The following is a 230,686-nucleotide window of genomic DNA, read 5'->3' as shown; positions in this document are numbered from 1 at the left end:
CAACCGAATAAATTTCATGTCGAGCAATTCTATGAAGGAAGACTTACAGAAGTTTTATTGAAAGAAAATAGTTTTCAAGTTCCTACAGAAAAAGGGACATATTTTTATTCATACGGGGTATGGTGGATGGATGAAGATGTAGAGAACCAATCTCGTGGCGATGCGTTTTATCATTTTGCCTTAAAGGTCACCTAGAGATTAAGATAATTAACGCAACACGAATGGTCTCATAAGAATAGGTTGCCGTAATATCGGCTGCCTGTTAAGCTAACGGGCAGGATGGGTTAATAACATATCGAATTTTTTAAGAGTGGAAGGGTATACAAGATGAGCGTTGCTTAACTGAAGCATGAAGTAGAGGTAATCAAAAAGGAGATACCCAGATGGAAACAAATCAAAATATTCGTTTAGCAATCAAAGAATCTATACAGTTCCTTGAATCTACTCCCCATTTGGGGATGACTCACGGCGAGTGCAGCCGTCGAAAATGGGATGGAGCTTGGTGGCATATGGCTGCTCTTTATGAAATGGGAGAGGTGAAACTAATTCCCGAGTCTGCTATTGTCGGAGCAAAATATTTACTCGAAACTCAGGTCTGGCCGACCTTCATCATATCCGCCGATGACCATCCTACAAGTGAAAGTGATAAGATGAAGATGGATTGCTGCCATTGTGAACTTGCCGTATACTATATGATTCTAATGGCGTATGGCTGTGATTTGGACAAGGAACTGCCTTGGATTCGCGAATGGCTCTTAAAGCATCAGTTACCTGATGGCGGGCTGAACTGCGACCCTGAAGCTTATACTCATTCTAAAAAGAGCTCTATTGTTTCAACACTTCCTCCGCTTGAAGCTATCTTATGGCATACAGACCGTGAATTTACTGAACAGGAAGTCGTTTTCTTAGATGAAGGCGCACGTTATTTAATTGAGCATCGTCTTGTATGTTCTAAACAAAATAGAAGCGTCATCGATATGGAATGGCTGAAGCCTTGCTTTCCGAGGTTTTTTGAATATGATATATTACGCGGCATGTCCTTCTTGGCAGAATGGTCCCGACGTAGGAACAAAACACTGCCGGTCGGGCTGCTTATTGAAGGATTGGAACGATTGAACATCTTCAAGGAAACAGGAGGATTGCGAATCGGTAGACAAGTCTTTGATCCACGAGGCCCGTGGAGTGGGCAACCCTTTCCCTTGTTAGAAGCAGTGGCTGGCATTGGTGACGTTTCGCCTTATCTAACCAAACAGTTGGATCGAGTTATCGAACGATTGGGACCGGAGTATACCTATGCATAAAGACTTCCTTTAGAAGGGAGCTCATGGTGGAAGAGGAAGTGACCAGGATGAGGAAGGCTTAGAGGGGAAAGTTGCAAATTTCACATATGTAAAAGATTGTCTAAACACTGATTGAAACCGCAAAACGGGAAGCAAAAGAAGAGGTCTTTGTTGAGGCAACTCAATAAACTAAACCATGAGGCTGCCGTGGATTGAATGGCAGCCTTGTTACGCTAACGGGCAGGATAACGAGAAGGAAGGAATTAACTAAAATATGTCGAATACGATTGATTAAGATTATGAAAGGGGGATTTACTATGTGGTTTCACAGTTACAGAAAACCAATAAGAATCCGTCACCTCCCTCAATATTAAAAAATTGAGGAGGATTACAATGAAAATAAATGATGAATATTTGAAGGAACAATTAAAGCATGTATATTGGTTAAATGGTGGTTGTTGTGCAGGGAAGTCCACAATGACAAAGAAATTTGTTAAAGAGTTAGGATTTCAAACACTGGAAGATAACGTGATGAAGTACAGACCATTCACTAATCCAGTTGAATACCCTGCCCTACAGTATCCTCATTCGGGTTTAGATTGGGATAAATGGTTCAATAAACCCAATGATGAACATGTTCATTGGCTTTTTCAAATTGTCGAAGAGATGATGGAAAGACTTAAATAAAAATGTTTTCTTTGGATTCAAAAATTTTCGGTAATAAGCTTGTTTGGAAACTTCATCAGATTAAGGTTTTTAGCCGTATTCCTTACCGAATTCCTCCATCTTCTCAAGGATCGGTAGTAATTTGATTCCCTTGCCTGTTAATGAATACTCTACTCGCGGAGGAACTTCCGGATAAACATTACGTTTAATAACTCCATCGTTCTCCAACTCTTTAAGCTGCTTTGTGAGAGAGCCTTGTGATAAACCTCCAAGAAATTTTTTTATATCCGTATAACGGCGTGTTTCTCCTTTTAAATACCATAATATAAAATATTTCCAACGTCCTGAAAGAACATTTTGGGTAAATGCTATCGCGTACATATCCCTTTTTTCATCCATAAATTCTTTATCAAATCCTTCATTACAGACCCTCATTGATATCACTCCTAATCTTAAGGTACAAAAAGTTGTACTATGTTCATTTATATTGCCCTCTTTGCAAATGAACATAATGACTTTATGATTGTGTCAACAAACCAAAACAATTAATTTTAATTAACCTAAAATGCGAAAGGATAATGTTCTTGTTTTCGTTTTATAGTTTAATAGGGTAACTAAGATTGCGTTTTTATATTTAGTAAGCTAAATAAATATAACACAGAAAGGAGTTACTGATAAGTGAATACAGGAAATAGACTACAGCTTTCGATTTTAGACTTCGTTCATGTCTATAACGGAAGTGATGCTAAGAAAAGTCTCCAAAACATTAGGACTTCTGCAGCTGATGGCTGGACCATGTGGGCCTTACTAAGGTCCAGAGAATTATTGGGGTAAATGATTTTCCAGAGCAATTAGATAACCTGCTTTCCTTTTTTGACTGTAACTTTAAAGAACCTCATGAAAGGGAGATCATTCAACAATGGAAGGAAGAAAGTTAAAAATAGGAGGGATTATTGATGGCGTTGGTTGGAATCACACGGGATGGAGACACCCCGCTATTCCAGCAGATGCCAGTGAAAATATTGATTACTACGTTCAAAAAGCCAGGCAACTTGAACAGGGAAGGTTCGACCTCATCTTTTTAGCAGACGTAAGTCATATTGGACCTGGCATGATACCACACTATCTAAGCATGTTTGAGGGCGTATCTATTTTGTCTGCATTGAGTATGGTGACTCATTCCATTGGCTTGACCGCAACAATAGCTACTTCATATGCTGATCCATTTACTGTTGCTAGACAAATAGCCTCACTCGACAAGATTAGCAAGGGCCGAGCAGGATGGAATGCGATCACCTCTAATCCGGGAGGGTTAGCCAATTACAGTCGGTCCCATTTAAGGAAAGCAGATCTTTATCCCATGAAAAAGGAGTTTTTAGAGATTGTTGAAGGCCTCTGGGATTCGTATGAAGACGATGCCTTTATACGTGACAAGAAAAGCGGAGTATTCTATGACCCTGGTAAGATGCATCCGCTGCATTATACCGGGAATTACTTTTCAGTGGAGGGACCATTAAATATCAGTCGATCCCGGCAAGGCAGACCGGTCGTCTTTCAAGCCGGAACTTCCATGGAATTCATGGATATAGCTGCACAGCATGCCGAAGTCATCATGGCTCCTGGAGATCAGTTTGAATATCTTAAGAGATTCACTACTGAACTTAAAAGAAAAGTGCAAAATCAAGGGCGTTCACCAAACGATCTACTGATGATGCCTTCACATAGCCCCATCGTTGGGGAAACGGAAAAAGAAGCCTTAGAAAAGCTAAGGGAAATCGAATCATGGATGCCTAAAGGTTATAGATTGCCAAAGCCTCAATTGATGGGAGCTGCGGAGAATGTTGCAGAAAAAATAGAACATTGGTATCAAGAAGGCGTCATGGATGTCTTGCTGATTAGACAAGATTATCCAGCAGGATTTGAGGACTTTATTAAATTGGTTGTACCCATATTGCAAGATAAAGGCATATTTCGAAAGGAATATGAGGAGGATACACTTCGGGGGAATTTAGGGCTACCTTACCCTGAAAATAGGTATAAGAAGTAATAATAAAAAAATCAATTAAACAAGAGGCGAAATCATTGATGAAAAACCGAATTACAGAACTACTGGGAATAGAGTATCCTATTATTTCAGCTGCTATGACATGGGTCACTTCTGCGGAATTTGTTGCAGCAGTTTCCAATGCAGGTGGAATGGGTGTGTTGGGGCCAAATGCTGGCCAAACGGAAAAAGCAACAAGTGCAGAGGATATGGCAGATCGACTAACGAAGGAAATTCGCAAGGTTAAAGCATTAACGAATAAACCATTTGCAGTAAACTACATTTTCCCAATGGGAGGGGCTAAAGAAGACCCATTTACTAATGCAGTTTTTGATGTATTGGTAAAAGAAGAGGTGAAAATCGTTATTGCCATTGGGCTAAATGTGGTCGATCGTGAACTGAAACGGCTTAAAGAACAAGATTTTAAGGTAGTGTACAGAGACTTAAGTCCAACTGTAGAGAAGCTTGTAGAAGCCGAGAAATCAGGAGTGGACGCACTCATCGTTACAGGTTATGAAGCTGGTGGCCATATGAGTGATTATAAAATTAGCACTCTTTCCCTTGTTCCACAAATCACTTCACTTGTAAAAATCCCTGTTATTGCTGCTGGAGGAATTATAGATGGTCGGGGAGCGAAAGCAGCACTATCTATGGGTGCAGAAGGTGTGTACATGGGGACAAGGTTCATAGTAACTAAGGAAAATCCGGCTAGCATAGAAACAAAAAAAGCCATCATTAAGGTGAAAAGTGAAGAGTTTATTGAATTTAAGTCAGACGTAGGACATTTGAGAACCATTCCTACAGAAGCGGGCAAAAAAGCGTTAGAACTCATTAATCAAGGAAAGCCTTCAGAAGCATATAAGTATTATGGAGAAGGGTTCAAAATTGGAATGTTAGATGGCGATCTGGTTAATGGGACCGTAAGTGTATCCGAATCAGCCGGTGGTATTCAGCACATTCTAACGTGTCAAGAAGTGATTGATGAAATTGTTAAAACCATCGGATGAAGATCTCAAAATTTTTTCCCTACAGTTTGCCACTGATCAAATTCGGATAAATCTAATTCAACCAGGACCTATACAAACAAACATTGTGACTAAAGCTCTAAGTGAAAAAGAAATTGAAGAACGGGTACAAGAAGTTCCCATCAAAAGATTAGGGCAGTCTCAAGAGGTATCTAACCTTGCTTTGTTTCTTGCGAGTGATGAAGCCTCTTATATTACGGGTGCTCATCATGAATTGATGGAGGATTGTCTGTAATGTAACGCAATTTTGTATTGAGTTAGTATATGAGGCCACCTATAACTAAGACCTCATTGCTATTTTTGCTAACACTTTTATTTATGATAATAACATTGAGGAGATATTCATATGAATAATACCCTTAAATTACTTCATAATCATACGTCCATTCGTTCTTATACAAATCAACCCCTGACACAAGAACAACGAGAAGAAATCTTTAAGGCAGCTAATCAAACATCATCATTCAGTCTTTTGCAGGCCGTTTCTATTATTAGAATTACAGATCCAGATCTTCGAAGAAAGGTGATGCAACTTTCGGTTAATCAACCTTATATTGAAGAAGCCGCAGAGTTCTGGATTTTTTGTTCAGATTTCCACCGGAATCATCAAATAGCCCCTGAAGTTGAACTTGAATATATAGAATTTCTTTTAATCGGTTCATTTGATGCCAGGCTTATGGCGCAAAATGCTTTAACCGCAGCAGAATCTATTGGACTTGGTGGCGTTTTTATTGGTGGTGTGAGAAGTAACATTAATGAATTATCTGAAATTTTGAATTTACCGAAGTATGTGATTCCTTTGGTGGGACTATGTATTGGTAGTCCATCTGGAAATAAACCTGAACTCAAGCCAAGGTTGCCTAAATCCATGGTTTTACATGAAAACCAGTATCAAACACTCGATAAACTGAAATTAGCAACTTATGATAAGACCATGTTGAAGTATTATGAAAATCGACCTGTAAAGGCCCCTTTCTCAGCGAAAAAAGTAAAAGGATGGAGTGACCACATCCATGATCATCTGCAAAGAAGTATTCAGCCACAAATGATGGACTATCTCCACAAACAGGGATAAGCCAAAAAATGAAGCAGGGAAGAAACTTTTTTGACCAGAAGGAAGTTCATCATAAATTAATTTGACACATCAAATTCGTCGTGATATAGTTAGCCTGCTAAATAACATTCGAGTCGAGGGATGATGAATTAATGACAGATCAAGTGGATTGTGATATTCGTCAGTCGTTAGATCGAATCTCCTCCCAAATGCGTCGAAATTATAGTGAATCTCTCAGGGAACTTAACCTTTATGTAGGGCAAGATAATTTGCTGTATCGTCTGTGGTTGGGTGATGGGATAACACAAATGCAACTATGTGAACACTTAAAATGCGAACCGCCTACGGTAACGAACATGGTTAAATCATTGGAGCAGAACGGATTTATATATCGTAAACGTGACGAACAAGATGCAAGGATAATGCGCATTTTCCTAACGGACAAAGGCAAAGAATTAGAGACACCGGTTGAGATCAAATGGAGACAACAGCAGGAAAAACTACTTCAATCCATTTCTACGGAAGATCGGCTGATATTAAGACAATTAATGCAACAAATGGAGAATAATCTATCATGAGTTCTCCATCTTTTTTAATATATTTAGCAAGCTAAACATTGCTGATTTAATAACACAACGAGAAAGGGTGCATTATTATTGGCTGCATCCCTATGTGTAATCATCCAAAGAAGGGGTAGTACCAGCGTCGCTGTCACAAGGGCAAAGTAGATGGATAAATATGTTAAATATAAGTTCTGGGAATTTCGCTATGATTGGAGAAATACCAGCGTCTCAAACGTATGGAATAAACCTACATTTATCTTGTTGGGTTGTTTACGTTAATGTGCAAAGACAGAGCTAGGCTGCCGACATTGATCGGCAGCCTAGTCTTAGTTGGAGATTGAACTATCGTTCCCCGTTAGCGCAAGTACATTACATTAATTCACCGTCTTAATCTCCAGGCCGTGACCGTGACATTTAAAGTTATAGTTAGGGTTTTTCATAACCTCTTCTTTCTGAAGTTCATACATGGCAATTTTATAGTTTATTTCTTCCATGTGTTTAAAACTTTCGTCAATTTTCTTCTGAAGTTCCAATTTATGCTGTATCAACATCTCCTCTCTTTGCAAAAAGGTGCTATTTCCCAATTCATAAAGTTCCTTGTAATCCTTGATTTTTGAAAGAGGCATTCCTGTCTCTTTGAGACAACGAATAAAAGAAATCCAATCTATTTGTTGTTGGTTATAAACTCTACGGCCTTTTTCGTCACGAGATATATTTGGTAATATCCCCTGCTCTTCATAAAACCTAAGTGTTTTTGCAGATACATTTAAATTCTCCACTACGTATGTCATTGAATACAACATCTACTTGTCCCACCTTTAGTTACAGTTACTGTAACTAAATATATATCATAAAGAGAATGAAAGCACAACAATTCTATATGTAATCATATAAAAATAAATCCTTGACCTACTGTAACGGTAACCAATTACACTGAAACAGAAAATAAAATATGATAGCGAGGTTAAAGAAATGAATCAAAAATATAGTAGGTTATTTGAATCCTTCACATTCAGAAGTGGAATAACAATGAAGAATAGAATTGTTATGGCACCTATGACAACCTGGTCAAGCAATGACGATCTTACCATTTCGGATGACGAAGTAAAGTATTACAAACAAAGAGTGAATGGAGTAGGACTCGTCATTACAGGGTGTACTCATGTTACACCGAATGGACAGGGTTTTACGAATGAATTCGCCGGGTACAATGATGAATTTACTCCAAGTTTACGAAAATTAGCTGAGGCAGCGAAAAGTGGAGGCTCTCCTGTGATCCTACAGATTTTTCATGCTGGCAATAAAGCTTTGCCCGAATTGGATGCAGTTAGTGCGAGTGCATTGCAACCCGAAATTACTAATTTAGGTTCAACTCCAGAAACAAGAGAACTATCACATGAGGAGATTTTGTCGATTGTACGTGCTTTTGGAGACACAACAAGACGAGCGATAGAAGCCGGATTTGATGGCGTCGAAATTCATGGGGCACATGGATTTTTAATTCAAAACTTCTGGTCGCCAGCAACGAATCAACGGACGGACCAATGGGGAGGATCACTTGAAAATCGCTTGCGTTTTCCATTGGCGATTATTAACGAAATCAAAAATGTCATTGAAAAGCATGCTACAAAACCATTCATTTTAGGATACCGATTTTCACCTGAAGAATCCTCCAAAGTGGACGGATTACGTATGAAAGACACGTATGAATTAATCGATATTCTTGTTGAACAGAATTTGGATTATATACATGCTTCATTAGATAATGTGTCTTCAAAGCCAGTAGATAGTCAAGATGAAAAAACACGGCTTGAATTAATTCTTGAAAGAGCAAACGGTAAGGTACCTGTGATGGCTGCTGGTTCCATAATAACACCGGATGATGCTCTTAAAGCTGTGGAATTAGGATTGCCGCTAGTTGCCATTGGGCATGCGTTAATTATGAATCCTACTTGGGTTGAAATGGTCGCAAATGGACGAGAAGCCGAGGTAGATTCTAAGTTGAACGTTTCAAAACTCGACCAGCTTAATATTCCAGAAAAACTCTGGAATGTAATTCAAGCAATGCCCGGTTGGTTTAATATTGGGAAATAAAAAGTAGTCCTAAAGGCTACTCAGATTGACGAGAAACCCACGTCTTTTATGAGACTTCGGGTTTCTTTTGCTAATTCTAAGGTGCTCCGTCCATCCGTAGTTCGGTAGGGCAATTCTTACTGTTGCGGACACACATACTGCGAATGTTTCGATCTTGAAGGGGTACCGCCAGCAAAACGCAGATTTACAACGCTAAGGAATTCTGAGTACAAAAATAGCCGGTTTTCACACGTTAAGGGTGTAACCGGCTTTTATGCTATCCTTGGTTCAGCGGACGTAATGATTCTAAGATACTAGGCGTTGCATCAGCCATTTTTGTTAAGCCTATATTGGTACCCATAGCCATGAGCGATGCCAGAACAATCGGTTTTTCTTCGGATTTAGGTTGACGATTGGTTGAAGCATGAATGAATTGCTCGTCAAACCCAGTCCAACTTGCTACTTCTAAAAGTAGGTCTGTTAGCTTTACCCGTGGCAACATGCCGTAGAGAGCAGCGCTATATTGTTTCGCCTCTTCTGGAACATCTTTTTCAAGCCGATTAATATGTAGTCTACCTTTTTCAACGTTTACTCCATCAAGCGCATCGATGTTGTCACCAATCCACTGTAATCGACGGAAGCTACCATACGTGCCAACAGAGGAAGAACTTAAGCGTTATTACGAAGTAGTCTGGAAGTCGAAAAATTTCCAGGACATGTTGATTGTCAAGACACTCATATCATTTTTCACAGAAAATATGTAAATGGATATTGCATTGATGTAAACCGGAAGAACTCGAGAGAAGAACCGGTCTCTAAAAGGAGATTTTATTTTTTTGAAGAAGAAATAATAGATGTGATTATCTATTTTACACTGCGGTGGCGGTCATTTTGATCGCCGTTTCTAATACAATAAAAGCTACAGTTCGCATCAACCTTAATCTGAAATAATTAAGTTCTAATTTTATAGAGTTGCCTACATGTTTGTGTCGCTTCGAAAAGTACATTGTGTAAGTTTGTAAAAAAATAGAATAAAAAGCGAATAGGTGTGATTGAATCAGGTGGCACGAAATTCATATGTGGGGTAGGCAATGAAAAAAGTCAGAAAAAAAGCGCTTCAAAAAATAATTGAAACGTTTCCAACTTAGTGCTATTATAATTCCCATAAGAGAGATGGGGGGGTTAAATGCCAAGTATTAGAGATGTAGCTAAGATAGCTGGTGTTGCTGTGGGCACGGTGTCCCGAGTTATTAATAACTCGGGCTCTGTAAAACCAGATACACGAAGGAAAGTGGAGAAAGCTATACAAGAACTCAATTATTTTCCTAATGAAGTCGCTCGAAATTTTAAGATGAGGAAATCCAAGATGGTAGCCTTGCTACTTCCAAGTATCTGGAATCCTTTTTTTTCTGAACTGGCTTATTACATTGAGGATGAGTTGGATCGGGAAGGCTTTAAGCTCATGCTATGTAATAGCGGTGGTAAGCCCGAAAAGGAACTGTATTATCTAGATATGCTACGGCAAAATAAAGTGGCTGGTATTGTCGGCATTACTTACAATGATATAGAAAATAGCGTAAGCAATGACATTCCGATTCTAAGTATTGATAGGCATTTCAACAAAAAAATCACTTGTGTAACCTCCGATAATTATGAGGGAGGCCGTCTAGCTTTGAGGGAACTTGTTAAAGCAGGGGCCCAGAAACTGGCTTTTATGGGAAGTGTAACTTCCGTTTTTAGTGAAACCATGAATCGAAGAAAAGGTTTCATTGATGAGGCGAAAAAATTAGGTGTAGACTATGTTGTATACGAGAAACCAGATCCTATTGTGGATGACGAAGCCTATTTTGGCGAATTTCTATCTAAGCATCAGGATGTGGACGGCATTTTCACTATTACCGATATGTTTGCCGCCAAATATATAGAAAGAGCAGGTAGGCAGGGGATTCGTATTCCAGAGGATGTAAAGGTCATCGGTTACGACGGCATTCAGGATCATCGTTATTTTCATCCGATATTGTCTACAATCAGGCAACCAGTGGAGGAGATGGCACGTTTGACAATCAGACTACTGTATCAAAAGATCGATGGTATAACTTTAGATCAGCAAGTGTATCGTCTCCCCGTTATCTTCAGACAAGGCGAAACTACATGATTTTAATTGTAAAGATATTAGCTCGTAAAGTCGGATCACAGTCTGGATATGCAAACTTGACTTTTCTTTTAGAAAATTGGAAACGTTTCATTTTACAATCAGACTACTCTGTTAAAAGATCGAAGGAATAAGTTGAATCAGCAAATGTATCATCTCCCGTTATCTTAGGCAAGTTTTTTTACATTGGAAAAACTTCAACTCATTCGGTGGATTTATGGTATGGATCACCGACTGACGTTTTTCTTATAATAAATTGGAAACGTTTCAAAAATGAAAATATCCTTTTACAAGAAAGGGAGTGTAATGGTGAATTCAAGAACTAGTGAGTTGGATCATTCCACGATCAAGCCAAATCGCAAAATATGGAACCAGGTCAAACGTGACTATGAACTGTATCTGTTTTTGCTGCCAATCATTATTATTTATCTCGTATTTAAGTACTATCCGATGTATGGAATACAAATTGCTTTTAAGGATTTTTCACCAAGTCGGGGGATCTGGGGAAGCGAGTGGGTAGGCTTTAAGCACTTTATTGATTTTTTCGATTCCTATAACTTCTGGACGATTATGACGAATACACTTACACTCAGTGTTCTATCGCTTGTGTTTAGCTTCCCTGCTCCGATTATTATAGCGATTATGTTGAATCAGATGTTGGCCAAAAGATACAAGAAAATTGTACAAACTGTAATTTACGCACCACACTTTATTTCTACCGTAGTGCTCGTCGGTATGCTTAATGTTTTTCTGTCTCCAAACAGCGGAATCGTGAATCACATCATCACCTTGTTCGGAGGAGACCCCATTATGTTTTTGGCCGACGAAGGTTGGTTCCGTCCTTTGTATATTTTATCAGGGGTTTGGCAAGAGACAGGTTTTGCTACCATCATTTACCTTGCTGCACTGGCAGGGGTCAATCCAGAATTGCATGAAGCCGCGATTATGGATGGAGCAAGCAAATGGAAGCGCGTAATGCATGTGGATATTCCAAGCATTTTGCCGACGATTGTCATCTTATTGATTCTCGCACTCGGTAACATTATGGGCATCGGTTTTGAAAAGGCTTTCCTTATGCAGAACGATTTGAATTATGCCACTTCCAATATCATTCCGACCTATGTTTATGAAATCGGGATTCAAAAGGCACAATACAGCTTTTCTACGGCAATTGGTCTGTTTAATTCTGTTGTAAATATTATCCTGATAATCACCGTCAACCGGATCGCCAAAAAGTTGACTGAAACCAGCCTGTGGTAAGGGGGAGTTCATTTTGAATCAATTATTAAAGAGAAAAAGCAAGGGAGACATGTGGTTTGACATTGTTAACTACTTCATGTTGACCATAGTTATGCTGCTTGTATTATTCCCGTTGTATTTTGTGCTGATTGCTTCACTTAGTGACCCCAATCTCATCTACTCAGGAGAAGTATGGTTTTTTCCAAAGGGTTTTACGCTGGATGGATACGGGCGGATATTCAGTGATTCATCTATATGGATTGGTTATGCCAACTCGATTTTATATGCGGGTCTAGGAACATTAATCGGAGTAGCCGTGACCGTATGTGCAGCTTACCCGTTAGCTCGTAAAGGACTGGCGGGAAAATCGGCGATTATGTGGTTTTTACTGATCTCCATGTTTTTTAGTGGAGGGCTGATCCCAACCTATTTGCTGATCAAAGATCTTCACATGCTGAATACGATCTGGGCACTTGTTATTCCTGGAGCGGGAGGTGTGTTTAATGTCATTATCGTAAGGACTTTTTTTCAGTCGACCATCCCGGATGAAATGTGGGAGGCAGCTTCCATTGACGGTTGTTCCAATACCAGATTTTTTTGGAGCATTGTATTGCCTTTGTCTAAATCCGTTATAGCCGTAATGGTACTGTATCATGTTGTCGGGTTCTGGAATGGTTTCTTTGACGCTTTGATTTACTTGAATGATGAAAGCAAGTATCCATTACAACTGGTCCTTCGCAACATTCTTGTCCAGAATCAGGCCAACTCGAGCATGATGATAGACGTGGAATCCTACGCAGCGAAGATGCGCGTTACAGAGCTTATCAAATATGGTGTCATCATGGTATCCAGCCTACCGTTGCTGATTTTGTATCCTTTCCTGCAAAAATACTTTGTTAAAGGCGTGATGATCGGCTCGATCAAAGGCTAACATTATCATGGTGCCTGAAAGGGGGAATGTGCAACAGAATCCATAGATTCAGCATTCAGACAAATATATAACAAGGACAAGGGAAGTACTCAGCTTTGTGGACTGTCATAAGGAGGTTATGTACGATGAAATTATTCAAAAGGGCTGGAATTCTAATGCTGGCTGGAGTGTTTGCTCTTAGCGGATGTTCGGGAGGTGGTGGCGAGTCAAAAAATCAGATCGTAAATCCGGATCAGGATGCGAATTTTAATAAAACCGGTCTTCCGATTGTTAAAGAAGCGGTGACATTAAAGATGGTATCCCCAAAAGCTGCTTTAGCGCCAGATTACTCAAAAATGGAAATATTTAAGCGGCTAGAAAAACAAACAAACGTAAAGATTGATTGGGAAAACATTCCAGACACTGACTTTGCAGAGAAGAAAAATTTGTTGTTGGCCAGCGGAGATTTGCCAGACGCATTTTACGGAGCCGGATTCACAGATTACGATCTAATCAATTATGGTAAAGACGGAACCATTATTCCGCTGGAGGATTTAATTGATAAATATGCGCCTAACTTGAAAGCGCTTCTCGATCGTCGACCCGACATTAAATTAGCCATCACAGCGCCGGATGGACATATCTACGGACTGCCGTCGTGGGAAGAGAATAAGCTCGATACCAACCCCTTCTTTCACGTCATCAATAAAAATTGGCTCGATAAGCTGGGCCTGAAAGTACCTCAGACGCTGGATGAATACACTCAGACTTTGATTGCCTTTAAAACGAAGGATCCGAACGGCAATGGCAAGGCTGATGAAATCCCATTAAGCTTTATGCACATGCAGTGGTGTAGTGACATTGCCGGCATATTCGGAGCTTTCGGTCTTCCGGATAATTTGGAACATCGGATTGTCCGCGAAGGTAAAGTGATCTTTACCGCTTCGCAACCTCAATATAAGGAAGCATTAAAATATATTCATGATAACTGGTATAAACAGGGGCTGATTGACCCTGAATCGTTCACCCAGGACGCCGCTCAGTATTTAGCAAAAGGCAAAACACCAGATGAAACGCTCGGCTCCTACGTTTGGTGGGAAGTCGAAGAAGTTGTCGGACCGGAGCGTAGTAAGGATTATGCTCTGCTGCCCCCGCTTAAAGGCCCAAATGGAGATCAAATGATTGGTCGCAACAACGGCGGAGGACCGGGACGAGGTAGCTTCGTGATTACAAAGGAGAACCGTTATCCGGCAATGACGATGCGTTGGATCGATCAACAGTATGACCCTTACATGGCGGCTCAAATTCACTGGGGTCCGTTGGATGTCGTATTCAAGAAGGACGAAAAAGGAAAATTGGTGAACCTGCCGCTTCCCAAAGGAGTCTCCGCAGGTGAATTCCGTCAAAAAGTGGCTCCAGGCACAGGAAATCCGGGCGTCATTACTTTCGATGACTTCGGAAAAGTTGTTGATATGGAACCCCGAGCTCAGAAGCGTGCTGATTATTTGGAAAAATATTACACTCCATATATGAAAAAGGAAAACTATCCGAGCATCTTCTTTGAACCGGATGAACTAGATAAAATTAATCGGATCGAGCCAGAACTTATTAAATATGTAAATACCCAAAGAGGCAAGTTCATCGTCGATGGCGAGGTAGATGAAAAGTGGGACAGCTATGTGAAGACACTCGAGAAGATGGGGCTGAACGAATTAATGGAGATCTATCAAAAAGGGCTGGACCGATATAATGCAAATTTAAAAAATAAATAATCAAACGATAGGTGGGGAGAAAACTGTGCTTGATGTAATAACCATTGGGGAAGTATTGATAGACTTTACGCCATCAGGTCGTACCGCGAGAGGCAACGAGCAGTTTGAATGTAATCCTGGAGGGGCTCCGGCTAACGTAGCAGCTGCTCTATCCCGCTTAGGAGCTAGAGCGACATTGATTAGCAAAGTTGGGGATGATCGATTCGGTTCCTTGCTGCACGATACCTTGATGAACGGCGGCATCGACGTGTCTGCGCTTTCGTTTACAGATGAAGCCAATACAACGCTGGCATTTGTCCATCTGGATGACAACGGAGACCGATCGTTCAGCTTCTACCGGAAGCCAGGAGCGGATACATACTTGCGCACGCAGGATGTCCCGTTTGATAGGATTGAAAACTGCCATGCACTGCACTTTGGTTCTGTGTCGATGACCCATGAGCCGGCCCGTACGGCAACAAGAGCGGCAGTTGTGAAGGCTAAAGAGGCAGGAGTCCTGCTTTCATTCGATCCGAATATCCGGTTTGCTTTATGGGAGAGTAAAGAGGAAGCGAAACAGAATATCATTTGGGGCATGAAGTATGCCGACATCCTGAAAATATCGGAAGATGAGCTCCACTTTATAACGGGTACAACTGATGTGGAAAAAGGCTCGTTAGAGCTGCAACAACAATTCGGCATCACCTGGATCGTCGTAACTTTAGCGGAAAAAGGCTGCTATTACCGATTAGCGGGTCATGACGGATATGTGCCGGGTTTTCAAGTAGAGGCCATTGATACGACAGGAGCCGGCGACGCTTTTCTGGGCTGCTTGTTATATAAGATACTGAAAGCCGGTGTTTCTTTGAATCAGCTGACCAAACAGCAAATCATCGGTATGCTAACTTTTGCTAATGCCGGCGGTGCATTAGTAACCACACGGAAAGGGGCTCTTCAATCTATGCCGACGACAGATGAAATTACCCAGATAATCGAGACAAATAAACAGCACGATGATGATAGATTTAGGCCGGGTTTTCATTTTTCACCTCACTCCCATTGGTTGAATGATCCCAACGGATTAGTCTATTACGAGGGAGTCTATCATCTGTTTTATCAGCACCATCCTTATAGTAACCAATGGGGACCAATGCACTGGGGTCATGCTGTAAGCCAAGACCTGGTTCATTGGGAGCATATGCCTATCGCTCTGTTCCCGGATGAGCATGGCGCTATTTTTTCCGGTTGCTGTGTGGTTGACTGGAATAATAGCAGCGGACTGTTCGATGGTTCCCATGGATTGATCGCGCTCTTCACTCATGCAGACATCTGTCCGGAGACCGGACAACCTCGCCAGCGGCAAAGCCTGGCTTACAGCAGTGATAAAGGCCAAACTTGGCACAAATATGAGGGGAATCCAATACTCAACGAGCATGACCTGGTTGACTTCCGGGACCCCAAGGTGTTCTGGCATTCGCCAAGTGAGCGCTGGATTATGGCTCTTGTCGCGGGAGACCATGTTCGGTTTTATCGTTCGGACAATTTACGTGAATGGTCGTTGTCAGGCCAATTCGGAAAGAGTGAAGGCTCGCATGACGGAGTTTGGGAATGCCCTGATCTCTTTGAATTGCCGATTGATGACAGCGGGCGTTCCAAATGGGTACTTATCATAAGCATCGGGGATAATCCCAACTGTCTGGAAGGCTCACGCACGCAGTACTTTATCGGAGAGTTCGACGGAAATACGTTCATCAATGACAATCCAGACGATCATATCCTGTGGCTGGATTATGGCCGGGACAATTATGCGGGGGTCACTTGGTCGGATATAGCTGAGCAAGACGGACGGCGTGTGATCATCGGATGGATGAGCAACTGGAAATATGCCAACCAAACGCCTACTGGAGCCTGGAGAGGCGCAATGACTCTACCTCGCGTCTTATCATTGACCAGCCGAGACGAGGGCGTAGTTCTGACTCAAATGCCTGTCCGGGAAATAGAGCAGCTGCGAAAAGGAACGCTCTGCTGGAATGAGGTCAAGGTTACGCCGGCGGTGCCGTTTACGCAAAAAATGAATGATGTTCTGCTTGAGATTGAAGCGGATATCGACATTCGTTCCGGGGACGAGGTTCATATCAAAATGAAGTCCTCTGGGCAAAGTGAGACTATTATCGGATATGACCCTGTGCGCCAATGGCTATTCATCGACCGTTCGAAATCAGGCCTGACTGACTTCCACCCGTCGTTTGCGTGCAAGCACGGTGCTAGAATGGTTCCGGAGAATGGAAAGATCAAGCTGCATATCTGGCTGGATCGCAACGCGGTTGAAGTGTACGCAAATGAGGGTTTGGTTGCACTGACGGATCAAATATTCCCTGATGCTCCGATGGATCGTATTGAGATAAGTGCGAAAACAGGGGAAGTTGTACTGAACTCGTTTCATATGCATGCTCTTAACTCCATCCATATTCCGAATGGCCCTACGGAGCAGGCATCAAGGAGGGTTGAAGTATGAGCCATGCAACCGATAATCGGGGATTGATCATGTATTGGGCCTTCAATGAAGGAACCGGTACAAGCGCTCTGGAGAGCGTATCCCAAGTCAAGGATAATATCCAGTACGTATTTAACCAAGCGGAGTTTACTAAACCTTGCCCTCCACGGTGGAGACAGGGAGTAGTTGGAAATGGGCTCCTGTTCGACGGTTATTCGACTTACATTGCGCATTCGTTCGATGAGGGAAATCAGAACACCGAGCCAGAGTATCGATCAGCGCTAAGCATTGGAGTATGGGTAGTCCCACGCTCCTATGAATGGGGGGATGATGGCAAATTGTCCGCCATCGTGAACCGCTACAACCTGGATCGCAAGCAAGGTTATCTGCTTGGCATGTTCCGTCACGGTTCCTGGTCCTTCCAAGTCGGGCTGGAAGGAGGGGACTGGAAGGAACTTTGGTCGCCAGACGGCCATGAACTGTCCAAGAATGAATGGTCATACGTGAATGCTGTGTTCGATGGGAACCAAGGGGAAATCAAGCTGTATTTGAACGGCAGTGAAATCGCTTCAGCAGCCGTGCCTCGTGGTTCCCGCCTGGCTGAGGCGACGGACACGGATCTTCTTATCGGCAAGAATAACCATAGCAGCCTGCTGGCGGAAGTGTTCAGCCTGCACATGTTTAGCGGTATCATTGATGAACTCAAGATTTATAATCGGGCGCTGAGCGCGGAAGAAGTGGCCGCTTCTTATCGGCATGTGCTGGATACCTTTCATGAAGGTAACCGGCCTCAATTAAACTATGACGAGATCAAGCTGGACCGAACGCCACTGCTACTTGATCGGCACAGACCGCAATATCATGTTAGCCCGCCAGCCCATTGGATGAACGAACCCCATGCACCGATCTATTTTGACGGGCAATATCATTTGTTCTATCAGCATAACCCGCAGGGGCCGTTCTTTCATCAGATCCATTGGGGACATTGGGTAAGTCAGGATTTGGTGCATTGGCGTGATCTACCCGTGGCCCTGGCGCCCGAAAAGGATCAGCTCGCACCGGACGGGATCTGGTCGGGAAGCGCAACCTATGATGCTGACGGACTTCCTGTCTTGTTCTTTACGGCAGGTAATGACAGCGCTTCTCCGAATCAGAGCGTAGCGCTTGCCCGAAGCACTTATACCCTTGACGGAAACCCGGATCTGGTTCAGTGGGTCAAACATCCAGAGCCGTTGATCGTGCAGAAGAAGGGAATGGGCGCATTTGGGGATTTCCGAGATCCATTCGTATGGAAGGACGATGACGGCTGGTATGCTCTGGTCGGGTCCGGTATCGAAGGTGGAGCAGCACTGGCATTTGCGTCACAGGATATGCTGAATTGGACGTATAAAGGGCCGTTTTTTAAAGCAGATATTCAGAAGTTTCCTTACCTTGGACCCATCTGGGAGCTCCCTGTGCTTCTTCCCCTTGGCAGTGACAAGCAGGGGGTGAACAAACATCTCCTGCTTGTCAGCCCTGTGGGGAAGGGAGCGGATGTCGAGGTGTTCTATTGGATCGGGCAACTTGACAAGCAAAATCTTTCGTTCATCCCTGATCAAGAAGAGCCTCAATTGATTGACCTCGGGGATTTCCATTTTACCGGACCGAGCGGAATGGTTGATCCGAAGACCGGCAGAAATATCGTCTTTACGATAGCCCAAGGCGACCGGACGTCCGAGATGGAATATAAGTCGGGCTGGGCTCATAACGGCGGCTTGCCGTTAAGCGTGTATTTGAGGGATGACGGACGTCTGGGAATAGAGCCGATTCAGGAGCTTCAATCGCTACGTGGCGCCAAGCGGCTATCGCTTCGGGACCAGTCATTGGCTGAAACTAATGTACAGCTCAGGGATGTTCATGGTGACATGCTTGAGATTCAATTGGAATTGGAGCCCGGCAGCGCCAAACAATTTGGAATCAAGGTCCGTTGTACGCCGGACGGGGAGGAAGAAACTCTGCTGTATTATGATTGGAATCAAGCGATGCTCATGGTCGACCGGTCGAAAACGACACTGCATCCGGGAGAAAAGTGCAGAGGGATTCAGGGCGGTAAGCTGGAGCTACTTGGGGAGAATCTGAAGCTTCATATTTATTTGGACCGCTCCATGGTCGAAGCCTATGCAAACGGATTGAAAAGCCTGACAACCCGGGTATATCCGAGCCGTATGGATGCTTTGGGACTCGAGATTTGGGGAGATGGAGAACCGTTTGTTAAATCCTTGGATATATGGGATATGCAGTCCATTTGGTAAGACGATTGCTTAGGCGCTCCATACGAATGGGGTCATGCAGCAAATGATCAAGTAACTTCGCTTTTCTCTAATTGGAAACGTTTCATATATTTTCTCCTTTCTTCTTGACTTTCATCTTTGTACTAGGAGAGCATTTCGAAATGAAGTATCGATGTTTGAAAGTGCAAGAAATTTCGAAGGAGGATCTAGAATGAAAAAGGTAAAAATAAGAAAATATTGGATATCGGGAATGCTTATATGGGCTATGGTGCTCCAGCTTGTTGTTCCAGGAATCTCCGCAGTAGCTGAATCTAGAACTGTTGCTGGGAACACGCTCATTCCTAAAAATGACGTAGGCTCGTCGGTTACGAATGCGGTTTATCAAATCAAGAATATTCCTAAGAATGACGTGGGATTGTCAGTTACGGATTCGGTCTATCAAATCCGGAATCCTGGATTTGAAACAGGAGATTTGACGGGATGGACCGTTGTCAAAGGCAATGCGTTCGGTCCGAATAGCGTGACAGACGAAACGACTTGGTGGGCGGAAAAAATACCGTATAACCAGGAAGGCGCTTATCATTTAAACGGCTGGAAGTATGACGAATCTGCGACAGGTGTACTTCGTTCCAGCACTTTCGAGCTGGGCGGAAGCGGCTGGATCAGCTTCAAGCTTGGCGGTGCGAAGAACCCAGACAAGGTATTTATAAATATTGTGGAAGTCGATACGGGACAAGTTATTGCCCGATACGGAAATAGCGCATTCGCCGACGTTGGCTTCCCGGATCCTGCGCAGGGCATGCGGCTTGCCAATATGGTGCAATACAAGGCGGATCTTTCCACACAATTGGGCAAGAAACTGTATGTGGAGGTCGTCGATAATGCAACCTCGGATTGGGGAATCATTTTTGCGGACGCATTCTCCGTGTACCATGAATCGGAGCCAGCTGAAGGAATGGTTGCGACGGATATCAAGCCAGATTTCAAACGCTATGAAATCGATAATCCAAGCTTTGAAACTGGAAATCTCGATGGCTGGACGGTTGAGGGAGATGCTTTTGAAGTGACCGATGAAGCTCATGCGAGCAAAGAAGGGAACTTCTATGCCAAATCCTCCGTGCAAGGTAAGGGCTTCATCACCTCTAATACTTTCACGCTTCAGGGAACCGGAACAATTAACTTCACTATTTTGGATATCCTCAAACCGGAAAACGCATATGTCGCACTTTACGATGCGAACAGCAACACGTTGCTTATGAAAACCGGGGATGTCAGCTCGAACGAGAAAATCTCATGGAAAGTACAGGAACACTACAACAAGAAGCTTTATGTAAAGGTCATCGATCATTCCAATGAAGCCAGCATTGCCGTTGATGGGTTCCAAGCAAGTGGTGTGGGTACCATTTTCTACTTAAACCTTGATGAAGGCGCAGGAAAGAAAGTGTTGGAGAATGTACGCAATCTTAAGCATGATGTGAACTATGTATTTAACAACGCCAGGTATATGGCATCGAAGGATCCAAGATGGACTCCGCGTGGAATAAAAGGCGGTGCCTTGTTGTTTGATGGATACTCGAATTATATTGAGGTCAATGCAAAGGATACTGTGCCTATAAGCGACGCGTTAACCATCGAAGCTTGGGTTGCACCGCGGAGCTATGAATGGGGAGACGGAAACAAGCTGTCTGCGATCGTAAACCAATCCGATCAGGATAAAGCAGAGGGCTTTTCTCTTGGAATGTATCGGCACGGTACATGGTCGATGCAGGTAGGAATTGGCGGCCAGTGGATTCAGGTATGGGTTAAGGATCACCCGTTGGAAAAATACAAGTGGAATTATGTGGCCGCTACTTTCAGTAAAGAAGATGGAAAGATTAAGTTATATCTAAACGGTGAGGAAGTGGCTTCCCAAGCAACCCCCGTCAACGTTCCGATCACACCATCTACCAAAAGCCTGATCATCGGGAAAAATAATAAACCTGTAGAGTTGGCAGGGTTGTTCTCCTTCAATATGTTCAGCGGACTCCTAGATGAAGTGAAGCTGCATAATAAAGCCCTTACGAACCAGGAGATACTTGCTGGATATGAGAGCGTGAAGGCGCTTCATGGAGGTTCAATTCCGAAAATTCCGAATGCGGACATTGATGAGAATCCCAGTGTGTTTGACGGAGATCAGCACCGTCCCCAGTACCACGCGATGCCTCCGCAAAACTGGATGAATGAAGCACATGCACCGATTTACTATAACGGCAAATACCATTTATTTTATCAACATAACCCGCAAGGTCCATTCTGGCATCAAATCCACTGGGGGCATTGGGTGAGTGACGATATGGTGAACTGGGAAAATGTAAGACCTGCTCTTGCGCCCGAAGCGGGCACCCTAGATCCGGACGGCACGTGGTCAGGCAGTGCAGCGTATGATCGAAACGGCAATCCTGTTCTGTTCTATACCGCTGGCAACGACTCCTTGTCGCCGAACCAAAGAACAGGGTTGGCATCTCCGGCGGATTTGTCCGATCCCTATTTGGAAAAATGGGTGAAATATCCTAAACCGGTAACGGAGCAGAACGGAAAAGGCATCCACAACGAGTTCCGCGATCCGTTTGTATGGTACGACAAAGAGGTGGACAAGTGGTATCAGTTAGTGACATCTGGTCTTCCAGACTTCAGCAGCGGCACAGCTTTGGTGTATGTATCCGATGATATGTACAATTGGGAATATAAGGGGCCGTTATACGTTAGTGACAGAAGCCGTTATCCGGAGTTGGGTACGGTATGGGAGCTACCAGTGTTATTGCCGTTAGGCACAGATAGTACGGGCAAGAAAAAATATATTTTCATGATTAATCCCCATGAAAAGCCGGAGCATGTTCCTCCAGCGAACGATGTGCAAAGAGATGTTGAGGTCTTTTACTGGATCGGGACCTGGGACCGGGATAACTTTAAATTTATTCCTGATTCGGAGGCACCCTCCAAAATGGATGTAGGTGACGGCTATTTAACCGCAGAGAGCGGTCTGGTCACACCCGACGGAAGAACGGTCGTATTTTCCATGGTGCAAAATGTAAGAACACCGCAAGCCGAATATCAATCTGGATGGGCTCATAATTTATCTTTGCCGGTTTCCCTAAGCCTCGATAAGCATGATAAATTGCATATCGAACCGATTAAAGAACTGCAGAGCCTTCGAGGGAAAAAATGGGTTGATTTTTCGGACAAAAATTTGGAGAGCGCCAATCAATTGATCCAAAATGTCAAAGGCGACATGCTAGAGATTGTGATGGAGATTGATCCGCGTGAGGCCCAGAAATTCGGTCTCAAGGTACGCCGCTCGGAAAAAGGCCAAGAAGAGACGCTCATTTACTACGACAAGAAGAACGGGACGTTTAATGTGGATCGAACCAAGAGCAGCATTGATCCGGATGTGCGTGTGGACGGCATTCAAGGAGGATATGTAGATCTTGAAGGAGAGAACTTGAAACTCCATATCTTTCTCGATCGCTCGGTCATTGAATCCTTTGCAAATTACAAGAAGAAGCTGACAACTCGTGTCTATGTAGGCAGATACGACTCCTTAGGCTTACAGATCTGGGCCGATGGCGATATCAATATCAAATCCATGCAAGTATGGGATATGAATGCCTTAACGGGTAAACCGGCTGCTCCGGTCTATGTACCCGATAAGTGGGATAATTCTGTGTATAAGGATATTACAGAGTTGCCTAACCATGATTTTGCTACGAGCGACTTAACAGGATGGATGACGGAAGGAGACGCCTTCCAGAATGTCCATGTGACCAATACCCAGTTCTTCTGGGACAACATTTACTTCAACCCGTCGCATAAAATTCCGGGCGGCTACCATTTGTGGGGCTTCAACGAGCAAGCCGGCGGCGACAGCTTAACCGGAGCGCTAAGATCTCAAAATTTCGTCCTTGGTGGGAACGGTAAGATCAACTTCCTTATCAGCGGCGGCCGGGATATAGATCGTCTGTATGTTGCGCTGGTTCGGGCGTCGGACGGCAAAGAGTTATTTAAAGAGACAGCGACCAATTATGAAGAATATCAACGAAAGATTTGGGATGCGTCGGATTATATCGGCGAGGAGCTTTACATTAAAGTGGTTGACCACTCCAAAGGCGGGTTTGGACATATTAACGTCGATGATTTCAACGTACCTGTTCAGGTAAAGAAGAAGACCAACAACTGACCTTGTCAATACAGAACACCCGTGAGTCCTGCAGTCACTCCAGGCAAACCGAATAGTCAGAGCAGCTTGTCATTCGAAATGGCAAAGGAGAACGGCAGGTACTTGTAAAACGAAGCTGAACCAATTTTATTTGGATGGGAGATAAAAATGTATTTAATTTAATGATTCGGTGTAGCAAAATGGATATTTCAAAACAAGTTGCTATTGTCAGCGGTTCAAATCGAGGTTTAGGCAAACATCTAGCTCTTGAACTTTAGCAAGAGGAGCTAAAGTATACGCTGGTGCGAGGAACCCAGAATCAGTCGATCTGCCTGGTGCTATTCCACTACAACTCATATTACTGCTCCGAAATCTGTGGTAGCTGCAGCAGAGATCGCAGTGGATGTTACCCTTCTAATTAACAACGCTGGTTCAGCAACGGGTGCTTCTCTGCTCACAGGTGAGCTGGATGATATTCATTTGTAATTCGACACTCATGTTTCTGGTACACTTTCAATGATTCGCACGTTCGCACCAGTGATTGAGAAGAATGGAGGGGGTTCGATTCTGAATATCCTATCCGTATTATCTTGGATCAATATAGACGAAGGAGGGGCATATTCAGCTGCAAAATCTGCTCAATGGGGAGTAACAAAAGCATTACGCTTAGAATTAGCTGCTAAGAACGTTAGGGGTGCCGGATTGCATGTAGCGTTTATGGACACGGACATGACAGCTGGCATCCATGCGCCTAAATCATCTCCAAAGGACATCTCTAGAACCGCAATCGATGGGATTGAAGCCGACCTCTACGAGATTGTTGACTGATGCTACAAGTCGGGAGGTACAGCAGGGTCTTGCCGGAGGAGTTCCTTCCCTGTACCCACATTTATTTCAATAAAAATACCCTACTCGATGCTTGTAGTGAAAGTATTGGTATTGATCGTGTGAAACTATAATAAATGAGATTTGGATTATACAGTATATTAACATATTAGGAGGAGTGAAACATGCGTTTTCTCGTTCATGTCAAAATTCAACCAGATGCACCGCAGGAAGAAATTGCGGAACAGTTGCCCGCAGAACAAGCACGGTTCGCAATTGGTGGAACAAGGGGTGATCAGTAAGAGCAAAAGCAATGGGCGGAGCAAGTGGTCTGCGTATCGGAATGCTAGAGGGTAACAAAGTGGATGGCTATATTACTGTCGGCACAGGTATTACTCCAATTAAAGAGATTAGAACTGTAAAAGCAGTGATTGATGACTTAATGCAAGATTTTAATTAATTGCCTTGTTAGACTTATCAATATGCAAAGAATAATTTTGAAATAGGATTTTTTTCGATGTTCTTGATAAGCTTTGCTTTTACCTTGGTAATAAATTGAGTTATACACTTTTTAAAAGTAAAATGATAAATGGATCATTGGACGTATTCTTTGGCCACAACGGGCGCGATATACTGGTTTCACTTGAAGTTAGCCCCTAACATTAATTGTTAGGGGTTTTAAATAGCTTCATTAGAAGAGTTGGGGACAAAGAAAGAATGCAGGACACACAAGACCATGTCTGTCGCTTTCAAAGTTTTTTTTTATTATGCTAATATAAAGTAAAGAGGGCGAACAAAAAACGCCAATAGGTACAAGTTCTTGTCTTTTAACGGTACAAGTTCTTGTCCTAAGCAAAGGACAAGAACATGGTACTATTGCCGATTTGACCAGGTTCGATATTGGGCCTAGCCCCAAAGGTTGGCTTAACTTACTGTTACCCGATATGTTATGCAATTAGAAGTAGTGGCAAGGCCATTCCTTTTGAGGTGGACTAGAATGGCTGGCTGAAGGAGCAATCCTGAACATACATTTGGTCCAGATGGCGAGATTTTATGTGCTGGCTGATTAGGGGGTAGCCTTTATCCTTCATCTAATTCAGGCTTCTCCCCATATTCTTTACCGAATTCCTCCATCTTCTTTAGGACAGGCAGCAGTTTGTTTCCTTTCTCTGTCAGCGAATATTCGACCCGTGGCGGAACTTCCGGATACACATCGCGCTGAATAATTCCGTCGTCCTCCAGCTCCTTGAGTTGCTTGGTGAGCGAGCCTTGCGACAAGCCTCTCAGGAAATTTTTTATCTCGGTAAACCGGCGTCTTTCCCCTTCCAGATACCAGATAATGAAATATTTCCATCGCCCCGAAAGTACATTTTGCGTAAAGGCTATTGCGTACATATTTCTTTTTTCATCAATAAACTCTTTTTCAAATCCTTCATTACATACCCTCATGATATCGCTCCCAGTCTAAAAGTACAAAAATATGTACTACGTTCATTTAAATTGCCTTCTTTGCAAATGAAACGTATGGACTTATGATAGTGCCAAGGCTGCTAACTAATTAGCAAGCTAATGATTATTGTAACATAACCCGGAGAGCAGACCAATTAAGCTTTACAGTATTATGCCAATAATGGTGCTAAAGAGAGGATAATAATTATGAAAAATCGTGTAACAGAAATTCTTGGTATTGAAAAGCCCATTTTACAAGGACCTATGAGTTGGATTACGAATGCTGAATTTGTTGCTGCCGTGAGTAATGCGGGTGGTTTAGGGATTCTTGGTCCGAATGCCGGTCAAACGACAATTACAACCTCTCCAGAGGAAACCGCAGAACGTATGCGCCGCGAGATTCGTAAAACAAAGGAACTGACGGATAAACCATTTGGTACAACTTTGATTACTGATGCAAATATGAAGTTCACTTGGCCAATTTTAGAAGTTGTCATTGAAGAAGGTGTTCAAGTTATTCTTCTTAATGGTGTTGAAGGAACATTGACTGAAAAGATCATTACCCCATTAAAGGAAGCGGGCATTAAGATTGTTTATCGTCCTTTGACTCCAACGATCGAAGATGCAAAGGCTGCTCAAGCTATGGGTGTTGACGTTTATGTTGTTACTGGATTTGATGAGGGTGGAACATTGCCAACAAGTATCATTGGTACGTTTACAATAACTCCTATGATCGTTGATGTGCTTGATATTCCAGTTATCGCTGCTGGTGGAATCGGTGATGCTCGCGGTGTTGCCAGCGCCTTTGAATTGGGGGCAGAAGGTGTCTTTTTAGGAAGCCGTTTTATTCCTACTGTTGAAAACCCCGCAGCACAATCAGTAAAGCAAATGATAGTGGATTCATCTGCAGCAGATTTGTTGTTGTACCGTACTTTACCAGCTTACTATCGTTCGTTGCCTACACCGTTTGCTGAAAAATTGGTGGCTATGGATAACCAGGGCGCATCTCGTGAAGAAATTGCTAAGTTTGGGGGTAGTTCAAGTGTAATCCGTATCGGTATGCTTGAAGGTAACGGCGAAGGTGGTATTATCACTGTTGGTACTGGAATTACACCAATCAAAAAGATCCAAACTGTACAAGAAGTGGTTGATGAGTTAGCAGCTGGTATTAAGTAAAAACGGAGACCCATCCTTTGAATAATATGCTTGAATTACTTCAAAATCATACCTCTGTTCGTTCTTATGCGAATAAACCCTGACGGCGGAACAACGGGAGGCCATCTTTAAGGCAGCTAATCAAACGAATTTACCTAAATATGTGATTCCGTGGGTGGGGCTATGTATCGGTATTCCGTCGGGAGATAAGCCTGCTCTTAAGCCGCGGTTACCTCTAATCCATGGTATTATTTGAAAACCAGTATCAGCTACTCGATAAAGAGCAATTAGAGCCGTCTATGATAATATCAGACTGTTAAACAAGGGCTATCGATACGAGACGTACTTGCCTATGGAGTCATTAACTATCATCCGGTAGTTGCAGGGACCCCCTTACAAGTTGCTGACTTCTTGGAAGAATGGTTTTTGGCAGAGGCATGTGACGGCTTCTCGGTTGTTCTGGATATAGCCTATGATGGAGTTGCTGATTTTGTGGAACTGGTTGTCCCAATTTTGCAGGACCGCGGTTTGTTCTACAGAGAATATGAGGGTAAAACACTGCGTGAGAATATGGGAGTTCCCTACCAATACGGAAGTCTAAAATAAAAAATAATAATAATTTCTTACTACCCGATCAGCGACGTAAAATAACTTTTAGAATAGGGAGAAATGAAAATGAGATTTGGAATTATAGGTGCAGGACCCATCGCGTCGAATATCGCAAAAAAATTAATTGAGAATGGACATGATGTCAAAATTGCAGATGCTCGCGGGATTGAACGGCTAGAGGGAAAAGAACTTGCAGGTACACCAGTGAGTGTAGATGAAGTAATAACAAACATTGCTGTTCTAGTCATATCGATCCCTTTCAACGCACTGCCAAGCATTCGCAGCATTGTAGATAAAGTTGGGGAGGAAGTAGTCGTTGTTGACACTTCAAATTATTATCCGTATAGAGACAATAAAATTGAAGAAATTGAGAATGGGTTGGTTGAAAGTGTTTGGGTATCAAATCAGTTAGGGAGACCTATCACTAAAGCTTTCAACAATTTATTAGCCTATACGTTAGAATATAAAGGAGCTCCCGAAGGTACCAGTGGACGACTTGCCATAGCGATTGCTGGTGATAACCAGTCGCATAAACAAATAACCATGAACGTAGTAAATGAGCTCGGCTTCGACCCAGTAGATAGCGGATCTTTAAGTGATTCGTGGCGACAACAGCCAGGAACCCCTGCGTACTGCACAGAACTTACCAAAGAGGAACTAACCGAAGCATTAAAAAAAGCAAATAAAGAAAAAGCTCCATTCCAACGCGATAAAGTGATAGAGAAGCTATCGGCAGCTACTGGGGGATATTCGCACCAAGACATTGTGAACCTGAATAGAGATATATATAACTCCTGAGTTGAATTTTTTTGCCTTCAATCTTTATCCGTGTGCTTTAAAAATCTTGGCAGAGGCCTGTGCAACGAAACGGATAAGGTGCAAACCAAGCAAGAGCTAATGTCCTTCGCATCTATAACAGGCAAAATAAGAATTTCAAACCGGACACGTCGGCCGGAAAGCGAAGTCATGAAGAAGGCGCATCAAGAAGGATTTTCTCCTCAATCATTGGTTTTGCGACCTTAGTTGAGTATCTAATGAATATTAAAGATCATTAGAAATACATTTATCCATGGATTATCCAAAGATTTTAAACAGATTAGGTACGTGGGTTCTTACAAAGAAGCATGAATATTAAAAACAACTCCTGGTGAGTTGTTTTTTTATGGCAGAACAGGGGCTTGGTTGATAATTAAATTTGTTTGAACGACAGGATAACATGGTGAAAAGCTTTCTCAGGAAGAGCGCGAGGAAAAGTACTGGAAGCAACTTAGGCAAACACAGTATAGAAATGTTAAGTTATAGATGCAATGGACGATATAGAAAATTATTAGGGAAAGGAACTTAAACTGAAATAAATCCATTCATTGCAGAATTATCATTTAGAAGAGTGGGATACTCAAGGGAATTTTATTAGAACAGATCAATCTGTGAAAATCAACAAATCAAAGTTTAGAAAGAACAAGGTGAGTAAATGCTTAATGAAACTGAGGTGCTAAACTGATATGTTATTCAGAAATAGGTGAATATGGTGAGGTTTTACTAGAGGATGGAAGTACTGATAAAATAAAAGTTTTAGCAATTTGTAATTATGATGATCCAAAAATTCAATCTTTTTGCCTGTGACGAAAAATTTACGTAAGCCATAAGGAGTGTAATGATTGGATATATTAACTTGGTTACAAGAATGGTATTATTTACACTGCGATGAAGATTGGGAGCATCAAGAACGAATAAAAATAACAACGCTTGATAACCCAGGATGGCATATTAAAATTAATTTAAAAGAAACAGAACTAGAAACAAAAAATTTAATGCGCTTATAATAGAGAGAAGCGATGATGACTGGATTCACTGCAATATCGAGAGCAGTTTATTTTCTGCAGGGGGCCCAGGAAATCTAGGTGAAATGCTATCTATATTCTATAGATGGGTAAAGTTAGATTAATACTCGGTATCGCGAGAATGATAAAACAGATGTTAAGCCTTAGAACTTTTTAACCCATGCTTAGGCGGGTTTTCTTAACTGTGGAACCAAGCTAGCTCAAGATAAAGCAGAAGCCAAAAGACTTTGGGTTGAACGTGTGCTGAAAAAAACAAAATTCTCCTATTCATAGGGATATTCCGAATTACCATGCCATAATGTAAGATGAATATTAAAATTACGTAAAATAATAATTTGACGAATAAATGAGAATGAGATATATTGAAAATACGGAGGTACGTACATATAATGGATAAACAAATGAAAATGCACTATATGCAACGAATTGATGATAAACTATCTGATTTACCTTGGTACGTTACAGAATTTATCGATAGCAAAAAACGCAAGTTATCTCCAACAACACTTCTTAATTACTGTCATGATTACATTATTTTTTTCGATTGGCTTATTGCAGAGAATCTAACTTCATCAAATCGGAAAGAAATAACCTTAGAAACATTGGAGTTATTAACAATACGTGAAGTGGAAAACTTCTTGTCATTCCTGGATTATCAACTTGGAAACAAGAAACTTACGATAAATCGCAAATTGTCCTCTCTAAAATCGTTGTTTGATTACCTTCAGAATAAGGCTGAAACAAGCGACTTGAAGCCTTATATTCAACGAAATGTAATGGCCAAGATGGATTTGAATGCTATCAAAGAAAGCCAAGAAACCATTGCAAACCGTATTGAAGGAAAAATTCTAAGAAATGATGATTTCGAATTATTCAGGCAATTTGTAGCTTATGATTTTGGTGAAAAACATAAAGAAAACAAGCGTATTTTTACGTTTCATCAGTTTAATCGTGAGCGTGATACAGCAATCGTTTCGCTGATATTAGGTTCAGGGCTTAGATTGTCTGAGGTTGCAGGAATTAATATGGATGACTTAGATATGAATAAAGCTTTAGTTCGAGTGGTACGTAAAGGTGATAAAGAACAATACGTTTACTTTAGCAAACAGGCTTTAATGGATTTAGAAAGTTATCTGCAGATCAGAGAAACAAGATATTTACCAGATAAACAAGAAAACTATTTATTCATTGCAGCTCCTGTAGGTCGTAAAGGAAAAAGCCGTCGTCTGACACAACGATCAATTGAAAAGCTGATTGAAAAATATGCAACTGCCTTTGGGAAACCTTCTCTAACAGTGCATTCGCTCAGGCATTCATTTGCAACGCGATATCATCTTGAAAATAACGATGTCCCAAGACTAAAGAATCAATTAGGGCATTCTTCCATTCAAACAACAATGATATATACTCACTTAACAGATGAAGAGATGCGTAATGCTGTGAATAATATGGACCGATGAAACCGTGTCGCTACGCGGTTTCTCTTGAACATCTTCACAAAATCCGTATTTTGACTAAATGTCTAGCGGCGCATTCACTCATAACGAGCATTGCGATTTTCAAGATTATTTGATAAATTATACATCTCTAATTTATTTCATGATAAATAAAACTTTATAAAAGCCCCACTTCATTGATTCAACATTTTCATCATTAATTATATAAGGTAAATCTAGATCAAATGCTTTTAGATACAATACGCTCATCTCCCTCTATAGTACTTCCTCCTTCGTCAGTGTGGCTGGCATAATTGATACTGAATCACCTGGCTTAACTGCACAGTATCGATCCCGATGCTTGGGACGTCCTGAAGCATGGCCATATAATATGCTCCGGCCGCAGGCGGTATCTCCAACCGGCGGCAATCCATACATCGGGGTTCTTTGTAGGCACCCTAGGAATTTTACCATTTTTTCTTCGGAACATGAAATTATGTATTATTTCATCTCCTTTCCCCTCATTATTTTGTTCTAGTGCTTGTGTGAATGCTCCTTTGTAATCGGATAAGAGAGCAGAAGAATCATTCATATAGCTGATAGGCTTTATTCCGCCGGTGATCCCCCAATCTTTATTCATACCAATTCCATATCTTCCGTATCCATCATGGCTATTTCTGTCACCCATGTGATAAGTCAATTTATTTAGATGAATGTCACAGAAGCAAACCATTGGAAATGCTATTTTCTTAATTACCTCTAAATCTAAATACTCCACGGATTCTTCGTAATATCTTGGAATCATTGCTTTGTATCTTAGTTTATCTTTTAAATAATCGAGTTTTGGCATGAAATTAAAGAGTACATTTGCACTTTGTCGATAGGGCACACTTTCTCTGTTGACTTGTGGTGCTTCCTTTAAGACCATTTCGTTGTTACTTGTGCTATTTCCCATAAGTGACTCCTTTTATTATATTTTAGCTCTGATACTAAGATTATCTAGTTTTTCACCTGATGCAAAGCAATGAAAATACGTCTTTTTAAGCAGTATTGATTCAGCTTAATTATATCTTTTTAATACGACTATATCCTTCATAATCATCTGGAGCAATTCTGTTTTGAAAAATAAAAAATACCGTCCCACTGGTAAGAGAAACGGTATCACTTTTAATACACATTTTATATTGTTTTTCTATTTAGAACTTAAAGGTCAAGATCCACGTATATTGCTGCATGATCTGATGCGGCTTGTACGGGGCTTGTTATCTCAGGAAGATGGGGAAATAAAGTTCCGTTTTTGCCTCCCCAAACACCGGCACGGTAAATGCCTCCGCCGCGTGCAATCTGAAATAGTGCTGGCCACATCAATATATAGTCAATTTTGTCCTTGGGCAGTACCATCACCCCAAGTTCCGGGCCGGCCGGCAAAGTTGAAGCCTTCTACCTCACTGGCGTCTTTCAGATCGGAACCTTCCCCTAAAAGTGGGGATAACGTATCTCTACCAGGACTATCGTTAAGATCTCCCATTATAGCAATTAGATCATTAGTAGCACGAAGACCTTCATAGATTTCAAGTACTCGCATTGCCTGTTTCTTTCGTAATGCATCATTCTCATCTTGATTTCCATTACCTTTACTCTTGAAGTGATTGGCCAAAATGACTAATCTTCGACCGTCAGGTATAACAATATGAAACTCAGCAGGTAGTTTCAGTATCAATATTTCGCTTTCTTAATTCCTAACCGCTCGTTTTTAGCTTTTATCGAGTCGTTTAATCCATAAGAAATGTGAAAACTGTCCTGCATTATGTTGCCTATTGAGGTTCTCACTAAATCACTTTTCGTTTAGGTACACATCTAATCGGCAATCGGACTATGTTCTTGTCCATTCCGGCAATCGGTAAAAGTTCTTGTCCTTGGCTCGGGACACGAACTTTTACCGATAAAATAAAAAAGCCGCTAAAATAGCGACTTCAATGACACAATGTTCTTGTCCCTCGACAAGAAGCAATATCCCGAGGTCACGATGGAGCGCATGGAAAAAACCAATCCTTCTCCTAAATGGCCTTGGTAAGATGGTGGGTACGAGGAAATTATGTTCGTCGTAACTTCAGTTGGCTTGCACCGAAGACTCCAGCATCGAACGTGACGACTTCCATCTCCAGATCGCTTGTAAACTCTGATTGGTGCAGTCCAAGCTTTAGGATCGGTTCAACTGCGCTTTTTGCTCCTGCTTTAACGTTGGTGCCTGGAAGCTTACGGCAGCTTTCAACTCGATAATCACCGGCCATAGTCGACACACCGATCAGTGCGGTCATACTCAAGCAACTCCCTTGTTTGTCGATATGATCTGGAATGAATGAGTCGGCAATGACGCAAAGAGCATGATTTTTTGTACCGCTATTGAACATCCAGTCTAATATTGTTAATGCATTAGATAGAGAAAGGCTACCAGACTGCCCGACGGAAATGGGCATAACCTCATTTAGCCCTAATTCTTGTCTCAGTTTAGCACAGCCATTAACACCAGCTTCAAAGTCCGTCTGATGACAGTAACAGAGCAAGTCAATTCCTTCGGTCCAATTCCTATTCTTTTCAATTAGATCGGTTATCCGTCCCCATGGCATTTCTAATCCCACAGCGGCCTCAGCATGATGAAATGTCAAATACATAGCTCGTTCACCTTCTTGGAATACCGATGAATCGCACAACCGTAATAGCCTCCAAAGCCAACGGAAATCGTCATATACAAGTCCCCTTCTTTCAAGAAACCTGAACGGATAGCGTGATCGATATTATTTAGGATATCGGTGTTATGAATATGTCCGTCCTTGGAGAGGGTTAGATTGTAGAAGCGTTCCAGGGACACCCTCAGCACTTGAGCCAGCATACTCCATACGTGTAGCCCCAAATTGGTGCAAAAGATCACGGCGATCTGAGCAATGTGAATACCGGACTCGCTTAATGCTGCTCTTACTGCCTGTCTGACCCCTAAATAAAACGTTGAGTAATATAATTGAATACGATCTGGAGCCAGATCGTATACGAGGCCGTCGACTCTCATAACCGAAGCAAGTGTCTGCTGTCCTTGACGCTGCCCCTTCATATATAAAGCAGCACTCGCGCCGTCACCGAACACCATGAACGGATCGCTCCGTTCATAAGAATTCATGGCTCTGTCGGCAGTGATGAACAAGATTCCTTCACCTTGCTGACGCGGGGCCATGAAGTAGTTCGACGCCAGGCACAACGATAAGTGCATCGTGGAACAAGAATATTCCTCCAAAGGGATAAATGGGACTGCCTCAAGGGCGAATTCATCTGCTAGGCGATCAAAAAGATTCCGTTCACCGTTTTCATTATTCGTTACACTAGCAAACATGACCGCCGCGATCTGTACATTCATCTGCAGAGCCCGGCGCAGAATTGGCCTACACACGGTAGCAATCATCTGTTCCAATTCAAGTTCCTCTTCTATGGACACCAGCTCAAAGCCTTTGTTCAAGTATTCCGAATCACTCATTCGAAATTCTACGCCGTCGGCCTTCACCTGCTGAATCGCTTTCGTGACATGGATACGGGACTTCGGGAGATAGACGGAATAATCGACGATCGTCACGTGGTTCTCATACATTGTGATGAGCCCGCTTTCGGAAATGCATGATCTTGTACTGGCGTTCCCCGCTTTTCATTTCATCGTACAAGGACGTGCCTGGCACACCCATTGTTTTCCAAATCGCAGTATCCATCTGATCTTCAGTTCCAAAAGCGGCTATGCGATTCTTTAGAACTTGATCACTTGAAAGCAAAACTTCCCCCGTGATATCGCGTGATATAAGCAGCTCGAAGCCCAGTTCAAGCAAATATCGTTCACCATCGTCAAACTTCCAGGTTGGCAAATCGTCCGCATAAACGAAAGTCCCGCCCGGTTTCAGCACCCGGAAGACCTCGTCATAAAAAGACTTAATCGATGGATATAGATCAGACGCTTCCATGTTGAGGACAAAATCACAGCATGACGAACCGATAGGAAGCCTCTCGGCATCCCCAACACAAAAATAGGCATTTGGGAAACGGTTGGTCAATTGGCAAAATGCAATATTGGCTTCGGTCAGATCTAAGCCAACAACGCTTCTCACACCGTAACTTCGACAGAGCTCTCGCACGCCTCCCCCCCTGCCACAGGCTACCTCCAAAATGTTCTTATCCTCGAGATATAAACCATCCAAGCACTCCTGCAGAAGCCGGATGGAGTTTCGATTGACACTTGCTGGGGCCTGATTGAACTCGGAGGCGAACCCCCAATTGATAAATGTCGAGAAACGGGAAAAGCCACTCTCGTCCAAGGACCGATTATAGTTAGTGAACATCTTCATGATATCCTTTTTGAGGACTGCAGTTTCCCCGCTTTCCTGCCCTTGCAGATCAGCCAGCATAAACGGAACACCACCATCACCGAAGAAGTAACTGACCGCGCACTCCCCGCACACCAACATCTGATCCGATGTGTTTAGCTTTGACTTGCAAATAGGACATACTAAGGCAATGCCGGTTGCCGGCCAACGAAGCATATGCATGTCATTCCTCCCTCCCTCAATTAAGTTGTCAGCCTTTAGCCGCTTGCACTGTTATAATTACGTATTGCCCGACTCCAAACGAATCGAACGATTACAAGGAGCACAATTGGTACGATAGCGCCCCATACCGCCAAAGCAGGTGTCAGCTGATTCATCACCATCATAGGCGCAAAATTCGTAATGACGAGAAAAGGCAATAAATACACGCCGATTCGTTGGATGAAACGTGAATAGATCGGCATTGGCATATTATTGGCGTCCCAAATGGAATAGAAAATTCCCGCCAGCCCTCCCGTATTAACAAGCCAGAAGGATAACAAGGCTGGGATGAACATGAGACAGTAAGTAATGATCAACGCTGTCCCCAAGTAAAACAAAAATGAGAATAAACTCCATGCCGTTACCGGGATATTTAATGCATTCCAACTGATCACAACCATCGTTCCACCCGCGATGAAATTCGGAATTGGCATCCCAAGATCGATGTATCGAAGCGAAACCAAAAACTGTAGTGAAATTGGCTTAACCATGAGTAGATCCAACGTCCCGCTGCGTATATACTCGGATACCCTGACGAAATTAGGGAAAAAGAGCCCGGAATAAAGACCGGTCATAATCGTGTATGTGCCGACAAACATCAAGATACCATCAGGCGTGATCGATCCGATATGCAAGTCCGTCTCATAGACTACTACGACGTAAAGCAGCTTGGCAAACAAGTATGCGATTTCCACAGCAATCCCGAGTATGAAGTTCGTCCTGTATTCCATTTGAGCAATAAAGCAGTTCTTAATGAACAAAAAGTAAATCATTAGGTAGTTGCGAAGCGTTCCCAGCCATCCTCTCACCGGTCAGCCCCCCAATCCGAGATACTTCTTCATTCCGGCGCGCCATACAATCCGTGAAAAGGCAAGCAGCGCGATCATCCAGAAGAACTGCATCCCGATTCCTTGTACTGCCTCGTCCATTGACAATCTGCCATTAATAACATTCGCAGGAAAATGGATCGTATACTTGAATGGCAAGTAGTCTAAAATCTTATTTATGGTCTTACCAAACACCTCAATCGGAAAAACACCACCACTTAAAATGATGACAAATAAGCCGGTCATTTCAAAAAAATAGGAGATTTCAGACAATTTAAATGCAACAGCCGCGAGCGTATAAGAGATAAGAAAGTTTAACAACAAAGACATGACCATTGACACCATAAAGAGTAGAATATGTGCCAAGGGAATCCGTATACCATAAGTTCCGGTCAAGTAAACGAGTGTAAACAGCAAGATACATAGCATGGCTGAAAAAAAGAAAATCTTTTGCCCCAGCATAGTAAATAGCTTCAGAGCGAAAAAACTGACCGGTTGAACCAAATATTTATTCAACCCACCATCTTTGATCTCGGTGGCCACGTTTTGACCTATATCCGTTGTCACAATTTTCGTCACGATGGCTGCCGTTATCGTGTATAAAATCATTTGGCCGTAGGTATATCCGAAAAATTCCGACGATTCCGATCTTCCATAGACCGCTGACCAAATATAATATTGGATCAGAATCGGAAAGAATGCACTGATCAAGGAAAAGAGAAAGTCAAATCGATATTCGAGTGAAGACTGAACGCCTAACTGGAACACGCGTCCGTATTTGGGAAAGGCACTCATCCGGATACCCGATCATCCCGCTGATACAAGGATACAACGACTTCCTCGATAGGAATATCTTCGATCGTAATATCTTCAATCGGGTAGTGTTCAAGCAAATCCCTGGAAGCCATGCTAATGCGCTCCTTACTTATCTCCAGCGTGGCATGAAATCCGTCCGATTGACGCACCTTCCCGTACAACTGCAGCTGTCCAGTCGCTACGTGTTGCTTAAATTTTAACTGTATGATTTTCGTGTCGTTCAAAACATCGTCGATTCGCTTCAGATCCCCGTCGAAGACGAGCCTGCCATCATTAATAATGATCGTCCGCTTGCACAGATCCTCGATGTCCTTCATGTAATGACTTGTCAAAATAATCGTTGTCCTATGCTGTTCATTGTAATACTTCAAAAACTCCCGCACCTTTTTCTGTGTAACAATATCGAGCCCGATCGTCGGCTCATCCAGGAAAAGCAGTTTCGGTTTATGAATAAGCGCCGCAAGGAGCTCCATCTTCATACGCTCACCTAGCGATAAACGCCTTACCTGAACATTCATAATGTGCTTGACGTCCAACAGTTCGATGAGTTCGTTCAGTGTTTGTTTGTAATGCCGATCGTCAACCTGATAGATATATTTGTTTAGCAAAATGGATTCCGCCGCAGGCAAGTCAACCCATAGTTGGCTCTTCTGCCCCATTACAATAGCGAACTGCTTCTTGAATTCCTTATTTCGCTCATAAGGCTTGAAGCCCAGTACAGTAAGTTCGCCACTAGTTGGATGTAAGATGCCAGAGAGCATCTTTAGCGTCGTCGTTTTGCCTGCCCCATTAGGCCCAAGGAAAGCAACCATTTCCCCCTCTTCGATCGAAAAGGAGATATTTTTCACCGCTTTCTTCGTCAAACTTTTCCGATAAAAGAGGTTTTTAATGGAATGAAGCATTCCGACCTCTTTGGTGTAATAGGTGAAGTTTTTAGCTAACTGCACCACATGGATCGCTGTCAATTGCGCTCCTCCTTAACAATTAAATCGAACTAGAAGGTGGACGATAACGTTTACCGGCCATAATGATAAAGTAACCCGCATCGGGAACAGACCGGCATCAGTCCGCAAGCTAATACCTCTCGGTGTTTGGCAAAATTTTCCCCCTTCCAAACCTCCTTCACATCCACATCACTAATGTTGCCGACCGCCATCTCAGGAAAGAACTTGCACGGAGTGACGTTTCCGCTCGGTAATACGTCCATTCGGGTGGAGATCGCCAAGCATTCCTTCCGCTTCATCCCGGTTCTCTGCACACCAGTGACAAAATCCTCTATCTCGTCTTGCTCCAATGCGGGCATAAATCGAACCCGGCTTCCCCATGTTTGCTCGGAGATGCGGAGAACCTCCTCCTTGAGTGCCCCCACCTTCTCGCCGGAGATATGATAAGTGAATGAATTCCAACTGCAGCTACCCTGACGGATTGGATCCAACCAGTCAAACTCTTTGATGAAGAAATTGTCCATCTCCTGAGCAGACTCAGGTGCGATATACCACGGATACACAAAGTAGACCGAATCCACGCCCATCTCCTCAAAAAACTTCATAAAATCAAACATTTTGGGAATCATGAGATCATTCATCGTCAAGCTGACGGATACTCTGCCCTTGAAAATGCCCTGCCGTTGCAACTCCAGCAGACGCTCTATGGCACTAACCACCTTTTTGTAGGTCCCTCTGCCCCTAATCGCGTCGTTCTCAGCCTCGAATCCCTCCAGACTGGCTAGTACAACAAGTCCCTCACCGATCTTAAGCAGTGAATCTAACTTTTCCTCCAAAAGAATCGCGTTTGTACAAATCGTCGTCGTCCGCTGATCGCGTTCCAGCAGATTTGCAATCTGATCGAACTTGCTATGGTACAACGGCTCTCCGCCCCAAAGATAAACTTTCGACTTCTTCTCATGGGTGAAGGCAAGGAGCTTATCGACCAACGCGACATCGATTTCTTTACCTTGCTCCTCCTTGGACATGTCCCAGTGAAAGCCGTCCGCGTTCCACTCGTAGCAATGCTTGCAACGCAGGTTGCACCCGTTGTTCAGCTTGATCCCGATATCTTCCGGGATCTCCATCGCATAGCGACTATCGGTCGCTCGAAGCCGACTGACCCGGGACATATTCATAATTGTACGCTTCAGATCGTTAAACACGCGCTCATCAAACTTCCGACTCGTTTTGGGTTGCATAATTTACACCTCCATAAGTTTTGCAATGCTCGCGGGCATATAGAAGGTTACAATGAGCACGTTCCAATATCTCGATGTTGAACCCCTGCATCTTCCAATCCGTAAAGGACACGCCAAATCCTTGCTTAATCCAATATTCAGCATTGGCGGTTTCGTGTCTTCCAAAGGGATCAAGAAAAACCATAGGCGTCGCAGCGGCGAACGATTCCATCAAGGAATAGCCACCCGGCTTACTGACAATGGCTGTGCAACGGCGAATTCGTTCAAATAGCAGGGGAACAGTTCCGCTGTCTAAGTAAATGGGAGTCTCTCCATGTTGGATCTGAGCAAATGGAGGAAAACCGAACTCCCCTCGTCTATTCCTCAGCCACGGACTCCACGAGGGGTCGTTCCGATAATAGCAAATGCGTGGATCAGGCTGGATATCCTCGTCAAAATAAGCCAGAACATCCAGCTCCATACCGCCTTCAAGCAGGTCTCTAACAGCCTGCGGGTAGGTCCCAATCCCCCAGCCGCCACCATGGACCACCATTCTCTCTTCTCGCTGGCGAAACGGGATCGGTGCTTCGTCCGTCATCGGAAGTTGTAATTCAAAACGCTTCTTGGTCGGTTCGTAAAACCAAATGTGGTTGTATCGCTCGCTTCGAGATCCATAGACCAAATAAGATGGCGAAAGCGTAGCATCGAGATGAAGCATGTCGACCTCGAGCCGAGTTCCAACAAACCGTTCATATTGTTCCAAAATCGGGATCCAGAACCCAGTCAACGCAATGAACGACGTCCGGCGCTCACGGGACCAATCTTCCAGCAGCAGCTGTACCTTGGTGGGATCCAGGCAATCTGAAATATCGCGAGCCAACTCCACACTCTTCCGAGCGATAGCGAAATTATCATGAAAGGCTTTACGATAAGCCGGCACTTTGTTCTTTAAGCCGTCGACATACACATTTTCGAGCACACAGACTTCGTTTGAAATGCCGGAACGCTCCAGGTAAATGCCTAGCTGTACGGCGGGCATGTACACACCTAGTGAGTTACCGGATCCAAGTATAGTGACACAAGGCTTCAAATGACTATCCATACCACTTGCCTCCCTGGACTTCAAAACGTTCCTTTAGCTTGTCGATTAAACTTTTCTGCTCCTGCACATCTCGCGCGATTACAAACAGATAAAGCCTGCCCTTGATGAAACTGCCTTCGCTTAATGTCTGTGGGTAATCTGATTCCCCATAGCCAGCAAACATGCACGCGGGGGAAAGCGGAATGATGCCCTCACCGGTATGATTAGGGTATAAAACGCCGTCATCATCCAGCTGTCGCAGCCACTCCCCGTAATCAAACCGATGGCGACTGCCTACCGTTCGGAACGTAAATGTCCCGTGCTTCCCATTTTCCAGCCGTTCGCCCAGTCGATGACTGACCAGTCCCATCGATTGACGGGCGTTGATTTCTACAATCGGCACGATTGTCCCGTCCTTTAGTATCATGGAGTCAACACAAACATGGCCGAAGTACCTGTCCTTGTATAGTGAGGAAGCAAGCTTCTCAATGACATCGAAATAACCGTTCCGAATTAGCGAATGACTGTTCTCCTCCTGCATCGCTTGTGACCCCACATAAGCAAACTGTCGATTGATGATTTGCTGCAAGCCGACGATCTGGTACGACCCGCTCTCATCAATTGAAAATTGGCAGGAAAAATCATATTTCACGTCAAGGAACGGCTCGACAAGAAACGCCGTTGAGGAACCGGCTTGCTCTTGTTTGCGCAAATAGCTTACTACACGTTCCAAGGATGATAGGTTTTTAAACAGCATATTGCCTTTTCCAGCTACGCCAAAGGGGTCTTTTAACAGGACCCCTTTCGACAACCCCATAAGCTCTCGCCCTACTGCAGCCAATTCATCCGCGCTGAACACTGGCTGGCTATAGGAGCTGCCCAGAAGTCTCTTAGCAAGATCGGCGGAATACAACTTAGAATTTACTCGTTTAACATCTTGAAGGGTGGGCAGCTTGTTCGAATAGTTGTACCTGTCGAGAAGCTCGTGAACGTAAGGTACGACTGAAAAGGGAGTCATTTCACTAAACTGCTTCAGCCGCTCGTCGGTCTCTGAAACTTCGTACAGAGCGCGAAATAGATTTGGTACATGGCTTGGGACATTCGCACTAAGCTGTTTAAAATGAAAGCCGATGTGCGCCAAATAATCCATGTGCGCCTCATCCATCTCAAAGCGGGTCAACAGTGTGTCCTCCGGGCCACATAAGGAAGCCAGCAATTCATCCATAGCCATTACGACCCGCGACCGTGAAGGATCAGGAATAAAAGGCAACCTGCTACTCCCTTCTTCACGCCAATAGGTTTCCGAATCAAAGGTGCTGGCAACCAACATACTACCCGACCTCTTGATTCATGCCTTTTAGGAATGCCATGAAGGCACCGATTGAGCGCAGACAAGCCAAGTCCAGGTCCTCGTAAACGATCTCCACCCCAAAAGCATCTTCAACTCCGAGAATAAACGTTATCATCTGTAGGGAATCTAACTCGACGTCGTTAATCAGGTCGCTCTCCATTGTGAGAGTTTCACGAAGCGAGTCATCCTCAAGCACAGTTGCAATGATATTTTTTAATGTTTCAAACATAAACGTCATCCTTTCAACTTGTAGTTTCGATTTTTTATTTAATTCCAAAAAAATAAATAAAAGGTATAATAGCAATATATTACTTATCACTGTTAAAGGGAGGGTTTGAAGCCTTGAATCACCACTGTCTGTTTGTCTCCGCCCATCTGGACGATGCTATTATTTCTTGCGGCGATTATATCGATTTGCTTGTTCGTGCTGGCTATCATGTGACCATAGCAACTGTTTTCACTGGTACTGGCACAGATCTATCCCTACTTGCTCGCATCCTGCACAAAAAGTTCGGACTAAGCTCCGACGTGATGAAGGTACGGCGAGAAGAGGACATTAGTGCATGTGATCTTCTCGATGTGGACACGATTCATCTGAACATGCAGGAATGTATCTATCGTAAAGATCGCAGCGGTGCCCCCTCATATGAAAAGCTGGACGATCTGTTCCGTAGTGACTACGAGACCGAGCTGGACGTGATTTCTGAGGCAACAAAAGTTCTTTTGACACGACTCTGTCTTACAGACTACGATCATATTTATATTCCGCTTGCAATCGGAAGACATGTGGATCACGGTATCGTGCGGGTTGCGGCCGAACAGGCTGTACGAAGTATTAGTGATCTGGAAGTCTCTGCCCGTTTGATTTACTACGAAGATCTACCGTATTTAAACTATGGTCAAGATATAAAATGGGAAATTGACCTAGCTCGGAATCTACATCCAGTCTACATTTCACTTCCCAAGTGCAGTTTGAAACAGAAGACTGCGGCCATCCTGGAATACCGCTCCCAGATCCGTCTATTATGGCACTCCCGATGGGAGATGCTTAGACAAGTGATTCAACATGCGCATTCGTGCCGTCCGCCAGAGCATCAGCCTGATCCAAACTCATATTGCTTCAGACTGCATGTTGTGAGTGTGCATGATCAAGTACCGCTTGCTATAAGCGTTCCTGGTAACTTTTAATAAGATCAGCCAAGTCGCCAAGGGTTAGATGACTGCCTGCCATGTTACCTACCAGTTCGTCCGGGAGCTCTAGACCGAATTCGGTTTCGAGCTCCACGACGAATGTAATCATCTGCATAGAATTCATTTGGATCCATATCTCTTCAAGTAACGCATTAGCGTTTATACGTTGTTTATCGTAGTCCGGAATCTTTTGATGAATAAGGTTTTGGATGCGTTCCAAACAGGGTTGTTTTCTCAACGTTAGACCTCCTCCTCTACGCCCATTGGAGTTATGTTTGACACAAGGCTCAAGTTGTAGATCATAAGTTCGATAGCCTCGCGCTCACAGGCTTGAATACGCCTAATTAACACTTCCACTTTTTTGAGGTTATCTTCGTTTTTCGTCAGTGAATATTTGATAATCAAATTTCGCGCTAATAGAGCATCGTCGGCAATCGTCTGATAGCGAACCTTGAGCTGATTACTTTCCCCTAGAACACCAATTTGATTCATGAAGTCAATTCGTTCCAACATCAAGATCTTGTGATCATAGATCATTTGAAACGAGCGATTATCTTCCTCAATTTGTCCACTGCGTATGCGGGTTATATCCAAAATCAGCTCGTCATAAACACGAATTCCCCATACACATGGATTTGTTATATAACCCAACTCTCTGTATTTGTCGGCGGGATTTTCTCCATTTAAATAGTCCTTAAGGTGCTCAATAACATAGTTTAGATTAAAGTCATAAGCTGCTCGCTCGTTGAATTGTAACAGAGAGAGACCACCCTTCCACGCATACAACCAATCTCCATCATCATCGATTCCCTCGTAGGCACGTCTCATTTGCTCAAATGTGATTTCGTTAAATGAGTACTTCCCCCCCGCGAATGTAAAATCGGCGATATGAAATATGTCCCTCTCCTCGTCATAACCAAAAATAAATGAGTCATGTGAAAAGAAAGATTCAATATCCAAAAACTGCGCTTGATCAAGAAGCAAATAAATATAATTATTCATGTCTATACAATCCATCAGAAAAGTACATATATCCTTGTTGAAATTTCGAACCAACTGACGACTTAAATGTTGGCGAAGCAGCCAAGGACAAAATTCAAAGGTAGGAGTACGGTAGAAGTCCACATAGGAACTTCCCTCATTTAAGGTGAGCTGGAGAGGAATGAAATGTGTCATTATCCACGGCTTTGCTTGCGGGTAATTGGCTAGGACGGCAAACGTATTTGCCTGCCACTGCCACGAGGTGATTGCCGGATACTGCATCGGTAATATCTTGGATCGCAATTAGACACCCCCTTGGGAGAGAATTTGATTTAGTGTCAATTAGCTAAGAACTACAGACTGACAGCACAGATAGAGTCAAACTTCCTGGACCACCGCAACGCTGTAGTCCTTATTCGTTTTAAGGAGTGATTGCTTCGTTAATTAGTTTGGGGCACCAAGTTCAGATCCGGGTGCCCAAAACCGGACTGTAACCATTTCGTCGAATCAAGCCATTGCTAAAGTCTAAACCGTCTCATTTTCCCAGATGCTTACCAGATCATTGATTTGAAGCGACACGACCTTTAGTTCTCCGCCAAGGGCATAGAGTTCTAGTCCTCTACTTTCCAAGTCCGGGAAAATCATGTCTGAAACGATTGTTTTTCCTTTATTGCCGAAGACCTCAACACTAGACCAATCAACGTAAATGCTCAAGGTTATCCGTTCATGCTCTGGCTTCATGGGGGCTTGGTGCTTTGCAGCAAAATCAGGATGGAAATCAATTGCGTTTGACTTCGTCCTATCGACAAACAGCTCCTCATTCAAGACATCATATCCGGTGGTTGTCTCCTGAGTAGAAGAGGAACGCACCTTGAACCCGAATTCCACGGCAGTACCGATTTCAAATTCCGCAATAATTTCGGCCTTTGCAGTAGAAATATCAGATAAGACGTTGCTACCTGGCTTAATCGTTAAGTCTTGCAGAGACATAATCGGTCTTCTGAGTTGACTTAACTCTCTTATAGGTACTTGGATTAAGCGAATTCCTTCCGGATATGCCTTAAGCTGAAACTCTCGGGGGATTGACATGTGGCCACGCCATTCCTTTGAAGGAAGGGTAGAGGCATAACGCCAGTTGTTCATCCAGCCGACCCAGATCTTTCGTCCGTCTTCTTTCGGAATACCATCCCATGTCACGGCCGCGTAAAAGTCAGACCCGTAATCTATCCATTTGATCGTATCGAATGATTCCAACGTTTCATCCCTTGTAAATACCTTACCGTCAAAGTTGCCTATAAAATACATCATGCCAGAACCGCCTGCTGGTGGTTCTGAATCGTTTGGATTCACACCATTTCTATCCCCGACACTTAGCATCAGAACCCACTTAGTGATATTGGGATCCTCATCCACTTGGATTTTAAATACCTCAGGACATTCAAATATCCCTCGATGGATACCCGGAATATCGGAACCGAAATCGCTTGCAAAAGACCATTCCTTCAGATCCGAAGACGTGTAAAAGTCGACGCGGTCTCTTACGGCAAGAACCATACCCACATTGACGATTCTTTATACCAAAACACCTTCGGATCACGAAAGTCTAGCGTTTTCGTTGGGAACAAAACAGGGTTACCTTCATATTTTATCCAAGTTCGACCTTTATCCCTGCTGTAAGCGATGCTCTGCACCTGTGGTTTGCCGGGCTTAGCCACGTTGCCCTCATTCGTATAAATTGCAACTAATCCTGATCCTTCTTCGCTGAAGAAACCGCTTGTGTTGTTCTTATCAACCACTGCACTTCCCGAAAAGATCGCTCCGTCTTCCCCCGGCGGGATGGCTGGTGGAAGTTCCTCCCAATGCACCAAATCCTCACTTACCGCATGCCCCCAATGCATGCTGCCGAAGTCAGGCTGTGTATCATGTGGGGTATGTTGGTAGAACAGATGGTACTCACCTTTAAGTGCATTTTGTTAATGTTGCTCACGCTCCTTTGGGTTTAAATAAGATCCATATTAGAATTGATTCAACTCGTTCGGGACATATTACGTCCACCTTTCTATAGAAGCAACCAAGAAAAACTACAAGAGCACTCAAAACAACATGCCCATATTTAACAAAATAAACCACATGTGTACAAATGTCAAACTTTTTCTTACATTCGCATTATTTTTTAAATTAAAATAAACTTTTTAGTTTACATATGCACATTTTGGTAGTGTTTCATCTGAAAACGGCCGTTTTTATTTGAGTTCTCCTTATCGCATTTAATTATTCAGTAAATAAAATGTAAACCATTGAATACCCAAATGGATGGATTCGACTCCAGTACCTTGATCTCTTTCTCCGTAAAAACCCGTCCGATTTTCTTCATAATCTACATCCCCACAAACTTTTATAATCTGATTAAAACGCAAAAGACCCGTAAGAGGGTACTTTTTTCAAAGTGTCCATCTTACGGGTCACAGTTCATGACTTAGGAGTGGACTTTTTTTATTTTTCAATAATTCTAGCTGTTTAGCTTCGCCTGCACGTACATAGCGGTCACAAACTCATGCTGCCTGGTCAAGTGCTGAAGCTCACTGTAGGACTCTTCCCACTCGCGATGCGCTTTAACATCCCCACGGTAATACATCTCGGCAATATGCCAAGCATCTGCTGCATCGGTTTTCACTTTTCGAAGTTGTGTGCCTTTGGATCGTTTCGCTTGCAAAGGATTGATGATGTAGTGAATCCATCCGCTACGTTTCAGATATCCTGCCAAACCTCGATGGTAATGTTCGGTTGCCTCGAAGACAACGACAGGCTCCACACCACTTGCCTCTTTCAGTTTGCTAGGCACTTCCCCTAGCCGCTCGAAACCTTCTTCACCATGCTGGAGGGTCTCCATCCTTCCATATGGTTCGTTACGCTTTTTGAAGGCCTGAATAACACTACATCCTTTCGCCACATCAATTCCAACAACGGGTTGCATAAAAACCTCCCTAATTCGATTTACCGGCATTCCCACCTGGTTTCCAAACCCATAGCTTAGCTTGTGATACGAGGTCATAGCCCTCAACCAGCTCAAACATGGTCGTTGGATGGATTTTGTACAGGTTCTTTGTCCCTAAGCCGCCCTCGTTCTCCGGGCTACCACCATCGTAAAACACCCATTAAAATAGGCAAACCAGAAAAATTCTTTCTGGCTGTCCTAATAATACGAAAAGCCGATATAATAGTGACTTTAAATGGTGCAATGTTCTTGTCCCTCGACACGTTGGCAGAGATTATTCATCACTATTGTAAAATAACTGGAAACATATGCATAAAAGTTGTATATTTAATTCATATTCTTGAAATTAATTCTAAATTTTAAAGGGGGGGATTGATCGTGGTAAAGTGTTCATCCTAGCGCCAGGTAAGTAAGGATAAAATATCGCGCATCAGAAAAAGCAACAAATGGGGAGTAAAGATTATGAATGCAGAAAATTATTACGAATTTTGGTCCACTTTTCTTTATGAACAGGCTGGATGAAGGGCTTATGCTATGGGGCGGTGCTCGTCCCGATCCTTCTTCTGGTAAATGTCCGTTTGATTTGGAGAAAGGCGATAAATAATTATAGCAGCGCAAGCGGCTAAAACGATGAGGAGATGTAGATATGAAAACGACTTGGCCTTTGTCCGGTATTACCCTGGTATGCACTGAATGCAAGAGTGATCTTTATGAGGCGGACAACTGTTTGATCTGCGAGACCTGTGGCCTCGAATACGCCTGGGAAGAGGGCCTCGCAAGTATGGTAATTGACCGTCCTGTAGCGGAGAAGCTTGCCGAAGGCGCGGCGCAAAAGGAAGCGATCATCGGCATGTTTGACTCTATTAACCGGTCGCTTGAGGAGAAAAGACTGTCCAGATTTTCCACCTTTATTAACTGGGGTTATGCATCCGATAACGAACTACCGGGCGGCCCTCAAGGTATTAACCACAGCAGTATCCAGCTGCTTCGCGAAATTATTGGCGGCCTGGATGTTTCAGGCAAGGATATCCTGGAAATCGGTTGTGGACGGGGAGGCAACGTGAGCGAGCTATGCAAAAACTATGGGACCGGCAGCGTGGTCGGCATTGATCTGACACCGTCCAATATTCAATTTTGCCAAAGGAATAACCGATATGAGCAGGCTTACTATTGTATTGGCGACGCGGAGCAGCTGCCTGTTAAAACGGAAAGCTGCGACATTGTGCTGAACATCGAGTCCTCGCATTTGTACCCTCATATTGAGCTGTTCTTTACGGAGACCTACCGTGTATTAAAGCCAGGTGGGACATTTTTGTATGCGGATATTATGAGCGCTTCCGACGTGCCGCGCTATGAAGAGCAGTGGCAAAGACTAGGCTTTCACACCTCGTTGATCCGGGATATTACAGGCAATGTATTACAATCGGGAGACGATGCTCTGGATACCCGCCTGCATGCGCTTGAAGGCTCCTTAGAAGGGGAAGATCGAGTATGGGAATGGCTGGAGGCACCCGGCACGCAAAATCATACCGATATGGTCGCAGGTAGAAGAGTATTCAAAATTATCCATTTGGTGAAGATGCCTCCGGCACCGAAGGAGAGCCTAGCCATGGTTGAAGGAGGAGCAGCGGTGAGTAATGCTTGACCATTAACAGACGTTAACTGGGCGTGTCCGCAGTGCAAGCAAACGCTTGTGAAGAGGGAGTTCTCATTCGACTGTACGTCATGGGCGAAAGCTACCTCATGACCGCTGGCTCGATTCCATGTCTGCTTGTGGAAAGTGACGCGTTAGAAACGATGGAGCATAAGGTGCAGAAGGAGGCGGTTAAAGAGCTGGCAAGCGACAACACAAGGAAGACTCGATTTATTTTCAAGATTACAGTTCCAGACTCGTTCGCCCTGTTTTATTTATAGACCGGATAAGAAACTGCCTTAAGAAGAGCTATCTTGCAAAATGAAATTACAATTGTCGCTAATCCCAACGGTAGCTGACATGGCAAATTCGGTAGCGTTATCCGACAGTGGAATTCCTTTATTTATGTTGATACTTAGCATTGTATTAATATCATAGCCCTCATTTTTGTATAATCCGACGGTCGATCCGCAGCCGGCTACAATTTTTAAACAGCGGTTCTCCAATATCGGAGAACCGCTGTTTTGTCTAGACAATATTTACGGGGCCTACTTCTCCGCAGATAGGGCGCATGTCTTTTATTGCACGGTGTGCTTTTGGCCAAAACCTCTTCAGCGCTTGATAGACTTCCTTTTTGGTCCTTGATAACATATGCATGAACTGATCCTACTTCAGATGATGGTGGGCGGACATCAAGTGCTGCTGTTGTACTGGTTCACCTCGCCAGCCAATCCCGAGAAACCCCAGATCTTTGTCCATGTATAGTTCTCTAATCGGCCCCATTGCTTTGGAAACAGGTAACCACTTATTTATCGCCCACAGACGATTTACTCTCATGCCAATAATAAATACGATAGACTCCCCATCGATCTCGGCCTTATATCTTCCCTTCTGAATTCCTCACTTCACTTCTCCTTTTCACCCAACATGGTTCTCTGTTCAATAAACTTGATGTTGCTGGCAATGTGATAGACTTCGTTCTTCGTCAGGCCTTCTTTGTTGAGGTGACCCGCAGGATCTAAAGCCTGTACGTTGGTCCACATGAAATCCAATGTCTGTAATTTTCAACATCTCTTCCTCTGGGATTAAACGAAATATAAAATTCTTTTTCGGAGGAGATTGATTTTTGTCTTCAGCGATGATGCAACAATCTGAATCATGAATTACTAGATTTCACATTAAAAGTAGCGAATTTCCTTGTGTTTCGCATTACAAAAATTGACATTTTATATGAAAAAAAGTAATATAATTAGAAACATTTATACTGTAAAAGGGCCTTTCTCATCCCCCTCTTTTTAAATTCCTGATCCTACCTAATTTAAGGAGTGAAAATGCTATGTGCGCACGAACGCTAAAAGCGAATACAAGGAATGTAATCGGTAACTATTGCAAATGGATCACAGTTGGTATGATTTTAACTTTCACGGGATGCCCGCTTGCATCCGCCGCTCCCTCACCCTCATCCCCTAGTAAAACTAGTGAACCCGCTTCTTCCCTAGTTACATTTCAATTGCAAGAGGCTACGATTGCTCAAATGCAGGAAGCGATGAAGTCAGGGGCACTGTCAAGTGTCGAGCTCACTGCTCTGTACCTTAACCGGGTATATGCCTATGATTCTAGTGGCATTCGACTGAATTCCATCCCTATTCTGAACCCCGACGTACTAAAAGAAGCTGCGCAAGCTGATCAACTAAGGGCACAAGGTATTAAGACTGGTCCTCTGCAGGGCATCCCCTACACGGTTAAAGACAGCTACAAGGTTAAGAGACTCACTGTCGCTTCTGGATCTCCAGCTTTCAAAAACCTGATGGCAAAGGACGATGCCTTTACAGTAGAAAAGATACGCAAATCCGGTGGGGTGCTCATTGGTAAAACCAATATGCCGCCAATGGCAGCAGGGGGGATGCAAAGAGGCGTTTATGGCCGTGCTGAAAGTCCGTACAACCCAGATTATTTGGCTGCAGCCTGGTACTCTGGCTCCTCTAACGGATCTGGCGTATCAACAGCCGCCAACCTCGCTGCCTTCGGTATGGGGGAAGAAACGGTATCCTCTGGAAGATCACCAGCATCTAACAATGGTTTAATTGCCTACACCCCATCGCGGGGCCTAATCTCCATTCGGGGGAATTGGCCGCTCTTCCCTATACGTGATGTCGTTGTCCCACATACGAGGACTGTCGAGGACATGCTCCGCTTGCTTGACGTGATCGTTGTAGAAGATAAGATCACCAAGGGCGATTTCTGGCGAGAGCAGAAAGCCGTTCGGCTCCCTTCTGTCAACAGTGTCCGTCCCAAATCCTATTTAGAGCTGCGAGACATTCAAGCTTTGAAAGGCAAACGCATTGGCGTTCCGAAAATTTATATCGGTAAGGACCATGAAACCACAACTCCGATCAAATTCAGACCTTCGATACAGGCATTATGGGAAAAAGCTGTAAAGGATTTAACTGCTCTTGGAGCTGAGGTTGTGGAAGTTGACTTCCCCTTGCAGGCGAATAGCGAGAAGGACCGGCCAACAGCGAAAACACCTGAAGAGCGTGGTTTGATGCCGGCAAAGTGGGCTGAAAAGGAATTCGGGTTGCTTAATCCTTATGCAGCTGAGGAATTCCTTAAAAGTGTGGGCGATCCAAATTTCCCGTCATGGGCAAATATCGACCCTGCAACCGTCTTCCCGAATCCGCCCGGTTCGGTAGATGCCAAACGTGGCAGAGACCTTGGCCACTATGACGTATTCATTGAAACCATAAAGAAAGGCGTCACCCCTTACGAACAAATTCCTCAGTTTCAGGAAGGTCTGAGGGGGCTTGAAAATGTACGAAAGATTGATTTTGAAGATTGGATGAAGCAAAACAACCTTGATTTTATTGCATTCCCGGCAAATTCGAATATCGGCAAAGCTGACTCCGATGTGAATGAAACGTCCTATGAGGAGGCTTGGGAGAATGGCAACTATTTCTCCAATACGAATTTCATTCTACGCGAGTACGGGATCCCAAGTGTGTCTGTGAGTATGGGCGCTATGAAGGATACCGGTATGCCCGTTAATCTAACGATGGCAGGTGCCGCATACAGCGATAATGACCTGCTTCGTTACGCTTATTCCTATGAGCAGGCGACCAAAAACCGTCCTATTGCAGCACGTACGCCAGCGCTTGAGGATGAAACCTTTTCCTATAACCCGCAAACCACTCTCCCACCCTTTAAACGCAAGGAAATAGGAACCCCTATACTTAAGTTGAATGCTTCGATCACGGATGATGTTCTCGCTTTGGAAGGTTCAGTCACAGATCAAAGTGATATCGCGCAGCTTAAAGTTTATGTCAATGGCATTCGTGTCGTTATTACAGAAGATAAAGCCAATTGGTCAGCAACGCTTCCAACTACTAAATACAAACAGGATGGTGCCTCCCAAGCTGATACGCTGCATATTCTCGTGCTGGCCAAGGATATTTACGGAAATACCTCTGCTCAAGTCAAGTCTGTCAATTTACCCCAACGATAAAGGACATCATAGAACTGACTATAATTGTGGGTTCCCTGACCGTAAGATTATCATTAGAAAAGCTATCGCTGCAGCTAGCCTGAGCGACGGGATAGAGTGTAATATCCTAATTCCTATTGCTGTTGCAATCCCGCTTCCATTTAATTGGTATTTGAAGGGAGCGGGCTGTAAGCTATCACCAAATAACTTGACGTATTGAACGATATTATTGAGCGGTTTGAGGCTGGGGCTATTGACGGATTTGTTGGTTGAAAAAGGCTTATTCAGAAGCGAATATGCAGGTTCGACTCTGAGGGCACACTTGGGTATTTAACACCTGATACTGTCGAGGACAAGGACTTGTACCTATTGCCGTAAGGACAAGAGATTTAGATTATCAGGTCAGCTATGTATAAATCATTTTGTGTCATGGGATAAAAGGACGAACAGGGTAACCGCCCTTTTATCCATGACAGGTTGCATTTAATACTGTCCATTATGACAGAGGCAATTACTTAGCGTATTCAGCCATTACAATATTTCGATATACCCTTCTGTTCCATGCACACGAATTCGTTGCCCATCTTTTATCAGTTTGGTAGCATTCTCCACTCCGACAACTGCGGGTAAGCCATATTCACGTGCGATAACGGCTCCATGAGTCATCAGTCCACCAACTTCGGTGACTAGGCCTTTTATGGATACAAACAATGGTGTCCAGCTGGGGTCAGTAAAGGCGGTGACTAATATATCTCCATCTTCCAGATCAGCATCTTCCATGTTTAAGATGACACGTGCTCGTCCCTCTATAACTCCGGTAGAAACAGGCAGACCTACAATCGCTTCAGCTGGGAGATTTTCTCGTTTGTATTCACCCGCAATGATTTCACCATCAGACGTGATTACACGCGGGGGAGTTAGTTTTTCATATAATTTATAGTCGTCTTTTCGTTTACGGATGATCTGATAATCCAGTTTATTTGTGCGTACGACTTCGTGAAGTTCTTCAAAAGTGAGATCGTATATATCTTCTTTCTCGTGAATAACACCAGCTTGTACGAGTTGTTCGGCTTCTTTTAGTAAAGCCTGCTTATAAACGAAGTAGCGATTAACCATGCCGTATTTGGGATATTCACGATAACCGATGAAATTCCGGATCAGGTCGATCATTCGTTTTGTTTCTTTGGCTTTTTGTTCACCATCCGGTAATTGCTTCAATCGATCTAATAACTCTTGTTCTTTTTTCAAAGCCTCCTGTCGCCCCTGCTCAAATTTCCAATTGCCAGCATTAGGCTCAAAGTTTTTGATATTACTGAGAATCATGGGGACAAGTATAATTGGTTTTTCACTCCAACGAGTTCTCGAAATATCGATTTCACCGGCACATCGCATTCCGTATTTGTTGAGATAAGCATAGATAGCGTCTTGAGTTTCCTGTCCACCATCCAACTTAACCAGTTCATCCAAAAAATTATCATCTTTTACATGTTGTAAATAATCAATTACCTCCGGATAAGGACGAATCGCATCTGCGACATCCAATAGCGCCAGACCCATTTCCGAAGTAATGTTGTTTGGTACAGATTGAGAAAGCGTATCTGCTGCGTTTTTTTCACCTAACCACTCGTACATTTTTTCATTGATCCATGACGAAGCATTCATAGCAGTCATAAAAACCTTTGAACTTTGTGGGTCAAATAAGATCTTCTTTAATTCATGGAGATCTTCCAGAATAAAATCAAATAAATCTGCTCCTGATTTCGTTTGGATGTTTTGTTTTAATTTTTCTATCGATGTTTGACTGTTCTTAATCAAATCAGAAACGATTGCCGGATCGTTTTCGATTTGTGCTTGAAAACCTGCAGACGACCTACCTTTACTGCTATTACCGGGACTCCGTTCTGTTCTATCATCTGGTAACGATTTTATAAAATCTCGCTCTATTAGGGTCATAAATGCGTCTTTTATGAGCGGATCAGATTGTCCCAGGGTATTTAAGAAAGTTTCTCTGCTGACAGGTGAAGCCAGCATTTGTGTAACATCAACAAACAGCCTTCCACCGGCTATACGCATGGGTGCAGGAGTTATTAACAGGTAAAAAGACAATCCCAATGGTTTTATCGGGTCAGTCATCATTTGTTGATGACCGACAGATACATAAACGTGATTTTCCTGATCATTTGCTTCAGGGATCGGGTATAAAGTCGTGATTGGACGACTCTGGACAATATAAAAAGTATCATTGGCCAAACACCATTCGATATCTTGTGGGCAACCAAAATGAGCCTCGATATGTCTTCCGATACGCGCCAGTTGCAAAATTTGTTGTTCAGTAAGGGCTTGATTCTTTTGCTGATCAGGCTCGATCTGCTTTGTCTCTGTTCCGCCTTCTTTTCGTCCATAGATAGCCAATTTTTTGGTTGCTATCCTCTTATCGACGATTGCCTCTTCCTGTACTTTATAACAATCGGCAGAGACCAAGCCAGAGACCAATGCTTCTCCAAGTCCAAAACTAGCATCGATTGATAGCAGCTTCCGGTTGGAGGTAATCGGATCAGCGGTAAATAAAATTCCTGAAGCCTGCGGGAAAACCATCCTTTGAACGATAACGGATAAATAAACTTGACTGTGGTCAAATCCATTTTGCATACGATAGATAACCGCGCGATCCGTAAATAGGGAAGCCCAACATTTGCTGATATGCTGCAAGATTGCTTCTTTGCCGATGATATTTAAATAGGTGTCTTGTTGACCAGCAAAAGAGGCATGTGGCAAATCTTCAGCAGTCGCACTGGAACGCACTGCGTAAGCATGTTCTTCTCCAAACCGGGAGAGATAGTGAGTAACTGCTTCCACAACATCGGCAGGAACTTCTACTTCCATAATGATTTGTCGAATCTGCCTGCTGATTTCACCAATTTGAGCACGATCTTCTGCTTTTAGCCTTGTTAGTCGATCCAACAATGCATAATACGTTTCTTTTTGTTCGATGGCTTTTTGATACCCCACTGTTGTAACACAAAATCCTTCTGGTACATGTATTCCTTCAATTTTTGATAATTCCCCTAAATTCAACCCTTTTCCGCCAACGAGCAAAAACTGCGTTTTTTCCATTTCCTGAAAATCGAGAACCAAAGAACTCATTCAATATCTCTCCTAACTATTAAATTGAGAAAAAAACATTTGACAAGAGTTTAGCGGCATGGTAAAGTTAAAGTATAAGATGTGATATTTATGATCACTTAAATTAAGAAATCACAATCTAATTATATCATCGTGTCTGTTTTATATGCAATAAAAAAGAACCTGATAAAACTATCCAGGTTCTTTTTTGATTTTCCACTATCATTAGTCAAATTCAAAAACCGTGGCTCGAGCTGAACTCAGTTACTGCATAGTTCCATATCGGTTCTATGCAGCCTAAAGAAATCCTGAAGTGGCGTCAGGTTCTTATTGAGCTACCTGCCCGTTAGTTCAGCGAACGAAGCACGTATAGTGAACCTCTTATATTTTTCCGTTACTTCTCAACTTCATCCCGTTACCCCTCTGTTGAGTCAAAAGAAAAGAGTATTTTTTAAATTTGTTCGAACTATTTGCCCGTTAATTGAAAAAAACGGCAGCCGATCGTTGTGTGCGGCAGCCGTAATTTTAAACCAAATCAAGCGACCAAACTGATCAAATTGCCATCAGGGTCCTTTATGATCGCATAACGCTCGCCCAAAGGTGTAGCGTTCGGTTCAAAATGCCCCTCATATCCCTGTACTGTCAATCGGCTATACGATTCATCCAGCGCTTCCTTACTGTCAAACTGGAAAGCGATCTCCATCCGATAACCGGCAGGCTTCTGCTGATCGCCTAGAATCATCTGTGCCGATTCCCAAGTATCAAAAGAAAGAATAACATCGTTGTATGCTACTTCTATATGATGTTCTTCATTTACCCTTTCCGGTATTTCTAAGCCTAATGTCCGATAAAAATCCAAGGACCTCTTCATCTCTTTTACGAAAATCGATAATCTTTTTAACTTAACTGCCATGCTTCACAACTCCTATCCAGTGGTATGATTATTCACCTCCATTGTATCGATCATATAGACTGTTAAATAGGAAAAATCGGACTCTTTTGTCTCTTACTTATCAAGCTTTTAAGAGACAATCCATAATATTGCTTAAATGTATTGGTAAAATGTGACTCATCGTAATAGCCGTATTTGAGCGAAAGATCCACTAAACTGGAATAACCGCCCTGAAAAAAATCTTGCAGCGTGCTTTGAAACCGAATTATTCCAAGCATCTCTTTCGGACTTAAGCCCAGCTCCTGATCAAATACCCTTCTAAGATGCCGTTCACTAAAGTGAACTTGATTGGCCAAATTCGTTACGGATAAATTCCCTTTTCGGCCATAAATAATCTGCAAGCTTTGATACACAAGTGGAGGAATTGCCATATCGCTAGTCGCCAGCATTCGGACCAAATGATGTTCAGCAACCGCAAGAATTTCGGAGATCGTAGTGGCTGATAAGATTTCTTCTACCCAATACATTTCTTCTAAACCCAATACATCATCCAAGTAGATATGCTTTCCCTTAAACGCCGAAAGAGGTGTCTTAAGAATAGAACGAGCTGATTCCGAATATATCCGAATACCAAATAATGAACGAGATTCAGAGAACTGCAGTAATTCTGATCGAGTTGTAGGACCCACAACGTAGGCAGCCTTTCGGCTGAATGGAGAAAGAAGATTCACGACAATATCGACACAGCCATCCGGTATAACTCGATGCCAAAGCTTGTCTGGAACAGGACGATAATCCATTGTCCAAAAAGAAGCCACATGTGATTCCAATTGAGGACTCGCTGGATACTCCCGGCAGTTATACCATGGCTGTTGTAGCTCCGGTTGCAATTTGGGAGAGTGGACGGGATGGAATGAATGAGTCATCTAGATCCCTCCTTAATCAAGTTTAACTAGTAATATCAAGCATTTTCAGGTATCTGGCCTCTTTTTAAGTTACATCATAGTTGGTTCCTAGGAGAGTCTGCAGTCCTATTTACGATAAATTTGATTAAGCTGTCACATTATTCCATGAGTGTATTCAAGGAGGATTTCACCTGACATGTATACAAGGACGAAAACTCCTGTACATGTTAATTTGAGCTAGCTGCCTTATTTCTTGATATAATCAGCGAACTTCCGAAGAAAATCGAGCGAATGGATATCCTCTCTGAGATGATGATGAACCAGATCATCCATTTTAGTTGTTTCCTTATTCAGCATGTATTCAAGCATAGCTTGGTGCTCATGCCAGATGCCTATCAGCTTCCCTGTTTCCAGCATATGCAGCTTGCGATATCTGATATAGTGAACATTCGACTGCTGAATGAGCTGCCAAAGAAACCCCCGCCCCACCAATTGGAACATGGTTTGGTGGAACTGATCATCCAAACTGAGAAATTGATCCGTAGCATGATCTTCTTCAATCACAGCTCTCTGTCTGTCCAGAATATCGCTCAGCTTCTGTACATCGCTTAATGCAATTTGCGAAGAAAGCTCCTTCATAATCTCCTTTTCCAATGCGCTTCTTAAGTAAATAATTTGTTCAACGGACTCCAGATCAATATAGGACACAATGTTCCCCTTCTTGGGATAAATATCAATGTAGGACTCAAGCGCAAGCCACTTCAATACATCGCGTAGCGGAGTTCTGGACAGCTGAAAGCGTTCTGACAAAATCGTCTCGCTGAGAAGAGTACCCGGCTTTAAGGTCAGTGACAAAATATCTTTTTTCAACAGTTGCATGATTTCTTCTTTTGTAAACATATCATTCCTACCTTCACTTTATAAATCTAGTAGACTTATTATAAAGCATTTTGAGGTGACGGACTCCTCTGAGATTATCATTGACAAGAACAAACCCTATAATTTATGATCAACTCAATCTTGTATACAAGACAGATGAAATATAATCAGGGAGGTATCGTTATGAATATGACCTGGAGATGGTATGGGGAAGGCAACGACAATATTACACTGGATCATATCCGGCAAATTCCGGGAGTTATGGGCATTGTCTGGTCTTTACATGATAAGGTAGCCGGTGAAGTATGGGAAATGGAGCGAATTCAGGAGGTAGCTGATCAGATTACGAGCAAGGGCTTTAGTACGGCGGTCGTAGAAAGTGTAAATGTCCACGATGATATCAAAATCGGCCTACCATCCCGCGATCAATATATTGACATTTATATCGACACCATTCGAAAATTAGCCAAAGTGGGAGTTAAGGTGATTTGCTATAACTTTATGCCTGTCTTTGACTGGACCAGAACAGAGCTGTACAAGGAACTGCCTGACGGGTCCAACGCCCTCTTTTATGAAAAGGCTGCCATTACCGATGATCCCCGCCAAATGGTGAATCGGGTTCTCAAGGGAGCTGGGAAGTTCACCATGCCTGGCTGGGAACCGGAACGGTTGGCGAGACTGGATGAACTTTTTGCTGCTTATGCGGATGTCACAGAAGACAAGTTGTTTGACAACCTGAAGTATTTTCTTGAGCGCATCATCCCGGTCTGCAAGGAGGTTGACATCAAGATGGCCATTCATCCTGATGATCCGGCATGGCCCATCTTCGGATTGCCGAGAATTGTCCGTAGTCGTGAGACCATCCAGCGCATCCTAGATGCAGTGAACAGCCCATATAATGGTCTGACCTTCTGCACAGGCTCACTGGGGAGCAATCCTGAGAATGATTTGCCAACCATGATTCGAGAGTTTCATGATCGTATTCATTTTGCGCATATTCGTAATGTCAAGGTGTTTGAGAATGGCGACTTTATTGAAGTGTCACACCGCGGGAAGGACGGAAGCGTCGATGTACCGGAAGTAGTTAGAGCTTATCACGAGAACGGCTATCAGGGATATGTACGCCCGGATCACGGCAGACATCTATGGGGGGAAGAAAAGAATTGTCGACCTGGCTACGGTTTGTATGACCGTGCACTGGGGGTTATGTATTTGCTTGGTGTCTGGGATAGTCTCTCTCAAGGCAAAGGAGTGAAATAAATGCTCCAACTTGACCGGAAAGGCCTTTCAGACAAAGCGGCCTGGCGAGCAGCAGGCATTGAACTGCCGAAATATGATCTGGAGCTTGTAGCCAATAACACCCGAGTTAGACCGCAATGGGTGCATTTCGGCGCAGGCAATATTTTTCGTGGGTTGATAGCCAATGCGCAGCAACAACTGCTGAATAACTTGAAAGCGGATACAGGTATTATTGCGGCCGAAGCCTTTGATTTTGAAATGATCGACAAAGCTTATAAGCCTTACGACAATCTAACCTTACTGGTGTTGATGAGTGCAGACGGAAGATTTCACAAGAGCGTGGTCGCAAGCATTGTTGAGGGACTCGCAGCAGAGCAAAATCGTCCAGACGACTACCTCCGTCTGATTGAAATATTTGAGAATCCGTCCCTGCAGATGGCCAGCTTTACTGTCACGGAAAAAGGATACGCCCTGACCGGGCCCGACGGCAAGTATCTGGCTGTTGTGCAGAGGGATTTGACGAATGGTCCTGAACAGCCGATGCATGTGATGAGCCTGGCTACTTCGCTTGCCTATCGGCGTTATCTGAGAGGGTTGCATCCAATGACCTTTGTGAGCATGGATAATTGCTCCCATAACGGCGATCTGTTAAAGGATAGTATGATTGCCATCGCCAAGGAGTGGGCTCGCAGAGGCCTGGTAGAGGAAGGATTTTCAGACTATCTGCAAAACGAGGAGAAAATAACCTTCCCCCTAACCATGATTGACAAAATCACCCCCCGCCCTTCCTTGCAAGTACAGTCTGCTCTTCGGAAGCTGGGGTTAGCTGACATGGAGATGATCGTTACCTCCAGGCATACGTATACGGCTCCCTTTGTCAATGCTGAGGTTAGCGAGTATTTGGTCATTGAAGACAAGTTTACGAACGGGAGACCTGCACTGGAGGAAGCTGGCATCATCTTCACGAATCGGGATACGGTGGACAAAGTGGAGAAGATGAAAGTCACTACTTGTCTCAATCCGCTGCATACAGCGCTGGCCCTCGCTGGGTGTCTGCTTGGGTACGAGCTCATCGCAGATGAAATGAAGGATCAGACATTACGTCGTCTGGTGGAAACCATCGGCTACAAGGAAGGCTTACCTGTTGTAATTGATCCCGGAATTATCCAACCGAAACCATTTATTGACGAGGTATTGCAGGAACGCTTCGCAAATCCCTATATTCCGGATACGCCACAGCGGATTGCAACAGATACGTCTCAAAAGATGAGCATCCGTTTTGGGGAAACCATAAAGTCTTATGCTAGCACAACAGGGCTTGATCCTACGAACTTGACTGCTATCCCCTTGACCATTGCGATCTGGTGTCGCTATTTGCTGGGAGTGGATGATCAAGGAGAACCCTTCACACTCAGTCCGGACCCGTTACTGGATACGTTGCAGGGATATTTGCAGAATACGAAGCTGGGCGATCAGACCTCCGAGGTTCGCTGCCTCCTCGAGGATGACAAACTGTTCGGTGTCCGATTATATGAAATTGGTCTGGGCGACAAGATTGAAGCCATGTTTCATGAAATGCTGGCAGGTCCCGGAGCAGTCCGAAGCACGATAGAGAAGTATGTGAACTAGAACTTACATTAATGCAATCCCCCCTGCCAGAAACTTTAGTCAGGGGGATTGCATTAATGAGAACCAATTCTCTAAATAATCAAATCCCGGGTTGCTTCACCCGCGAATACCGTTTTTTAACTCGCTAGAATGCACGTTTTATAAACAAATAGTAGAATGAACATTCTACTATCATGAAAAAATGTAATATTACTTAGAAGGTCACAATCACTTTGCCTTGGGAGTGGCCCGTTGACACTTTAATCAACGCTTTGTTAATGTCATCAAACGTATAAGTTGAATCTATAGAGGGCTTGATATTTTCTTTTTCAACAAGTTTAGTGATTTCTTGTAATTGACTTCCATTGGCTTGCACAAATAAAAAGCGATATTCATTTTGATTCTTACGTGCTAAAGAATCTAAGCGAGCACCCACTAGACCAAACAATGCTTTTTTCCACATTGGAAAATGATTGTCAACCGCAAAGCGATAATTAGGTCCGGCTTTCAATGATACCAATTTCCCTTGTGGTTTTAAAATACCCAGTTCAGCTTTGAACTCTTTGGTACCCAAGGTGTCGATCACATAATCGATATCGGACAGTATGTTAGCATAATTCTCTGCCTTATAATTTATGAATTGATCAGCCCCGATCGACAGTATACGTGATCTGCCTCTTTCACTTCCACTTGTAATAACAAATAATCCCAGTGATTTGGCAATGGGGATTGCCATAGCGCCAAATCCTCCGGTTCCTCCAGGAATGAATAGCTTTTTATTCGGCTGGACATGGAGTACATCGTGCAATGCTTGATAAGCAGTCAAGGCAGTAAGGGGTACAGCAGCAGCTTCAATAAAAGATAGATTTTCAGGCATGATGGATAAAGCATCTTCATTTACGGCCGCATACTCAGCAAAAGCACCGATTTTATTAAGCGGCAACCTCGTATAAACAGGGTCACCAACCTTAAAATTCAAAACATCATCACCAACAGCTTCAATAACCCCAGATAGTTCATTCCCTAAAGTTAATGGCAACTTATAGTCGGCAATCATCCGAACACTGCCATTCAGATTAAGAATGTCCAGTGGATTTACACCTGCAGCTTTTACTTTGACAAGTACCTCATGGCTATTGATCTGTGGTATGTTTACATCATTTAATTCCACATGGATTATTTTTGAATATTTCTGTACTTGTGCTGCTCTCATATTCATCCTCTTCCTTTGCTAATTTGGAGATAGCATAACCATGAACGCAATCAAGCTTTTAGGTTGACCCGCTCGCTATACCATTATTTACTAAATGTGTTTTTTTGAAAACATCGAACATCTTAGACTAAAAACATGGCGTACAATTTTCAGTAGTACGCCGTGTTTCAGCCTTTATGTTATTGTAGACCCTCTTGCGATTCTAATTCTTCCATCGTAGGATAATCCGTGTAACCTTTACTTCCCAAACCAAAGAATGTTGACTGATCTGCTTCATTTAGTTGTGCACCTTTTTGAAGTCGTTCCACTAAATCTGGATTGGCTAATGACCATACACCAACAGGCACCAAATCAGCAAGGCCACTTTCTATATCCAAGCTAAGATCTTCTAGAGCTCGTCCAGCACGATTGACTAACAATGGATTCGTCCAGATTGAGCGAATGTCTTGGAGCAGCTTTTCATTTCCAAGATGCATAACATGAAGGTAAGCTAAATCCAATTGAGCTAATTCCGTTACAAGGTAGCGATAAAGTTCAGAGCCTTGTTCACCATCCTGAATCCCACCAAGAGGTGTCCCTGGCGAAATACGGAAGCCTGTTCTATCAGCTCCAATTTCTTCGACGATGGCTTTCGTTACTTCAATCGCGAAGCGAGCACGATTTTCTATAGATCCCCCATATTCGTCTGTCCGTATATTCGAGTTTTCTCCGATAAATTGATTAATCAGATAACCATTGGCTCCATGAATTTCAACGCCATCCGCGCCTGCTTTGATAGCCGCTGCTGCTGCTTTGCGGAAATCCGCAATGGTAGTTTGTATGTCCTTTTTACTTAACTCACGAGGGACGGGGATGTCCTGCATACCTTTAGCAGTAAACATTTCTACACCGGGCGCGATTGCAGATGGCGCAACAGGTTGGCGATGATGTGGTGTATTATCAGGGTGCGACATGCGACCAGCATGCATTAACTGGATATACATATATCCACCTGCTTCGTGCACTGCATCGGTCACCTTTTTCCATCCTTCAATATGTTTATCCGTATAAATCCCAGGTGTCCATAAGTACCCTTGACCATCATCAGAAGGTTGTGTACCCTCCGTAATAATGAGTCCCATTGATGCACGCTGAGCATAATAAAGGGAAGTTAGCTCTCCCGGTGTACCATCTTCTTGCGATCTACTACGTGTCATTGGTGCCATGGCTAAACGATGAGGTAATTCCATTGTTCCAATGTTTGTTTTACTCCACAACTTTTTCACTCGGATACTCTCCTCTTTTAATGTATTCAAAGATATATGAATTGAATTTAAAATTCTGAAATGATTGGATAGATTTGGCCTCTCAGGTTGAAATCATAGTTCTGGTCTACAATACCTACCACTTCGTTGTTATCATAAAGATCCACCATGAAGCCCGCCATTTGTTTGGCAGTGTGGTACTTAGGCATGTTTGCTTTGTAATCAAATTCTTCAGTATCTAATGATTTCTTCACGAATTCCGTTTCCGTTATAGATGGTGCTAAAACCTTTGCTTTTAGTTTTGCACCTTTCATTTCTAGTTCTTTTGCAAGGCCTTCTGTGAAGGCACTAACGTAATATTTAGATGCAGAATAAGCAACACTCCCAACAGCAATGGCATATCCGAGTGCGGATGAGACGTTAATTAACTGAGTTCCTTCTACATCAGCATAATCTCGTACATATAGTGTAGAAAGGATCGTCAAGGTTTCAATGTTAACACGTAGCATAGTTTCAACTTTATCTAAATTCTGTTCTGCTACAAAAGAAGCTTCACCGAGCCCCGCATTGTTAATCCAGGTCTCAATTTGGTATTCCTTTAAATTGTTATATAGTGTGTAGGCCTGATCTGTAACAGACAGGTCACTTGTACGAACAATAACATTTATAGTAGGATCCATATCCAGAATTGCTGATTTGAGTTCTTCTAATTTATCCAATCTTCTAGCTACCAAGATTAAGTTTTTGCCACGTGCAGCAAACGCCAATGCCGTTTCATATCCAATCCCTGAACTTGCTCCTGTAATAACTGTATACTTCATAATATTCTCTCCTTCATAACATGCAGATTAGTGTAAATGAGTTTTAAAGATGATTTTAGAACGATCATTCTTATTAGGGTAAAAAAAGTTAGATCTAACTTGCTATTAGCATATCAATTTTAGAACGAACAGTAAATAATTTTTTTATGACTAAAATTTTAATTTTGGAGCGGTATTCCTTGACTTGTATGAGGCATAAGATACAAGTTCTTTCTTTCATTAGAGGGACAAGAAAAAACTTGTATCACGGAAACAAACAGTCCTGCATTTAGGTGACTCCTTTTGCCTGTCATGCTGTAATTCCACTTTTAATCTAAAGCGGTCAGTGTCATATCAATAATATTCTTTAATTTTTGCTGATCCGTTGTTGTCTTAACCAACGTACGTAGCCCTAACCACGCATTCATTAAATAATGAGAAATAACTACAGGATCCAACTCAGCCTTGAACTCACCCGATTGTTGACCCTTCAGAACAAGGTTAGTCAAGAGTTCCTCAGTTCGCGAATAACTCTCATCAACTAAGGATGCAACTTCAGGATCCAACACGCCGAGTTCCACGCCTGAATTCACGAGAAAACACCCTAGAGGTTCTCCTTCATTTCTTACTGTCGCCTCAAACAACTCCCGAATTAATTCTTTGATCGGTTTTTGTTTTTCAATCAGAAACCTCATTTTGCTGGTCTGCTTCGTTTCATATCGTTCGAGAGCTTTCATAAATAAGGCATGCTTATCCCCAAAGGTATCATAGATACTTCTTCGGTGAATGCCCATAAACTCAACCAAATCTTGCATTGAAGTTTTCTCATATCCTTGTGCCCAAAACAGGTGTATTGCTTTATCTAATACTTCATTAACTTCAAATTCTTTTGATCTTGCCATCGTCATCACCTCGAATAATCATTATACAATGTAGTGAAGGATCGGCAAACTAGATTTAAAAAAAGTGAATACATTACAGGTATGAGGTCTATCTATATATTTAACCCAGGATTCTTCGTTTGTCTGCTTGTAACCAATCAGGCGTCCATCCTTTTTCCAGGGCATCCAGGGTTACTCCTGGCGGAACGATAGCATCTATCGCATCCAGGATATCAGTGCTTAATCGGATGTCGCTGCCTTTTAACGTTTCACGAAGTTGCTCAATTGTTCTTGCCCCCACTATAGCAGAAGTAACTGACGAATGAGCTTGTGTAAATGCCATGGCAAGATGTGGCAAAGTTAATCCTGCTTCATTTGCAAGGGTTTGGAGCTTAGCAACGGCTTCGAACTTGATGCGATTTTCTTCTCGATTCGGATCTACAACAGTTGAAAGTTTCCCTAGAGAACTTGCTGCTCTTGAATCTGGGGCAACAGCTTCTCCCGAGCGGTATTTTCCCGTTAGTAGACCACCCGAAAGTGGGCTCCAAACCATTACGCCCATTCCGTATTTTGCGGTTGCAGCAAGCAAATCGAATTCGATGCTTCGATTCAATATGGAATACGGGGCTTGCTCGGATATAAAGCGTGCGATATTTTTGCGTTCGCTAGTCCATTGTGCTTCGGTCACTTGCCATGCCTGAAAATTGGATGTACCAATATAGCGAATCTTCCCTTCACGAACCAGGTCCGTAAGTGCGTCAAGACTCTCTTCAATGTCAGTATGGAGATCTGGCTGATGTAGTTGATACAAATCGATATAGTCCGTTTGCAACCTTCTCAAGCTTCCCTCTACTGCACGCTTAATCCAATATTTTGAGTTACCGGATTGATTAAGCCCACTGCCCATGGGCATTCCGCCTTTCGTGGCCAGAATAACATCCTGTCTGCGTCCTTTTAGGATGTGACCCAGAATTTCTTCGGATTGACCACTTGAATAGACATCCGCTGTATCGATCAGATTAATGCCTCCAGCCAAAGCCTCATCTAACATGACTGCAGCTTCTTTCTCCGTATTGTTGCCCCAAAAACCAAAAGTACCTGTACCTAATACAAAACTGCTTATTTTAAGGCCTGTATTTCCTAATACACGATATTCCATGTTCAATCCATCCCTTCTCCATCTGCTATAATTAGAACGATCGTTCTAATATTCGTAGAAGAGTTCACGGCAAGATCTCACACCACTCCTCATAACTCTTGGCTTCTTATCCGTGTATTCCTCCTACGCCAACAATATAACATATTTAGAATGATCGGTAAAGAATGATTTTATGCCCGAAATTAAGATCCTTCCTGAAAATGAACTAAGAAGACTCCAATGCCGCAGTCAAAACGGAGCTGAAGTCTTCTTTTCAATAGAAATGAACATTCAAAGCGGGATGTAAAATTTACATTAGTTTACGCATCTAACGTATACAAGGGCAGGTTTTCCGGTAAAACCGCCGGGCGCAGACATTTGCTCTGCATTGGATAGACGGTCTGCTGATCGGAGGAATCGTGGAACGCCCACATCGCCTCCAGCACATGATAAGCCAATTCACCACTGGCGCGGTGAGGCCGTCCGCTGCGGATAGCGTAGGCCATATCGGCAACACCGATGCCCCGCGTATTCTCCTGGTAGCCCGGCAGCAGCGGTACCTCTGTCCATTCTTGCTCGCCCAGCAGTCTGTAGCGAACTGGCCCACCGAACGTGTTCGGGTCAGGCACTTGTAGCGTGCCCTGAGTGCCGTATACCTCGATCGGTGGCAGAGTGCTTCCACCAAAGATGTCAAAGCTGGTAATGAGCGTGCCAACAGCCCCCTGCTTGAAACGCAGTAATCCGGCCACATGGGTCGGTATATCGACCGGGATGGTCTGACCTCTCTTTTTCTCGCTCGTAATCGTTCGCTGATCCATCGCCTTGCCTGTCATGCCCGAAATGGCAGCAATCGGACCCAGCAATTGCACCAGAGCCGTCAAATAATAAGGGCCCATATCAAACATTGGACCGCCGCCGACTGCATAATAAAATTCAGGATCAGGATGCCAATGTTCATGTCCACGGCTCATCATGAAAGCCGTAGCGGCTACCGGACTCCCAATGACTCCGTCTTCAATCAGCTTCAATGATGTCTGTATACCGGAACCGAAGAAGGTCTCTGGTGCGCAGCCGACAAGCAGTCCCTTTTGATGAGCAAGATCCAAGACAGCCTGCCCCTGCTCACGGGTGACGGCAAGTGGCTTCTCCACATAGACATGCTTGCCTGCCTCAAGAGCTCTGAGACATACGTCGGCGTGAACGCCCGGAATGGTCAAATTAATGATGAGTTCGATCTCCGGATCAGCCAAAATCTCATCTACCGAATATACATGCGGAACGTTGAACGCTACCGCCTGCTCCTCTGCCCGACCTTGGTCCAGATCCGCTACAGCGTACAGCTCCAGAATGTCGAAACGATGGCAATTTTCCATGTAAATTCCGCTAATTTTACCACACCCGATAATGCCTACTTTCATTTTGTTCATGCCTAGACTCCCTTCTTCTTCAGAAAAAATGGATAATGGCATTCTTTTATTACCGCTGTTGGTTGTCTGTCATGCCTGTATAAGCCTCTGCCAGAGAGTTGCCCCGGGTGGCCACCGCCTGTTTGCCTGCTGCTGCCCACAGAAACCCGCTGCGCATCATCTCGGTCACTTGAGGCATATCTATGATATCTGCGTGATGGCCCAGCGAATTGTAGAAGACGCGGCCGTTCCCCCAGCGCTTCGTCCATACAACGGGCATATCCACTGGCCCATTGGCTGAATGGGGGCCTGGTACGATCGGAAAGCGTGTGGTTGCCAACACTTCAACTGCCGGGTCTACGTGGAGGTAATACTGCTCGCTTTTGACCTGAAAATCCTCAATATGGTCTAGAAGTGGGCTGGAGCCGCGCTTCATGTTCACCATGTACTCTACGCCGTCATTGCCGGGATGCGCAACCCATTGCCCGCCTGTCATAAACTGCCAGTCCACGTTGTTCCGGAAGGCATCACACATGCCGCCATGGCAGCCTGTGAGACCTACGCCGCTTTGAACCGCAGCTGAAACATTATTGACCAGTTCCTGCTCAATCTGTCCCATGGTCCACATTGGAACGATCAGGTCCAGGTCAATCAGTTTCTCAGCATCCTGGTAGGCTTCCAGGGTATTAGACACTTCCACCTCGAACTGCTCTTCCTTCAAAATGCGTTCAAAAATGGCCGCCACCTGCTCCGGCTCATGTCCGTTCCATCCACCCCATACAATCAGTGCCTTGCGCATCTGTAATCCACTCACCTTTCGGAATGTATTGTTATACTACATTTCTTCAATGGATACCCAGCGGCGTTGCTCTATGGATCGTTCTACCGCTTCAAGCACAGCCTGACAAGCAACACCGTCGTGGAAATTCGGCGACGGTTGCCGTCCTTCAGAGATGGCACTCAACATCTCAAGCATCTCATGGGTGAAGGTATGTTCGAATCCAATCGTATGTCCTGCAGGCCACCAGGCTTCGGAGTACTTGTGTGCCGGATCGGTGGCGAGTACGCGGCGAAAGCCCTGAACGTCCTCCTCATCCTGTGTGAAATACACTTCCAGTTCGTTCATTCGTTCAAAGTCAAACCGTACACTGCCTAGGCTACCGTTGATCTCGAATGAATTTGTGCTCCGATGTCCGGCAGCAAAACGTGTGGCTTCGAAGCTGCCCAACGCTCCTCCGGCGAAGCGTGCCAGGAACAACGTGGCATCATCGACTGTCACTTCTCCCATCGGAGCATTTGCTTCAGCGCTCCTTTTGGAGCTCAACCCGCTCATCTCCAAAGCCAACGGGCGCTGTTTGATGAATGTCTCGCTCATGCCGATCACTTCATGGAACTCGCCGACCAAGAAGCGAGCGAGATCAATCAGATGGGCGCCAAGATCACCATGAGAGCCAGAACCGGCCACTTCTTTTTGCAGCCGCCATACCAGGGGGAAGGACGGGTCCATGATCCAGTCTTGAAGGAAGAAGGCACGGAAATGATAAATTTTGCCTAGGCGTCCGCTCTCGACTAGCTGCTTAGCCAGCTGGACAGCCGGAGAAAAACGGTAGTTGAAGCCTACCATATGTCTGATCCCTGCTTCCTCTGCTACCTGCAGCATGTCACGTGAATCCGCCAGCGAGAGCGCAAGTGGCTTCTCACAGAATAGATGCTTGCCATGGAGGGCTGCCTCAACGACAATTTCCTTATGGGCATTACTCGGGGCGTTAATGTCAATGAGGTCAATATCGTTACGTTTCACTAGATCACGCCAATCCGTAACACTTTCGGTCCAGCCGTACTGGCGGGCAGCTGCCTGAACCCCCTGCTCGTTGCGTCCACAGATAACGGACATCTCTGGCTGCAGCGGGGCATCTGGGAAGAACATAGGTAGACTACGGTAAGCGTTGCTGTGAGCCTTGCCCATAAATTTGTAGCCAACCATTCCGATACGAAGACGATTAGACATGTCGTGATCCTCCTTATGGGTCTGAGTTTCAACGAATTTTTGACGAATGGTGTTATGGACGAATGGATGACGCCCTGATAATCAGCTCTGTGGACAGGAGTTTTCTTATCGAGTCGCGCCCGGTTAGTTCCAGGGCTGGAATAAGATTCAGAGAATCGGGTATAAGCTTCGAGGCTGCAAGCTCCCCCATCTCATAAAAAGGTACGCGGACACTGCTTAGCGGCGGAACAGCCATCTCAGCCGCATCCGAATCGTCATAGCCTACAAACGCCGGAAACCGGTCTGCTGCCAGTCCGCGCTCACGGAGACCCTGCATTACCCCTAGGGCCATCCGGTCGTTCGCCGCAAATACAGCATCAATATCATTCAATTTGTCTGCGATTGTAGCTGAGGCTTCGAGCCCGCTTCGACGGCTGTAATTGCCTTCCAGAAGTAGATCGTGGTCATATTCAATACCGGCCTCCTGAAGCGCGTTACGGTAACCCTTCAATCGCTCAGTACTGTTGGAATAGATGTCCGGGCCGTTGAGAAAGGCAATCCGTTTGTATCCCTGCTCGATGAGGTGACTTACAGCCGCCCGGCTGCCTTCTACATGGTCTGCATCCACTTCACAGAACGATTGCCCTTCAAAATGGTGATTCATGACGCAGAACGGACGTCCTTCTTCCTGAAGTCTCTTTAGAGCTTCCTCCTCATCGTGGTCATCCCTGGCTCCAAGGATGATACAGGTATCGATTCTTTGCTGGCGGAAAAGACTACTGTAATCAATCCGTTCCCCCGGCTTTCGGAACAATAGAAGCAGATCGAGCCCGCTGTCTCTGGCCTTGTTTCCGATACCGCTCAGCATCTCAGAGAAAAAATAGGCTGAGAACAGGTGCGCCTTCGGGACATAAGGCATAACTACACCAAGATGGCCACTCTTACTTCGGGCAAAGTTACGAGCCAGCGCACTGGGTACATATCCAAGCTGATTAGCTGCGTCCAGAACCCTTCTCCGCGTATCCTCTTTGATAGGACCTACTGCATTCAAGACCCGAGATACCGTCGCTTCAGACACGCCGGAAAGTTCTGCTACTTCCTTGCGCGAAACGATATTACCCACCTCCAAATCATTTTATGTACGCGCGTACATTTTCTCATGCAGCCATACCTCTGTCAATCCCCAAAAAGCGTACCCCATAGATGGATAAGCTCTTTTCGTTACTCAAAGGAAAGGGTCTAGATTCCTTAAGGCTTGAGCAAGCTAATCATTCCTACTCCAATCATAAGTACTGTAATTCCCGCAAGTATGCCTATCCATTCCTTTGGACTCTTCTTTTCCTTAAATATTAAAATGCTGCCAACACAAGCAATCGCAATGCTCGCTTGAGAGATTGGAAAACTAGCCGCCATGCCGATCAGCCCGTTGGAAATAAATAATGCTAGATTCGCGATGCTCCAAACCAATCCTGTAGGTAAATTGCGAACCACCAGAGAGAATCGTAGCCGCTTTTTGCCCTTCAGGTTCATGACCATGGCTGAGCATAGCATACCGAGCGATTGCGGCAGAATGACGGATAGTCCCGATATATGAAAGAACTGATTAATAACGACATAACTACTTAACGCTAACCCCGAGCAAACCAACATTATGATAATGGGTACCGGCAAAGGCTTGGACAACCCAGCAGACTTGCCCTGATAGCTGGTTAACAGAACCCCTGCCAATATACACAGAAGAGAACCAACGCCTATCCCATATTGGTACCCTGTTATCCATTCACCCAAAATAAGTGCGGCAAATAGCGTCGTCCCTATCAACTGCAGACCACAAATCACAGGAATGGCGATCGATACGCTTACTTTTTGAAAAGCTTGAAACTGAAGCAATTGTCCAGCAGCCCAGAAAGTACCAGATATAAAACTTACCACAAAATGAATCGGTGCTAATGAGGTAGGGTGAATGATATACAAGCACAGGGCAAACAGCACAGCACCAATCACGGTACCTGTCAGCTGTTCTCGGGGACTGGCTTTTGTTATATGTGCCAATATCGGCATAACTCCCCAGCCAACGGCTGGAATAAAAGCAATAATGAAATCCACGTGCGGAATTCTCCTCCCGTAAAAAGTACTCTTCCTACAATTGTTAAATATGCCATGCAGGAAAAAATCTACAGTTTTACGATAGCAAAAAAAACCGCTTCTAAATACAAATATTTTTATAGATTAATATAGCAAAATCAAAGAAATTGTTTTCTATACGCACTGGGAGATATACTCATTACATTTCTAAAAGCCCGTGAAAAGGTCAATTGATCGGTATAGCCGACCGAATTGGATATGACCTGAATCGAATAGTCTGTATGTTGCAGCAGTTCGCACGCTTTTTTAATCCTGAGGTCTATCAGATATTGTTTAGGCGTTTCACCAGTCTCAAGTTTGAAAACGGAGGTCAGATAATTCTGATGTAGACCGAGGTACTCCGCTACTTCACTAATCTGGATGCCGCTGATGTAGTTTTTCTCAATAAAGTTTATCGCTTGAACCGAATAAGGAAGCTGCTTCTTTACCGACATCGTTTCTCCCAAGTCGTGCACAAGTTTGGCGAGAATATGGAATAAATACCCCTGTATAGCCAACGATGAAGAAAGTGTGTTATCTCCGATCCGCAACATCTCAAGAATCGTGGAATGAAAGAACGTAATATCTTCAATATCGATTACATAAGGGTTCTGGCTCGGAAGTGATATGTTTTGCAGGTAGATGTCGGATTTAATGCCCATAAAGCCGACCCAACAGTACTCCCAAGGCTCGGCTTCATCCGCCTGGTAATAAGCTACCCTATTGGCCGGAATTAAAAAAGCCTGTCCTTCTCCTATATCGTAATTTTTGTTGTCAATCACCAACCTACCTCGTCCTTTTAGCACAAAATGAACCAGATTAAAAGCGCGGGCGATGGGTCCAAAATCCTGATTGGATAAGCAGAGCTCTGTGCCACAGTTATATAAAATCAAATCTGATATATTTTTATGCTCTGAACTGGTATACGTATCAACATATTGAATCATATTCTCGCCCATTGGCATCCTCCCCACTTTCCCAAATAAAGAACCTATGCTTGTTAATTTATCAGTATAGCATAAGTTAAGGATGACAAATATCCAGAAAAAGTTTAGCTCTAAACTATAGTTTTTTGTAAGGTTCTTTGTTTTTCCTATATTCGACTTAAAAAAAGTCATGTATTTTCTATCACTCCCTTTGTTATGCTGATTCAATAATAGCGTTAACAAGTGGTTGACATATTTTGAAAGGGGCTATGTACATGGCTGGTCTACAAGTTAATCAAAAGGAACGGACATTTCACTTAACGAACAAATACTGCAGTTATCTTTTCCGTGTCATGGAGAACGGGCAATTGGAACATTTATATTACGGCAAAAAAATAGAGTACCTGGGTCAATATGACCGTTTTATCGAGCGAAGCTACCGTCCCGTGTCTGTCGGTGAGTTTGATAGTGACTTGGTGACATCGTTGGAAAGTATTAAGCAGGAATTTCCTTCTGCGGGAAGTGGAGACTTCCGAGAGCCAGCAATTGAGATCATACAGGAGGACGGATCTCATATAATGGAATTCACTTATGACCATTACGAGGTAATCACTGGGAAGCCTAAAATCCCCCATCTTCCAGCTACGTTTTGTAAGGAAGCACATGAAGCAGAGACACTCCTCATAACGCTGACCGATTCTCTTACTGGAGCGGTGGCCGTGCTTGCTTACACTATCTTCAGCGAACTGCCCGTGATCACGAGATCCGTATCCATAACGAATTCCGGGAATAATCCCGTGAGAGTCAGCCGTCTAATGAGCCTGAGTCTTGATCTCCCTGACTCCGAATATGAAATTATTCATTTATCAGGGGCTTGGGGCAGGGAACGTCATGTGGAGCGTACACCATTGAGACCTGGGCTACAGTCGATTGGGAGCACACGAGGAATTAGTAGTCATGTTCACAACCCATTTCTGGCGCTTGCCAAACCCGGATCACAGGAACACCAAGGAGAAGTATATGCGGTTAATCTCGTTTACAGCGGGAACTTTCTTGCCCAGGCGGAAGTGGACAGCTATTCAACTACCCGATTGATGATCGGCATTCATCCTGACAAATTCTGCTGGACCCTGAAGCCAGGAGAATGTTTTTATTCGCCTGAAGCAGTTCTGGTCTATTCTGAGAACGGTTTAAATGGCATGAGCCAAGCATACCATAGCCTGTACAATAAACACTTAATTCGCAGCAGTTGGACCGAGCGGGAACGACCTGTATTGATCAATAACTGGGAGGGGACCTATTTTGATTTTACTGAGCAGAAAATAGTTGATATGGCAAAAAAAGCAGGTGAACTGGGGATTGAACTCTTTGTCTTGGATGACGGATGGTTCGGTCGAAGAAACAATGATACCTCTTCCCTAGGTGACTGGTTTGAAAATCCTGAAAAGCTACCGAACGGTATCTCGAATTTGGCAAAGAAGATCAATGCGCTCGGGATGAAATTTGGTCTTTGGTTCGAGCCGGAAATGGTTAACTCCGACTCTCATATTATGAGGGAGCATCCAGACTGGGTTGTGGGAACACCCGGCCGTCAACGCAAGCATGGACGCCATCAATATGTTCTTGATTATTCCCAACCGCCTGTTGTGGATTACCTGTTTAAGTTAATGGATGACGTGCTCTCTTCTGCTCGGATCGAATACGTAAAATGGGATATGAATCGCTGTATTTCAGAAGCCTATTCGTTATCTCTGGGCAAGGAAAGACAGGGCGAATTTTTTCACCGCTATGTCTTGGGTGTATATGCTTTATATGAGAAACTGACTACCGAACACCCTGAGATTTTGTTTGAGTCCTGTGCTTCCGGTGGAGGACGGTTTGATCCAGGGATGCTTTATTATGCTCCGCAAACATGGACAAGCGACGATAGTGAGGCTATAGAACGTCTGAAGATTCAGTATGGTACATCCATGGCCTATCCGCTTAGCAGCATGGGTGCTCATGTGTCAACCATCCCGAACCACCAGGTAGGCAGAACTGCACCGCTGCAAACCAGATCCAATGTCGCCTACTTTGGTATATTCGGTTATGAACTTGACCCATTGGCTTTGTCCGAAGAAGAGTGCAATGTAATTAAAAAACAAATACAAGTGTATAAACGTCACCGACGATTAATTACACAGGGAACCTTTTACCGTTTGCTAAGTCCCTTTGAAAAAAATGAGACTGCCTGGATGGTCATTGATGCAGAATGTGAGCATGCTCTCGTCGGTTGGTACCAGGTGCTCTCGCGTCCGAATCAAGCTTATTTACGACTAAAGCTAGTCGGGCTGAACGAAATGGCAGTATATTTTGTGGAAGAGCTGGGCCAACGTTTTACCGGCAGCGAGTTAATGAACATTGGACTTATACTCACCCCGCCTCATAAGGCGGGACAGGATTTTAATATTGCGGAGAAATACGATTTCTCATCTCAATTATTTACTTTAACAAAAGAGATTTCCTCATGATTGGATTATGACTTGAAGAATTAGATCAAAGACTCGTTCTTTTCTCCAGTGCAGGGACCTTATGGAGTCGAATTGGCTCAGATTGCAGTCGAAGGAAGCAGCACCTATCGAATCCGAGATGCTATTGACTATATTGTCGGAATTGGGACCAGTCTTTTCGGAACGAAGATCTTGCAGACACCGCCAGCATGAGTGTTTCTTCGTTCCATCGGCATTTTAAAGAGGTAACCGCCATGAGCCCAATTCAGTTTCTTCATCAATAGACATATTAGTTAAAACATTCAATTATCATTTAGAAATTTAGGGGTTGAACACAGTGAAAGTGGATCAGGGCCAAATACAAGATTGGCGGACTGCTTGGCATCCTCGATGACCTTCATGACCTTTTCACTATGTTCAAGCATATCCGAAACTTTTTCCAAATCGTTTTCTCGGATGATACGGTCAAATTCAACAAATTCGTCATACATTCGATGCGAATGATCTTTTAGGTCCACCCGAATTGGCGTTTCCTTATTCGCAGTATAATCAAAGCAGTCGCATATATTAGCTGAACTTGCCATGTGTATATAGCCCTTATTACCTTGAATGTTCACGGCATTGGGGGCCGTACTATCTTTTGAACCGATGCAGACACACTTGAAATCACCATAATCAAGCAACAGCATACCTGAAGTATCAATTCCACGCTCCATGTTCGCCCAATACTCCACTTTCTTAGGGCTCCCGAAGAATCCAACAACAAAATGAATATTATATAAATTAATATCCATCAAGGCTCCACCAGACATTTCTGGATTAAACGCAGGCTGGATTATTCCCGCTTTGAAAGCTTCATACCGAGATGAGTATTGAGAATAGTTGCATTCAACGATTTTGATCTCACCAAGTTTAGGTAGATACTCCTTCATGAACAAATAATTTTTCAAATATTGATTTGTTATGGCTTCCACCAATATCAGTTTTCTTTGCTGAGCAATTTCTTTTAGCTCTAGGAATTCTTGCAAATTGGAAGTAAACGGCTTCTCACAAATGACATGTTTGCCACTCAATAATGCTTCTTTGGCATATGAATAATGAAGATGATTAGGTAGCCCGATATAAACTGTATCCACTTCACGATTCATCAGCATCTCGCTGTAATCCGAATAAATCTGAGAGATTCCATATCTATGTTGCCAATCCAGTAATTTTTCCTCATGACTAGGTCTAGAACAAATTGCCTTTAATAAAATAGTCGGGATATCCTGAATAAAGCTCAATAGATCCCCTACGATCATCCCTGCTCCGACAATTCCCAACTTCATTTTAGTTGCACTCCTCTATACCTTTTTCAAGTATTTCCATACAAATTATTGTTTCTTCGTCTTTAATCACTTTTTCTTTACCAAGTACGATCGACTGATAGATATCGTCATATACTCGAGCATAGTCTCCCTTTTCAGAAACGACTTTTTCTTCATGATACTCGCCTTTATCATCCAGATATGTTAAGATGCCGTAATGCTCGGGCTGGTCGATGCCGAAATCGGAGTGTCCCTTAGGCAGATAGTATAATTTCAGATGCTCCTCCTGACGATCCTTCGTTTGCTTTATAAAAACGCCTTTTTTGCCGTATACAACAAAACCCGGCCGCTCTTTTAAGCGAAAAAAGCTGGATTTGATGGATACCTTGAGCGATGGATAATAAAAATCCAGATCAAAGTAATCATTCATTCTCCCAGTACCCAGCAATTGACGAACATCATAATGGATTGTGTCCGGCTTCCCAAAATAGGAAAGAACCTGGTCAATGGTATGAACGCCATGTCCATATAGGTAACTGTTATATCTGGAAAAATGAGAAGTGGAGTTCGGGATCTCAGGGCGATAATAATCGTAATGCATCTCCACCTCCAGCAAATCTCCAAGCTTTCCTGATTCAATAACCTTCTGGGTAGTGAGGAAATCCGAATCGTAACGTCTATTCTGATAGCATTGTATAACCAGATTTTTCTCTTTAGCATATTGGAAGATCGACACGGCTTCTTCTTTGGTTAACATAAAAGGTTTCTCAACAAGTACATTTTTCCCGTGGTCTAGCGCCATTTTCGCATAAGAGTAGTGGGATTCTACAGGTGTACAGATAACAATCAACTGAATCTCCTTATCGTTCATTAAAGATTCTATATTATCTGTATACAGCACGTCAGGGATTTTTTTCCACTCCCTTTTATCTGGATTACGGGCATATATCGTCTTCACTTTCAATTCAGCTCTGTTCAATGAAAAAGGAAGATGATAACGGTTCGTGCTTTTCCCATTTCCAATATAACCGATGGTAAGCATATTATTTCCCCTTTAGGCTCTTTTTCATTTATTATAAAAGAAGAACGTTGATCGTAAAGGATTCGCCACCAAAATGGTACATTCAACCGATTATTTTTAAAAATGGTTGTTTATTTTTAAACAAAATGTTTATTTCATATTATTTCTCGAACGTTTTATTCAATTGAGCCGGGGTGAACCTGTTGAAAATACTGATACAATTATCAGAAATGCAAAACTTTACACCAAACGAAAAAAGCATTGCATCCTATATTTTGCTTCATAAGGAAAGTATCCTGCACTTAAATATTCAGGAGCTTGCAAAGGCAACGTATACTTCGCATTCCGCAATTAATCGATTAACACATAAACTTGGGCTATCGGGCTTCAAGGAGTTTATAATCAAACTTGCTCGGGAGTTTCAGCAGAACACCCAGAACATTTCCAATGTAGACCCCAACTATCCCTTCGGTTATGATGAATCCCCACTTCAAGTGGCGAAAGAAATTGCAGAATTAATGAAAGAAACGATTGAAAAAAACTTTACATTCATGGATGATAATTCATTGTCGCAAACAGCCCTATTGCTGGATCAAGCGAAAAGGATCTTTATATATGCGTTGGGCGATTCACAAATCCGTGCGAAAAGTTTCCAAAATAAATTGGTAAAAATAAACAAGTATGTGGTTATAGCTACGGAGCTGTCTGAATGGGCTTACCATACGGCTAATCTTACGACACAGGACTGCGCTGTGTTTTTAACTTACCACGGAAAGTCGCCGATTTTTTTAAAAGCAGCACGGCATTTCGCACATGAAAATATCCCTTTTATCACAATTACAGCAACCAATCAAAGTGAATTGGCCAAACTCAGTAATATCTGTATCCGGGTGCCTAATGACGAAGTAAAACATGCCAAGATTGGTACATTTTCGTCGCAAATTGCTTTTGACTATGTATTAAATGTGATCTATTCCTGTATCTATAAAATCGACTACTTGAAAAACATGCAAACCCTAACACAATCGTTGGAGAATTCGCATCTCAATGACATGATGAATGACGTATAAAATAAATATGCACTAAAACAAAAAGTCGCCAATATGGCGACTTTTTCAGTAAGTATATATATTGTTCTCCTCAGTCAAGGCTCAACTTTCATCTATTGCTTTTCGAATATCATAATCATTGATATCGATATCTAAATTCATTCCAAGTGCCAACTTTGCTAGCTGATTTCCAATAAAGGGACCCATAGTCAACCCGGATGCTCCAAGCCCATTTGCCGCTATAAGACCATCCCAGCCTGGAACAGCTCCGATCACCGGTAGAAAACCGGGTGTAAAAGGACGGAAACCAACTCTTACCTCCTGAAAAGTGCTGTTTGCTAAATCAGGGGCCAATTCTAAACCTTTATTCAGAATTTCCTGCATCCCCCCTGCTGTTACTCTCGTATCGTAACCTTCGATTTCATTTTCGTGAGTCGCCCCTATTACGATCTTCTGTTTATCAAAAGCCAGCAGATATTGATCAGAAGGCGGTATGACTACAGGCCAGGTGCCTGTGTCTTGCCTATTAGGAACCTGCAAATGCATAATTTGTGCTTTTTGATAACTAACCTTAAAATGAATGCCCAAAGGCAACAGTAGTTGATTTGCCCATGCACCTGCACAAACAATGACCTTGTCAGACGAGAAGCTTTGTGCACCGACCACTACTCCCGTTACATGGTCGAACTCATATTGAAGCGTAGCATTTCCATGTATAAGGACCGCCCCGTTTTTTTGTGCTGATCGGACCAACGCATCCCGCAGCGCACGACCATCTATTCGGGCGGCACCGCTTATATGAACAGAATGATAACCTTCTACTAACAAAGGAAACCGTTTATAGGTTTCTTTTTCATTTAGCCGGGTAATTTCACCGATTTCCGGTGCATCCGCTTGTCGTAAGTGTGCCCGCGTCTCCATTTTTTTGATTTTCTCCAAATCATCATGAATACTGAGAGCCCCCACTTGAGCATAGCCAGTTTCTGTTTCTCCCTCGCTTTTGAGTTCTTCAATCACCCCAGGGTAAAAACGTGCTCCCGCTTTGGCTAGCTGGTACCAAGCCTGATTGCGTCGCTGTGATAGCCAGGGACAGATAATGCCAGCAGCGGCATCAGTAGCCTGTCCTTTATCTTTACGATCTACAATAATGACATTAGCACCCATTTTTGCTAGATGGTATGCTGTCGATGCCCCCAGAATTCCTGATCCGATTACGATGACCTTCTTCATGATTACATCCCTTTCCTACATCACTGTATCCATTATAGCGAATAGTGCATGAATGCATAAAGTTTGAAATTAATATTTTAAATCCTTATAAAGTTCTTAGAATTGATCTTTAAAGTAGTTGTCAGAACAAATGAAAAGGATGAACTGATATGGATAACATTATTTTACAGACTAAAAATCTCTGCAAAACCTTCGGACGACAACAGGCGGTGAACAACGTCACACTGTCTATTCAGGAGAATTCCGTCTATGGATTACTTGGCCCAAATGGGGCTGGAAAATCAACCACCTTGAAAATGTTAACCGGTATGCTACGCCCGACATCCGGTGAGATTTTATTTCAAGGAAAACCCTGGTCCCGAAAAGATCTTGCTCAGATCGGCGCACTGATCGAATCCCCTCCACTCTATGAAAATTTGACAGCTAGAGAGAACCTCAAAGTTCGTACAACGTTGCTCGGATTGCCTGATTCGCAGATTGATGAAGTGCTGAACATGGTTGATTTGACCCATACCGGGAAAAAGCGCTCGGGCCAGTTCTCGATGGGTATGAAACAGCGGCTGGGCATTGCCATTGCTCTCCTCAATCATCCCAAGCTATTGATCTTAGATGAGCCAACCAACGGACTAGACCCCATTGGTATTCAGGAGCAACGCGAGTTGATTCGCTCCTTCCCGAAGCAAGGAATTACCGTAATTCTTTCCAGCCATATTTTATCTGAAGTCGAACAAATCGTTGACCATGTCGGTATCATTGCCGGCGGCGTATTAGCTTATCAAGAGGCGGTCACTCCAGGGCAAAACCTGGAATCGTTGTTCATGCAGATTGCACAGGAATACCGAAAAGGGGATGAGTAGGATGCAGCAATATATAGCCGCCGAACATCTAAAATTAAAGCGCACCTTCACAAAAAAGTTGGTCTGGCTTGCCCCCATCGCTACTCTTCTTCTGTGTACCGTACTCATGGGGGGACGTATGCTCCAAAGCGCCAGCTACAATTGGTGGTATTTCATGCTGCTGCCAGGTACCCTCACCTTAATGTGCTCAGGAGTGATCCAAAAGGATGGCAAGAAGCTGAAATACCGTGCTGTCCTCGGCATGGCTGTAGATTTGGCTCAGGTATGGTACGGTAAAATCGGGGTTTGCGTAAGACTCTTAATAGTTTCCTTTATTGTCCTATTTATAGGGATAACTCTTGGCGGATTCGTATTCTCAACTTCTGTAACACTAGCAGGAAGCGTTGCTGCAACTCTAATCCTCTTCATCACCTTTTTGTGGCAAGTTCCACTTTGCCTGTTCCTGACGGACCGAATAGGCATGTTTGCCACTCTAATTATTAACATGCTGGGCAACGTATCTTGCACCATTTTGTTCGCTACGTCCTCTGTGTGGTGGGCGGTCCCTTATGCTATTCCAGCCCGATTAATGTGCGCCGTCATTAAAGTGCTACCTAATGGGCTTGCCGTTCCTTCAGGAGATCCGCTTTTGGATAAAGGCGTGATTGTGCCCGGCCTAGTGATCACAATCTGCCTGTTTATAATTCTGTCGATACTGACGGCGATGTCCTTCCGCAAGCGGGAGGCTAAATAAGATGATTTCTTTTTTCCGCTATCTGAAATCCGATATGCTTAAACTTAGAAGGCAGCCCTTACTGCTTGTGCAGCTGTTTGTGCCGCTTTTAGGCATAGCAATCTTTCTAGCCTACTATTCCTTTACTCCGTATTCACCGATTTCAAAGGTGGACGGCTATTTACAGGTTCTAGCCGTGGTTCTTCCTACCATGATTGGTATTGTCTGCTCCATTGCTGTTGAGCAGGAGGCAGTCGCTGGAAATTTCCAGCAGCTATTGATCTCGCCAGTGAAGCTGCTACCTTTCCTGAGCAAGCTCAGCCTGCTCCTGATCTTGGGATTTGGCAGTGTGCTGCTTGCCTCCGGAGGCTTTGGGGCTGGCTATATATATCTTATGAGAGAGTCACCGTATGGCTTGAAGTTTTATGTGTTGGCTGCCTGCATTCTGTTTATGTCCAGTGTATTCCTCTATTTTCTGCATTTTTTCATTAGTTTGCGGTTCGGCAAGGGAGCTTCCATCGGTCTAGGCATTATGGAGAGTCTATTGTCCGCTTTGCTTCTTACAGGGCTGGGTGATCATAATTGGATATTCATCCCCTCTACTTGGGCTGCCCGGTTCATCACGATCTGGGTGCAATACGATATAAACGCAGCAGTATCTATTCCTGAAGCTATACGGCTTGATTCGGGAGTCAGATATTGCGTAGTAGGGACCGTAGCCATCATGGTATTATTAGGATTATGGATTTGTCGTTGGGAAGGACACAATTCGTCGGAATAAAGACTAGAGTAAAGAAAGCAAGGGAAGTGAATTAAGCATGGCAAACTTGTTGGCCGTTGATGATGAACCCGCCGTTTTGGCACTCCTTCAAAATATTTTGCAGAAAGATGGCCATGTTGTCACGGTGGTCTCCGACTCCCCACAGGTTCTCACCATGCAGCTTGGAGCCTTTGACCTCATCCTGCTTGACGTGATGATGCCTACCATGGACGGGTTCACACTCTGTCGGGAAATTCGCAGCAAAATAGACTGCCCGATCCTGTTCCTCACCGCAAAATCCATGGAGAACGATGTGATGTTAGGGCTTGGGGAAGGGGCGGACGATTATATTGTCAAGCCGTTTGGTGCTGGAGAGTTGCGCGCAAGAATCAACGCCCATCTCAGACGGGAGAATCGTGAACGGCGTAATGTATTCTGCATCGGGGAAGTTCATTTCAATCTGTCCGGCAAGGAAATCACCGTTCAGAATGTTGTAGTCCCGTTTACCAAAAGCGAATATGAGATATGTAAGTTTCTAGCCCTGAACTGGGGACAGGTGTTCCCTAAAGAGCAGATTTACGAAGCTGTCTTCGGCTTGGATGGGGACAGCGATTCCGCCACCATCGTGGAGCATATTAAAAATATACGAGCCAAGCTTGGCAAAGTAGAGGTTTCGCCAGTGGAGACGGTTTGGGGGATCGGGTACCGATGGAAGTAACCAAAGTACAGCAAGCACGCAAGACAACCAAACTACGAACCATTTTTCTGGGTTATTTAGTTATGTTCTGTATCGGGACGATTGCGCTCGCTCTGTTCCTGGTTCTCATCTTCTATGTCCTGATGTCTTGTGGGACCATTCTCCCCGCGAACTATGCTGAGAATCAGGTGCGGGAGGACAAGACAATCATTGAAGCTGGCAAGACCCTACAGCCGGATTCTCGGCAGAAACTGTATAAATACGCATCATTCACTTCGGAAGGCCGCCTCAATGAGGGAAACCTTTCTGAAAAGCAGGCTCAAACTGCTTGGAGTGTTACACAGCAGAACGATACTGCTTATCAATTTCCCTATAACTATGTAAAAGTCTCACATCATGATAAAGTTACTGTGATGCGCTATTCTGTCTCGGCTCAGTTTGAACTTCCTATCCTGCGTCAATACCTGCCGAACGCGGAATTGTCCTTTTTTGCCGTGTTCTGTATCGCCTTTCTGGGGGGAGGTGCCTTGCTGGCTTCCTCCTTCGGACGAAAGCTGGCACGTAAGATGAGTGGGTTGCAGCAGGCCACCAAACAAATTCAAGCACAGGATCTGGACTTCTCAATCGAATTCAGTGGCGTGATGGAGATCGATCAGGTGCTGCATTCCATGGATAAAATGAAAGAAACGTTAAAGACTTCGCTTCAGAAACAGTGGAATCTGGAAAGATCCCGCCGCGAGCAAATATCCGCCCTAGCACACGATGTCAAAACACCACTCACTATCGTTCGTGGAAACGTAGAGCTACTATCCGAGACCGATCAGTCCGAAGAGCAAAAGAACTATACGGATTATATATCGGAAAGCACCAGGCAGATGGAGCAGTATATTAAGACTCTTATTGAAATTTCAAAAGCGGAAACGCTTGTCACCCTGCGGGCGGAAACGATGGATGCTGACTTCTATTTAACGAAAGTGAAAGATCAGATAATGGCCTTGGCTGCTGTCAAAAAAATATCTGTAGCATTCGCTGCATATAACCTCCCTAAGACGCTGTATGCAGACCCAGTTCTACTTGAGCGAGCCATTATGAATGTTGCTTCTAATGCGGTAGATCAGGCGCCTGAATATAGCGAGATCCAGCTGACCGTAGAGTCTGTGGAAGACTGCATTCGGTTCAGCATCTTAGACGAAGGCCCAGGCTTCTCTCCAGAAGGCCTCAAACAGGCCGCCGAGCAGTTCTATATGGGTGACTCGTCCAGAAGAATAAATGGACATTACGGTATGGGTCTGTATATAACAAAATCCATTGTCAATCTACATGGCGGAAAGCTGATCATCACCAACTCCACCCAGACAGGCGGCGGACAGGTAAGCATTGAGATTCCGTCAGTTCATTAGCGACATAATGAGAAAATTACCGAAATAAATAATTTGCTCTTAAGCTTGGTTCGATTCATAAGGCACACACCTCTTCCTCGTTTGTTATTGAAACAATTTAAAACGCTACTGACATATGAAGGTCAGTAGCGTTTTATCATTTTGCCATCGGAATGAAAACACTCCTGGCACAGACTCGCGATTATTATAAGGAACATGGGTTATTGGATTACTATATGTGCTGCTGAACGGATGATGCTATAATTTTGCTTTGTACTCCTTGATCAAGTACGGAACCAAGAATAGACGTTCCGATAGCCCCCGCCATAAAGCTTCCCATCATATAGATACCCATACCAACTCTGGTTTGGTTGCCGCTTAATATTCGAGAAATGGTGTTTGCCATTGTAATCTGAGCAAAGGTTAATCCAGTATTCGCTAGAATTAAGATAATCGCAATCACGGCAGGAACCGCGTCCATAAAAATACCCAATATGAAGTATGCCGTCACTTGGAACAGGAATGCCAACGAGAATACAAAGCGATTGTCTAGCAGAATGACCTATACAAAAATGCTACAGGATATTCGTATTCACGAGAGTTGTAGCTTACTACTAGATACTAGTTGGAGCGTTCAAACGATCGCACTTGAAGTCGTGACGAGAGATGACAACAAATTTTAAAATGAAAGAACTTATGGATCAATTCCAAATCAGTGAGGATACCTTACGGTATTATGAGAAAATAGGTCTTCTTCCTCCCGTGGCCCGCAAAAATAATGGGCACAGGATATATAACAATTCACACAAAGAGGCACTTTTAATGATCAAGTGTTTAAAAAAAGCCGGAATGTCGCTGAAGGAGTTAAAACCTATTATCCAGCTTCAATTAGATGAGAGCAACATATCAAATAATGAATGGTATGATAGGCTTTACAATTACCAAAAAAAGATAGATCAGCAGCTGCAAGAACTTCAGGAAATTAAGGATATGATTGAATTGAAATTGCAAACCGGGCAAAAATTTGGCCATAACTTTTTGCCGCTTGAGACCCAAACTTAATCTTTTTTTAAAACTGAATTGCTCTGCTTGACCTAGTGTTTACACCAGGTTGTAAGATGTGCATTAGATTCCCTCCAAGGATTCCACATCATACAAAAGGAAGCTTATAAACATGAACAATACAATAGCAATAGGAAAAACAGGATTAAAAGCATTTAAACTTGGTTTTGGAGCAGGTGTGGTAGGTAATTCAATGATGTATCCAAAAGTCGATGATACTCTAGGCCGACAATTAATTAGAACTACCCTTGCAAAAGGCGCTAGCTTGGCTATTAACGCGTTCAGCCGTTGATCTAATTATTCCAGGTGCAACCAAGCCTGATCAAATCGAGTCCAATCTTCAAACTCTGGGTGTTCGACTAACAAGTGGCGAGCTTAAGCAACTCGATATTCTTTTCAATCAAAATAACTTGTTTACAGAGTAACAGATTGTCATTGTTCTACATACACTTCCTAATACACAGAAAGGGTTCTAAAGTGGAAACTTTAGAACCCTTTCTTGCAGAAGTATTTATTTTGTAATCGTAATTTGTTTGGATGCAGTATTATAGTTCACCTGATACCCCGAAAGCTCGCTAATCACTCGTAATGGAACCAGCGTGTAGCCGTTAACAATAACCGGAGCTGTGATGTTCGTCGAATAACTCCGGGAGTTGTTCAACTCATACACGGCAAGGGTAGAATTCTTGACCTGAAGCACTACTTGTTTGCCGTCTGTAGGTCGAGTCAGAATGATCTTTTTGGTCGCTTTTTCATAATTCACCTCGTAACCTATCCGTTCACTGATAAAGCGCAGCGGGACCATCGTCGCCCCATTTATGATTCGCGGAGCCTGAGCCATCGTCGTAGCACGACCATCGACATAAGCTGATTTAGCTCCTGGTGTCAGGGTGAACGAAGTTGAATATGAGGAAACCGCATTGTTAGGGTATGAGGACGTTGTACCAGAAGTTGTTGTTGTAGTAGAACTCGTCCCGGATGATGAACTACTGGTCCCAATTGCTCTATTGCGAATAGCTTCTAACCGATCCAGCAAATCGCTTTTACGGGTTCCGCTCGGCAGATCACTGATTGCATCTCTGGCAGAACGCCAATCGGAGGCATTCAGACTGTTTTCTGCAATTCGCATCAAATCTCTCGCTTTCTCATAGTTCGATGAACTAGATGACGAAGAAGAGTAGTAACCATCCGAATCCGTGCGTTCTGATATCTTAACACCACTAGATTCTCTTCCATTACTATTGACAGTTACGACCTTAATCTCATACCAGCGTCCTTCTCGCAAATCCGTTATTTTATAGGACTCAGAGCTTGTAGTTCCCTCATAATCACCATCAACATATATCTTTACCTTGTCGGCTTTACTCGGCATATCGTAGGTGATTTTGATCCAGGTGTCGCTCTTACTATCTACTTCAAGATTGGACACTTCTGACGAATTGGAGGACGTACTGTCCGTTGTGGCAGTCAGTCTCACACCAGAGGACAATGCACCTGTGCTTCGCTTGGACCTAATCGTGAACGTGTAGGTCTGGCTTGCCGAAAGATTGTTGAATGTATAGGATGATCCTGTTGAATCAGTTACCAGTTGCCCATCCTTATACAGACTGACCGTATTAATTCCGCTAGGTCTTGTCCAGGAAACAGTGACGCTATAGTTATTAACTGATGTCACTGAAGCTCCTGTCACTTCGGGCACTGTATCAACGGTGAGTGCTGAGGTCGTAACCGGAATACTGATTCCTCCAGATATGTTGCCGGATTTGTCAATAGTCTTGACCAGTACTGTATAGTTTGTGGAAGCAATCAATCCACTGAATGAATAGGACGTCCCTGTAGTTCGCTGCACTTCCTTACCATTTAAATAGATGATCGCTTGGCTCAGGTCAGCATCCTTAGGCAATATGTAATTTACGGTAAAAGCGTTATATCCTACATTCGTAGCTGTCAGTCCGCTTACCTCTCCTGGAGGTGTCTTATCTACAGGACCATCAATGGAAGCCGTTTTAGCCTGTATTGTCGTACCTAGAGATTCATCTCCACTCTTATTCACCGTTTTCACGCGAAAGGTATATGTCGTGTTCGGCTGTAAACCGCTCATCATATAAGAGTTACTTCGAATGTTATCTACATATACAGCGTTAGTGACATTTACCACTTTTATGTGGTCAAAATTAATGTCCGACGGATTGTTCCAGGACAAATTTACTTTTGTTGTTTCTGTAGGAACCGCTGTCAGATTGCTTACCTCTGCCGGTGCGATATTCGCAGTAACCATTTGACTCGACATTACTTTTAGCATTTGGTTAAGATAGGTATTCTGACTATAACCTTTTGTTAACGTAGTCACTTTCGTGCCCGAAGTAACAGGCACATGACGGCCTTGAGTGGTTGCTAATTTGGTATGTAACTGTGCTGTATTCAGGCCTGTCAGATTTGAGTTATGCCTTTCAGTCGACAACGCGCTAGCCACTGCATCGGGTGCCAAAATGCCATATCCCGTATTCAAAATCAGTGTAGCCGTTGCGAACGGAGCCATCCATTGACGCAAACGTTTTTTATTCATAATCTATGCTCTCCTTGATACCAGTATGGAAATTTTATTTGTCAAAACTAATAAGTCAAGCTTACAAACCCTTCTGCTGCAATCCAGCTTTTAAAATTCACACTAAAATGTACAGACATTCATTTAACTGTTATCGGAATTTCCATACAAAATGTTTAGGTTTCACACTAGCATTTTTACAGATAGGGGTCGCGCAAACAATATATGCTAAGCCTTCAAACTACACCAGCTTAGTGTTTTCTCTTACTCCAAGCCATCTTTCTAAGCCCCATTGTTTGTTTCAACAATTTAAACAAAATTACGATTATCGTTTCCGGGGACGCTAAGCTGTGGGACGTTGGAAGCAGATAAATGAAGCATTGGTGGGAGATACTTCTATCATGTGAAAGCTCTGACATAACCTTTGGATTCAGCTATAAATATTCGATATATCGTAACTTTCTACCGTTTAATAACATTGCATTATAGGATATATTAAATTTTAAGCAATAGGAGAAGGAGGTGTATTATGTTCAAAAATGCCTTTAAGATGTTTGGTGTTATTGGTAATATTGAAGCGATTTCATATCTGCTGCTTGTGTGTATCGCTATGCCACTTAAATACGCAGCTGGAATGCCACAAATGGTAAGCTGGGTGGGTATGATCCATGGGGTACTGTTCGTGGCCTATGTTGTAGCGACTGTCGTCATGCTGATTCTGCGAAAAATAACGCTACTGCAAAGTCTTGCAGCCTTGATTGCATCGCTGTTGCCGTTTGGTCCCTTCATTTTTGATCGTAAGGTGCTTAAGAAAGCCGAAGCACGGGCCAGTCATACCAGCCCGATAAAAGCTACATAAGCATGTACAAGGGAAAGTGCCAACACAATAACGTTGCTTTCTCTTCCCACTCATGCAGCAGTATACAAAAACAACCGATGGCTCTAAACCACTCGGTTGTTTTTGTATACGCGAATTGTAAATTGTTACTTTCCCACGCAGTAAGGGAGACTCTAACTTTGTCATTCTTTTCTTCCCTATCTGCTATATTTATGTAATCACAACAACTAATCTCTCGGGTAATTTACACTCATAATATCCATAAAAGGAACTTTATCCGTTTCTCCATTACTCTCTACATGAACCTTTCCTGTTCTCGGGTCCATTTTAACAATTTGTCCACGGGTTGTTTCTTCGCGTCCCCATACGGTCAATACAACTTCGGATTGCTCTCGTTGTGCTTCTACAAGCTGATTCCCGATTTCCTCCAGTACAAATTCATCCCGAGTAGGGCGTTTGGGTACTTTCGCTTTTGCCACTTGCTATCACCCTTCCTTCGTGCAAAATCAAAATCAAATTCATTCTATTTTACCATACTTTTCATCATTTGGTGCTGGTAATGTGAGTAAAATTACGTCTCAGAACCACAAAAAAGCCGAGTTCTCAAAACCGAAAACATCGGCTTTTTAAAGTTGCTTGTTGGAGCTCATTAGGAGCGATTGAAAATCGAAGAGACAGGATTATTTGACCAACTGTGGAATGTAATCCACGATATTATATATAGGAGCACTGCTCTGTTGCGTAACGGCCAAAATCAATGCACCTTCGAGCATCGAAATAATAAGTACCGCCAGACTATGTGCCTTTTCCTCTTCCCAGCCCGAATCCTGAAGGCGCTCCATATAGATGTGCTGCCAATCTGTAAACGTATTCACACAAGCATGACGTAGCGATTCACTAATACAGGAAGTTTCCGCAGCAGCCCAGAAGCCAATCGGCATGAAGTCGTTAAAGCCGGTACGGTCTGCCTCCTCAGCTGTATTACGGATAAAATCCTGAATGGCTAGTACTGGATTATCATTCCCGTTCAGTGTCTGTTTTAATTTTTGCTTTATAAACTCATTCCCTCTTCTTATGCACTCCAAAGCCAATTCTTCTTTACCACGCGGAAAATAATAATAAAGTGACCCTTTCGGTGATCCACTCTCCGCAAGAATCTGATTCAGTCCGGTCGCGTGATACCCCTGATGAAAGAAGAGCTTCGATGCGGTTTGTACGATATTCTCGTATGATTCGGGTTTACCAGCCATATACAGCATCCTTCATTATATAGTAGTTATAACTTATACTTTGACAAAAAAATAACAACATGTTTATTATATATAGACCGATCGTTATAATTCAACACCATTAATTTATTGGAGGAACAAAAACAACATGAATACAATGAGTCAATCGAGTTCACCCTCTGAACCCAAAACGTTCAAGGTGCTACCTATTATGATTGCCCTGCTCCTTAGCGGCTTTATTGGGATGTTCAGTGAAACGGCACTTAACATTGCACTGAATGATTTGATGCAGATTTTGCATATTACAACTGCAACAGCCCAATGGTTGACTACCGCTTATCTGCTTACACTCGGTATTTTAGTACCTGTATCGGGATTGCTGATTCAAACCTTTACGACAAGACAGCTGTTTGTGACATCGTTGCTGTTTTCAATAGCTGGTTGTCTCGTTGCTGCACTTGCACCTACTTTTTCAGTGCTATTGATCGCACGTATTCTTCAGGCCATTGGTACAGCGTTGTTATTGCCGTTGATGTTTAACACCATCTTGATCATTTTCCCGGCTGAAAAGAGAGGCGCGGCTATGGGGATCATCGGATTGGTAATTATGTTTGCACCTGCCGTGGGACCTACCATTGCAGGACTGGTACTGCAAAATCTGTCTTGGCACTGGATCTTCTGGATTTCCCTTCCGTTCTTGGTTCTCTCGCTGATTTGCGGTATTTTATTTATGCAAAACGTTTCAGAAACGACCAAGCCTAAAATTGATCTTTTATCTATCCTCCTGTCTTCCATTGGCTTCGGCGGTGTTGTGTTTGGTTTCAGTAAATCCGGAGAAGGTGGCGAAGGTTGGGCTAGCCTGATGGTTCTGCTTCCTGTGATTGTCGGTCTGGTATCGTTGATACTGTTCTCTGTACGTCAGTTGAAGATGAAGCAGCCTATGTTGAACTTGCGTGTGTTTAAATATCCTATGTTCGTGATCGGCGTTATTATGGTGTTCTTATGTATGATGACGATCCTTTCTACGATGCTGATTCTTCCACTCTTTTTGCAAAAAGGGCTGGCTTTGTCTGCTCTAACAGCAGGTTTGGTACTTCTGCCTGGTGGGATTATCAACGGTCTCTTGTCTCCCATTATGGGCTCCCTATTCGATAAATTCGGTCCCAAATGGCTTGTCATTCCAGGGCTTGTGATCGTGGCCGCTGTTTTATTTTTCCTGTCTGGCATTACAACAACATCAACTCTCGTACTCATTATTGTGCTTCATAGTTGCTTGATGATCGGCATTTCCATGATTATGATGCCAGCTCAGACAAACGGACTTAACCAGCTCCCTATGGATTTATACCCAGACGGAACGGCCATTATGAGCACGCTCCAACAAGTTGCTGGTGCTATCGGTACAGCCGTAGCGGTAAGCATTCTCTCGAAGGGCATGGACAGCTATTTGAGCCAATCCAGTATGCCTGAATCCGTAAATGAAATGGCCAATGCCATGGCAATCGGATCACAAAATTCATTTTTCTTTGCGATGATCATCAGTGTGATCGGGTTGATCCTTGCGTTTTTCATCCGTAGAGTTCATGTTGAACATGGCACTGCCAAAGCACCCATGCATTAATTCATAAATTTTTAGCCATTCCAAATTAAACATTTCTAAATATACTTAAAGGCTGCTAACCATCTCACTATTGGTTATGCAGCCTTTTTTCATATGAATTTACATACACATTCATCAATTACATATTTACAAAGCTCCTTCATTTGGTTACGATATGGTTTATGAATTAAAGCGTAAAAATTACGATTACTATTAAGGAGGACTCCCTGTTGTTTAAGCGTTCGTATTTTAATCTATTTATACCTGCGGTAATGGCGGTGATGATGGCAGCCTGCGCTTCATCTCCGTCAGCTTCACCCTCTCCATCTGCTGCACCACAAGATAAAAGTGTCACCTTATTGTTTAACGTGCAAAGCCCTTCTATAGACCCTCATTCAGATGTAAATTACACAGCTGTTCGTGCTGGAGTAAGTGAAACACTGATCAAAGTGAACAAGGATCTTAAGCTGGAAGCTTGGCTTGCAGAGAAATGGGACAGCAAGGACGGACAGCACTGGACCTTCAACATCCGACCAGATGTGAACTTCCACAGCGGTAAAGCCGTCAATGCCGCTGCTGTCAAAGCCTCTTTGGAAAGAGCGATAAAGCTCAATCCATCGGTTAAAAATGCGCTGCATATCCGTGATATTCATGCGGATAGACAAATTTTGAACATTACGACAGACAAGCCTTTCCCAGAATTTGTGTCTGAGCTGGTTCATCCGAATACGGCTATTATAGACACCACAGCTACAGGTGACCTCCCATCAGGGACGGGACCGTTCAAGGTTGCCAGCTTCCGTGCTGGAAGTGAACTGAATTTAGATCGCAATGAACAATATTGGAACGGTGAAGTAAAGTTGAAACATGCCAAATTCATGTTTAACGAAGACGCCAATGCGCGTCAGCTTGCTTTTCAAGCCAAAACAGCTGATATTGTGTATCGCCCGCCAATTGAAAGCTTGGAGCTATTGAAAGCTGATTCTACTGTTAAGGTAGACTCGCTTCCTAGTTTGCGAACGCATCAACTGATTTACAATATGAACAATAACGATCTGAAAAAGACGGCTGTGCGTAAAGCATTCGATAACCTGATCAACCGGGATGAGATTGCCAGTGGTATCATGTCTGGTCAGGGAACCCCTGCTCAAGGCCCGTTCTTGTCCGACTTTCCTTTTTCACCGAAATATATTACGAAACAGTTTGATTTGAATGCTGCACGAGAAGGCTTCAAGCAAGCTGGATATACAGTGCAGAACGGAAAAGTTGCGAACCCCGACGGCAAGCCGCTTCATCTTACATTGCTAACTTACCAGTCGAGAGCGGAGCTTCCACTCATTTCCCAGCTGATTCAGGCTAACGCTAAAGAACTTGGCATTACGATTGATATCCGTCAGGTTGATAATATTGACGAATATCTCGCCGCACATCAGGATTGGGATTTAGCGACTTATAGTAGCATTACAGCCCCGCGCGGCGATGCAAGCTATTTTCTGAATGCGGCTTACATGCCTGAAGGAGCACTGAATTATGGGCGTGTGCATGTACCAGAACTCACGGGTATGATTTCACAGCTGAACACAACCGTGAATGAGGAACAACGCAACAAGCTGGCGCTGGAGGCTGTCACGCTGATTGACCAACAAAATCTGCAATCCTTTCTGGTCCATCCTAACAACGTAGTGGCCTATCGCGATTACGTACATAACTGGGTAACTAGCCAAAGTGAATACTACTTGTTGACCCAGGACCTGGATGTGAATTAGCATGTTCAAATCCATCGCCAAAAAGTTTCTTGAACTGGTTTTGTTCTTTCTTATTCTTTCCTTTGTGAGCTTCTGTCTGCTTAAGCTTGTTCCAGGCGATCCCGTTCGGAGCATTCTCCGAGTCGATGATGTAGCTGTGTCCAATCAGCAAATTATGGATATGCGCAGCCAACTGGGGCTGGATCAACCATTACCTGTGCAATATGGTAAGTGGTTGCTTCAGTTGCTTCAGTTTGATTTTGGACAATCTTATTTAACCCATCGTCCGGTATTCACAGAGTTTATGGAAAAACTGCCTTATACACTTCTGCTGACCGGAGGCTCCCTGTTCATTATGCTGCTGATAGCTCTCCCGCTCGGAACGATGGCAGCGCTCTACCGTAACCGCTGGATTGACAGAGCCAGTCGTGTGTTTGCCTTAATCGGCTCCTCAATTCCCAGCTTTTGGCTGGGGCTTTTGTTTATCGAATGGTTTGCAGTTAAATTGCGCATTTTGCCGTCTATGGGTGAAGGAACCGCTTTTCATTTGGTACTCCCTTCTCTTACCTTGGGATTGGCAATGGCAGCCGTTTATGTACGAATGATCCGCGCAAGTCTGATTGAAAGCTCGGGGCAAGACTTTATCAAAGCGGCGCAAGCCCGTGGAATCAGCCCCATCCGCATTTTTTTCAGACACATGCTCCGTCACAGTCTAGTCCCGCTCATTACGGTATTCAGTGAGAGTATAGGCAGCCTACTGGGAGGCACAGTCGTAATTGAAGTGCTATTTGCCTATCCGGGGCTGGGCAAATGGATTGTGGATGCCATTGCTGCAAGGGATTACCCCATTATTCAGGGCTATACCGTATTTATGGCTGCATTCATTGTATGTATCAATATTTTGGTAGAGCTGTCCTACCGTTGGGTCAATCCTGAAATCGCTTTGAAGGAGAAACGTTTATCATGATAAAATCCGTACATGCGGGAAACGGGCAGCTCACTAGAACACGATTGTCCAAAGCATGGATCGTGTCGCTCTCCATCCTGCTCATTCTTGCAGCAATTACAGTCGTTCCGTTGCTTGCTCCGCAAGATCCGTATCGTATCCAGATGGGGAATCGACTACAATCAATCAGCGCTACACACTGGCTGGGAACGGATCATTTGGGCAGAGATGTACTATCGAGAGTGATAGCTGGACTTCGGACGACTGTCGGAACCAGTTTGTTGATTTTGGCCGTTTCGCTGGTTGTTGGGGTCCCTCTTGGTCTGCTTTCAGGATTTATTGGAGGCTGGATGGATCGTGTATTCAAGCGGGTGGTCGATGCCTTCATGACATTACCTGATTATATTTTTGCCATTGTACTGAGCGGTTTGCTCGGACCAGGCTTAGTAAATCTTATTTTCGCGGTGACTGCGGTAAAATGGGTTGGTTATGCACGTCTAGTGCGTAGTACCGTTCTGGCAGAAAAGCAAAAGGATTACATTTCGTTATCCATACTGGCGGGTACCTCCTCCCTGCGGATTGTCATGCGGCATATTCTCCCCCATGCAATTGGGAATGTTCTTGTGCTGGCTACGCTGGATATCGGCAAAATCATTTTAATGATTGCCTCCCTATCTTTTTTGGGCTTAGGTCCACAGCCGCCAATTCCCGAATGGGGTACTATGTTGAATGAAGGACGAGCGTATTTTCAAATGGCTCCCCACCTGATGCTGGTTCCAGGGATAGCTGTCGTGCTAACAGTGCTACTGGCGAACGTATTGGGAGACAAACTGCGCGACCGTTATGATGTTAAAACCTGGACAGAGGAGTGAACTGTACATGCTGACTATTGAAGGCTTAACGATTCGGACAAATGTAAAAACGATTGTAGAGCAACTGGAGCTTGCCATTCGTCCGGGGGAATGGTGTGCTCTAGCCGGCGAAAGCGGTAGCGGCAAAAGCATGACGGCGTTCGCTATCGGCGGCCTTCTCCCCTCTTCTGTTACAGCGGAAGGAATCATTGCGTGGAAGGACAATAATTTGCTAGCCCTATCCGCTAAACAACGACGTTCTTTGCTGGGTAGTGAAATATCTTACATTTTTCAAGACTACCACGGGGCTTTCACCCCCTTTCTGCGTCTAGGCAGCCAACTGGACGAGCTGATGCGCGCCCATGGCAAACAAGATCGCAAGGCGCGCAAACAGCGCTGTATCGAGGTGCTGGAGCGCGTACAGCTTCCCGCCAAGCGTGTGTACCGCAGCTATCCGTTCCAGCTCAGCGGCGGTCAATTGCAACGGGCAGCTATTGCGGCTGCACTACTGCTGGAGCCGAAGTTGCTTATTGCCGACGAGCCTACAACAGCGCTGGATACGCTCACAGCTCATCGAGTGCTCCAACTCATTGACCAAATCCGGACGGAGACGGGTATTTCCGTCTTGTGGATCACTCACGACCTGCGTCATGTACGCAAGTATGCAGATCGAATCGCAGTGATGCGCGAAGGTTCACTGGTTGAAATAGGTGACACGCAAGCGGTGCTGAACCATCCGAACCACCCGTATACTCGTCGTCTACTGGCGGCTATTCCGCCGCTGTCTCCGGGCGCTCCAGCACGTTTACCTTACAACAGCACTGAAGAACAGAACGCAATGGAAAGGAGCGCTTTACATGGATAACCAAGCCACCTGCGCTCAGCGGCAAGACACGTCTAATCCTGTCGTGACCGTCTCCGGTTTGACGAAGGCTTACGCTGGAGGCAAAACGGTGCTGCAAGATGTTGCTCTGACGATCTCCCCCCGAGAATGTCTGGGTATCGTCGGGGAAAGCGGCAGTGGGAAAAGTACACTCGCTCGCTGTATTTTGACTTTGGACCCATTTGATCAAGGTGAGCTTAGACTGGATGGACAGTCTATCCGAGGGCTAAAGCGGAGCGAATTAAAACGGATTCGCAGCAGGCTGGGTGCAGTATTTCAACATCCATCTGCGGCTTTGAACCCCAGACTAACCATCCTGCACTCCCTGCTGGAGCCACTGGACCAGCTTAAGTACTATGTTCCTTCCTTTATGGCGGGTATGTCCTTAGAACGTCGGGATATAGCAGAACATTTGCTTGATATGGTAAAGCTTCCAGCCAGCTATCTGGACAAGTTTCCACATCAGCTCAGCGGTGGGGAAAAGCAGCGTGTAACCATCGCACGTGCCATCAGCACAGAGCCGGATTTTATCGTATTGGACGAGCCAACGGCTAGTTTGGATGTGACTACACAAGCTACCGTTTTAAATCTGCTCAAGGATTTGCAGGATGAGCTAGGACTGGCTTATCTGTTTATCTCACATGATCTGGCGGCTGTGCACTTTATGAGTGATCGAATCATGGTCATGAAAGAAGGCAGTGTGCTTGAGCATTTTCCCAAGGAAGCATTATTTCATTCGGATCGCCATCCTTATACACAATCATTACTGGAGGTTTTTTCAACATGTTGCCTTCCCACCGAGCCTATCTTGCTTTAGCTATCCCTTTAATTATTTCGACGATTACAACCCCGCTGCTCGGTGCGGTGGATACAGCTGTAATCGGTCATTTGAGCCATTCCGCGTATTTAGGCGGTGTAGCGGTGGGCACTCTTATTTTCAATACTTTATATTGGCTGTTTGGCTTCCTGCGAGTCAGTACATCAGCTTTCACGGCACAAGCCGCGGGGGCACAAAATAACGACCAGAGCATAGCTGCTCTCATGCGCCCACTGGCCATTGCTCTACTCATTGGTGCGGTATTCATTGTGTTACAAAAGCCAATTCTGCTAGCTTCTCTTCAGCTAATCCATCCGGCTCAGGATGTGGCGGCACAGGCAGCAATTTATTTTAACATTCGTATTTGGGGAGCCCCTCTTACATTGGTGAACTATGTGCTGCTTGGCTGGCTGATGGGATTATCCCGTGTGAAGGCTACATTATTTTTGCAAATTTCAATGAACGTAATCAATATGGTATTAGCTATTGTATTTACACAGATGATGCATTGGAATGTCACTGGTGTAGCAAGCGCTACTCTGATTGCGGAGGCTCTTGCATGTATATTGGGTCTAGTTCTGGTGTTCCGCTCATCGATTTGGAGAGAATGGAAGCAAAGCGGACAGATGAATTGGCGAGGTTGGTTTGGAGCCTCAGAGTTGAAAAGTGTCATGGCAACAAACCTTGATCTTATGATCCGTACAGCCTGTCTGCTGACGATGTTTAATCTGTTTACGGCGCGCAGTGCGAGCTTTGGAACCGATCAGTTGGCGGCGAACGCTATTTTGTTGCAGATCCATTATATTATGGCTTACTTTTTTGATGGGTTCGCCAACGCCAGTAGCATTATGACGGGTCAGGCTAGGGGTGCCGGGGATCGTAAAATGCTGCAAAGGGTTATTCACTTGTCCTGGTTCTGGACACTGGTGACCAGCGTAGTGACGGGAGGATTGTATTTCGCACTGAAAGAGCCGCTTATCTCGCTATTTACGGATAATGCTACAGTGATTAGCCTTACAGGCCCTTATAATGGATGGCTTGTGGTCTTTCCGCTGGCAGCCGGGCTGGGACTGGTGTTCTATGGTGTGTTTACAGGAATGACAGTAACGTATCCGATTCGTAATTCGATGCTGATCTCATTGCTCTGCTTTTTGATCGCTCTCTTCTGGTGCGTTCCCCATTATGGGAATCACGGACTTTGGCTGTCCTTTATCGTGTTTGCACTAGGACGGTCACTGTTTCTTGTAATCTATTTACCTCGCTTGCAGAGGATATAATAGCACCTGATTTATATCGCTCTCAAAAACAAAGGATGTCCCATCCACCATGTACGTGGTGTTGGGACATCCTTTTATTATTTATTCATACGGGTTTATCAGATTAGAAGTTTGCAAAATCCTATTACTCGCCTTGTGGAACGGTCAAGCCCAGACCATCCGCTACACGACGTCCATATTCAGGATCAGCTTTATAAAAATGACCGATCTGACGCAGTTTGATTTCATCACTTTCTACGGGCTTCATCGCATTTACGATGTTTCGAACCAGACGTGAACGCTCTTCTTCACTGAGCAAGCGGTACAGATCCCCTGGCTGTGTGTAGTGATCGTGATGATCGTAGGCTACACTTTGAGCCTCGCCAGACACTTCAAAAGGAGCAATTTTGTGCGCAGGTGATTCTTTGGGTCCACCGAGACTATTAGGCTCGTAATAAACAGATCCTCCGCCATTGCTGTCACTACGTAATGCACCATCGCGTTGGTAGTTGTGTACTTCTGCATGCGGACGGTTGATCGGCAACGAATTATGATTTGCACCTACACGGTAGCGATGTGCGTCGCCGTAGGCAAACAGGCGTCCTTGCAGCATTTTATCCGGGGATGCTTCAATTCCAGGAACAAATGAACCCGGAGAGAATGTCGCCTGCTCTACCTCAGCAAAGTAGTTCTCAGGATTACGATTCAGCACCATGCGCCCAACCTCAATCAGCGGATAATCCTTTTGAGACCATACTTTTGTCACATCAAATGGATCAAAGCGGTACGTATCTGCATCTTCTACCGGCATAATCTGCACATGAAGTTTCCATGCAGGAAAATCACCTTTTTTGATGGCATTAAACAAGTCTTCTGTATGATAATCAGGATTTTCACCGGCAATTTTCGCAGCCAAATCCACATCAAGATTTTGCACACCTTGCTCCGTTTTAAAATGATATTTCACCCATACTGCCTGTCCTTCGGCATTTACCCACTTGAACGTGTGACTACCGAAACCATGCATATGTCTAAGTGTAGCTGGAATACCGCGGTCAGACATAAGGATACTTACCTGATGCAGCGATTCAGGAGATAAGGACCAGAAATCCCAGACCGCATTCGGGTTTTTCAGATGGGTTTGGGGATGACGTTTTTGCGTATGAATAAAGTCAGGAAATTTAATGGCATCCCGAATAAAAAACACAGGTGTATTATTGCCCACGAGATCATAGTTGCCTTCTTCTGTATAAAACTTCACCGCAAAACCACGTGGGTCGCGTACAGTATCGGACGAGCCCAGCTCACCCGCCACAGTAGAAAAACGGATAAACATCGGTGTACGCTTGCCCACTTCAGACAAGAAGCTTGCTTTTGTATATGCAGACAAATCATTAGTGACTTCAAAATATCCGTGCGCCCCTGCACCTTTTGCATGAACGACACGTTCCGGCACACGCTCCCGGTTAAAATGCGCCAGCTTCTCCAGCAGATGCACATCCTGAATTAGTGTGGGACCCCGTGAGCCTGCTGTGATCGAATTTTGATTATCTCCAACAGGAGCGCCCCAGCTTGTAGTCAGGTTCGTTGGTTGGTTACTCATGATTGAAATCACCTCTTGAATGAATTGGTTAACTATGTGCCTTTCACTATAAATTGTGCACAAACAAAAATCAATACTTTTTTATAATTATTATAATCTAGGATTTAGAATTAGTTTAAAATCATAAATAAAAAAGCAAGCCCCATAAGGCTTGCCGTAAATGCAGTACTGTATTTATTCACCAATATATATGTTTCATTTTTACTTTCTATAATGATTACTTTGATCACTTCTCGAAGTTTTGCCATTGAGGCTTTCAGACAATATTCATGTAGAATTCATCATTAAATCATAATAGCAGCTGCTTCCTATCAAGAAAATCCAAGATATCCTGAACCGACTGGGTCATCTCCCGACCTTCAGTGGATACGATTAGATCAGGTTCCAGCGGTGCTTCATAGGGAGCATCAACCCCCGTAAAATGATGAATTTCTCCGGCACGCGCTTTCTTGTACATTCCTTTTGGATCGCGTCGCTCACATTCCTCCAGGCTGCACTGTATATAAATCTCATAGCAACCTTCCTGCTGTAAAATCTCCTTTACCATTTCACGATCTTCACGATAAGGGGAAATGGTGGCGCAAATCGTTAGAACACCCGCATGTGCCATTAGCTTTGCAACTTCAGCAATACGGCGGATATTTTCTTTACGGTCAGCGGGCAGGAAACCTAGATTCTGATTTAAACCGTGCCGAACATTATCTCCATCCAAAATAAACGTGTGTATGCCTCGTGCGTATAACGCTTTTTCAAGTGTGGAGGATACCGTTGATTTTCCCGAACCAGACAGCCCTGTAAACCAAAGTACCGGACTTTTATGGCCATTCAAAAGCTGACGCGCTTGCTTATCAATATCGGACACATGCCAGGTTATATTCGAAGATGGATTCATTCAGCACCTTCCTTTTTCATGGAATATTATAGTAAAACAGTTTTTATGCACTGCCTTCACTTCAAGAAAGAACATTTTTAAAGCTGTTTAAAGTATGTTGGTCTGCTTTGTGATCCAACACTGCAAAAACAATCCGGTCAAACAGCAAACCATATCCTTCATCTACAAGCACTTGCTTGAACCAGAGGGCAACCTCTTCTGGCTTATTGCGAAATACTCCGCAACCATAGGCTCCCAGCACAAGATGTTCTACGCCGTTTTGCTTAGCCATTCCAAAAACGTAACGGATCCGCTCCAGCATCACTTCCCCAATCCGATTCACCTGCTCTGGCTCCCGTTCTCGCACAACTCCAGCATTTACAGCAGGTGCAGTCAGGAAGTCGACTTGATATGGCTTCTCCAACAATGTTCCCTGATCATCCCGAAATACCGGAACTTCAGGCGAATAAATCATATAATCTGAATAAAAACAGCTCCGCAGCTTCCGATTATGTCCATACATCTCTTCCATTTGTGAAATGCAAGGATATAACGCTGACGAACGAGCCAAGCTTTCTTCTTGAGCCTGGCTGCCTCCGAGAAATCCACCTCCCGGGTTTTTAGCTGATGCAAAATTCAAACACGCCACGTGGGTCAGCTTCTCCTCTACCTGGAGTCTGTATGCCGCCTGTAACGTGCTTTCTCCCGTAATTTCCAATTTTGCAATAATCGTCTGTTCTTCTATGCGGGAAGAAGGCCCCCATATACTTTTTATTCTTTGCTCTGTTTCTTGCTTTACAGCTACCAGTTGAGAAGGTGTATATAACTTCGAGCCTGTGACCGCATTTCCTATCTCTTTTGTCATATTTACTTGAACCTGTTTGATATTCGTGTAATATCCATTCTCCAAAATGGATAGTGTCTCCTGCGCCATATGTGATCGTGCATCCCGGTTACTCCGGGAATTCATTGTATTTCTCATGGTGACTATACCTCCTTTTGCAATACATCCTCACGTAAATTCGTCAATATTTCTCCTAGCCAGTTCGTGCCACGCCATAGCTTGCGGTTCCGTATACGAGCATCGCTCTCAGCTAAGCCTACACCCCAAATGGTGTCGGTCGGACTAGCCTCAACCAGAGTGGTTCCTTTCGTTTTAAGCAGGTGCTTGAGCAAATTCGGATTTTGTGTAAACTTGGCGTAATTACCGTCATATACAAATTGCCGGCAATTGGCCTCCCACAAGGATTGGTCAAATCCGCGCACACTGCGGCCACGGGCTTTTTGCTCCCTTGGGGTAGGTGCTTGCATAATTTTCAGGGCCGCCTCTTCATCCCCAAAAAGCTGTGCTTTTTTCAACATCATATATTGCTCGGCACAGTTAAACTCCAATCCATCCACGACAAAATCAGAAGGATACCATTGCGAAAATGGCGAATGACTGCGATAAAAAAATGTAAACTTTTCCATGAAGATTCCTCATTTCATATTCCTTATGCTACATAAAACGCGCCCGAGGCTTAAATCGGTATAACTTGGACGGACGATGTCCAGCCGCCTTTCTATACTCATTGGTTTCTTCCACGAGATCAGCTATTTTGCGACGAAAGGCTGCGGCCAACAGCTCCTTACCTAGAATAATTTCATACACCTGCTGAAGCTCACTCAGTGTAAATAGAGCTGGCATCAGGTGAAATGCGATATCTGTGTATTCTATTTTGCTGCGCAGACGCTCTATACCGTACGCAATAATTTTGGCATGATCAAAAGCAATTCCTTGTGACTCAAGCACCTCTCGCTTGATTTCAATAGTTCTTCCCTTAAGAATTTCAGTTATTTTTACTTTGGCTGACAGATGGATGTCCCCATGCTTCAATGTGATTTCAATGTCTTGCTCCCATGTGTAACCTTCCGGCTGCTTCGTCCGCGTTTCCTGAGCTACGCTGTAATCCAGCTCAAACCACTGGGCATCATCGGCATCATCCCCCGCCTGTACCTCCAAGGAATCGTGATCCACCAATGCCATGTAAGCGCAGCTGATTACCCGCATACGAGGATCACGTGCCACATCTCCCCAAGTATATAGCTGCTCCATATAAATCTGATCCACATTCGTTTCCGTTTTAAGCTCGCGTCGCGCAGCCTCTTCCAGACTTTCATCTATACCTACAAACCCCCCCGGCAACGCCCATTGCCCTATATAAGGGTGCTCCCCTCTTTGGATCAAAAGAAGCTGGAGGGTCTTCTCAGGCAGCTTCCGATAATTTTGTTGGAGCTGATCCATTACCGTAAATAGCAGCATATCTACCGTTACGGATGGGCGCTCATATTCATTCGCATCATACAGGGCTAAGAACTCCTCTTCCGTCAAGCCACTGTGATTATGTTTCGATCCATCTGTCACTTGCCTCACCTACCTGTTCATATATGGGTCATTTGTCGCTTTTAATTCAAAAGTGACGAATGCTCTATGTAACTTTTAATTTGAATCAATTGATAAAAACAAAATGTTAATATCAATACAGTAATATATAAAAACTGCTTCGTCAATAGGGTGTATAGTCCTATTTTTAATCATTTGATAGTACTATTAGACTGTTTACTGAATTTCACTTGTTGCTTATTGTCATATCATGTATGATGTTTTGGTCAATATAGGAAACACAACATACTAATCACGTAGGGAGAAGATCTAATTGTCTAACCAGTTTAATCCGCAATTCAATCAGCAAGGAGCACCATCCAGACCAGCCCCTGTTTACCCGCCTCCTGTATCATTCAAGGAGTGGATGATCAGTTTACTTCTGATGGCTATACCGGTAGTTGGACTTATTATGCTGTTTGTGTGGGCATTTAGCGGCTCGACTAATCCGAGCAAAGCTAACTATGCTAAAGCAGGCCTTCTTTGGGCAGCTATTGTAATTGTGATCTATATCATTATGGCTGTTGCTCTGTTGCCTGCTATCATAAGTTCATTGAATTCAAACAGCTACTATTGATTCTGATTACATAGCAAAATAACCTTCCGATGAATAACCTGATCATCAGAAGATCCTTAAACTAAACTGCCGATCTCGTCGGCAGTTTTATTTGATTTCTTTTCGCTTTACTCCTCCCAATTGGCGTAGCTCCCCCTTATAGCTTGAAAAAAAGCAAAAGAGAAACCCTGATCTTGTGTGAACCGGGTTTCTCAGGCAGCTAATCTAACTTCCTTTACTTATACCAAAGATCATCTGTTTCAAGTTCCTGTAGACTGCTCAAAAACGATTTTGAGTTATCAACATAAAGTTCGGTATCGATATAGTACAGCTTTTTATCATGTAAGCATTGATCAATATACTCTGCATTTAATATACTTTTATCTTCTACATTGGCAGCAAAAGCTTGCAGTTTGGGAAGCGCGGTTTTCTGATATTCAAGCCATGAATGGTGGAATCCAGCTGGCTCCTCCAGACAATAAATGTCATGATATAACGCTTCAGCAATTCCCTTCTTCCTGAGATAGTCGGGTGAGAAAGGCATACTTTTGAAGTACCGGCCGGTCATGGCGAACACGCGGTAGCTCCAATGAGGAGCACCGTGATTAGATTGGCAAAAAAGATTCAGGAAGAATACAGAATAGTGCATTTTAATTGTAATAACTTGATGTTTCTTCACTTCCGAAACAATACGATCCGCCATCCGACTGTCAATGATCTCATCAAAATCAGCCAAAATGATCACATCATCGTCTTTAACTTTATCCTGTAAGATAGAGGTACTTCTGTTTCTTTGGCAAGCCTCATTATGAAACGCACTGTTATAGCTGAGCAGACGCCAGTACCAGCGGTCAAAGTTATCTGCGCCGCAGCTATCCACATCGAAGTACAATGAGTGCTTCTCAGGTTCACGAAACAGTTGATCCGCGTGAAATGGATGATGAATCACCTTGGGACCAACATAATCTGGATTAAAGTTGCAGGGCTTATCCAAATAACTGAACGTCTTGTTGGCTTCGATCACGTGCAGCTCGTCAATCCAGCCGGCATTTTCTTTTATTTTAATATCTGCAATGCGATTTTCATTGAAAAATGGGCAAAATTCATATACTTTCATAACCTGAAGCTCCCCTCCCCTATCATGGTATATGGGCGAACACCGATGCTTTCGCACAGATGTTCGCTTATGAAGCGTATTAGTTCAGCGATCGTCTGATCCTTATAATGTAGTGAACTATAATAGCAGGTTAAACTTAATCTATCGCGTCTAAGACCTGCTGTTATATTTAGCTTGTAAGCAGAGGGATTGTCTGCGGCGTTCGTATTTCCGTAAGAAATGGATAAAGGCTCGTACAACTCATCGGCTATCCCATTCATTTCCTCTGATTGGTAATGGAAAAGCATGTGTGTTTCGTCCTTTAGTGGTTCCGTATTTGGATAAATATTCTGTATCAAATGGCGTAAAATAAAGTAATCCATGCCTTCAGATGGAATATGCCGCAACGTGTGTACGACATGTCCCAGTGCCATTTCCCAATTGTCGGACAGTTCTCCTTCCGAGATCTGAATTCGAAGGGGATATGCTCCGGCGAAAAAACCAATTGTACGATCAATCACAATACCCGGCAAAAAGGACTCACGTTGATAAGACATCACATGCAGCAGCAAATCTGATTGCTTTTTCAATTGGAAACAAGCCTGTGACAATGCCGTCAGTAAGATGCTCAGTGGCGTAGTATGGTGCTTTACAGCCAATGCTTTTAGAAGAAGAATATGCTCCTCTCCTTCAAGTAAATCATACGTTATAGTTCTCATGTGGCGATGAAGTGGCTGTATCTCCGATTCCGTGTCAACCTGTAAAGATTGGCCGTCTTCCACAACCTTACTCCAGAAAGTGGATGCTTTAGGAAAAAAGTCTTTCACCGCATATTGGGTCAACGCCATGCACCAATCCCGATAACTGCTTCCCTCCTCCTCCGCATGTAACGCCAGATCATTCCCTTTTCCCGGCAGGAGAAGATGTCTCAACTCTTCTAAAAAAATGTTTATGGAAATCCCGTCAAAAATTAAATGATGGAACAGAAGTAATATCACCTGTTGTCTCTCTTCGCAATAATGGTCAAACAACACAACTTTCCATAAGGGTCCTTCTTTGATATCGAATTCACGCTGCACTTTCGAGCAGTATTCCGAAATGTAGGCGTCATGTGATCCCGAGACCATGTGCAAATCCACGTAAGAGACTACCTGTTCTACACTTATTTTCTGCTCAAACTGATACCATTCATCATCTTCCAGTTGAGCAAAGGATAGTCGCAAAGCCGCATGTTTGTTCAATAGTGACTCAAGCGACGTGTTCAGCAATTCTGTAGGGATGCAATTTTTGAGCCGGGCCAGGTAAGGTACATTAAACATGTTACGATTCACGAGATCTCTTTGAAAAAAACGTTTTTGTACAGCAGACAGCGGAAATCCGTCATCTGGATATGCTTTTCTTATGGACTGAATATATGGGATATCCATATTCGGACAAAGGCCAAGTGCTGTATCCGTCATTGCATTACTCAATGAGAGAGCCAAACGTTCGATCGTCTGTTCGCGAAATATTTGGTTGACCGTAACCGGATATCCGCTTTTTTGCAGCAGGCTGGCTATGCGTAGCGCATGGAGCGAATGTCCTCCCAACGTATGAAAGTCTTCATTTTTGCCAATGTAATCTAGCTTCAGAACCATGCCCCAAACTTCTTCTATTGTTTGTTCCAATTCAGTCTTCGATCCAGCATTTACTTCTCTATCACTACTATGGATTTCAGGTAAAGGAAGCTTTTTGCGATCGATTTTTCCGTTAGCCGTTAATGGGAACGATTTCAGCCAAACGTAACGAAACGGTATCATATAAGATGGAAGACCTTCAGCCATAAAAGTATGAAGCTGCTCCACTCGTTGCTCCTCTTCCGCTGTATAGTAAGCGATCATTCGCAAATCGCCATGAACCTCCCGGACAAAGGCCAGACATTCTTTCACTACAGGATAGCTGCTAAGACGGAACTCGACTTCTCCAAGTTCGATTCGATAGCCACGTAGTTTTACCTGATCGTCAGCCCGTCCAATATACTCGATATTCCCGTCTGGTAGCCATCTCGCCCGATCTCCCGTACGGTATAGAATTAAATTTGTACCTCTTTCACCATCTTTGGCAGAGCGATATGGATTCGGTGCAAACGCATGCTGTGTCAATTGGTTTTGCCGCCAATACCCCCTTGCAACCCCGTCTCCCCCCACGCATAATTCCCCGATTGCTCCGACAGGCTGAACACGACCCCACTTGTCCAGAATATAACAAGTTGAGTTACTAATGGGCTTGCCAATAGGAATATTCTGCTCAAAAGGCTTTTCGATCCGGTAGCTCGTTGAAAAGGTGGTGTTCTCCGTAGGACCGTATACATTGAGAATCGAAAGTTCCGGATAGGCAAGCCGGATACGATTTATATGCTTAACTGACAAAATTTCTCCACCTATGAGCAACCATTGGAGTCCAGCAAATATCTTTTCATTTTCTTCAATCCAGTGATTACACAGTGCGGAACTTAGCCATAGTGTATTAATTCTCCACTCCTTCATCCGCTGCTCCAGCACATGGATATTTAGAAGATCATCTTTTGAAACTACAAACAGCTGTCCTCCATTCAGCAACGTCCCCCAAATTTCAAACGTAGAAGCGTCAAAAACAGGCGAACCCGTATAGAGCAATCTGATATCAGAGGAAAACGGGAAATAAGAGGTGTTTTTGACCAAGCGAATAACACTGCGATGTTCCACCATAACGCCTTTCGGTTTTCCTGTCGATCCTGATGTATACATTAGATAAGCAAGGTCATTGGGAGCAATCATGTTCTCCTTCTCTTCTTGTTTCACCACTCCATTTTGGTCAAAATGCTCTGTATCAATTAATATTAAATGGATTCCCCTACTGGCTTCCGAGATACGTTCCGCTCCTTCCTGTGAAGTGAGGATGGTGTCCAGTCCAGCGTCCTTGATTAATTCATGGGTTCTTGCTGCCGGAGAATCGGGGTCAATGGGAACATAGGCATATCCCGCTTTCATGATCGCCAGGATGGAGACAATGAATTCAAGAGAGCGCGGCAAGTAAACTCCGATAAACTTTCCATGATTGTTGTCATTAGCATCATCCGTTAACATCTTGGCAATGTGCTGGGACATGAGGTTAAGGCTGTGGTAGGACATAACCTGATTGTGTGCAATTACTGCCGGCTGCATAGGCCGTAGTTTCGCTTGCTCCTGGACTAAATCAACAATTGAACGTTCTCTGGGATATGCTGTATACGTATTGTTCCAGTCATAGACGATTCGATCATATTCATCCTTGTTCATAAAGCAAACGTCTCCGACGGTGTGATTCGGATATTCCAACACATATTGCACCGTATTTAGCAGATGCTCTGCCAGTCGGCAAACCGTTTCTTGTTTCAGTCGATCTGCATCATACATAAACTTGATGGTGATCTGTTCCCCGTCATTGGCAACGGTGATCGTCATTGGATAATTTGTTTTCTCTCGTTCCTCCATAGCTGACATCTTCAATTCATTTTCAGGCTGCCGATAGTCGTTCAAATAATTTTCGAATGCCACGATGCTGTAAAACATGACATGTCCTTGAATACCAGACCAGCTCTTCAGTTCGTTCAGGCTCACATAGCTGTAGTCGTTTAGTTTCTGAATGGTTTGGTGCAGCTTTTGTACATATTCAGTGATGGTTTGCTCCACATTCCAGTGCATGACCAAAGGTAACGTATTAATCAGCATACCCGTGATCCGATCCGATTGTGCAAGATCCGATCCCCTCCCGGACACGACCATGCCAAATACGGTTGTATCCGCATCTTGATAGACTTGTAGCACTTTGCCCCATGCGAACTGCACCAACGTATTTAGCGAAACTTGTGCTTTCTGTACAAAATCAGTGATCCGCTTGGTTCGTCTCGAATCGATACAAAAAGTCTCGATCTGCTGGTTCTCAATCGGTTGATGTACATCGGGAAGTATGCCCTTCTCAATCGGCAGATGGGTCGGCTCCGTTACGTCAGCCAAATATGCCTTCCAGAATGACTCGGCCTCTGTGCGATCCTTATTGTTTAACCAACGAATATAAGTTTCAAAAGAACGGGTCAAGCTGCGCTGTGGCATCCGGTTTTGCAGGCTACAAGCATAGAGCTCATGAACCCGATTCAGTAGTAGCGGCAGGCTCCAACCGTCCAGCAAAATATGATGGTAACTCCAGATCATCGTCCATTCATTCGAAGCGGTCTGAATCAGTGTTATGCGGAAAGCAGGCTGACTCAGATCAAAACGGCGATTACGATCCATTGTCATCCAGCGTTCGATACACTCCTGTTGCTGCTCTGGTTGCTCTGCTTCAAAATCCAAAAATGTCCAATCCCATTCTACATTTCGGACAATACATTGTATGGGCTTGTCCAACGCCTCCCAAATGTAGCAAGTCCGCAAGCTATCATTTTCAGAAATGATGCTGTTCCAGGCTTCCCGGTAACGATCTACCTCTAGCCTGCCATGATATTTCCAACTAACCTGCACAAAGTATTGATCGGAACTAGGATGATCTAAATAATGGAACAGCAGTCCTTCTTGTAAGGGACTTAGGTACATCATTTTATCCAAACCAAATTGCCAATGATATGTCTTTACGATCTGGTCGAGCGAATGCTGTTCCAGTGACACTGATGGAAAATCACTAGGTGTGAACTCTTGGTGTTCAGTCCGGCTGCAATGTTCGATAATAGCAAGCAAACGTGTTATAAAAGTATCTAACAACTGAGTAATGGTGGCTTCTTCATAGTGACGTTTGCTATATTTCATAAACAAATGCAGCTTGCCATGAACAATGGAACAGTTGAGTTCCAATAGGCTTGTTCCATGATTAAGCGGCGAGCTATAATCCTGTGCTGCGTCACTTGTAAACCCTAACCACTGGTTTAATTCGCTCGCATTCCCCTGATCAAACTGGCCCAAGTAATTGAAAAGAACCTGAGGTTCAGAAGCTGATAACTCGGAACGGACTTCTGTATTCGGATGGCAGTATCTCAAAGCGCCATATGACATGCCGCGGTGAGGAATACAACGCAACTGCTCTTTGACAGATTTAATCGTCGCTCCCAAGGGGGAATTGTCCGTAATCTGAATGCATACCGGAAACATGGAGGTAAACCAACCGATGGTTCTTGTCAGATCTATATCGGATACAAAGTGCTCACGTCCATGACCTTCTAAGCGAAACGCAATCGTCTTCTGCCCAGACCAAGCGGAGAGCGCCAGGGACCAGGCTGTAAGTAGCAGGTCGTTAATCTCGGTATGGTAAGCTTGGGAGCAATGGTACAAAAGCAGTTCCGTATCGTCTGGAGTAAGCATCGTAACCCATTCCGAAGATTCACTGCTCTTTTTACGAGCCGGGGAATGGTCCACTGGCAGCACAAATGCTGCGGTTTGATGCTGCACCTTTTTCCAATATTCAATATGGCGTAAAGTATCTTTATGTTTAGAATAACTCATCAATACAGAATTCCATTTTTTGTATGGATTTAAAACAGTAGGCAGCGCTATACCCTGATACAATTGATACAAATCCTGGACCAATATTCTCCAAGACACTCCATCAATGACTAGATGATGTATAGTCATAAACAGACGGGTTTTACCGTCAGGGTGACCTTGAATTACTCCTGCATACATCATGGCGCCCGTCTCATAATTCAATTGTCTGTTCCACGTATCACATATGCTTGAAATTTCGGATTCGGGATAATCGACTTGTTGAAGGGTGTAGCTAGCCAGTTGAATGGAAGCATCCTTTCGGTAGCGCTGCGAATACACATGTTCCTTGACTACGATCTCCATTGAAAGCTCTGGATGTAATCGAATCAATTGATTAATGGCAGTTTCCAGCTTCACAGCATCACAATCACTGAGTACAAACAGCTGAGATTGGTTGAAATAATGCGGCTCTACAAACTGTTGCTCGAAAAACCAGTGCTGGATCGGTGTCAAACCAAATTCGCCTGTCAAGTCAACACTGAGATCTTCCTTTTGATCATTGTCTGTCCAAGTAACCACAGCAGCTAATTTCTGAATGGTTGGATACTCCGCAACTTGTCTTGGAGTAAGCATGATACCATGATCCCTGGCCATAGATACGACCTGAATGGCAAGAATTGAGTCTCCCCCAACCGCGTAAAAATGGTCGTTAACCCCGATATCTCCTCTTTTTAAAATCTGCCGCCAAATCCAAAGCAAGCGCTTTTCGAAACCGTCCTCGTCTGCTTCCACTACTTCATCAGCTTGAATAAATAAGTTGCCCCTCGGATCGGGGAGAGCTCCACGTTCGACTTTTCCGTTTGTATTTACTGGAAATGACTCCAGATAACAAAAATATGAAGGAACCATATAAGCTGGTAATACAGAGTTTAAGTGCTGTGTCAGATCGGCCTCTTTCAGTTCTTCTACGGCAGTATAATAGGCCACCAGTTTATGGTAGGACCCGTCTTTCCAGGCTTGAACGATACATTGACCGATGTCGGGATGTTGGCAGAGCTGATGTTCTATTTCACCCAGTTCGATACGATACCCTCTGATTTTAATTTGTTCATCACTACGGCCGATAAATACCAATTCACCACCCGGCGTCCATTTCACAATGTCCCCGGTTTTATATAACCGCTCACTGTGTGGTGGATTTTCACTGCTGATTACAACCTCTTTGTGAACGAACCGTTCCTGAGTCAGTTCTTCACGATTCAAATATCCTCTGGCAAGCCCTATACCGCCCACCCATAGTTCGCCGGGAACGCCGACAGGCACAGGACTGCCGAATGGATTCAAAACGAATAAACGTTTGTTATAGACGGATTTGCCGATCGTAATTTCTTTCCCTGGTCTGCAGACAGAAGTAGAACAAATAATCGTCACTTCGGTCGGCCCGTAAGCGTTCACGAATCGTCTTCCTCTTCCCCAATAGTCTACAATATCAGACGTACAGGGTTCTCCAGCAGATACAATTGTCCGTAACCTTGGCAGTTCCCTATGTTTCATCGTTCGCAGCACAGATGGCGTCAGCATGGCAATGTGGATATTTTTCTCTTCAAGAATATCTGAAATGTCTGCATAAGGAGGCAGTTCCTCGTCTGACAGAACAACCACTGTTCCGCCTACTGATAGCGTGCCGATCCATTCGTAGACCGAAGCGTCGAAACTAATGGAGGCGAATTGCATGACTCTTGAATCTGAGGTGATACCAAACTTTTCAACAAGATAAGGGATCAACGTAACCAGACCAGCGTGTTCAATAAGCGTTCCCTTTGGTCTTCCAGTAGAACCGGATGTGTAGATGACATAAGCCAGATCATTATGTTTAACCTTGATCTTCAAGTTTTCGTAGGGATAGTAGCCCTGCCGTACCAAGCATTTATCCACACAAATCAGCGAATGTGCTCCCATATCCATTTGAGAAATATATGGATTCAGCCTACTTACTAATTGGCTGTGCGTTATAATCATTTGTGCCTGTGCATCTTCTAAAATAAATCGCAGCCGTTCCCCAGGATATTGGGGATCGATCGGAAGATAAGCAGCGCCCGCTTTCATAACTCCAAGCATCGACGGGATTACATCTGCGCTTCTATCCAAGACGATGGCAATCAGCGTGCCGGTCGGCAGAACGCCATGTCCCTGTATCGAATACGACTCTAAAATCATGCGGCTGATTTGATTTGCCTGGTGATTTAACTCATAGTAGGTCAGCTTCTGCTCTCCAAACTCTAAAGCGATTGCATCGGGTGTTCGGCCAGCCTGCTCCTCGATCAAATGAACCACAGTTTTATCCAAAGGATAGGACTGTTCCGTATCATTCCATTGTTGCATCTGTCTGCGTTCTCTTGTGGTCAGCATGGGGTGAAATAGTACCGTCTTCTCCGGAAGAAGGAGTGCATTTGCCAGCAGTGTTTTGAAATGGCCTGCGAATCTAGCGATTTGCCTTTTTCCCAAACGGCTGCCATCATACTGTATTGCGCACTCCAATACATCCGGGCCATAACGGTAGCAGAGCGCGATTTCTGGCTGATCTATACCATAAAGGGGAGGGGACTTTTCCGCATTTAAACTTGGAGAAGGAAAGTCATCATAAATTTCTGAGATACCCACATTGAAGAAATCCTTCTTCCCCCCTAATAGAGGATCGACTTTAGTTTGCTGCGAAAAATCCTCTCTCCACTCGTCGCTACTAAGTTGTTTGTTCCATTCCATTTGTATCCTTTGTATCAAAGAGAGAAGATGATCTTCCTTCTGTATATGAATGAGTAGTGGATAATCCAGACGACATCCTTTCCCTTCTTTGTCTGATACCACGGAATATAAAACAGGCAGAGCATATTGATTGGCGTAATGGGATAACAGTACGGACCATATGGCTGTTATAAAAGAAGGCATACCCAGCTGATGATGCTGTACAAAACCCATAATCGTTTTGACCTGTCTCGTCCCCAAACGAATCTTGTAAAGCGCTTGATCATGGCCTTCGGGCTGACCGGCATTTCCACTATGGTGAGAAAATAAAGGCAAGTAACGTCGCGGTCTATCAGAACAACTCTGATTAGATGTATTGGCGGATTCCATCACTTATTAAACCTCCCCTATCCGGGATGCCATACCTGCAGCTTGATAAAAAGCAGCCCTGACTTCCTTAACCTCTATCTCGTAACTGCATCGTATAGAAAAAATAAGGCCGTCCGTGTAGGAAGAAGCAATGCAATTGAACAGTGAATAGATCGGCAGCGGATTTGGTTGCTTTATGACAGTATCATCATAATAATTGCTGTATTTTGAGCCTGCTTTGGCACTGTTTCCTAAATAGTTAAACATGAATAAGTCTAGTTGCTCGTACTGCTTCCCAAACTGTGCAAGTGTTCTGGCACGTTTCCACTTGTCTTTGTAATCAGGACTCGTAAAAAGATGCATAAAATTAATCGTGTGGTGCTTTAATAAGTCTAGTCTGCTTCTGACAGACTGCATCATTTCATCTGGATTCTGCTTCAGTTCCATCAGCATAGGCACAAAATCGATAAATTCACCGGCCGTGTTATAATAAGCCGCCTCGTCGTACCTTCTTCCATCATATAAAAATAACAATGGTAGCTTATCCATACCTAAATAAGTTTGCAAGCCCTTTGTATAGACAGAAAGCGCAAACTCCAAAGAAGGATCTTCAGCAGGGATACTTACGTTAAACAGGTAGGCTTCTGTGCTCGTTCGAAGCTTCGGAGCTTGGAAGACGTTTTGCTTGCTTTTTTGGAACGCTTCCAAATTAAAGGCTGATATCAATTCTTGTTCCGTGATCCCTTTCGGTCCACTTTGGATTTGTTTAACATACTCCACATAGGGCTTCACTTCATCCTTAGGAAGGGGTCGATTTTGAAGCAGACTCCTGTAGTAAGCAATCAACTGTCGTTCGGCTACTTCCGAGGTCACCCGATCGCATATCGCATGATGATAAATAGTAATGACATAATGTTCACGCAGGTTTCGTTTCAGCACAAACATGTGGAACAAAGTATGTTCTCCGGCGAATCGGGTGTTCGTTACATAATCATTTATCATGTCCGTAATAGGACCACATGGATTGTAATCCGACACGTCAATGATGTTGAGCTTTGGCAAACCATCGCTAGAAAGTACGTATTCCCTCCAATAAGTCCATCCATCTCTTTGGACCGGGACGCTTCTCAGTAATCCTTGACTTTGTATAAAAAGAGCGTAAGCCTGATCCAAAAAATCGTAATTCACACACTCATCTAGCCTAAATATACCTAAGCTTGGAGGTGTATGAAACGAGATTTGCATTTGTTGAATTCCACTTAGCGGATATTCTTGTGCCACTTGCCCTGTTTTAATCCACTGATCTTTTCTCAAATAATCGTCTTCCAGCCGCTTGCGTAAACTTGCCGCCTGATCCAGATCCATGCTTTTTAAGCCCAGACGCTGGAAAAACTCCTCTTCATCCATGGTCCAGTATGGATCAGCCATTTTAGCTTTTTGATGCAGTGGTACAATGTAGTGAGGCAGTAGCTCTTGAGCTATTTTCCCATCCATGATCCGCATGATATGGTTTACGTCGGCCGCCGTGTCGTAGTAAAGCACCTGAATATCTCTAACTTCGTGAATAAAATCCCTTACTTGGTATTTCACCAGCTCGTAAACACCATCTGTTTCTTGGTGAAGCCAAGACATCAACTCTTGTGTTGTTTCTATGATGTCCTGCTGCTTTTGGGACCCTATAACACTATTCTGAGTTGAACGAAGGTAATCAGCGAGTGCCCGAATCGTTTTATAGTGGTAAATGTCTGTTAAAGTGGCGTGATATCCTGCACGCTCCATTCTCGACATTAATGTAAGCGCATGAATAGAATGCCCACCGAGGTCGAAGAAGCTATCTAAAACACTGAACTGCTGCACCCCCAATACATCCTGCCAGATGTCCATCAGCTTCGTTTCCAGTCCCGGCTTCGGAGACACATATTCTGCACCACCATGTATATTCTCTTCAAGGGCCAACAGTGCCTTGCGGTCCATCTTACCATTCAGTGTCAATGGCATTTGCTCTAGTTGTATATAAAAAGATGGAATCATGTAATTTGGCAGCTTTATAGAGAGAGCGGTTTTAATTTCATCTGCTGTCAGTTTTTTGGTCGCCGTAAAGTATGCTTCCAGCTGCTTTTGACCGTCCTCCTTTTCACGGGCGATAACTGCCGCTTCTTGTATATCATCTACTTTTAATAAATGCGACTCTATTTCCCCAGGCTCAATTCGAAAACCCCTTATTTTCACTTGATCGTCGATCCGGCTGATATATTCGATGTTTCCGTCCGCTTGCTCTTGCACCCAATCTCCAGTTCGATACAACCTGCCTCCAGGTACCCATGATGACTGAATAAACCTCTCTTCTGTCAGCTCTGGACGATTCAAATAACCTTTAACTAATCCATCGCCAGCGATGTACAGTTCACCTGCAACTCCCTGCGGCAGAGGATGCTGCTCTTGATCCAAGATGTAAACCTTCGTGCTGCTGATTGGTTTGCCGATCGGTACGGTATTTGCATTTTCGTCCAAATGATCAATCGGGTAATAAGTAGCAAATACCGTACTCTCTGTCGGTCCATAGACATGAATTAAACGGCCCGGACCTAGACGGGCAAACGCTTTACGCACATGGCTGACTGAAACCTTCTCACCACCGAATAGCAAGGTTTCAATAGTTGCAAAGCAATCGGGATCCACATCCACCAATGCATTAAAAAGTGCTGTCGTGACGAAGCATTTCGTGATCTGTTGTGTCCGTAGGACGCTTGATAGCTCACGTGCATTCATGGTTTGATCTTGTGAGTTCAATACGAGAGTGCCTCCGTTAAGCAAAGCCCCATAAATACCAAATGTAGAACCATCGAACGAAAAACTGGCCACTTGTAATATCCTATCTTTTGACGAGAATTGGATGTAATTTGTCTTTTTAACAACACGTATAATATTGTAGTGCATCGTCAGGGCGCCCTTAGGTTCGCCGGTAGAGCCAGACGTATACATAATGCAAGCAAGAGTATCGGAACCTTGATTAGATGTGAGGTTCCCTGTTTCTTTCCCATAGTTCCGCTTGTCCAACAAATCCAGTACAACACTGGCGAGCTCTGTTTGTTGGTGGATTGGAAGCTGGGTCAGCAGGAGATTTGCACCAGAATCCGTCAGCATATAGCGTATACGTTCCTTCGGGTATTCAGGATCAATCGGCACATAGGCTCCCCCAGCTTTTAAAATCCCGAAAATTCCGATGATCATTTCCAATGAACATTCGACCATAATTCCGACAGCCTCGTCATTATCTAAACCTTTAGCCCGCAAAACATGTGCTAGTTGATTAGCCTGTTTGTTCAGATCAGCATACGTCAAGTGCTTGTCCCCAAATACAACCGCTATGTGATCCGGTGTGCGCTCAACCTGCTCTTCAAACAATTGATGAATCGTTTTCTCCCGCGGGTAATCCGCTAACATACCGTGTAACATGTTCCACTTCATCTCCTTCTCCTATTAACTTTTTTTAAAAATGGGAATCTTTCTTATGAGCCAACGCTAAAAAAGAGTATGTGTGGCACTTAGAAGTGATTTCGGATAGGCAGTTGGATGAAGTGAATGAAGACTACAGAGGATAAACCATAATACCGATATTACATTAGGTTGGGTATTTAACTGGAGAAAAAGAAATGACATCAGAGCTTGTTTTTCAACTGAAAATTTCTTTAAAATAAGTATATAGCTACTTTTTGCTCTACAATAAAATACCACAGATTGGTTACTCGACTGGAGGAAAAGAAATGACATCGGAGTGGCAGAGATTACAGACCAAACTGCCGGAATGGGTAGAACAAAGCCGTCATGAGTATATTCATGGCAAGGTAGCAGCATATATTCCTGAGCTGTCCAAAGCCCCGGCCGACGCGCTGGGTGTTGTTGTAATGAACGGTGCGGGTGAAACTGTGGTAGCCGGAGATACGGAAATCCAATTTACGATGCAAAGTATCTCAAAGGTATTTACGCTCATTCTGGCCTTGATGGATAATGGAGAGGACGTTGTCTTCTCTAAAGTGGGTATGGAGCCTACCGGAGACCGTTTTAATTCCATGCTAAAGCTAGAACTAGTTGAACCGGGCATTCCGTTTAACCCACTGATTAACGCCGGAGCAATCGCAGTCTCCTCTCTGATTCGCGGGAACAGTCCAGAAGAGAGATTTGCCCGTGTTCTCCAATTTTTCCGCCTGCTTACCCACAATGACACATTGGAATATGATCAGGATGTCTACGATTCAGAATCAGCTACAGGCCATTTGAACCGTTCCCTTGCTTATTTTCTAATGGAAAAAGGAATTTTAAGAGGTCATGTGGAGGATGTGCTTGAAGTTTATTTCAGACATTGTGCTGTCAAATTGAACTGTACTGATTTAGCTCGTATGGGACTTGTATTAGCTTACAATGGTCGAGATCCAGTGACAGGTATACCGCTGATTCCCCGCCGCTATGTACAGATCGCCAAAACATTTATGACGACATGTGGCATGTATGACGCCTCAGGGGAATTCGCCATTCAAGTCGGACTACCTGCCAAAAGCGGCGTATCAGGCAGTATTATGACGATGGTACCCGGACGATATGGCATTGGACTGGTTGGACCTTCTCTGAACCGTATGGGCAACAGTACAGCTGGTGTACACTTGCTGGAGAAGATGTCTCGGGATTTGGACTGGAGCTTGTTCTAAGTATACGAAAAAAGGGTATTCCCAGCCTTTACGGCTTAATAGGAATACCCTTTTTTGTTACGTGCCTTCTTTGTTACGAGATTTGACCGTTAATCAGTTTAATTTGAATGCGGAACGGATCAGCTACATACTTGGCGCCCTCGCGTTCTTGCACTCCATAGCCTGCTGCCTCTAAACGAGCGACAATGGCATCCAATTCCTTCTGATCTGGTACGATCAATTCAAAATAATCCAATCCGGCAGCGTGCTCAGGAGCTGGTGGGGCTCCTTCACCTGCCCATATATTCAAGCCCATATGGTGGTGGTAACCACCTGCGGAAACGAACAAGGCTGAAGAGCCATACCGACACGTAATGTCAAAGCCAAGCACATCGCAATAAAATTGCTGTGCTTTGAGCAAATTAGACACATGGAAGTGGACGTGCCCGATTACCGTTCCCTGAGGTAGTCCCTGCCAAGGTAAATTTTCGGAAATCGCAACCAAGTCTTCTGCATCCACGGGATCTGTTCCCATCATGTAAAATCCATTAGCATCCTTTTTCCATTGATCACGGGGACGATCTGCATAGATTTCAATTCCGTTATTATCGGGATCATGGATATAGAGGGCTTCACTTACATCATGATCTCCCTGTCCGATTTCAATCTCATGAGCCAGCAGATTACGTAAGGACAGGCCCAGAGCTACACGGTTTGGTAAAAGAATAGCAAAATGATATAACCCGGCAGCAGATTGACGCGGCAGAATAACTGCATTTTCAATATAGTTAAGGATCAGTAGCGCATGCTTCCCATCGACAGTCAATTCGGCGGTATTCGCCGTTTGACGCATTAGCTGAAAACCAACCACCTCTGTATAAAATTGAATAGAACGCTCCAAGTTACTAACTTTTAATGAAACCTGCCCAATTTTGGTGTTGTCATGTATATGTGCTGTCATGAGATTTCCCTCTTTCTACATGGATTGGAGGACTAAAGCAACCAAAAATTACTTTTCTGTTGACTCACGACGCCCGAACAAAGAGTCCAGAGACAAGCGAGTCGTTGGTGCAAATACCAGATGAAGAGCTACCAGAATAAAAGCAATATCCAGCTCATAGCCAGCGCCTTGACCATTCCCCATCAACCCGCCGGACAGTTTTGCTGTAAAAATGGCGCCGATCAAAACAATAACCAAAAGCCCAGATACATAACGAGTAAGCAATCCAAGAATCAATGCAATCCCGCCGACCAACTCAATCACCGCAACGACATAGCCTAGAAATCCTGGAACGCCAATGCTGGCAAACCAGCCTGCTACATTACCCAACCCCATTTGGAATTTAGCAATTCCGTGTGCCAAAAACAAAATTCCCAGTGCCACCCGCATAATTGTAGAAATGTTTCTGCTTGCTGAACTCATGTTTATCTCTCCATTCTGTTTGTTTATTACACTCATACAAGTGCATATGAATAATTAATTTATATTACTAATAATTTGGTTAAAAAAATAATCCTGTCTGAATCTATGCCGCAACACATTAGTGTGAATCAAACTCGAATTATTAGTAATAGAAATAATTATTTTGTAATGTGAATTTATCATAAGAAACTGTAGTCTGTCAACAAATTATTTGGTATGATAAATATTAAATTAGTATACATTATATTTCCTTAAAGGAGGAACGTTCTATGAGTATAGGATGCAACATACGCGCTGCTCGTAAACGTAAAAATTTATCCATCCAGCAAATATGCGAACGAACCGGACTATCGCAAGGGTTTATGAGTCAAGTAGAAAATAATAAAACCTCCCCTTCCATCGCTACATTGGACAGTATCGCTAATGCGCTTAAGGTCCCTCTCGCTTTTCTGCTTCTTAAAGATGAGGAACGGATGCAAGTGATTCGCAAGGACGAGCGCCGTAAAACCTTATATGGTAAAAACAACCTCCAGGTTGATCATTTGGGGGGGCAAGGAAACGTTAAAATGATGCTGGTGGACATGCCGCCAGGCTCGTCTACAGAAGAGGAGCATGCTCATGGGGGGGATGAGATTCATTTTATCTTGGAAGGCACGGTATACGTGGAGCAAGGCGAGGATTCAGCTACCCTGGAAGCAGGAGATTCCTTTAGCTGGAGAGCAGCTATCCCCCACTATGCCAAAAATGTGGGAGATAGCAACGCCCGAATTCTGATCTCCGTGTTTCTCGAAGCAGATAATGACGCTTAATCGATATTTACGCAAGCACGAAGTAACAAAAGTACAAATTCCATTAAAAAAAGCGCGTACCGGAAGTATCTTTACTTCAACGATCCGCGCTTCTTATATTTTCATTTGCTATTGCTGCTCTTAACTTATTTCGTCGCCTGCTGGGCATCGGTACGCGATTCCCACGGCAGCTTGAAGGTTTTCATAATTTGTTTGGTATTAGCCGGGAGTCCAGTTATCGGATCACCAGTAGTACCCAGCAGTTCTTCTTTTTTATCCGTAGTAATACGCCCATAGAAAGTGGTACTGCTGTCTCCCCATCCTGTAGTGAACTCGTAGATCAGCGGCTTATTAAGTTTCGGATAAATTCCCCACTGATTTTTGGCTTTATTCTCCAAAAAACGCCCCAGCGGGTCGTATTCCATTGTAAATTCTTTATCAAAGGGGGCTCCCACATACCCTTGATAGGTGACAACTGGAAAACCGTCCTTCACTTCAACCAGACTTAGCACATCCCCGTTCACTGTAAAATACCGTAATGCTTCACCTTGGGGGAACATGTAGACACTGGACAGGAGCTCAGTGTTAGGACGGTGTGCTTCTATATAAGGATGGACAGAACGTCTGCCTAAACGAGTTAATGCATCACGCGCTGTGGCCAGATCCCCCTCGTATATTTTTTCTTTTATTTTACCATGAATCTCTGGCTGAACCTGAATCTGTGAATTTGTCTTCTCAAGCGTATAACCTAATTCAAGCGACACATCTCTCAGAGGTACATATACTTCTTTACTTACAAGCTCAAAGGTAAGTTGCTGCTGGTTCTTACGTGACCGCTCTTTAAGAACCAAGGACTCCGCCCACTTTTGTAGCGTAACCTGCTTCTTTTTGACATCCCAGTGGTAGGTTGCACCCACAGCTTCGGCGAAAGGTTTAAGCGGAACCATGAGCTTTCCGTGGATCAGTAGAAGCTTAGCCTTGCTGTCTATAGGTTGACCGTTTATAACAATATCTATGAACTGCGTTGATTGAGACGCTATAGCACCCTGTTCAGCAGCTTCGGCAACCGCTTGATGCATTGTGGTCAAGAGTAAGGATAGCATTGACAAGGCGACAAACAATCGCTGAAATCCTGCTCGTTTTAGCTTCATCATCAGTCTCCGTTCACTCAATAGACTTTTTATTCCAGATCTATCTCTTTTTGGCTGCATCAATGTCTCCAGGATTCAGACCTTCCCATATGTTCGGGATACTAACGGTCTCTGGATGCTCAAATACGAGAAACGCAGTCGGCAAATACCGCTCTCCGTATTCAGAAGAAGGCTTATTCACAATGGCATTATCCTTGACGAGCACCGTTGAAGAGCCTCCATCCAGATTAGCACCGATAACCGCTCCATGTTTAAGCAAAATATTTTGCATATCATACAAGTTGGCACCAATGCTGTACCCAGGCTGACGACCGTCGATGGTCACGAATATAATGGCCCCGTCTGCTCTTTGCCCCATTGCGGTACGGGGAGCAATTCCCCACCCCTCGCTTGCATTGCGAATCAAACCTTTCCCATTCACGATTAGGCGTGGTTGAAAAGTAACCGCTTCTTGTACATTCATTTTGGACAACTCTGACAACGAATAGTGACCGGCTATCATTTTTCCCTGTTTATCAATACCTACGATTTGAACAGAGGCATTTTTGCCCATGTCATTGTAGTATATCTCGCCCTGGGAAATGACAACGCCAATCGGTTTAAAACCATTCCCATTCCAGTTGGGATCGGCAAAGCCACCGCCATTTACTCCAGCAACAGCCCCTAAACGCTCGACCATACTAGATACCCTTTCTCCCCGGCCGACCTTGGCAGGAACCCCGAGCCGAATTTTAGTGGGGTCATGAACCGTCATAACATAGCCATGATAGTTACGGCCCGATACCTCTTCCACTTCAACCAGCGGCGTTTGTTGTACTTTGGTCGGTATCAGCTCAGGCAGATTGATTGTATGTCTGTCCTTCTCCTCACCCATCGCTTCAAAACGGGCCGAATATTCAGCCACACGTTTTTTCGCCTCTGCTTCACCGATAAAGTACTTCGCCCAGTGACGATGTTGGGTCGTGATCAGCGTATCCGCAGCCAAATAGCGCATGTCCTTGCCAGATGACGTTAAGAACAACCACGCACCACCCCCTATTCCTGCTACCAGGAATACAATAAACAGTCGCAGTATAAAACGACCGAATTTTCCTTTTCGTTTCTTTTTTCTATTTTTCTGCCTGCGAGCTACTGCACGCTTTGGCAAGACTTCCGGTTTCATTCATCATCTCTCCTGTTATTGGTGACTTCTATCTTATTCATCACTATGGCCCATCAAATGATCCGTAACGATAGGCAGCGACATCTAACGACAATATCATAAACTAATTTTGTAGAATGATAGTGTCAATTTTTTAACAGATTCATCCACTCTGAAAAAAATACAGGAAAAAGTCCTCCACATGAATGTGAAGGACTGTAATTAAGGGTACTCTACGCTTTTTACGGAGCAGCCTCTGGTTCGAGCAGCATGAACAGTTCTTTCATCTGCTGTCGCTTGAGTTTGGGACTAAGCACATACAATGTATCGCCCGGTTCAATCACCGTCGTGCCTCTCGGGGCAATAATTTGCTCGTTCCGAATTATGGCTGTGAATAAAATGTCTTCAGGCAACTGTATATCCTGAATCGCTTTGCCCGCAATCGACATCCCTTTTTGTACCTGAATGTGGTTGATTTCCGAAGTGGTTTTTCCCAGAGAAACTAATTCCAGCAGTGAAGGAGATGACGTCTCGTTAGGGTCCATCAAGCCAAGCTTCACCGCTAGCCACGAAATAGTGGTACCTTGAATAATCGCAGAAGTGAGCACGACGAAAAATACAACATTAAAAAACAAGGGTCCTACATCCATCTCATCCAGTAAAGGATAGGTTGCTAGTACAATTGGTACCGCCCCCCGCAGTCCTGCCCAGGATAACAGTGTCTTCTCGCGCACAGAGTACCTGGAAAAAAGTAAGCTTAGGAATACGCCTATTGGACGAGCCACGAGCATGAGGATGAAGGAGAGCGCCAAGCTTTGCCACGCAATGCCCAGCAATTGATCGGGAAAGACCAATAGCCCGAGCAGGACAAACATCATAATCTGCACCATCCAGGCGAAACCATTGTTAAAATGGATAATGGATCGCTTGTAGGTCAAGTCGGAATTTCCCAAGACAATGGCCATGACATAAACCGCCAGCAATCCGCTTGCCTCCAGTAACGATGCGGCCGCATACGTCAAGACCGCAAATGCCAGCGCCATCACAGGATACAAACCGGATGAATCAAAATTCATTTTATTAATTGCATATACACCTATGCGTCCGAGTACAAAACCAACGACTAAACCGAAACCCATTTCCCATAAAAATAACAAGATATGTATCCAAATGGATTGCTCAGGGTGATGTATCAGCTCAATCAATGTTACCGTGAGAAATACAGCCATCGGGTCATTACTGCCGGATTCCGCTTCGAGCGTTGAGGTAATTCGTTTTTTGATGTTTTTACCTCCTAGAACGGAAAACACGGCCGCCGCATCGGTCGATCCGACAATAGCGCCAAACAGCATGGATTCCATCCAGCTTACGCCTAAAATAAACTTGGCGCATACGCCAATGACTACGGTCGTAATGATGACCCCTAACGTTGATAATGACATTGCAGGTCGAATAACCGGCTTAACATCTGCAAACTTTGTCTGCATCCCGCCTTCAAACAAGATTACAATGAGCGCGAGTATGCCCACCAGCTGTGTGATAAAGGCATTATCAAAATAAATAAACTGACTGAGCACCATACCTACGGCAATAAACAAAACGAGCGCAGGCATACCGAAACGGCTGGAAAATTTGGTAGTCAGCACGCCGACCAGCAGCAAGCCGGACAGCAAAAGTACAATCAAATTAATAACGGTTGTCTGTTCCATACGGCTTCTCCTATCTTGAAAATAGATGTTCAATTTTTCGCCTTCTATCTATATACCCTCAAATCACACAGAATACTAATCCTAAATAAAAAATTATATAATAAAATCAAAAAATCCAGCTCATGGTTTGTGCTAAATCGCACTCCATGAGCTGGTTTGTATATTTTTTATAGGGCTTAAGCAGAGACTATCGTCGTGCTTTAGGCTTTAGGATGAATCATATGCGCAGGTACAACATATTGATCGAACTGTTCTTCAGTCAACAGTCCGCTGCGGAGTGCCGCTTCTTTTAGGGACAGCCCTTCTGCATGTGCAAGTTTGGCGATTTTAGCGGCATTTTCATATCCGATATGTGGATTCAATGCCGTCACCAGCATCAGCGAATTATTCAAATTGTGCTCAATTTTAGCGAGATCAGGCTCGATGCCAATCGCACAGTTGTCATTAAAAGCAATCATGGAATCGGCCAGCAAATGAACAGATTGCAAAAAATTATAGATGATTACTGGCTTAAACACGTTCAGTTCAAAATTACCCTGACTCGCAGCAAAGCCGATAGCTGCATCATTACCCATTACTTGCGTAACGACCATCGTCAGTGCTTCACTTTGAGTCGGATTCACCTTACCTGGCATGATGGAGCTACCTGGCTCGTTAGCAGGAATCGTGATTTCGCCCAAGCCGCTACGCGGGCCACTTGCCAGCCAGCGAACATCATTGGCGATTTTCATCAAATCAGCCGCGAGCGCTTTGACTGCTCCATGTACGGCCACCACTTCATCGTGGCTGGTCAGTGCATGAAATTTATTGGGTGCGGAAGTGAACGTTTTGCCAGTGAAACTAGAAATTTCCGCAGAGGTTCGGGAGCCGAACTCTGGATGAGCGTTAATTCCTGTCCCCACCGCGGTTCCGCCAATCGCCAGCTCCTTCATGTATTGCACCGTGTCGATGATAATTCGCTTGCTCTTGTCCAGCATAGCATACCAGCCGCTTATTTCCTGACCCAGCGTAAGCGGTGTCGCATCTTGTAAATGGGTTCGCCCAATTTTTATAATATCCTTGAATTGCTCTGACTTCTGTTGAAAAGTCTCTTTCAGCATATCAATGGCAGGCAACAAACGGTCCTCCACTGCAATGACACCCGCTACATGAAGCGCCGTAGGAAACGTATCATTTGAGCTTTGCGACATGTTTACATCGTCATTGGGATGCAGCTTCGTACCTTTTCCCTGCTCTTGTAACCATTGGCTTCCCAGATGAGCAATCACTTCATTTACATTCATATTGGACTGCGTACCGCTTCCTGTCTGCCATACAACCAACGGGAAATGGTCATCAACCCGCCCTGCGAGAATTTCGTCCGCTGCATAAATAATGGCGTCCTGCTTCTCCTGTGATAACTTACCCAGCTTATAGTTACTGATCGCCGCGCTTTTTTTAAGCACCGCGAACGCCTGTATGACCTCTAATGGCATTTTCTCCGAGCCAATCGGAAAATTTTCCTTGCTGCGCTGTGTTTGCGCTCCCCACAGACGGTCTGCCGGTACCTTGATTTCGCCCAACGTATCCTTTTCGATGCGGTAGTTCAACTCATTTCCTCCTCTTGGCCTATGTAATTCAGACAAAATATGGTGCTCTCTCTTGCCTATTATACATTAAATTTCAAATGTTATCATTTATTTTGCAAGCGCTTTTTTACGATGCGGCCAGAGGAGGCGAAAGGAAATTTCATTTACAAGCATGGCTACTAGGTTCAACTAATGGTGATATTGCTTTTGCCATGGACTTCTTTTCTGCCCAGTAGCTTGTTCAGCGCATCGATGTAAGCTTTGGCGCTAGCTTCCAAAATATCAGTACTTGTGCCTCTTCCCAGAGCTGTGTACTCACCTTGCCTCAAAATAGCGTGTACTTCCCCCAACGCATCTTTGCCATATGTTACAGATTGGATCGAATAATCCTCCAACTCCACCTCTTCACCACTGGCCTTGTCTATAGCATGGAAAATCGCATCTACAGAACCGTTACCCATTGCTACTTCATCAATTGCTGTCCCATCTTGTTTACTCAACCGAATGGATGCGACTGGAACCGACTGATTGCCATAAGACACCTGAATGGAATCCAGTGTGTACATTTGAGGTGAGGCATTGCGGCTTTCGTCCATCAGGACGAGCAAGTCTTCATCCAACACCTGTTTTTTCTTATCCGTCAAGGCCTTGAATTTGCGGAACGCCTCTTGCAGCTGTTCCTCCGTCAAAGCATCAAACCCCATGTCCGCCAGTTTTTCTTTAAATGCATGTCGACCCGAGTGCTTGCCCAACACAAGTTTACTCGTCTTCAGACCAATACGTTCAGGGGACACGATTTCATACGTTGTACGCTCTTTAAGCATTCCGTCCTGGTGTATACCGGACTCGTGAGCAAACGCATTGGCTCCAACAATGGCCTTGTTTCCCGGTACCGACATCCCCGTACGTTTGCTCACTAGGCGACTGGTGGCATACAGCTCCTCCAAAACCAGACTCGTTTGTGCACCATAAAGCTCGGTTCTGGTATCAAGGGCCAGTGCAACTTCCTCGATAGGTGTATTTCCGGCTCGCTCACCGATTCCATTGATGGTACCTTCAAATTGATCTACACCATTACGGATGGCCGCCAGCGTGTTAGCTGTTGCCATGCCAAGATCATCATGACAATGTGTACTAAGTTGTATTTTTTCGATACCGGGCACTTGTTGCTTTACAATTCTAAACATTTCACCGAACTGATCCGGCGAGGCATATCCCACCGTATCCGGTAAATTGACGACCGTCGCTCCAGCACGAATCGCCATATCCACGACTTCACAAATAAAGTCCAGCTCGGTACGACTGGCGTCCTCTGCTGAAAATTCTACCTTGCTGAAATACTTGCGTCCATAACGAATGGCAGCAGCAGCGGTCTCTAATACTTTCGCTTTATCCATTCGCAGCTTATGTTGGCGGTGAATGGGTGAGGTAGCCAGGAACAAATGAAGACAGGTATCCTCAGCTCCTCGTAGCGCCTCTCTGACTGCATCAATATCCTGTTCTTTCGAGCGTGCAAAGCCAACCAGTGTTGCTTGGGTAACCTGTTTGGCAATCTCCTGCATGCTGATAATCTCACCAGGCGAGGTTGCTGGAAAGCCAGTCTCAATCCGATCTACGCCTAATTTTTGCAGTTGAAGAGCAATTTCCACCTTTTCTGTGCTGGTTAAGCTAACTCCTGGTGATTGCTCTCCATCTCTTAACGTTGTGTCCAACACCCATATTTTGCGCATACAGATACCACCTTTGGTTTGATTTTAGGAGATGCTCAAATAAAAGGCTCAAAGGTCATTATATTCATCTGATCATCTGATGTTTAAGGATAAAAAAATTATGAACTTCCCATATGCTTTTCCAGCTCCAGCTTGGTGCCGTCCAAATGTTGAATGCTATAAAGTTCGGCAGCCTTGCCATCCTGATCACGGATTGCTTCATATATTTTTTCATGCTGCAGAGTAAAATGATTTTGCATCGCTGGATCGGTAATGAGATTGTTCAACGCCTTGCGGATGGCCTCTACAAAGCTGCCATATACGTCTGTAAGCACCTTATTGCGTGTAGCTCCGGCAACAGCCAAGTGAAAAGTGATATCCGCATCTAGGTACCCAGTCAAATCTCCAGCGGCCAAAGTTGCAGCACGACGGTCCAACGCCGCACGCATTAAGCGTAAATCCTCGTCATTACGACGTAATGCAGCCAATCTGGCAATCTCTAGTTCCAACACACTCCGCACTTCATAAACCTCAATAATTTCAGCACGGCTTAGACGGTAATCCAATGGCTCTTGAGAAGTCGTCGGTTGGCAGACAAAAGTTCCGTGTCCTTGCTTTTTCTCTAATAGACCGGCATGCACCAGAACGCTAACCGCTTCACGTACTGTAGATCGCCCGACTCCGAATAGCTTCATGAGCTCAGGCTCGGTTGGAATCTTAGTGCCCACATTCCATTCACCAGCAGCAATTTTTCGTTGCAGCTGTTCAGCCACTTCATCGGCGATTTGCTTGCGTTTGACGGCTTGAAAAGGAAAATTCATCTGATCATCTCCTGTTTCGTATCATACTACGACTGCTTGTCATTCTGCAACCTTTTTCGTCCTCCTTCCCCATTGGTCCTTACCTGTGCTTACATACCCAAATAAAGCCTGCACCGTTGGACACGATACAGGCCTATAAGGATAAATTTAAATGTTAGGATTTCGATTTATTAGGTGTAATACAATACAAACGGCTGGTTGCTTCAAAAATATGGCCTGGAGCCAGTGCAATCAATCCGATCTCCTCTGCTGGCAGGTCCGGACGATTCGGTGCATTGATCATGTTCATTTGCGGCTCAGGACAGATGAATTCCTTGTTCGCTTTGTTATTCCAGATCATCCAATGCTTATAAGCTGTGCCTACATCGTATACGAGGGTAGCACCTGTCTTACTGTGTGTCAGTTCCATGTAGTTGCGTCCATTTTGCGGAGCTGCCGTGTAATGATTATCCATAGAGGCAAAATAAGGACTAACTCCCGTCGTCTTCAGCAGTTCCTCTTCCGGAGATAAAGGCTGGAACTGACCTGTGGCCAACAACCGTTCCGTCAGCTCACGACGCTCACCGATTGTGACCTTAATCTTGTAATCCTCAGGCGAGCTATCGGGTACGAACGGAACGCGAATCGCTGTGTGAAAGGCAAATAAGTTGGGGATCGGTTGATCGCCCTCGTTATGGATCACATAACGCTGATGCAGGCCAAATTCGTCCAGGCTGTACGTTAACTTCATGGTAAAGGTGAAGGGTAAATAGCGGAACATGGGATGTCCTTCCCTTACATGCTGATTCATTACCACATAGCTACCTTGCTCCCCAGAACCGTAGTCCTCAACCTCCCACCGAACAGTGTGTAAAAAGCCGTGCAGATGGTTGTGGGTCGCCTCTTCATTTATCGGCAGCTCATATGTAACACCATTCCACAGGAATTTTCCATCCTCATACCGATTCGGAGGAAACAGGAAAGGAATTCCGTAAACGGACGGACTTTGCTTAAAAGCCTCTATGCTCTCAGCATCTGGCTCACGCAGAAAAGAATATCCCGTTTCATTGTCACGAAAAGAAATCAGATTTGCGCCGTTTCCCGGCAGGGCAACTGCTTCATATCGTCCAAATTTAAGACGAATCGCCGGTATTCCATAATAAAGATCACCAATTGCAGCATGTTGTTGTGTCATCAAAAAATCCTCCTTGATGAAATGACGATGTTTAATGAAAGCGTTTAGCTTTTGGCTTGACTATACCATGCTGAGCAAAAAAATTCCACGTCCACACAAAAAACGATGCCCCGCAAGGCATCGTCCTTCACACATCACTACACATAACGGCCCTGTTTGGGTACAGCCATGTGCTCAAAATCTCCCGCCAGTCGCTCCAGCTGATCTGTCAGCTCAGCACCATGCATGTAATGACCATGTCCTGTGACTGCAATCTCAGGCTTTAACTTGGCCAGCATTTCCACCGAACGCTGCGCAGCTTGCCAATCTGTCGTAAAATACGCAGGAGGCCCATGTATTTCTTTTTCCTGTAAAATAACGGCCAGTGCCGATTCCTGTTTCACCGTAATAAAAGCGTCACCGGCCACCATTAACCTTCTTCGCTCATGAAAAAGCGATACATGACCAGGTGTATGTCCTGGCGTATGCAGCCACTTCCAACCAGGGGCACCGGGGACACTGCCATCTGGGGGCAGTGATGTGATGCGATCATCGAGATCTATAGCATCATTAGGGTATAAGAAGGAAATGCCCGACATTAAACCTCCCCCTACACTAGGGTCAGGTTTTTGATAATCCTTCATTCCCGTCAAATAAGGTAATTCCAAAGGATGTGCATAAACAGGTGTACCCCAATGCTGTACCAACTCAATAACCGAACCTACATGATCAAAATGACCATGTGTAAGCACAATAGCGATCGGAGGGCCAGTGAACCGTTCCTCTGCCAGGCGTATAATCGAGTCTGTAAATCCTGTCATCCCCGTATCCACCAGCACCCAGGAACGGCTTCCCGGCTCCCCAATAAAACACATATTTACAAACAGCGTCCGTAAGCTCAGGAGATCGGGAGCAGCCTCTTCATTTGCCGTCATTCCTTCGGTGAACAGATGATTTGCCAAAGCTTCACCCTCCTATTCACATGGAATTTCCTGTTAACATCGACCTTTAGGCTTCCCCCATGTCAGCAGATTATGCGGACACTGCTAAATATAATCCGCTTGTCACGAAAATAGACCATGTTTACATTACTCGGGTAATTTGCTCCATGCCGTATCTAGCAAATAGTCGAACAAATCATCGTTCTCTTCAATCCAGCTATCCATTTGCAGCATCTCTTCCTCCACCCGTGGCTCTCCCGCAAAATGGAGACTGTAATCCCATTCCTTTCCCCTTTTGCTGTGGAATGTGATTTCATATACAGAACTCTGTCCCTCTACTTTAAATACCACTTGGCCCAGATAAGCACCATTCTCATCTTTTGTCATTTGTGCCTGTTGAATATGTACTTCTTTCACTTCCTGAGGTGAATTTTGCTCTGTCATTCATCTATCCGCCCTTTCATTTTCACTAAATAGTACCAAAACTGATTTGTGAACCTTTTCGTTACATTGTACAATATATAAGCTAAGTGTGGAATTTGCAAAAAAACTGTGCAAGTTACCCAAGCCTTGTTTAAGGCTTTTCGTGAAATGGAGGAAAGTTACATGTCAGATTTTCAACAAAAATTGCAAAAATATGCCGAGTTAGCCGTTCGGGTCGGCGCCAATGTCCATCCTGGGCAGACACTCATCGTTCATGCACCAATTTTGTCCGCCGAACTCGTGAGGCTTATCGTCAAATCAGCGTATACTGCTGGGGCCAAGCTGGTTACAGTAAAATGGAGTGATGAGACTATTACTCGATTACAGTATGAACTAGCTCCTGATGAAACTTTTAATATTGCTCCCAAATGGTACGCAGCCGAAATGACTGAAGAGGTCGAAAATGGCGCAGCTGTACTGCATGTCATTGCAGAAAATCCGGATTTGCTTCAGGGAATTCCGTCCAGCCGAATTACTGCTGCCCAGCGTGTGCGGTCACATGAATTACGTCAATATCGTGAGTATCAAATGGCCGACAAATTCAGTTGGTCTCTGATTGCTTATCCTTCAGCAGAGTGGGCTGCCAAAGTATTCCCTGATCTGCCAGCTTCAGAGCAAATGGATAAACTGTGGGATGCCATTTTCAGCACCGTGCGTGTGGATCTGGATAACCCTGTGGAGGCGTGGAAAGAGCATTTGAAAACCCTTTCCAGCAAAGCTGATATTTTAAATGCCAAACGCTATAAAAAGCTGCATTATCTGGCTCCAGGCACAGACCTCACCATCGAATTGGCAAAAGATCATCTGTGGGTAGCAGCCGAAAGCGTCAACCAACAGGGACATACTTTTGTAGCCAATATGCCTACCGAGGAAGTGTTTACAGCTCCGCTCAAAACGGGAGTGAACGGTAAGGTCAGCAGCACCAAGCCACTTAGCTACAGCGGAAATATCATCGACAACTTTTCACTGACTTTTGAAAATGGACGTATTGTCGATATACAGGCAGAAACCGGTTTGGAAACTCTTCAGCATCTCGTAGAAATGGATGAAGGTTCACACTATCTGGGGGAGGTTGCTCTTGTACCTCACAAGTCACCTATCTCTGATAAAAATATTTTATTTTATAATACGTTGTTTGATGAAAATGCCTCTAACCACTTGGCCATCGGTAATGCTTATGCATTTAACCTTAAAGGCGGCAAGGATATGACTCAAGAGCAGTTGGCTGCCAACGGCCTGAATTCCAGCCTGACTCACGTCGACTTTATGATCGGTTCAGCTGAAATGGACATTAACGGCGTTACCGAGGACGGTACTGAGGAACCTATCTTCCGTAAAGGAAATTGGGCGATCTAACACGGCAAAAAAGGCTCCCACCGCTTTATGCGTGAGAGCCTTCTTGCTTCTTCCTATAGGCTATGTTAGATCTATTTTACAACGTGTTAACCAAGAATTCGCTGCAACTCCAAAAACAATTTGTATCACGCTGATGATGAAAAAGACAATAAGGCAATTTACAACTCTTCGATTGGTGGTTTGATGCATGGATAAAGATGATTTCACGTAAAACATGCTGCCCAATATTCCTATACACACACCGAAAATCCCCGAAAATAGCAATCCTATAACCAAGCTGACCACGACAAAAGCCCAACTCCAGCCCGGAACTTTACTCACAGGAACATAAGGTTGATTGGACCCAAGATATACACCTTATAACATAAGTTGCAAGATAAAAAATGGAAAAAAGGTCGCTGATCAGCGACCTTTGAATCTACTTTATTTCGTATGAGGTTAGCTTTTATGTCCAATTTTAGCCTTGTAGACAAGTGAATATTGGTCAGCTGCTAAAATCGCATCAAGCACATCATCCGCTGTGACAGCAAATGGTAGATTGTGAGCAGTTTCGCCTTCTTTGGTAGCAGCCTGGGCTACCCTGTACAAATCCTCTCGGGAAGCTTCCTGTAGCTTAATGTCTTCCAGCGTGACAGGCAGATCGAGTTTTAGATAAAAGTCAATATACCGCTCCACCTCGGACAAAGGTCTTTTTTCCAAGGCAAGCTGGACTAAGGTGCCAAAAGCTACCTTCTGACCATGTGTCAGGTGATGAATATCCCCTTCCAGAACGGTAAAACCATTGTGAATCGCATGTGCGCCTGCCAAACCGCCGCTTTCAAAGCCCAAACCGCTTAGCAACGTATTGGCTTCGACTACCGCTTCAAGCGCAGGCGTGACGACTTTGCGTTTCACGGATTCATAAGCCTGCAGACCGTAATCGAAAAGAACTTCCTCACACTTGGACGCAATGGCTTCTGCCGCCAAGGTTGGCAAACCACCAGCCATTGTCGTTGCGCGAGCTTCAATGACCGCACGGACCTCAATCCACGTTGCCATGGCATCTGCAATGCCTGAGGAGAGGAACAAGGGCGGCGCTTGAGAAATGACTTTCGTGTCCACCAGGATCAGGCTCGGATTTTTACTGAAAAAGGTATACGTATCAAATGCACCCTCATCGGTGTACAAAACAGATAGTGCACTCGTAGGAGCATCTGTAGAAGCAGTCGTTGGAATAATCACAACTGAGGAACCGAGTAGTTCATTAACGGCTTTGGCCGTATCCAGCGTTTTACCACCACCTACACCAATGACAATATCGACCTGGGCGCTTCGTCCCTGATCCGCAATACGGTTGACTTCATTTTTCGATGCTTCCCCTTGAAACTCAATTTTAACCGCCGTAATATCAGCCTGTTCCAGACTTTTTACTACGCGGTCGGCTGCAATCTCCCAAACCAGCTTGTCCGCAATAACCAAGGCAGTATGACCTAATGGCTTAACATACTCACCTGTTTTATCAATCACATTTTTCCCTTGCACATATTTACCTGGACTAATAAATACTTTTTCGCTCATCGTTTAACTCTCCCTTCCAAGTTTGTACAATTTCTATTATACGGTTGAAAGGGCACACATCTCAATTTCGAAACCAAGATCTTCAATCATTTGATGATCAAATGTGACCTCTTGGCCTTCTGTCGTTAAATAATCTCCTACAAAAATTGAATTCGCTGCATACAGGCATAGCGGTTGTAACGAGCGTAAATTCAACTCTCTTCCACCTGCAACGCGTATTTCTTTGGATGGACAGATGAAGCGGAACAGTGCCAGCACCTTCAAAGCTTGGATAGGTGATATTCGCTTTGCTCCTTCCAACGGGGTTCCAGGGACTGGATTCAAAAAGTTAACCGGAATAGAGTCAGCATCTAACTCCCGTAAGGCATAAGCCATTTGTACGATTTCCTCATTCGTTTCCCCCATCCCGATAATAACGCCAGAGCATGGAGACATTCCGTGAGATTGAGCCATTTTCACAGTTTCGACGCGTTGATCGTATGTATGTGTGGTTGTAATCGAAGGATAGTTGGCCTTGCTTGTATTTAAATTATGATTGTATCGATGTACCCCAGCCTCTGCCAACCGCCGTGCCTGATCTCCCTTGAGAATCCCTAAGCAGGCGCAAATTTTGAGCGGCATCGTGCGATTAATTTCTTGTACTGCCTCAATCACCTGATCCAGCTCTCGATCTGTTGGACCTTTGCCGGAAGCTACGATGCAATACGTCCCTGCTCTCCGCGCTACTGCTTCCCTAGCTCCAGCCAACAGTGATTCCTTGTCCAGCATACTGTACTTGCTCACAGGCGCCGTGGATACGATAGATTGTGAGCAATAACCGCAATCCTCCGGGCACAGGCCACTTTTGGCATTGATGATCATGTTGAGCTTTACTTTTTTTTCATAAAAGTGATGTCGCACCTGAAATGCAGCTTGCATAATCGGTAATAATTCCTCATCGTCGGCTTCCAGTACCTCCATACCTTCTTCCAGCGATATACGGCTGCCTTGGATCGCTTTTTCAGCCAACAAGCCCCAATCTATAACCTCGTTTAGTAAATTCATACTTCTTGCCTCCCAAAATTTAATAATCATGTAAGTAGAGGAAATTCCTTTGTTATTGTCAACCCAGTCGATCATAATTAGGTTGACAATAACACGAACATCATATCAATTCATGTCCTTTCTGTAAAGGAGGCAAATTAAAAAGCGACCCCACATCGTTCAAGGTCGCTCTCAAGATTTATTCCGTATTCCGTTATGAGACTCCTGCTTCTTCCAAGATAATAGGCTGTTTTATCAGCCGAATACGTGAAATCCGCTTGTTTTCAACTTCTTCTACCGTGAACATACATCCCTCAAACACTACAGTCTGGCCAGGCTGTGGAGGAATAACCTCGACATGTGAGTATAGCCAGCCCCCTACCGTATCATAATCCTCATGATCCAGATCCAGTCCAAAGCGATCGTTCACTTCATCAATTAATAACATGCCGTCAATGGAAAATTCCTCGTCATTAATCTGCTCACAACTCGGACGTTCCTGATCGAACTCATCCTGAATTTCACCAACGATTTCTTCCATAATATCTTCCAGTGTTACCATACCCGATGTACCGCCATATTCATCAATCAAAATTGCGATTTGCGTCTTGCTACGCTGCATGCGTTTGAGCAGATCACTAATTTGCGTAGATTCAGGGACAGCAAGAATCGGTCGAATCATCGTACGGGTATCCAGTGTGTTCGCCCGTAGAAGGTCCTTAATATGGATAAAGCCGATAATATGGTCCTTATCTTCGGCGCAGATTGGATAACGGGTTCTCATGCTTTCCGTCGCAATCGCGAGATTTTCTTCTGTGGACTCATTACTGTATAAGCAGATCATCTCAGTTCGCGGAATCATGATTTCCCTGGCGGTCGTGTCGGTAAAATCAAATATATTATCAACAAGCGCCAATTCCGTATTATCAATTAGTCCGCTCTTATTGCTTTCTTTCATCAGAATGCGTATTTCATCTCCGGTATGCGCGGAATCGTCATTTTCAGATACCGGCTCCAGACGGAATAAACGCAGCAGGCTGTTCGCCATTCCATTTAACGCCCATATGAATGGATACATCAACTTGTAAAACCAAGTCATCAGCATGGCTGAATACAGCGTAATGGTCTCAGATTTACGAATAGCTATCGTTTTGGGCGCCAATTCACCCAACACAATATGCAGAATCGTAATAACAATAAATGCAATAACCACGGCAGTACCGTGCACATATACCGCTCCTAATCCAGCGGCTGTAAATACAGGTTCGATCAAATGTGCGATGGCCGGCTCTCCGATCCATCCTAGTCCCAACGATGCTAGTGTAATACCCAACTGGCAGGCAGACAAATAAGCGTCCAAGTTGTGTAACATATTGGCGGCGTACACGGCCTTTTTATTGCCCGCTTCCACCAATGTTTCAATACGGCTGCCTCTGACCTTCACCATGGCAAATTCCGCAGATACAAAAAAACCATTCAATAGTACTAATGCAAAAACAATAAATAAGTTAAACATACTCGGTAAAGGGTCACTCAATATGCTCCCCATCAGCCGTCATTACGGCAGACAGGCGCACCTCCTTCGGATAGTTTCATCATAAACAGAACGATAACACATCATAAGCAGCGTCAACTTCCCAACACATTCACTCCCTCCGGCTTCTAAAGCCATATTCCGCATAAATGATTAGATCATTCATCAGCTTATATTTAATTATATAACTATACTCTATACAGTCAAACCACAAGCAATGTCAGAAAAAACAGCTCCCCTATCATTTAGGTCGTAAAGCTCTCGTTTTCTCCGCTTACCACCAAGAAAGCTACTATATTTGAGAAAGATTATAAACAAAATACATCCCCTGCCGTCTGGCAGAGGATGTAGACTCATATATATGAAGGCATCAGCGAACCGGGGATGCACCCGGATTCCCGATGACGCCGGGATATTGGTACAACAATGGCTCATCAAACGTTGCATAGTCCAGGTTTAGCATCAGCAGAATGGTCCGTTTGCCTGTCGCCGGATCACTAATAATAATGTGATCCCGACCTGCTGCTTCCAGAATGCCTTTGAATATTTTCGCATTCCATTCCCGGTTATTTTCATAGGTCATATAAAAGGTTCCCGTTTTGCCTAAGTTCAAGCGTAAAATATTTTCGATGTATGATTGCTCGTATTGCGGAGTCTGAACCTGCACTACGGTACCCGTTGGTGTCATAGGGCTGCCACTACTTACTTGAGGTGGAAAGCCAGTCATAGGCTGCATGGTTCCCATTGGAGCCATCCCTCTTGGCCATTCGGGATATCCGTTGCCGGAAGCATAAGATACGGGACGGTAAGCTTGCTGTGAAATCATGTAAATTCCTCCTAAAATGGTTTTAATTTAATTCTTCAAGCCATTCTGTAAAGTGTCTAATATACATTAGGACAATCCTGTACAGACGGGCTAAAAAAGCAGTGGGCTTTAAAACGCCCGGTATTGGTCTGGTCATACCAAGTGCCCGGACAGTTTCCTGCTGGTCTGAAAAACCATAATGCATTGGATGCCGGATGTAGCTTTTCTCCATTGATTACACGCTGGGCAAGTCGAATGTCCCGATCACGGGCTTTCTGATAAAAATACCCCTTCTGAGTGGCTTCAAAACCTCCGGGGCTTTGAAACACCATGTCATTCATAAGGCGTATCCCCCGGAAATCTAGGCAATTGGATAAAATTCGGTTCACACCGACATTGCCAACCATGAGCATACCCATCTCGCCTTCACCTTCAGCCTCAGCCCGCATCAGCCGGGCGAGGGTCCTTACATCTTCTGAGTTGGTCTTGATTACAGCCACCGCGTCCCCTCCTCGCTTCTCCATCACATACCCTATCGTATGGTACAAATGCCCAATGGGTGACAGTCCAGAAAAATAAAAAAATAGCCCCAAGACTGGGACTACTCATTCAGGCTTTTATTATGGCTCATAAATCATTTTACGCGTCATGCCACCATCTACTACCAGATTCGTGCCTGTTACAAAATCATTGCCGGGTTGTGTCAAATACAGACAGGCCCGTGCGATGTCCTTAGGGGTTCCTACTCGCCCAGACGGATGCTGTTGATGGTCTTCTGCACGCAGTTGATCATAATCCCCGGTTTCAATCCACCCTGGACTGATGCAATTGACCTGAATCCCGTCCTTTCCTAGCGATATGGCCATCGCGTGTGTAAGGGCCGCAATCGCTCCTTTGGATGCCGCGTAGGCTTCTGTATCCGGCTCTGACATGAAAGCTCGTGTAGAGGTCATATTGACCACAGAGCCACCTTCTGCGTTTCGTTTCATCACCTTAGCTGCTTCCCTAGTGGCAATAAAACAGCTGCGTACGTTTGTATTTAGAATGTCATCCCATTCTGCTATCGTTAACTCATAAGGAGATTTCCATTTGGACACGCCAGCGTTGTTAATTAGCGTATGAATCGTACCGTATTCTTCTTCCGTGGCACGGATTAGCGCTACAATATCTTCTTCCTTCCGCACATCACAAGGAATAAAAATGGCCTGATAGCCCTCGTTCCGGGCCGCTGCAGCGGCTGCTGCACCCTCCTCCTCATTGTGGTCGGCAAATACAACATGGGCACCCTGAGCAGCGTAGGCAAAAGCGACTTCTTTCCCGATGCCATGCGCCGCTCCTGTTACAATAACAACTTGTCCCTCAAATGACACAAATCATTCCTCCTCTGAACTACTCTGTTCTAGTATATATGTACCAAATTGGACTGTACAAGAAACATCTACAGCCCCCTACCCTGGCTTCTCGCAGAAGGCTGTAAATGAATCCAAAAAATAATTAGACTGAATTCTACATTTTAACCTGTTCCAAGCTATAGCGATTAAGTCGCTGAAACCCGATATACCTTGTACCCTGAAAAGTAAGCCGTCCCTCATCCCCTTCAGCGCATTGACCATATTCTTCCCCAGATACCTTAAACTCCATCCGGTCGCCACTTTCCACCTCGAAGGTTACGTAATAGAAAGTATAGGTACGAGTCCCTTGTTCCTCCTGCCGCCTCTGTTGGAGATGTGTCCTTCTGGCTGTAATTCGGGAACCGACCGTCAATACAGGCTGCCTTTTATTCCGACTCCATTCCATGACTTCCCTGCCTGCAGACAACACGACAATACCCAACACGACAACGAAAAATACGGGCAGTACCGTGCCCAGCCAATCGAACATCCATAATGACTCAAAACCCATGCACCGCACTCCTCTCCGCCAGGCATTTCACAGGGAAACTACCGGGCATCCTGACCTGACCTAAGCTTTCTATAACAGTATATGTATGTTCCTGCCCAAATTTGATAGCAACCCTTAAGAACGCCAAGAGCCCCCACGGAATTATCCGGGAGGGCTCAAGATATGGCGATATCAGAATGATACATCGATTTACACATGTACAAGCTGGAGATAACGTTGTGTTTCATCCAGAACTTCATGATTTTCGTCTTCAGCGTAACGCTCTGCACACTGCTTGCAGTCCTCTTCAGTCGTGCAACCATAGGCATCCTGGCAAGTATAACAAAATTGAAGGTAGTATTGGGTTAACATATGATCCTGATTCGCTCTCATGATTATCACTCCTATCATTGTTTACAGGTTTAGTATAACAGCGGCTTATTCGTTAGTTTGTGATTTTTTTCACATAAAGTCGTATAAAATTTAAATTTTTTAAAAATAAAATGCCCTGGGAAAAACACCCCAGGGCAATCACCTTTATAGCGATTATAAAATTCTCCAGTTCGCACCGCCGTCCGTCGTTTTCAGCAGCAGTGACTTCTTGTCATCAAGGCGTTCCAAAAGAAGCCAACCCACCGAAGAAGAAGCGAAACGGAGCTTAACCGATCGTGGGTAGTCTTTTAGCTTCAAAGGTAGCACTTTGTTGCCTGTGAGACTTGTCCACGTCTTCCCCCCATCCATTGTACGGCTCATTCCGGTCTCGGTTATGATCCACCCTTCCTTTTCATTTAAAAACGTACGGCCAGGGATAATAGAATTAATGTTGCTACTCAGACCCAAAGGCACACCGTTCCATTGTGTCCCTGTATCGTTTGTAAACAGTCCGTTATATTTTATGGCCTTATCCCCATAGCAAAGAACTGGAATCCAGTACGAGGCACTGCTCCCTTTCAGAGACTGCTGGGCTTCTGCTTTGGCCTGAGGGCAGCCCTGTATTCTGTTAGCTACCGGAGTCCAGGTTTTCCCTTGGTTCAAAGTCTTGTACAACTTAACACTGTTATCCAGATTGATCGCTACAAACCCCTGATTGTTGGAAGAAAAGCTCATCCCCGCCAGGCTGCCCCGATCGGGTAAACCTGAGCCTGATTTGTTGGATGTCATACCCGAACTTTGCGCAACTTTATTCCATGTGGCTCCCCCGTCAGCGGTGTGATACAACAGTTTTTGTTGATCCTGCTCATTCAGATTTACATATGCCATGATCCAGCCAGTAGTTGGATTTACATATTGAATCGAGCTCACATGGTCCCCGCTTGGAAGCGCTGAAACATCCCAGCTCTGTCCTCCATCTGCTGTTCTCAGAATGACGGTTGCTGTTTTGTCCAAATTTTGACGGACAACCCAACCGTGACGAGAATCAGTGAAACTGATGTCCTTTCCATATTCAAGCTTGTCTTGAAATTGGACGTTTTCGGAGGGGGAAATATTATTCCATGTCTTTCCGCCATCATGAGTATCATAAAGCCGGAGCTCATTATGGGTAACCCCCCAAACTAACCCTTTATTGTTATCAATTAAATGAAAATCTGCTATTCGCGTCTGTACTACATATTTGGCGTTGGGATCGCCCACCTTTGGAGTCACTGGTGGATTAATTGTAATTGTCTGACCCTGGTCATCAGGTTCCTCAATCGGAGGTTTAGTTAACGTATCTGGGGCTTCAGCAGAACAGGCAGTCAGTAGAATGCCCGTCAGCAGCAGTACTCCCCCCAAGAGCGCACGCCAGCGCAGTTTCATATAAAATCCTCCCTCGATGGCATGCTGTAATCACGTGCCAAAAGCTTATCTGAAACAGAATTATACCATAAACGACTCTATGTGACACTTTTCGCGTAATGTCAAAAAAAACCGGACCCTCCACAAAAGTGCAGGATGCCGGCTCTTTTTATACTAGAATTTATTAAGATTTACGGTTCAACAAACTTTTGTGGTATCCATAGAAGAAATAGATCAACAATCCAAGCAGGAGCCACACAATGAATCCAATCCAGGTGCTAATATGAAGCTGAAGCATCAGACCGATGCAAACCAAAGCACTTAAAAGTGGGAGCAACGGAACCCACGGCACGGTAAAGCCTCTTTTCAAATCAGGGCGTTTCTTGCGCAGAACGATAACTCCTACCGATACCACAGCAAAAGCGAATAGGGTTCCAATACTCGTCAGATTGGTCAGTGCATGTAACGGGAACAATCCACTAGCCAATGCGATAATGCTGCCCACCAGCCAAGTGCTTCGAATTGGCGTTTGAGTTTTGGCATTTATTTTAGATAAAAAAACGGGTAAAAGGCCATCACGTGACATGGAGAAAATTAACCGCGTTTGACCATACAAGAGCACCAATAAAACGGTCGTCATCCCCGCAATCGCACCGACTGAAATCAATCCGGCTACGAAATCCTGATGAATAAAGCGGAGAGCAAACGCAACAGGATCACTTACCCCCAACTGCGTATAAGGTACCATTCCCGTTAGCACAACTGAAACCGCAATATACAGTACTGTGCAGATCGCTAGAGAAGAGATAATACCGATGGGCATATTCCGTTGCGGATTGCGAACCTCTTCGGCTGCAGTTGATATGGCGTCGAAACCCAGATAAGCAAAAAATACGATTGCCGCAGCACTCAAAACACCAGAAAATCCATAAGGCAAAAATGGTGTCCAGTTGTCAGGCTTAACATAAAAGATACCGATCCCAATAAATAGCAATACAACTCCGACTTTAACACAAACCATTATTAAATTAAATCGGACCGTCTCCTTGGCTCCGAGACTCAGTAACAATGTGATGAGCATAATGATGCACACGGCTGGTAGATCAATAATGGTTCCCTTGGTCGAATCGAAGGCTGCGGTTAAAGCCAGCGGTAAATGTACATCAAATCCAGCCAGCAAGCCTTGAAAGTAAGCAGACCATCCACTACTCACAGAGGCGGCCGCCACTCCATATTCCAGAATTAGGTCCCACCCCAGTACCCAGGCCAAAATTTCTCCAAATACAATATAACTATACGCATAAGCGCTCCCAGCTGCGGGAACTGTAGATGAAAGCTCCGCATAGCACAAGGCTGCTAGTACGCAGGCAATACCTGCAATAACAAAGGAGAGCATCAATCCAGGACCTGCATTTTCTGCTGCTGCCTTGCCAGTAATAACAAAAATCCCGGTACCGATAATACATCCTACACCTAGCATGGTGAGATCAAAGGCACCCATTGTTCTCTTTAAGCGACCTGTAGATCCGCTTTCCTCATGCGGGAGCAGTCCTGTTTTTTTTCGAAATAAGTCCATATGCCGAATCCTCTTTCCATAATTTCATGCGTCAATATCGGTGCTGCAACGCTTTAGTGCGTGTTCTTATCATTCGATTAATTATTAGCGAGCTCGCCTTTGAAGTCAAGGAAAAATGTCATATTTCTTTGCGGTGGGTTAGTATATAGGGTACACTGAGTTGGAAAGATAAATTTTTAAGTAATATCCCAAAATGAAAAGGTATACAACCCGAGAAGGAGATGAGGATTTTATGAGCTTAAAACCTTACAAACGAAGTAGAGTGGCCATTGTCGGCATGGGAGCGGTTGGCACAACAACCGGCTATACCCTACTTCTGCGCCAACGCATGTCAGAACTTGTCTTTATTGATGTCAACGTCAAAAAGGCGAAGGGGGAAATGCTCGATATGAATCATGGGCTTCCCTTTCTCGGTGGTGTCAAAGTGTGGGCAGGTGATTATGAAGACTGCCGTGATGCAGATATCATTATTGTTACAGCGGGCGCTTCACAAAAGCCGGGAGAAACGCGCATTGATTTACTGAAGCGTAATGCCGAAATTTTTGAAAGTATTATTGATAATATCGTCAAGGTCAATACACATGGCATTTTGCTGATCGCAACCAATCCAGTGGACATTCTCTCCTACATCTCTTGGAAACGCAGTGGTTGGCCTTCAAGCAGAGTCATTGGATCAGGAACGTTGCTGGACAGCGCACGCTTCCGCTATCTGATCGGGAAGCAAAAAGGCATCGATCCACGAAGCATCCACGCCCATATTATTGGAGAACATGGTGACTCTGAGTTACCTGTATGGAGCACAGCCAACGTAGCTGGAACTCCGCTGGAACTGGGTGAAGAAACGAAAAATGAAATTTTTGAAAATACCAAGAATGCTGCCTATGAAATTATAGATGCTAAAGGCGCAACTTCTTATGCTATAGGGCTGGCTCTCGACCGAATCGTAGCCGCCATTCTCGGTGACGAGGGGTCGGTACTTAATGTGTCCACCTTGCTGGAAGATTATAACGGAGTATCTGACGTATATTTAGGTGTTCCAAGTATCGTAGATCACAATGGGGTACGTGAAATTTTGGATCTTCCGCTCAATGACGAGGAACGTGCCAGGTTGCTTCAATCTGCGGACAAGCTGAAAGATCAAATTAGCAAAGTTCATATGTAGATTGGGAACATAAAAGCTAAACAAAACTGGCCTCCACAGCGGTAATATCCGTTGAGAGGCCAGTTATTTTAGTCATTATAATGTAAAAGTTCAATTTGTCGTCTTGCTTTGCATTCGAATTACCAAGGTGGCGTATCGCCATCCTCATTTTCATGCTGGCGTTTCTCTTTTAGCCGCTCAGCCACCGTTTCAAACGATTCAGGTTGGAGCAGCTCAATCGGTGAAAATCCCTTTTCAAACGTAAATGCATCGCCTTCAATAATAAGTGCATATCTATCATGAAGTTTCGTGATGTGCAGCTTGGCGCCAAAGTCGGACAGTAGCCCACGCACGGCCGTATCATCTAGTTTGAAACGAACTTCAATTTCTGGTTTCAGCTCGACAATATGCTGTGCAGCCTCTACGACCTGAAGGGGTTCCCATTTCCCTTGCAAATCCCGTTTTTCGCTAGCCGCCCACAATTCCAGATCACGCTCTTCCTGTTGTCTTTCCTCATTAGATGCATCCGGCCATTTGGTTTCTACATAGTTCTGAACGAAGCCCATGACATGCTCATTGACAATTTCGGGCATGGATTGCTCATAGGTCACGAATTTCAAAAAATCTTCAAAATACCGGGCATGCGAAGACTGGTGAATTTTAAGCTCCCACTCATCGTTCATCCCCTCCTCAAGCATGTAAGGATACATGATGGATTTCATATTACGGGCAGAAATAGCCATTTCGACCTCACTCACCAGACTGCTTTCAGTAATTCTGGCAATTTTAGGTTCAAAATCACATTTAAGCACAAAAATAAACGGATCATCCGAGTGTGTATTCAAGGTAGCCTGTACAATGATCAGCGCTCCGCCGCGTACTGCGCTCGTATCCAGATACATCCGCACCAGATCGTCACAAGCATTTTTAAAATCTTCCTTATCCTCTGCTGCCCGCAGTCGGGCGAACATATTGAAATTCGGATTACTGCTCAATTCATGCTCCGGTTCGACGATAAAGCGGCCGATTTTGGTCGGTGCCTGCTCTGTGCTGGGATTTTTTTCAACCTTCCGCTTGCTAATACGAGTAAATTCCCCGTCCAGAAATTTTTTAACATCGCTTTCGTCATAATCGTAGTCGTCCATTGTAGCGTAATGCTTATAGGACTTACCACCCTGTCCTTCTTTTCCATCTACCTGAATTACAAAAAAAGATAAAAAATCCACTTGAAAGTTCATTTATGTTCCATTCGCTCCTTTTCAGGCATGTACGCGTAATTATATCACTATGATTTTAAAAGGTACATCGGATTCAGAGCCCTATTATTAGATAAGTATTTAGTTAACATAATATATATTATGTTAATATTTTTTTGATTAGATATTATTACCAACTCACAAGTTTAAAGTGAGTACTTTTATCACTATTCTAATTCACGTCCTTAAGGATCATTGGCCTCTTTTTTTCCATGCTCTACTTTCTTCTTGGTTGCAAAAAAACATTTGACTAAATGGTAGTTAATTTATTATATTATCTATTGTTATATAGACAAAAATGAATTTTGTTTATATAAAATGATATTCCAAGGGGCTCGCGCTTTGAAAACAGGAAAGGAGAGTTTGTTGTTGTTTAAAAATCCATATATAAGGACCATTATCGCCTCCAATGCGCTGCTAAATTTGGGCATTTGGGTGCGCAACTTTGCCATACTGTTGTATGTAACAGATTTGACTCATAATGATCCCGTCTACGTATCGCTCATTTCGGTTGCTGAATTCATGCCTATTTTTCTGTTCGCTATCATTGGAGGAACATTTGCGGACCGTTGGCGGCCCAAACGGACTATGATTAGTTGCGATTTGCTATCCGCGGCCTCTATTTTTATTGTCTTGTTGGCATTATGGTACGGGTCATGGCAGATGCTTTTGCTGTCTACTTTCTTTTCGACCATTCTATCTCAATTTTCTCAGCCGTCTGCAATGAAGATATTTAAGCAGCATGTAGCACCAGACCAGCTTCAGGGAGTGATGGCCCTTTTTCAATCTCTCATGGCATTATTTATGGTTATCGGTCCTGTTATCGGTACATTTATTTATCAACACTTTGGAATTTTCATTTCAATGTCTATAACCGGAATATTGTTTCTCATTTCGGCACTTGTCTTGACTCGTATTCCCCAAGATGAACAAGCACTTGAGATAGATGATCAACCCACTCATTTCATTCAAGAGCTTAAAGAAGGAATACGTTATGTATGGAATAACCGCACACTTCGCACGCTTGGGGGAACATTTACCGTAATTGGGCTCGCGGTTGGACTTATTCAACCATTAATGATTTTTGTCGCCATCGAGAACCTTGGACAAAACAAGGAATTCCTGCAATGGCCATTAATGGCGAACGGAGCGGCTATGCTGGTGGGAGGCGGCCTGATTATGGGGGTTGCCAAAAAAGTACAGCCGCAATTGCTGCTGGTGGCCGGACTCTTGGTCAGCACACTGACAACCTGTGGTGTCGGATGGTCGCACAATATTGGGTTGACTATGGCACTACAAGTTTTCAGCGGCCTATTTTATCCTTGCATTCATATCGGTATCAACACGATGATGATGAAAAATGCCGAAGCTGCTTTTATCGGCCGCGTCGGTGGTGCCCTCTCTCCCCTGTTCTCCGGGATGATGGTCGTCGGTATGAGTATCGGCGGAACACTCAAACACGAATCCTCCCTGAACACTGTATATACCGTGAGCGCCGGTTTGTTTTTGGTCGGAGCGATGCTGTTGTTACCATTGCTTCGTGACAGACAGCCTGTACAAGCTGTCATAGCCGATGATTCTGAATAACAGCACAAGAAACCGCCCCTGGAGAGATGATATGGCATCCTCCGGGGCGGTTTCTTAATGTTTGTATCATGATTTCATACGGATTATGACTCTCTTTCTTCATGCTCTTGATTACAATTATAAGGATCATCATTCTCATTTAAAAAACATTGATACTGGGTATACATAATATACATTATGTTAATCTTATGATCCTCATTGTATCGAATTAAAGAAGTCGGCCTTGACTTCAACGCCTGTCCAATCGTATAGTATGGTTATATCTTCAATTAAGGGAGAGATTTTGATGTCGGTGAACGTTCTTAACTAAGCAATTGCATATTCAGGGAGTAACACCAGGCGCTTGCACCCTTCGGGGACAGGTTTGTTTCTTGCTGTGTTGTTATCCTGATATTAGTTAAGAACATGCGGATATCATAAATCGCCTTCGGGATTATCTTCATCCAGGCCTTATTCCGTGCTGTGTTCAGCACGGTTTTTTGTTTTCAGATTTTGTAACTTCCCTTTTAACGTTTCCATTCGATCCAAATAGCTTAGCAAAGAGCTGTTGCGTGAATGAATTGGAAACACGGAACTCGGAACTACAAAAGCTGTATTACAGGCTTATTTGTTGATAAATTCCCTCTTTCCTTAAGGGCGGAGAATGAACGTTTTGTTCATTCTCCGCCCTTTTTTATTTTAATAGCAAGTTTTCCAAAATCCTGACTACACAACTAAAGGAGAGATTTATTCATGAACGAAACTACAATGCTGCGATTGGAATATGATCAAATTAAAACAAGAGTTTCCGAATGTGCTTTTTCTTACCTAGGTAAGCATCACGCTGCTTCTATGTGCCCAATTACTGATATCCGTACCATTAAGATTCGTCTTGACGAAACCAACGAAGCGTTACAGATCATTCGCCACGGAGCAAGCGTCCCTGTTCCTTCGTTGGAAGGAATGGAGCACATTCTTCAACTGCTCGGAACCGGGTATATGTTCAGCGAGCGTGATTTTTCTCATATGGCTCAATTCCTTCGAAGCTGCATTCAACTCATAAAATATATGCATTCCAAGGCGGACGCTGCTCCAACCGTCAGCGCTTATGCATCTTCCATGTATAGCATGGAGCCACTTCTATCCGAAATCGAAAGATGTATTCATTCGGGACGTGTGACGGATATCGCCAGTAAAGAACTAGCTAAAATTCGCAAAAAAATTGCGGTTACTGAAGAACGCATCAAGAGAAAACTTGACTCTCTCACAAGCCGTCACCGATCCATTATGCAGGAAAATATGATTAGTCAGCGCAATGGCCGTTACGTGCTTCCTATCAAAAAAGAATTCCGTAAACAAGTGAAAGGCAATGTACTGGATGAATCGGGAAGTGGTCAGACGGTTTACGTTGAACCTGCCGAAATCACGAATCTGCAATTCGATCAGAGCGCAAACATGGCAGAAGAATCTAAAGAAGAAATGAAAGTGCTGGGAGACCTGACGGCAATGGCCGAGTCATACAACCGGGAACTAAGCATCAATACAGAGACTGTAGGTGTACTGGATTTTTTATTGGCAAAAGCCAAATACGCCATGACTCTGGATGCTGTCCCTGTCGAACTTAACCTTGACGGGATTATAGACATCCAAGGTGCACGTCACCCATTGATGTCCAATACCATGGTGCCGCTTGATTTCTCAATTGGTGAAGGATATTCCTCACTCATCATCACTGGACCGAACACAGGCGGAAAAACGATGGCCCTTAAAAGCGTCGGTCTATTAACACTAATGGTGCAATCTGGGCTACTGGTACCTGTTTTGCATGGTAGCCGAATGGCTGTATTCGAGGAAATTGTGGTAGATATCGGGGATGGACAAAGCATTGAACATGCTTTGAGCACCTTTTCTGCACACATCCGCAACATGATTAGCATTTTAGAAACAACAGGCAACTCTACTCTGATTCTGATTGATGAAATGGCATCCGGCACCGATCCAGGAGAAGGAGTAGGCCTCTCTATCGCGTTGCTAGAAGAATTCCATCGCCGCCGAGCGACAGTAGTGGCTACAACGCACTTTAGCGAAATCAAGCATTTTGCTGAAAACACACCGGGATTTCAGAATGCTCGTATGGAGTTTGATACCGAAACGCTACAACCTTTGTACCGACTTCGCATTGGAGAGGCCGGAGAAAGCTATGCATATGCAATTGCCTTGAAGCTGGGCATGTGGACACGTATTATCGAGCGTTCTGAGGCCATTTCTGCAGGCAGAGCGTCTCGGAATACACAGGAATCGTTTGTTATTCCCCCTTCTGTAGATGATGAAAAGTCTGATGATGCAAATAAGCCTTTCCCTAAAAAAGAGGCTTTAGACCAGACAATCACAAAACGGGGTAAACAAGAAATCCCTCTCAAAACCAAGCCTTTTGCCCTTGGCGATAGTGTTTATGTAGGCTATCTGGATCGAACTGGAATTGTATACAAAACCGAGGATGAACGGGGTAATGTCGGGATTTTGATCCAAGGACAGAAGCTAACCATGAACAAAAAGAGGCTCGTCCTTCACATCGCTGCTACTGAATTGTATCCTGACGACTATGATCTGGATATTGTTTTAGAAACCAAGGAAAACCGCAAAAAACGAAAACTGCTGGGACGTAAGCATGTCGAAGGACTGATGATTGAATCTCCCCCGGAAAATGAAATATAGACGCATGCGTATATTCTCAACTGAAAAATAAGCTATTTTATATTGTCAGTGAAACTTGAATCTGCAAGTGGACACTTGATAAGAGTGATTCACTTGCAGATTTCACCACACTAAAAACATAATATATATTATGTAAACTATATGCTTCCTTATAGACAGGACAAGATAAATCAGACATCGAAATATAACTTTTGTTATCAATCAAGATGATAGGTTTGTTTGTAGTTATATATAGCACCTAGCAAATTCGCTTCATTGCCTAATTTACTTTGCTCAATATCTGCACGCACAAAATTTAAGATCGAATCTAGATAAAGTTTCTCTAGTTCTTCTTTAATAGTAATAACCAGTAAAGGATTTGCAGATATGCCTCCCCCAATTACAAACTTTTCAGGGTCAAGAATCGTTTGCAAATTAATAATTTGTGTTGCGATGTTCCTACAGTATTCTTGAAAAATCGCTTGGACCGTGTGATCACCTTCTTCAATGAGCTTGAATACTTTTTCACCTGTCATAGAATCTGCAGGAAGCCCTTTAGCTTTGGCAACAGTTTTAGATAATACAGAACTACTCCCTTGCATACCAAGCAAATAATCAACATTGTCTGCATACTCATTGTTAGTTCTGATGAAGGAGAATTCCCCAGCCGATAAATGATGGCCTTTCAGCAATTTACCTTGAGAGATGATTCCACCGCCCATTCCGGTTCCAACGACCAGAACAACACCATCAGCGATTCCCTGTAATGAACCACACCATGCTTCTCCCAGAGCAGCGCATTTTCCATCATTTTCAATTGCTACGGGTAAATGAAACGCTTTCTTAAAAACTTCGATCATATTTATATCATTTATATATCTTAATGAACCGCCATGCACCATGTGACCGCTTTCTGAATCCACAATACCTGGCATGCTGACAGCTATACCTTCACATTCATCTATAAACTGATTATGAATTTGCTTCAAAGCTACAAGTAGATTCTCAAGTGAGTCCAATGGAGTTTTAACTTTCCCCTTACACATAAACTCACCTTGAAAATACAAACTAAATTTAATAAAAGAGCCACCAATATCAAAAACCAGTATTTTATTTTTCATGCTACGTATAGTCCTTTCATGATGCAATTTGGGGTCTTATCAATAACGATAATTAACATTATTGCTTTTGTAAATCCATCATTTTTTTATCGTTAATAAGTCACCGTTTTCTTCGTTGGATTTAGTGATAAAACTGGCTGCATTTTTAATGTTCTCACATGCGTTTTTCATAGCAAAACTATATTTTGCTATACTCATAAGTTCCACATCATTTTTACCATCTCCAAAAGACATGGTCGACATCGAAAGTGCCACTATTATTCAGAAAAGTACCATCCTGATCACTTACCACCAGTTTAAACATATATAAATCCTCCCTTAATATATAAGCTCTTTATTAGCCAAGTTTAATTTACGGCTTTTCATTTTCTTTCCATGGATCAACATCAAAATCTCTATTAAAATCTTCAAACATTCGTGCTGCAAGCTTTTGAACATGAGGAGAATGAGCCAAACTACTGATCATGAAGTACATAATGATTAAAATTATGATACATGAGATACCTTCTATCGCCCACACAGTCACACCTCCTTATTCCGTAAATCCAACTTAGTGCCAGAATTTGATCCACTTAATAGGTGCATTGCATATTCTGCATTCTGCACACTTATTAAATTAATTAATTAAACATGTTAATAAAGCGAGTAAAAAAAGCTTCTTTATTAAGTGGACATAGAAAGTTATTCAAAAAAATCATCGATGGAGCGGTAAGGTTTTACTTCCCTAGGCTGCCCGGATAATACTAAGCACCAATAAGTACCAACCCATATAACTGAGCAAAGTAAAATCAGTGAGATCATAGAGTGCCCTCGCTTTCTCTTTTAGGTTACACGTTTACTTTAGCTGATGAAACGCGTTTCAGGTCAAGTGATAATTTCTATTAACCCTTCATAATTCTCTTTTTCAATGTACGATTCACTTGCTAGGAATTGAACAGCATAAAAAGAAGGAAACAATGACGGCAATCGGGGAAAATCTATGCTTGCCTGAGAAGTTAAAACCCCAAAAACGGGAGGGAGTAATGTTGTTCCTGTATAAGCAACTGACATTTGGTATCCCATGAGTTTGGAAGAATTCTCTTTACCAAACCGAGTTGGCGTTTCATGAAGAAGTCCAGGGTAAATCGGTGCAAGTCCTAACCCAATAAGAATAAACCCATTTCTCTCCTCCTCTCCTCTCTTCACTACACATATATACATTATTTAAAGACAATGATCGGACGTTCCAATTCTTTTAGAGTTAACCCTCTCAACCCTGTTTTAAAATCTTCATAAAATAAATCTGAGAGTATAACGTCAGGATACAAAGGCATCTTATGCTTAGATTTGTAGGATTCTAAAAAATGAAAGAAAGACACTTCTTCTGTATTCTCTCTATAGATCACAATTCGGTCAGGATCAAATACAGATTGTAATATTCGGATAATTTCACATATACTATTAAAGAAAACTTCCGTTCCTTTGCTTTCATCCCAAACTATCGACGGAATGAATTTGATTTCACCAGCCAATCCATGTTTGCCTTTTAACACCCCATTTCGCAAATAAATTCCCATCCCTGGTGGAGAATTCTCAGGAAAATAAATAGCCAGCACACATTGATCTTCATCTATTTGTTTTCTATAGACGTATCCACATACAGCAGCATTTACGTCATTCTCCACAATAACCGGCAAACCAAATTTGCTTTGCACATCCTCTGCCAACCGAATTCCATTTAACCTTTCATGACTGCTGACTGTAATTTCTCCATTTACAGATTGTCCCGGGATTCCTATACCAATAACTTTGATGGAGGGATAGTGAGAAATGATGTCTTGAATCGTGGAATAAAATTGTGTAGCATTAAAAATTTGAAAGGGATGCTCTTCTTTCATTAGAACGTCCTCATTTAAATTAACTATCGTGGTATTGACAACATCCGTCCCTTGTTTTTCATTAATATGTATGATCAGTGCTAGACTATACTCATAATTAAAACGATAGGTTAACGCATGCCTGCCTCCGTTTGAAGGGACAATTTCATCTTCAAATATTTCTCCATTATTAAGCAATTCCTGCATAAGCGTATTGATAGTTACCACACTTAAATCAGTTAATGCGGCTAGTTGGGGTTTTGTTGTCTTATTGATCTGTTTCAATACTTTTCGAACCAGGTTCAGATTTATTTCTTTAATTAAATTTGTATTAGCTTTTTCCATACATAGCACCTTCTTTCTATAAAATCATGAAAGCACTTCATAAACCATGTTTATAAAGCACTTTTACTAATTTTGCAGCAAAATATTACCTTAGTCAAGGCAATATCGTACTAGCCTTTATTTCACCATTGCTTTCCAGCTTATTCTGAATTATTCTAATGCTAATCATAAGACGATCGCTAAAATAAGGAGGCTAATCAATTGAAGAATGCTGTTGAAGAACTGGCAAGGATCATCGAGGATTATGAAAAAGAATTTTTTTCGATCACAGAACATGAATTTAATGCCAAACCGTTCTCGGAGAAATGGTCCAAAAAAAGAAATACTGGGACATCTGTGCGACTCCGCTTCTAAAAATCAGCGAAGATTTATCATGATTAAGCATTCAACATCCCCTATCAAAATTGAATCGTATGCGCAAAATGAATGGGTGGCAGCTAATCAGTATCAGGAAGTGTTCTCTTACGTGGATGTCATACATCTATGGAAACTATTGAATAAGCAAATCATAAATGTATTAAACTCATGTACATCATTCGATTCTAAGAAAAGATTTCAAAAAGATGACCACTCCACCGAAACATTACAGTGGCTAGTCGACGATTATATTCAGCATTTGCGGCATCATTTGGAGCAAATCATTCAAAAACAAGACTAACGCTATGAAAAAGAATACTACGTTCATGATCGTAATGACCTAAAGCCGTTGATGTGATTTTCAAGTCAGGATGTAATTCTGCCCAATGAGTTTACATAATAATTATTATGTAAACTCATTTTTATTTAATCTCAACTTTCATGTTATACTCACAATCCTGATATTGGTATCTGAATATCCAGCTTATCCATTGCTTTTTCTTTTTCCCGATCAGTGACATGTGTATATACTGTGGTTGTCTGAATGGATGAATGCCCCAGTAGCTCCTGCACGGTACGCAGATCTGCTCCCTTACGTAATAGCATTGTCGCAAATGTATGTCTCAGCTTATGGCTGGAATATGCCTCCCGGCGTTCCATACTCTTATCTTGCTGGAATCGTTCGAACGTTTCTGTAGCGATCTGTTGAATGGTGCGCACTGCCAGACGGCGGCCTTTTTGGGATACGAACATCGCATCCTCTTTACCTCTCCACGGCGTCAATCTTTCCTCCAACGCATGCTCTACAAAATCACACACGGCTTCTGGTACCGGGAGAGTACGCCACTTACGTCCTTTACCGAACACATCTAAGGTACGTCTTTCTCGGCTGTAATCCGAGACATTCAATGAATGAACCTCCCCCACCCGCAATCCCATGTAGACCATCAGCAGAAAAATAGCCATATTACGATTTGCATATTTCCCCTCCACCGCGAGCAAAAACGGATGAATATCCTTTTCATCCAGATAGACGGGCATACGATTCTTTTCAGTCTTTGCTTTTTTAATTCCCGCTGCCGGATTTGTGCTGCATAACTCAAATTCCTGTAGCGCTTTAAAAAAACTATTCACCGCTGCATGCTTCCGGTTCCGCGTACTATCTCCGGCGCCTCCCTCCCGCGCTTTAGACAAATACGACATAACATGAATCTTCTTCACCTGATCGAGTGGTTTTTCACGCAACGTCCGTAAAAACTGCTTCACATCCCCCATATAATTTTTTTGCGTATGTATCGTATATCCTGCATCCTTCATACAGATCAAAAAAGCTTCCAGCTCCTCAGTATATATTTCATCAATTTCTTCAGTTGTATCGAGCTCCACATGTCGCATCTCTTTTTTCATCTCGCTCGCCTCCAATTCAGTTCATATTCCGAAATATACTGTAAAACGATCATTTTCGTCTGATTTTTATCGACAATCCAATCGACATCTTATGCAGGAGGGATTCTAAAAGTCGTTTTAAACCAAAACAGCGTATAATTTATATTATACGCTGTTTTTTTAGTGCTTTTCAAGGGCAAATAGAGCGTTTTTCCTCTTGTCCAGCCTAGTATCGCCTTCAAGCAGACATTTCAAATCACTTAACGGCGTGACATAGGGTCAGAGGGGGGCGATCCCACAATGTAGACAAATTAAAACACGCTCAAGAAAAGTTCACCTAATGTAATTCATTCATATCCAAAACAAAACTAAATAGCCAATAGTCTTGCATGCGGCACCACTTCTCTACTTCATCAGCAAGCTGGGGGGCGCTGCTCTCGATCGGTAGCAGTCAAAATCGCCATAGATCCAGCTTCTGGGCAAATTTCGAGCAGTGTGTAGAAACAGTCTTGTTCACAGGAAAAGTATGGACTGGCCTGCCTGACGGTAAATTTCTACTGGACGCCTACATAACTTTTCATTTAAACTATTAAAAATTAATTTTCGAAAGAGTGAGATTACAACGACAGCACGAGGCTCCAGCACCCGGATCTTACACACGAAAATACAAACATCATTTTCCGTCAGCCGAAACCCTGATTAATAACTACATAATAATTATTATGTAAACTACGATTGGAGGATGATTGTATGATTAACAAATTGTACTGGTTACCGATCGGTCAGCTTGATATTGATCGTTCCTCACTCAACCATCATGCACAGCCCGGTGAACTGGTGCGCCTGCAAATCTGGTCGTATCTGCTGGAGACAGATCACGGTCCGATTCTCATTGATACCGGTATGCCGGATTCGTTTATCGACAATCCAAATTATTTTAAAAGTACACCGTTTGAAGGGCGCTTCATTCCCCATATGTCAGCCGATGATAGTATCGTGGCTGTACTGGATCGGATCGGCTATCACCCGGACGATATCCATGCCATCGTAATCTCTCATATGCATATGGATCATGCAGGAGGCAATCCGCATTTTCCGAATACACCGATTTATGTGCAGCAGACCGAAGCAGACGCTGCGATCGGTAATCTGGAGTATGCGCCACCGGAATGCGTGCAGGCGGACTTGAATTACCGACTGCTTCAAGGGGATCATGAGCTGGTTCCAGGTTTGCAACTGTTCTATACTCCGGGGCATTCGCCGGGTCATCAGTCCGCGCTGGTCACAACAAAGGAATCGGGTCCGGTCATGCTGACGATTGATGTTGCCTACACGCAGGAGAATTACGCAAACGACGTGCCGTTTGACAGCTTTAACCGTGAACAGGCACGCCAGTCAATCGCCCGCATTCAGCAGATTGTGCAGGAGGTTAAGCCGAATCTGTTGTTCTTCGGTCATGATCCTGAGCAGGTAGTCGTTCAGCCGGTATATCCACAATACAAATAATGTTGATAAAGCAGCTATTTCTCCACCATTCCGGATCTTTTCAGTACGGGGTATGATGAAATTGGTATTATGAATGCACACAAAATAGACGTATCCGGAGCCGTGCTTCATTCGGATCATGGCTACCAGTATACGTCTATGACCGTACAACACAGGACTTGAAAAGTTCAGCCTCAAAGGCAAGCGGTGCGGACTGGCAGAATAGTCGTAATTCGGCTAGCTCCCCTCATGATCTCAATTTCTTCATCCGATTTTTAAATAATCATTATTGTATCTCCTCACTTCCAAAATGTTATAGCCTCTTATTCTTTTCTTTTCATTAGGTAGTTGTAATGACTCCGACATTTAGAACTGCAAAATTTGGTTAACTGAGCTCGCTAATATGGAATAAACCAATGATTGCATTGAATACAACTTTGCAGTTCTAGTTGCTCCCCTCCATAGCTTTTAGCAAACTGATAAGTGATTCCATATACATTCGCTTTAACTGGTCGGGTTCATCTATAAATTCTGTATGTAAAATGCTGATCTTCAGAAACCTAGCTAACTTTTAAGCGCACAAGTTGATTTTCTGCAAATACACAATTGATCCTTTGTATTAACTCGCTATTAAGCCCCTGCTTGTTCAGAACAGCCTGAGCAATATCCAATACGCCCCTTACTTACAAATATTTCAAATGGATTAATACACTTAATCCGTTTATATCAAAAAAACAATTATATACATGAAGTTAATTACGCCTAATCCCCTGTTATCGCTAGCATCAGGAAGTATATCTAAGAACTCATGGGGTGAGTCGCTGTCGATACGGCATGGATGATGAGAAAAAGCAATTTGCTGTCTCGCTCCGTTTTCCCTTGATCATCCAGCACGATATACTTAAAGAAGTCGAAAGGCAAACTTAAAATCAGCCTATGCTCATTTCAAAAATGTAGGTTTATTCATGACAAAGGGAGTGTTCATTTATTTATGAGTACCGAAATGCTGGAACGTCGAAGTGAAATTCTAAAACGAAACATCCATCAGTTGCTGGTTCAGGAAAATCAACACGGCGTGACACGTCAGGAAAATTACACGTTGCATAAAATGATCAGAGAGCTGCATCAAACCTCTCATGCCTTGAATACTTCCCGTTGAGATGAAAGGCTGCTAAATTAAATGAAACAAATAACCTTCAGCCCCACTTCCTTAGTGGTGTTGAAGGTTATTTGTTTGCGTAGCCTTAATTGACAGGTGGTACTCTTTCGTGACGTTACCCTTTGGAGCGACTCAACAGGTATAAGAAGTATGGCGCACCAATGATGGCTACAATTAAACCTGTCGGGATTTCTTTCTGTAAAGGTAAGGATCGTGTGATCGTATCCGCTACAAGTACCAGGAGTGCTCCGACTAAAGCACAGGTTACCAGCAGCATTTTATGCTTCGGCCCCACCAGCTTTCTCGCCAAATGTGGAGCCACCAAACCGACAAAGCCGATACCGCCACTAACCGAAACACTAGAACTGGCCAATCCAACCGCAGCAGCGAGAAGGAGAATACGTTCCTTTTCGATAGCTGTACCCAACCCCGATGCCGTCTGATCTCCCAGATTAAGCACATTCATCACATTTGCTTTGTAGTATGCGAAAGGAAGCAATACAATCAGCCAAGGCAACAGAGCCATCACGAATTTCCAGTTTGAGCCCCAGATGCTTCCTGCTAACCAATTAGCTACAAACGTGTAACTTTCGGGTGTCAGCTTAAGAGTCATAATGATCATCGCAGCACTGATACCCGCCGCTACGCCAATTCCGCTCAGCAGTAGCCTTGTCGGAGAAATTCCTTCACCTTTCTTGTAAGAAAGCGCGTAGATGAGAATAGCAGCTGCTCCTGATCCAATCAGTGCAAGAGCGGGAAGTAAAAACAATGAATTCGTAGTTTGCATAGATGGAAAAAGCAATACAAACAGCATGACCATCAACCCGGCGCCTGCATTAATGCCTAGAATACCAGGGTCCGCTAGGCCGTTACGCGAAACTCCCTGCATGATGCAGCCAGAAACAGCGAGACCTGCACCGATAAGAAGGGAAATAACCATTCGTGGCAATCGGAATTCAAATAGGATTAATTCCTGCTGTGGAGTCCCTTGTCCAAACAAGGTTCTAAATAGCTCCATTGGCGAAAGCCGGATGGTTCCCGTATTCGCACTTATGGTGAACGCAGCAATGAGCAATACGAGCAGAATGACTACAACCATCCAATCATGTATTTTTTTACGATGACTAGCTTTGGCAATAGCCCCATTCGTAACGTTATTCATCTTACAGTGCCCTCCTTTCTTTACGTGCCAGATAAAGGAAGAACGGAACCCCAATTAAGGCAATAAGTACGCCCACCGGTGTTTCCTCAGGTGCGTTAATCATACGGGCTGCCAGATCGGCAAACACAATGAGTAAAGCTCCCATAATGGCCGAGCATGGAATAATCCAGCGATAATCGACGCCAACCAGCTTGCGGGTTATATGGGGAATAATCAATCCCACGAAACCTATAGAACCCACCAACGACACCGCTGCACCCGCCAAAATCAGAACAAGAATCATTCCGACTACCTTTACTACCCCAGTTCGCTGACCAAGGCTCAACGCAATTTCGTCTCCCAAACTGAGCAGCGTAATGGAGCGCGACAACATGAGAGCACCGATAAAAGCTGCCACAACCCAAGGCAAAACTATACCGAGCTGAACCCACTTGATTCCACTAAGCCCTCCGGCATACCAAAAGGCCAAATCCTGTCCAACATCAAAGTACAAACTGATCGCATCTCCTAAGGCAGACAGCAATGCCGTGACAGCTGCACCCGCCAATACAAGACGAACTGGCGTAAGACCTGATTTGGATATGGAGCTTGTACCATATACCATCACAACAGCCAGAGCTGCACCAACAAAGGAATACAACATTAACTGTAAAAAGGAAGAGCCAGGAAAAAGGGCAAAGCAAATCGCCATCGCCAAGCTGGCTCCCGAGTTCAGTCCAAGCAAGCCCGAGTCAGCAAGCGGATTTCGGGTCATTCCTTGCATAATTGCACCTGCAACAGCAAAGCAAATTCCGATTAAAACCCCACCCAGAATCCGAGGTAGACGGATTTCCCAAATAATCTGATGGTTTTGCAACTCGGGTTTAAAATGAAAAACGGCGTTCCATACCTCTTCCAGCCTAATTGAGGCTGCACCAAAAGATAGAGATAGCGCGATACCGAACGCTAAAAGTCCAAGCCCAACTGTCAGGATAAGCGAAGCCGCCCATGGTCGCGAGTGGAATTGAGTCGGCGACTGGTTATGATTACTTTGAGCGGGGCTATCCGATGATTCTGATAATTTCATAACTATTGTTCACCCTTACTGTTGAATAGTATGTAGCTATCACGAACTGTGTTGAAGATGATGTTGATAATGAGAATTATTATCATGCAATCTTTACTATTGTAAATTAATGTGGCAACGGCATCAATAGCAAATTTCGAGGAATGCCTAATACTCTGCCCTATTGTGAACAAATAAAGCCCTTTGGCATAAATACCAAAGGGCTGCCAACAACACCGAAGCGACTACTTCTGTGTGGCGTTCTCTTTATTCCGCTGGACGATCAAATCTGCGATTTCTTCAGCTTGCCCTACAATGGCAATGGGATCGAAGTACCAATATCGATCCTCCTGGAGCTCAAAAACCTTACCTTGCCGGACTGCATTCAGTGATTTCCATATGCTGTCTCCTTCGTAACCGCTCAAATCCTTGTTAACCGTCAGAAAGATATAAGAGCCCGCATATTGATTAATGACTTCTTTTGACACCGATTTCCATTGAGTCTCACCAAATAATTCTTTTTGGACAAGCGGCGGAGGTGTCAAATTCAGTCCTTTGTATACCGCCTGTCCTCCTCTGCCAAAATTATCGCCATATACATAGTATTCTTTTTCCGAAGCTTCCATTACGGTGAAAGTATCTCCAGGCTGAACAATTCCCTTTAGCTTGTCACGTGCAGCCTGCATCCGCTGATCGTATTGGGCAAGCCATGTTTTGGCTTCCTGTTCTTTTCCAAGCAGCTCACCAAAAGCTGTCAGTTCCTCATGAACATTCTTGTACGTTCCATAAGGAATGACGATGGTCGGAGCAATTTTACTATATTTTTCATATTCATGAGCATCTTTGGAACCAATCAGAATCAAGTCAGGCTCCAGAGCCAATACTTTTTCAATGGATACGCTGCCGCGATCTCCAATGCTTGCAATGCCCTGCACAAGCTCCTTCGAAAACGGATTATCCAGATAATATTTAACACTTCCCACAGGTTTAATTCCTAGTGCTAATAAATCATTCTGGTACATATCTACTACAATCCGCTGAGGGTGAACCGGTATTTTAATATCTCCATGAATCGTTTTGACTGTTTTCATTTCCTCTGACTTTTGTTCGCTAGATATTTGATTCTGCTTTTCATCCGCTTGCTTTACATTTCCACCACAGGCGGTAAGAGCTAAAATGACTGACAGAAGCATCATTACAATCCACATTTTCTTTGTCAAACCTGTTCATTCCTCTCTCTATTTACGGTGTCATATTGGCCTATTTACGTTCCATATTGAGCTTGGTGCAGGCGGCTATATGCCCCTTTTACTGCCAATAACTCTTCATGTCTGCCTTGCTCGGCAATCCCTTGATCTGCAACTACGATAATGCGGTCAGCATTTTTGATCGTTGCCAGACGATGCGCGATAACGAGTGTCGTACGGCCTTGGGATAGCTCTGTCAGCGCTTGCTGAATCGCGGCTTCTGTCTCTGTATCCAATGCTGATGTTGCTTCATCTAAAATGAGAATTGGCGGATTTTTAAGGAACATCCGTGCAATAGACAAACGTTGCTTTTGACCACCAGAGAGCTTCACACCTCGCTCACCGATCATTGTATCCAGACCATCAGGATATGAGCGAACAAGGTCTTCAATCTGAGCTCGACGAGCAGCATCCCAGATTTCTTCTTCCGAAGCATCCAGCTTACCGTAAGCAATATTTTCACGAATCGTTCCATCAAAGAGGAATACATCCTGCTGAACAATTCCAATCATGGATCGCAGCGATTCCAGCTTCATTTCACGGATATCCATTCCATCAATAGTAATGCTACCTTCCTCGACATCGTAGAAGCGAGGCAACAAACTGCAAAGTGTCGTTTTACCTGCTCCTGAAGGACCCACAAGTGCTACGGTTTCACCCGCATGGATAGATAGGTCCACTTTGCGTAATACCTTATCTTTGTTTTCGTAACCAAACGTTACACCTGCAAATTGAATATCTCCATTAAGATGGCTAACCGCCTTGGCCCCAGGCAGATCTTCTACATCCGATTCACTTTCCAGCAAATCCAGGTACCGTCGGAAGCCAGCAATCCCTTTCGGATACGTTTCGATGACAGAATTAATTTGTTTAATCGGCCCCAGGAATACATTAGACAGCATCACAAATGCGATAAATTCCCCGTAGGTCATCTGTCCTTCGATAACAAACCATGTTCCACATACTAGCACAAACAATGAAACCAGCTTCATTAGTATAAAACTAATCGAGGAATTCCAGGCCATAATCCGGTACGCGATCAGCTTCGTTTTACGGAAACGCCCATTATTTTCAGCAAAACGTTCCATTTCATGTGCTTCGTTGGAGAACGCTTGAACAACGCGAATCCCGCTTACATTATTTTCAATACGAGCGTTATAATCCGCAATATCAGAAAACATACGATGGAATGCAGCAGACATTTTACGGCTGAAATAAAGAGACAAGTAAATCATGAGGGGTACAATGATGAAAGTCAGTACAGCCAGCTTCCAGTTAATACCGAGCATGATACCAAAGGCTCCCCCCAGTGTCATCAACGCGATGAACAAATCTTCGGGTCCGTGGTGGGCAATTTCCCCAATATCCATTAGATCGTTGGTCATACGTGAAACGAGATGCCCTGTTTTGTTATTGTCAAAAAAACGAAACGATTGCTTTTGTACCCGATCAAACAGCTTTTTACGCATGTCCGATTCGATGTTAATGCCCAGCTTGTGTCCCCAATAGGTGACCACGTAATTCAGTGCAGCACTTATGACATAAATACCGAGTAGAGCCAGACAGGCATATAAAATCCATTTCCAGTTCCCGCTGGGCAGCAAATCATCGACCACCCGGTTGACTGCAAGCGGAAAAGCCAACTCCAGCAGTGCAGCCAGCAAGGCACAAGAGAAATCAATGATGAACAAAGTCCGGTAAGGACGATAGTATTCAAAAAATCGTCTAAGCATGATTATGACTTCTCCTCTCTTATTTCAATTGAACTGATCACTTCGGATCAACGGAAAACATTTTAACAGCCTCATCGAGTGATTGGTCAACGGCTAGCGGTGAGTAGGTAAACCACGGATCGGCTTTGATGAAATACACTTTGTGGTTTTTGACAGCCGGGAGATTTCTCCACAATGCACTTTGCTCAATTTGCTTAAGCATTCCGTCCTTGCTCGCTTCATCATAAACCAGCATAATAATTCGGTCTCCGGATAGTTCAGGTAACTTTTCCATTGAAATAACATCATAGACATAATTAAATCTCGGGTCCTTCGCCAGCTTCTGACGTATGTACTCAGGAGGATTCAATTCTAGTGAACGGTAAATAACATGTCCTACATTCCGCGCTCCGTATACCCTTAACACATTCTTATCGTAGGCCATATAAATCGTAACCGTTTCATCTTTTTTGAATTTTCCAACCAGCTTCTTTCGGCCTTCCTCAGCCTTTTTGTTGAAACTAGCGATCCACTGCTCGGCTTCCTTGTCCTTACCCAGCACGGCTGCGACATTCCGCAGTTGCTCAAATACATCGCCTTCTCCAAACGAAACGACTACGGTTGGAGCAATTTTCTCTAGCTGCTCCTTCACTTCGGGCGTGGTATATTCTGTTGTGATGATCAGGTCCGGTTGTAACTCCAGCACCTTTTCTACATTTGTCGGGTTCCCAATATCCGCAACTCCGTCAATCTTGCCTTTTAAATAGTCGCCTTCCAACAAATGGGAAGCAGCGCCTGCAGGCTTAACTCCCAAGGCCAGCATAGCATCCAAATATTGTGTCGTGACAACTCGCTGTGGATTTGCAGGGATACTGATCTTATTGCCAGTGGCATCAGTATATTCGCGCATGACAACCGTCTTGGATTGCCCGGAAGGATCATTAGTGCTGGTCTTGTCGTTTGTCTGGTTGTTGCTAGCTGCGTTTCCACATGCACTCAATACAACCATCAAAAGAACCACAAGACAAAGCGTGGATTCCCATTTTAATCTGTACCTTTGTTGCACAATATACGTCCTCCTTAGATATATACAATTCATAATATGATAGTGATTCTCATTATCATACAATTGTTATTCTATCTTTTACTGTCTCTTCTTACAATACAAAAATAAAAAACTTCCATTTATGTGTATGTATCGTCATCGTAGAATAGCCAAAAAAAAAGGACTGATGCGCATTACAGCATCAGTCCGAATAGCTTAATATGTTGGGCCAAGCGCCCTTTTTATTTCGATTGATCCACTAACTCCAGCTTAGCGGGAATTGATGTTTTCACGTTTTTACCTTGAAGTACATCCTTGGCTGCCTGCACCGCCAATTGACCAATAAGCTCGGGTTGCTGAGCTACGGTGGCTGTCAGTTTCCCTTCCTTAATTGATTTAAGCGCATCCTCGTTACCGTCAAAACCGATGACTGGAATGTTCTTACCTGAGCTTTGGATTGCTTCGATCGCACCCAACGCCATTTCATCATTGTGGGCAAATACTGCCTGAACGTCCGGGTTGCCTTGCAGCAGATTTTCCATCACGTTCAAACCTTTGGTCCGATCAAAATCGGCCGATTGTTTGGCTATGACTTTCAGATCCTTATCTGCTACTTCATGAAATCCTTTTCCGCGTTCACGGGTAGCGGATGCTCCTGGAACACCTTCCAGCTCAATCACCTTGGCACCTTTTCCAACTTGATCAATCACATATCTGGCAGCCATTCGTCCTCCCTCTACGTTGTCTGAAGCGACGAGTGCTTTTACATCGCCTTTGTCAGCAGAACGATCCAGTGTAATAACCGGGATGTTCAATGCATTCGCTGATTGTACCACAGTGGAGATGGCCGACGAATCTGTCGGATTAATGAGCAACGCGTTCACTCCCTGTTGAATCAGATCATCTACGTCATTACTTTGTTTCGCCGAATCATTTTGTGCATCCACAACAATGACCTGCATTCCTTGTTTTTTGGCCTCTGCCACAACTCCGTCTTTGAGAGATACGAAGAATGGATTATTCAGTGTTGAGATCGACAAGCCGATTTTGATGTCCTTCAGGTTCGCGGCCGCTTTAGGCTTCGCCCATTCGGGCGGTTCCAAGGAACACCCTGTCATGAGCAGGAGCAGCAATGCAGTCATTATTAATGTAAGCTTTTTCATATTTTTGTGTCTCCTTCTACGCAGATTAGGTGTATTATGCGGATTTTTTACGGTCAATCAATACTGCAATAGCGATGACTATCCCTTTTACTACCATTTGATAAAATGAGTTAACCCCCAGCAAGTTCAAGCCATTGTTTAGTGTACCGATGATAAGCACACCAATTAACGTACCTACGATTCGTCCGCGTCCTCCTGAGAGACTTGTTCCACCTAATACGACAGCCGCAATGGCGTCCAATTCATAAGAAGTACCTGCTGTCGGTTGCGCCGAGTTCAAACGTGAAGTCAAGATAGCTCCCGCCAATGCGGAGAGCATTCCAGCCAGAGAGTAAATCCAAATTTTTACACGCGGTACTTTAATACCAGATACAATCGAAGCCTTCTCGTTACCACCAATGGCATACGTTTTACGTCCGAATGGTGTTTTATGCAAAATGATCCATAAGACAGCAAAGGTAATAAGCATCGTAATCGCTGGAACCGGAATACCGAACTGATAGCCACGACCGAACAATTGAAATACCAGACTGTCCCCGAGTCCTGTAATAGGGTTACCATTGGTATAAACGAGTGTCAATCCTCTGAAAATGGTCATGGTTGCTAGTGTAGCGATGAACGGAGCCATTTTACCCTTCGTAATCATCAAGCCGTTGACCATCCCCATCACGCCACCCAATGCACAGCCGATGATAATCGCCAAAATAGGATCGAACCCGGCCAGCATCATATTTGCGACAAACGCACTGGATAGTGCTAATATGGAGCCGACTGACAAATCTATTCCGCCTGTGAGAATAACGAAGGTCATACCGAACGCAATCAACGCATTAATGGATACCTGGCGCAATAAATTCAAAATATTAAGCGGTTCCAAAAAGCTGGGATTTAAGACCGATACGATAATCACCAAAATAATGAGTCCCAACAACGGACCAAGCTTCTGTGTGATTTGTGACATTTGAAAGCCTTTGCTGCTTTTTGATTCATTCATAGTTGTCATATTACTGTCCTCCTGTAGCTAGCGTCATAATATTTTCTTGTGTGGCTTCTTCCCTGCTCAGCTCTCCGCTGATCTTTCCCTCGTGCACCACGACAATACGATCGCTCATGCCGAGTACCTCAGGGAGTTCCGAGGATACCATGATAATCGCGACTCCACGTTCGGTCAGCTCGTTCATCAACTGGTAGATTTCCCGCTTGGCTCCCACATCCACACCTCTCGTCGGTTCGTCAAGAATGAGTACATTTGGACCAATACCTACCCATTTGGCAATAACCACCTTTTGCTGATTACCACCTGACAAACTGCGAACCGTTGTTTCACCCGATTGGGTTTTAATTTGTAAGCGCTTAATTAAAGTGTTAACAAAATCCAACTCTTTTTTACCTGAAATAAATCCTTTTGAGGTAAAGCTAAAGAGATTTGGCAGCACCATATTTTCCCGAATGGAAAAATCCAGAACCAAGCCCTCATCTTTTCGGTCTTCTGTAATGAAGCCAATCCCTAGTTTCACCGCGTCATCCGGCTTGCGAATAGTCACCTTTTTTCCACGTACATGGATCTCACCACGATCCAAAGCATCCAGTCCAAATAACGCCCTCATGATCTCGGTTCGTCCCGAGCCCATCAAGCCTGAAAAACCTACAATTTCACCAGACCGCACAGTAAAATTCACATTTTCAAACAAGCCTTTATGCGTGGCATTTTTGACCTCCAGCACCACTTCTCCCAAAGCGGGCGTTCTTACCGGATAGCGTTCAGTCAGCTCTCTACCTACCATTTTCCGTACAACTTCATCAAAATTCGTATCGGGAATCGCCTGAGTATCCACCGTTTTCCCGTCACGCATGATGGTAATCCGATCACAGATCGCGAATATCTCCTCCATCCGATGTGAAATATACACGATCGAAACACCATCTTTTTTCAAAGAAGTAATAACCTCGAACAGCTTCTGAATTTCACGTTCGGTTAAGGCGGCTGTCGGCTCATCCATCACGATAACTTTAGCATCCGTCATGAGTGCTTTGGCTATTTCAATCATCTGCTGTTGACCCACTGAACACTCGCCTGCTTCACCGTTTAATGGAAGGTTTACCGAAAGCTTGCTGAATTGCTCATTTGCTAACGCTTTCATTTTAGAGCTGTCTAGTAAGCCCCACTTGGATGTCATTTCCTTGCCGATAAACAGATTTTCCAGCACGGTCATCTCCGGCCACACATTCAGTTCCTGGTGAATAAAAGCAATTCCTTTTTGCTCCGCTTCTTTGGGGTCGGCAAAATAGGTTTCCTGGCCGTCAATGATGATCGTTCCCTCATCTCGCCGATGCAGTCCGATTAAAATATTCATCAGCGTTGATTTTCCTGCACCATTTTCACCCATGAGGGCATGTACTTCTCCTTCACGAAGATCAAAGTCAACACCACTCAGTACCTGATTGGTTCCAAAGGCTTTGTGAATTCCTTTCATTTGAATCTGCATGCTGTACCCTCCTTTTTATTCAACATTGATTTATCCAAAATGAACTCCTGCCTGCAAAATACAATTGGCAAATGGCTTAGCCTCTCCTGTACGAATGACCGCCTTCGCATAACGGGTCAGCTCCTTGAATTGTTCATGAGAGCAAAACTCAATGACGGCAGTCTGCTTATTAATCTGTGGATGTTCTAATTGCTCCCCTGCAAAGTTGCGCATAATATACTGCAATGCTTGTTCATTTTCTTGTTTGATTTCTTCGGCCAGCGTTACTTTTTCGATCACCATATCTGCTGCAATGACATCAACAACGTCCTGAAAGGATGGAACACCCAGTTTAAGGGCCAAATCAATTTTGGTAACGCCTTCAGGAACAGGTAAGCCGGCATCAGCCACGACAATATAGTCTGTGTGGCCGAGATCCGCCAGTATTTTGGATATATGACTGTTTAGGATTCCATGTTTCTTCATATTATAATTGCTCCTCCACTTCACGACGGGTTGGCATTCCACCTTGGGCTCCAAATTTGGTTACGGACAATGACGCAGCACGATTAGCAAATTTCACACTGTCGGCCAGCGATTTTCCTTCGGCCAGTGCCACTGCAAAAGCAGCGTTAAACGTATCTCCTGCACCTGTTGTATCAACGGCTTCTACTTTATAAGTAGGAACCACGACTTCCTGTTCCCCGTCGAAAAATCGTACACCATTGCTGCCCTCAGTCACAAACAGCTTGTTGGGATATTTACGCAACGCTTCTTGCAGGCTCATATCCTTAAACATAATGGCAGCTTCATGCTCGTTTGGCGTAATGTAGGTCGCATTCGCAATTACGCTTTCTTCCACTTCACGAGCCGGGGCTGGATTCAGCAACAAGGGTACCTGGTACTTCGCACAAATTCCGCTTACATAAACAACCGTTTCCGACGGTATTTCCTGTTGAATTAGCACAATATCCGAACTTCGGATGACGTCAAGCGCTTCTTCCACATAGGCGGGTGTCACTTCATTATTTGCTGCTTTTACCACGACAATACTGTTATCACCTTCAGCGAGTACAATATGCGCTGTACCGCTTTCCATATGTGTAACCGGTTTCACATAACCAGTATGAACATGATTTTCTTCAAAATTTCGTAAAATCTGTTCTCCAAAATGGTCATCTCCTACACGTCCAATCATCGTAACGTCTGCTCCGAGTCGTGCTGCGGCTACTGCCTGATTGGCTCCTTTACCTCCAGGTACGGTTGTAAAGCTTTCACCCAATACCGTTTCACCAGCACCGGGACGTTTGGACGAAGTAACTACGAGATCCATAGAACTGCTTCCGATAATCGAAATTTTAGCCATCATAATCCACCTTTCTCGTCGTTTCCCGTTCTATAAATTTGACGGGCAATTGTATGCTTGAATAGGTAAGTACTTTCGAATGAAGATTAGGTACGCTTGACTTCGTTACTTGCGACTGCTCAATCAACTGAATGAGTAGTCCTGCTGCTTCCCAGCCCATTTCATAAGCAGGTTGTCGGATCGTTGACAAAGGCGGGAATAACAAACTGCTTAATGGTATATCATCAAACCCGATAATTTGAACATCATCTGGGATTTTCTTTCCTAATCTATGTGCCTCATGCATCACCGCTGTAGCCACGATATCGTTACTTGCGATAACTCCGTCCGTATCCGGGTACTTGCTAAACAGCTCTTTGGCCCACGACTCGGCCTCCTTGAATGAAAAGGAAGTTGTCTCGACCACATGGTAAGCAATTCCGGATTGCTGAAGCTCTTCAACCGCCCCGCGAAAACGGTCTTGTGCTGGACGAATATGTGCAGGGCCCTGCATGACTGTAATTTGTTTGCTGCCGCGGGCAACCATTTCTTGAGCAGCCAAGCAACCGCCATGGGCTCCATCCGCATATACGGAGAGACTGTCACTGGAAGTTCGATCGAGAAAAACGACCGGGATCTTCAGTTTGGCGTAACAGTCGGCATCGGGATCATTGGTAGAAGAAATAACACCAACGACATTATTTTGAACAAAAGTATCCATGTAATCCAATTCTTTTTGGCGATCTTCATCACTATTACCGAAAATAATCCGAAAATCATTTTCCTGCATTCGATCCTCCACCCCACGAGCTAACAAGGGGAAGTAAGGGTTCGTAATATCCGGCAGCAGCAGGCCGATTAATCTGGATTTCTTTTTATACAGAGAACGTGCAACTTCATTGGGCTTGTAATTTAACTTCTTCACAGCAGCCTCAACCTTTCGCCGTGTATCCTCATGTACATATCCAGTTTCATTAATAACTCTGGATACGGTCGCTACGGAAACACCTGCAAAGCTGGCGACTTCTTTAATTGTTGTCATAGTGTAGGTTCAACTCCAATGTGTAACCGGTTACACATATAAAATATCATAGCATTAATTTTTTGACAAGCATTAATTATTTGCACGTTGAATGCTTTAGCTTTATAATTCTTATTGTAACTAATGAAGTTCCACCTTTATGCACATTCTAAAGTGGGGAGCACCTCTCCCGGTTACTCAATAAAATACGTATACATGGAGGCTTTTTCCTGATGAATATTGAAGTATGGTCTGATTATATGTGCCCATTCTGTTATATTGGCAAACGCCGTTTGGAGCAAGTATTACAGCAATTTCCACATCGCAATGAGGTGCAATTGACATTCAAGAGTTTCGAATTGAACCCGGATGCTGTGAGAGATAGCGGTAAAACGATCAATGAAGAACTATCCGCTAAATATGGGGTCAGTCTGCAAGAGGCTCAGGCTATGAATGATCGAATGAACGAAAACGCACGCTCTGCGGGTCTTGATTATAATATTCATGCCATGGTGCCGACGAACTCTCTTGATGCTCACCGCTTAACACTTTGGGCTCAAACACAAGGCAAAATGCTGGAGCTGAGCGAGCGTTTATTCCAGGCTGTATTCATCGAAGGCAAGCATACAGGGGATCATGAAGTGCTGGTAGCGCTGGCTACTGAGGTTGGTTTGGATCAAAAGGAAGCGGCTGCTATATTAGCCAGTGATCGTTTTACCGACGAAGTTAGAGCTGATGAATCCGAAGGCGCTGTGTTAGGTGTTCAGGGTGTGCCATTCTTTGTATTTGATCGAAAATTTGCTGTTTCTGGTGCCCAGCCGGAGGAAGTATTTCATGATGCGCTTCAAAAAGCATGGGATGAACGCTCACCTTTCACCATGATAAGCGGCAGCTCGTCCAAACAAGATGCAGGTGGTATATGTAGCGATGAGGGTTGTGAGCTTCCAGGTCGTGAATGAAGATTATCTATTCCCTAAATAAATTTTAAAAAAGCGTGCCAGCACCCAATTAAACCTGAGGCTGGCACGCATCTTTATTTTATAACGATTTAATCATTCCGCCATCCACGAGGATGGTGCTCCCTGTCAAATAGGATGAAGCTGAGGACGCCAGAAAAGCAACAACTTTACCGAACTCTTCAGGCTCTCCATACCGCCCCAATGGAATGCCCTCTTCTGCTTGTTTACGAACCTGATCCGTCGTTTGCTGGGTTTTCTCAGCTCGATGCTCGTCCAAGCTACGCACGCGATCGGTTGCAATTCTCCCCGGTGCTACAGTATGTACCAGTATATTATGAGGAGCTAATTCCAGAGACAATGTTTTCGCTAATCCAGCGACTCCCGTACGTAGCGTATTTGAAATGATTAACCCCGGAATTGGCTGTTTAACTGAGGAAGAAGCAATATTTAAAATCCTACCGTTTTGTTGTTTTTTCATATAAGGTAACACCTCACGGATCAACCGGATATGACTAAGTAAATTTTGTTCAAAGGCCTGCATCCACACTTCATCTGTAAAATCATCAAAGGTACCGGCAGGAGGCCCACCCGCATTGTTAACCAAAATATCAACGGTGCCAAACAAGTCAGCTGTACGGCGGATGGCCTGGGAGATATGTTCTGGTTTTGTTACATCGCAAACTACATATTCAACGCGGCCACTCGCTGTTTCCAGTAATTCCGCCTGCGTCCGCTGAAGCTCTGCTTCGTTCCGTCCTGAAATGACGACATTCGCACCCTCGCGTGCCAGCTCCCGTGCGCTTGCCTTGCCGAGTCCTTTACTGGAACCTGCAATAAAGGCTATTTTTCCCGTTAATCCTAAATCCATCTATGACACTCCCTTTTCTCAGTGTTCTCTATTTAATTGTACACATGACCAACACATAATGCGAATAGCTTGGTAGTATCATGAAGGCTATCTATCTTCTCACCATTAAAAAGAATACGAAATCATTAATTGCAAGGTAAAACAAAAAGGCCTGACATTTAGTCAGGGGCCCTTTTTGTTCACAAAATTTTGTTTGTTTACAACACGTTATGATGTTGATGTAGTAGTTGTTGTTGTTGGCTACTCGTATACAACAACGGACTGGCTCTCAGGCTCCCATTTAACATTTGTCCCCAAGGCCTCTCCGATTACCCTTACAGGTACCATTGTCGTCCCATCCACTATGGATGCTGGCTGCTCGATAGAATACGGCTGACCGTTAATATATGCTTTCGGACTGTTAACAAATAATTTGACGGACACGCCGTTACGGGTGACTGTAACAGCCTTTTCTTTCGGATCCCAGGAAACCTTTGCATCCAAAGCTTCGGAAGCTGTTCTAAACGGAACAAGTGTGGTCCCATTGCGGTTAATCGGTTTGGCATCGTATTCTTCACCATTCACGAACAGCTTCATACCCGACGGCCGTCCGGCCTTCTTCGAGAATTCACCGAGCTTTTTGTAGCTGTCCAGGTCGGACACATTAGCCAGTACCGCCTCCTCCTGCATGTATACGGCATCTGTCACATTTCCATTTTCAGCCAGTAGCTCAGCTGCCTCAGTCAGTGCTTTACCAGAATTCCGAATCAATTCAAGTTCAGCAACCTGCTCTGGAGTCAAACGGTCCGGGTATTTCGTAAGCAGCAGATTCGCAATAACCGCTCCTGCCGGCTTATCCTTCGTATTTTCTACCGCGTGAAGCAGACCCTTGTAACCGTTGCGTCCCTTGTGACCATTATGGCCTTTGGACTCCTCGTACGTATCATCCGTTACTGCAACAGGTTCGGTTTTTCTGATTTCTGCGTGTTTTTCTTTTTTACTGTTTTCATCCTTTTTATCGGATGCTTTGTCCTTTTGTTTTTTGGACTGATCATTGTCTGAGTCATGGGGATTGATTAGCTCTTCCCCGCTCTTTTCATTCCCGTCTTTAACAGACGTCTTTGCTTCCTGTTTGCTCTCCTGATCATTTCCGCGTCCCTGCTTGGCCTCAGCGGTTCCCGCTGCCAATCCCAAGACCAGTATACACGCTAGTAAAGCTGTCCAAGTGTTTCTCATGATGCGATTCCTCCTTATAGTAAAAGACCGGGCTCAAATGTCCCTAGATGTATTAACGGCTTCTCTAAGCTGATTTTTTATCTTTTTTTACATAATGTGTGAAACACCACTATAACTGCAGTCCAGATTGCCAACATACTATAAAATTTTGTTATACGCCTAACCTATTTACACAGTATAATGAGAATTACACATGCATTTTTAAGTATCAGCCTTTACATTCGCATAATAGAAAGAAGATGAAACAGATATGTTCGGCACCATTCTTTTGGACGTTGTTTTACCTATTTTTGTACTTATCGGTTTTGGTTGTATCATGCAATATTATTTTCGACTGGATTTGTATACCTTAGCTAAAATCAATTTTTACTATATCACCCCCGCAGTTGTGTTTACGGGTCTTTATAACTCGGAAATTTCTTTAATGCTCATGGGTGAGGTTTCACTTTTTTATGCCTTGTACATAGCTATTCTGTACGTAATCAGCACTACCGTCGCCAGATCTCTGAAATACAGTCCCGGAATGCGTGGAGCTTTTACAAATAGTGTAATGCTAGATAATTCAGGAAATTATGGTCTGCCAATCAATCAGTTGGTGTTCAAAGGTGACCCTTTGGCCATTTCCGTTCAAGCTCTGATTATGACCTTTCAAAGCTTTGTCACATTTACATACGGCACTTTTGTTGTGCAAAACGGCAAGGCCAATACTCGAAAAATATTAATTAATTTTTTAAAAATGCCTGTTCCCTATGCGCTTGCGCTAGGTTTGCTCCTAAATCTGCTGCATAGTCCATTGCCTAATTTACTGGCTGAACCTTTGAATTATATTAGTCAGTCGATGGTTGCCGTGGCTCTGCTTACTTTGGGAGCACAAATTGTGCAATATCCCTTTCGTTTACGCCGGACAGCCGTGTACATCAGTATGGTACTACGCCTGATTGCTGGTCCAATGGTCGGTTTTATGCTCGTCTTGCTGCTTGGTCTTAAGGGGATTCCCGCTCAAGCCTTGCTCATTGCATCGGGTATGCCTACCGGTGTTAATACCAGTATTTTGGCGGAAGAATATAAAAATGAACCCGATTTTGCCGCACAAACAGTATTACTTTCCACGATTGTGAATGTCATTACGATGACCCTGTTAATTTCAGTATCCCGGCATCTTGTTTGAGGTGTATGATCAATATAAAAAATGGATTAGAGACGCTTTTGGTCTAAGGACAGGAGCGTTTCCTTTTCAAGATAAAAGAACATATATTCCCATTTAGTATTTCCTTTTTCTACTTACAGTGGTGTGTTTGTTTTGTGGATATCGTATGCGAGAAAGAGTTTTTTTCTATTATGAATTTTTCATATAGTGAAATAATTATACTATTTAATTTGAATCTCTATTATCTGCCTGTTTTCAATTTGCCGTTGCTTTTTCCCAAAAAAGAATGCGGGACAACAAGGTCATCAAAAATAAAGCCAGCTCACTCATTAGAGTGGCTGACTTAGGATTATCCTTATTAAGGTTTAGGGCTCAATTCCCCATTGCTTGCTTCCAGACAGGTAAGCGGTTATTTTAGCAGAATCTTGTAAACTGTTTGCTGTGGGATTAAATGAATAATCATCGGTTTGTGTGTAACTGCTCCAGTCCTCTTTGGATATCCGGGTTTGCAACTCCACACTTTGACCGGGCTCTAAAGAACCCGCAGCCGAGTTAAACCCGATTTCTGCATAAGAATCTGCTCCTGGCTTCGCATTGGATAATGTTTTGAAGCTAGCAATCACATTCCCTGTACCGACGCTCGACCAATCCGTGAAGAAATTTTGTGCTTTCTCCCCGTTAATGGTGTAATAATAACGCAATGTCACGTCTGCTAGGGAAATTGATGAGGTTCCCGTATTAGTTATTTTAAACTTGGAACTGATTGTATTGCTTGTGTCGGATACATTCCCATTGAAGGCTTGCACCTTCAGAACGCCCTCGCCTGTTCCCGGCTCACTTGGCGTATCCCCTTTCACCATAATCGTAAACAACGCATCAGTGCCTGTACTAAAATGGAAGTTGAGCGTTATCTCTCCTTTAGGAAGTTTCGATAAATACTTGTTAGTAAGAACGACCGTTTCTTCACTAACCGTATAATCTTCACCCTTGTTCAGCACCACGCTCCCCTGCTTGATCGCTTCTAGCGTATTACCGTTAAGTGTAAGCTTGACAGTAATATCGGTATTGCTGTTATCTACTCCATAGGTTGCAGTCGTTGGTGTAATACTTGCTTGCCCGGTAGATGGCTGATCACCACCACCCACACGATCTGCCACCAGAATGCCGCGGCCATTCGTTCCCAGATAAGCACGTCCGTAAACCCGAGGGTCCCCAATAATTTTGGTCACTCGAGCATATTGATGCTTGTCATCATTAATGCGCGCCCAGTTTGCGCCAGCATCGTCCGAACGGTAAAATCCACGTGTACCATCAATTTTACCAACGATAAATACCGCTGCATTCGTACGGTTCGGCGCTGCCTTACCAAAGCCTACAAAATCCGCTTCCTGCACATTAGAGAGCTTGGTGAACGTAGCGCCAGAATCTTTGGAATGCCATAAGCCATATGGTCCTCCATCCTCGGAGCCTCCAGCGAACCATACATCTCCTTCTGCTCCTCGTACAGCATCAATATCAGCATTGCCTGCTGTCGGTAAGCCAGTTACCGCTGATGGCGTAAAGGATACGCCTCCATTGGTGCTCACATATATTTTCCCGGAGGCAAATGCGTAATATTTATTAGGGTTTACTCGATCAGAGACGATCTTTGCATTCGCTGGAATCCCTGTGCTTGCTGTCCATGCGTTGCCGCCAGTTTTGGAGTAGAACACACCTTTGTCCGATGTACTCCACAGCAAGCCATTCCCATCTGCCGCTACGGCGATGCTGCCTCCTCCTGCTGTACCGGAAGGCTCGCTATTTGCCTTATACCAGTTGGCTCCGCCATCATTGGAAAAACCGATGGATTTGGCATTTGGATCTTTTTTATAATCCGCTTTACCTACCCGGGCCATAAAAGAAGGATTCAGCTCGGCATAATCGATGCTTTCGCTGCTTGTAAAGGTCGGATTATCCAGCATTTTAGCTGGAGCCTTGAACAGATCGTCATGCCTGAATCCAGAGACATCACCTACTGCGCTCACCAAAGGCGCGCCAACTGGAGGGCTCACCAAATCCAAAATCGCTGTTTCCTCTACCCCTTTAGCGGCTACCGAAATATCCAGTTTTCCACCTTTATCCCAATTGGTCAGATTTTTAGAGCCATAAATCGTAGCTCCCGTGCCGTACAGTATATGGTCTGAATTAAACGGATCTATCTCCAGATCTCCGATCATCCACCCTAGCTTGGGCGATACTTCCGGTGGAGCAGGATTGGCATTGAAAGTCAGCCAAGGCGCACCGCTTATATCCAGATTGTATTTCAGCTTGCGAGACGGATAACCATCGAACTCCCAAATAGGACTCCAGGTTGCCCCACTATCCGTGCTGCGGTAAATCGTTTCATCCGGCCACCAGGCATTCAAGGTAGCAACCATAAGTGTACCTGGCTTCTGGGCATCCACCGTCAGTCCACCATATCCAAAATGATTGTCCGCGCTGCTGCTACCAATAGGGCTAATGTTAGTCCACTGCCCGCTTGCTGTATTCAATTTCCACAGTTCACCCTTTGTTCCGTCATATGGACCAGCTCCATCGCTATAAGAAATATACAAGTTGCCGTCCGCTGATAAAACGCCGTGATGTGGCAAATAGCCCGTAGGCTGTCCCGCTATAGCAGACCAGGTTGTCCCGCCATCTGTACTGCGATAGACACTTTGCTTTTTATCTGCAACACCTACATAGATCGTCTGCGTTGCTTTACTGGAAGAGCCTGTTTTTTTATCAAAGGTAATCCAGGCCAAACCGACAATGTCGCTGGTATATTCATTGGAAGGGTCCTGTACATACGTCCCTGGATTCGGGAAACTGCTAACCTTGCTCCAAGTTGCTCCGAAGTCAGAGCTTTTCCATAGTCCATTACCACTTCGAGCTCCAAAGAACAAAATATTATTCTTATTTGGATCAATCGTCAGACGTTCACCCATTGAACGCCCCGGCATATTGCCCCCCACCTTAAAAGGAAGCTTGGTTGTCTGCCACGTATTGCCCCTGTCGGTGGAACGCATAATCTGCCCGTTTTGTTTATCCCATGAATTAGTATACGTACCTGTAGCTATATATACACGATTCGGATCAATAGGATCGGTCGCCAGTGCATCGACACCATTTTTGTTCCAATCCTCCCAGCCCACAGAATCCGTCAGCGGAATCCAGCTCTCATTGGCAGCATTCCAGCGGTAAGCTCCTCCAATATCTGTACGGGCATAGATTAGGTCTTTTTCCGTTTCATTAAAAATAATGCCAGGTACAAAACCACCACCTCCACCCGTAACGACACTTTTCCAACTGTAATCGTCACTTGGAGCAGCATGAGCCGGTGCTATCATTCCTGTCCAGGAAGCACCCGCTACCACAAGCGCCAAACAAGCAATTCTCAACCTGTTTTTTGCCTTAGTCAATGAATTCAACCTCCTTCTTCAATATCATTTGAATATGCGAGTCATTTTGAAATCAAAGTAATCAGCCGATTCTGAATACGTTCCTATCGTTATCGTTGCCTCTCACAAATCTGACAAATGTTTTCTCAGGCTCACCCCCATTCAACCAATATATACGGTGCGATACTCGTTTTGTTAGCGCTTACATTGGTGTCTTGCTCAATAGATTCGTCATCTTTTTCTCATTTCCTTGTGCGAAAAATCAAGATAATGCAATATTATCTCCTGCTCCTCAGCTTATAATATGAGGTTTGGACTTCCTTCAGAGTTAACATCCTTTATTTAATTCTATTATGAATTTTTCATATAATGAATTAATTACTTCATTTTCATTCTTTATGGATGTCAAAATACTTTGATTTACAACAAAAAACCGCGCTATGCGCGGTCAGAGTGTCGAGAAAGTCCAGAGGACTTTTCGACACTTCTATTTTTATATGGGGAGACGCATCTTTTAAAACAAAAATCGATTTAAAACGATCTGAGGACCCTAGTTTTTAGACCACTAAGACAGTTTTAAACCCCCTGCAAAAAAACAGGGGGTTTCTCGACAGCCTGACCGCGCTATGCGCGGTTCCAGCTTACATTGCTTCCGTTAATACTGTCGTCAGTCATAAACATATGCATATTATTGCAAGTATTCAAGCGCCAGAGCTAAAAAAATATGTCCTGAGACGAGCAATGCCCGCTCATCAAAATCAAAGTGAGGATGGTGATGAGCAAAATGCGTTCGTTCATCCTCATTACGGGCACCCACATGAATGAAAGCTCCCGGTCGCTGCTCCAAATAATAAGCAAAATCCTCTGCTCCCATGACCGGCTTCAAATCCAAAAAGGCGTCTGCTCCATACAGTCTGCCGATGAGCTCGCGTACACGTTCCGTTTCGGCTTCTGCATTCACCAAAGAAGGATAGCCATTCAGATAGTCAATTTCGTATCCGGCATGATAAGCCTCAGTCAACCCCTTGACGATACTGCGAATTTCATTCTCGACTTCCTTACGCACTTCCTTATTAAACGTACGTACAGTCCCTTCAATTTTGGCCTTATCTGCAATCACATTAAAGGCAGTTCCAGCTTGAAATACCCCAATCGTTAACACTGCTGATTCAATAGGGTCCACCCTGCGACTAACCACCTGCTGCAACCCGTTCACAATTTGACTGCCGATAACAATAGAGTCCACCGTCTGATGCGGTCGTGCGCCATGCCCGCCTTTACCGTTGATCTGGATCGTAAACGCGTCGACAGCCGCCATCGCAGGCCCACTCTTTAATCCAATTTTACCAAGCGGAATTTCAGATGCGAGGTGAATACCGTATACCGCCTCTACCCCATCCAGACAGCCATCCTCAATCATAAACTTGGCTCCACCAGGCGGTTTTTCTTCCGCATGTTGAAAAATAAACACAAGCTTTCCCTTCAACGCCTCACGGTTATGGCTCAATACGCGTGCCACTCCAAGTAACGCAGCCGTGTGACCATCATGTCCGCAGGCATGCATAACACCCGGAACGGTCGATTTATAAGGCACATCCTTTTCATCCTGAATGGGAAGCGCATCAAAATCAGCACGAAATGCAATCGTTCTACCTGGCTGACCGCCTTCTAAAAACCCGAGCACACCGTTTCCACCCACATTCGTTCTTACCTCAATGCCAAAAGAGCGCAATTGATCGGCGATAAATGCAGACGTATTCGTTTCTTCAAAAGAAAGCTCGGGATGTTGATGTAGATGTCTTCTCCATGCAATCAGCTCTTGTTCACCATCTTTTAATTCCTGAACCCATTTTTCTAGCATAATACCCTCTTTTCCTATTGAATTTATATACTTCTATCCTTATCTTACCATGAACGGCCTATAGAATGTAGTTCTCTTATCATGCCGATAGTAGATCAAAGGGGTGTCTTGAACCTAGGACGGGTAATGACAAGCGGCATAATGTCCTGTGCTAATCGCTGTCAGTTCAGGTACTTCCTCACGGCAACGCGAGGTCGCTAGTGGACAGCGGGTATGAAAACGACAGCCGGATGGAGACTTCGCAGGCGAAGGAATCTCACCTTGTATCGTAATTAGCTCCCGGCGGTTTTTCGGATTTGGATTAGGTATCGAGGCAACAAGCCCTCGGGTATACGGATGGGCAGGATGCCTGAAACAACTCGTCACTTGGAGCAATTCTACAAGTTCCCCCAAGTACATAACCCCTATACAGAGCAATGGCACGGGCTATCCCGATTCGTTGGCGCGTCCTCCCGAAAACTCATGCGGAAACCGCGAACCATAGCAGATCAGGACCACATCACCGGATCAAACGCCGACATCGGCTCCTGAAATACCATCGCCATCTTTTTGCCGCGAAGTGAGCTTAATTCCTGCTGCGACAAAACGGTCAAATCTATGTACTGCAACCGTATTTCTCCTTGGGCAATTCGTCCGTTTTCATAATCGGTTAGCCGCATAATCGACTTGGGGGTAATCGTTTTTCCGCTGCCGGATTCACCGTTGGGGCAGACCATTTCTCCCGTCCTGATCGTTAGTGATACGTTGTCGAGTGCTTGCAGTAAACCTTTTTTAGTGTGAAATTCGACCGTATAAATGTTCAATCTACAGCAATGATGACAAACGGACTCCCTCCTTCTATAGCATTTAAGAATAGGCTTTTTGATGCTAATTTGCATTTCTTTTCGGGTCCAACTGGTCTCTTAGAAGACTTGAATTGACAACAAAAAAGAGCCGACAGGATACTCTCCCCGACTCTTTTTCATTACTGACTTTCTATTTCGAATTTTTCAGGTATTGAAAAACTGACTTATATTCCCTCTTACCGGATGTGTCTGTTCCCTGTACTCGCCTTTCGTATAACTTCCAATCACCTTACGCCAAAAGGATTGTGCCGGCCTATTGGTGCTCATTTGGGTCACCTTCCAACGTCCGTTAAAACGTCCAAACAGCTCATGAGCCGCCCAAGTCCCAACCCCATTATGCCGATAAGGACGAAGTACAAAGAACTCAGCCATGTAGTAGTCAGCTTCTCGATTGCTGGACATTCGGTCAACGAGTGCAAAGCCCACAGGAATATCCTGTCTCCAAATCAGAAAAGGCAGCTTCTGTTCACCACTCGTCCAATATTGATACAAGTCTGGATAAGCCGGGAATGTACCCTTCTCAGTGACATCAATTCGAAGATAGGCTGTAAAATCGTATAAATAAAATTGCATGAGCTGTACAATAATGTCCTTTTGCGACTCCGGTACACTCTTAATAGACAGCTTCAGTTCCGATTTGATATTATACCCCATACTTTCACCTCTCTTGGCGGTTCCATCTGTTCTTTAACTTCGAATTACATCCCATCCAGTGCTGTGCAAAATATGCTAAAATACATATATATTATGACCGGACGAGGTGGAACCCAATGAATATACAAAAGATCATCGACCGGCGCAAACTAGATGAAAAAATGCCGGGATTACCATGGTACGTGCAACAATTTATGGATTACAAGCTGCCCGACCTGTCCCCTTCCACATTACTAGAATATGTGCGGGATTACGAAGCTTTCTTTTCATGGCTTCGCTCGGAAGGCTTGTCTACTGGAGAAACAAATGCCCAAGTTACACTGGAAGAATTGGAGACACTTCATATGGACAGTATTACAGGCTTTCGATTATTCCTGTCTACTAAGCGCGAAGGCTCCAACTCCCGTATTACCATTTCACGTAAGCTATCGTCCCTGCGTTCGCTTTTTCATTATTTGAGTCAGATCGCTGAGGATGAAAATTTTTATCCATTGCTCAAACGCAACATTATGGCCAAGGTCGAAATCAAGCGCATACATAAACCCAAGGATACGGCGGCCAAGCTTAAAGGTAAAATACTGGAAGAGGAAGAACTGCTTGAATTCATCGGTTATATTTATGAAGGCTATGGTCAGGATTTGGCCGATAACAAGCAGGCGTTATACTCCTATGAACTAAATAAGGAACGGGATGCCTGCATCGCCAGCCTCATTTTGAACTCAGGCCTGCGCGTATCTGAAATCGTCAATCTGAATCTAGATGATTTAGACATAAACAATAAATTATTATATGTGTACCGCAAAGGCAATAACGACGAAACCTTTAAAACGCCGGTGTATTTCCGCGAGCAATCCAAAGATGATCTCATACTTTATTTGTCCCTGAGACATACCCGTTACCGCGCCCCCAAAAAAGAAAAAGCTCTCTTTGTCGCACGTCCTAACGGCAGTACAGAAGGCAAACGGATGACCAAAAGAGCGATTCAGGCAATGATCATCAAGTACGCCAAGCGTTTCGGCAAGCCTTACCTTACCGTGCATAAGCTTCGTCATTCCTTTGCTACTGATTATTATTTACAAAATGATATTTACAAAACAAAGGAACAACTGGGGCACGCTTCGACAGAAACAACAGAAGTGTATGCCCACCTGACTGACAAAACCATGTCCCAGGCGATCGAACGGCGGGTAGAGACTCTAACCGACTCAGCCGATTGATGTCTCACCCCTGCTTATTCCTCATTCCTTCTATCTGCTTTTGAATCTGTTCGAGTAGCCAGCGGCCTGCGGGTCCGTTGGCCTCGGCAGGAAATATCTGTATCATTTCATCTGAGTAGTGACCTTGAGCCCAATCCATTTGATGCTCCCAAACCGCTATCCCCTGCACATTTGTCAGCTTATCGGTAAGCTGAGCATCCGATTGTTCCCGCACCATGACCAGCTTTGGATAATCCTCCTGCTTGAAGCCTTCCAGCAACACACAATCATAGGCCTGAAAATGCCAGATCAGACTGGTGACAGGCTGACTATGCTCCTCTAAAATGGCTGTTCTTCCAGCCGAAACAATAGCTACGCCTTCAGCACCCGCCTGTCGGTGCTTGTACGTATCTGTACCCTCATGATCCATTTCAAATTCATGTCCATCATGCTTGATCACTGCTACGCGTAGACCTGACTTCTGCACATAACGAATCAACCCTCCGAGAAAGGTCGTTTTCCCCGTATTTTTGAATCCGACGATTTGACATACAAATGGATGTTTCGTATTCACGTTACCTGTCCACCTTGTAATACCAGTACTCGCACCTCTTCACCTTCGCGTAATCCTTCTGTTGTAGGAGGAATTACGATCAGACAGTCGCTGTCCTTAATGGTCACCATGACACTGGATTCATCTACTCGCGCAGGAATCGCGTATACTTGCCCACCACGTATCTCCAGAGAGCTGCGTACAAAGCGTGTATAGTTGTTTACCTTCGTATAATCTGCGCCTAACTTCGCCGTCCAGGTTTGTAAATATGGATGTGCCGAAGATAACATCATTTGGATCGTCGGCCGTACAAACAGCTCACAGCCTACAAAGCACGCACCGGGGTTGCCTGAAAGCGCAAATAACAGCTTGCCGTCAATCACTGCGGCTGTGGTCACACTTCCTGGACGCATCGTAACCTTGTTGAACAGCATATTCACATCTTCCTGTCGTACCAGGTCACCCATAATATCAAAATCCCCCACCGATACTCCTCCACTCGTGACCACGATATCATAGGCAGCTATGGCTTCACGTACAGAGGTACGGGCAAGGCTCAAATCATCATGAATGGCTTGTAAAATGAACGGCTCGCCTCCTGCCTCTCTAATTTGAGAAGCCAGCATATATGTATTACTGTTTCGAATTTTCCCTGGTTGTAACGGCTCATCCACTGCAAGTAATTCCGATCCTGTAGAAAAAACGGCCACCCTTGGCTTCCTGTAAACAGGTACCTGATGTACTCCAAACGTAGCCAGTACCGAGATGTGCCCTGCTCCCAGGCAGGTTCCCTTACTAAGCAAAAGCTGACCTTCCTGAATCTCATGACCAATCTGTGTCACATTTTTGCCAATCTCCATACGCTTCTTTAAGCCGACATATGTCTGTCCATTTTCCTCACGCAGCTGTGTTGCTTCCAGCATGACAACCGTGTCCGCTCCATCAGGTAATTGCGCTCCTGTCATGATGCGGGCAGCCATTCCAGTCTCCACCCGCTTGTCCGATACGGTGCCACATGGAATTTCATCAATCACATGTAACCAGATTTCCTGACCGGACGAGCACACTTCAGTGTCCGATCCAAGGATCGCATAACCGTCCATACCTGAGCGACGAAAACGGGGATACGGGTGTGGTGCGGTCAAATCCACCGCCAAATAGCGTCCATGCGCCTGCTCCAGCTCTACGTCTTCCCTTTCACCCTGTTTAACATGGCTAGCTATCCTGCTTTGCGCCTCTTCCACCTGAACTGCTTTACGCTGGAATTTTTCTGCGTTTAATGATATATGATTCATAATCTCACTCCGTTCTTCTAAAATGCCCTCTTTCTGTTATAACGCTAAAACCGTTATCTGGCAAATCGGGGGGGTGTCTAAGTATGTATGGCAATAAAAATAACCCGTGAATTCTACGGGTCATTTCTATAACTTTTTAAGTGCTTTAAGCTTATTATGAGACATAGAGCAAGTGAAGTCAGATTCTTCGAATCGTACCTCCAAATGCGTTAGACTCGATCTCACAAAACCAAGTCGTGATAGCTGAAAAGCTGCCTTGCAAGTCTGTGCGGTTAGCCCGATCGTATAAAAGCAATGCCCCAAATTGAAAACGCGGTACTTCATCAGTTCTTTTCTTTTTTCTTAAGCTCAGCCGGTATCGGTTTAGCACCAAATACTGTTTTTTCATTTTTGGTAGATTCATTAGCGTATTTTCCCAGTCTTATATTTAAAGCTCTCGCCAATTTCTTATCCATTTTCGTTCACCTCCTTTCCATAAAGGAAGAATGCTGAATGCTTGAATAGCTAAAGCTAAACATATTATGTGGGACTGTATAAAAAAATTCACTGCGCATACCAAAACACATACCGTTTTATAATATTTGTGGTTATTGGTCTTATGAATATAAATAAAATGATTGGGTGCATAAACTAAAAACACTAATATTGAACAAGCATTAATAATCAAAATTGTTGATAAATTTAAAGAGACGAAGGGTATAGTTACACATATTGCCGTTGTAAAACAGACACAAAATGTAAGATTACTGAAGTGTGCCCCTCCTGAAAATCTTCTTATAAACATGATAGTAACCAGAGCGAATAACGATCCCAAAAAATGCCCGGTCATCCAAGCGATAACCGCAACCATTAGTATCGACGACACTTCGGTAATTTTTATACCAAGCGCATACTCCATCACTTCTACACTTGTTGGGCCATCAGGATCAGCTTTTTTTATTTCCGTTGCGATGTACCTTGATAGCGCTTCTAGCACCCTCGTAATCTCCTCTCTCTGAAAAGAAATACGACAAACCGAAAGTAAGCAATGAAATGGATAGTAATCCTATGGTATTTGAGCTATAGAGCATATACAAAGTAATAAAAATGGTGGCAGCTGATATTAGAGCACCTAGAATCAACAGCTTATTTAGAGACGATAAGTAATTTTCAGCTCTTAAAAAATCATGTGGAGGCTGAATTATAAACGAGAATCCAAAGTTATATTTTCCCATCACAAAAGAAATAAAGTACGCAATAATAATAGAAGATAACTGAATAACGTAAATAGAAGAGCCAGAAGTATCATTAATAACACCTGGTTCTGCTACTCCGAAAAAATTTGCAAACAGAAATACAAAAAGTTGTAGGTTAATGTAGGCTGTTAGACCAGAACCAGCAGAAAAAGCTGCTAGATGGGTTTTGACCCCTAAACCGAATCTAAAAAAGATAACCATTAACAAATACTGAAGCGGCAAATCTAATTTAGGCAAGCCTATAACTTCCCTCATTAGAAAGGAAAACAAAGCTATGCCAATTGCATAGAATAATATTTTTGTGCGATATTCCCTCACGGGAAGCATATAAAGCTTTAAGACCAAAATAACAGCGGCCAAAGCATCGAATACACCAAGTAATATATATAAAAAAGCAGATAACACAGATACACCATCCTCTTATTTCGCCTGTTGTAATTGTATATTTTACTAATAGATGTGGCAATGAAATAATCTAGTAAACTGGTAATATTTGTATTTATGTAAGGTAAATATTTATTTTTGTCGTCAAAAAATATGAAAAGAACGATTTTAAAATCGTCCTCTTGTTGCAGTTTTAGCCTGTAACCTTCTGAATTATCTATCTGGCATCATCCTTTTGTCGAGCTGCTCAATTACAAGCGGCCAAGCCTGCTCATGTTGGTTCCTTGAATTCTCATCTGGAAAACCTGCATGCGTTAAGTAAAGATGCGTGCCATTACCGCGAGGTTTAAGCTCAACGGTGACCACTGTTTCAGCTCCCTTGGTGCCGCCTTCGCCAGTAACCCAAGTCAGCTCGATAAGTCTGTTTTGCTCAAGTCTTAGAAATCTTCCGTAATGTGGATGACGCTTCCCCTCAAAATGCGTTTCGAAAAAGAAGGTCGTGTTCACTTCAGCCTCCATTAATACTGATCCTGGGGCTGCAAACCAACTGTCAAACTGCTTCGTCCAAGCCTGATACAGGACATTCGGAGAACACTCCATTTTTCGTTCCACCATTAGATTAAATGGTCTTTGTGAAAGATCTGGCCAAGAAATAGATAGTACCATTTAATTTTCAATCCCTTCAATCAAACAGAGTTTTGATTATCTCTACATTATTATATCCATAAAGATGTAGGTTGCGGCTGCTTTCCCTTATCTGTCCACTTCTACTTGATGGCTGTGCCGCTAGATGATCACCAACGTCATCTCTAAAAATAAAAAAAGGAACTGTGCATCAGTACCACAGTTCCGCGTCTTTGTTTTCAAATAAATTGACGATACCCATCATCGTCGACTTCGTCGGCTAATTTTACCTGAACCGCTACGTGTTTTGGGCTTACTATAAGATCTACGCGGCGAATCAAATATGCTGGAACCGCCGCTGTCGCTACGGTCACGTGAAATCGAGCCTCTGCTCGGTGAACTGCTGGGCCCTCTGTCGAACAGACTTCCGCTTGATCCAACACTGGAATCCGAGTTCTTTCCTCTACGGGTAACCGAACCTTTCCGCTCCACCGTAATCGGCGGAATCGCCTTTTTCTCCTGCACCGTAGGGGCACGATATTGGCCCTGAGAAGGTCGGTATACATCCCTGCTGGAGTAGCCCCGATAGGAGCCTGAACCACGCAACGAATCAAACAGAGCATCCAGCACAGTTGCGGTTAAGTATCCTTTTAGAAAACTTGAACTGTAATTTTGTTCGACATACTTTTTACTGTCAATTTCAATGAGTGTATCTTCCTTCTTAGCTGGATCTTGCTGCAAATGGTACCACTCATCGCTATATACCAGAAACATCCGCTCATTGCTCTGCGGTGACATTTGTTCCGGTGTACGCTGTTCTTTCAATTCCTCCGCTACTTCCGGAACTGTCTTGCCAGCTGCCCGGTATACATACGAGGTCGAGTTTCCGCTGCCACTAACCGATTCCAGCGGATACGTATCTTTTACACTTGGCGCGCCGCAGCCGCTTAACACGGATACGAACAAGCTCAGCGCCACCATGATCTTTAATGCATACTGCCAGGTGCGTTTGCTCATGTGTAACCCTCTCCTAGCTTGCCCGAATAACCTTGACGTCTCCGGTAATCACTTCTTCTCCTTCATAAAGCATAAAGCGACCGTCCTGCCACTCTACCCGCAACAGATGATAATCATCAGACTGGTACTGCCAAACATGCTGCTCTCCACCCTGTCGGAAAGGAGCACGGCCCATGACGGTAACATGCCCAGAATACTGCTCCTCCAAATGATACGTTGTATCATCCAGCTCTAAAATGGTCGGCACTTCCTCGGGGTTGTCAAGTCTGCCGTCGATGGCCTGATATAGTCCGAATTGCAGTGTTTCCCGTTCCTCAATATGAAGATAACTGACTTGATTACCATCCTGAAGCGTCAAAACAACGGCATTCCGGGCACGATTATGTACACGACCTACCACTTCATAGGTAACAAGCGACACTTCACAGATATCACCTGGATTTAAGTGAAGCATGCTTTTCTCTGTTTTTGGCGGCTCCGGCTTAGCAAATAGATTTGAAATTCGTTTCCACACACCCATGGTTATATTCCTGCCTTTCTTATCCTAGAAGCATGCTGTAATGATCAAGGCGCCAACCAGATGCAGCGCTCCTGAAAACAGACCGAAACCAATTTTACCTTCCTGTGTACCTTTATCCAGATCAAACTGAGCCCAGTACCGCAACAGCAGACGTACAATAACTTCCAAAACAAGCAGGATGACAAAGGCGATCACAGAATACACAAGCGCTTCGAGCAAATTATTAGCTGTAGCGATAGACCCTGACAAAATATAGCCTTGTGCAACCAGCTTCATAATCATTCGTACCGTTACGGCCATATTTCCAGCTTTCACTTCGGCAAAATCCTTATACTTCGTAAATAAAGAGTCGACATACATTAATACGAAGATCAAAATAGCCCCCGCACCAGTCCATACAAGCATTGCTTTCATCGTTTCTAAAAAATGCATTTCATACCATCCTCCACATCTTCTTGACCTTCATATAATGTTTTACGCTTCCAGGCAGGGAAAAGCGAAGGAGAAAACGTTTCTCCTTCGCTTCCTGAGCAATCACACTTGGTGGCATTGCTAAAATGTTCTTATTTATTTTCGTATTGCTTTAACAAAGCGGCAAGCTCATCGTCCACGGCGCTTTTCTTATCCAGCTCTTTGAACTCCTCATCCAACGATTTTTCCTTAGAGGACATTTCGTTGCTCGCTTCGGCACGTGCTTCTGCTTGCAGCATTTTTTCTTCCATACGCTTCAATCCGGCAGTTGCCGTATCAGAGCTAAAACCGTTCATAGCTTTGTTAATTTCGGTTTGCGCTTTAGCTGCATTATAACGGGCAACCAGTGTTTCGCGCTTGTTTTTCATTTCTGTCAGCTGTCTACGCATTTCATCCAGCTTGCCACGTAGATTATCGGCTGCAGCTTTGTTCTGTTCGTAACCAGCTTTGAACTCGTTCATTTTTTGTTCAGCAGATTTCTTTTCTTCCAGCGCACGACGGGCCAGATCTACATTTTGTGCTTTTGCAGCGGTATGTGCCTGTTCTTCACGTTTCTTTACCAAAGCAGCCTGTTCTTCGTATTGCTGTTTGAACCTCTTTTCAATAGCAATTTGAGCGGCTACCGCTTTCTCTGCATCTTCCAGGTCCTCTTGCATATCACGAATGTATTGATCCGTCATTTTAATTGGATCTTCTGCCTTGTCGATAATGGCGTTAATGTTGGACATCGTAAGATCTCTTAATCGTTTGAAAATAGACATGTGAAGTTCCTCCTAGAGTTGAATGCTTAAATTTTAAGCTCTGTACACATGTTTACGCAAGCTTTGCAAAGAGGGTTTCAAAAATATCTAAAAACCGCGCAAGTAAGGCTCTGGGATGTCGGCCTGTACTTTTAGCTCCCGCGATGCATGTAGCGCCCAATAGGGATCACGCAGCATGGCACGCCCTATTGCTACCAGATCAGCTTCTTTCTGCTGAACAACCCGGCGGGCGTCCTCATAATCATCCAGTAAGCCAACAGCAATCACAGGTACATTCAGCTTTTCACGGATGGTATGAGCCAAATCCACCTGATAGCCGGCACGCGCAGACGGGCCTCCGCCAGAACCAATCGGACCCTCACCACCAGAAGAAATATGGAAAATATCCACACCTGCATCACGATATCGTTCCCCTACGCCTGTTATGTATTCCACATTATATCCATCCTCGACGTATTCTTTGGCAGATATCCGCATAAGCACAGGCATATCAGCAGGAAGAACCTCTTTAACAGCATGTATGACCTCAACACCGAACAGTGACAAATCCTGCCCATATTCATCTTCTCTGGTATTTGTTAAAGGCGAATGAAATTGATGAATCAGATAGCCGTGAGCGCCATGTATCTCAACCGTATCAAAACCGGCTTCAACCGCGCGGCGCGCGCCTTCTTTGTATGCCTGAACCAGTTCCCTGACTTCAGCTGTCTTTAAGGCGTGCGGATTTTTAAAGCGTTCGCTAAAAGGAATCGTGGACGGACCCACAGGTTGCTCAGCATCTTCAGCCTTGCGTCCAGCGTGGCCTAGTTGAATACCAATCTTGGCACCATACTTGTGGACTTCCTCTATAATCTTACGATATGCAGAAATATGTTCGTCACTCCAAATACCCAAATCACGATCCGTAATACGTCCATCTGGATGGACCGCTGTCATTTCCACAATAATAAGTCCAGTGCCTCCTACTGCCCGGCTCACATAATGGACATGATGCCAATCCGTTGGATTTCCGTCCTTGGCCTCCACGCTGTATTGGCACATCGGGGGCATGACAATCCGATTTTTTAAAGAAAGCCCCTTTAATTGATAAGGAGTAAACAAGTCGGTCACTTTTATCCATCCTTCCTTCAATTCCATGTCTGTATAATTATGAATTGCATCCCCATTATACACCAGCTGTCACAGTATACCGAATTCGTTGTAAGGCTAAAACTTGCGAAAATGCTCCTGTTTTCGGTCATGTTTAAGAGAATATGTACGTTTAGCTCCATCATCTTCATTGATAATCGTTTCATCGTGGGCTTCTTTCCAGTCGTTTATGAGCCGAACTTGGTTACCAGCATATTTTTAATAAGACAGGTACATAATAGTCGAGAGCACCACTAGGTACCACTGCACGGAAAGGGGGGGATACATATGCCGTACAGGGGAGTGTTGCCATGCTTGGCACTGTTACTAGCATTCTCAAGTTTACCCGTTCACGCGGATGCGCCTCCCAACACCGGAACGCCCCATCCCAAGGAAGCAGCTGTTGCTTCTTCTGTACATCAGAGCACAGATCGAGCAACTCCTACATTAGCAATGCTGCGTAAAAAACATGCGGACATTTTTAAAATGTGCGGCCCACACACCCGCCAAATTGCCCTAACCTTTGATGATGTGCCCGATTCTAGGTATACGCCGCAGGTTTTGGACGTATTACACGCTAATGGCATCAAAGCCACCTTTTTCATCGTCGGTCACCGTGCGGAAAAGCATCCGGGGATCATACGCCGTATTATCCGTGAAGGCCATGCTATAGGAAACCATTCCTATACTCATCCGGATTTTAGGAAGGCCACACCAGAACGCTTTCGCAACCAGATTACAAAAACAGAACGTATTTTACAAGCCAGCGCAGGTTTTCGCCCCAAGTTGATTCGTCCACCCTACGGTGAAATCACGGAGCCTCAAATCCAATGGGCACGTCGTCATGGCTATATGATTGTTAATTGGAATGTAGACTCTCTCGATTGGAAGGGATTAAGTAAAACACAAATTCAACGCAATGTGATCCCAGCTACCGGGCCTGGCTCTATTATTTTAATGCACGCAGGTGGAGGTCAAAGTTCCAACTTGCAAGGCACTGTCCAAGCTCTGCCGGGTCTAATTCACTCTCTAAAAGCTAAGGGCTACAAATTTGTGACAGTCCCCCGGCTACTCCACACATCGGAACGGAAATAACCATATGTTATGATTGAGCAACAGCTAAAGCAACGTAAAAAAGCTGTCTTACCAGCAGAAGTTTTCTGCTCGTCAAGACAGCTTTTTTTTATGGATAAGACCTGATAAGAGTCCGACCTAGTTATATGCGGTAGGATACAGGTATTAAGTTTACATAATATATATTATGTTTAATTAAACCGTATATACGTACAATGCTATTTATCAATAACGTACAGCTTCACATTTTGAAATCCAAAGTCGTTCACAAATGATTTGTTGCCAGGAATAAAGATATCAATCCGCTTTCCTGTAATGGCGCTACCCTGATCGCGAGCGACAGCTACAAAAGAATGATCCGGCAAACCTGGGTGGGAATAGCCTGTAACCAGCACTTTCGTGCCCATCGGAATGACGTTCGGGTCTACCGCAATTGTACCTAGTTTAAGCGGATTGCCGTAGTAGTCCACTGCTCCCCATTTACCATTCTCGTCGGCTGCGGCAGAATACGCTGAAGCCTTAACGTCAACTATTTTGCTATAGTTGAATGTTTTGCCCCACGCTTCAATCGTTGGCCCCTCATTCGCTGGTGCTTTCTCCGTAAGAAGCTGCGGCTTCGAATCCGAAGCTGCCTTCACACTTTTTTCGCCAGGTATCTTAATTTGCAGACCTGCATATATATTGTTGGAAGCAATGTTTGGGTTCGCCTTCGTTAGCTCGTCTACCGATACTCCATAACGTTGAGCAAGCAAAAAGAAGGTATCGCCCTCTTTGGCAGTGTGAAGCGAAGCAGCATCCGCTACTCCAGCTGTCTGTGCCAACCCTGCAATAGCTGCGGCAAGCACCGCAAATTTCATCGTTTTACCAATATGTTTTAGATGTTTCAAAGATATGTACCTCCTCTGTTATGCCTGCGAAGTTAGCTGTCGGATTCGGACTCAGGAGAAGCCCTATGCTTGTGCAATTCACCCCTAGGCATATTCCACATCGTCTTTATGACGTATCGGAATGACTGCCGTTGTTACGTCCTCCGCACTTCCCATAGTTTGGGCCCAGCTTCAGCGGTTGTCATAACCACATGCTGTCCCGGTAAGTTTTGGCTTACTGCATAATATCACAATTTTGTAACCTTATCCGCATGAAAATGTTGGGAACCTTGAACATCATACTACACTCATTACAATTTTGTCATCAAGAAATCGATATTTGTTACGAAAGTATGGGGAAATGGTGACAAAAAGAAAAAAAGCCCTCCGTCAAACGGAGGGCTCAGGCTGTCGAGAAACCCCCTGTTTTTTTGCAGGGGGTTTAAAACTGTCTTAGTGGTCTAAAAACTAGGGTCCTCAGATCGTTTTAAATCGATTTTTGTTTTAAAAGATGCGTCTCCCCATATAAAAATAGAAGTGTCGAAAAGTCCTCTGGACTTTCTCGACACTCTGAGCCCTCCGTCAAACGGAGGGCTTTTTTTATAGATTATATCAGCACTTCCTTACAATACTTTGGCAAGAAAATCACGGGTGCGATCATGGCTTGGAGTGCCAAATACCTGCTCTGGTGTACCTTGCTCTACAATTTGACCGTTATCCATAAAGATAATTCGATCGCCCACCTCGCGGGCAAAACCCATTTCATGCGTCACGATTACCATTGTCATGCCGCCTTCGGCGAGCTTCTTCATTACATCCAGAACCTCTCCAACCATTTCAGGGTCCAATGCAGAAGTTGGCTCATCGAACAGCATTACGTGCGGCTGCATGGCCAAAGCACGCGCAATCGCAATACGTTGCTTCTGACCGCCGGATAGCTGGTTCGGATAGGTATTCTTCTTATCCTCAAGCCCTACGGTACGCAAGAGTTCTAGCGAAATTTTTTCCGCTTCCTTCCCTGACTGTCTTCTAACCTGTGTTGGGGCAAGTGTCAGGTTCTGCAACACTGTTTTATGCGGGAACAGATTAAAATGCTGGAACACCATCCCCATCTTCTCCCGGGTTACATTAATATTATGGCCACGAGCTGTAATTGGCTCGCCCTCAAACAAAATCTCTCCGTCTGTAGGCTGTTCCAACAGATTCATACAACGCAAAAACGTACTCTTCCCCGAACCACTGGGGCCGATGATGACGACGACTTCACCTTTGGCGATATCTATATCAATGCCTTTTAAAATTTCATTCTTACCGAACGATTTACGCAGTTGTTTAACGGTGATCACTGGCTCTCAACTTCCTTTCCCATAAACCCAGCAGCTTAGACAAGCTGAATGTCATTACAAAATAAATAGCGGCTGCGATTACGAACGGACTTAATCCTTCGTAGGTGATGTTCTTAATGACCTGGGCCTGATACATAATATCCACCATCCCAATGGTCGAAATAATGGATGATTCTTTAATGATCGTAATAAACTCATTACCGATAGCAGGCAAAATAGATTTAAACGCTTGCGGCAAAATGACATGACGCATAGCTTTACCGCGTCCCATACCCAACGAACGGGCAGCCTCCATCTGTCCACGGTCTACTGCCTGGATACCTGCCCGGAAAATTTCAGCCAGATATGCTGAACTATTCAGAGACAATGTGATTATACCAGACTGGAGTGGGGTAAAATTGACACCCAGCGTCAAAGCAACTCCGTAGTGAATGATCATAAGTTGTACCAGCATAGGTGTGCCACGCAGGATCTCCACATAAGTGGTACCTAACCACTCAATGATGCGTATACCACTCATCCGCAGCAAGGATACGATCAGACCAATGATAAATCCAAACAGTACTCCGAGTGCAGACAGCAACAGAGTGTAGCCGATACCCGTAGCGTAAAAACTGCGGTATTTCCAAAAAATATCTACGATGTTATTAGAAGAAACCTGTCGATCTGCAGAGAGCGCGCTCGCTTCTGTGGAAAACTTCTCAATCGACCCGTCCGCTTTCAGGCGAGCCAACGTTTTATTTACAGAGGCAAGCAATTCTGCGTTCCCCTTGCGTATACCTACAGCTGTTTCTGCTCCGGCATCCTCAGGCACGGCCTTGGCAAGTGTTACGGTACCATCTAACGTGTATCCTTTAGCAACCGTATCTTCGATCACAACAGCGTTGATACGCTGGGTCCGCAGCTGGAGTACCAGATCAGATATTTTGTCCAGTGAGGTTACAGTGGCATTGGGTACTTTTTGAGCAATTTCTTCCTGAATACTCCCTTTTTGTGCCCCAATCTTCTCGCCTTTCAAAGTATCCATCGTAGGATATTTGTCTTTATCCTCTGGGCGTACCATAATGACTTGCTTGGAGCGATAATATACATCTGAAAAATCAATGCTCTTTCTCCGCTCATCCGTCGGTGTCATACCGGACAGTACCAAGTCTACGCGGCCACTTTGCAGAGCAGGCAGCAAGGAGTCAAAACTCATGTCCTCAGGGACCATCTCCGCATCCAAATCTTTGGCGATTTCCTTGGCGATATCCACATCGAACCCAACAATGGTATCCTTACCGTTAATGACTTTATGAAACTCATACGGCGGAAAGTCGGCACTCATGCCCACTACAAGTTTTTTCTGTGGCTTTGCTTCCGTTCCGTATGCAGTGAGCATGGGAAGACCAGTCAACAGCAAGATAACCGCCGACAAAACCAGGGCGGTAAAACGATATGCCTTTTTCAATCTTTTTTTCTCTCCTTAAATTCTTTATAATAAATAAGATTGTGTCATTATAAATGAATATGCATGATTATGCAATGAATGTTATAGTACAATTTCAGCATACCTAACGCAGTACCTACATTACAGTTTATATAAAGGAGTTTTCAGCATGGATTTTAAGCAGACCATTCAAAAGACAATTGAGCAGCATGCCCCACGGTTTAAGGACATTTCGTTATATATTGGCGCAAATCCTGAACTTGGAAACGAGGAATTTCTGGCCGCTGCCCGTTTAAAAGAAGAACTGGTTTTTCACGGTTTTGAGGTCCAGGCACCCGTATTGGGCATAGAAACAGCCTTTATTGCAACTTACAAATCTGCAAAACCCGGACCGGTTGTCGCTTTTCTGGCAGAATATGACGCTCTGAAAGGTCTAGGACACGCCTGTGGGCACCATTTGATATGTATGATGAGTACCGGTGCTGCCGTCGGCCTCAAGTCGATCATCGACGAAACCGGTGGAGAAGTACGGGTATATGGCACACCTGCCGAAGAAACACGCGGTGCAAAGGTCCCGATGGCCGCTGCCGGGTTGTTTGATGATTGCGACATAGCACTTATGACGCATCCTTATGACCGTTACGAAAAATCAGGTAAATCCCTGGCGATTGATGCTGTACAATTCGAATTTTTTGGTCAATCCGCCCACGCGGCTGCCAGTCCGCACGAGGGCATTAACGCGCTGGACGCTGTGATTCAAACGTTCAATGGTATCAACGCATTCCGTCAACAAGTAAAAAGTACAGTGCGTATCCATGGGATCATTAATCAGGGTGGGCAAGCAGCCAATATTATTCCTGATTACGCCTCAGCCCAATTTTATGTGAGGGCCGCTACACGCCAAGAACTGAACCCGCTGACTCGCCGTGTTATTCAAATTGCTGAAGGAGCTGCTTTACAGGCCGGGTGTCGTTTAGAGACCTCCAATTATGAGACATCTTATGATGAAATGGTCACAAACCGCGTACTTTCCGATGCCTTTACCGCAAATTTGGTGCAGGCTGGCATTTCGCAAGAAGATATAACGGAAGGTGAAGATCACGGCTCCATGGATATCGGAAATGTATCGCTTCATTGCCCTGCTATCCATCCGTACATTCAAGTTATTGACGAGAAGCATGCCTTGCATACACCAGAATTCCGCGATTTGGCGATGCAGGACCGGGCCATGGAAGGAATGCTGCTGGCTGCGAGAACCTTGGCATGGACTGCTTGCGATGTAATCACTAATCCTGAACTGCTAGCCCAAATAAAAAAAGAATTCTCTCTGCTGAATAACGAAAGCTAAATCTTAATTCCGTGTTCTTTCAGAAAGGAGCAGCCAGCCATCATGGATAGTATGAGCAGCTTTTGGACGTTGTTTATTGTGGTAGACCTCATCATTGTTTGGTTTATATTCCGTGCAATACGCAGGAACCGGGGAAACAGAAAAACACGGCGCCGGAATGCTTTTTTCCTCAGTTCCCCTTCTCCTTCGTCCCTTACACAGGAGCGTCATCCAGAGATTACAGAGCTGATGCAGCTACTGGAGCAATCCATTCCCGCCTCCTATGCTCATTGCGTAAGGAGTCGTGTAATGGAAGCCCACCCAGAGCTGACGGACCAAGAATATGATTGGCGCTGGCATGAGCTAAAACGATATTTTATGCTATGCGCGATTATGAATAGAGTGCCTATGTTCAGTAGCGATGTGGATGAATTATGGCACGAAATGTTGATGTTTACCCGCGAATATCAGCAATTCTCGGAAGCTTTTTTTGGTCGTATGCTTCACCATGCGCCCCATTCCGGCGGCTCTAAGCCGATGCCTGAGGAGCGGGCGTGGTTTGACTGGTTGTATGTGGAATGCTTTGGCTGGAACCGCTATAGCGCCAGTTTGTGGGGTACTTTTTTTAATCATCCATTACCAAACGACGAGCTTTCGCGCTATTATAAACTCGCAACTTCGGCGCAGCCAGCAGGTGACCGCTGGAATACACAGGAGAATACAGCCATTTCACAGCAGGCCCAACAAGCGGTTCATAAGATTGTACAACGTCTGCGCGAGCGGGTGAATAAAGCGGTGGATGATCCTGAGGGGAAGCAATTGCCTAAGGTCAACTATTTACAGGTCGACTATTTATTATTAGCTGTTGTGTGGTATTCATGGTATCAACCTGAACAATTTGCCATACACATGCACCCGGATGCTACAGGTAATGCCGTATTAGCTAGCTCATCCGGCTGTAGCTCGGCAAGCGGTTGCTCGAACTGGGATACACATCACTCGCACCATCATTCCTCCCATGACAGTTCTCATCATGGAGGCTCTTCTCACCATGATTCAGGCGATTCTGGTAATCATTCTTCGTGTAGCAGCGGCTCTTCATGTGGAAGCAGCTGTGGTGGCGGGGGCGACTGATCATAGCAAAAAGGGAATTCCTCAGCCAAACACTGGCTAAAGGGATTCCCTTTTTCATTAACATGACTATAGTGTTCCTACTCTGTTCAGTCCGTCTTTGTTAGCAAATGGTAAATATCCATATACGCTTTAGCTGAAACATCCCAACTATATTCTCCTGCAAAAGCCGTCTGTGTAAGTTTCGACCAATGCTCAGATTGGCGATAAAAATGAACAGCACGACGAATAGTGTTCAGCATATCATGTGCATTGTAGTTTGTGAAACTAAATCCGTTTCCTTCCCCTGTGGACTCATTGTAAGCCTGCACAGTATCGTTAAGACCCCCTGTTTCTCGCACAATAGGGATACTTCCATAACGAAGCGCCAGCAGTTGGCTGATCCCGCAAGGCTCAAACCTTGATGGCATAAGATACATATCACTTGCCGCATATATTTTTCGTGACAGAGGTTCGCTAAAAGCGAGCTGCGCCGACATTTTCAGTGGATAGCGTCCCGCTGCCTCACGAAACCAATGCTCAAAAGCCGGATCCCCTGTTCCCAGCACGACAAACTGGATATCATCATAATACAGGATTTCATCAAGCACTCTCGTTACCAGATCTAGCCCCTTCATATCTACAAGCCGGGTTACCATGGCAATCATAGGTACGTCTGGCCGCACCGGCAGACCCAACTCCTTTTGCAGGCCAATTTTGTTTTCCTTTTTCTTTGTCAGACTCGTGCGGTACTTCGTATAAATACGATTGTCCGTGGCAGGATTGTAGCTTTTGGTGTCAATTCCGTTCACAATCCCTGTTAAGCGACCCTCATCTCCCAATTTACGAAGCAGACCCTCCAGCCCGTATCCGTAAAATTCTGTTTGAATCTCCTCTGCATAGGTTGGACTCACGGTCGTGATATGATCCGAGTACGTAAGCCCACCTTTCATAAAATTCAGTCTGCCATGATACTCCACACCCTCAGGGGTGAAATAGCTTCCATCTAGGTTGAGCAGCTCAGTTAAGACCTCATACGGAAAATCCCCTTGATACAGCAGATTATGTATCGTAAACACCGTGCGAATATCGCTGTAGAAGGGCAAATGTCGATAATCGGCATTCAGAAGCAGCGGAACCATTGCCGTATGCCAATCATGACAATGCAAAATATCCGGCCGAAAGTTCAGTTCAGGCAGCATTTCTAAAATCGCCCGGTTAAAAAAGGAAAAACGTTCGCCGTCATCCATATAACCGTAAATACCGTCACGACCGAAGTAATACTCATTGTCAATAAAATAAACCTTGATTCCGTCTAATGTCAGTTCCTCTATTCCGCAATATTGATTACGCCAGCCTACGGCTACTTGCTTCACCGCTACCGGACGCAGAGACTTTTTATAAGTATCGGGAATCCCCGCATATTTAGGTAAAATGATTCGGACGTCGCACCCCGCCTGACGAAGTGCCTTCGGCAGTGCGCCAATGACATCAGCCAACCCGCCTGTTTTAATAAATGGATGTGCTTCTGCTGCCGCAAACAAAATGTTCATATGTGCTTCCTCCTTATGTGTTTAATCTGCTTTTTTAGGCCTCCGAGGCGCTTTCTTGAGTACAACGATGCTTAAGGGTGGTATGGTCACCTCCAAGCTGTGAAGCTGTCCGTGACAAGGAATGGAGGCGGTCCGTATCACTCCGGTATTTAGCTGGCCATTTCCCCCAAAGTCCTTATGATCACTGTTCAGCAGTTCGATATAACTCCCGGCCTTTTCCAGCCCAATTCGATAGTTCTCTCTGGGCACGGGCTGAAAGTTAATTAGCACGACCAGTGTATCTCCCGGCTTTTTACCTTTACGTAAATACGTAATTACGCTCTGCCCACGGTCCTCCGCTTCAATCCACTGATATCCATCCCACGAATGATCCAGTTCCCATAACGCCTTTTCCTGAATATACAAATGATTCAGCGCTTTCGTATAAGCGTGCAGCGAACGGTGACTGTCATAATCCAGCAGAAACCAGTCAAGTTGCTCTTCATCCTTCCATTCGATGAATTGGCCGAATTCCCCTCCCATAAATAAGAGCTTTTTGCCCGGTGAGGTAATTTGGTAACCGAGAAGCGCTCGAAGCCCGGCAAATTTTTGCTCATAGCTACCTGGCATTTTATCAAGCAGCGACTTCTTACCATGAACAACCTCATCGTGCGACAACGGCAGTGTAAAATTCTCGCTGTACGCATAAGCTATGGGGAATGTCAGCAAATTATGGCGCTCTGGCCTTTGATCGAAATCCGTTTCGATATAATCAAGCGTATCGTTCATCCAGCCCATATTCCATTTGTAATTAAAACCGAGTCCTCCATCGCTTACCGGGGAAGTCACCATCGGCCAGGCACTGGACTCCTCTGCCATCATCAGAGCATACGGATAATAGCGGAATACTATTTCATTCAGTTGTTGAAGGAAGGCAATAGCCTCCTCATTTTCAATGCCTCCTTTAGAGTTAAAACGATATTGACCGTCCTGCTTTTCAAAATCCAGCCGTAGCATACTTGTCACAGCATCTACGCGCAGGCCGTCAATATGGTACACATCCATCCAGAATAGCGCATTAGATATCAGGAAAGAACGCACCTCCGGCTTGCTGTAATCAAACGTCAGCGTTCCCCAGCCGGGCTTTTCCGCAATCAGCGGATCCGCGTATTCGAACAGGGGCGATCCGTCAAACAGCCTTAATCCATGAGCATCTTTTGCAAAATGGGCTGGAACCCAATCCATCAGCACTCCGATTCCGGCCTGATGGCAACGATCCACCAAATACATAAAATCATGTGGTTCTCCATAACGGCTTGTGAGTGCAAAATATCCGGTAAGCTGGTAGCCCCAGGAAAGATCATACGGATGCTCACTCAGCGGCATCAGCTCAATATGTGTATACCCCATATCGGTCACATAAGGCACAAGAAGCTCAGCTATTTCCCTGTATGTATAAAACGTACCATCTTCTTTTTGCTTCCAAGTGCCCAGATGAAGCTCGTATATGTGCAGAGGCTTTCCATAAGGTGCTCTACGTTTTCGGCGCCAAATCGCATCGTTCCAAGCATAACCATCTATAGAAGCTACCACAGAAGCCGTTGCTGGCCTCACTTCAGCACGTACCGCGTAAGGGTCTGCTTTCAGAAATCGTTCACCGTTTGCACCCGTAATGTCGTATTTGTAAAAAGTTCCTTGGGATATCCCCGGAAAAAAACGACTCCAAAAACCGGATTTGGGAACCCTATATAAGGAATCCTGTTCCCCATTCCAGTTGTTGCGATCTGTAGCAAGCCCGACATGGAGAGCATGAGGAGCCCAGACCGTAAAGCGGACGCCCTGTTCTCCGTTCTCCACAGTAAGGTGGGAACCCAAAGATCGGTAGCTGTGATAAAGCGTTCCTTCATGAAACAAATAAATATCTTCCGATGATATTGCCTGTTGCGGAAGAGTTTGGTCTGTCATCACGTCACCACCCTTATATGTTTTGTAAGTAAAAATGTATGAATCGGTAATGCATTCGCTTTTGGGTCAAAGCTGACCTGAGTTATTACCCCATTCTAGCCACATTGAACAGAAAAATGACTAGGAAAAAAATAAACCTTAGTTTTGGGGGAATCTTATATACCTTATGGTTTCAAGAGTACCCCATACCGTTTATGTATGTACTACACTGACAACTAAACCGGGAGGGAAACGAAATGTTTAATAAAGAATGCATTGCCATGCTGCTGGCAGGCGGAGAGGGACGCCGTCTTGCTCCCCTTACTTCAACGATTGCAAAACCCGCCGTACCTTTTGGCGGTCATTACCGGATCATCGATTTTCCTCTCAGTAACTGCGTAAATTCAGACATTGATACTGTAGGTGTCTTGACGCAATATGAGGCAGAATCCTTGCACGAACATATCGGAGATGGAACACCGTGGGGTCTTACGAAAACAGATGATAAGGGAATTACCTTACTTCCATCTTATAACACAGGTAACGCTGAATACTTAGGAACGGCAGATGCTATTCATAAGAATATCGAATATATTGACAGCCAAAATCCGGAGCATGTGCTTATTTTATCCGGTGATCATATCTACTATATGAATTATCGTGAAATGCTGAACTACCATAAGGAAAAAGGAGCTGCAGCTACCATTTCTGTCATGGAGGTACCTTGGGATGAAGCACACCGTTTTGGTGTTATGAGTGCCGATGAAGATCTGCGTGTCACAGAATTTGCAGAGAAGCCGGAAAAACCGGAAAGTAATTTGGCCTCCATGGGGATTTACCTTTTCAAATGGGATTACTTGAGAAATTACTTGTTAGAAGACGCACAGGATGCTCAATCCAGTCATGATTTTGGTAAAGATATCATCCCTAAAATGTTAGCGGACCAAGAATCCTTGTACGTTTATGAATTCCAGGGCTATTGGAAGGACGTAGGTACCGTTAAAAGCCTATGGGATTCACACATGGATTTGTTAGAGGATGATTGTGCGATCGACCTTCAACGCAAGGACTGGCCGATGTATACACGTGAACGCCGCACAAGGTTGAGCGCACAAAAGGTACCTAACCGTCAAACACAACCATTCGGCAGCTTGTTGCATGATTCCTGCCAAGTAGAGGGCCGAATAGAACGCTCCGTTGTATTTAGTGGTGTCGAGGTAGGTAAAGGTTCAGCCATCAAAGAAAGTATCGTTATGCCTGACACACGCATTGGACGTAACGTCCATATTGAACATGCGATTATCGGTGAAGGTGCTGTGATTCGCGATGGTGCTGTCATTAAAGGTAACCCGGGCGAAATTATGGTCATCGGACCCAATGAAACGGTATTTGGTAAAACGGCAGTACGACCGCAAACTACACGTATGCTGAAAGAAGCTTACGAGCGCAATACACGCTTGCGTGCCGAAGGTTTTACTTCATAACGTTACCCCCAAATTAAAAACAGCCAGCCCTCCCGATTTGAGAGGACTGGCTGTTTTTCTAGTTAAATCTATACAATGGGCCTTTTAAATCAGCCTTCAGTAAGTTGTGATGGTTCCACGGATTGCTCTGCTTGCAGAGCAGGTAATGAAACCGTAATGGTAGTTCCAGCCCCCAGCTCACTTCTGATGAGCATCTGACCATGATGGCGCTCGATAAACTGTTGCGAGATTGCCAATCCCAGTCCAGTACCACCGTTTTGGTGGTCTACCTGGAAAAAGCGGTCTCTTACTCTGGCAAGATTTTCAGCACTAATTCCAATCCCTGTATCTTGTACGGAAATCTCGATATTGCTATCAATCCGTTGAAGAGACAGAAAAATAATCGAACTTTCATGCGAAAACTTGATAGCATTATCCACAATGTTCAAAAACACCTGTTTTAGACGGTTACCGTCTCCATGGACGAGATATGCCGTTTCCTCCGAATCCAGCTGAAGTTTTATCTGCTTCATTTCTGCCTTGGCCCATACGTTCAGCATAATTTCCTGTAAAAGCTCCCGTAGATCCACCGTTCCCATCACAAGCTTCATGGCATTTTGCTCCAACTTGGAAAAATCGAGAATTTCCTCCACCAAGCCAATCAGCCGATCGGTCTCCTTAGAAATAATCTTCATCCCGATTTTCGTCTCTTCCGGGTCAAAGCCGCCAGAATTTAACGTTTCACTCCAACCCTTTATGGAAGTAAGCGGAGTACGCAATTCATGAGATATGGATGAAATAAAATCATCCTTGATTTGATTTGTTCTGACAATTTCCTGTGCCATATAGTTCAGAGTCGAAGCCAGTTCACCCAACTCATAGCGATAATCGCCTTCAATGCGTGCATCAAACCTCCCCTGAGCCATCTGAGCAGATACATCGCGGATATTATTAATCGGTCTAACAATGGAATTCGCGAGCCCTGTACTGACTACAAATACAATAACCAGTACAGCTGCCATGATGCCAAGAGAAAACAGCGTAATCGTAAACAGCTTATCATTTACCAATTCCAGCGAAGTCGTATACCGAATAACATACACCTGGTCTCCGACGATATTGTCCAGTTTTTGAGATACCGCCATCACCTGCTGCCCCGTACTCGGTTGCTTTCCGATCCATTTGCCTGTATCTCCAGCTAATGCTTGTGTGACATCACTTGTTTGCACACTTAGATCTGCTGCAAAATTCGTCGAGTTATCAATTACATTTCCCTGTTCATCGAGCAATTGCAGTTCAGTGAAGGGCAGAGAAAATGTATTTAACAAATACGATTGCAAAGACTGTTCCGGCTCTTTGAATTTGGGTGCAAATTCACTTACCGATTCGATACGGCTTTCGATATGTTTGTAAATGGAGTCGTAATAGTACGACCGGAGTGCAAACATAAAAATGACTTCTACTAACAGAAGCGCCAAGAACACTACGAAAAAATAGTGAAGCACAATCTGTCGGCGAATCCCCTTTTTGATCATTGAGACTGACCTTTCCATTTATATCCATGTCCCCAGACTGTCTGTAAAAAAGCTGGCTCGGAAGGATTGTTTTCAATTTTCTGCCGCAGACGTCGGATGTTCACATCCACAATTTTCGGATCACCCATATATTCCTTGCCCCATACGTGGTCAAGTAGAACATCTCGGCTGAGCGGCGTGTTTTCTTTTTCGAGAAAAAATTGAATCAAGGAAAACTCAGTCGGTGTCAACTCGATCAGCTGCCCGCTCTTCTTAAATTGCTTAGCAATCAAATCTAGCGTGAACGGTCCGGATTGGAAGGATACTTTGGCTGCTGTTTCACGATGTACATTCACCCGACGCAATAACGATTGAATACGTGCAATCAGCTCCGTCGGGCTAAAAGGCTTGCTCACATGATCATCGGCCCCTACAGACAAGGCATACACCTTATCCTGCTCCTGTACCTTCGCTGTGAGAAAAATAATGCCGATACGCTCATTCGTTTCCCGGATTCTCCGACAGACCTCAAAACCATCCATACCGGGTACCATTACGTCGAGCAGTGCAATATCAATATCCCGCACCGTGTTCAAAATATTCAGAGCCTCATGCCCTTCCGACGCCTCCAACACCTCAAAACCGTTACGCTTCAAGTTAATGACGATAAAACTGCGAATGGATTCCTCGTCTTCCATGATTAAAACTTTACTCACTCTACTCTACCTGCCTTTCCCCCATCTTGTTTTTAATGGTTTTACGCGGTTCCAACTCACTGGATCGCTTAATGCCAATGACCTGCGCATTCGTTCTCCACAGTTGGCTATAACCTTCGTTGTTTCGTTCCCATTGTGACAACGAGAAAAATTTAATTTCCGCTATCGTTTTGTCTGTATCATCCAAAATGAAGCGCAAATAGCTGTCCTTCTTCGAAACTTTCGGATCAATAGTCACCTTGCCATGCAGCTCTTTCGGTAATCTGAAGTAGACCTGTTCATTAGAATCACGATACTGCTGCTGCTTAAAAATCGTTCCTTTCGCCCCGTCCCACTGATAGAACGACACAAAATATGGAACCTCATCCAGCGGCTTGTTACTCCAACCTTTAGGCTTCTCCAAATTACCAAATTCCAGAATGCCGTCACCATCCACATCACCACTGGCGATGGTCGCATCCTTGAAGGTGACATCCATAAGATTAAGCTTCCTGAGCTTGCCGTGATCCATCACAATGACATTGGAAACGGTAGTGGTCTGGGCAATTTTGGTGTCTATAATAATCCCCTGCCTACCCTCGGCTACCTTGCCAGCAACGACATTATAGACACCTAAGACCTGACTGTCCAAATCCAACGATCCGATTTCCTTAAAGGTTCCCCCACTGAATTGAAACGTTTTAACAGTAAAGAATTCATTACGTCGCAGCGTGATAATCGTCAAATCATTCAAATTATCCCCGTTCAAGTCCATCTTGTTATGGTTAAAATCATCTACGACGAAGTCCGTATAACCTGTAGCATATATTTTCTCCAGAGTTCCTCCGGTATAGGAATACACGATGAGTCCCTTCTGATCCCCGCCATCGCCACTATCTCCGCTGGAAAAACCCGCTACAATATCGAGTGTTCCATCATTCGTTAAATCCACGAGCTTAAATGACTCCAGCACAGTGCCTTCCCCATCAAACGTCAGCTTCTTTACCCACGTTCCGCCCTGATCTTCAAACAAGGCACCATGTATTTTTACGCTCTCATCTGGTGTTTCATAAAAGAGCACTGCTTCGTCTGTGCCATCATTGTTCAGATCACCCGTCCGAATTGGCGTCGGGTCATCTGGGTCATTCGGCCTTAAAGGCTGTACCGCCCCTAGCTGCGTATTCACTGCACCATTCAACTGCTGTTTCTCGTCAGACATCGTCGGTGTCTCCATCAGCGAAATGGGATCGCTAATAACATTACAGCCGCTTAAAAATCCAGCAAGGAGCAGCAAGGAACAGCAGCCAGCCACCATTCTCAACAGCATTATATTCACTTCTCTTGCCGTCCCCTTCACAATTTGTTCTTTTCTGCTTGTGTCAATCGTCTTCCCTGAATATCAAACACCAATTCACCATCATTCAACCCCCATATACGGGAAGCAAAGCGTTCAGCCATTTCCAGCGGCAATACAGTCATGATCGTCACCCGCTCGTCAGAACACAGCTTGCGAAAGGTCTCCAATACATGCGCTGCCGAAGTTGGATCAAGTCCATTTACAGGCTCATCAGCTAAAATAACTTTAGCTCCGTGCACGAGAGCACGCGCAGTCGCTACCCGCTGCCGCTCGCCACCGCTGAGCTTGTCACATTTATCATGCGCCTTATCCAGCAGACCCAGATCCTCCAGTACGTCCATCGCTCCCATATAATCGTCGGAACGCACCATCCCCGTCACCATTCTCCACATTGGAGTTTGACCGGATCTGCCAATGAGCACATTTTTAAGAGCGGTTCGATTCATATTTAGATGCGGGTTTTGCTCCAGGTATGCCCATTCCCGCTTTATTTTCTTCTTGCCCGTCCACCCGGATTTCAGCACATCATTGCCACCTACAATTAAACTGCCTTCATCCCATGGCTCTTGTAAAGCAAGACAGCGAAGCAGCGTTGTTTTGCCGCTTCCACTTGGCCCCACTATGGCAATAAATTCGCCCTGATGAATTTCAGCATCAATTCCTCGAAGTAGCTGGGTCCGTTCAGGCCCCACTTGCTTGGTCAGCTTCCGAATTTTAATCATCTAAGTGATTCCCCTTTGCGCGCCATCAATACTGTTTATATTTTATAGTAAATGTGAAACAAATACCATGCAAACCGCAGTTTTAAACCGCCGTTACTCTTTTTCTGGAAAACAAACCTAACAATCCGAAAACAACGTAACTACCTCCAAGGACAAGAAACATGCTGCCTTGAGTTCCAAAGTCCAGCAACCCTCCGCTAATATTAGGTCCGATCACACTTCCCAGATTAAAATGAAAGGATGCCAGTACATTCGCGGCTGCTAAAAATGATTTGGGCAACAGATCAGCGGCGTAGGCCAAACCGAGGGAGAAAAAGGAGCCTACTAAACCACCTGCTAGGGTCAGCAATATCAAAGTGAACATAAATTGATTGCCGCTCCAAGGTAGCAACATAAAGGTCATTCCCCCTGCTATACCTACGCTCATTAGCACCTTTTTACGTCCCCAACGGTCACTCAATATCCCTAGCGGTAGCTGCAGCACTAACCCTCCCAAACTGACGAACGGCAGCAAGGCGGCGATTTCATCGGTATGAAAGCCAATACGCAGGCCATAGACTGGAAAGTTACTGTTCAGGCTCGCTTCCATATAGCCGTATAGAAATGCAGGTAAAAGAGCGTACCATGCCCAGCTGTAGCTGCGACGAAATCTTTGAGTGGGACGCGCCTCGGACTCCAGCTTCTCCGGTCTGGAGTCCGGCAGCTTTATTAACACCAACAGCAAAACAAGCAAACATAATAAGGCCAACGCAGCGAATGGAACCAGCATTCCATAATCGAGTAGCCATAATCCCAATGGTCCTAATGCAAAACCCAGACCGTATGACATACCATAAAAGGAAATGTTGCGGCCTCGCTTCTCTGCTGGAGTCACCAGCAATATCCATAGCTGCGCAGAGTAGTGCAATGCACTGTCACCAATACCTACTAGCAGACGCAGTATGAACCATACCCGAATATCAGGGATTAGTGGGAATAGCAGCAGCGTAACGAGCACTAGCACAAGCCCTCCGGCCATCAGCTTTTTGAACCCTAACCACCCCAATGTCCGTTCTGCCACCAACGTCATTGCGAATGAACCAATATACAGGGCAGCCGCATTCATTCCGTTTAGTGAAGATGAAACTCCCATTTGTTCCAACGAGATAGACAGAATAGGTAATAATAAACCTTGGCATAATCCGGCAACAATAATAACAGCAATTAAAATAAAATAATGAACCCGTAACGACGACGACATCCTAGCTCCTCCTGATCGAACAAATAAAATAATTAAAATCAATGTTAAGAAATGATTTGCATTTGATTCCATAATCAATAATAATTCTTATCACTATGTATTTCATGCCGTCCTGCAAAACCGGCAAATCACATATACAAATTCAGGTGTAATTAGTGTATTAAAGAATAGAAGAAAAAAATCGCCATCTGAGATGACGATTTTACGGAAAGAGCTTGTCTGGTATGTATCCGACTCCTTCGGTTAAGGAGCCTCGTATGTTCAATCCGAACCCATTCACGTCACAACGCACTATTTCATATTATAGTGGACAATCTCTGGCAGAACAAGCCATAATAAATAAGTGAGCAATTATTAAAATGCTCATGTTTTGCTTATGGACGGGCTTAATTACGTTCACCGCTCTGGGCTAGAAGACAGAATAGGAGGCATTGGTTCCATGAGTTATCAAATTAAAATAGACACTTCTCCAATTTATGAATTGCTCGGCAGCTTCATGGCCTATGTGACTAAAAAGTGGGTCCAAGATATGGACTTGGGCCATGAATGGATCGACAAGGTAGATGCACGACTACAACATGAAGTTCGTACTGAGCTTGCTACAGCTCAAGATTGCCCTTTTAGCGATTATGACGCACTCTATGCCTGGGCGTTACTTCGGCCGGAATCGGATGAAATATCTGATTATATCTCTTATTTGGACCACGGTCCGGATAAAGATATGTTTGAGCTGCTCGTTCCGCATATCCCTTTTTTAACCTTTGAAGAATCTTTACGCATTCGTAAGGTATACGCACCACTCCTCAGATTGTGGGATCGTGATTATTTTCGGGCCTTGGAAGGCGAACTACGTGTGTTGGCAGAAGAAGACGCTGCGGAAAAGCGCATGCTGCTGAGTAAGATGGAACCGGAAGCACTGGTTGAATATGCGACAGCTGGACTAGTCGTGCCACACGTGGAAGACCTGGATACAGTAGTCCTATTTCCGGTAGTCCATAATCGCCCGATTAATTCATACTGTTTTTATACCCGCACACTTCTGATCCAGTATCCGGTAGATATCCCCGAGGAGAGCGAGGAAGAACCGCCTACGCTTCTACTACGGCTCACTCGTGCGGTCAATGATCCGCAGCGGCTGCGAATTCTACGTTATGTAGCTCAAGGTCCTAAGTCTCTCGAAGACATGCGCCACGATTTGAGCCGTTTGGAAGATACACTCATGTCTGATATGATGATTTTACGAGTGGCTGGTCTGCTCCGTATTCACATCGGACGTTATCATAAGGAAAAATTCAGCATCCGTCCCGATGGCGCGGCTGATTTACAGGTATTTTTGGAATCCTATATTGGATTGTAATTTGAATTGTACTTTTAGTTATAACCGAAGCAGCGTTAAAGCTTTGGCTTGGAAGGAGTATGCATCATGTCGTATCCGAAGCAGCACATTTTATTTGATCTTGATGACACCTTAGTCCACTGCAACAAGTATTTTGACCTTATCCTCAACCACTTTTTCGATTTGCTTCAGGAATGGTTTGCAACTCATAACCTAACGAAAAATACGATTCGTGAAAAACAAATCGAAATTGATGTGGCTGGAGTTCATCAGGTGGGCTTTGCCAGCGAGCATTTCCCACAATCTCTGATAGATACGTACCAATTTTTCTCGGAACAATTCGGACGCCGTCTCGATTCACGGGAAGAGCAGGAGCTTCGCTCTCTTGGCCGAAGTGTATACGAACAGGAAATCGAACCGTATCCAGGCATGGTCGAAACGCTGAACTCCCTCCAAAAAGCAGGGCATTCCCTTCATCTTTATACTGGTGGTGAGCAGATCATTCAAGAAAGAAAGATTGAACAAATGAAACTGGCTACCTACTTTGATGATCGCATCTACATTCGTCAGCATAAAAATGTCGAAGCACTGGAAGAAATCATCCAGATGAATCGCTTGGACCGAAGCATCACCTGGATGATCGGGAATTCTCTACGCACTGATGTATCTCCAGCCCTTGCTGCAGGTATTCATGCTGTCTATCTCAAGCAGCCTAAGGAATGGATTTACAATATGGTTGAATTGCAAAAAAACGTGAACTCCGTGATGTATACGATACAGAAGCTGACGGAAGTACCACGGGTTATCCACGAAAGCATACAATTACATCAACAAAAAAGGACCCTCGGATAGGGTCCCTTTTTTGTATTTAAATTGTTATTCAACCTTTGATTCAGCCAAAATAGTGGTCTAAACCCTGTCTCAGGATTCCTCTCGAACGCTAAGTTGTCCTGTACCTGGTTCATTCAGAATAATTCGCGCTTTGACGGTCGATCCATCTTTACGCTTAAAAGACAACAATTGCGTCTGTCCCTTTGTCAACAGAGACTTGAGCATCGTTTCGGTAATCTGCTTGCCAGCATATTCCTTCCAGACGACAAAACCACAGCCCTGCTTGTAGTGGCTGCACCCATACCCTTTACGCCCTTCAATAATGCTTCCGCCACAATTAGAGCATGGGCAGCTACCCAAAGCTTGCCTTTGGCTCACTGAAATGCCTGAGGGTCCGTCGGAAGAGCTACGTGCAACGGAACCTGCTGTTCCCGCAGCACGACTTGGTGGTGGTGCTGCTTGCTCCAGCGTTGCGCTTCCAGCGTTACCACCGCGTCCTGATGTAGCACGCCCCACCCCCTTGGCGGCGGTGCGTCCACTCGCACGTGCGCTACGTGCGCCTTCTTTTCCAGCCGCACGCTTCCCCCTTGCTTCCTCGCCAAAGGCATCTGCCGGAGCCGGTGGCTGCTGCCTCACCTTGTCAATGATGGACAACGTAAATCTTTTAACGTTATCCATAAATTTCTCCTGAGCCGCCTCACCCTTGGAAATTTGATGTAGACGACGTTCCCATTGACCTGTCATCTCCGGCGAGGCTAATAGATCAACCCCGGCATGACGGATCAGATCAATAGCCATCTTTCCCTTTTCCGTAATAAGAATCTTTTTGCCCTTCATTTCAATATAGCCAACCTTTTTCAATCGTTCAATTGTGGCAGCCCGTGTGGCAGGTGTGCCTAAGCCGGCATCCTTCATGACCTCACGTAATTCCTCATTCTCCATCTGTTTGCCTGCGCTTTCCATCGCCTTAAGCAATGTACCCTCCGTGTAGCTTTTGGGGGGCTGAGTTGCCTTTTCTTTCATCTCAGCACGAACACACTCCACCGGACGTCCCGCATCAATCTCAAACTTCTTGTCCGTCCACTCGTCCGTTTCCTCTTCATCCTCTTTTTTCGATGATTTGCTCTTTTTACCTTTATCCTGGTCAACCTTACTTAAAACCACTTTCCATCCCAAGGAAAGAAGCTCTTTGATATTTGTTTTAAACAGATGCTTGTCCACTTGCGTCATTACGGTATGCATTTTATATTCAGCAGGCGGAAAAAAATGCGACAAAAACCTACGAATAACCAGGTCATATACATTTTGCTCCTCCTTGCTTAGCGTACCTGGTCTTTTTAACGTTGGCAGAATAGCATGGTGATCCTCAACACGAGATGGATTGCAGACCGATTTATTCTGTTTATGGACCAAGTTGGGGTTGGCTTGTTGTACCAGATCAGCATAAGGACCTGTCCCCAGCATCCGTAGCGCCTTGTGCATGCCGTCTATATTTTGCTCTGTCACATAGTTAGAATTGGTACGCGGATAAGAAATGACCTTGTGACGCTCATAAAGCGCTTGTGCCACATCTAGTGTTTTTTTGGCCGAATAACCGTACTTGGCATTCGCCTCGCGTTGAAGCAGCGTTAAATCGTACAATTTAAAAGGATACTCTTTTGTCTGCTTCGTGTCATATTTGGTGATTTTACCCGTTTTTCCGCGAACGGTTGCAGCGATCTCCTCAGCTTCCTCTGGCTTCGTCAGCCTATCCCCCTGCCACGCACCTTTGTACTTGATCTGATCTTGCTTAAATTCAGCCCACACATCATAGAAGGTTTGAGACTGAAATGCCTCAATTTCCTTTTCCCGGTCATGAATCAGTGCCAGCACGGGAGTCTGCACCCGTCCTACTGACAGCAGTGTATTATGACGTGTTGTGAACGCTCTGGAAGCATTCATTCCGATCAGCCAATCCGCTTCACTTCGTGCCCTTGCAGCTTGAGTCAGAAATTCAAACTCTGAAGCATCTCGCAATCGTTCAAAGCCTGTCGCAATACTCTCCGCTGTCAAATCTGAAATCCACAGTCGCTTAACTGGCTGATGCAACTTCAATTGCTGTTGAATCAACGCAAAAATATATTGCCCTTCCCGTCCAGCATCACAAGCATTTACGATGGCATTGCAGCGTTTAGCCAGTTCACCAATTATTTTCAGCTGATCCTTTGTTTTCGGATTCGGTACAATTTTGAACTGCTCAGGGATAATAGGAAGATCCTTTATATTCCATCGTTTGTACTTAGCATCGTATGCATCCGGCTCAGCCAAACCCAGCAAATGTCCGATCGCCCAGGTTACAATGTATTTCTCCCCTTCCAAATAGGTACGGTTATTTTTCGCCCGCGGCTCCATAACGGCGGCAATCGTCCGTCCCATATCTGGTTTCTCAGCAATAATCAACGTCTTCATTCATACTCCATTCCTTCCTGACGGCCTTCTGTTTCTCCTCCATGAATCATACATATACATGGAATGTTAATGAAAACACAGGTATCCCGGCCTCATGCAAAAGGAGCCTTCTCCCGACGAAAGCTCCTTTGTAAATTCATTTAGTCAAACGCTTCAACAATATACGTGTATTATACCATAGATACCATGGTTCTCTCAGGTCATGATTTTATACAGTCAACAAAAGTTATGTATATGTTAATTTATATTACACAAAAATCGGCTTTTATCTAATTTTCTTGTGAAATAATCCTTTTTTCTATAAAAAAATCTACACTAAACACCCCTTTTTATGTTATGATCAATTTAGATAAGAAATATATGGTGATACGATTAAATTTAAGTTATATTATATAACATATATTTCACAATGTTTCACAGCTCAATAATCAATTATTCATTTTTCGCTTCTGGCAGACTCAGCTTGAAATACAATAAAGCCCCATCCGAAGATGGAGCTTTGACTGATCCGTAACATGAAATTTATAATTACACCAAAACGGTAGCGCCCATGAGGTATTTATCAACTTCTCGTGCAGCTTCTCGACCTTCATTAATAGCCCACACGACAAGACTTTGTCCGCGACGCATATCACCTGCAGCAAAAACCTTATCCACATTAGTAACATATTTTCCATAACGTGCTTTAACGTTGGAACGACGATCCGTCTCCAAACCGATTTGCTCTACAATCGTTTGCTCAGGACCATCAAATCCAATGGCAATAAGAGCGATTTGTGCAGGGAATACGCGCTCCGTACCTGGAATCGGTTGATAGATTTTGCGCCCTGTTTCATCAACAATCCGTTGAATTTGAATGGTGTGCAGCTCTTTCAGATTACCGTTCTCATCACCTACAAATTTGGTCGTCATGATGGAGAACTCACGTGGATCTTCTCCGAACAACGCCTTAGCTTCTTCCTGTGCATAATCGAGAGAATACACATTTGGAAATTGTGGCCAAGGATTGGCAATCGGGTCACGCTCCATAGGCGCTTTGGTGTGTGTGCCAAATTGAGTGACACTCCGACAACCATGACGCAAAGAAGTAGCTACACAGTCCGAACCCGTATCACCGCCACCGATTACAATAACGTCCTTACCTTGGGAAGACAAATAGTTGCCATCTTCCAGATTGGAGTCCAAGTAACTTTTGATGGTACCATTCAGATAATCCATCGCATAATGAACACCCTTCAAATCGCTACCTTCAATATTGAATTCTCTTGGCTTCGTAGAACCACCGCATAGGACAACAGCATCATATTCAGCAATTAACTGATCGGTAGGGATATCTTTACCGATTTCCGTATTTGTGATGAATTGAATACCTTCAGCCTCCAGCAAGTCCACACGCCGCTGAACAACCTTTTTATCCAATTTCATGGACGGTATGCCATACATCAATAATCCACCCACACGATCTGCACGCTCATACACAGTCACGCTGTGCCCTGCTTTGTTAAGCTGTGCAGCTGCAGCCAAACCTGCCGGACCCGAACCGACAACAGCCACTCGTTTGCCTGTACGCTTTTCTGGCGGATTAGGGACAACCCAGCCTTCCTCAAAACCCTTTTCGATAATAGCTTCCTCAATGGTTTTAATTGTAACAGACTGTCCGATCAGACCGACTGTACACGAACCTTCACATGGCGCAGGACAGACACGACCTGTAAATTCCGGGAAGTTATTCGTTTTGTGCAGCCGCTCTAGCGCTTCCTTCCACAAACCACGATATACGAGATTGTTCCATTCCGGAATGAGATTATGAACCGGGCAGCCTAAAGTTGCTCCCATGATATCCATCCCCGTATGACAATAAGGAGTTCCGCAGTCCATACAACGCGCCCCTTGGGTACGCAGCTCTTCTTCAGACATATGCTTATGGAATTCTTCCCAATCCTTTATACGCTCTGCCGGGTCCCGGTCTGTAGGAAGCTGTCGTGTGTATTCCATAAATCCAGTTGGTGTAGACATGTTACGTTCCCCCATCTCTTCGCTTATGAACCCCGATCATCCATTCAGAATTTAAGTCAAATTCGAATTTGTCTGTTGTATTATGAAAGGGTCTGTTCTCGTTGAATTTGATTTATTGTATCACAATACAGCGTAAAAGTAATGAAAACTTATGCAACTTTTTGCATCAACACCAAAAGGATTTTTTATATGGTTTATTAATTTTTCAAATGAGTGGGGTCGGCTACAGTCTATTCTTATTCCGTTTTCTCGTAAACAACAAAACGGTACTCATATGGATTTCTGTCATCCTTGATACCCGGAGTCTCACTAACTATATTCCAACCGTTCCAATCCAGCTCGGGGAACGTTGTGTCGCCTTCAAAAGTCTCCTCAATCCGAGTCACAATCAGCCGATCGGCATGTGGCCAAAACAGTGCATAAATTTCTGCTCCTCCAATGACCATTAGCTCCTCCTGCTTTGCTAATTGGAGCCCTTCTTCCAGTGAATGAATCACTTCCGCACCTTCCACCTGATAGCGCTGATCTCGAGTCAAGACGACGTTACGTCGGTTTGGCAGGCTTTTTCCTCCAAAGGATTCCCACGTCTTGCGCCCCATGAGTACCGTTTTATTAATCGTCTGCTCTTTGAAAAAGGCCATGTCTCTGGGAAGGCGCCAGGGAAGTTTGTTATCCCGGCCAATCACACCATTTTGTGCCATAGCCCATATCATTGAAATGCCCATTTTTCCACCTCCCCTAATCAGATGGCGACAGGCGCCTTAATCCCTGGATGATACTCGTAATTTTCAAAAGCAAAATCGTCATAGGTATAATCAAAGATCGAATCCGGTTTGCGCAGAATTTTTAACTGAGGCAACGGATAAGGATCACGTTCCAGCTGTGTATGCACTTGTTGCATATGATTTGAATAAATATGCACATCGCCACCTGACCAAATAAATTCGCCGGGCTCCAAACCACACTGCTGTGCAACCATATGCGTAAGCAATGCATAACTCGCGATATTGAACGGCAGCCCTAGAAAGGTATCCACAGAACGCATTGTTAGCATACAGGAAAGCTTTCCTCCAGCTACATAGAACTGAAATACAAAGTGACATGGCGGCAACTTCATGGATTCGATTTCTGCCACATTCCAAGCACTGACGATGTGTCGACGTGAGTCCGGATTGTTTTTAATAGCCTCTATGACATTCGCAATTTGATCAATATGTTGCCCGTCTGTTGTTTCCCACGAGCGCCATTGCGATCCATATACAGGCCCCAGATTCCCCTGCTCGTCCGCCCACTCATCCCAAATGGTAACTCCGTTCTCCTTGAGATAAGAAATGTTGGTATCTCCCCGCAAAAACCATAACAGCTCATGAATAACGGATTTCAAATGAACTCTTTTGGTGGTCACCAAGGGAAAGCCCTTGGCCAGATCAAAACGGAGTTGTCTTCCGAAAACAGATAGCGTCCCCGTTCCTGTACGATCCTCTTTTTTTACTCCATTCTCTAAAATATCCTCCAGCAGTTCCAAATAGTTGCGCACGTTATTCCTCTCCTTTGAGCATGAATAAAAACCTGGCATCGCCAGATTCTAATCTTTAAAATTCTTTTTCTGCACCAATATCTATATTTAGTTTATCATGTACGGTACTTCGTTGACCATGTACTGTGTGAATTTTCATAGTAGTCCTGAAAATCCTAAAGTTTGAAAAAAAAGAGACAAAGAGCGCAGATATAGCGCTCCTTGCCTCTCTTTGTCATGTATGAAAACCAAAAACGAGATAATGAAAAATGGTATTAGCGACGTGGTGCCAATGCATGGATCGGATGACCCAGCACGACTTCCGCTGCTTCCATAACGATTTCGCCCAATGTAGGGTGAGCATGAATAGTCAAGGAGATATCTTCGAGTGTAGCACCCATTTCAATCGCCAGACCCAGCTCAGCAATAAGGTTGGAAGCTTCCAGACCTACGATTTGCGTACCCAGTACCAGACCTGTGTCAGCGTCAGCTACGATTTTCACAAAACCTTCAGCAGCGTTCAGGGAAACCGCACGACCGTTTGCTCCATAAGAGAACTTGCCAACTTTGACATTGTAGCCTTTTTCTTTGGCTTCTGTCTCTGTGTAGCCTACGCTGGAGCATTCTGGATCTGTGAAAACGACAGCTGGCATACATTTGTAATCTACTACAGACGGCTCGCCTGCGATTGCTTCAGCAGCCACTTTACCTTCGTAAGAAGCTTTGTGTGCCAGAGCAAGACCAGCTACGATATCGCCGATTGCAAAGATGTGAGGAATGCTAGTACGTCCTTGGTGATCAACTTTCACCATTCCGCGCTCATCCAGTTCTACGCCGATCAGATCCAGACCCAGTTCACCGTCTGTGTTTGGACGACGTCCAACAGTTACAAGCAGATAATCAGCAGTTACTTCTTTGCTTTCGCCGTTAACGGAGAATTTCACCGTTACGTCTTTATCTGTTTGCTCTGCACTTTCCGCTTTAGCGCCAGTGAAGATTTCGATGCCAGTTTTCTTCATGCTTTTCGCAACGATCGAAGTCATATCTTTGTCGAAACCAGGAAGCACTGTATCCATACCTTCAATGATCGTTACTTTGGAACCGAATTTGGAGTACATTTGTCCAAGCTCTGCACCAATGTATCCACCACCGATTACGATCAGGCTTTTTGGAATTTCAGGCAGGTTCAATGCTTCTGTAGAAGACAGAATGCGTCCGCCAAATGGGAATGGTTTCAGTTCGATTGGACGGGAACCTGTTGCGATAATTGCATTTTTAAAACGGTAACGTGGTGATTCATGTTCGTTGAATACACGCGCTTCGTTTTCGTTGATGAACATGCACTCGCCATTGAAAACTTCAACTTTGTTGCCTTTGAGCAAGCCGCTTACGCCGCCTGTCATTTTTTTAACAACACCGTTTTTGAATTCTTGTGTTTTAGCGAAGTCCACTTTTACATTTTCAGCCGTAATACCGAAGGACTCGCCATGTTTAGCTGCTTCGTATTGGTGAGCTGCAGAGATCAAAGCTTTGGATGGAATACATCCACGGTTCAGACAGACACCGCCCAGCTCAGATTTGTCAACGATCAATACGCTTTGTCCCAATTGTGCGGCACGGATGGCAGCTACATAGCCGCCAGGACCCGCACCGATAACCAATGTGTCAATATCCAGAGAAGCGTCTCCTACTACCATTGATTACACCTCCATAACAAGCAGCTCAGGGTTAGCGAGCAGCTGTTTGATATAGTTCATGAAGTTTTGAGCAGTTGCACCGTCAATAATACGGTGGTCAAAGCTCAAGGAAAGAGCCATTACTGGAGCGGCTACAATTTCACCGTTTTTCACGACTGCTTTTTCACTGATGCGGCCAGTACCCAAAATCGCAACTTCAGGGAAGTTAATGATTGGAGTAAAGAACATACCGCCTGCAGAACCGATGTTAGTGATGGAAATTGTACTTCCTCTCATTTCGTTCGCAGCCAATTTTCCATCACGACCGCGCACAGCCAGATCACGAATGGAATCAGCAATCATCCAGATACTCTTACGATCAGCATCTTTGATAACAGGAACGATCAAGCCGTTGTCTGTATCTGTAGCGATACCGATGTTGTAGTATTTTTTGTAGACAATTTCGTTTGCTTCTTCGTCGATTGTGGCATTCAGAGCCGGGAATTGACGGGAAGCAGCAACCAAAGCTTTTACGATGAATGGCAGGTATGTTACTTTTGTGCCTTTCTTCTCAGCAATTGGTTTGATACGAGTACGGAAAGCAACCAGTTCAGTTACATCTACTTCATCCATAATCGTAACGTGCGGAGCCGTATAAGCCGATTTAACCATAGCATTGGAAATAGCCTTGCGGATACCTTTAAATGGTACGCGCTCTTCCTCAGCACGTGGATCTGCTGCTGGTGCGGATGCTGCCGCAGCTTTCGCTTCTTTCTTAGCAGGCTCTTGTGCTTTTGCAGCTTCTTTCGCTACTGGTGCAGCCGCTTGGCCTCCACCATTTTTGAAAGCTTCTACATCTTCTTTGGTGATTTTACCATTTTTGCCGGAGCCACTCACTTGAGCGATGTTTACACCTTGCTCACGAGCAAATTTGCGGACGCTAGGTGTAGCTAGTACATCTTTGTTAGAAGCAGCAGGAGTTGCAGCTGGTTTAGTGTTAGCTCCGCCTTGTGCAGCATCCTGTTCTTGTTTAGCAGCAGCTGGTGCTTCTTCTTGTTCAGGAAGTTCACCCTCTGCAGCGATTACAGCTACGACTTGACCTACGTTAAAGATGTCGCCGTCTTTGGCAAATACCTCTTGTACTGTGCCATTGACCGGACAAGGAACTTCAACTACAGCCTTATCGTTTTGTACTTCCATGATGATATCTTCATCTGTTACTTTGTCGCCAGGCTTGATGTGCATCTTGATGATTTCGCCTTCGTGAAGACCTTCACCCAGCTCTGGGAATTTATATTCAAATCTAGCTGTACCTGCAGCTCCGCTTTGTGCAGCAGCACTTGGCTCAGGGCTAGCAGCTGGTGCTTCTGGTGCTTCTTCTTGTTCAGGAAGTTCACCTTCTGCATCAATTACAGCTACGACTTGACCTACGTTAAAGATGTCACCGTCTTTGGCAAATACTTCTTGTACTGTACCATTAACCGGACAAGGAACTTCAACTACAGCCTTATCGTTTTGTACTTCCATGATGATATCTTCATCTGTTACTTTGTCGCCGGGCTTGATGTGCATCTTGATGATTTCGCCTTCGTGAAGACCTTCACCTAGCTCCGGGAATTTATATTCAAATTTAGCCACGTTTAAAACCTCCCAAATTTACGGTGTGCTTTAATTAAAATTCCAATACTTTATTAACCGCATCAATGATACGTGTTGGGGTTGGCAACCAAGTATCTTCAATTTGAGCAAAAGGATAAACGGTATCCGGGCCTGCTACACGCAGAACAGGTGCTTCCAGATGCAGGATTGCTTTTTCGTTAATTTGTGCAATAACTTCAGCAGCTACACCGGAGCTCTTTTGCGCTTCTTGAACCACGATAGCACGGTTGGTTTTTTGAATAGAAGCAACAACGGTATCAATGTCAATCGGACTAATGGTACGCAAATCAATGATTTCCACTTTGATACCTTTTGTTTTTTCCAGCTCATCAGCAGCTTTAACCGAAGTGTGCACCATCATACCGTAAGTAATGATCGTCACATCGGAACCTTCACGAACTACGTTAGCTTTGCCCAGTTCAACTGTGTAATCATTCTCAGGAACTTCAGCGCGGAATGCATGATACAAGTTCAAATGCTCCATGAAAAATACTGGATCATTGTCGCGAATAGACGCGATCATAAGACCTTTTGCATCGTAAGGGTTGGAAGGAACAACAACCTTGATACCAGGTGTTTGAGCCAGAAGACCTTCCAAGGAATCTGTATGCAGCTCGGCTGCCTTAACACCGCCACCAAAAGGTGTACGGAATACGATTGGAGAATTGTAACGTCCACCGGAACGGTAGCGCATACGGGATGCTTGAATTGCCATTTGATCGAGTGCTTCAAAGATAAAGCCTACGAACTGGATTTCAGCTACAGGGCGGAAGCCTTGGATACCCAGACCCACAGCAAGACCCCCGATTGCGGATTCCGCCAGCGGAGTATCGAATACACGTTCTTCGCCAAATTCTTTTTGCAGACCTTCTGTAGCGCGGAATACGCCACCTACATGACCTACGTCTTCACCGAAAAGCAGGACGTTAGGGTCGCGTTTCAACTCTACGCGCAGTGCGTCACGAATCGCTTCTTTCATGTTCATTTGTGCCATTTGCTTCATTTCCTCCTTAAACATTGACAGATCAATTTCAGTTCAGGTCAATCGAAAAGCAGACCGGATCGGGTTACCGCCCGGTCTCTTTCAAGTTCAATTATTTAAAATCAGCTTTTTGTTCTTCCAAGTGCTTAGGCGTTGTTTCGAACATGCTATCGATCAGCCCAGGAATTGTCATTTTCTCTGTTTTCTCGGCTTTTTTGATCTCTTCGTTCACTTTTGCCTTAGCTTCTTCTTTTACGCGAGCTGTATCTTCTTCAGTCCAAAGACCTTTTTTCTCAAGGTATTTCGCAAAGCGGGCAATTGGATCTTTCGCATTCCATTCGCCCTCTTCTTCTTTAGAACGATATTTTGTTGCATCATCAGAAAGGGAATGCGGACGGAAACGGTACGTTACGGCTTCAATCAAAGTAGCACCTTCACCATTACGTCCACGCTCTGCAGCTTCTTGAACGGCTTTAATAACTGCAAGCACGTCCATGCCATCAATTTTCACGCCTTTAATACCAGCAGCTACTGCTTTATGAGCAATCGAAAGAGCAGCCGTTTGTTTTGAAAATGGAGTCGTGATCGCGTAACCATTGTTTTGCACAAAGAAAATAACTGGCAACTTGTATACACCAGCATAGTTCAGGCCTTCGTAGAAATCACCTTCGGAAGAACCGCCGTCACCTGTATATGTAATGGCGACTTGTTTTTGCTTTTTCAGTTTGTAACCCATAGCAATACCCATAGCATGCAAAATTTGCGCGCCAATGATGATTTGCGGCATCAGTACATTAACACCGTCCGGCACTTGGCCGCCGTGTTGATGACCACGGGAATACAAGAAAGCTTGGTATAATGGCAGGCCATGCCAAACGATTTGCGGAATATCGCGGTAGCCTGGAGCAATAAAGTCTTCTTTTTGGAGCGCATATTCGCTACCAATCATGGTTGCTTCTTGTCCGGATACCGGAGCGTAGAAACCGAGACGTCCTTGACGACCTAAGTTAACGGCACGGTCATCCCAAGTACGTGTAAATACCATTCGATACATAATTTCTTTCAATTGATCATCTGTAAGTTTAGGCAACATATCTTTATTGATAATTTCACCATCCGGAGAAAGTACGGACAGCGCCTCAACTTCCTCTGTGTAAACTTCATAAGGAACCTTGCTCATTTTCTTCACCTCAACAAAAAAATTTGAATATCAAGTTCCGCTGTTATAGGATTATTATACACCTGTTATATCGCTCGCGTCAAAGATTTAGTTATTTTTTTTGAGTTTACCACATTTTTGTGTGTGTAACAGGGTATGTTTTTTACTATAACAGCTTAGTACATGATTGAAATTTTAAACATCTATTGCAATCAGGGTAATCTTAACTTATTGTGATCCCGAATGCAAAATAATACCCAAGAAAGGTGACGAAAAATGACGGATTCTCGGTATTTAAAACGAACCATCCTTAAAGACGAAGTAAACAGCCGCTTTCTTAGCGAGACCAGAACTCTCCGGATATATTTGCCGCCCGGCTATAATGAAATATTGAGCTACCCGGTCGTATACTGTCAGGACGGAGAAGAATTTTTCAATTTTGGCCGCATTGCAACTCACGCCAACCGCCTCATTCTAGATGAGGGCGTCGAACCCTTCATTATTGTAGGTGTGGAAGTGAATACCAAAATCAGAACTCAGGAGTACGCTCCCTTTGGCAATCGTTTTGAGGCGTATATCGCCTGTTTTGCAGAAGAGATTATTCCCTATGTGGAGCAAAAGTATCCTATAAGAAAAGATGCAGCGTCCCGCATTTTGGCGGGGGATTCACTGGGAGGCAGTGTGTCTCTGCATTTGGCTTTGATGTATCCTCAGCTGTTCAACCGCATTATCAGCCTCTCAGGTGCTTACTATGAAGCTTCGCAGGAAATCATCGCCCGTGAGAAAGATCTGTCTCATTTGCGGGTGTGGATGACGGTTGGCCTTCAGGAAGATGCATTTGAGAGTGATACTGGCATTTACAACTTTGTAGAGCTTAACCGTCAATGTGCAGATTTGCTGCGCGAACGGAACGCTGAAGTTTCTTACCGTGAAAAGGATGGCAAACATCTGTGGGGCTTTTGGCAAAACGAGTTGCCTGACGCGCTAATGTATTTTTTGGATCGCGCCTGAGTAAAAATTCTTCTATAGGGAATGGAGCATTGACCTACTAGGTCATTAAGCTCCTTCCTCATTTTTTAATGCAATTTGGTTGCGCTTTCAAAAAAGTATAACGGAAAACGGCAATTATTGCCGTCATCTGTCGTTCACATTATAGCTTTTCTTCTACGATCTTGTCCAGCAAGGCGTCGCACCCTGCGTCCATTAATCGATAGGTCTCTTCAAAATTCCCTGTAAAATATGGGTCGGGTACTTCTCTTAATTTTTCTTGAGGAAGCAAATCCATAAATTTTAGAATATCAGCCTCCGCTCCACCTGCAATCTTTCGCATGTTTCGTTCATTAGAGTCATCCATGCACACAATATAATCAAACGCGTCAAAATCACGGCCCGTTATTTGCCGCGCCTGTATGCCTTGTTCGCTGATTCCATGCAGTTTAAGTTGCTTTAGTGTTCCCTCATGCGGGGGATTTCCGATGTGCCAGTCGCCTGTCCCGGCCGAGTCCACCCCGATTTCTGCGCCCAATCCCCGTTCCTGCGCTTTATGTCTCAGTATTGCCTCCCCCATCGGAGAGCGGCAAATATTGCCCAAACACACAAACAAAACGTTAATCATTTCGTTCTCCTTCCTATTACACGTTACACTTCCTTTTTTTCTGTTTCATTGTAGCCATGTCCTCCAAAATTGTGCAAGCCATATTTAACGCGGTATACTTAAAAACGATGGTATATAAAGGATCGTATCAGAAAGAAGGGATGTTGATTATGACAAAAAAACGAGCGATTGTATTTTCAGGTGGTCGTCTTAATGAAGAAGATTTACATCAAATACAACCCGATGATTTTATTATAGGTGCAGATAAAGGTGCTCTTTTCCTGATCGAGCACGGTATTACACCACATATCTCTGTAGGAGATTTTGATTCGATCACACTAGAGGAAAAAGAAAAGGTAGAATCAGCAAGCCAACGTATGATTGCGTGCGATCCAGTACTTAAAGACTTAACAGATACTGAGCTTGCTTTGGAAATCGCTATGGACGAACAGGCAGATCATGTACTGCTGCTTGGTGTGACTGGCACCCGGATGGACCACACATTGGCTAATGTTCAAATATTGGTACGCGCAATGCAGCATCATATTAGCTGCGCTATTATGGACGCACATAATTATATTGAGCTCACCGGATCAACGCTTGAGATCCAGCCTATGGGTTATACATATACATCGCTGCTTCCTATGACTGCCGAAGTAACAGGCATACAACTGGAAGGATTTATGTATCCGCTACATAATGCCACCCTCAAAATGGGACAATCACGTGCTGTCAGTAATAAGCTAACGGCTCCAAAAGGTACGATTTCCATCAAAAGCGGTCTACTACTCGTTATTCAAAGCAAGGATTAATTATGACATTGTTGTAACCATTCTTTAAATTGTTTTTTCACTCAAAACCCTTGATTCATAAGGGTTTTTCCGTTTGTAGAGATCTATGAATCGATATATTTTTAACAAATTGTAATTTTTAATCGTTTTTTAATAATCACTGTGTAAGTCTTGTCCCTCAAGCATTTGAGAGTTCTTTTCCAACTATTAGGCGGCTTCAAAACTGTTATACTCAACGCTGTCAGTTAGTTAGCAACTCAGCAAAATATTGCACAAATCAATTTCTGGAGGTACTTACAACATGAATATGCAGAAAATCATAAAAAAGGTAATTATCGCAGGGGTCGCAGCCACTATCGGCTTTGGTACTTTTGCAATTGAGGGAACAAATACGGCACAGGCTGCCACTACTACTTCTGTTGGCCAAAAAGTAATTAACTACGGCGAAAAATATATGGGCACTCCCTATAAGTTTGGAGCTTCCACAAGCACGACGCGCAATTTTGACTGTTCTTCTTTCATGAAGCACATATTCAAGAAATACGGAGTGAATTTGCCGCGTACTTCTGTTCAACAGTCCAAAGTTGGACATGCCGTATCCAAGTCCAATTTGAAAAAAGGTGACTTAGTGTTCTTTTCAAGCGGTAGTCGTGCTACAGGACGGAACATTACCCACGTAGCAGTCTATATGGGCGGGGGTAAAATTCTACACACTTACGGCGGACCTGGCGTGACTATCTCCGATTTGAACTCTGGCAACTGGAAAAGAACATACATTAAAGCACGCCGCGTGCTGTAGTTTGAAACTCATTATGAAATATGCGAGCCGGGACGAAAAGTTCCGGCTTTTTTTATATGCCTTATGCTATTCTGATACGGTTGGTGTTCTGAGTGAATAGCCAATCCCACGTTCCGTACGGATCATTTTAAACTTATATCCTTTATCTACTTTAACCCTCAAATGTCTGATATAGACGTCTACTACGTTCGTATCAACGATATAATCATGTTTCCAAACATCCTTCAGAATTTGCTGTCTGCTACAAACTTGGTTAAGATGTATCGCCAGATGAAGCAAAAGATCAAATTCTTTCGGAGTTAATTCCAGCTTTTGCCCCCCTCTGCTCACCATTCTGCTTGCATTATCTATATGTAAATCACCCGCCTCGATTGCCCTTTTCACATCGCGTTCAATACCAAAAATCCGCAATAAATTAGCCACTCTAGCCTGAAAAACTCTAGGATAAAAGGGCAGAACGATCACGTCATGTGCTCCTTGTTCAAAGCAGGAAACAATATGGTCCTCCTCATCTGATGAAGTCATAACAAATAGCGGGACATGAGGATGGTATTGCTGCAATGTGCGAAGCAAGCCATGTGAATCCGTCGGTTCATCTTCTATATTGAGTAGTAACAAATCCACAGGATTATGGGCTACATAAGAGCTTGCATCTGTCGTATTGCTAACATGAACCACCTGATAACCTGCCTGCTCCAATGGATGAACAAATACGGGAGACGCTTCATTTACATCCACAAGTAAAATTAACGGGCTCATCTTTTCACCCACCTGGTTTGGACATAGCATTACATATTGGATACGAACAAGTTTGTTATAAGCCATTAAAGCATATTAATATTATTGTAACAAAAAAGCAGAAAATCATTCTCCAAAGAATGGCTTTCTGCTTTTATAGTTTAACCCAAATAGCGATGATACAGACTTCTTGCTTTTGCCACGTCCTTTGTCCCATGAATCAACGCTCTGCCATCTGCAAAAACAACCAAGCGATGCTCGCTTGTACTAAAGGAAACCAAAAACGGATTCCGCTCTACTTTTCCTTCTCCCAAAGAAGCAAATCTATCTGCTGTTTCTGCAAGATTCAGATGTGTTGGGTTTGCTGGTCTAATTTGAACGGTATCCCTACCGCACAAAACATCTGTCTTCTGCCGATGAGAGGCCGACAAATAGGGATACGTCGGTTGGCTGCCGCAAGAAGGACAGTTCTCCTTTTTAACGCTATCTACCACTATTGCTACATACTCATTTTTCCACAAATCAAACGAAAGCAGCTTTCCTCTCAAATCTTCTGGATATCCACCAAGAAGTTTGAAAGCTTCCGTAGTTTGGTTAGCCGTGACCATCTGTACGGCCTGCGGAATAATCCCGGCGGTATCACAGGTTTCTCCACCAAACGGTACAGTTCCCAGCAGACAGTGAAGACAAGGCGTTTGACCCGGTAAGATGGTATAGGTTACACCATAGCTGCCCACACATCCCCCATAAATCCAAGGTATCCGATGCTTGAGTGCCATGTCGTTCATAAGAAGTCGGGTATCGAAATTATCGGTTGCATCCATCATGAGATCTACCCCCTGGATCAACTCTTCCAGCTCTTCCACCCCAACATCCAGTACATGTCCATGTATAACCGTTTCCGAATTAATATCCTTTAATCTTCGCTGAGCAGCTACTGCTTTGGGATATCTTTGCGCAGCATCACTTTCCTGAAAAAGCTGCTGGCGCTGCAAATTGCTCCATTCCACATAATCCCGGTCTACGAGGCTCACTGTACCTACGCCCCCGCGAACGAGCGTTTCCGCAATACCTGTACCTAACGCTCCGGCACCTATGATTAGTACGTGGGAAGAAGCAAGCCGGCGTTGTCCTGTCGGTCCAAAGGGCGCGAATCTTTCCTGTCTGGAATAACGGTCACTTGGATGTGTTTCTCCTGCACCGGATTTGTCAGTTACCTTCATACCTGAACCATACCTTCTGTCGGACTGCTTGCTGAAGCGTAACGTTTTACAGGAATCATCCCCGCCTCAAAACCATACCTTCCAGCACGAACAGCCAGTTTCATGGCCTCGGCCATTTTTACTGGGTCCTTCGCTCCTGATACGGCTGTGTTCAACAAAACAGCATCTGCCCCTAACTGCATCGCCATTGCCGCGTCACCGGGTGAGCGAATACCCGCATCGACAATAACCGGAACCTCCGCCTGTTCAATAATTAGCCCTAAAGAAAACGGATTGAGCAAACCATGTCCTGTACCAATCGGTGAAGCTCCAGGCATAACGGCGTGTACTCCAAGCTCTTGTAGCCTCTTTGCTAGAATCACATCGTCCGATATGTAGGGCAGCACGATAAAGCCTTCTTCCAACAGCTTATCACTAGCTTTCAACGTTTCAAAAGGGTCAGGGAGCAGTGTCTTGCTATCCCCAATGACTTCCACCTTAATCATATCGCACAGGCCGGAGGCTTTTGCCAATTTGGCAATACGAATCGCCTCCTCTGCAGTTGTAGCCCCTGCTGTGTTGGGAAGAAGTGTATACCGGCTCAAATCCAGCATATCGAGAAAATGCTGCTTATCCCGTTCCTCCAAGTTCAATCTCCGTACAGCAAACGTCAATATTTCCGTCTCAGCAGCCTCTACGGCTTGGGATTGGATATCCAGATCAGAGAATTTTCCTGTTCCCAACAGCAACCTCGAGGTAAAAGATGCTTTTCCAATGGTTAACATAATCAACCGCCTCCCACAAAATGTACAATCTCTAGGCAATCTCCATCCTTCAGTACCGCTTCATCATGATCTTCACGGCTCAATATATGCCGGTTCAGCTCCACCACTACGGTTTTCACCTTTACATCAAGCTCATGTAGCAATTGATTCACATGAGTGATTCGATTAGAAAAGGTCATGCTCTGGCCGTTAATCGTCAGCTTCATAAGCTTTTCTCCTTGAGGAGCTCAGAAGAAAAACTACTTATCCCAAGTTCTGCTGCACCAGCTCCATTAAGCATAGCTGCCATCGCACGCCCGGTAGCATCACTCAGCAGGACACCGTTGCGATAATGCCCGACTGCAGCATATACGCCCTCGACCCCAGGAACAGTACCTATAAAAGGATGGCCTGATGCAGCCTGCGGACGTAAGCCCGCCCAAGCGCGTATAAAAGAAGCTTCACGGACGCGCGGCAGCCAAGCAGAGGCATGTGCCAGCAACCCCTCCAAGCCTCCTACGGTCACTTCTTCGTCATATTGATGCGGAAGGCTCGTTGCCCCAATCCAAAGCTCGTTATTCTGTTTAGGCACGAGGTAAATATCATCAGCATAAATGGTGTATTCTAATGGGTGATCCTTCAAGGAGACCGCTACCGCTTCGCCCTTGACCGGATAAAGTGGATATTCAAACCCAACCTGCGCCAGTAATTTCATGCTATCCAAGCCTCCAGCAATAATGACCTGATCGCAGGAAAAAAAGCCGCTATCTGTTCGGACACCGCAAACTCGACCATCTTGTATGACCAGTTGCTCTGCCCGTGTACCAGACCATACCGTTGCTCCCAGCACCGCAGCAGCACCTGCATAAGCACGACAAAGCTGGACAGGAGCCACTTGTGTCTCCTTTGAACGATATATTGCTCCGATCGCTTGTTCATCCAAACCTGGAATTCGTCGGGCCAATTCCCTCGCATCCCACCAGATAGGACAATCATTCTCTCGCGTTTTAGCAGCTTTCCAGCGTTTTTGGCCTTCGGTTTCCGTACGGAAAGGGGTCACAAATCCTTCTGTACGGAATTCCACCGAAATACCCGACAAACGCTCCAGATCACAGACAAGCTCAGGGAATGCATCTCGACTTCTGCGAGCAAATCGTGCCAGCTCAGAGTCGGTGAACTCTTCACTTTCCGCTGCCAGCATTCCAACTGCTGCTCCTGAGGCTCCCTCACCTGGGATCAATCGTTCCAGCATGATCGTACTTCTTCCCTCCTTGGCCACATGATAAGCAATGGAACTGCCGATGACACCTCCACCTATGACCAAGCATTCAGCATGTCCTATCGCTCTTGCCTCTGTGTGTATCTTTAGCATTTGTTCCGTGTCTCCTCTCCATAAACCATTCTGCTTTCAGCTTGCCTCTACTCTCGTTTTCTCGCTACAGGCTGTGAACTACAAGATCTGCCATTCGCCTATATTCCATCGCAGCTGCAACGGGCGACTCAGCCTCCCATATACCAGACATCACCGCAATTCCGCTTGCTCCGGCCATATAAAGCTCCGGGATATGGTGCGGTTGTATGCCGCCCAGCGCGATCACCGGAATGTTCAACAGCCTGCAAATATGTTCAAGCTGAGCTAAACCCCGCGGTACAATACCAGGCTTACAATGGGTCTCATATACGTGACCATAAAGTACATAGTCTGCTCCTGCCTGCTCGGCAGTCTGCGCCTCCTCCAAGGAATGCACAGACACTCCACAGCGTATACTCTTTGAAAGTAGGCTTTTCACATCCACAACAGGTAATCCATTAGCTGGTAGCTGGACGGCTCCAACCAAAGTAAGTAAAGCTACATCCACACGATCATTTACTACAATTTGTTGCAAAGGAACTTCCTGCTCCACCATGCTGCGAGTCAAAGAAAGCAAGGCAGAGGCACCATTCTGTTTTAAACGTGCGTGTACATAATGAACATACGGACAAATCATAGCAGCCACTCGGGCGGCTTGTGCAAAAGTGCCCTTTTCCATCGAAATTGCGTGTAATTCGATTTTGTCTTCACCTCACATTGGATTAAAGGATCTAAGCTTAGCAGCCACGTCTACCAGCAGTAATGAAAGGGGATTGTATGTGAATCCGTCTACGGAAGCTCGAACAACTTAAAATGAACGAAACGCAAAAAAAACCACTTCCCCAAGGAAGTGGTTTAACGAACGTCCAATAATCGAACGGACCATGATATCCGTATACGTGTATCGTCCCACGCACAAACAAAATAAAGATGGTGTTGCCTTGTTTGTACGGCGCTCACTTCCCTACGCTGGCATAACCCAGATCAGGTGCAAAGGGTCCGAAATCCATTTATTCCGTCTCAGCCGCATGGGCGGCTCCCCTAGTGTGACTATTTTATTGTATAAGCTAAAGATAGCTTAGCATATTTTCCTAATTCTGCAAACCCCACTTCGTGTGAAATATGCAGAACTGGATTTAACTGATTTTAGTTAACTTTACTTGACCACTCTTCCACATTCCACGTTTTGGTTACCCAATCCTCGTAAAAGTCCGGTTCGTGAGATACAAGCAATACGGTCCCTTTGTATTCCTTCAAGGCACGTTTCAGCTCATCCTTTGCTTTAACATCCAAGTGGTTGGTAGGCTCATCGAACAATACCCAGTTGCTTTCACGCATTAACAGTTTGCAGAGACGGACTTTAGCCTGTTCTCCACCACTAAGCGCAGATAGCGGACGTGTGATATGCTCATTTTTCAAACCGCAGCGCGCCAAATGCGCTCGTACTTCATGCTGGTTCAAATGCGGAAATTCATTCCACACATCGTCAATCGGTGTAATTTTCTCTGCCTTTACTTCCTGCTCAAAATAAGCGGGCTGCAAAAAATCACCTTGATAGGTTTTTCCACTGATTGGCGGAATTTTTCCCAATATGGTTTTGAGCAATGTCGATTTACCGACACCGTTGTAGCCGACAATTGCAATTTTTTCGCCACGTTCAATCGTCATGGACATCTTAGGCAAAAGGGCATGTGTATAACCAATCTCAAAATCAATACCCTCAAATACCGTCTTTCCGCTTGCACGTGCCTCTTTGAATTGAAAGGTTGGTTTTGCGGCTTCTTCAGGCTTATCAATACGTTCGATCCGATCAAGCTGCTTTTCACGGCTCTTTGCTCGGCCTGAGGTAGAAGCACGCGCTTTATTACGCTGAATAAAATCTTCCTGTTTCTTAATAAAGTCCTGTTGCTTCTCATAAGCATCAATATGCTGAGCTTTGTTCAGATCCGCCATTTCAAGAAACTTTTCATAGTTAGCTGAATAACGGGTCATCTTGGCAAACTCAAGATGGTAAATAACATTAACGACCTGATTCATAAATTCAGTATCATGTGAAATAAGAATAAAAGCATAGGGATAATCCTTCAAATAGCGCGTAAGCCATTCAATATGCTCTACATCCAAATAGTTGGTAGGCTCATCCAACAGCAGGACATTCGGCTTTTCCAACAGCAACTTGGCAAGAAGCACTTTTGTTCGTTGCCCGCCGCTAAGTGCAGATACATCCCGATCCAGTCCTATGGCCGACAGACCTAGTCCATTCGCCATTTCTTCAACCTTCACATCAATGAGGTAAAAATCCCCCATATCCAGTTGCTCCTGAATTTCACCCATCTGTTCCAGCAACACTTCCAACTCTTCAGGAGAAGCATCCCCCATTTTGTCAGTAATCTGCATCATTTCCTTTTCCAATTCCAACAAAGGAAGAAAAGCGTCTTTTAATACATCACGTACCGTTTTGCCCGGTGTCAGCTTGGTGTGCTGATCCAGATAACCGTAACGTACACGTGGAGTCCATTCCACTTTACCCTCATCCTTAAGCAATTTTCCAGTGAGAATGTTCATGAGTGTCGATTTACCAACACCGTTAGCTCCTACCAAACCTACACGTTCCCCCGCAAGCAATCGAAAGGAAACATTTTTAAATAATGCGCGGTCCCCAAAGTTGTGGGATACATTTTCTACAGTCAATAAACTCATAAGCTGTTTTTGGCTCCTTATTGTCATCGGCGCTGCCGACTGTTCTTATTTCATATGCATTTCGTTTCTTTCAAAGCTTTATTGTAGCACATTCTACAACCATATCGGAATATTGAAAACAGTGAATTTTAAGGTTTTTTGGTATGGATCTGCCTAAAAAAACAAAAACCACCCATGAGGGTGAAGTGCACCCCTTAGAATGGACATTGGAATAAACCCCTGGTTTATCCGATGAAATCTAGGGGGTGCATTTTTTATGCCAGCGAAAAAAGGAACAAAGTTTAACGAATATACGTTTGAAACCAAGGTAGAGGCCATACGGCTCCATATCAAAGAAGGTTGGACATATCGTAGGCTCATGGAGAAGTTTGGGATCGCAGATCGACATCGATTAAAAGAATGGATGCGCAAATACAAGCAGCTCGGTGAATTCGGACTGATGGACCAGCGAGGACGACGGAAGGAATATATGGACCAGGACAGGTACGTCCAAAAGTTAAAACGGGAAAATGATATGCTAAAAAAGTGTTTGGAAATCTGGATGCAGGAGATGAGGAGCACAAGTATGTAACGATTGAGAAGGCCGCTAAAGAGTATCCAGTTAGCGAACTCTGTAAGCTGTTTAAGGTCTCTAGAAGTGGATATTACTCCTTCTTAAAACGGAGAGGAACTGATCGGGATCAGGACGCGAAAGCTCTTGTGAAGAAAGTGTATGAGCAGTATAACGGAGTCTACGGCTATCGCCAAATTCAACTATTTTTGCAGCACGATCA

At 44.2% G+C, this 230,686-nt stretch carries 210 protein-coding genes, 6 pseudogenes and 2 riboswitches (1 of these 218 cut by a window edge); of the genes and pseudogenes, 77 read left to right on the top strand and 139 right to left on the bottom strand.

All coding sequences use genetic code 11. The features are described from left to right. The 3 genes from ACL9RM_RS15930 to ACL9RM_RS15920 all read left to right on the top strand — a co-directional run. Positions 1–195, top strand: the final stretch of a protein-coding gene (locus ACL9RM_RS15930) for a hypothetical protein (protein ID WP_061828408.1). 276 nt of this gene lie to the left of the window's left edge; only the last 195 of its 471 coding nucleotides appear in the window; the start codon falls outside the window, past its left edge; its stop codon occupies positions 193–195. A 188-nt stretch (positions 196–383) separates the two neighbouring features. Next, complete coding sequence (locus ACL9RM_RS15925) at positions 384–1,301, top strand: hypothetical protein (protein ID WP_250268378.1); 918 nt, start codon at positions 384–386, stop codon at positions 1,299–1,301. 372 nt (positions 1,302–1,673) lie between these two features. Next, complete coding sequence (locus ACL9RM_RS15920) at positions 1,674–1,967, top strand: hypothetical protein (RefSeq protein WP_165176773.1); 294 nt, start codon at positions 1,674–1,676, stop codon at positions 1,965–1,967. 69 nt (positions 1,968–2,036) lie between these two features. On the opposite strand, the gene ACL9RM_RS15915 is transcribed toward ACL9RM_RS15920, so the two are convergent. Beyond that, positions 2,037–2,381: a winged helix-turn-helix transcriptional regulator gene (locus ACL9RM_RS15915; protein ID WP_323873159.1), complete on the bottom strand. Its 345-nt coding sequence runs from the start codon at positions 2,379–2,381 to the stop codon at positions 2,037–2,039. Positions 2,382–2,865: 484 nt separating this feature from the next. Here ACL9RM_RS15915 and ACL9RM_RS15910 point away from each other — a divergent pair, with 484 nt between their 5' ends. The 5 genes from ACL9RM_RS15910 to ACL9RM_RS15890 all read left to right on the top strand — a co-directional run bounded on the left by ACL9RM_RS15910 (position 2,866) and on the right by ACL9RM_RS15890 (position 6,647). Beyond that, on the top strand, positions 2,866–3,993 hold the full coding sequence (locus tag ACL9RM_RS15910) for an NtaA/DmoA family FMN-dependent monooxygenase (protein WP_250268380.1): 1,128 nt from the start codon (positions 2,866–2,868) through the stop codon (positions 3,991–3,993). Positions 3,994–4,031: 38 nt separating this feature from the next. Then, on the top strand, positions 4,032–4,997 hold the full coding sequence (locus tag ACL9RM_RS15905; RefSeq protein WP_250268921.1) for an NAD(P)H-dependent flavin oxidoreductase: 966 nt from the start codon (positions 4,032–4,034) through the stop codon (positions 4,995–4,997). Then, a complete protein-coding gene (locus ACL9RM_RS15900; protein ID WP_250268382.1) occupies positions 4,972–5,250 on the top strand; it encodes an SDR family oxidoreductase in 279 nt (92 codons plus the stop codon). Before ACL9RM_RS15905 ends, ACL9RM_RS15900 begins: the two co-directional genes overlap by 26 nt. Positions 5,251–5,361: 111 nt before the next feature. Beyond that, on the top strand, positions 5,362–6,090 hold the full coding sequence (nfsA, locus tag ACL9RM_RS15895; protein ID WP_250268384.1) for an oxygen-insensitive NADPH nitroreductase: 729 nt from the start codon (positions 5,362–5,364) through the stop codon (positions 6,088–6,090). Between the two features lie 131 nt (positions 6,091–6,221). Next, on the top strand, positions 6,222–6,647 hold the full coding sequence (locus ACL9RM_RS15890) for a MarR family winged helix-turn-helix transcriptional regulator (RefSeq protein ID WP_250268386.1): 426 nt from the start codon (positions 6,222–6,224) through the stop codon (positions 6,645–6,647). Positions 6,648–7,006: 359 nt separating this feature from the next. On the opposite strand, the gene ACL9RM_RS15885 is transcribed toward ACL9RM_RS15890, so the two are convergent. Then, positions 7,007–7,423: a MerR family transcriptional regulator gene (locus ACL9RM_RS15885; protein WP_235309805.1), complete on the bottom strand. Its 417-nt coding sequence runs from the start codon at positions 7,421–7,423 to the stop codon at positions 7,007–7,009. A 181-nt stretch (positions 7,424–7,604) separates the two neighbouring features. On the opposite strand from ACL9RM_RS15885, the gene ACL9RM_RS15880 reads away from it, so the two are divergent. Continuing rightward, positions 7,605–8,726, top strand: a complete 1,122-nt coding sequence (locus tag ACL9RM_RS15880) for an NADH-dependent flavin oxidoreductase (RefSeq protein ID WP_250268388.1) — start codon at positions 7,605–7,607, stop codon at positions 8,724–8,726. Between the two features lie 289 nt (positions 8,727–9,015). On the opposite strand, the pseudogene ACL9RM_RS15875 reads toward ACL9RM_RS15880, so the two are convergent. Next, a pseudogene (locus tag ACL9RM_RS15875) lies at positions 9,016–9,342 on the bottom strand (Tn3 family transposase); the annotation flags it as partial. Between the two features lie 549 nt (positions 9,343–9,891). On the opposite strand from ACL9RM_RS15875, the gene ACL9RM_RS15870 reads away from it, so the two are divergent. The 10 genes from ACL9RM_RS15870 to ACL9RM_RS15825 all read left to right on the top strand — a co-directional run bounded on the left by ACL9RM_RS15870 (position 9,892) and on the right by ACL9RM_RS15825 (position 24,998). Then, on the top strand, positions 9,892–10,860 hold the full coding sequence (locus tag ACL9RM_RS15870; protein ID WP_250268390.1) for a LacI family DNA-binding transcriptional regulator: 969 nt from the start codon (positions 9,892–9,894) through the stop codon (positions 10,858–10,860). 303 nt (positions 10,861–11,163) lie between these two features. Then, positions 11,164–12,117: an ABC transporter permease gene (locus ACL9RM_RS15865; RefSeq protein ID WP_235309800.1), complete on the top strand. Its 954-nt coding sequence runs from the start codon at positions 11,164–11,166 to the stop codon at positions 12,115–12,117. Between the two features lie 13 nt (positions 12,118–12,130). Continuing rightward, complete coding sequence (locus ACL9RM_RS15860) at positions 12,131–13,027, top strand: carbohydrate ABC transporter permease (protein ID WP_250268392.1); 897 nt, start codon at positions 12,131–12,133, stop codon at positions 13,025–13,027. Between the two features lie 125 nt (positions 13,028–13,152). After that, on the top strand, positions 13,153–14,778 hold the full coding sequence (locus ACL9RM_RS15855) for an ABC transporter substrate-binding protein (RefSeq protein WP_250268394.1): 1,626 nt from the start codon (positions 13,153–13,155) through the stop codon (positions 14,776–14,778). A 25-nt stretch (positions 14,779–14,803) separates the two neighbouring features. Continuing rightward, on the top strand, positions 14,804–17,272 hold the full coding sequence (locus tag ACL9RM_RS15850; RefSeq protein WP_250268396.1) for a PfkB family carbohydrate kinase: 2,469 nt from the start codon (positions 14,804–14,806) through the stop codon (positions 17,270–17,272). Further along, positions 17,269–19,542 carry a GH32 C-terminal domain-containing protein gene (locus ACL9RM_RS15845; RefSeq protein ID WP_250268397.1) on the top strand — a complete coding sequence of 758 codons (2,274 nt, stop codon included), beginning with the start codon at positions 17,269–17,271 and terminating at the stop codon, positions 19,540–19,542. The genes ACL9RM_RS15850 and ACL9RM_RS15845 overlap by 4 nt, the downstream gene beginning before the upstream one ends. Positions 19,543–19,732: 190 nt before the next feature. Then, on the top strand, positions 19,733–23,734 hold the full coding sequence (locus ACL9RM_RS15840; protein ID WP_250268399.1) for a GH32 C-terminal domain-containing protein: 4,002 nt from the start codon (positions 19,733–19,735) through the stop codon (positions 23,732–23,734). Between the two features lie 134 nt (positions 23,735–23,868). Beyond that, positions 23,869–23,991 carry a hypothetical protein gene (locus ACL9RM_RS15835; RefSeq protein ID WP_268820040.1) on the top strand — a complete coding sequence of 41 codons (123 nt, stop codon included), beginning with the start codon at positions 23,869–23,871 and terminating at the stop codon, positions 23,989–23,991. A gap of 238 nt (positions 23,992–24,229) precedes the next feature. Next, positions 24,230–24,541: an SDR family NAD(P)-dependent oxidoreductase gene (locus ACL9RM_RS15830; protein ID WP_235309795.1), complete on the top strand. Its 312-nt coding sequence runs from the start codon at positions 24,230–24,232 to the stop codon at positions 24,539–24,541. A 310-nt stretch (positions 24,542–24,851) separates the two neighbouring features. After that, positions 24,852–24,998, top strand: a complete 147-nt coding sequence (locus tag ACL9RM_RS15825) for a hypothetical protein (protein WP_231109365.1) — start codon at positions 24,852–24,854, stop codon at positions 24,996–24,998. Between the two features lie 620 nt (positions 24,999–25,618). Here the strand turns inward: ACL9RM_RS15825 and ACL9RM_RS15820 are convergent. Further along, a complete protein-coding gene (locus ACL9RM_RS15820; RefSeq protein ID WP_081112397.1) occupies positions 25,619–25,987 on the bottom strand; it encodes a winged helix-turn-helix transcriptional regulator in 369 nt (122 codons plus the stop codon). Positions 25,988–26,194: 207 nt separating this feature from the next. Here ACL9RM_RS15820 and ACL9RM_RS15815 point away from each other — a divergent pair, with 207 nt between their 5' ends. The 5 genes and pseudogenes from ACL9RM_RS15815 to xerS (ACL9RM_RS15795) all read left to right on the top strand — a co-directional run bounded on the left by ACL9RM_RS15815 (position 26,195) and on the right by xerS (ACL9RM_RS15795) (position 31,052). After that, positions 26,195–27,163, top strand: a complete 969-nt coding sequence (locus ACL9RM_RS15815) for an NAD(P)H-dependent flavin oxidoreductase (protein WP_250261302.1) — start codon at positions 26,195–26,197, stop codon at positions 27,161–27,163. A gap of 390 nt (positions 27,164–27,553) precedes the next feature. After that, positions 27,554–27,748: a hypothetical protein gene (locus ACL9RM_RS15810; protein ID WP_155765213.1), complete on the top strand. Its 195-nt coding sequence runs from the start codon at positions 27,554–27,556 to the stop codon at positions 27,746–27,748. Positions 27,749–27,817: 69 nt separating this feature from the next. After that, complete coding sequence (locus ACL9RM_RS15805; RefSeq protein ID WP_069291974.1) at positions 27,818–28,549, top strand: NADPH-dependent F420 reductase; 732 nt, start codon at positions 27,818–27,820, stop codon at positions 28,547–28,549. 860 nt (positions 28,550–29,409) lie between these two features. Continuing rightward, positions 29,410–29,696: pseudogene (locus tag ACL9RM_RS15800) on the top strand (immunity 53 family protein). Positions 29,697–29,981: 285 nt separating this feature from the next. After that, positions 29,982–31,052, top strand: a complete 1,071-nt coding sequence (gene xerS, locus ACL9RM_RS15795; RefSeq protein ID WP_069291975.1) for a tyrosine recombinase XerS — start codon at positions 29,982–29,984, stop codon at positions 31,050–31,052. 310 nt (positions 31,053–31,362) lie between these two features. Here xerS (ACL9RM_RS15795) and ACL9RM_RS15790 read toward each other — a convergent pair whose 3' ends face one another. The 13 genes from ACL9RM_RS15790 to ACL9RM_RS15730 form a co-directional block, all read right to left on the bottom strand. Beyond that, entirely contained in the window at positions 31,363–31,983 is a 621-nt protein-coding gene (locus tag ACL9RM_RS15790) for an abortive infection system antitoxin AbiGi family protein (RefSeq protein WP_250261300.1), read from the bottom strand. 248 nt (positions 31,984–32,231) lie between these two features. After that, positions 32,232–32,396 carry a hypothetical protein gene (locus tag ACL9RM_RS15785; RefSeq protein ID WP_250268400.1) on the bottom strand — a complete coding sequence of 55 codons (165 nt, stop codon included), beginning with the start codon at positions 32,394–32,396 and terminating at the stop codon, positions 32,232–32,234. 7 nt (positions 32,397–32,403) lie between these two features. Continuing rightward, complete coding sequence (locus ACL9RM_RS15780; RefSeq protein ID WP_422759380.1) at positions 32,404–32,613, bottom strand: hypothetical protein; 210 nt, start codon at positions 32,611–32,613, stop codon at positions 32,404–32,406. A 508-nt stretch (positions 32,614–33,121) separates the two neighbouring features. Continuing rightward, a complete protein-coding gene (locus ACL9RM_RS15775) occupies positions 33,122–33,739 on the bottom strand; it encodes a hypothetical protein (RefSeq protein ID WP_235309790.1) in 618 nt (205 codons plus the stop codon). Next, a complete protein-coding gene (locus ACL9RM_RS15770) occupies positions 33,691–34,662 on the bottom strand; it encodes a 3-oxoacyl-[acyl-carrier-protein] synthase III C-terminal domain-containing protein (protein ID WP_414126399.1) in 972 nt (323 codons plus the stop codon). Before ACL9RM_RS15770 ends, ACL9RM_RS15775 begins: the two co-directional genes overlap by 49 nt. Then, positions 34,655–35,605, bottom strand: a complete 951-nt coding sequence (locus ACL9RM_RS15765) for a methyltransferase domain-containing protein (RefSeq protein WP_250261296.1) — start codon at positions 35,603–35,605, stop codon at positions 34,655–34,657. The genes ACL9RM_RS15770 and ACL9RM_RS15765 overlap by 8 nt, the downstream gene beginning before the upstream one ends. Before the next feature lie 35 nt (positions 35,606–35,640). Continuing rightward, the gene (locus ACL9RM_RS15760) at positions 35,641–36,453 is read right to left on the bottom strand and encodes an ABC transporter permease (RefSeq protein WP_231109362.1); all 813 of its coding nucleotides are present in this window, start codon (positions 36,451–36,453) and stop codon (positions 35,641–35,643) included. A gap of 3 nt (positions 36,454–36,456) precedes the next feature. Continuing rightward, positions 36,457–37,266, bottom strand: coding sequence for an ABC transporter permease (locus ACL9RM_RS15755; RefSeq protein ID WP_414126398.1), 810 nt, complete (start codon positions 37,264–37,266; stop codon positions 36,457–36,459). After that, the gene (locus ACL9RM_RS15750) at positions 37,263–38,252 is read right to left on the bottom strand and encodes an ABC transporter ATP-binding protein (protein WP_235309786.1); all 990 of its coding nucleotides are present in this window, start codon (positions 38,250–38,252) and stop codon (positions 37,263–37,265) included. Before ACL9RM_RS15750 ends, ACL9RM_RS15755 begins: the two co-directional genes overlap by 4 nt. Positions 38,253–38,302: 50 nt before the next feature. Continuing rightward, complete coding sequence (locus ACL9RM_RS15745) at positions 38,303–39,472, bottom strand: radical SAM protein (protein WP_322161021.1); 1,170 nt, start codon at positions 39,470–39,472, stop codon at positions 38,303–38,305. Then, on the bottom strand, positions 39,444–40,553 hold the full coding sequence (locus ACL9RM_RS15740; protein ID WP_414126397.1) for a hypothetical protein: 1,110 nt from the start codon (positions 40,551–40,553) through the stop codon (positions 39,444–39,446). Before ACL9RM_RS15740 ends, ACL9RM_RS15745 begins: the two co-directional genes overlap by 29 nt. After that, positions 40,546–41,862, bottom strand: a complete 1,317-nt coding sequence (locus ACL9RM_RS15735; protein ID WP_414126396.1) for a hypothetical protein — start codon at positions 41,860–41,862, stop codon at positions 40,546–40,548. The genes ACL9RM_RS15740 and ACL9RM_RS15735 overlap by 8 nt, the downstream gene beginning before the upstream one ends. A 1-nt stretch (position 41,863) precedes the next feature. Continuing rightward, positions 41,864–42,112: an acyl carrier protein gene (locus ACL9RM_RS15730; protein ID WP_061828348.1), complete on the bottom strand. Its 249-nt coding sequence runs from the start codon at positions 42,110–42,112 to the stop codon at positions 41,864–41,866. A gap of 113 nt (positions 42,113–42,225) precedes the next feature. Here ACL9RM_RS15730 and ACL9RM_RS15725 point away from each other — a divergent pair, with 113 nt between their 5' ends. After that, positions 42,226–43,071 carry a PIG-L deacetylase family protein gene (locus ACL9RM_RS15725; RefSeq protein WP_235309782.1) on the top strand — a complete coding sequence of 282 codons (846 nt, stop codon included), beginning with the start codon at positions 42,226–42,228 and terminating at the stop codon, positions 43,069–43,071. Here the strand turns inward: ACL9RM_RS15725 and ACL9RM_RS15720 are convergent. The 6 genes and pseudogenes from ACL9RM_RS15720 to ACL9RM_RS15695 form a co-directional block, all read right to left on the bottom strand. Further along, a complete protein-coding gene (locus ACL9RM_RS15720) occupies positions 43,046–43,312 on the bottom strand; it encodes an acyl carrier protein (RefSeq protein WP_238807812.1) in 267 nt (88 codons plus the stop codon). The two genes, ACL9RM_RS15725 and ACL9RM_RS15720, sit on opposite strands and share 26 nt — an antisense overlap. 2 nt (positions 43,313–43,314) lie before the next feature. After that, positions 43,315–44,358 (bottom strand): hypothetical protein, encoded by a 1,044-nt coding sequence (locus ACL9RM_RS15715; protein WP_250268408.1) that lies wholly within the window; start codon positions 44,356–44,358, stop codon positions 43,315–43,317. A 222-nt stretch (positions 44,359–44,580) separates the two neighbouring features. Next, positions 44,581–45,045: a GH32 C-terminal domain-containing protein gene (locus ACL9RM_RS15710; protein ID WP_414126403.1), complete on the bottom strand. Its 465-nt coding sequence runs from the start codon at positions 45,043–45,045 to the stop codon at positions 44,581–44,583. Positions 45,046–45,138: 93 nt separating this feature from the next. After that, positions 45,139–46,001, bottom strand: a pseudogene (locus ACL9RM_RS15705) (glycoside hydrolase family 32 protein); the annotation flags it as partial. 563 nt (positions 46,002–46,564) lie between these two features. After that, entirely contained in the window at positions 46,565–47,029 is a 465-nt protein-coding gene (locus tag ACL9RM_RS15700) for an IS110 family transposase (RefSeq protein ID WP_250261289.1), read from the bottom strand. A gap of 10 nt (positions 47,030–47,039) precedes the next feature. Continuing rightward, positions 47,040–47,207 carry a hypothetical protein gene (locus ACL9RM_RS15695; RefSeq protein ID WP_172828241.1) on the bottom strand — a complete coding sequence of 56 codons (168 nt, stop codon included), beginning with the start codon at positions 47,205–47,207 and terminating at the stop codon, positions 47,040–47,042. Between the two features lie 309 nt (positions 47,208–47,516). Between ACL9RM_RS15695 and ACL9RM_RS15690 the strand changes: the two genes are divergently transcribed. From ACL9RM_RS15690 to ACL9RM_RS15680, 3 genes are read left to right on the top strand one after another with little or no spacing between them, the layout of a single operon-like run. Next, positions 47,517–47,654 carry a hypothetical protein gene (locus ACL9RM_RS15690; protein WP_250261288.1) on the top strand — a complete coding sequence of 46 codons (138 nt, stop codon included), beginning with the start codon at positions 47,517–47,519 and terminating at the stop codon, positions 47,652–47,654. A 42-nt stretch (positions 47,655–47,696) separates the two neighbouring features. After that, entirely contained in the window at positions 47,697–48,695 is a 999-nt protein-coding gene (locus tag ACL9RM_RS15685; protein ID WP_250268410.1) for a class I SAM-dependent methyltransferase, read from the top strand. A 23-nt stretch (positions 48,696–48,718) separates the two neighbouring features. Further along, positions 48,719–48,964 (top strand): hypothetical protein, encoded by a 246-nt coding sequence (locus ACL9RM_RS15680; RefSeq protein WP_422759379.1) that lies wholly within the window; start codon positions 48,719–48,721, stop codon positions 48,962–48,964. 18 nt (positions 48,965–48,982) lie between these two features. Here the strand turns inward: ACL9RM_RS15680 and ACL9RM_RS15675 are convergent, their stop codons facing one another. From ACL9RM_RS15675 to ACL9RM_RS15665, 3 genes are all read right to left on the bottom strand, one after another. Next, positions 48,983–49,219 (bottom strand): hypothetical protein, encoded by a 237-nt coding sequence (locus ACL9RM_RS15675; protein ID WP_422759378.1) that lies wholly within the window; start codon positions 49,217–49,219, stop codon positions 48,983–48,985. 130 nt (positions 49,220–49,349) lie between these two features. Then, positions 49,350–49,526 carry a monooxygenase family protein gene (locus ACL9RM_RS15670; protein ID WP_414126402.1) on the bottom strand — a complete coding sequence of 59 codons (177 nt, stop codon included), beginning with the start codon at positions 49,524–49,526 and terminating at the stop codon, positions 49,350–49,352. A 62-nt stretch (positions 49,527–49,588) separates the two neighbouring features. Further along, positions 49,589–49,726: a hypothetical protein gene (locus ACL9RM_RS15665; protein ID WP_250268415.1), complete on the bottom strand. Its 138-nt coding sequence runs from the start codon at positions 49,724–49,726 to the stop codon at positions 49,589–49,591. A 293-nt stretch (positions 49,727–50,019) separates the two neighbouring features. Between ACL9RM_RS15665 and ACL9RM_RS15660 the strand changes: the two genes are divergently transcribed. Together ACL9RM_RS15660 and ACL9RM_RS15655 are read left to right on the top strand one after the other, a co-directional pair. Then, entirely contained in the window at positions 50,020–52,185 is a 2,166-nt protein-coding gene (locus tag ACL9RM_RS15660) for an amidase (protein WP_250268417.1), read from the top strand. 189 nt (positions 52,186–52,374) lie between these two features. After that, positions 52,375–52,498, top strand: a pseudogene (locus ACL9RM_RS15655) (LLM class flavin-dependent oxidoreductase); the annotation flags it as partial. Between the two features lie 197 nt (positions 52,499–52,695). Here ACL9RM_RS15655 and ppsA read toward each other — a convergent pair. From ppsA to ACL9RM_RS15635, 4 genes are all read right to left on the bottom strand, one after another. After that, on the bottom strand, positions 52,696–55,308 hold the full coding sequence (gene ppsA / locus ACL9RM_RS15650; RefSeq protein ID WP_250268419.1) for a phosphoenolpyruvate synthase: 2,613 nt from the start codon (positions 55,306–55,308) through the stop codon (positions 52,696–52,698). A gap of 514 nt (positions 55,309–55,822) precedes the next feature. Beyond that, on the bottom strand, positions 55,823–56,200 hold the full coding sequence (locus ACL9RM_RS15645) for a VOC family protein (protein ID WP_250268420.1): 378 nt from the start codon (positions 56,198–56,200) through the stop codon (positions 55,823–55,825). A gap of 62 nt (positions 56,201–56,262) precedes the next feature. Further along, positions 56,263–57,105 carry a helix-turn-helix transcriptional regulator gene (locus tag ACL9RM_RS15640; protein WP_250268422.1) on the bottom strand — a complete coding sequence of 281 codons (843 nt, stop codon included), beginning with the start codon at positions 57,103–57,105 and terminating at the stop codon, positions 56,263–56,265. Between the two features lie 225 nt (positions 57,106–57,330). Further along, a complete protein-coding gene (locus tag ACL9RM_RS15635; protein ID WP_250268424.1) occupies positions 57,331–57,984 on the bottom strand; it encodes a GntR family transcriptional regulator in 654 nt (217 codons plus the stop codon). 162 nt (positions 57,985–58,146) lie between these two features. Between ACL9RM_RS15635 and uxuA the strand changes: the two genes are divergently transcribed. Both uxuA and ACL9RM_RS15625 read left to right on the top strand, forming a co-directional pair. After that, positions 58,147–59,223 carry a mannonate dehydratase gene (uxuA, locus tag ACL9RM_RS15630; protein ID WP_061828338.1) on the top strand — a complete coding sequence of 359 codons (1,077 nt, stop codon included), beginning with the start codon at positions 58,147–58,149 and terminating at the stop codon, positions 59,221–59,223. Next, the gene (locus ACL9RM_RS15625) at positions 59,224–60,831 is read left to right on the top strand and encodes a mannitol dehydrogenase family protein (RefSeq protein WP_250268426.1); all 1,608 of its coding nucleotides are present in this window, start codon (positions 59,224–59,226) and stop codon (positions 60,829–60,831) included. It begins immediately after the preceding gene. A gap of 193 nt (positions 60,832–61,024) precedes the next feature. On the opposite strand, the gene ACL9RM_RS15620 is transcribed toward ACL9RM_RS15625, so the two are convergent. The 11 genes from ACL9RM_RS15620 to ACL9RM_RS15570 form a co-directional block, all read right to left on the bottom strand. Continuing rightward, positions 61,025–62,023 carry an NADP-dependent oxidoreductase gene (locus ACL9RM_RS15620; protein WP_250268427.1) on the bottom strand — a complete coding sequence of 333 codons (999 nt, stop codon included), beginning with the start codon at positions 62,021–62,023 and terminating at the stop codon, positions 61,025–61,027. Positions 62,024–62,202: 179 nt separating this feature from the next. Beyond that, entirely contained in the window at positions 62,203–63,288 is a 1,086-nt protein-coding gene (locus ACL9RM_RS15615; RefSeq protein WP_250268429.1) for an alkene reductase, read from the bottom strand. 47 nt (positions 63,289–63,335) lie between these two features. Continuing rightward, complete coding sequence (locus tag ACL9RM_RS15610; protein WP_250261280.1) at positions 63,336–64,088, bottom strand: SDR family NAD(P)-dependent oxidoreductase; 753 nt, start codon at positions 64,086–64,088, stop codon at positions 63,336–63,338. A gap of 308 nt (positions 64,089–64,396) precedes the next feature. Next, complete coding sequence (locus ACL9RM_RS15605) at positions 64,397–64,969, bottom strand: TetR/AcrR family transcriptional regulator (RefSeq protein ID WP_235309766.1); 573 nt, start codon at positions 64,967–64,969, stop codon at positions 64,397–64,399. Positions 64,970–65,069: 100 nt separating this feature from the next. Continuing rightward, the gene (locus ACL9RM_RS15600; protein WP_250268431.1) at positions 65,070–66,107 is read right to left on the bottom strand and encodes an aldo/keto reductase; all 1,038 of its coding nucleotides are present in this window, start codon (positions 66,105–66,107) and stop codon (positions 65,070–65,072) included. A gap of 299 nt (positions 66,108–66,406) precedes the next feature. After that, positions 66,407–67,513: a Gfo/Idh/MocA family protein gene (locus ACL9RM_RS15595; protein ID WP_250268433.1), complete on the bottom strand. Its 1,107-nt coding sequence runs from the start codon at positions 67,511–67,513 to the stop codon at positions 66,407–66,409. 49 nt (positions 67,514–67,562) lie between these two features. Further along, on the bottom strand, positions 67,563–68,291 hold the full coding sequence (locus ACL9RM_RS15590) for a ThuA domain-containing protein (protein WP_250268924.1): 729 nt from the start codon (positions 68,289–68,291) through the stop codon (positions 67,563–67,565). A 36-nt stretch (positions 68,292–68,327) separates the two neighbouring features. After that, positions 68,328–69,500, bottom strand: a complete 1,173-nt coding sequence (locus tag ACL9RM_RS15585; protein ID WP_250268435.1) for a Gfo/Idh/MocA family protein — start codon at positions 69,498–69,500, stop codon at positions 68,328–68,330. 52 nt (positions 69,501–69,552) lie between these two features. Further along, on the bottom strand, positions 69,553–70,608 hold the full coding sequence (locus ACL9RM_RS15580) for a LacI family DNA-binding transcriptional regulator (RefSeq protein ID WP_414126394.1): 1,056 nt from the start codon (positions 70,606–70,608) through the stop codon (positions 69,553–69,555). A gap of 119 nt (positions 70,609–70,727) precedes the next feature. After that, positions 70,728–71,585 (bottom strand): GRP family sugar transporter, encoded by an 858-nt coding sequence (locus ACL9RM_RS15575; protein ID WP_250268438.1) that lies wholly within the window; start codon positions 71,583–71,585, stop codon positions 70,728–70,730. Between the two features lie 137 nt (positions 71,586–71,722). Beyond that, positions 71,723–72,562, bottom strand: coding sequence for an AraC family transcriptional regulator (locus ACL9RM_RS15570; protein ID WP_250268440.1), 840 nt, complete (start codon positions 72,560–72,562; stop codon positions 71,723–71,725). 242 nt (positions 72,563–72,804) lie between these two features. On the opposite strand from ACL9RM_RS15570, the gene ACL9RM_RS15565 reads away from it, so the two are divergent. The 3 genes from ACL9RM_RS15565 to ACL9RM_RS15555 are packed head-to-tail and all read left to right on the top strand — an operon-like array spanning position 72,805 to position 75,302. After that, positions 72,805–75,039: an alpha-galactosidase gene (locus tag ACL9RM_RS15565; RefSeq protein WP_250268442.1), complete on the top strand. Its 2,235-nt coding sequence runs from the start codon at positions 72,805–72,807 to the stop codon at positions 75,037–75,039. Positions 75,040–75,087: 48 nt separating this feature from the next. After that, complete coding sequence (locus tag ACL9RM_RS15560; protein ID WP_416381820.1) at positions 75,088–75,231, top strand: hypothetical protein; 144 nt, start codon at positions 75,088–75,090, stop codon at positions 75,229–75,231. Beyond that, positions 75,228–75,302: a hypothetical protein gene (locus tag ACL9RM_RS15555; protein WP_416381824.1), complete on the top strand. Its 75-nt coding sequence runs from the start codon at positions 75,228–75,230 to the stop codon at positions 75,300–75,302. Before ACL9RM_RS15560 ends, ACL9RM_RS15555 begins: the two co-directional genes overlap by 4 nt. An 18-nt stretch (positions 75,303–75,320) precedes the next feature. Here ACL9RM_RS15555 and ACL9RM_RS15550 read toward each other — a convergent pair whose 3' ends face one another. Both ACL9RM_RS15550 and ACL9RM_RS15545 read right to left on the bottom strand, forming a co-directional pair. Then, positions 75,321–76,346 (bottom strand): Gfo/Idh/MocA family protein, encoded by a 1,026-nt coding sequence (locus tag ACL9RM_RS15550; RefSeq protein ID WP_250268443.1) that lies wholly within the window; start codon positions 76,344–76,346, stop codon positions 75,321–75,323. Between the two features lies 1 nt (position 76,347). Further along, positions 76,348–77,367: a Gfo/Idh/MocA family oxidoreductase gene (locus ACL9RM_RS15545; protein ID WP_250268444.1), complete on the bottom strand. Its 1,020-nt coding sequence runs from the start codon at positions 77,365–77,367 to the stop codon at positions 76,348–76,350. Between the two features lie 182 nt (positions 77,368–77,549). Between ACL9RM_RS15545 and ACL9RM_RS15540 the strand changes: the two genes are divergently transcribed. Continuing rightward, positions 77,550–78,416: a MurR/RpiR family transcriptional regulator gene (locus ACL9RM_RS15540; RefSeq protein WP_250261270.1), complete on the top strand. Its 867-nt coding sequence runs from the start codon at positions 77,550–77,552 to the stop codon at positions 78,414–78,416. Between the two features lie 81 nt (positions 78,417–78,497). Here the strand turns inward: ACL9RM_RS15540 and ACL9RM_RS15535 are convergent, their stop codons facing one another. After that, positions 78,498–79,625 carry an NAD(P)/FAD-dependent oxidoreductase gene (locus ACL9RM_RS15535; RefSeq protein WP_250268445.1) on the bottom strand — a complete coding sequence of 376 codons (1,128 nt, stop codon included), beginning with the start codon at positions 79,623–79,625 and terminating at the stop codon, positions 78,498–78,500. A 149-nt stretch (positions 79,626–79,774) separates the two neighbouring features. Between ACL9RM_RS15535 and ACL9RM_RS15530 the strand changes: the two genes are divergently transcribed. From ACL9RM_RS15530 to ACL9RM_RS15510, 5 genes are read left to right on the top strand one after another with little or no spacing between them, the layout of a single operon-like run. Continuing rightward, entirely contained in the window at positions 79,775–80,482 is a 708-nt protein-coding gene (locus ACL9RM_RS15530; protein WP_069289620.1) for a lantibiotic protection ABC transporter ATP-binding protein, read from the top strand. Between the two features lies 1 nt (position 80,483). Beyond that, the gene (locus ACL9RM_RS15525; protein WP_250268446.1) at positions 80,484–81,215 is read left to right on the top strand and encodes a lantibiotic immunity ABC transporter MutE/EpiE family permease subunit; all 732 of its coding nucleotides are present in this window, start codon (positions 80,484–80,486) and stop codon (positions 81,213–81,215) included. 1 nt (position 81,216) lies between these two features. Continuing rightward, entirely contained in the window at positions 81,217–81,975 is a 759-nt protein-coding gene (locus tag ACL9RM_RS15520) for a lantibiotic immunity ABC transporter MutG family permease subunit (protein WP_250268447.1), read from the top strand. A gap of 37 nt (positions 81,976–82,012) precedes the next feature. Continuing rightward, entirely contained in the window at positions 82,013–82,672 is a 660-nt protein-coding gene (locus tag ACL9RM_RS15515) for a response regulator transcription factor (RefSeq protein WP_068938789.1), read from the top strand. Beyond that, a complete protein-coding gene (locus ACL9RM_RS15510) occupies positions 82,663–84,051 on the top strand; it encodes a HAMP domain-containing sensor histidine kinase (RefSeq protein ID WP_250268448.1) in 1,389 nt (462 codons plus the stop codon). The genes ACL9RM_RS15515 and ACL9RM_RS15510 overlap by 10 nt, the downstream gene beginning before the upstream one ends. A 211-nt stretch (positions 84,052–84,262) precedes the next feature. On the opposite strand, the gene ACL9RM_RS15505 is transcribed toward ACL9RM_RS15510, so the two are convergent. After that, the gene (locus ACL9RM_RS15505) at positions 84,263–84,559 is read right to left on the bottom strand and encodes a hypothetical protein (RefSeq protein WP_422759377.1); all 297 of its coding nucleotides are present in this window, start codon (positions 84,557–84,559) and stop codon (positions 84,263–84,265) included. A 155-nt stretch (positions 84,560–84,714) separates the two neighbouring features. Between ACL9RM_RS15505 and ACL9RM_RS15500 the strand changes: the two genes are divergently transcribed. The 3 genes from ACL9RM_RS15500 (at position 84,715) to ACL9RM_RS15490 (ending at position 85,517) form a co-directional block, all read left to right on the top strand. After that, complete coding sequence (locus ACL9RM_RS15500) at positions 84,715–85,092, top strand: MerR family transcriptional regulator (protein ID WP_323873160.1); 378 nt, start codon at positions 84,715–84,717, stop codon at positions 85,090–85,092. 112 nt (positions 85,093–85,204) lie between these two features. Then, on the top strand, positions 85,205–85,384 hold the full coding sequence (locus ACL9RM_RS15495; RefSeq protein ID WP_250269016.1) for a hypothetical protein: 180 nt from the start codon (positions 85,205–85,207) through the stop codon (positions 85,382–85,384). Beyond that, complete coding sequence (locus ACL9RM_RS15490) at positions 85,341–85,517, top strand: aldo/keto reductase (RefSeq protein WP_250261262.1); 177 nt, start codon at positions 85,341–85,343, stop codon at positions 85,515–85,517. The genes ACL9RM_RS15495 and ACL9RM_RS15490 overlap by 44 nt, the downstream gene beginning before the upstream one ends. Positions 85,518–85,603: 86 nt before the next feature. Here the strand turns inward: ACL9RM_RS15490 and ACL9RM_RS15485 are convergent, their stop codons facing one another. After that, complete coding sequence (locus ACL9RM_RS15485; RefSeq protein ID WP_250268451.1) at positions 85,604–87,658, bottom strand: stalk domain-containing protein; 2,055 nt, start codon at positions 87,656–87,658, stop codon at positions 85,604–85,606. Positions 87,659–88,166: 508 nt separating this feature from the next. On the opposite strand from ACL9RM_RS15485, the gene ACL9RM_RS15480 reads away from it, so the two are divergent. Next, entirely contained in the window at positions 88,167–88,496 is a 330-nt protein-coding gene (locus ACL9RM_RS15480; RefSeq protein ID WP_061828314.1) for a DUF3817 domain-containing protein, read from the top strand. Between the two features lie 206 nt (positions 88,497–88,702). On the opposite strand, the gene ACL9RM_RS15475 is transcribed toward ACL9RM_RS15480, so the two are convergent. Together ACL9RM_RS15475 and ACL9RM_RS15470 are read right to left on the bottom strand one after the other, a co-directional pair. Beyond that, a complete protein-coding gene (locus ACL9RM_RS15475) occupies positions 88,703–88,954 on the bottom strand; it encodes a YolD-like family protein (protein ID WP_061828313.1) in 252 nt (83 codons plus the stop codon). A gap of 201 nt (positions 88,955–89,155) precedes the next feature. Next, positions 89,156–89,725 carry a TetR/AcrR family transcriptional regulator gene (locus tag ACL9RM_RS15470; RefSeq protein WP_069289627.1) on the bottom strand — a complete coding sequence of 190 codons (570 nt, stop codon included), beginning with the start codon at positions 89,723–89,725 and terminating at the stop codon, positions 89,156–89,158. A 136-nt stretch (positions 89,726–89,861) separates the two neighbouring features. Here ACL9RM_RS15470 and ACL9RM_RS15465 point away from each other — a divergent pair, with 136 nt between their 5' ends. The 7 genes from ACL9RM_RS15465 to ACL9RM_RS15435 all read left to right on the top strand — a co-directional run bounded on the left by ACL9RM_RS15465 (position 89,862) and on the right by ACL9RM_RS15435 (position 97,823). Beyond that, complete coding sequence (locus ACL9RM_RS15465) at positions 89,862–91,325, top strand: DHA2 family efflux MFS transporter permease subunit (RefSeq protein ID WP_069291982.1); 1,464 nt, start codon at positions 89,862–89,864, stop codon at positions 91,323–91,325. A 209-nt stretch (positions 91,326–91,534) separates the two neighbouring features. Continuing rightward, positions 91,535–93,070: a nickel ABC transporter substrate-binding protein gene (gene nikA, locus ACL9RM_RS15460; RefSeq protein ID WP_250268452.1), complete on the top strand. Its 1,536-nt coding sequence runs from the start codon at positions 91,535–91,537 to the stop codon at positions 93,068–93,070. Between the two features lies 1 nt (position 93,071). Beyond that, positions 93,072–94,016 carry a nickel ABC transporter permease gene (nikB, locus tag ACL9RM_RS15455; protein WP_250268453.1) on the top strand — a complete coding sequence of 315 codons (945 nt, stop codon included), beginning with the start codon at positions 93,072–93,074 and terminating at the stop codon, positions 94,014–94,016. Further along, on the top strand, positions 94,013–94,867 hold the full coding sequence (nikC, locus tag ACL9RM_RS15450) for a nickel transporter permease (protein WP_250268454.1): 855 nt from the start codon (positions 94,013–94,015) through the stop codon (positions 94,865–94,867). The genes nikB and nikC overlap by 4 nt, the downstream gene beginning before the upstream one ends. Before the next feature lie 7 nt (positions 94,868–94,874). Then, positions 94,875–95,711: an ABC transporter ATP-binding protein gene (locus tag ACL9RM_RS15445; protein WP_250268455.1), complete on the top strand. Its 837-nt coding sequence runs from the start codon at positions 94,875–94,877 to the stop codon at positions 95,709–95,711. Beyond that, positions 95,704–96,546 carry an ABC transporter ATP-binding protein gene (locus ACL9RM_RS15440; RefSeq protein ID WP_250268456.1) on the top strand — a complete coding sequence of 281 codons (843 nt, stop codon included), beginning with the start codon at positions 95,704–95,706 and terminating at the stop codon, positions 96,544–96,546. Before ACL9RM_RS15445 ends, ACL9RM_RS15440 begins: the two co-directional genes overlap by 8 nt. Beyond that, a complete protein-coding gene (locus ACL9RM_RS15435; RefSeq protein WP_250268457.1) occupies positions 96,513–97,823 on the top strand; it encodes an MATE family efflux transporter in 1,311 nt (436 codons plus the stop codon). The genes ACL9RM_RS15440 and ACL9RM_RS15435 overlap by 34 nt, the downstream gene beginning before the upstream one ends. Before the next feature lie 124 nt (positions 97,824–97,947). Here the strand turns inward: ACL9RM_RS15435 and katA are convergent, their stop codons facing one another. The 5 genes from katA to ACL9RM_RS15410 form a co-directional block, all read right to left on the bottom strand. Further along, a complete protein-coding gene (gene katA, locus ACL9RM_RS15430; RefSeq protein ID WP_250268458.1) occupies positions 97,948–99,405 on the bottom strand; it encodes a catalase KatA in 1,458 nt (485 codons plus the stop codon). Between the two features lie 289 nt (positions 99,406–99,694). After that, the gene (cysC, locus tag ACL9RM_RS15425) at positions 99,695–100,297 is read right to left on the bottom strand and encodes an adenylyl-sulfate kinase (RefSeq protein WP_250268459.1); all 603 of its coding nucleotides are present in this window, start codon (positions 100,295–100,297) and stop codon (positions 99,695–99,697) included. Positions 100,298–100,358: 61 nt separating this feature from the next. Further along, positions 100,359–101,258: a TIGR02452 family protein gene (locus tag ACL9RM_RS15420; RefSeq protein WP_250268460.1), complete on the bottom strand. Its 900-nt coding sequence runs from the start codon at positions 101,256–101,258 to the stop codon at positions 100,359–100,361. A gap of 5 nt (positions 101,259–101,263) precedes the next feature. Then, complete coding sequence (locus tag ACL9RM_RS15415) at positions 101,264–101,746, bottom strand: NADAR family protein (RefSeq protein WP_250238945.1); 483 nt, start codon at positions 101,744–101,746, stop codon at positions 101,264–101,266. Positions 101,747–101,774: 28 nt separating this feature from the next. Next, positions 101,775–102,680 carry an NUDIX hydrolase gene (locus ACL9RM_RS15410; protein WP_250261253.1) on the bottom strand — a complete coding sequence of 302 codons (906 nt, stop codon included), beginning with the start codon at positions 102,678–102,680 and terminating at the stop codon, positions 101,775–101,777. 292 nt (positions 102,681–102,972) lie between these two features. Between ACL9RM_RS15410 and ACL9RM_RS15405 the strand changes: the two genes are divergently transcribed. Continuing rightward, on the top strand, positions 102,973–103,275 hold the full coding sequence (locus ACL9RM_RS15405; protein ID WP_069289635.1) for a hypothetical protein: 303 nt from the start codon (positions 102,973–102,975) through the stop codon (positions 103,273–103,275). A 214-nt stretch (positions 103,276–103,489) separates the two neighbouring features. Here the strand turns inward: ACL9RM_RS15405 and ACL9RM_RS15400 are convergent, their stop codons facing one another. The 3 genes from ACL9RM_RS15400 to ACL9RM_RS15390 are packed head-to-tail and all read right to left on the bottom strand — an operon-like array spanning position 103,490 to position 116,376. Next, complete coding sequence (locus tag ACL9RM_RS15400) at positions 103,490–104,371, bottom strand: hypothetical protein (protein ID WP_069289636.1); 882 nt, start codon at positions 104,369–104,371, stop codon at positions 103,490–103,492. Beyond that, entirely contained in the window at positions 104,368–112,953 is an 8,586-nt protein-coding gene (locus ACL9RM_RS15395) for an amino acid adenylation domain-containing protein (RefSeq protein ID WP_414126401.1), read from the bottom strand. Before ACL9RM_RS15395 ends, ACL9RM_RS15400 begins: the two co-directional genes overlap by 4 nt. A gap of 6 nt (positions 112,954–112,959) precedes the next feature. Continuing rightward, complete coding sequence (locus ACL9RM_RS15390) at positions 112,960–116,376, bottom strand: amino acid adenylation domain-containing protein (RefSeq protein WP_422759376.1); 3,417 nt, start codon at positions 116,374–116,376, stop codon at positions 112,960–112,962. Positions 116,377–116,696: 320 nt separating this feature from the next. On the opposite strand from ACL9RM_RS15390, the gene glsA reads away from it, so the two are divergent. Then, a complete protein-coding gene (gene glsA / locus ACL9RM_RS15385; protein ID WP_061828299.1) occupies positions 116,697–117,635 on the top strand; it encodes a glutaminase A in 939 nt (312 codons plus the stop codon). Between the two features lie 73 nt (positions 117,636–117,708). Here glsA and ACL9RM_RS15380 read toward each other — a convergent pair whose 3' ends face one another. Beyond that, complete coding sequence (locus tag ACL9RM_RS15380; RefSeq protein ID WP_250268462.1) at positions 117,709–118,575, bottom strand: VOC family protein; 867 nt, start codon at positions 118,573–118,575, stop codon at positions 117,709–117,711. 48 nt (positions 118,576–118,623) lie between these two features. After that, positions 118,624–119,037 (bottom strand): DoxX family protein, encoded by a 414-nt coding sequence (locus ACL9RM_RS15375; protein ID WP_061828297.1) that lies wholly within the window; start codon positions 119,035–119,037, stop codon positions 118,624–118,626. A 269-nt stretch (positions 119,038–119,306) separates the two neighbouring features. On the opposite strand from ACL9RM_RS15375, the gene ACL9RM_RS15370 reads away from it, so the two are divergent. Next, the gene (locus tag ACL9RM_RS15370; protein ID WP_250268463.1) at positions 119,307–119,846 is read left to right on the top strand and encodes a helix-turn-helix domain-containing protein; all 540 of its coding nucleotides are present in this window, start codon (positions 119,307–119,309) and stop codon (positions 119,844–119,846) included. Positions 119,847–119,971: 125 nt separating this feature from the next. Here ACL9RM_RS15370 and ACL9RM_RS15365 read toward each other — a convergent pair whose 3' ends face one another. The 9 genes from ACL9RM_RS15365 to ACL9RM_RS15325 all read right to left on the bottom strand — a co-directional run bounded on the left by ACL9RM_RS15365 (position 119,972) and on the right by ACL9RM_RS15325 (position 130,462). After that, positions 119,972–120,976, bottom strand: coding sequence for a copper amine oxidase N-terminal domain-containing protein (locus tag ACL9RM_RS15365; protein ID WP_322160931.1), 1,005 nt, complete (start codon positions 120,974–120,976; stop codon positions 119,972–119,974). A gap of 40 nt (positions 120,977–121,016) precedes the next feature. Further along, a complete protein-coding gene (locus tag ACL9RM_RS15360; RefSeq protein WP_250268465.1) occupies positions 121,017–122,138 on the bottom strand; it encodes a phosphodiester glycosidase family protein in 1,122 nt (373 codons plus the stop codon). Between the two features lie 221 nt (positions 122,139–122,359). Continuing rightward, the gene (locus ACL9RM_RS15355) at positions 122,360–123,826 is read right to left on the bottom strand and encodes a potassium/proton antiporter (RefSeq protein WP_061828294.1); all 1,467 of its coding nucleotides are present in this window, start codon (positions 123,824–123,826) and stop codon (positions 122,360–122,362) included. A gap of 200 nt (positions 123,827–124,026) precedes the next feature. Further along, positions 124,027–125,415 (bottom strand): class II fumarate hydratase, encoded by a 1,389-nt coding sequence (gene fumC, locus ACL9RM_RS15350; protein WP_250268466.1) that lies wholly within the window; start codon positions 125,413–125,415, stop codon positions 124,027–124,029. A gap of 164 nt (positions 125,416–125,579) precedes the next feature. Then, entirely contained in the window at positions 125,580–127,124 is a 1,545-nt protein-coding gene (locus ACL9RM_RS15345) for a 2-isopropylmalate synthase (RefSeq protein WP_250268467.1), read from the bottom strand. A 98-nt stretch (positions 127,125–127,222) separates the two neighbouring features. Then, positions 127,223–127,924, bottom strand: coding sequence for a FadR/GntR family transcriptional regulator (locus tag ACL9RM_RS15340; protein WP_414126393.1), 702 nt, complete (start codon positions 127,922–127,924; stop codon positions 127,223–127,225). Positions 127,925–128,078: 154 nt separating this feature from the next. Further along, positions 128,079–129,098: an aldose 1-epimerase gene (locus ACL9RM_RS15335; protein WP_013310435.1), complete on the bottom strand. Its 1,020-nt coding sequence runs from the start codon at positions 129,096–129,098 to the stop codon at positions 128,079–128,081. A gap of 137 nt (positions 129,099–129,235) precedes the next feature. Next, positions 129,236–130,039: an MBL fold metallo-hydrolase gene (locus ACL9RM_RS15330; protein ID WP_061828289.1), complete on the bottom strand. Its 804-nt coding sequence runs from the start codon at positions 130,037–130,039 to the stop codon at positions 129,236–129,238. A 126-nt stretch (positions 130,040–130,165) separates the two neighbouring features. After that, positions 130,166–130,462, bottom strand: coding sequence for a hypothetical protein (locus ACL9RM_RS15325; protein WP_061828288.1), 297 nt, complete (start codon positions 130,460–130,462; stop codon positions 130,166–130,168). Positions 130,463–130,624: 162 nt separating this feature from the next. On the opposite strand from ACL9RM_RS15325, the gene ACL9RM_RS15320 reads away from it, so the two are divergent. Next, positions 130,625–131,857, top strand: coding sequence for an aminopeptidase (locus ACL9RM_RS15320; RefSeq protein WP_250268468.1), 1,233 nt, complete (start codon positions 130,625–130,627; stop codon positions 131,855–131,857). A gap of 438 nt (positions 131,858–132,295) precedes the next feature. On the opposite strand, the gene ACL9RM_RS15315 is transcribed toward ACL9RM_RS15320, so the two are convergent. From ACL9RM_RS15315 to ACL9RM_RS15270, 10 genes are all read right to left on the bottom strand, one after another. Next, positions 132,296–133,414, bottom strand: coding sequence for a glycerol dehydrogenase (locus tag ACL9RM_RS15315; RefSeq protein WP_165176913.1), 1,119 nt, complete (start codon positions 133,412–133,414; stop codon positions 132,296–132,298). Positions 133,415–133,450: 36 nt separating this feature from the next. Then, positions 133,451–134,458, bottom strand: a complete 1,008-nt coding sequence (bioB, locus tag ACL9RM_RS15310) for a biotin synthase BioB (protein ID WP_061828285.1) — start codon at positions 134,456–134,458, stop codon at positions 133,451–133,453. Between the two features lie 193 nt (positions 134,459–134,651). Further along, positions 134,652–135,953, bottom strand: a complete 1,302-nt coding sequence (locus ACL9RM_RS15305) for a hemolysin family protein (protein WP_254325702.1) — start codon at positions 135,951–135,953, stop codon at positions 134,652–134,654. Between the two features lie 388 nt (positions 135,954–136,341). After that, positions 136,342–136,797: a spore coat protein GerQ gene (gerQ, locus tag ACL9RM_RS15300; RefSeq protein WP_061828284.1), complete on the bottom strand. Its 456-nt coding sequence runs from the start codon at positions 136,795–136,797 to the stop codon at positions 136,342–136,344. A gap of 56 nt (positions 136,798–136,853) precedes the next feature. After that, positions 136,854–137,276 carry a cell wall hydrolase gene (locus ACL9RM_RS15295; protein ID WP_061828283.1) on the bottom strand — a complete coding sequence of 141 codons (423 nt, stop codon included), beginning with the start codon at positions 137,274–137,276 and terminating at the stop codon, positions 136,854–136,856. Between the two features lie 120 nt (positions 137,277–137,396). Then, a complete protein-coding gene (locus ACL9RM_RS15290; RefSeq protein ID WP_250261242.1) occupies positions 137,397–138,146 on the bottom strand; it encodes an SDR family NAD(P)-dependent oxidoreductase in 750 nt (249 codons plus the stop codon). Positions 138,147–138,282: 136 nt separating this feature from the next. Beyond that, positions 138,283–138,678, bottom strand: coding sequence for a DUF2500 domain-containing protein (locus ACL9RM_RS15285; RefSeq protein WP_013371386.1), 396 nt, complete (start codon positions 138,676–138,678; stop codon positions 138,283–138,285). Positions 138,679–138,867: 189 nt separating this feature from the next. Next, positions 138,868–139,050 carry a hypothetical protein gene (locus ACL9RM_RS15280; protein ID WP_061828281.1) on the bottom strand — a complete coding sequence of 61 codons (183 nt, stop codon included), beginning with the start codon at positions 139,048–139,050 and terminating at the stop codon, positions 138,868–138,870. Between the two features lie 153 nt (positions 139,051–139,203). After that, complete coding sequence (locus tag ACL9RM_RS15275; RefSeq protein WP_061828280.1) at positions 139,204–140,454, bottom strand: WD40/YVTN/BNR-like repeat-containing protein; 1,251 nt, start codon at positions 140,452–140,454, stop codon at positions 139,204–139,206. A gap of 163 nt (positions 140,455–140,617) precedes the next feature. Further along, positions 140,618–142,009, bottom strand: coding sequence for an amino acid permease (locus ACL9RM_RS15270; protein WP_076295092.1), 1,392 nt, complete (start codon positions 142,007–142,009; stop codon positions 140,618–140,620). Positions 142,010–142,241: 232 nt separating this feature from the next. Here ACL9RM_RS15270 and ACL9RM_RS15265 point away from each other — a divergent pair, with 232 nt between their 5' ends. Beyond that, positions 142,242–143,171 (top strand): L-lactate dehydrogenase, encoded by a 930-nt coding sequence (locus ACL9RM_RS15265; protein WP_013310450.1) that lies wholly within the window; start codon positions 142,242–142,244, stop codon positions 143,169–143,171. A gap of 119 nt (positions 143,172–143,290) precedes the next feature. On the opposite strand, the gene ACL9RM_RS15260 is transcribed toward ACL9RM_RS15265, so the two are convergent. Further along, complete coding sequence (locus tag ACL9RM_RS15260; RefSeq protein ID WP_069289650.1) at positions 143,291–144,388, bottom strand: DUF3900 domain-containing protein; 1,098 nt, start codon at positions 144,386–144,388, stop codon at positions 143,291–143,293. Positions 144,389–144,775: 387 nt separating this feature from the next. Here ACL9RM_RS15260 and ACL9RM_RS15255 point away from each other — a divergent pair, with 387 nt between their 5' ends. Together ACL9RM_RS15255 and ACL9RM_RS15250 are read left to right on the top strand one after the other, a co-directional pair. Then, positions 144,776–145,993 carry an MFS transporter gene (locus ACL9RM_RS15255; RefSeq protein WP_250268470.1) on the top strand — a complete coding sequence of 406 codons (1,218 nt, stop codon included), beginning with the start codon at positions 144,776–144,778 and terminating at the stop codon, positions 145,991–145,993. 732 nt (positions 145,994–146,725) lie between these two features. Continuing rightward, positions 146,726–148,687, top strand: a complete 1,962-nt coding sequence (locus ACL9RM_RS15250) for an endonuclease MutS2 (RefSeq protein WP_250268471.1) — start codon at positions 146,726–146,728, stop codon at positions 148,685–148,687. A 197-nt stretch (positions 148,688–148,884) separates the two neighbouring features. Here the strand turns inward: ACL9RM_RS15250 and ACL9RM_RS15245 are convergent, their stop codons facing one another. The 5 genes and pseudogenes from ACL9RM_RS15245 to ACL9RM_RS15225 all read right to left on the bottom strand — a co-directional run bounded on the left by ACL9RM_RS15245 (position 148,885) and on the right by ACL9RM_RS15225 (position 151,988). Continuing rightward, positions 148,885–149,787: an ROK family protein gene (locus ACL9RM_RS15245; RefSeq protein WP_061828276.1), complete on the bottom strand. Its 903-nt coding sequence runs from the start codon at positions 149,785–149,787 to the stop codon at positions 148,885–148,887. Between the two features lie 78 nt (positions 149,788–149,865). Beyond that, positions 149,866–150,030 carry an HAD hydrolase family protein gene (locus ACL9RM_RS15240; RefSeq protein ID WP_237166251.1) on the bottom strand — a complete coding sequence of 55 codons (165 nt, stop codon included), beginning with the start codon at positions 150,028–150,030 and terminating at the stop codon, positions 149,866–149,868. Between the two features lie 109 nt (positions 150,031–150,139). Next, complete coding sequence (locus ACL9RM_RS15235) at positions 150,140–150,307, bottom strand: hypothetical protein (protein ID WP_172828244.1); 168 nt, start codon at positions 150,305–150,307, stop codon at positions 150,140–150,142. Positions 150,308–150,710: 403 nt separating this feature from the next. Beyond that, positions 150,711–150,945: pseudogene (locus tag ACL9RM_RS15230) on the bottom strand (MFS transporter); the annotation flags it as partial. Positions 150,946–150,986: 41 nt separating this feature from the next. After that, on the bottom strand, positions 150,987–151,988 hold the full coding sequence (locus tag ACL9RM_RS15225) for an ROK family protein (protein ID WP_250268473.1): 1,002 nt from the start codon (positions 151,986–151,988) through the stop codon (positions 150,987–150,989). A gap of 201 nt (positions 151,989–152,189) precedes the next feature. On the opposite strand from ACL9RM_RS15225, the gene ACL9RM_RS15220 reads away from it, so the two are divergent. After that, complete coding sequence (locus ACL9RM_RS15220) at positions 152,190–152,342, top strand: hypothetical protein (RefSeq protein ID WP_250268474.1); 153 nt, start codon at positions 152,190–152,192, stop codon at positions 152,340–152,342. A 19-nt stretch (positions 152,343–152,361) separates the two neighbouring features. Continuing rightward, positions 152,362–152,646, top strand: coding sequence for a hypothetical protein (locus ACL9RM_RS15215; RefSeq protein WP_250268475.1), 285 nt, complete (start codon positions 152,362–152,364; stop codon positions 152,644–152,646). Between the two features lie 149 nt (positions 152,647–152,795). On the opposite strand, the gene ACL9RM_RS15210 is transcribed toward ACL9RM_RS15215, so the two are convergent. Then, positions 152,796–153,752, bottom strand: coding sequence for a tyrosine-type recombinase/integrase (locus ACL9RM_RS15210; RefSeq protein WP_250268476.1), 957 nt, complete (start codon positions 153,750–153,752; stop codon positions 152,796–152,798). 729 nt (positions 153,753–154,481) lie between these two features. Between ACL9RM_RS15210 and aiiA the strand changes: the two genes are divergently transcribed. Both aiiA and ACL9RM_RS15200 read left to right on the top strand, forming a co-directional pair. Continuing rightward, complete coding sequence (gene aiiA, locus ACL9RM_RS15205) at positions 154,482–155,237, top strand: quorum-quenching N-acyl homoserine lactonase AiiA (protein WP_250261238.1); 756 nt, start codon at positions 154,482–154,484, stop codon at positions 155,235–155,237. Between the two features lie 970 nt (positions 155,238–156,207). Further along, positions 156,208–156,375 carry a hypothetical protein gene (locus ACL9RM_RS15200; RefSeq protein ID WP_007432475.1) on the top strand — a complete coding sequence of 56 codons (168 nt, stop codon included), beginning with the start codon at positions 156,208–156,210 and terminating at the stop codon, positions 156,373–156,375. A 115-nt stretch (positions 156,376–156,490) separates the two neighbouring features. On the opposite strand, the gene ACL9RM_RS15195 is transcribed toward ACL9RM_RS15200, so the two are convergent. The 11 genes from ACL9RM_RS15195 to ACL9RM_RS15145 form a co-directional block, all read right to left on the bottom strand. After that, a complete protein-coding gene (locus tag ACL9RM_RS15195; protein WP_061828269.1) occupies positions 156,491–157,537 on the bottom strand; it encodes a FecCD family ABC transporter permease in 1,047 nt (348 codons plus the stop codon). A gap of 1 nt (position 157,538) precedes the next feature. Further along, a complete protein-coding gene (locus ACL9RM_RS15190; protein WP_061828268.1) occupies positions 157,539–158,603 on the bottom strand; it encodes a FecCD family ABC transporter permease in 1,065 nt (354 codons plus the stop codon). A gap of 224 nt (positions 158,604–158,827) precedes the next feature. Continuing rightward, positions 158,828–159,790 carry an ABC transporter substrate-binding protein gene (locus tag ACL9RM_RS15185; RefSeq protein WP_061828433.1) on the bottom strand — a complete coding sequence of 321 codons (963 nt, stop codon included), beginning with the start codon at positions 159,788–159,790 and terminating at the stop codon, positions 158,828–158,830. A gap of 56 nt (positions 159,791–159,846) precedes the next feature. After that, a complete protein-coding gene (locus ACL9RM_RS15180) occupies positions 159,847–161,562 on the bottom strand; it encodes an ABC transporter ATP-binding protein (RefSeq protein WP_025720642.1) in 1,716 nt (571 codons plus the stop codon). 37 nt (positions 161,563–161,599) lie between these two features. After that, positions 161,600–162,607, bottom strand: coding sequence for an ABC transporter substrate-binding protein (locus ACL9RM_RS15175; protein WP_069289655.1), 1,008 nt, complete (start codon positions 162,605–162,607; stop codon positions 161,600–161,602). A 221-nt stretch (positions 162,608–162,828) separates the two neighbouring features. Then, positions 162,829–163,749, bottom strand: coding sequence for a ribose ABC transporter substrate-binding protein RbsB (rbsB, locus tag ACL9RM_RS15170; RefSeq protein ID WP_250268477.1), 921 nt, complete (start codon positions 163,747–163,749; stop codon positions 162,829–162,831). 34 nt (positions 163,750–163,783) lie between these two features. Further along, the gene (locus ACL9RM_RS15165) at positions 163,784–164,752 is read right to left on the bottom strand and encodes an ABC transporter permease subunit (RefSeq protein WP_013310465.1); all 969 of its coding nucleotides are present in this window, start codon (positions 164,750–164,752) and stop codon (positions 163,784–163,786) included. Between the two features lies 1 nt (position 164,753). After that, positions 164,754–166,235, bottom strand: a complete 1,482-nt coding sequence (locus tag ACL9RM_RS15160) for a sugar ABC transporter ATP-binding protein (protein WP_029517485.1) — start codon at positions 166,233–166,235, stop codon at positions 164,754–164,756. Positions 166,236–166,265: 30 nt separating this feature from the next. Continuing rightward, positions 166,266–166,700, bottom strand: a complete 435-nt coding sequence (gene rbsD, locus ACL9RM_RS15155) for a D-ribose pyranase (RefSeq protein WP_069289656.1) — start codon at positions 166,698–166,700, stop codon at positions 166,266–166,268. 1 nt (position 166,701) lies between these two features. Then, positions 166,702–167,580, bottom strand: a complete 879-nt coding sequence (rbsK, locus tag ACL9RM_RS15150) for a ribokinase (RefSeq protein WP_250268926.1) — start codon at positions 167,578–167,580, stop codon at positions 166,702–166,704. Further along, positions 167,573–168,601, bottom strand: a complete 1,029-nt coding sequence (locus ACL9RM_RS15145) for a LacI family DNA-binding transcriptional regulator (RefSeq protein ID WP_039273211.1) — start codon at positions 168,599–168,601, stop codon at positions 167,573–167,575. The genes rbsK and ACL9RM_RS15145 overlap by 8 nt, the downstream gene beginning before the upstream one ends. 212 nt (positions 168,602–168,813) lie before the next feature. Here ACL9RM_RS15145 and ACL9RM_RS15140 point away from each other — a divergent pair, with 212 nt between their 5' ends. After that, positions 168,814–169,539 carry a DsbA family oxidoreductase gene (locus tag ACL9RM_RS15140; protein WP_061828263.1) on the top strand — a complete coding sequence of 242 codons (726 nt, stop codon included), beginning with the start codon at positions 168,814–168,816 and terminating at the stop codon, positions 169,537–169,539. Positions 169,540–169,618: 79 nt separating this feature from the next. Here the strand turns inward: ACL9RM_RS15140 and ACL9RM_RS15135 are convergent, their stop codons facing one another. Together ACL9RM_RS15135 and ACL9RM_RS15130 are read right to left on the bottom strand one after the other, a co-directional pair. Continuing rightward, complete coding sequence (locus tag ACL9RM_RS15135; protein WP_250268478.1) at positions 169,619–170,407, bottom strand: SDR family oxidoreductase; 789 nt, start codon at positions 170,405–170,407, stop codon at positions 169,619–169,621. Positions 170,408–170,647: 240 nt separating this feature from the next. Continuing rightward, positions 170,648–171,622: a copper amine oxidase N-terminal domain-containing protein gene (locus ACL9RM_RS15130; protein ID WP_250268479.1), complete on the bottom strand. Its 975-nt coding sequence runs from the start codon at positions 171,620–171,622 to the stop codon at positions 170,648–170,650. 250 nt (positions 171,623–171,872) lie between these two features. Between ACL9RM_RS15130 and ACL9RM_RS15125 the strand changes: the two genes are divergently transcribed. Then, positions 171,873–172,790: an AEC family transporter gene (locus ACL9RM_RS15125; RefSeq protein WP_053325580.1), complete on the top strand. Its 918-nt coding sequence runs from the start codon at positions 171,873–171,875 to the stop codon at positions 172,788–172,790. A gap of 344 nt (positions 172,791–173,134) precedes the next feature. On the opposite strand, the gene ACL9RM_RS15120 is transcribed toward ACL9RM_RS15125, so the two are convergent. From ACL9RM_RS15120 to ACL9RM_RS15100, 5 genes are all read right to left on the bottom strand, one after another. Beyond that, a complete protein-coding gene (locus ACL9RM_RS15120) occupies positions 173,135–176,209 on the bottom strand; it encodes a X2-like carbohydrate binding domain-containing protein (RefSeq protein WP_250268480.1) in 3,075 nt (1,024 codons plus the stop codon). Between the two features lie 667 nt (positions 176,210–176,876). Continuing rightward, a complete protein-coding gene (locus ACL9RM_RS15115; RefSeq protein ID WP_250268481.1) occupies positions 176,877–178,049 on the bottom strand; it encodes a M20 metallopeptidase family protein in 1,173 nt (390 codons plus the stop codon). A gap of 114 nt (positions 178,050–178,163) precedes the next feature. After that, entirely contained in the window at positions 178,164–178,442 is a 279-nt protein-coding gene (locus ACL9RM_RS15110; protein WP_250268482.1) for an oligopeptide/dipeptide ABC transporter ATP-binding protein, read from the bottom strand. Positions 178,443–178,537: 95 nt separating this feature from the next. Beyond that, positions 178,538–178,852 (bottom strand): ATP-binding cassette domain-containing protein, encoded by a 315-nt coding sequence (locus ACL9RM_RS15105; protein ID WP_061828258.1) that lies wholly within the window; start codon positions 178,850–178,852, stop codon positions 178,538–178,540. A 186-nt stretch (positions 178,853–179,038) separates the two neighbouring features. Next, positions 179,039–179,548: a GNAT family N-acetyltransferase gene (locus ACL9RM_RS15100; RefSeq protein WP_023988942.1), complete on the bottom strand. Its 510-nt coding sequence runs from the start codon at positions 179,546–179,548 to the stop codon at positions 179,039–179,041. A gap of 116 nt (positions 179,549–179,664) precedes the next feature. On the opposite strand from ACL9RM_RS15100, the gene xerS (ACL9RM_RS15095) reads away from it, so the two are divergent. Further along, on the top strand, positions 179,665–180,765 hold the full coding sequence (xerS, locus tag ACL9RM_RS15095; RefSeq protein ID WP_069289662.1) for a tyrosine recombinase XerS: 1,101 nt from the start codon (positions 179,665–179,667) through the stop codon (positions 180,763–180,765). Between the two features lie 4 nt (positions 180,766–180,769). Here xerS (ACL9RM_RS15095) and mobB read toward each other — a convergent pair whose 3' ends face one another. The 11 genes from mobB to ACL9RM_RS15040 form a co-directional block, all read right to left on the bottom strand. After that, a complete protein-coding gene (mobB, locus tag ACL9RM_RS15090) occupies positions 180,770–181,318 on the bottom strand; it encodes a molybdopterin-guanine dinucleotide biosynthesis protein B (protein WP_069289663.1) in 549 nt (182 codons plus the stop codon). Next, the gene (gene glp / locus ACL9RM_RS15085; protein ID WP_250268483.1) at positions 181,315–182,592 is read right to left on the bottom strand and encodes a gephyrin-like molybdotransferase Glp; all 1,278 of its coding nucleotides are present in this window, start codon (positions 182,590–182,592) and stop codon (positions 181,315–181,317) included. Before glp ends, mobB begins: the two co-directional genes overlap by 4 nt. A 323-nt stretch (positions 182,593–182,915) precedes the next feature. Then, a complete protein-coding gene (locus ACL9RM_RS15080; protein ID WP_322160877.1) occupies positions 182,916–183,047 on the bottom strand; it encodes a hypothetical protein in 132 nt (43 codons plus the stop codon). Further along, positions 183,020–183,568, bottom strand: coding sequence for an accessory gene regulator ArgB-like protein (locus tag ACL9RM_RS15075; RefSeq protein WP_250268484.1), 549 nt, complete (start codon positions 183,566–183,568; stop codon positions 183,020–183,022). Before ACL9RM_RS15075 ends, ACL9RM_RS15080 begins: the two co-directional genes overlap by 28 nt. Next, the gene (locus tag ACL9RM_RS15070; protein WP_250268485.1) at positions 183,519–184,232 is read right to left on the bottom strand and encodes a hypothetical protein; all 714 of its coding nucleotides are present in this window, start codon (positions 184,230–184,232) and stop codon (positions 183,519–183,521) included. The genes ACL9RM_RS15075 and ACL9RM_RS15070 overlap by 50 nt, the downstream gene beginning before the upstream one ends. A 192-nt stretch (positions 184,233–184,424) precedes the next feature. Further along, positions 184,425–184,877, bottom strand: coding sequence for an SRPBCC family protein (locus ACL9RM_RS15065; RefSeq protein ID WP_250268486.1), 453 nt, complete (start codon positions 184,875–184,877; stop codon positions 184,425–184,427). A gap of 219 nt (positions 184,878–185,096) precedes the next feature. Continuing rightward, positions 185,097–185,852, bottom strand: a complete 756-nt coding sequence (locus ACL9RM_RS15060; protein WP_250268487.1) for a DUF4247 domain-containing protein — start codon at positions 185,850–185,852, stop codon at positions 185,097–185,099. 13 nt (positions 185,853–185,865) lie between these two features. Then, positions 185,866–186,372, bottom strand: a complete 507-nt coding sequence (locus tag ACL9RM_RS15055; RefSeq protein WP_250268488.1) for a DUF4178 domain-containing protein — start codon at positions 186,370–186,372, stop codon at positions 185,866–185,868. Positions 186,373–186,396: 24 nt separating this feature from the next. Further along, positions 186,397–186,804 (bottom strand): DUF350 domain-containing protein, encoded by a 408-nt coding sequence (locus ACL9RM_RS15050; RefSeq protein WP_235309699.1) that lies wholly within the window; start codon positions 186,802–186,804, stop codon positions 186,397–186,399. Positions 186,805–186,935: 131 nt separating this feature from the next. Continuing rightward, on the bottom strand, positions 186,936–187,604 hold the full coding sequence (locus tag ACL9RM_RS15045; protein ID WP_013310486.1) for a PspA/IM30 family protein: 669 nt from the start codon (positions 187,602–187,604) through the stop codon (positions 186,936–186,938). Positions 187,605–187,691: 87 nt separating this feature from the next. Next, positions 187,692–188,714: an NADH:flavin oxidoreductase/NADH oxidase gene (locus ACL9RM_RS15040; RefSeq protein ID WP_250268927.1), complete on the bottom strand. Its 1,023-nt coding sequence runs from the start codon at positions 188,712–188,714 to the stop codon at positions 187,692–187,694. 306 nt (positions 188,715–189,020) lie between these two features. On the opposite strand from ACL9RM_RS15040, the gene ACL9RM_RS15035 reads away from it, so the two are divergent. Next, positions 189,021–189,827: a polysaccharide deacetylase family protein gene (locus ACL9RM_RS15035; RefSeq protein ID WP_069289669.1), complete on the top strand. Its 807-nt coding sequence runs from the start codon at positions 189,021–189,023 to the stop codon at positions 189,825–189,827. A 197-nt stretch (positions 189,828–190,024) separates the two neighbouring features. On the opposite strand, the gene ACL9RM_RS15030 is transcribed toward ACL9RM_RS15035, so the two are convergent. From ACL9RM_RS15030 to ACL9RM_RS15020, 3 genes are all read right to left on the bottom strand, one after another. Then, on the bottom strand, positions 190,025–190,693 hold the full coding sequence (locus tag ACL9RM_RS15030) for a 3D domain-containing protein (RefSeq protein WP_250268489.1): 669 nt from the start codon (positions 190,691–190,693) through the stop codon (positions 190,025–190,027). 6 nt (positions 190,694–190,699) lie between these two features. Beyond that, positions 190,700–190,869: riboswitch (cyclic di-AMP (ydaO/yuaA leader) on the bottom strand. Between the two features lie 426 nt (positions 190,870–191,295). Beyond that, the gene (locus tag ACL9RM_RS15025) at positions 191,296–192,018 is read right to left on the bottom strand and encodes an amino acid ABC transporter ATP-binding protein (RefSeq protein WP_061828246.1); all 723 of its coding nucleotides are present in this window, start codon (positions 192,016–192,018) and stop codon (positions 191,296–191,298) included. After that, positions 192,005–193,468 (bottom strand): ABC transporter substrate-binding protein/permease, encoded by a 1,464-nt coding sequence (locus ACL9RM_RS15020; protein WP_165176986.1) that lies wholly within the window; start codon positions 193,466–193,468, stop codon positions 192,005–192,007. Before ACL9RM_RS15020 ends, ACL9RM_RS15025 begins: the two co-directional genes overlap by 14 nt. Positions 193,469–193,616: 148 nt before the next feature. Here ACL9RM_RS15020 and ACL9RM_RS15015 point away from each other — a divergent pair, with 148 nt between their 5' ends. Together ACL9RM_RS15015 and ACL9RM_RS15010 are read left to right on the top strand one after the other, a co-directional pair. Then, positions 193,617–194,795 (top strand): M20 family metallopeptidase, encoded by a 1,179-nt coding sequence (locus ACL9RM_RS15015; RefSeq protein WP_061828244.1) that lies wholly within the window; start codon positions 193,617–193,619, stop codon positions 194,793–194,795. A 42-nt stretch (positions 194,796–194,837) separates the two neighbouring features. Beyond that, positions 194,838–195,908: a hypothetical protein gene (locus ACL9RM_RS15010; protein ID WP_414126392.1), complete on the top strand. Its 1,071-nt coding sequence runs from the start codon at positions 194,838–194,840 to the stop codon at positions 195,906–195,908. Positions 195,909–195,994: 86 nt separating this feature from the next. Here the strand turns inward: ACL9RM_RS15010 and glgA are convergent, their stop codons facing one another. Together glgA and glgB are read right to left on the bottom strand one after the other, a co-directional pair. After that, the gene (gene glgA / locus ACL9RM_RS15005) at positions 195,995–197,437 is read right to left on the bottom strand and encodes a glycogen synthase GlgA (protein WP_250268491.1); all 1,443 of its coding nucleotides are present in this window, start codon (positions 197,435–197,437) and stop codon (positions 195,995–195,997) included. A gap of 21 nt (positions 197,438–197,458) precedes the next feature. Then, positions 197,459–199,381, bottom strand: a complete 1,923-nt coding sequence (gene glgB, locus ACL9RM_RS15000; RefSeq protein ID WP_250268492.1) for a 1,4-alpha-glucan branching protein GlgB — start codon at positions 199,379–199,381, stop codon at positions 197,459–197,461. Positions 199,382–199,617: 236 nt separating this feature from the next. Here glgB and ACL9RM_RS14995 point away from each other — a divergent pair, with 236 nt between their 5' ends. Beyond that, positions 199,618–200,844 (top strand): glucose-1-phosphate adenylyltransferase, encoded by a 1,227-nt coding sequence (locus ACL9RM_RS14995; RefSeq protein WP_250268493.1) that lies wholly within the window; start codon positions 199,618–199,620, stop codon positions 200,842–200,844. A gap of 89 nt (positions 200,845–200,933) precedes the next feature. Here ACL9RM_RS14995 and ACL9RM_RS14990 read toward each other — a convergent pair whose 3' ends face one another. The 5 genes from ACL9RM_RS14990 to ACL9RM_RS14970 form a co-directional block, all read right to left on the bottom strand. Next, positions 200,934–202,358, bottom strand: coding sequence for a sensor histidine kinase (locus tag ACL9RM_RS14990; protein ID WP_250268494.1), 1,425 nt, complete (start codon positions 202,356–202,358; stop codon positions 200,934–200,936). After that, positions 202,355–203,053, bottom strand: coding sequence for a response regulator transcription factor (locus ACL9RM_RS14985; protein ID WP_023988960.1), 699 nt, complete (start codon positions 203,051–203,053; stop codon positions 202,355–202,357). Before ACL9RM_RS14985 ends, ACL9RM_RS14990 begins: the two co-directional genes overlap by 4 nt. Position 203,054: 1 nt before the next feature. Next, a complete protein-coding gene (locus ACL9RM_RS14980) occupies positions 203,055–204,389 on the bottom strand; it encodes a hypothetical protein (RefSeq protein WP_322160862.1) in 1,335 nt (444 codons plus the stop codon). Further along, complete coding sequence (locus ACL9RM_RS14975) at positions 204,386–205,111, bottom strand: phosphonate ABC transporter ATP-binding protein (RefSeq protein WP_250268495.1); 726 nt, start codon at positions 205,109–205,111, stop codon at positions 204,386–204,388. Before ACL9RM_RS14975 ends, ACL9RM_RS14980 begins: the two co-directional genes overlap by 4 nt. An 82-nt stretch (positions 205,112–205,193) precedes the next feature. Then, entirely contained in the window at positions 205,194–206,351 is a 1,158-nt protein-coding gene (locus tag ACL9RM_RS14970) for an MFS transporter (protein ID WP_250268496.1), read from the bottom strand. 439 nt (positions 206,352–206,790) lie between these two features. On the opposite strand from ACL9RM_RS14970, the gene ACL9RM_RS14965 reads away from it, so the two are divergent. Together ACL9RM_RS14965 and ACL9RM_RS14960 are read left to right on the top strand one after the other, a co-directional pair. After that, the gene (locus tag ACL9RM_RS14965) at positions 206,791–207,708 is read left to right on the top strand and encodes a hypothetical protein (protein WP_061828235.1); all 918 of its coding nucleotides are present in this window, start codon (positions 206,791–206,793) and stop codon (positions 207,706–207,708) included. A 66-nt stretch (positions 207,709–207,774) separates the two neighbouring features. Next, positions 207,775–208,539 (top strand): HAD family hydrolase, encoded by a 765-nt coding sequence (locus ACL9RM_RS14960; RefSeq protein ID WP_029517450.1) that lies wholly within the window; start codon positions 207,775–207,777, stop codon positions 208,537–208,539. Between the two features lie 69 nt (positions 208,540–208,608). Here the strand turns inward: ACL9RM_RS14960 and ACL9RM_RS14955 are convergent, their stop codons facing one another. The 8 genes from ACL9RM_RS14955 to pdhA all read right to left on the bottom strand — a co-directional run bounded on the left by ACL9RM_RS14955 (position 208,609) and on the right by pdhA (position 219,995). Beyond that, the gene (locus tag ACL9RM_RS14955; RefSeq protein ID WP_250268497.1) at positions 208,609–210,966 is read right to left on the bottom strand and encodes a type IA DNA topoisomerase; all 2,358 of its coding nucleotides are present in this window, start codon (positions 210,964–210,966) and stop codon (positions 208,609–208,611) included. A gap of 528 nt (positions 210,967–211,494) precedes the next feature. Continuing rightward, positions 211,495–212,982, bottom strand: coding sequence for a glutamate synthase subunit beta (locus ACL9RM_RS14950; RefSeq protein WP_061831490.1), 1,488 nt, complete (start codon positions 212,980–212,982; stop codon positions 211,495–211,497). A gap of 236 nt (positions 212,983–213,218) precedes the next feature. Continuing rightward, positions 213,219–213,707, bottom strand: a complete 489-nt coding sequence (locus ACL9RM_RS14945; RefSeq protein ID WP_250268498.1) for a dihydrofolate reductase — start codon at positions 213,705–213,707, stop codon at positions 213,219–213,221. A gap of 17 nt (positions 213,708–213,724) precedes the next feature. Further along, positions 213,725–214,519, bottom strand: a complete 795-nt coding sequence (thyA, locus tag ACL9RM_RS14940) for a thymidylate synthase (protein ID WP_013310507.1) — start codon at positions 214,517–214,519, stop codon at positions 213,725–213,727. Positions 214,520–214,773: 254 nt separating this feature from the next. Beyond that, positions 214,774–216,195, bottom strand: a complete 1,422-nt coding sequence (gene lpdA, locus ACL9RM_RS14935) for a dihydrolipoyl dehydrogenase (RefSeq protein ID WP_061831492.1) — start codon at positions 216,193–216,195, stop codon at positions 214,774–214,776. Between the two features lie 3 nt (positions 216,196–216,198). Next, positions 216,199–217,812, bottom strand: a complete 1,614-nt coding sequence (locus tag ACL9RM_RS14930; protein WP_165177008.1) for a 2-oxo acid dehydrogenase subunit E2 — start codon at positions 217,810–217,812, stop codon at positions 216,199–216,201. Between the two features lie 34 nt (positions 217,813–217,846). After that, positions 217,847–218,827 carry an alpha-ketoacid dehydrogenase subunit beta gene (locus tag ACL9RM_RS14925; RefSeq protein WP_039271308.1) on the bottom strand — a complete coding sequence of 327 codons (981 nt, stop codon included), beginning with the start codon at positions 218,825–218,827 and terminating at the stop codon, positions 217,847–217,849. Between the two features lie 100 nt (positions 218,828–218,927). Next, positions 218,928–219,995: a pyruvate dehydrogenase (acetyl-transferring) E1 component subunit alpha gene (gene pdhA, locus ACL9RM_RS14920; protein ID WP_013310511.1), complete on the bottom strand. Its 1,068-nt coding sequence runs from the start codon at positions 219,993–219,995 to the stop codon at positions 218,928–218,930. 255 nt (positions 219,996–220,250) lie between these two features. Here pdhA and ACL9RM_RS14915 point away from each other — a divergent pair, with 255 nt between their 5' ends. Continuing rightward, entirely contained in the window at positions 220,251–220,985 is a 735-nt protein-coding gene (locus tag ACL9RM_RS14915; RefSeq protein ID WP_250268499.1) for an alpha/beta hydrolase, read from the top strand. 139 nt (positions 220,986–221,124) lie between these two features. On the opposite strand, the gene ACL9RM_RS14910 is transcribed toward ACL9RM_RS14915, so the two are convergent. After that, positions 221,125–221,589, bottom strand: coding sequence for a low molecular weight protein-tyrosine-phosphatase (locus ACL9RM_RS14910; protein WP_029517442.1), 465 nt, complete (start codon positions 221,587–221,589; stop codon positions 221,125–221,127). Between the two features lie 149 nt (positions 221,590–221,738). On the opposite strand from ACL9RM_RS14910, the gene ACL9RM_RS14905 reads away from it, so the two are divergent. Further along, a complete protein-coding gene (locus tag ACL9RM_RS14905; protein ID WP_165177014.1) occupies positions 221,739–222,380 on the top strand; it encodes a thiamine diphosphokinase in 642 nt (213 codons plus the stop codon). A 280-nt stretch (positions 222,381–222,660) separates the two neighbouring features. After that, entirely contained in the window at positions 222,661–223,158 is a 498-nt protein-coding gene (locus ACL9RM_RS14900) for a C40 family peptidase (protein ID WP_069011717.1), read from the top strand. 66 nt (positions 223,159–223,224) lie between these two features. On the opposite strand, the gene ACL9RM_RS14895 is transcribed toward ACL9RM_RS14900, so the two are convergent. From ACL9RM_RS14895 to ACL9RM_RS14865, 7 genes are all read right to left on the bottom strand, one after another. Beyond that, positions 223,225–223,917 carry a response regulator transcription factor gene (locus tag ACL9RM_RS14895; protein ID WP_250268500.1) on the bottom strand — a complete coding sequence of 231 codons (693 nt, stop codon included), beginning with the start codon at positions 223,915–223,917 and terminating at the stop codon, positions 223,225–223,227. A gap of 140 nt (positions 223,918–224,057) precedes the next feature. After that, on the bottom strand, positions 224,058–225,119 hold the full coding sequence (locus tag ACL9RM_RS14890; protein ID WP_250268501.1) for a ThiF family adenylyltransferase: 1,062 nt from the start codon (positions 225,117–225,119) through the stop codon (positions 224,058–224,060). Continuing rightward, positions 225,116–225,883, bottom strand: coding sequence for a thiazole synthase (locus ACL9RM_RS14885; protein ID WP_250261205.1), 768 nt, complete (start codon positions 225,881–225,883; stop codon positions 225,116–225,118). Before ACL9RM_RS14885 ends, ACL9RM_RS14890 begins: the two co-directional genes overlap by 4 nt. Before the next feature lie 2 nt (positions 225,884–225,885). Continuing rightward, entirely contained in the window at positions 225,886–226,089 is a 204-nt protein-coding gene (thiS, locus tag ACL9RM_RS14880) for a sulfur carrier protein ThiS (RefSeq protein WP_061831499.1), read from the bottom strand. After that, positions 226,086–227,234 carry a glycine oxidase ThiO gene (gene thiO, locus ACL9RM_RS14875; protein WP_250268502.1) on the bottom strand — a complete coding sequence of 383 codons (1,149 nt, stop codon included), beginning with the start codon at positions 227,232–227,234 and terminating at the stop codon, positions 226,086–226,088. Before thiO ends, thiS begins: the two co-directional genes overlap by 4 nt. 64 nt (positions 227,235–227,298) lie before the next feature. Next, positions 227,299–227,892, bottom strand: a complete 594-nt coding sequence (locus ACL9RM_RS14870) for a thiamine phosphate synthase (RefSeq protein WP_250268503.1) — start codon at positions 227,890–227,892, stop codon at positions 227,299–227,301. Between the two features lie 265 nt (positions 227,893–228,157). Then, positions 228,158–228,266, bottom strand: a riboswitch (TPP riboswitch). Positions 228,267–228,359: 93 nt separating this feature from the next. Next, on the bottom strand, positions 228,360–229,913 hold the full coding sequence (locus ACL9RM_RS14865) for an ABC-F family ATP-binding cassette domain-containing protein (protein ID WP_023988981.1): 1,554 nt from the start codon (positions 229,911–229,913) through the stop codon (positions 228,360–228,362). Positions 229,914–230,169: 256 nt separating this feature from the next. Between ACL9RM_RS14865 and ACL9RM_RS14860 the strand changes: the two genes are divergently transcribed. After that, the gene (locus ACL9RM_RS14860) at positions 230,170–230,484 is read left to right on the top strand and encodes a helix-turn-helix domain-containing protein (RefSeq protein WP_250266834.1); all 315 of its coding nucleotides are present in this window, start codon (positions 230,170–230,172) and stop codon (positions 230,482–230,484) included. After that, positions 230,439–230,686 (top strand): annotated as a pseudogene (locus ACL9RM_RS14855) (IS3 family transposase); the annotation flags it as partial. The gene ACL9RM_RS14860 and the pseudogene ACL9RM_RS14855, both read left to right, overlap by 46 nt.

Source organism: Paenibacillus sp. S29 (genome assembly GCF_049319765.1).
Taxonomy (GTDB): Bacteria; Bacillota; Bacilli; order Paenibacillales; family Paenibacillaceae; genus Paenibacillus; species Paenibacillus polymyxa_B.
This window is presented reverse-complemented; position numbering and strand designations above follow the sequence as displayed.

Bases quoted from the DNA above. Each gene is read 5' to 3' on its own strand.
- ACL9RM_RS15925 (WP_250268378.1), top strand. From the start codon at position 384: ATGGAAACAAATCAAAATATTCGTTTAGCAATCAAAGAATCTATACAG.
- ACL9RM_RS15920 (WP_165176773.1), top strand. From the start codon at position 1,674: ATGAAAATAAATGATGAATATTTGAAGGAACAATTAAAGCATGTATAT.
- ACL9RM_RS15915 (WP_323873159.1), bottom strand. From the start codon at position 2,381: ATGAGGGTCTGTAATGAAGGATTTGATAAAGAATTTATGGATGAAAAA.
- ACL9RM_RS15910 (WP_250268380.1), top strand. From the start codon at position 2,866: ATGGAAGGAAGAAAGTTAAAAATAGGAGGGATTATTGATGGCGTTGGT.
- ACL9RM_RS15905 (WP_250268921.1), top strand. From the start codon at position 4,032: ATGAAAAACCGAATTACAGAACTACTGGGAATAGAGTATCCTATTATT.
- ACL9RM_RS15900 (WP_250268382.1), top strand. From the start codon at position 4,972: ATGAAATTGTTAAAACCATCGGATGAAGATCTCAAAATTTTTTCCCTA.
- nfsA (WP_250268384.1), top strand. From the start codon at position 5,362: ATGAATAATACCCTTAAATTACTTCATAATCATACGTCCATTCGTTCT.
- ACL9RM_RS15890 (WP_250268386.1), top strand. From the start codon at position 6,222: ATGACAGATCAAGTGGATTGTGATATTCGTCAGTCGTTAGATCGAATC.
- ACL9RM_RS15885 (WP_235309805.1), bottom strand. From the start codon at position 7,423: ATGACATACGTAGTGGAGAATTTAAATGTATCTGCAAAAACACTTAGG.
- ACL9RM_RS15880 (WP_250268388.1), top strand. From the start codon at position 7,605: ATGAATCAAAAATATAGTAGGTTATTTGAATCCTTCACATTCAGAAGT.
- ACL9RM_RS15870 (WP_250268390.1), top strand. From the start codon at position 9,892: ATGCCAAGTATTAGAGATGTAGCTAAGATAGCTGGTGTTGCTGTGGGC.
- ACL9RM_RS15865 (WP_235309800.1), top strand. From the start codon at position 11,164: ATGGTGAATTCAAGAACTAGTGAGTTGGATCATTCCACGATCAAGCCA.
- ACL9RM_RS15855 (WP_250268394.1), top strand. From the start codon at position 13,153: ATGAAATTATTCAAAAGGGCTGGAATTCTAATGCTGGCTGGAGTGTTT.
- ACL9RM_RS15845 (WP_250268397.1), top strand. From the start codon at position 17,269: ATGAGCCATGCAACCGATAATCGGGGATTGATCATGTATTGGGCCTTC.
- ACL9RM_RS15840 (WP_250268399.1), top strand. From the start codon at position 19,733: ATGAAAAAGGTAAAAATAAGAAAATATTGGATATCGGGAATGCTTATA.
- ACL9RM_RS15835 (WP_268820040.1), top strand. From the start codon at position 23,869: ATGGGAGATAAAAATGTATTTAATTTAATGATTCGGTGTAGCAAAATG.
- ACL9RM_RS15830 (WP_235309795.1), top strand. From the start codon at position 24,230: ATGATTCGCACGTTCGCACCAGTGATTGAGAAGAATGGAGGGGGTTCG.
- ACL9RM_RS15825 (WP_231109365.1), top strand. From the start codon at position 24,852: ATGGGCGGAGCAAGTGGTCTGCGTATCGGAATGCTAGAGGGTAACAAA.
- ACL9RM_RS15820 (WP_081112397.1), bottom strand. From the start codon at position 25,987: ATGAGGGTATGTAATGAAGGATTTGAAAAAGAGTTTATTGATGAAAAA.
- ACL9RM_RS15815 (WP_250261302.1), top strand. From the start codon at position 26,195: ATGAAAAATCGTGTAACAGAAATTCTTGGTATTGAAAAGCCCATTTTA.
- ACL9RM_RS15805 (WP_069291974.1), top strand. From the start codon at position 27,818: ATGAGATTTGGAATTATAGGTGCAGGACCCATCGCGTCGAATATCGCA.
- xerS (WP_069291975.1), top strand. From the start codon at position 29,982: ATGGATAAACAAATGAAAATGCACTATATGCAACGAATTGATGATAAA.
- ACL9RM_RS15790 (WP_250261300.1), bottom strand. From the start codon at position 31,983: ATGGGAAATAGCACAAGTAACAACGAAATGGTCTTAAAGGAAGCACCA.
- ACL9RM_RS15780 (WP_422759380.1), bottom strand. From the start codon at position 32,613: ATGCGAGTACTTGAAATCTATGAAGGTCTTCGTGCTACTAATGATCTA.
- ACL9RM_RS15770 (WP_414126399.1), bottom strand. From the start codon at position 34,662: ATGTATGAGAACCACGTGACGATCGTCGATTATTCCGTCTATCTCCCG.
- ACL9RM_RS15765 (WP_250261296.1), bottom strand. From the start codon at position 35,605: ATGCATATGCTTCGTTGGCCGGCAACCGGCATTGCCTTAGTATGTCCT.
- ACL9RM_RS15755 (WP_414126398.1), bottom strand. From the start codon at position 37,266: ATGAGTGCCTTTCCCAAATACGGACGCGTGTTCCAGTTAGGCGTTCAG.
- ACL9RM_RS15745 (WP_322161021.1), bottom strand. From the start codon at position 39,472: ATGCAACCCAAAACGAGTCGGAAGTTTGATGAGCGCGTGTTTAACGAT.
- ACL9RM_RS15740 (WP_414126397.1), bottom strand. From the start codon at position 40,553: ATGGATAGTCATTTGAAGCCTTGTGTCACTATACTTGGATCCGGTAAC.
- ACL9RM_RS15735 (WP_414126396.1), bottom strand. From the start codon at position 41,862: ATGTTGGTTGCCAGCACCTTTGATTCGGAAACCTATTGGCGTGAAGAA.
- ACL9RM_RS15730 (WP_061828348.1), bottom strand. From the start codon at position 42,112: ATGTTTGAAACATTAAAAAATATCATTGCAACTGTGCTTGAGGATGAC.
- ACL9RM_RS15710 (WP_414126403.1), bottom strand. From the start codon at position 45,045: ATGTCTCTGCAAGACTTAACGATTAAGCCAGGTAGCAACGTCTTATCT.
- ACL9RM_RS15700 (WP_250261289.1), bottom strand. From the start codon at position 47,029: ATGCAACCCGTTGTTGGAATTGATGTGGCGAAAGGATGTAGTGTTATT.
- ACL9RM_RS15690 (WP_250261288.1), top strand. From the start codon at position 47,517: ATGCAGAAAATTATTACGAATTTTGGTCCACTTTTCTTTATGAACAGG.
- ACL9RM_RS15685 (WP_250268410.1), top strand. From the start codon at position 47,697: ATGAAAACGACTTGGCCTTTGTCCGGTATTACCCTGGTATGCACTGAA.
- ACL9RM_RS15665 (WP_250268415.1), bottom strand. From the start codon at position 49,726: ATGTGGACCAACGTACAGGCTTTAGATCCTGCGGGTCACCTCAACAAA.
- ACL9RM_RS15660 (WP_250268417.1), top strand. From the start codon at position 50,020: ATGTGCGCACGAACGCTAAAAGCGAATACAAGGAATGTAATCGGTAAC.
- ppsA (WP_250268419.1), bottom strand. From the start codon at position 55,308: ATGAGTTCTTTGGTTCTCGATTTTCAGGAAATGGAAAAAACGCAGTTT.
- ACL9RM_RS15645 (WP_250268420.1), bottom strand. From the start codon at position 56,200: ATGGCAGTTAAGTTAAAAAGATTATCGATTTTCGTAAAAGAGATGAAG.
- ACL9RM_RS15640 (WP_250268422.1), bottom strand. From the start codon at position 57,105: ATGACTCATTCATTCCATCCCGTCCACTCTCCCAAATTGCAACCGGAG.
- ACL9RM_RS15635 (WP_250268424.1), bottom strand. From the start codon at position 57,984: ATGTTTACAAAAGAAGAAATCATGCAACTGTTGAAAAAAGATATTTTG.
- uxuA (WP_061828338.1), top strand. From the start codon at position 58,147: ATGAATATGACCTGGAGATGGTATGGGGAAGGCAACGACAATATTACA.
- ACL9RM_RS15625 (WP_250268426.1), top strand. From the start codon at position 59,224: ATGCTCCAACTTGACCGGAAAGGCCTTTCAGACAAAGCGGCCTGGCGA.
- ACL9RM_RS15620 (WP_250268427.1), bottom strand. From the start codon at position 62,023: ATGAGAGCAGCACAAGTACAGAAATATTCAAAAATAATCCATGTGGAA.
- ACL9RM_RS15610 (WP_250261280.1), bottom strand. From the start codon at position 64,088: ATGAAGTATACAGTTATTACAGGAGCAAGTTCAGGGATTGGATATGAA.
- ACL9RM_RS15605 (WP_235309766.1), bottom strand. From the start codon at position 64,969: ATGGCAAGATCAAAAGAATTTGAAGTTAATGAAGTATTAGATAAAGCA.
- ACL9RM_RS15600 (WP_250268431.1), bottom strand. From the start codon at position 66,107: ATGGAATATCGTGTATTAGGAAATACAGGCCTTAAAATAAGCAGTTTT.
- ACL9RM_RS15595 (WP_250268433.1), bottom strand. From the start codon at position 67,513: ATGAACAAAATGAAAGTAGGCATTATCGGGTGTGGTAAAATTAGCGGA.
- ACL9RM_RS15590 (WP_250268924.1), bottom strand. From the start codon at position 68,291: ATGCGCAAGGCACTGATTGTATGGGGTGGATGGAACGGACATGAGCCG.
- ACL9RM_RS15585 (WP_250268435.1), bottom strand. From the start codon at position 69,500: ATGTCTAATCGTCTTCGTATCGGAATGGTTGGCTACAAATTTATGGGC.
- ACL9RM_RS15570 (WP_250268440.1), bottom strand. From the start codon at position 72,562: ATGGGCGAGAATATGATTCAATATGTTGATACGTATACCAGTTCAGAG.
- ACL9RM_RS15565 (WP_250268442.1), top strand. From the start codon at position 72,805: ATGGCTGGTCTACAAGTTAATCAAAAGGAACGGACATTTCACTTAACG.
- ACL9RM_RS15550 (WP_250268443.1), bottom strand. From the start codon at position 76,346: ATGAAGTTGGGAATTGTCGGAGCAGGGATGATCGTAGGGGATCTATTG.
- ACL9RM_RS15545 (WP_250268444.1), bottom strand. From the start codon at position 77,367: ATGCTTACCATCGGTTATATTGGAAATGGGAAAAGCACGAACCGTTAT.
- ACL9RM_RS15535 (WP_250268445.1), bottom strand. From the start codon at position 79,625: ATGAAGAAGGTCATCGTAATCGGATCAGGAATTCTGGGGGCATCGACA.
- ACL9RM_RS15530 (WP_069289620.1), top strand. From the start codon at position 79,775: ATGGATAACATTATTTTACAGACTAAAAATCTCTGCAAAACCTTCGGA.
- ACL9RM_RS15525 (WP_250268446.1), top strand. From the start codon at position 80,484: ATGCAGCAATATATAGCCGCCGAACATCTAAAATTAAAGCGCACCTTC.
- ACL9RM_RS15520 (WP_250268447.1), top strand. From the start codon at position 81,217: ATGATTTCTTTTTTCCGCTATCTGAAATCCGATATGCTTAAACTTAGA.
- ACL9RM_RS15515 (WP_068938789.1), top strand. From the start codon at position 82,013: ATGGCAAACTTGTTGGCCGTTGATGATGAACCCGCCGTTTTGGCACTC.
- ACL9RM_RS15510 (WP_250268448.1), top strand. From the start codon at position 82,663: ATGGAAGTAACCAAAGTACAGCAAGCACGCAAGACAACCAAACTACGA.
- ACL9RM_RS15500 (WP_323873160.1), top strand. From the start codon at position 84,715: ATGAAAGAACTTATGGATCAATTCCAAATCAGTGAGGATACCTTACGG.
- ACL9RM_RS15495 (WP_250269016.1), top strand. From the start codon at position 85,205: ATGAACAATACAATAGCAATAGGAAAAACAGGATTAAAAGCATTTAAA.
- ACL9RM_RS15485 (WP_250268451.1), bottom strand. From the start codon at position 87,658: ATGAATAAAAAACGTTTGCGTCAATGGATGGCTCCGTTCGCAACGGCT.
- ACL9RM_RS15480 (WP_061828314.1), top strand. From the start codon at position 88,167: ATGTTCAAAAATGCCTTTAAGATGTTTGGTGTTATTGGTAATATTGAA.
- ACL9RM_RS15470 (WP_069289627.1), bottom strand. From the start codon at position 89,725: ATGGCTGGTAAACCCGAATCATACGAGAATATCGTACAAACCGCATCG.
- ACL9RM_RS15465 (WP_069291982.1), top strand. From the start codon at position 89,862: ATGAGTCAATCGAGTTCACCCTCTGAACCCAAAACGTTCAAGGTGCTA.
- nikB (WP_250268453.1), top strand. From the start codon at position 93,072: ATGTTCAAATCCATCGCCAAAAAGTTTCTTGAACTGGTTTTGTTCTTT.
- nikC (WP_250268454.1), top strand. From the start codon at position 94,013: ATGATAAAATCCGTACATGCGGGAAACGGGCAGCTCACTAGAACACGA.
- ACL9RM_RS15445 (WP_250268455.1), top strand. From the start codon at position 94,875: ATGCTGACTATTGAAGGCTTAACGATTCGGACAAATGTAAAAACGATT.
- ACL9RM_RS15440 (WP_250268456.1), top strand. From the start codon at position 95,704: ATGGATAACCAAGCCACCTGCGCTCAGCGGCAAGACACGTCTAATCCT.
- ACL9RM_RS15435 (WP_250268457.1), top strand. From the start codon at position 96,513: ATGTTGCCTTCCCACCGAGCCTATCTTGCTTTAGCTATCCCTTTAATT.
- katA (WP_250268458.1), bottom strand. From the start codon at position 99,405: ATGAGTAACCAACCAACGAACCTGACTACAAGCTGGGGCGCTCCTGTT.
- cysC (WP_250268459.1), bottom strand. From the start codon at position 100,297: ATGAATCCATCTTCGAATATAACCTGGCATGTGTCCGATATTGATAAG.
- ACL9RM_RS15420 (WP_250268460.1), bottom strand. From the start codon at position 101,258: ATGAGAAATACAATGAATTCCCGGAGTAACCGGGATGCACGATCACAT.
- ACL9RM_RS15415 (WP_250238945.1), bottom strand. From the start codon at position 101,746: ATGGAAAAGTTTACATTTTTTTATCGCAGTCATTCGCCATTTTCGCAA.
- ACL9RM_RS15400 (WP_069289636.1), bottom strand. From the start codon at position 104,371: ATGAAAGTATATGAATTTTGCCCATTTTTCAATGAAAATCGCATTGCA.
- ACL9RM_RS15395 (WP_414126401.1), bottom strand. From the start codon at position 112,953: ATGGAATCCGCCAATACATCTAATCAGAGTTGTTCTGATAGACCGCGA.
- ACL9RM_RS15390 (WP_422759376.1), bottom strand. From the start codon at position 116,376: ATGTTAGCGGATTACCCGCGGGAGAAAACGATTCATCAATTGTTTGAA.
- glsA (WP_061828299.1), top strand. From the start codon at position 116,697: ATGACATCGGAGTGGCAGAGATTACAGACCAAACTGCCGGAATGGGTA.
- ACL9RM_RS15380 (WP_250268462.1), bottom strand. From the start codon at position 118,575: ATGACAGCACATATACATGACAACACCAAAATTGGGCAGGTTTCATTA.
- ACL9RM_RS15375 (WP_061828297.1), bottom strand. From the start codon at position 119,037: ATGAGTTCAGCAAGCAGAAACATTTCTACAATTATGCGGGTGGCACTG.
- ACL9RM_RS15370 (WP_250268463.1), top strand. From the start codon at position 119,307: ATGAGTATAGGATGCAACATACGCGCTGCTCGTAAACGTAAAAATTTA.
- ACL9RM_RS15365 (WP_322160931.1), bottom strand. From the start codon at position 120,976: ATGAAGCTAAAACGAGCAGGATTTCAGCGATTGTTTGTCGCCTTGTCA.
- ACL9RM_RS15360 (WP_250268465.1), bottom strand. From the start codon at position 122,138: ATGAAACCGGAAGTCTTGCCAAAGCGTGCAGTAGCTCGCAGGCAGAAA.
- ACL9RM_RS15355 (WP_061828294.1), bottom strand. From the start codon at position 123,826: ATGGAACAGACAACCGTTATTAATTTGATTGTACTTTTGCTGTCCGGC.
- ACL9RM_RS15345 (WP_250268467.1), bottom strand. From the start codon at position 127,124: ATGCGCAAAATATGGGTGTTGGACACAACGTTAAGAGATGGAGAGCAA.
- ACL9RM_RS15340 (WP_414126393.1), bottom strand. From the start codon at position 127,924: ATGAATTTTCCTTTTCAAGCCGTCAAACGCAAGCAAATCGCCGATGAA.
- ACL9RM_RS15335 (WP_013310435.1), bottom strand. From the start codon at position 129,098: ATGACACAACAACATGCTGCAATTGGTGATCTTTATTATGGAATACCG.
- ACL9RM_RS15325 (WP_061828288.1), bottom strand. From the start codon at position 130,462: ATGACAGAGCAAAATTCACCTCAGGAAGTGAAAGAAGTACATATTCAA.
- ACL9RM_RS15320 (WP_250268468.1), top strand. From the start codon at position 130,625: ATGTCAGATTTTCAACAAAAATTGCAAAAATATGCCGAGTTAGCCGTT.
- ACL9RM_RS15315 (WP_165176913.1), bottom strand. From the start codon at position 133,414: ATGAGCGAAAAAGTATTTATTAGTCCAGGTAAATATGTGCAAGGGAAA.
- bioB (WP_061828285.1), bottom strand. From the start codon at position 134,458: ATGAATTTACTAAACGAGGTTATAGATTGGGGCTTGTTGGCTGAAAAA.
- ACL9RM_RS15305 (WP_254325702.1), bottom strand. From the start codon at position 135,953: ATGTTTAACTTATTTATTGTTTTTGCATTAGTACTATTGAATGGTTTT.
- gerQ (WP_061828284.1), bottom strand. From the start codon at position 136,797: ATGATTTCACAGCAAGCTTACCGTCCCGTATCTTATGCTTCCGGCAAC.
- ACL9RM_RS15285 (WP_013371386.1), bottom strand. From the start codon at position 138,678: ATGGGTTTTGAGTCATTATGGATGTTCGATTGGCTGGGCACGGTACTG.
- ACL9RM_RS15280 (WP_061828281.1), bottom strand. From the start codon at position 139,050: ATGAGAGCGAATCAGGATCATATGTTAACCCAATACTACCTTCAATTT.
- ACL9RM_RS15275 (WP_061828280.1), bottom strand. From the start codon at position 140,454: ATGAAACTGCGCTGGCGTGCGCTCTTGGGGGGAGTACTGCTGCTGACG.
- ACL9RM_RS15270 (WP_076295092.1), bottom strand. From the start codon at position 142,009: ATGGACTTATTTCGAAAAAAAACAGGACTGCTCCCGCATGAGGAAAGC.
- ACL9RM_RS15265 (WP_013310450.1), top strand. From the start codon at position 142,242: ATGAGCTTAAAACCTTACAAACGAAGTAGAGTGGCCATTGTCGGCATG.
- ACL9RM_RS15260 (WP_069289650.1), bottom strand. From the start codon at position 144,388: ATGAACTTTCAAGTGGATTTTTTATCTTTTTTTGTAATTCAGGTAGAT.
- ACL9RM_RS15250 (WP_250268471.1), top strand. From the start codon at position 146,726: ATGAACGAAACTACAATGCTGCGATTGGAATATGATCAAATTAAAACA.
- ACL9RM_RS15245 (WP_061828276.1), bottom strand. From the start codon at position 149,787: ATGAAAAATAAAATACTGGTTTTTGATATTGGTGGCTCTTTTATTAAA.
- ACL9RM_RS15240 (WP_237166251.1), bottom strand. From the start codon at position 150,030: ATGTCGACCATGTCTTTTGGAGATGGTAAAAATGATGTGGAACTTATG.
- ACL9RM_RS15225 (WP_250268473.1), bottom strand. From the start codon at position 151,988: ATGGAAAAAGCTAATACAAATTTAATTAAAGAAATAAATCTGAACCTG.
- ACL9RM_RS15215 (WP_250268475.1), top strand. From the start codon at position 152,362: ATGATTAAGCATTCAACATCCCCTATCAAAATTGAATCGTATGCGCAA.
- ACL9RM_RS15210 (WP_250268476.1), bottom strand. From the start codon at position 153,752: ATGAAAAAAGAGATGCGACATGTGGAGCTCGATACAACTGAAGAAATT.
- aiiA (WP_250261238.1), top strand. From the start codon at position 154,482: ATGATTAACAAATTGTACTGGTTACCGATCGGTCAGCTTGATATTGAT.
- ACL9RM_RS15200 (WP_007432475.1), top strand. From the start codon at position 156,208: ATGAGTACCGAAATGCTGGAACGTCGAAGTGAAATTCTAAAACGAAAC.
- ACL9RM_RS15195 (WP_061828269.1), bottom strand. From the start codon at position 157,537: ATGAATAACGTTACGAATGGGGCTATTGCCAAAGCTAGTCATCGTAAA.
- ACL9RM_RS15190 (WP_061828268.1), bottom strand. From the start codon at position 158,603: ATGAAATTATCAGAATCATCGGATAGCCCCGCTCAAAGTAATCATAAC.
- ACL9RM_RS15185 (WP_061828433.1), bottom strand. From the start codon at position 159,790: ATGTGGATTGTAATGATGCTTCTGTCAGTCATTTTAGCTCTTACCGCC.
- ACL9RM_RS15180 (WP_025720642.1), bottom strand. From the start codon at position 161,562: ATGCTTAGACGATTTTTTGAATACTATCGTCCTTACCGGACTTTGTTC.
- rbsB (WP_250268477.1), bottom strand. From the start codon at position 163,749: ATGAAAAAGCTTACATTAATAATGACTGCATTGCTGCTCCTGCTCATG.
- ACL9RM_RS15165 (WP_013310465.1), bottom strand. From the start codon at position 164,752: ATGACAACTATGAATGAATCAAAAAGCAGCAAAGGCTTTCAAATGTCA.
- ACL9RM_RS15160 (WP_029517485.1), bottom strand. From the start codon at position 166,235: ATGCAGATTCAAATGAAAGGAATTCACAAAGCCTTTGGAACCAATCAG.
- rbsD (WP_069289656.1), bottom strand. From the start codon at position 166,700: ATGAAGAAACATGGAATCCTAAACAGTCATATATCCAAAATACTGGCG.
- rbsK (WP_250268926.1), bottom strand. From the start codon at position 167,580: ATGGCTAAAATTTCGATTATCGGAAGCAGTTCTATGGATCTCGTAGTT.
- ACL9RM_RS15145 (WP_039273211.1), bottom strand. From the start codon at position 168,601: ATGACAACAATTAAAGAAGTCGCCAGCTTTGCAGGTGTTTCCGTAGCG.
- ACL9RM_RS15140 (WP_061828263.1), top strand. From the start codon at position 168,814: ATGAATATTGAAGTATGGTCTGATTATATGTGCCCATTCTGTTATATT.
- ACL9RM_RS15135 (WP_250268478.1), bottom strand. From the start codon at position 170,407: ATGGATTTAGGATTAACGGGAAAAATAGCCTTTATTGCAGGTTCCAGT.
- ACL9RM_RS15130 (WP_250268479.1), bottom strand. From the start codon at position 171,622: ATGAGAAACACTTGGACAGCTTTACTAGCGTGTATACTGGTCTTGGGA.
- ACL9RM_RS15125 (WP_053325580.1), top strand. From the start codon at position 171,873: ATGTTCGGCACCATTCTTTTGGACGTTGTTTTACCTATTTTTGTACTT.
- ACL9RM_RS15115 (WP_250268481.1), bottom strand. From the start codon at position 178,049: ATGCTAGAAAAATGGGTTCAGGAATTAAAAGATGGTGAACAAGAGCTG.
- ACL9RM_RS15100 (WP_023988942.1), bottom strand. From the start codon at position 179,548: ATGGGGTATAATATCAAATCGGAACTGAAGCTGTCTATTAAGAGTGTA.
- xerS (WP_069289662.1), top strand. From the start codon at position 179,665: ATGAATATACAAAAGATCATCGACCGGCGCAAACTAGATGAAAAAATG.
- glp (WP_250268483.1), bottom strand. From the start codon at position 182,592: ATGAATCATATATCATTAAACGCAGAAAAATTCCAGCGTAAAGCAGTT.
- ACL9RM_RS15080 (WP_322160877.1), bottom strand. From the start codon at position 183,047: ATGGATAAGAAATTGGCGAGAGCTTTAAATATAAGACTGGGAAAATAC.
- ACL9RM_RS15065 (WP_250268486.1), bottom strand. From the start codon at position 184,877: ATGGTACTATCTATTTCTTGGCCAGATCTTTCACAAAGACCATTTAAT.
- ACL9RM_RS15060 (WP_250268487.1), bottom strand. From the start codon at position 185,852: ATGAGCAAACGCACCTGGCAGTATGCATTAAAGATCATGGTGGCGCTG.
- ACL9RM_RS15055 (WP_250268488.1), bottom strand. From the start codon at position 186,372: ATGGGTGTGTGGAAACGAATTTCAAATCTATTTGCTAAGCCGGAGCCG.
- ACL9RM_RS15050 (WP_235309699.1), bottom strand. From the start codon at position 186,804: ATGCATTTTTTAGAAACGATGAAAGCAATGCTTGTATGGACTGGTGCG.
- ACL9RM_RS15045 (WP_013310486.1), bottom strand. From the start codon at position 187,604: ATGTCTATTTTCAAACGATTAAGAGATCTTACGATGTCCAACATTAAC.
- ACL9RM_RS15035 (WP_069289669.1), top strand. From the start codon at position 189,021: ATGCCGTACAGGGGAGTGTTGCCATGCTTGGCACTGTTACTAGCATTC.
- ACL9RM_RS15015 (WP_061828244.1), top strand. From the start codon at position 193,617: ATGGATTTTAAGCAGACCATTCAAAAGACAATTGAGCAGCATGCCCCA.
- ACL9RM_RS15010 (WP_414126392.1), top strand. From the start codon at position 194,838: ATGGATAGTATGAGCAGCTTTTGGACGTTGTTTATTGTGGTAGACCTC.
- glgA (WP_250268491.1), bottom strand. From the start codon at position 197,437: ATGAACATTTTGTTTGCGGCAGCAGAAGCACATCCATTTATTAAAACA.
- glgB (WP_250268492.1), bottom strand. From the start codon at position 199,381: ATGACAGACCAAACTCTTCCGCAACAGGCAATATCATCGGAAGATATT.
- ACL9RM_RS14995 (WP_250268493.1), top strand. From the start codon at position 199,618: ATGTTTAATAAAGAATGCATTGCCATGCTGCTGGCAGGCGGAGAGGGA.
- ACL9RM_RS14990 (WP_250268494.1), bottom strand. From the start codon at position 202,358: ATGATCAAAAAGGGGATTCGCCGACAGATTGTGCTTCACTATTTTTTC.
- ACL9RM_RS14975 (WP_250268495.1), bottom strand. From the start codon at position 205,111: ATGATTAAAATTCGGAAGCTGACCAAGCAAGTGGGGCCTGAACGGACC.
- ACL9RM_RS14970 (WP_250268496.1), bottom strand. From the start codon at position 206,351: ATGTCGTCGTCGTTACGGGTTCATTATTTTATTTTAATTGCTGTTATT.
- ACL9RM_RS14965 (WP_061828235.1), top strand. From the start codon at position 206,791: ATGAGTTATCAAATTAAAATAGACACTTCTCCAATTTATGAATTGCTC.
- ACL9RM_RS14960 (WP_029517450.1), top strand. From the start codon at position 207,775: ATGTCGTATCCGAAGCAGCACATTTTATTTGATCTTGATGACACCTTA.
- ACL9RM_RS14955 (WP_250268497.1), bottom strand. From the start codon at position 210,966: ATGAAGACGTTGATTATTGCTGAGAAACCAGATATGGGACGGACGATT.
- ACL9RM_RS14950 (WP_061831490.1), bottom strand. From the start codon at position 212,982: ATGTCTACACCAACTGGATTTATGGAATACACACGACAGCTTCCTACA.
- ACL9RM_RS14945 (WP_250268498.1), bottom strand. From the start codon at position 213,707: ATGGGCATTTCAATGATATGGGCTATGGCACAAAATGGTGTGATTGGC.
- lpdA (WP_061831492.1), bottom strand. From the start codon at position 216,195: ATGGTAGTAGGAGACGCTTCTCTGGATATTGACACATTGGTTATCGGT.
- ACL9RM_RS14925 (WP_039271308.1), bottom strand. From the start codon at position 218,827: ATGGCACAAATGAACATGAAAGAAGCGATTCGTGACGCACTGCGCGTA.
- pdhA (WP_013310511.1), bottom strand. From the start codon at position 219,995: ATGAGCAAGGTTCCTTATGAAGTTTACACAGAGGAAGTTGAGGCGCTG.
- ACL9RM_RS14915 (WP_250268499.1), top strand. From the start codon at position 220,251: ATGACGGATTCTCGGTATTTAAAACGAACCATCCTTAAAGACGAAGTA.
- ACL9RM_RS14910 (WP_029517442.1), bottom strand. From the start codon at position 221,589: ATGATTAACGTTTTGTTTGTGTGTTTGGGCAATATTTGCCGCTCTCCG.
- ACL9RM_RS14905 (WP_165177014.1), top strand. From the start codon at position 221,739: ATGACAAAAAAACGAGCGATTGTATTTTCAGGTGGTCGTCTTAATGAA.
- ACL9RM_RS14900 (WP_069011717.1), top strand. From the start codon at position 222,661: ATGAATATGCAGAAAATCATAAAAAAGGTAATTATCGCAGGGGTCGCA.
- ACL9RM_RS14895 (WP_250268500.1), bottom strand. From the start codon at position 223,917: ATGAGCCCGTTAATTTTACTTGTGGATGTAAATGAAGCGTCTCCCGTA.
- ACL9RM_RS14890 (WP_250268501.1), bottom strand. From the start codon at position 225,119: ATGAAGGTAACTGACAAATCCGGTGCAGGAGAAACACATCCAAGTGAC.
- ACL9RM_RS14885 (WP_250261205.1), bottom strand. From the start codon at position 225,883: ATGTTAACCATTGGAAAAGCATCTTTTACCTCGAGGTTGCTGTTGGGA.
- thiS (WP_061831499.1), bottom strand. From the start codon at position 226,089: ATGAAGCTGACGATTAACGGCCAGAGCATGACCTTTTCTAATCGAATC.
- thiO (WP_250268502.1), bottom strand. From the start codon at position 227,234: ATGCTAAAGATACACACAGAGGCAAGAGCGATAGGACATGCTGAATGC.
- ACL9RM_RS14870 (WP_250268503.1), bottom strand. From the start codon at position 227,892: ATGGAAAAGGGCACTTTTGCACAAGCCGCCCGAGTGGCTGCTATGATT.
- ACL9RM_RS14865 (WP_023988981.1), bottom strand. From the start codon at position 229,913: ATGAGTTTATTGACTGTAGAAAATGTATCCCACAACTTTGGGGACCGC.
- ACL9RM_RS14860 (WP_250266834.1), top strand. From the start codon at position 230,170: ATGCCAGCGAAAAAAGGAACAAAGTTTAACGAATATACGTTTGAAACC.